This is a genomic window from Streptomyces venezuelae ATCC 10712 (assembly GCF_008639165.1).
GTDB classification, from domain to species: Bacteria; Actinomycetota; Actinomycetes; order Streptomycetales; family Streptomycetaceae; genus Streptomyces; species Streptomyces venezuelae.
In genome coordinates this window covers 5,563,793-5,790,953 of record NZ_CP029197.1, presented here as the reverse complement: position 1 = coordinate 5,790,953, position 227,161 = coordinate 5,563,793, and the positions used below count along the sequence as shown (strand labels likewise).

General features: G+C 72.1%; 206 protein-coding genes and 5 tRNA genes (2 of these 211 cut by a window edge). 66 read left to right on the top strand and 145 right to left on the bottom strand.

Annotation, left to right across the window (positions count from 1 at the left end; translation table 11 throughout):
* The 4 genes in view from DEJ43_RS26875 to DEJ43_RS26860 are tightly spaced (at most 46 nt apart) and all read left to right on the top strand, a layout consistent with a single transcriptional unit that may run on beyond the window.
* Positions 1-495: the 3' portion of a hypothetical protein gene (locus DEJ43_RS26875; protein WP_015036539.1), read on the top strand. It extends 90 nt beyond the left edge of the window; only the last 495 of its 585 coding nucleotides appear in the window; its start codon lies beyond the left edge, outside the window; its stop codon occupies positions 493-495.
* Positions 492-908: a DUF4439 domain-containing protein gene (locus DEJ43_RS26870; RefSeq protein WP_015036538.1), complete on the top strand. Its 417-nt coding sequence runs from the start codon at positions 492-494 to the stop codon at positions 906-908. The genes DEJ43_RS26875 and DEJ43_RS26870 overlap by 4 nt, the downstream gene beginning before the upstream one ends.
* Positions 909-954: 46 nt before the next feature.
* Complete coding sequence (locus DEJ43_RS26865) at positions 955-1,854, top strand: aminoglycoside phosphotransferase family protein (protein WP_015036537.1); 900 nt, start codon at positions 955-957, stop codon at positions 1,852-1,854.
* Between the two features lie 46 nt (positions 1,855-1,900).
* Positions 1,901-2,842: a slipin family protein gene (locus DEJ43_RS26860; RefSeq protein ID WP_041662923.1), complete on the top strand. Its 942-nt coding sequence runs from the start codon at positions 1,901-1,903 to the stop codon at positions 2,840-2,842.
* Positions 2,843-2,996: 154 nt separating this feature from the next.
* On the opposite strand, the gene DEJ43_RS26855 is transcribed toward DEJ43_RS26860, so the two are convergent.
* The 11 genes from DEJ43_RS26855 to DEJ43_RS26805 all read right to left on the bottom strand — a co-directional run bounded on the left by DEJ43_RS26855 (position 2,997) and on the right by DEJ43_RS26805 (position 17,125).
* Positions 2,997-4,697 (bottom strand): proline--tRNA ligase, encoded by a 1,701-nt coding sequence (locus tag DEJ43_RS26855; RefSeq protein WP_015036535.1) that lies wholly within the window; start codon positions 4,695-4,697, stop codon positions 2,997-2,999.
* 69 nt (positions 4,698-4,766) lie between these two features.
* Positions 4,767-5,312 (bottom strand): GNAT family N-acetyltransferase, encoded by a 546-nt coding sequence (locus tag DEJ43_RS26850; protein ID WP_015036534.1) that lies wholly within the window; start codon positions 5,310-5,312, stop codon positions 4,767-4,769.
* Positions 5,313-5,341: 29 nt separating this feature from the next.
* The gene (locus DEJ43_RS26845) at positions 5,342-6,187 is read right to left on the bottom strand and encodes a GNAT family N-acetyltransferase (RefSeq protein WP_015036533.1); all 846 of its coding nucleotides are present in this window, start codon (positions 6,185-6,187) and stop codon (positions 5,342-5,344) included.
* Positions 6,188-6,310: 123 nt separating this feature from the next.
* Positions 6,311-7,468: a flavodoxin-dependent (E)-4-hydroxy-3-methylbut-2-enyl-diphosphate synthase gene (ispG, locus tag DEJ43_RS26840; protein WP_015036532.1), complete on the bottom strand. Its 1,158-nt coding sequence runs from the start codon at positions 7,466-7,468 to the stop codon at positions 6,311-6,313.
* A 103-nt stretch (positions 7,469-7,571) separates the two neighbouring features.
* Entirely contained in the window at positions 7,572-8,879 is a 1,308-nt protein-coding gene (locus DEJ43_RS26835) for a M50 family metallopeptidase (RefSeq protein ID WP_015036531.1), read from the bottom strand.
* Complete coding sequence (gene dxr, locus DEJ43_RS26830; protein WP_015036530.1) at positions 8,876-10,135, bottom strand: 1-deoxy-D-xylulose-5-phosphate reductoisomerase; 1,260 nt, start codon at positions 10,133-10,135, stop codon at positions 8,876-8,878. Before dxr ends, DEJ43_RS26835 begins: the two co-directional genes overlap by 4 nt.
* Positions 10,136-10,169: 34 nt before the next feature.
* Positions 10,170-11,405, bottom strand: coding sequence for a 3-phosphoshikimate 1-carboxyvinyltransferase (gene aroA, locus DEJ43_RS26825; protein ID WP_015036529.1), 1,236 nt, complete (start codon positions 11,403-11,405; stop codon positions 10,170-10,172).
* 234 nt (positions 11,406-11,639) lie between these two features.
* Entirely contained in the window at positions 11,640-12,281 is a 642-nt protein-coding gene (locus tag DEJ43_RS26820) for a PE-PGRS family protein (protein ID WP_069202173.1), read from the bottom strand.
* 120 nt (positions 12,282-12,401) lie between these two features.
* Positions 12,402-14,324, bottom strand: a complete 1,923-nt coding sequence (locus tag DEJ43_RS26815) for an acyl-CoA dehydrogenase family protein (RefSeq protein ID WP_015036527.1) — start codon at positions 14,322-14,324, stop codon at positions 12,402-12,404.
* 206 nt (positions 14,325-14,530) lie between these two features.
* Positions 14,531-15,976 (bottom strand): aldehyde dehydrogenase family protein, encoded by a 1,446-nt coding sequence (locus DEJ43_RS26810; protein WP_015036526.1) that lies wholly within the window; start codon positions 15,974-15,976, stop codon positions 14,531-14,533.
* Positions 15,977-16,129: 153 nt separating this feature from the next.
* On the bottom strand, positions 16,130-17,125 hold the full coding sequence (locus tag DEJ43_RS26805; RefSeq protein ID WP_078508747.1) for an EamA family transporter: 996 nt from the start codon (positions 17,123-17,125) through the stop codon (positions 16,130-16,132).
* A gap of 108 nt (positions 17,126-17,233) precedes the next feature.
* Here DEJ43_RS26805 and DEJ43_RS26800 point away from each other — a divergent pair, with 108 nt between their 5' ends.
* A complete protein-coding gene (locus tag DEJ43_RS26800; RefSeq protein ID WP_015036524.1) occupies positions 17,234-17,458 on the top strand; it encodes a hypothetical protein in 225 nt (74 codons plus the stop codon).
* A gap of 100 nt (positions 17,459-17,558) precedes the next feature.
* On the opposite strand, the gene DEJ43_RS26795 is transcribed toward DEJ43_RS26800, so the two are convergent.
* On the bottom strand, positions 17,559-19,112 hold the full coding sequence (locus DEJ43_RS26795) for a PucR family transcriptional regulator (protein WP_015036523.1): 1,554 nt from the start codon (positions 19,110-19,112) through the stop codon (positions 17,559-17,561).
* A 134-nt stretch (positions 19,113-19,246) separates the two neighbouring features.
* Complete coding sequence (locus DEJ43_RS26790) at positions 19,247-21,718, bottom strand: ATP/GTP-binding protein (RefSeq protein WP_071891522.1); 2,472 nt, start codon at positions 21,716-21,718, stop codon at positions 19,247-19,249.
* 281 nt (positions 21,719-21,999) lie between these two features.
* On the opposite strand from DEJ43_RS26790, the gene gabT reads away from it, so the two are divergent.
* Both gabT and DEJ43_RS26780 read left to right on the top strand, forming a co-directional pair.
* Positions 22,000-23,334 (top strand): 4-aminobutyrate--2-oxoglutarate transaminase, encoded by a 1,335-nt coding sequence (gene gabT, locus DEJ43_RS26785; RefSeq protein ID WP_015036521.1) that lies wholly within the window; start codon positions 22,000-22,002, stop codon positions 23,332-23,334.
* A gap of 88 nt (positions 23,335-23,422) precedes the next feature.
* Positions 23,423-24,157: a phosphatase PAP2 family protein gene (locus DEJ43_RS26780; RefSeq protein ID WP_071891520.1), complete on the top strand. Its 735-nt coding sequence runs from the start codon at positions 23,423-23,425 to the stop codon at positions 24,155-24,157.
* Here the strand turns inward: DEJ43_RS26780 and DEJ43_RS26775 are convergent.
* The 8 genes from DEJ43_RS26775 to DEJ43_RS26740 form a co-directional block, all read right to left on the bottom strand.
* Positions 24,123-25,973, bottom strand: a complete 1,851-nt coding sequence (locus DEJ43_RS26775) for a chitinase (protein ID WP_202490817.1) — start codon at positions 25,971-25,973, stop codon at positions 24,123-24,125. The two genes, DEJ43_RS26780 and DEJ43_RS26775, sit on opposite strands and share 35 nt — an antisense overlap.
* 88 nt (positions 25,974-26,061) lie before the next feature.
* Positions 26,062-26,532, bottom strand: a complete 471-nt coding sequence (locus DEJ43_RS26770; RefSeq protein ID WP_015036518.1) for a hypothetical protein — start codon at positions 26,530-26,532, stop codon at positions 26,062-26,064.
* A 124-nt stretch (positions 26,533-26,656) separates the two neighbouring features.
* Complete coding sequence (locus DEJ43_RS26765) at positions 26,657-28,075, bottom strand: NAD(P)/FAD-dependent oxidoreductase (protein ID WP_015036517.1); 1,419 nt, start codon at positions 28,073-28,075, stop codon at positions 26,657-26,659.
* Between the two features lie 37 nt (positions 28,076-28,112).
* Positions 28,113-28,907 (bottom strand): ABC transporter permease, encoded by a 795-nt coding sequence (locus DEJ43_RS26760; RefSeq protein ID WP_015036516.1) that lies wholly within the window; start codon positions 28,905-28,907, stop codon positions 28,113-28,115.
* Positions 28,907-29,833, bottom strand: coding sequence for an ABC transporter permease (locus DEJ43_RS26755; protein ID WP_015036515.1), 927 nt, complete (start codon positions 29,831-29,833; stop codon positions 28,907-28,909). Before DEJ43_RS26755 ends, DEJ43_RS26760 begins: the two co-directional genes overlap by 1 nt.
* Entirely contained in the window at positions 29,830-30,999 is a 1,170-nt protein-coding gene (locus tag DEJ43_RS26750; protein WP_015036514.1) for an ABC transporter ATP-binding protein, read from the bottom strand. The genes DEJ43_RS26755 and DEJ43_RS26750 overlap by 4 nt, the downstream gene beginning before the upstream one ends.
* A 43-nt stretch (positions 31,000-31,042) precedes the next feature.
* Positions 31,043-32,290: a polyamine ABC transporter substrate-binding protein gene (locus tag DEJ43_RS26745; protein ID WP_015036513.1), complete on the bottom strand. Its 1,248-nt coding sequence runs from the start codon at positions 32,288-32,290 to the stop codon at positions 31,043-31,045.
* Between the two features lie 48 nt (positions 32,291-32,338).
* The gene (locus tag DEJ43_RS26740) at positions 32,339-33,853 is read right to left on the bottom strand and encodes a gamma-aminobutyraldehyde dehydrogenase (RefSeq protein WP_015036512.1); all 1,515 of its coding nucleotides are present in this window, start codon (positions 33,851-33,853) and stop codon (positions 32,339-32,341) included.
* Positions 33,854-34,028: 175 nt separating this feature from the next.
* Between DEJ43_RS26740 and DEJ43_RS26735 the strand changes: the two genes are divergently transcribed.
* Positions 34,029-34,580 carry an NADAR family protein gene (locus DEJ43_RS26735; RefSeq protein WP_015036511.1) on the top strand — a complete coding sequence of 184 codons (552 nt, stop codon included), beginning with the start codon at positions 34,029-34,031 and terminating at the stop codon, positions 34,578-34,580.
* Between the two features lie 102 nt (positions 34,581-34,682).
* On the opposite strand, the gene DEJ43_RS26730 is transcribed toward DEJ43_RS26735, so the two are convergent.
* Positions 34,683-35,375 (bottom strand): DUF4190 domain-containing protein, encoded by a 693-nt coding sequence (locus DEJ43_RS26730; protein ID WP_015036510.1) that lies wholly within the window; start codon positions 35,373-35,375, stop codon positions 34,683-34,685.
* A gap of 75 nt (positions 35,376-35,450) precedes the next feature.
* On the opposite strand from DEJ43_RS26730, the gene DEJ43_RS26725 reads away from it, so the two are divergent.
* From DEJ43_RS26725 to DEJ43_RS26700, 6 genes are all read left to right on the top strand, one after another.
* Positions 35,451-36,482 carry an adenosine deaminase gene (locus DEJ43_RS26725; protein WP_015036509.1) on the top strand — a complete coding sequence of 344 codons (1,032 nt, stop codon included), beginning with the start codon at positions 35,451-35,453 and terminating at the stop codon, positions 36,480-36,482.
* Positions 36,483-36,555: 73 nt separating this feature from the next.
* Positions 36,556-37,296, top strand: coding sequence for a glycerophosphodiester phosphodiesterase (locus tag DEJ43_RS26720; protein WP_015036508.1), 741 nt, complete (start codon positions 36,556-36,558; stop codon positions 37,294-37,296).
* Complete coding sequence (locus tag DEJ43_RS26715) at positions 37,293-38,078, top strand: SAM-dependent methyltransferase (protein ID WP_015036507.1); 786 nt, start codon at positions 37,293-37,295, stop codon at positions 38,076-38,078. The genes DEJ43_RS26720 and DEJ43_RS26715 overlap by 4 nt, the downstream gene beginning before the upstream one ends.
* The gene (locus DEJ43_RS26710; protein WP_015036506.1) at positions 38,078-39,238 is read left to right on the top strand and encodes a sensor histidine kinase; all 1,161 of its coding nucleotides are present in this window, start codon (positions 38,078-38,080) and stop codon (positions 39,236-39,238) included. Before DEJ43_RS26715 ends, DEJ43_RS26710 begins: the two co-directional genes overlap by 1 nt.
* Positions 39,235-39,948, top strand: a complete 714-nt coding sequence (locus DEJ43_RS26705; protein ID WP_015036505.1) for a response regulator transcription factor — start codon at positions 39,235-39,237, stop codon at positions 39,946-39,948. Before DEJ43_RS26710 ends, DEJ43_RS26705 begins: the two co-directional genes overlap by 4 nt.
* Before the next feature lie 96 nt (positions 39,949-40,044).
* On the top strand, positions 40,045-41,220 hold the full coding sequence (locus DEJ43_RS26700) for a serine hydrolase domain-containing protein (RefSeq protein ID WP_015036504.1): 1,176 nt from the start codon (positions 40,045-40,047) through the stop codon (positions 41,218-41,220).
* On the opposite strand, the gene DEJ43_RS26695 is transcribed toward DEJ43_RS26700, so the two are convergent.
* The 4 genes from DEJ43_RS26695 to DEJ43_RS26680 form a co-directional block, all read right to left on the bottom strand.
* Positions 41,217-41,750, bottom strand: coding sequence for a hypothetical protein (locus DEJ43_RS26695; protein WP_015036503.1), 534 nt, complete (start codon positions 41,748-41,750; stop codon positions 41,217-41,219). The genes DEJ43_RS26700 and DEJ43_RS26695 overlap by 4 nt on opposite strands.
* 30 nt (positions 41,751-41,780) lie before the next feature.
* Complete coding sequence (locus DEJ43_RS26690) at positions 41,781-42,311, bottom strand: HXXEE domain-containing protein (RefSeq protein ID WP_015036502.1); 531 nt, start codon at positions 42,309-42,311, stop codon at positions 41,781-41,783.
* A gap of 12 nt (positions 42,312-42,323) precedes the next feature.
* Positions 42,324-43,490 carry a polyamine ABC transporter substrate-binding protein gene (locus tag DEJ43_RS26685; protein WP_015036501.1) on the bottom strand — a complete coding sequence of 389 codons (1,167 nt, stop codon included), beginning with the start codon at positions 43,488-43,490 and terminating at the stop codon, positions 42,324-42,326.
* A gap of 144 nt (positions 43,491-43,634) precedes the next feature.
* On the bottom strand, positions 43,635-45,071 hold the full coding sequence (locus DEJ43_RS26680) for a gamma-aminobutyraldehyde dehydrogenase (protein ID WP_015036500.1): 1,437 nt from the start codon (positions 45,069-45,071) through the stop codon (positions 43,635-43,637).
* A gap of 190 nt (positions 45,072-45,261) precedes the next feature.
* Between DEJ43_RS26680 and DEJ43_RS26675 the strand changes: the two genes are divergently transcribed.
* The 4 genes from DEJ43_RS26675 to DEJ43_RS26660 all read left to right on the top strand — a co-directional run bounded on the left by DEJ43_RS26675 (position 45,262) and on the right by DEJ43_RS26660 (position 49,202).
* A complete protein-coding gene (locus tag DEJ43_RS26675) occupies positions 45,262-45,768 on the top strand; it encodes an Lrp/AsnC family transcriptional regulator (RefSeq protein WP_041662919.1) in 507 nt (168 codons plus the stop codon).
* The gene (locus DEJ43_RS26670) at positions 45,753-47,132 is read left to right on the top strand and encodes an aspartate aminotransferase family protein (RefSeq protein WP_181399518.1); all 1,380 of its coding nucleotides are present in this window, start codon (positions 45,753-45,755) and stop codon (positions 47,130-47,132) included. The genes DEJ43_RS26675 and DEJ43_RS26670 overlap by 16 nt, the downstream gene beginning before the upstream one ends.
* 208 nt (positions 47,133-47,340) lie before the next feature.
* Positions 47,341-48,069 carry an ABC transporter ATP-binding protein gene (locus tag DEJ43_RS26665; protein ID WP_015036497.1) on the top strand — a complete coding sequence of 243 codons (729 nt, stop codon included), beginning with the start codon at positions 47,341-47,343 and terminating at the stop codon, positions 48,067-48,069.
* Positions 48,051-49,202, top strand: a complete 1,152-nt coding sequence (locus DEJ43_RS26660; RefSeq protein WP_015036496.1) for a hypothetical protein — start codon at positions 48,051-48,053, stop codon at positions 49,200-49,202. The genes DEJ43_RS26665 and DEJ43_RS26660 overlap by 19 nt, the downstream gene beginning before the upstream one ends.
* 110 nt (positions 49,203-49,312) lie before the next feature.
* On the opposite strand, the gene DEJ43_RS26655 is transcribed toward DEJ43_RS26660, so the two are convergent.
* The 11 genes from DEJ43_RS26655 to rpsB all read right to left on the bottom strand — a co-directional run bounded on the left by DEJ43_RS26655 (position 49,313) and on the right by rpsB (position 61,438).
* Positions 49,313-49,960, bottom strand: coding sequence for a dihydrofolate reductase family protein (locus tag DEJ43_RS26655; RefSeq protein WP_015036495.1), 648 nt, complete (start codon positions 49,958-49,960; stop codon positions 49,313-49,315).
* 82 nt (positions 49,961-50,042) lie between these two features.
* Entirely contained in the window at positions 50,043-51,071 is a 1,029-nt protein-coding gene (locus DEJ43_RS26650) for an ABC transporter ATP-binding protein (protein WP_015036494.1), read from the bottom strand.
* On the bottom strand, positions 51,071-52,684 hold the full coding sequence (locus DEJ43_RS26645) for an ABC transporter permease (protein WP_015036493.1): 1,614 nt from the start codon (positions 52,682-52,684) through the stop codon (positions 51,071-51,073). Before DEJ43_RS26645 ends, DEJ43_RS26650 begins: the two co-directional genes overlap by 1 nt.
* 38 nt (positions 52,685-52,722) lie before the next feature.
* Positions 52,723-53,817, bottom strand: coding sequence for a thiamine ABC transporter substrate-binding protein (locus tag DEJ43_RS26640; RefSeq protein WP_015036492.1), 1,095 nt, complete (start codon positions 53,815-53,817; stop codon positions 52,723-52,725).
* Between the two features lie 222 nt (positions 53,818-54,039).
* On the bottom strand, positions 54,040-55,146 hold the full coding sequence (rlmN, locus tag DEJ43_RS26635; RefSeq protein ID WP_015036491.1) for a dual-specificity RNA methyltransferase RlmN: 1,107 nt from the start codon (positions 55,144-55,146) through the stop codon (positions 54,040-54,042).
* Between the two features lie 47 nt (positions 55,147-55,193).
* The gene (locus tag DEJ43_RS26630; RefSeq protein ID WP_015036490.1) at positions 55,194-56,810 is read right to left on the bottom strand and encodes an MFS transporter; all 1,617 of its coding nucleotides are present in this window, start codon (positions 56,808-56,810) and stop codon (positions 55,194-55,196) included.
* A 108-nt stretch (positions 56,811-56,918) separates the two neighbouring features.
* Positions 56,919-58,022, bottom strand: a complete 1,104-nt coding sequence (locus DEJ43_RS26625) for a phosphatidate cytidylyltransferase (protein ID WP_015036489.1) — start codon at positions 58,020-58,022, stop codon at positions 56,919-56,921.
* Positions 58,022-58,579, bottom strand: coding sequence for a ribosome recycling factor (gene frr, locus DEJ43_RS26620; RefSeq protein WP_030690629.1), 558 nt, complete (start codon positions 58,577-58,579; stop codon positions 58,022-58,024). The genes DEJ43_RS26625 and frr overlap by 1 nt, the downstream gene beginning before the upstream one ends.
* 94 nt (positions 58,580-58,673) lie before the next feature.
* Positions 58,674-59,438, bottom strand: a complete 765-nt coding sequence (gene pyrH / locus DEJ43_RS26615; protein WP_015036487.1) for a UMP kinase — start codon at positions 59,436-59,438, stop codon at positions 58,674-58,676.
* A 163-nt stretch (positions 59,439-59,601) separates the two neighbouring features.
* Positions 59,602-60,438, bottom strand: coding sequence for a translation elongation factor Ts (gene tsf, locus DEJ43_RS26610; protein WP_015036486.1), 837 nt, complete (start codon positions 60,436-60,438; stop codon positions 59,602-59,604).
* Between the two features lie 100 nt (positions 60,439-60,538).
* Positions 60,539-61,438: a 30S ribosomal protein S2 gene (gene rpsB, locus DEJ43_RS26605; RefSeq protein WP_015036485.1), complete on the bottom strand. Its 900-nt coding sequence runs from the start codon at positions 61,436-61,438 to the stop codon at positions 60,539-60,541.
* A 255-nt stretch (positions 61,439-61,693) separates the two neighbouring features.
* Between rpsB and DEJ43_RS26600 the strand changes: the two genes are divergently transcribed.
* A complete protein-coding gene (locus DEJ43_RS26600) occupies positions 61,694-62,200 on the top strand; it encodes a murein hydrolase activator EnvC family protein (RefSeq protein WP_015036484.1) in 507 nt (168 codons plus the stop codon).
* Here the strand turns inward: DEJ43_RS26600 and DEJ43_RS26595 are convergent.
* The 17 genes from DEJ43_RS26595 to DEJ43_RS26515 form a co-directional block, all read right to left on the bottom strand.
* Positions 62,181-62,729 (bottom strand): TetR/AcrR family transcriptional regulator, encoded by a 549-nt coding sequence (locus DEJ43_RS26595; protein WP_041664234.1) that lies wholly within the window; start codon positions 62,727-62,729, stop codon positions 62,181-62,183. The genes DEJ43_RS26600 and DEJ43_RS26595 overlap by 20 nt on opposite strands.
* 71 nt (positions 62,730-62,800) lie before the next feature.
* Positions 62,801-63,637: an RNA polymerase sigma factor WhiG gene (whiG, locus tag DEJ43_RS26590; RefSeq protein WP_041662916.1), complete on the bottom strand. Its 837-nt coding sequence runs from the start codon at positions 63,635-63,637 to the stop codon at positions 62,801-62,803.
* 239 nt (positions 63,638-63,876) lie between these two features.
* On the bottom strand, positions 63,877-65,157 hold the full coding sequence (gene dprA / locus DEJ43_RS26585; RefSeq protein ID WP_015036481.1) for a DNA-processing protein DprA: 1,281 nt from the start codon (positions 65,155-65,157) through the stop codon (positions 63,877-63,879).
* Positions 65,154-66,776, bottom strand: coding sequence for a YifB family Mg chelatase-like AAA ATPase (locus tag DEJ43_RS26580; protein WP_015036480.1), 1,623 nt, complete (start codon positions 66,774-66,776; stop codon positions 65,154-65,156). The genes dprA and DEJ43_RS26580 overlap by 4 nt, the downstream gene beginning before the upstream one ends.
* A gap of 1 nt (position 66,777) precedes the next feature.
* Positions 66,778-67,143, bottom strand: coding sequence for a YraN family protein (locus tag DEJ43_RS26575; RefSeq protein ID WP_015036479.1), 366 nt, complete (start codon positions 67,141-67,143; stop codon positions 66,778-66,780).
* Positions 67,144-67,265: 122 nt separating this feature from the next.
* The gene (locus DEJ43_RS26570) at positions 67,266-67,574 is read right to left on the bottom strand and encodes a DUF2469 domain-containing protein (RefSeq protein ID WP_005311352.1); all 309 of its coding nucleotides are present in this window, start codon (positions 67,572-67,574) and stop codon (positions 67,266-67,268) included.
* A gap of 55 nt (positions 67,575-67,629) precedes the next feature.
* Entirely contained in the window at positions 67,630-68,151 is a 522-nt protein-coding gene (locus DEJ43_RS26565) for an NUDIX hydrolase (RefSeq protein WP_015036478.1), read from the bottom strand.
* Positions 68,148-68,921 (bottom strand): signal peptidase I, encoded by a 774-nt coding sequence (gene lepB, locus DEJ43_RS26560; RefSeq protein ID WP_015036477.1) that lies wholly within the window; start codon positions 68,919-68,921, stop codon positions 68,148-68,150. The genes DEJ43_RS26565 and lepB (DEJ43_RS26560) overlap by 4 nt, the downstream gene beginning before the upstream one ends.
* Positions 68,922-68,994: 73 nt before the next feature.
* Complete coding sequence (gene lepB / locus DEJ43_RS26555) at positions 68,995-69,927, bottom strand: signal peptidase I (RefSeq protein ID WP_041662915.1); 933 nt, start codon at positions 69,925-69,927, stop codon at positions 68,995-68,997.
* A complete protein-coding gene (gene lepB, locus DEJ43_RS26550) occupies positions 69,860-70,873 on the bottom strand; it encodes a signal peptidase I (protein ID WP_015036475.1) in 1,014 nt (337 codons plus the stop codon). The genes lepB (DEJ43_RS26555) and lepB (DEJ43_RS26550) overlap by 68 nt, the downstream gene beginning before the upstream one ends.
* Entirely contained in the window at positions 70,866-71,642 is a 777-nt protein-coding gene (lepB, locus tag DEJ43_RS26545) for a signal peptidase I (protein WP_015036474.1), read from the bottom strand. Before lepB (DEJ43_RS26545) ends, lepB (DEJ43_RS26550) begins: the two co-directional genes overlap by 8 nt.
* A 69-nt stretch (positions 71,643-71,711) precedes the next feature.
* A complete protein-coding gene (gene rplS, locus DEJ43_RS26540) occupies positions 71,712-72,062 on the bottom strand; it encodes a 50S ribosomal protein L19 (protein WP_015036473.1) in 351 nt (116 codons plus the stop codon).
* 129 nt (positions 72,063-72,191) lie between these two features.
* Positions 72,192-73,013, bottom strand: a complete 822-nt coding sequence (gene trmD, locus DEJ43_RS26535; RefSeq protein WP_015036472.1) for a tRNA (guanosine(37)-N1)-methyltransferase TrmD — start codon at positions 73,011-73,013, stop codon at positions 72,192-72,194.
* Positions 73,010-73,567 (bottom strand): ribosome maturation factor RimM, encoded by a 558-nt coding sequence (gene rimM, locus DEJ43_RS26530; protein ID WP_041662913.1) that lies wholly within the window; start codon positions 73,565-73,567, stop codon positions 73,010-73,012. Before rimM ends, trmD begins: the two co-directional genes overlap by 4 nt.
* Before the next feature lie 116 nt (positions 73,568-73,683).
* Complete coding sequence (locus DEJ43_RS26525) at positions 73,684-73,923, bottom strand: RNA-binding protein (protein ID WP_005311361.1); 240 nt, start codon at positions 73,921-73,923, stop codon at positions 73,684-73,686.
* A 2-nt stretch (positions 73,924-73,925) separates the two neighbouring features.
* The gene (gene rpsP, locus DEJ43_RS26520; RefSeq protein ID WP_015036470.1) at positions 73,926-74,369 is read right to left on the bottom strand and encodes a 30S ribosomal protein S16; all 444 of its coding nucleotides are present in this window, start codon (positions 74,367-74,369) and stop codon (positions 73,926-73,928) included.
* A gap of 151 nt (positions 74,370-74,520) precedes the next feature.
* Positions 74,521-75,114: a hypothetical protein gene (locus DEJ43_RS26515; RefSeq protein WP_041662912.1), complete on the bottom strand. Its 594-nt coding sequence runs from the start codon at positions 75,112-75,114 to the stop codon at positions 74,521-74,523.
* A gap of 356 nt (positions 75,115-75,470) precedes the next feature.
* Here DEJ43_RS26515 and DEJ43_RS26510 point away from each other — a divergent pair, with 356 nt between their 5' ends.
* Positions 75,471-76,196, top strand: a complete 726-nt coding sequence (locus tag DEJ43_RS26510) for a class I SAM-dependent methyltransferase (RefSeq protein WP_015036468.1) — start codon at positions 75,471-75,473, stop codon at positions 76,194-76,196.
* Between the two features lie 167 nt (positions 76,197-76,363).
* Here the strand turns inward: DEJ43_RS26510 and ftsH are convergent, their stop codons facing one another.
* The 6 genes from ftsH to nsdA form a co-directional block, all read right to left on the bottom strand.
* Positions 76,364-78,286, bottom strand: a complete 1,923-nt coding sequence (ftsH, locus tag DEJ43_RS26505) for an ATP-dependent zinc metalloprotease FtsH (protein ID WP_041662911.1) — start codon at positions 78,284-78,286, stop codon at positions 76,364-76,366.
* A gap of 138 nt (positions 78,287-78,424) precedes the next feature.
* The gene (gene ffh / locus DEJ43_RS26500) at positions 78,425-79,978 is read right to left on the bottom strand and encodes a signal recognition particle protein (protein WP_015036466.1); all 1,554 of its coding nucleotides are present in this window, start codon (positions 79,976-79,978) and stop codon (positions 78,425-78,427) included.
* 224 nt (positions 79,979-80,202) lie between these two features.
* Complete coding sequence (locus tag DEJ43_RS26495; protein WP_015036465.1) at positions 80,203-82,668, bottom strand: [protein-PII] uridylyltransferase; 2,466 nt, start codon at positions 82,666-82,668, stop codon at positions 80,203-80,205.
* 43 nt (positions 82,669-82,711) lie between these two features.
* Entirely contained in the window at positions 82,712-83,050 is a 339-nt protein-coding gene (locus tag DEJ43_RS26490; RefSeq protein ID WP_015036464.1) for a P-II family nitrogen regulator, read from the bottom strand.
* Complete coding sequence (locus DEJ43_RS26485; RefSeq protein WP_015036463.1) at positions 83,047-84,393, bottom strand: ammonium transporter; 1,347 nt, start codon at positions 84,391-84,393, stop codon at positions 83,047-83,049. The genes DEJ43_RS26490 and DEJ43_RS26485 overlap by 4 nt, the downstream gene beginning before the upstream one ends.
* Before the next feature lie 303 nt (positions 84,394-84,696).
* Positions 84,697-86,172, bottom strand: coding sequence for a transcriptional repressor NsdA (nsdA, locus tag DEJ43_RS26480; RefSeq protein WP_041662910.1), 1,476 nt, complete (start codon positions 86,170-86,172; stop codon positions 84,697-84,699).
* Positions 86,173-86,597: 425 nt separating this feature from the next.
* On the opposite strand from nsdA, the gene DEJ43_RS26475 reads away from it, so the two are divergent.
* A complete protein-coding gene (locus DEJ43_RS26475; RefSeq protein ID WP_071891517.1) occupies positions 86,598-87,254 on the top strand; it encodes a bifunctional DNA primase/polymerase in 657 nt (218 codons plus the stop codon).
* Between the two features lie 60 nt (positions 87,255-87,314).
* Here DEJ43_RS26475 and ftsY read toward each other — a convergent pair whose 3' ends face one another.
* Positions 87,315-88,538, bottom strand: coding sequence for a signal recognition particle-docking protein FtsY (ftsY, locus tag DEJ43_RS26470; RefSeq protein WP_041662909.1), 1,224 nt, complete (start codon positions 88,536-88,538; stop codon positions 87,315-87,317).
* A gap of 86 nt (positions 88,539-88,624) precedes the next feature.
* On the opposite strand from ftsY, the gene DEJ43_RS26465 reads away from it, so the two are divergent.
* Both DEJ43_RS26465 and DEJ43_RS26460 read left to right on the top strand, forming a co-directional pair.
* Positions 88,625-90,082, top strand: a complete 1,458-nt coding sequence (locus DEJ43_RS26465; RefSeq protein WP_015036459.1) for a cytosine permease — start codon at positions 88,625-88,627, stop codon at positions 90,080-90,082.
* 56 nt (positions 90,083-90,138) lie between these two features.
* Entirely contained in the window at positions 90,139-91,110 is a 972-nt protein-coding gene (locus DEJ43_RS26460) for an LLM class flavin-dependent oxidoreductase (RefSeq protein WP_015036458.1), read from the top strand.
* Positions 91,111-91,248: 138 nt separating this feature from the next.
* On the opposite strand, the gene DEJ43_RS26455 is transcribed toward DEJ43_RS26460, so the two are convergent.
* From DEJ43_RS26455 to DEJ43_RS26440, 4 genes are all read right to left on the bottom strand, one after another.
* Positions 91,249-92,682 (bottom strand): sugar porter family MFS transporter, encoded by a 1,434-nt coding sequence (locus tag DEJ43_RS26455; protein ID WP_015036457.1) that lies wholly within the window; start codon positions 92,680-92,682, stop codon positions 91,249-91,251.
* A gap of 193 nt (positions 92,683-92,875) precedes the next feature.
* Positions 92,876-96,424: a chromosome segregation protein SMC gene (smc, locus tag DEJ43_RS26450; RefSeq protein WP_041662908.1), complete on the bottom strand. Its 3,549-nt coding sequence runs from the start codon at positions 96,422-96,424 to the stop codon at positions 92,876-92,878.
* A gap of 186 nt (positions 96,425-96,610) precedes the next feature.
* The gene (locus DEJ43_RS26445; RefSeq protein ID WP_015036455.1) at positions 96,611-96,829 is read right to left on the bottom strand and encodes a hypothetical protein; all 219 of its coding nucleotides are present in this window, start codon (positions 96,827-96,829) and stop codon (positions 96,611-96,613) included.
* 391 nt (positions 96,830-97,220) lie between these two features.
* Entirely contained in the window at positions 97,221-97,502 is a 282-nt protein-coding gene (locus tag DEJ43_RS26440; protein WP_015036454.1) for an acylphosphatase, read from the bottom strand.
* Positions 97,503-97,715: 213 nt separating this feature from the next.
* On the opposite strand from DEJ43_RS26440, the gene DEJ43_RS26435 reads away from it, so the two are divergent.
* Entirely contained in the window at positions 97,716-98,672 is a 957-nt protein-coding gene (locus DEJ43_RS26435; RefSeq protein WP_071891512.1) for a CAP domain-containing protein, read from the top strand.
* Between the two features lie 80 nt (positions 98,673-98,752).
* Here the strand turns inward: DEJ43_RS26435 and DEJ43_RS26430 are convergent, their stop codons facing one another.
* Positions 98,753-99,337 carry a flavodoxin family protein gene (locus DEJ43_RS26430; RefSeq protein ID WP_015036452.1) on the bottom strand — a complete coding sequence of 195 codons (585 nt, stop codon included), beginning with the start codon at positions 99,335-99,337 and terminating at the stop codon, positions 98,753-98,755.
* Positions 99,338-99,459: 122 nt separating this feature from the next.
* Here DEJ43_RS26430 and DEJ43_RS26425 point away from each other — a divergent pair, with 122 nt between their 5' ends.
* The gene (locus DEJ43_RS26425; protein ID WP_041664229.1) at positions 99,460-99,846 is read left to right on the top strand and encodes a winged helix-turn-helix transcriptional regulator; all 387 of its coding nucleotides are present in this window, start codon (positions 99,460-99,462) and stop codon (positions 99,844-99,846) included.
* A 21-nt stretch (positions 99,847-99,867) separates the two neighbouring features.
* Here DEJ43_RS26425 and mutM read toward each other — a convergent pair whose 3' ends face one another.
* The 9 genes from mutM to DEJ43_RS26380 all read right to left on the bottom strand — a co-directional run bounded on the left by mutM (position 99,868) and on the right by DEJ43_RS26380 (position 108,819).
* Positions 99,868-100,728 (bottom strand): bifunctional DNA-formamidopyrimidine glycosylase/DNA-(apurinic or apyrimidinic site) lyase, encoded by an 861-nt coding sequence (gene mutM, locus DEJ43_RS26420; protein WP_015036450.1) that lies wholly within the window; start codon positions 100,726-100,728, stop codon positions 99,868-99,870.
* Between the two features lie 117 nt (positions 100,729-100,845).
* On the bottom strand, positions 100,846-101,658 hold the full coding sequence (gene rnc / locus DEJ43_RS26415; RefSeq protein ID WP_015036449.1) for a ribonuclease III: 813 nt from the start codon (positions 101,656-101,658) through the stop codon (positions 100,846-100,848).
* 20 nt (positions 101,659-101,678) lie between these two features.
* Positions 101,679-101,852, bottom strand: coding sequence for a 50S ribosomal protein L32 (gene rpmF, locus DEJ43_RS26410; RefSeq protein ID WP_015036448.1), 174 nt, complete (start codon positions 101,850-101,852; stop codon positions 101,679-101,681).
* Positions 101,853-101,854: 2 nt separating this feature from the next.
* Entirely contained in the window at positions 101,855-102,583 is a 729-nt protein-coding gene (locus tag DEJ43_RS26405; RefSeq protein ID WP_015036447.1) for a YceD family protein, read from the bottom strand.
* A gap of 54 nt (positions 102,584-102,637) precedes the next feature.
* On the bottom strand, positions 102,638-103,687 hold the full coding sequence (locus tag DEJ43_RS26400; RefSeq protein ID WP_015036446.1) for an ATP synthase F0 subunit B: 1,050 nt from the start codon (positions 103,685-103,687) through the stop codon (positions 102,638-102,640).
* 111 nt (positions 103,688-103,798) lie between these two features.
* Positions 103,799-104,278, bottom strand: coding sequence for a pantetheine-phosphate adenylyltransferase (gene coaD / locus DEJ43_RS26395; RefSeq protein ID WP_181399519.1), 480 nt, complete (start codon positions 104,276-104,278; stop codon positions 103,799-103,801).
* A gap of 26 nt (positions 104,279-104,304) precedes the next feature.
* Positions 104,305-104,886 carry a 16S rRNA (guanine(966)-N(2))-methyltransferase RsmD gene (rsmD, locus tag DEJ43_RS26390; protein WP_015036444.1) on the bottom strand — a complete coding sequence of 194 codons (582 nt, stop codon included), beginning with the start codon at positions 104,884-104,886 and terminating at the stop codon, positions 104,305-104,307.
* 70 nt (positions 104,887-104,956) lie between these two features.
* The gene (gene recG / locus DEJ43_RS26385; RefSeq protein WP_015036443.1) at positions 104,957-107,149 is read right to left on the bottom strand and encodes an ATP-dependent DNA helicase RecG; all 2,193 of its coding nucleotides are present in this window, start codon (positions 107,147-107,149) and stop codon (positions 104,957-104,959) included.
* Positions 107,150-107,208: 59 nt separating this feature from the next.
* Positions 107,209-108,819 carry a DAK2 domain-containing protein gene (locus DEJ43_RS26380; RefSeq protein ID WP_015036442.1) on the bottom strand — a complete coding sequence of 537 codons (1,611 nt, stop codon included), beginning with the start codon at positions 108,817-108,819 and terminating at the stop codon, positions 107,209-107,211.
* A gap of 276 nt (positions 108,820-109,095) precedes the next feature.
* Here DEJ43_RS26380 and rpmB point away from each other — a divergent pair, with 276 nt between their 5' ends.
* On the top strand, positions 109,096-109,281 hold the full coding sequence (gene rpmB, locus DEJ43_RS26375; RefSeq protein WP_015036441.1) for a 50S ribosomal protein L28: 186 nt from the start codon (positions 109,096-109,098) through the stop codon (positions 109,279-109,281).
* Between the two features lie 96 nt (positions 109,282-109,377).
* Here rpmB and thiD read toward each other — a convergent pair whose 3' ends face one another.
* Together thiD and DEJ43_RS26365 are read right to left on the bottom strand one after the other, a co-directional pair.
* Complete coding sequence (gene thiD / locus DEJ43_RS26370; RefSeq protein WP_015036440.1) at positions 109,378-110,184, bottom strand: bifunctional hydroxymethylpyrimidine kinase/phosphomethylpyrimidine kinase; 807 nt, start codon at positions 110,182-110,184, stop codon at positions 109,378-109,380.
* Complete coding sequence (locus tag DEJ43_RS26365) at positions 110,181-111,143, bottom strand: thiamine-phosphate kinase (protein WP_015036439.1); 963 nt, start codon at positions 111,141-111,143, stop codon at positions 110,181-110,183. The genes thiD and DEJ43_RS26365 overlap by 4 nt, the downstream gene beginning before the upstream one ends.
* A gap of 233 nt (positions 111,144-111,376) precedes the next feature.
* Here DEJ43_RS26365 and DEJ43_RS26360 point away from each other — a divergent pair, with 233 nt between their 5' ends.
* Positions 111,377-111,610 carry an Lrp/AsnC family transcriptional regulator gene (locus DEJ43_RS26360; RefSeq protein ID WP_015036438.1) on the top strand — a complete coding sequence of 78 codons (234 nt, stop codon included), beginning with the start codon at positions 111,377-111,379 and terminating at the stop codon, positions 111,608-111,610.
* A 23-nt stretch (positions 111,611-111,633) separates the two neighbouring features.
* Positions 111,634-112,113 carry a DUF3515 domain-containing protein gene (locus tag DEJ43_RS26355; protein ID WP_015036437.1) on the top strand — a complete coding sequence of 160 codons (480 nt, stop codon included), beginning with the start codon at positions 111,634-111,636 and terminating at the stop codon, positions 112,111-112,113.
* A 35-nt stretch (positions 112,114-112,148) separates the two neighbouring features.
* On the opposite strand, the gene DEJ43_RS26350 is transcribed toward DEJ43_RS26355, so the two are convergent.
* The 3 genes from DEJ43_RS26350 to DEJ43_RS26340 all read right to left on the bottom strand — a co-directional run bounded on the left by DEJ43_RS26350 (position 112,149) and on the right by DEJ43_RS26340 (position 115,154).
* Positions 112,149-113,288 (bottom strand): D-alanine--D-alanine ligase family protein, encoded by a 1,140-nt coding sequence (locus DEJ43_RS26350; protein WP_015036436.1) that lies wholly within the window; start codon positions 113,286-113,288, stop codon positions 112,149-112,151.
* Positions 113,289-113,403: 115 nt separating this feature from the next.
* Positions 113,404-114,405, bottom strand: coding sequence for an NAD(P)H-dependent glycerol-3-phosphate dehydrogenase (locus tag DEJ43_RS26345; protein WP_041662907.1), 1,002 nt, complete (start codon positions 114,403-114,405; stop codon positions 113,404-113,406).
* Positions 114,402-115,154: a lysophospholipid acyltransferase family protein gene (locus tag DEJ43_RS26340; protein WP_015036434.1), complete on the bottom strand. Its 753-nt coding sequence runs from the start codon at positions 115,152-115,154 to the stop codon at positions 114,402-114,404. Before DEJ43_RS26340 ends, DEJ43_RS26345 begins: the two co-directional genes overlap by 4 nt.
* A 127-nt stretch (positions 115,155-115,281) precedes the next feature.
* Here DEJ43_RS26340 and cofC point away from each other — a divergent pair, with 127 nt between their 5' ends.
* Complete coding sequence (gene cofC, locus DEJ43_RS26335; protein ID WP_015036433.1) at positions 115,282-115,998, top strand: 2-phospho-L-lactate guanylyltransferase; 717 nt, start codon at positions 115,282-115,284, stop codon at positions 115,996-115,998.
* A gap of 10 nt (positions 115,999-116,008) precedes the next feature.
* On the top strand, positions 116,009-116,218 hold the full coding sequence (locus tag DEJ43_RS37845) for a hypothetical protein (RefSeq protein WP_015036432.1): 210 nt from the start codon (positions 116,009-116,011) through the stop codon (positions 116,216-116,218).
* A gap of 81 nt (positions 116,219-116,299) precedes the next feature.
* Here DEJ43_RS37845 and DEJ43_RS26325 read toward each other — a convergent pair whose 3' ends face one another.
* From DEJ43_RS26325 to leuC, 4 genes are all read right to left on the bottom strand, one after another.
* Positions 116,300-117,004 carry an HU family DNA-binding protein gene (locus tag DEJ43_RS26325; protein ID WP_015036431.1) on the bottom strand — a complete coding sequence of 235 codons (705 nt, stop codon included), beginning with the start codon at positions 117,002-117,004 and terminating at the stop codon, positions 116,300-116,302.
* A 143-nt stretch (positions 117,005-117,147) separates the two neighbouring features.
* Entirely contained in the window at positions 117,148-117,375 is a 228-nt protein-coding gene (locus DEJ43_RS26320; protein WP_015036430.1) for an SCO5555 family protein, read from the bottom strand.
* A 104-nt stretch (positions 117,376-117,479) separates the two neighbouring features.
* Positions 117,480-118,073, bottom strand: coding sequence for a 3-isopropylmalate dehydratase small subunit (leuD, locus tag DEJ43_RS26315; RefSeq protein ID WP_015036429.1), 594 nt, complete (start codon positions 118,071-118,073; stop codon positions 117,480-117,482).
* Between the two features lie 6 nt (positions 118,074-118,079).
* Positions 118,080-119,504, bottom strand: coding sequence for a 3-isopropylmalate dehydratase large subunit (gene leuC / locus DEJ43_RS26310; protein ID WP_015036428.1), 1,425 nt, complete (start codon positions 119,502-119,504; stop codon positions 118,080-118,082).
* A 140-nt stretch (positions 119,505-119,644) separates the two neighbouring features.
* Between leuC and ndgR the strand changes: the two genes are divergently transcribed.
* Positions 119,645-120,361, top strand: a complete 717-nt coding sequence (gene ndgR / locus DEJ43_RS26305) for an IclR family transcriptional regulator NdgR (protein WP_015036427.1) — start codon at positions 119,645-119,647, stop codon at positions 120,359-120,361.
* A gap of 128 nt (positions 120,362-120,489) precedes the next feature.
* On the opposite strand, the gene DEJ43_RS26300 is transcribed toward ndgR, so the two are convergent.
* The 9 genes from DEJ43_RS26300 to DEJ43_RS26260 all read right to left on the bottom strand — a co-directional run bounded on the left by DEJ43_RS26300 (position 120,490) and on the right by DEJ43_RS26260 (position 124,501).
* A tRNA-Glu gene (locus DEJ43_RS26300) sits at positions 120,490-120,562 on the bottom strand.
* A 29-nt stretch (positions 120,563-120,591) separates the two neighbouring features.
* Positions 120,592-120,663, bottom strand: a tRNA-Gln gene (locus DEJ43_RS26295).
* Between the two features lie 22 nt (positions 120,664-120,685).
* Positions 120,686-120,758, bottom strand: a tRNA-Glu gene (locus DEJ43_RS26290).
* An 84-nt stretch (positions 120,759-120,842) separates the two neighbouring features.
* Positions 120,843-120,915 (bottom strand) — tRNA-Glu (locus DEJ43_RS26285).
* 43 nt (positions 120,916-120,958) lie between these two features.
* Positions 120,959-121,030: transfer RNA gene (locus DEJ43_RS26280), tRNA-Gln, on the bottom strand.
* Between the two features lie 92 nt (positions 121,031-121,122).
* Positions 121,123-121,845 (bottom strand): HAD family hydrolase, encoded by a 723-nt coding sequence (locus DEJ43_RS26275; RefSeq protein WP_071891509.1) that lies wholly within the window; start codon positions 121,843-121,845, stop codon positions 121,123-121,125.
* 26 nt (positions 121,846-121,871) lie between these two features.
* Positions 121,872-123,347 carry a glutamate--tRNA ligase gene (gene gltX / locus DEJ43_RS26270; RefSeq protein ID WP_015036425.1) on the bottom strand — a complete coding sequence of 492 codons (1,476 nt, stop codon included), beginning with the start codon at positions 123,345-123,347 and terminating at the stop codon, positions 121,872-121,874.
* On the bottom strand, positions 123,340-124,134 hold the full coding sequence (locus tag DEJ43_RS26265; protein ID WP_015036424.1) for a fumarylacetoacetate hydrolase family protein: 795 nt from the start codon (positions 124,132-124,134) through the stop codon (positions 123,340-123,342). The genes gltX and DEJ43_RS26265 overlap by 8 nt, the downstream gene beginning before the upstream one ends.
* Before the next feature lie 160 nt (positions 124,135-124,294).
* Entirely contained in the window at positions 124,295-124,501 is a 207-nt protein-coding gene (locus tag DEJ43_RS26260; protein WP_041662906.1) for a hypothetical protein, read from the bottom strand.
* Positions 124,502-125,070: 569 nt separating this feature from the next.
* Here DEJ43_RS26260 and DEJ43_RS26255 point away from each other — a divergent pair.
* The 14 genes from DEJ43_RS26255 (at position 125,071) to DEJ43_RS26190 (ending at position 141,939) form a co-directional block, all read left to right on the top strand.
* Positions 125,071-128,979, top strand: coding sequence for a sensor histidine kinase (locus DEJ43_RS26255; RefSeq protein WP_015036422.1), 3,909 nt, complete (start codon positions 125,071-125,073; stop codon positions 128,977-128,979).
* Between the two features lie 9 nt (positions 128,980-128,988).
* Entirely contained in the window at positions 128,989-129,402 is a 414-nt protein-coding gene (locus tag DEJ43_RS26250; protein WP_015036421.1) for a roadblock/LC7 domain-containing protein, read from the top strand.
* Between the two features lie 159 nt (positions 129,403-129,561).
* Positions 129,562-129,966: a DUF742 domain-containing protein gene (locus DEJ43_RS26245; protein ID WP_015036420.1), complete on the top strand. Its 405-nt coding sequence runs from the start codon at positions 129,562-129,564 to the stop codon at positions 129,964-129,966.
* Positions 129,947-130,528: a GTP-binding protein gene (locus tag DEJ43_RS26240; RefSeq protein WP_015036419.1), complete on the top strand. Its 582-nt coding sequence runs from the start codon at positions 129,947-129,949 to the stop codon at positions 130,526-130,528. The genes DEJ43_RS26245 and DEJ43_RS26240 overlap by 20 nt, the downstream gene beginning before the upstream one ends.
* Positions 130,529-130,867: 339 nt before the next feature.
* Complete coding sequence (locus DEJ43_RS26235; protein ID WP_015036417.1) at positions 130,868-134,170, top strand: sensor histidine kinase; 3,303 nt, start codon at positions 130,868-130,870, stop codon at positions 134,168-134,170.
* A gap of 7 nt (positions 134,171-134,177) precedes the next feature.
* On the top strand, positions 134,178-134,591 hold the full coding sequence (locus DEJ43_RS26230) for a roadblock/LC7 domain-containing protein (RefSeq protein WP_026057603.1): 414 nt from the start codon (positions 134,178-134,180) through the stop codon (positions 134,589-134,591).
* Positions 134,592-134,682: 91 nt separating this feature from the next.
* Positions 134,683-135,237: a DUF742 domain-containing protein gene (locus tag DEJ43_RS26225; protein WP_015036415.1), complete on the top strand. Its 555-nt coding sequence runs from the start codon at positions 134,683-134,685 to the stop codon at positions 135,235-135,237.
* Positions 135,218-135,799 (top strand): GTP-binding protein, encoded by a 582-nt coding sequence (locus DEJ43_RS26220; RefSeq protein ID WP_015036414.1) that lies wholly within the window; start codon positions 135,218-135,220, stop codon positions 135,797-135,799. The genes DEJ43_RS26225 and DEJ43_RS26220 overlap by 20 nt, the downstream gene beginning before the upstream one ends.
* Before the next feature lie 124 nt (positions 135,800-135,923).
* Positions 135,924-136,925 (top strand): serine/threonine-protein kinase, encoded by a 1,002-nt coding sequence (locus DEJ43_RS26215; protein ID WP_015036413.1) that lies wholly within the window; start codon positions 135,924-135,926, stop codon positions 136,923-136,925.
* Positions 136,915-137,436, top strand: coding sequence for a hypothetical protein (locus tag DEJ43_RS26210; protein WP_015036412.1), 522 nt, complete (start codon positions 136,915-136,917; stop codon positions 137,434-137,436). The genes DEJ43_RS26215 and DEJ43_RS26210 overlap by 11 nt, the downstream gene beginning before the upstream one ends.
* Positions 137,437-137,440: 4 nt before the next feature.
* Positions 137,441-138,607 carry a hypothetical protein gene (locus tag DEJ43_RS38610; RefSeq protein ID WP_015036411.1) on the top strand — a complete coding sequence of 389 codons (1,167 nt, stop codon included), beginning with the start codon at positions 137,441-137,443 and terminating at the stop codon, positions 138,605-138,607.
* A gap of 82 nt (positions 138,608-138,689) precedes the next feature.
* On the top strand, positions 138,690-139,478 hold the full coding sequence (locus DEJ43_RS26200; protein WP_015036410.1) for a vWA domain-containing protein: 789 nt from the start codon (positions 138,690-138,692) through the stop codon (positions 139,476-139,478).
* On the top strand, positions 139,475-140,338 hold the full coding sequence (locus tag DEJ43_RS26195) for a PP2C family serine/threonine-protein phosphatase (RefSeq protein ID WP_015036409.1): 864 nt from the start codon (positions 139,475-139,477) through the stop codon (positions 140,336-140,338). Before DEJ43_RS26200 ends, DEJ43_RS26195 begins: the two co-directional genes overlap by 4 nt.
* Positions 140,335-141,939, top strand: a complete 1,605-nt coding sequence (locus DEJ43_RS26190) for a putative lipoprotein (protein ID WP_015036408.1) — start codon at positions 140,335-140,337, stop codon at positions 141,937-141,939. The genes DEJ43_RS26195 and DEJ43_RS26190 overlap by 4 nt, the downstream gene beginning before the upstream one ends.
* A 70-nt stretch (positions 141,940-142,009) precedes the next feature.
* On the opposite strand, the gene DEJ43_RS26185 is transcribed toward DEJ43_RS26190, so the two are convergent.
* From DEJ43_RS26185 to DEJ43_RS26165, 5 genes are all read right to left on the bottom strand, one after another.
* Positions 142,010-142,213, bottom strand: a complete 204-nt coding sequence (locus DEJ43_RS26185) for an acyl-CoA carboxylase subunit epsilon (protein ID WP_015036407.1) — start codon at positions 142,211-142,213, stop codon at positions 142,010-142,012.
* A gap of 14 nt (positions 142,214-142,227) precedes the next feature.
* The gene (locus DEJ43_RS26180) at positions 142,228-143,811 is read right to left on the bottom strand and encodes an acyl-CoA carboxylase subunit beta (RefSeq protein ID WP_015036406.1); all 1,584 of its coding nucleotides are present in this window, start codon (positions 143,809-143,811) and stop codon (positions 142,228-142,230) included.
* Positions 143,812-143,974: 163 nt separating this feature from the next.
* Positions 143,975-146,311 (bottom strand): polysaccharide lyase 8 family protein, encoded by a 2,337-nt coding sequence (locus tag DEJ43_RS26175; protein WP_041662903.1) that lies wholly within the window; start codon positions 146,309-146,311, stop codon positions 143,975-143,977.
* 124 nt (positions 146,312-146,435) lie between these two features.
* Entirely contained in the window at positions 146,436-150,338 is a 3,903-nt protein-coding gene (locus DEJ43_RS26170) for an endo-alpha-N-acetylgalactosaminidase family protein (RefSeq protein ID WP_041662902.1), read from the bottom strand.
* Between the two features lie 138 nt (positions 150,339-150,476).
* A complete protein-coding gene (locus DEJ43_RS26165) occupies positions 150,477-150,986 on the bottom strand; it encodes a hypothetical protein (protein ID WP_015036403.1) in 510 nt (169 codons plus the stop codon).
* A gap of 254 nt (positions 150,987-151,240) precedes the next feature.
* On the opposite strand from DEJ43_RS26165, the gene DEJ43_RS26160 reads away from it, so the two are divergent.
* The 5 genes from DEJ43_RS26160 to DEJ43_RS26140 all read left to right on the top strand — a co-directional run bounded on the left by DEJ43_RS26160 (position 151,241) and on the right by DEJ43_RS26140 (position 156,034).
* Complete coding sequence (locus DEJ43_RS26160) at positions 151,241-151,852, top strand: YceI family protein (protein ID WP_015036402.1); 612 nt, start codon at positions 151,241-151,243, stop codon at positions 151,850-151,852.
* Between the two features lie 127 nt (positions 151,853-151,979).
* Positions 151,980-153,080, top strand: coding sequence for a DNA polymerase III subunit beta (gene dnaN / locus DEJ43_RS26155; protein WP_041662901.1), 1,101 nt, complete (start codon positions 151,980-151,982; stop codon positions 153,078-153,080).
* A 115-nt stretch (positions 153,081-153,195) separates the two neighbouring features.
* A complete protein-coding gene (locus tag DEJ43_RS26150) occupies positions 153,196-153,822 on the top strand; it encodes a P-loop nucleotide/nucleoside kinase family protein (protein WP_015036400.1) in 627 nt (208 codons plus the stop codon).
* On the top strand, positions 153,819-154,445 hold the full coding sequence (locus DEJ43_RS26145) for a hypothetical protein (RefSeq protein WP_015036399.1): 627 nt from the start codon (positions 153,819-153,821) through the stop codon (positions 154,443-154,445). Before DEJ43_RS26150 ends, DEJ43_RS26145 begins: the two co-directional genes overlap by 4 nt.
* Positions 154,446-154,507: 62 nt before the next feature.
* The gene (locus DEJ43_RS26140) at positions 154,508-156,034 is read left to right on the top strand and encodes a hypothetical protein (RefSeq protein WP_041662900.1); all 1,527 of its coding nucleotides are present in this window, start codon (positions 154,508-154,510) and stop codon (positions 156,032-156,034) included.
* Between the two features lie 39 nt (positions 156,035-156,073).
* On the opposite strand, the gene DEJ43_RS26135 is transcribed toward DEJ43_RS26140, so the two are convergent.
* The 6 genes from DEJ43_RS26135 to DEJ43_RS26105 form a co-directional block, all read right to left on the bottom strand.
* On the bottom strand, positions 156,074-156,913 hold the full coding sequence (locus tag DEJ43_RS26135; RefSeq protein ID WP_015036397.1) for an NAD(P)-dependent oxidoreductase: 840 nt from the start codon (positions 156,911-156,913) through the stop codon (positions 156,074-156,076).
* Between the two features lie 110 nt (positions 156,914-157,023).
* Positions 157,024-158,379 (bottom strand): hypothetical protein, encoded by a 1,356-nt coding sequence (locus DEJ43_RS26130; protein WP_041662899.1) that lies wholly within the window; start codon positions 158,377-158,379, stop codon positions 157,024-157,026.
* Positions 158,380-158,441: 62 nt separating this feature from the next.
* Positions 158,442-160,058, bottom strand: a complete 1,617-nt coding sequence (gene cimA / locus DEJ43_RS26125; protein ID WP_015036395.1) for a citramalate synthase — start codon at positions 160,056-160,058, stop codon at positions 158,442-158,444.
* A 282-nt stretch (positions 160,059-160,340) separates the two neighbouring features.
* Complete coding sequence (locus DEJ43_RS26115) at positions 160,341-161,690, bottom strand: MFS transporter (RefSeq protein ID WP_015036394.1); 1,350 nt, start codon at positions 161,688-161,690, stop codon at positions 160,341-160,343.
* A gap of 75 nt (positions 161,691-161,765) precedes the next feature.
* Positions 161,766-162,410 carry a TetR/AcrR family transcriptional regulator gene (locus DEJ43_RS26110; protein ID WP_399468691.1) on the bottom strand — a complete coding sequence of 215 codons (645 nt, stop codon included), beginning with the start codon at positions 162,408-162,410 and terminating at the stop codon, positions 161,766-161,768.
* Positions 162,411-162,449: 39 nt separating this feature from the next.
* Positions 162,450-163,466 carry an agmatine deiminase family protein gene (locus tag DEJ43_RS26105; RefSeq protein ID WP_015036392.1) on the bottom strand — a complete coding sequence of 339 codons (1,017 nt, stop codon included), beginning with the start codon at positions 163,464-163,466 and terminating at the stop codon, positions 162,450-162,452.
* Between the two features lie 183 nt (positions 163,467-163,649).
* Between DEJ43_RS26105 and DEJ43_RS26100 the strand changes: the two genes are divergently transcribed.
* On the top strand, positions 163,650-165,071 hold the full coding sequence (locus tag DEJ43_RS26100) for a cytosine permease (RefSeq protein ID WP_015036391.1): 1,422 nt from the start codon (positions 163,650-163,652) through the stop codon (positions 165,069-165,071).
* A 3-nt stretch (positions 165,072-165,074) separates the two neighbouring features.
* Here DEJ43_RS26100 and DEJ43_RS26095 read toward each other — a convergent pair whose 3' ends face one another.
* The 4 genes from DEJ43_RS26095 to DEJ43_RS26085 all read right to left on the bottom strand — a co-directional run bounded on the left by DEJ43_RS26095 (position 165,075) and on the right by DEJ43_RS26085 (position 168,841).
* On the bottom strand, positions 165,075-166,163 hold the full coding sequence (locus DEJ43_RS26095) for a branched-chain amino acid aminotransferase (protein WP_015036390.1): 1,089 nt from the start codon (positions 166,161-166,163) through the stop codon (positions 165,075-165,077).
* 257 nt (positions 166,164-166,420) lie between these two features.
* Complete coding sequence (locus DEJ43_RS26090) at positions 166,421-167,461, bottom strand: 3-isopropylmalate dehydrogenase (RefSeq protein WP_015036389.1); 1,041 nt, start codon at positions 167,459-167,461, stop codon at positions 166,421-166,423.
* A gap of 80 nt (positions 167,462-167,541) precedes the next feature.
* Positions 167,542-167,673, bottom strand: coding sequence for a hypothetical protein (locus DEJ43_RS38605; protein WP_015036388.1), 132 nt, complete (start codon positions 167,671-167,673; stop codon positions 167,542-167,544).
* Between the two features lie 262 nt (positions 167,674-167,935).
* Positions 167,936-168,841, bottom strand: coding sequence for a LysR family transcriptional regulator (locus DEJ43_RS26085; RefSeq protein WP_015036387.1), 906 nt, complete (start codon positions 168,839-168,841; stop codon positions 167,936-167,938).
* A gap of 101 nt (positions 168,842-168,942) precedes the next feature.
* Between DEJ43_RS26085 and DEJ43_RS26080 the strand changes: the two genes are divergently transcribed.
* The 3 genes from DEJ43_RS26080 to DEJ43_RS26070 are packed head-to-tail and all read left to right on the top strand — an operon-like array spanning position 168,943 to position 171,083.
* Entirely contained in the window at positions 168,943-169,953 is a 1,011-nt protein-coding gene (locus DEJ43_RS26080; RefSeq protein WP_015036386.1) for an MDR family NADP-dependent oxidoreductase, read from the top strand.
* A 48-nt stretch (positions 169,954-170,001) separates the two neighbouring features.
* Complete coding sequence (locus tag DEJ43_RS26075) at positions 170,002-170,343, top strand: PadR family transcriptional regulator (protein ID WP_015036385.1); 342 nt, start codon at positions 170,002-170,004, stop codon at positions 170,341-170,343.
* The gene (locus DEJ43_RS26070) at positions 170,340-171,083 is read left to right on the top strand and encodes a hypothetical protein (RefSeq protein ID WP_015036384.1); all 744 of its coding nucleotides are present in this window, start codon (positions 170,340-170,342) and stop codon (positions 171,081-171,083) included. Before DEJ43_RS26075 ends, DEJ43_RS26070 begins: the two co-directional genes overlap by 4 nt.
* 15 nt (positions 171,084-171,098) lie before the next feature.
* Here the strand turns inward: DEJ43_RS26070 and DEJ43_RS26065 are convergent, their stop codons facing one another.
* From DEJ43_RS26065 to DEJ43_RS26050, 4 genes are all read right to left on the bottom strand, one after another.
* Positions 171,099-171,635 (bottom strand): GNAT family N-acetyltransferase, encoded by a 537-nt coding sequence (locus DEJ43_RS26065; protein WP_041662898.1) that lies wholly within the window; start codon positions 171,633-171,635, stop codon positions 171,099-171,101.
* 107 nt (positions 171,636-171,742) lie between these two features.
* Entirely contained in the window at positions 171,743-171,979 is a 237-nt protein-coding gene (locus DEJ43_RS26060) for a hypothetical protein (protein WP_015036382.1), read from the bottom strand.
* 128 nt (positions 171,980-172,107) lie between these two features.
* Positions 172,108-173,748 (bottom strand): L-glutamate gamma-semialdehyde dehydrogenase, encoded by a 1,641-nt coding sequence (gene pruA / locus DEJ43_RS26055; protein WP_015036381.1) that lies wholly within the window; start codon positions 173,746-173,748, stop codon positions 172,108-172,110.
* Between the two features lie 30 nt (positions 173,749-173,778).
* Positions 173,779-174,705 carry a proline dehydrogenase family protein gene (locus DEJ43_RS26050; RefSeq protein ID WP_015036380.1) on the bottom strand — a complete coding sequence of 309 codons (927 nt, stop codon included), beginning with the start codon at positions 174,703-174,705 and terminating at the stop codon, positions 173,779-173,781.
* 183 nt (positions 174,706-174,888) lie between these two features.
* On the opposite strand from DEJ43_RS26050, the gene DEJ43_RS26045 reads away from it, so the two are divergent.
* The 3 genes from DEJ43_RS26045 to DEJ43_RS26035 all read left to right on the top strand — a co-directional run bounded on the left by DEJ43_RS26045 (position 174,889) and on the right by DEJ43_RS26035 (position 178,445).
* The gene (locus tag DEJ43_RS26045; RefSeq protein WP_015036379.1) at positions 174,889-176,001 is read left to right on the top strand and encodes a PucR family transcriptional regulator; all 1,113 of its coding nucleotides are present in this window, start codon (positions 174,889-174,891) and stop codon (positions 175,999-176,001) included.
* 123 nt (positions 176,002-176,124) lie between these two features.
* Complete coding sequence (locus DEJ43_RS26040) at positions 176,125-177,276, top strand: DUF1266 domain-containing protein (RefSeq protein ID WP_015036378.1); 1,152 nt, start codon at positions 176,125-176,127, stop codon at positions 177,274-177,276.
* A complete protein-coding gene (locus tag DEJ43_RS26035; RefSeq protein WP_041664221.1) occupies positions 177,273-178,445 on the top strand; it encodes a DUF1266 domain-containing protein in 1,173 nt (390 codons plus the stop codon). Before DEJ43_RS26040 ends, DEJ43_RS26035 begins: the two co-directional genes overlap by 4 nt.
* Positions 178,446-178,455: 10 nt before the next feature.
* Here the strand turns inward: DEJ43_RS26035 and DEJ43_RS26030 are convergent, their stop codons facing one another.
* From DEJ43_RS26030 to DEJ43_RS26000, 7 genes are all read right to left on the bottom strand, one after another.
* Positions 178,456-179,031 carry a TetR/AcrR family transcriptional regulator gene (locus tag DEJ43_RS26030; protein ID WP_015036376.1) on the bottom strand — a complete coding sequence of 192 codons (576 nt, stop codon included), beginning with the start codon at positions 179,029-179,031 and terminating at the stop codon, positions 178,456-178,458.
* An 82-nt stretch (positions 179,032-179,113) separates the two neighbouring features.
* On the bottom strand, positions 179,114-180,703 hold the full coding sequence (serA, locus tag DEJ43_RS26025) for a phosphoglycerate dehydrogenase (RefSeq protein ID WP_015036375.1): 1,590 nt from the start codon (positions 180,701-180,703) through the stop codon (positions 179,114-179,116).
* Between the two features lie 238 nt (positions 180,704-180,941).
* Positions 180,942-181,943 carry a ketol-acid reductoisomerase gene (ilvC, locus tag DEJ43_RS26020; RefSeq protein WP_015036374.1) on the bottom strand — a complete coding sequence of 334 codons (1,002 nt, stop codon included), beginning with the start codon at positions 181,941-181,943 and terminating at the stop codon, positions 180,942-180,944.
* A 119-nt stretch (positions 181,944-182,062) separates the two neighbouring features.
* Positions 182,063-182,590, bottom strand: coding sequence for an acetolactate synthase small subunit (gene ilvN / locus DEJ43_RS26015; RefSeq protein WP_015036373.1), 528 nt, complete (start codon positions 182,588-182,590; stop codon positions 182,063-182,065).
* A 41-nt stretch (positions 182,591-182,631) separates the two neighbouring features.
* On the bottom strand, positions 182,632-184,482 hold the full coding sequence (locus tag DEJ43_RS26010) for an acetolactate synthase large subunit (protein WP_015036372.1): 1,851 nt from the start codon (positions 184,480-184,482) through the stop codon (positions 182,632-182,634).
* A 228-nt stretch (positions 184,483-184,710) separates the two neighbouring features.
* Positions 184,711-187,551, bottom strand: a complete 2,841-nt coding sequence (locus DEJ43_RS26005; RefSeq protein WP_015036371.1) for a putative bifunctional diguanylate cyclase/phosphodiesterase — start codon at positions 187,549-187,551, stop codon at positions 184,711-184,713.
* 568 nt (positions 187,552-188,119) lie between these two features.
* Entirely contained in the window at positions 188,120-189,085 is a 966-nt protein-coding gene (locus DEJ43_RS26000) for a 2-hydroxyacid dehydrogenase (RefSeq protein ID WP_015036370.1), read from the bottom strand.
* Between the two features lie 75 nt (positions 189,086-189,160).
* Here DEJ43_RS26000 and DEJ43_RS25995 point away from each other — a divergent pair, with 75 nt between their 5' ends.
* Together DEJ43_RS25995 and DEJ43_RS25990 are read left to right on the top strand one after the other, a co-directional pair.
* A complete protein-coding gene (locus DEJ43_RS25995) occupies positions 189,161-190,183 on the top strand; it encodes an aldo/keto reductase (RefSeq protein ID WP_015036369.1) in 1,023 nt (340 codons plus the stop codon).
* Positions 190,184-190,284: 101 nt separating this feature from the next.
* A complete protein-coding gene (locus DEJ43_RS25990) occupies positions 190,285-191,427 on the top strand; it encodes a PQQ-dependent sugar dehydrogenase (protein ID WP_015036368.1) in 1,143 nt (380 codons plus the stop codon).
* 53 nt (positions 191,428-191,480) lie between these two features.
* On the opposite strand, the gene DEJ43_RS25985 is transcribed toward DEJ43_RS25990, so the two are convergent.
* From DEJ43_RS25985 to DEJ43_RS25955, 7 genes are all read right to left on the bottom strand, one after another.
* On the bottom strand, positions 191,481-194,531 hold the full coding sequence (locus DEJ43_RS25985; RefSeq protein ID WP_015036367.1) for a helix-turn-helix transcriptional regulator: 3,051 nt from the start codon (positions 194,529-194,531) through the stop codon (positions 191,481-191,483).
* A 7-nt stretch (positions 194,532-194,538) separates the two neighbouring features.
* Positions 194,539-194,736: a hypothetical protein gene (locus DEJ43_RS25980; protein ID WP_015036366.1), complete on the bottom strand. Its 198-nt coding sequence runs from the start codon at positions 194,734-194,736 to the stop codon at positions 194,539-194,541.
* A gap of 149 nt (positions 194,737-194,885) precedes the next feature.
* Positions 194,886-195,473, bottom strand: coding sequence for a hypothetical protein (locus DEJ43_RS25975; RefSeq protein WP_041662896.1), 588 nt, complete (start codon positions 195,471-195,473; stop codon positions 194,886-194,888).
* A gap of 48 nt (positions 195,474-195,521) precedes the next feature.
* Positions 195,522-196,079 (bottom strand): GNAT family N-acetyltransferase, encoded by a 558-nt coding sequence (locus DEJ43_RS25970; RefSeq protein ID WP_015036364.1) that lies wholly within the window; start codon positions 196,077-196,079, stop codon positions 195,522-195,524.
* Positions 196,057-198,351: an MMPL family transporter gene (locus DEJ43_RS25965; RefSeq protein WP_015036363.1), complete on the bottom strand. Its 2,295-nt coding sequence runs from the start codon at positions 198,349-198,351 to the stop codon at positions 196,057-196,059. The genes DEJ43_RS25970 and DEJ43_RS25965 overlap by 23 nt, the downstream gene beginning before the upstream one ends.
* A 188-nt stretch (positions 198,352-198,539) precedes the next feature.
* On the bottom strand, positions 198,540-200,651 hold the full coding sequence (locus tag DEJ43_RS25960) for a phosphocholine-specific phospholipase C (RefSeq protein WP_015036362.1): 2,112 nt from the start codon (positions 200,649-200,651) through the stop codon (positions 198,540-198,542).
* Between the two features lie 227 nt (positions 200,652-200,878).
* Positions 200,879-201,808 (bottom strand): hypothetical protein, encoded by a 930-nt coding sequence (locus tag DEJ43_RS25955; protein WP_015036361.1) that lies wholly within the window; start codon positions 201,806-201,808, stop codon positions 200,879-200,881.
* Positions 201,809-201,967: 159 nt separating this feature from the next.
* Here DEJ43_RS25955 and DEJ43_RS25950 point away from each other — a divergent pair, with 159 nt between their 5' ends.
* Positions 201,968-202,513, top strand: coding sequence for a DUF6232 family protein (locus DEJ43_RS25950; protein ID WP_015036360.1), 546 nt, complete (start codon positions 201,968-201,970; stop codon positions 202,511-202,513).
* A complete protein-coding gene (locus tag DEJ43_RS25945; RefSeq protein WP_015036359.1) occupies positions 202,497-202,841 on the top strand; it encodes a hypothetical protein in 345 nt (114 codons plus the stop codon). Before DEJ43_RS25950 ends, DEJ43_RS25945 begins: the two co-directional genes overlap by 17 nt.
* Here the strand turns inward: DEJ43_RS25945 and DEJ43_RS25940 are convergent.
* Together DEJ43_RS25940 and DEJ43_RS25935 are read right to left on the bottom strand one after the other, a co-directional pair.
* Positions 202,838-203,827, bottom strand: a complete 990-nt coding sequence (locus DEJ43_RS25940; protein ID WP_233447986.1) for a quinone oxidoreductase family protein — start codon at positions 203,825-203,827, stop codon at positions 202,838-202,840. The genes DEJ43_RS25945 and DEJ43_RS25940 overlap by 4 nt on opposite strands.
* Before the next feature lie 120 nt (positions 203,828-203,947).
* Entirely contained in the window at positions 203,948-204,373 is a 426-nt protein-coding gene (locus DEJ43_RS25935; protein ID WP_041662894.1) for an ATP-binding protein, read from the bottom strand.
* Between the two features lie 113 nt (positions 204,374-204,486).
* On the opposite strand from DEJ43_RS25935, the gene DEJ43_RS25930 reads away from it, so the two are divergent.
* From DEJ43_RS25930 to DEJ43_RS25920, 3 genes are all read left to right on the top strand, one after another.
* Positions 204,487-205,314, top strand: a complete 828-nt coding sequence (locus DEJ43_RS25930; protein WP_150253472.1) for a helix-turn-helix domain-containing protein — start codon at positions 204,487-204,489, stop codon at positions 205,312-205,314.
* Complete coding sequence (locus tag DEJ43_RS25925; protein WP_015036355.1) at positions 205,311-205,553, top strand: DUF397 domain-containing protein; 243 nt, start codon at positions 205,311-205,313, stop codon at positions 205,551-205,553. Before DEJ43_RS25930 ends, DEJ43_RS25925 begins: the two co-directional genes overlap by 4 nt.
* Before the next feature lie 96 nt (positions 205,554-205,649).
* The gene (locus DEJ43_RS25920) at positions 205,650-207,299 is read left to right on the top strand and encodes a phosphodiester glycosidase family protein (protein ID WP_015036354.1); all 1,650 of its coding nucleotides are present in this window, start codon (positions 205,650-205,652) and stop codon (positions 207,297-207,299) included.
* A gap of 91 nt (positions 207,300-207,390) precedes the next feature.
* Here DEJ43_RS25920 and gatB read toward each other — a convergent pair whose 3' ends face one another.
* From gatB to DEJ43_RS25875, 9 genes are all read right to left on the bottom strand, one after another.
* On the bottom strand, positions 207,391-208,902 hold the full coding sequence (gene gatB / locus DEJ43_RS25915) for an Asp-tRNA(Asn)/Glu-tRNA(Gln) amidotransferase subunit GatB (protein WP_015036353.1): 1,512 nt from the start codon (positions 208,900-208,902) through the stop codon (positions 207,391-207,393).
* Positions 208,903-208,918: 16 nt separating this feature from the next.
* Entirely contained in the window at positions 208,919-209,152 is a 234-nt protein-coding gene (locus tag DEJ43_RS25910; protein ID WP_041662892.1) for a hypothetical protein, read from the bottom strand.
* 5 nt (positions 209,153-209,157) lie between these two features.
* Positions 209,158-210,654 carry an Asp-tRNA(Asn)/Glu-tRNA(Gln) amidotransferase subunit GatA gene (gatA, locus tag DEJ43_RS25905; RefSeq protein ID WP_015036351.1) on the bottom strand — a complete coding sequence of 499 codons (1,497 nt, stop codon included), beginning with the start codon at positions 210,652-210,654 and terminating at the stop codon, positions 209,158-209,160.
* 5 nt (positions 210,655-210,659) lie between these two features.
* Positions 210,660-210,956 (bottom strand): Asp-tRNA(Asn)/Glu-tRNA(Gln) amidotransferase subunit GatC, encoded by a 297-nt coding sequence (gatC, locus tag DEJ43_RS25900; RefSeq protein WP_015036350.1) that lies wholly within the window; start codon positions 210,954-210,956, stop codon positions 210,660-210,662.
* 106 nt (positions 210,957-211,062) lie between these two features.
* On the bottom strand, positions 211,063-213,177 hold the full coding sequence (locus DEJ43_RS25895; protein ID WP_015036349.1) for a putative bifunctional diguanylate cyclase/phosphodiesterase: 2,115 nt from the start codon (positions 213,175-213,177) through the stop codon (positions 211,063-211,065).
* A gap of 322 nt (positions 213,178-213,499) precedes the next feature.
* Positions 213,500-215,680, bottom strand: a complete 2,181-nt coding sequence (gene ligA / locus DEJ43_RS25890; RefSeq protein WP_015036348.1) for an NAD-dependent DNA ligase LigA — start codon at positions 215,678-215,680, stop codon at positions 213,500-213,502.
* A gap of 15 nt (positions 215,681-215,695) precedes the next feature.
* Positions 215,696-216,697 carry a methionine synthase gene (locus tag DEJ43_RS25885; protein ID WP_015036347.1) on the bottom strand — a complete coding sequence of 334 codons (1,002 nt, stop codon included), beginning with the start codon at positions 216,695-216,697 and terminating at the stop codon, positions 215,696-215,698.
* A gap of 2 nt (positions 216,698-216,699) precedes the next feature.
* Positions 216,700-217,398 carry an SDR family oxidoreductase gene (locus DEJ43_RS25880; protein WP_015036346.1) on the bottom strand — a complete coding sequence of 233 codons (699 nt, stop codon included), beginning with the start codon at positions 217,396-217,398 and terminating at the stop codon, positions 216,700-216,702.
* Between the two features lie 7 nt (positions 217,399-217,405).
* Positions 217,406-217,945, bottom strand: a complete 540-nt coding sequence (locus DEJ43_RS25875; protein ID WP_015036345.1) for an LOG family protein — start codon at positions 217,943-217,945, stop codon at positions 217,406-217,408.
* A gap of 97 nt (positions 217,946-218,042) precedes the next feature.
* On the opposite strand from DEJ43_RS25875, the gene DEJ43_RS25870 reads away from it, so the two are divergent.
* Positions 218,043-218,825 carry an alpha/beta fold hydrolase gene (locus tag DEJ43_RS25870; protein ID WP_015036344.1) on the top strand — a complete coding sequence of 261 codons (783 nt, stop codon included), beginning with the start codon at positions 218,043-218,045 and terminating at the stop codon, positions 218,823-218,825.
* 33 nt (positions 218,826-218,858) lie between these two features.
* Here DEJ43_RS25870 and mnmA read toward each other — a convergent pair whose 3' ends face one another.
* The gene (gene mnmA, locus DEJ43_RS25865) at positions 218,859-220,004 is read right to left on the bottom strand and encodes a tRNA 2-thiouridine(34) synthase MnmA (protein WP_015036343.1); all 1,146 of its coding nucleotides are present in this window, start codon (positions 220,002-220,004) and stop codon (positions 218,859-218,861) included.
* Positions 220,005-220,065: 61 nt separating this feature from the next.
* On the opposite strand from mnmA, the gene DEJ43_RS25860 reads away from it, so the two are divergent.
* A complete protein-coding gene (locus DEJ43_RS25860; protein WP_150253471.1) occupies positions 220,066-220,740 on the top strand; it encodes an N-acetylmuramoyl-L-alanine amidase in 675 nt (224 codons plus the stop codon).
* Positions 220,741-220,767: 27 nt separating this feature from the next.
* Here DEJ43_RS25860 and DEJ43_RS25855 read toward each other — a convergent pair whose 3' ends face one another.
* The 7 genes from DEJ43_RS25855 to DEJ43_RS25825 all read right to left on the bottom strand — a co-directional run.
* A complete protein-coding gene (locus tag DEJ43_RS25855) occupies positions 220,768-221,931 on the bottom strand; it encodes a cysteine desulfurase family protein (RefSeq protein WP_015036341.1) in 1,164 nt (387 codons plus the stop codon).
* A 171-nt stretch (positions 221,932-222,102) separates the two neighbouring features.
* On the bottom strand, positions 222,103-222,969 hold the full coding sequence (locus DEJ43_RS25850) for a thioesterase family protein (protein ID WP_015036340.1): 867 nt from the start codon (positions 222,967-222,969) through the stop codon (positions 222,103-222,105).
* A gap of 24 nt (positions 222,970-222,993) precedes the next feature.
* Complete coding sequence (locus DEJ43_RS25845) at positions 222,994-223,671, bottom strand: trimeric intracellular cation channel family protein (protein WP_015036339.1); 678 nt, start codon at positions 223,669-223,671, stop codon at positions 222,994-222,996.
* Positions 223,672-223,765: 94 nt separating this feature from the next.
* Positions 223,766-224,827: an ABC transporter ATP-binding protein gene (locus DEJ43_RS25840; RefSeq protein WP_051026167.1), complete on the bottom strand. Its 1,062-nt coding sequence runs from the start codon at positions 224,825-224,827 to the stop codon at positions 223,766-223,768.
* Between the two features lie 8 nt (positions 224,828-224,835).
* The gene (locus tag DEJ43_RS25835; RefSeq protein ID WP_015036337.1) at positions 224,836-225,939 is read right to left on the bottom strand and encodes an ABC transporter ATP-binding protein; all 1,104 of its coding nucleotides are present in this window, start codon (positions 225,937-225,939) and stop codon (positions 224,836-224,838) included.
* A complete protein-coding gene (locus DEJ43_RS25830; RefSeq protein ID WP_015036336.1) occupies positions 225,936-226,934 on the bottom strand; it encodes an ABC transporter permease in 999 nt (332 codons plus the stop codon). The genes DEJ43_RS25835 and DEJ43_RS25830 overlap by 4 nt, the downstream gene beginning before the upstream one ends.
* A 114-nt stretch (positions 226,935-227,048) precedes the next feature.
* On the bottom strand, positions 227,049-227,161 hold the final stretch of the coding sequence (locus DEJ43_RS25825) for an ABC transporter substrate-binding protein (RefSeq protein WP_015036335.1). Its footprint extends 1,651 nt past the window's final position; only the last 113 of its 1,764 coding nucleotides appear in the window; its start codon lies beyond the right edge, outside the window — the gene reads right to left on this strand; it ends in the stop codon at positions 227,049-227,051.

Here is a 227,161-nt window from a genome sequence, read left to right as displayed (position 1 = left end):
GGCCCCCGCGCGCCCAGCGCCGCCGAACGCGAGGCCGAACGGGTGGCACGCGCCGAGGCGGCCCTGCGCCTGCGCTCGGTGACCACGTCACGGGCCCTGCTGGAACGTTACGACGCGACCCTCGCCGCCCACCCCGCGCTGGCCCCCCGGCTGGGCGCCCTGCGGTCCTCGGTGGCCGCGCACGCCAAGGCCCTCGGCGAGGGCGGCACGACCGTACGGCCCGCGACGGCCGGTCCGAACGCGACGGCCGCCCCGGCCTCGACCGCCGCTCCCACCGCGACCGCCGGGAAGGCCGGGCCCGCCCCGACCGCCGCCCCCGTCCCGGCCGACCCGCGGGCGGCACTCGGGGAACTCGCCGCCGCCGAACGCGCGGCCGCCGACGCCCACACCACCACCCTGCTCACCGCCCCGCCCGAGTACGCCCGGCTGCTCGCCTCCGTCGCCGCCGCCGGAGCCGCGCACGCCTACCTGCTGACCGAAGGAGCACCGGCATGAGCGCCCTCGACGCGACCCAGGCCGCGCTGGCCGCCGAGCACGCGGCGGTGTACGGGTACGGGGTCGTCGGCGGCCGCGTCGGCGCCGGGCGCCGGGCCGAGGCCACCGCCGCCTACGAGGCGCACCGGGCCCGCCGGGACGCGCTGCGCCGGACCGTACGCGACCTCGGCGGCACGCCCGTGGTGGCGGAGGCGGCGTACGCGCTGCCGTTCCGGGTCGCGGACCCGGCCGCGGCGGCGCGGCTCGCCGCCGTCCTGGAGGACCGGGTGGCCGGCGTCTACTCCGATCTCGTCCGGGCCGCCGAAGGCCCGCAGCGGCGCGAGGCGGCCGCCGCGCTGCGCGAGGCGGCGGTACGGGCCGTCCGCTGGCGCGGCAGCGACGTAACCTTTCCTGGGCTCGCCGAGCGGGTGTAGTCCCGCCCAGACCGAGTCCGGCCCCGACCGAAGGAACAACGTACGCATGGGTTTCGAACCGCCGCAGCGACTGATCAGGACGCTCGGTGAGACGTACGGGGACGCCGTGGCGGCCGAATGGCTCGGGACACTGCCCGGGCTCGCCGAGCAGGCGATCGACCACGCCTCCCTGGACGCCGAACGGGTGATGGCACCGGGCGGCCGGAGCAGCCTCGTCGTGCTCGTCCGGCGGTCCGACGGCTCCCCCGCCGCGCTCAAGATCGCGCCGCCGTTCACCCGGCCGGACCTGGAGCGGGACGCGCTCGCCCACTGGAACGGCTGGGGCGCGGTCCAGCTCCTCGACGAGGCCGCGGACGGCGCGCTCCTCCTCGAAAGGCTCCACCCCGAGGTCTCGCTGCGCTCCCTGCCGGAGGCCAAGGCGCTCCTGGAGGCCGCCGGGACCGTCCGCAGGCTGTGGGTCGAGCCGGCCGAGGGGCACGGCTTCGAGACGGTGGCGGAGCGGACCGGCCGGCAGGCCTCGGCGATGACCCCGCACCTGTCCGCGGCGGCGACCGCCGAGCTGACCACGGCGGCGCTCGCGGCGCGCGAGGAACTGGTGGCCGGGCCCTCGGAGGCCCTGCTGCTGCACGGCAACTTCCGGCAGGGCAAGGTGCTCGGCGGGGACCGGGCGCCCTGGCTGGCCGTCGGCCCCGAGCCGCTGGTCGGCGAGCGGGCCTACGACCTGGCCCGGCTCGTACGCGACCGGGTCGAGGACCTGGTCGCCGCCTCCTCCGGCGCCTCGGCCGCCCGGCGGCGGGTCAACAAACTGGCCGACTCCCTCGACCTGGACCGGGAGCGGCTGCGCGGCTGGACCCTCTTCCGCGCCGTCGAATCGGGCACCCGGGCACTGACCGCGGGGCGGCGGCAGGATGCCGAGCTGCTCCTGGAGTTCGCGAGCTGGCTGTAGGGGAATACCCTTTCTGTACCGTTCGGCTCGATTCCTGGGGGCCGTGATGATCGAAGAGCTGCTGATGGCGGCGGCCGGCGCGGGTGCGGCGGTCGCGGTGTACGCGGGCGTGGCGGCGCGGGTCGTGAAGCAGTACGAGCGCGGCGTCGTCTTCCGCTTCGGGCGGCTGCGCGACGAGGTGCGCACGCCCGGTTTCACGATGATCGTTCCCGGTGTGGACCGCCTCCACAAGGTGAACATGCAGATCGTCACGATGCCCGTGCCCGCGCAGGAGGGCATCACCCGGGACAACGTCACCGTGCGGGTCGACGCGGTCGTCTACTTCAAGGTCGTCGACGCGGCGGAGGCGCTGGTGAGGGTCGAGGACTACAAGTTCGCCGTCTCGCAGATGGCGCAGACCTCGCTGCGGTCGATCATCGGCAAGAGCGACCTCGACGACCTGCTGTCGAACCGGGAGAAGCTCAACCAGGGCCTGGAGCTGATGCTGGACTCGCCCGCGATCGGCTGGGGCGTGCAGATCGACCGGGTGGAGATCAAGGACGTCTCCCTGCCCGAGACGATGAAGCGGTCCATGGCCCGGCAGGCGGAGGCCGACCGGGAGCGCCGGGCGCGGGTGATCAACGCGGACGCGGAACTCCAGGCCTCGAAGAAGCTGGCGGAGGCCGCCCAGGCGATGTCCGGCCAGCCGGCCGCGCTGCAGCTGCGGCTGCTGCAGACGGTGGTGGCGGTGGCGGCCGAGAAGAACTCGACGCTGGTCCTGCCGTTCCCGGTGGAACTGCTGAGGTTCCTGGAACGCGCGACGCCGGGGCCGGAGGGACGGGACGCGGCGGCGGCCCAGGGTCAGGGCCAGGGCCAGGAGGCGACGCCGCCTCCGATCAGCTCGGCGTACCTGAAGGGCGCGGCGGACGCGGCGGCGGGGGTGGAGCCGGTGGAGGACCTGACGGGCGCCTCGGTCGAACCGGCCCCTCGGGAGGAGGGCTCCGGCTGAGGAGCGCGACGGGGCGCGGGGACGCGGAGACCACGACGGGCCGTGCGGACGCGAAGTCCGCGACGGGGCGCGGGGCGCGGGACCGTGGCGGCCACGACGGGCCGTGCGGCCGCGACGGGGCGCGGGGCCGCAACGGCCCCGCGCCCCATGCGTGTCACGCCGTCAGGCGGGTGAGGGCCTCTTCGACCGTCAGTTCCTCGCGGTCGCCGGTGCGGCGGTCCTTGAGTTCCACGATGCCCTCGCCCGAGCGGCGGCCCGCCACCAGGATCTTCGGGACGCCCATCAGCTCCGCGTCGGTGAACTTGACGCCCGGCGAGACGCCCGCGCGGTCGTCGACCAGGACCCGGAGGCCCGCCGCGGACAGCTTGTCGGAGACCTCGAGGGCCAGCTCGGTCTGCAGGGCCTTGCCGGCGGCGACGACGTGGACGTCGGCCGGGGCGACCTCGGCCGGCCAGCACAGCCCCTTCTCGTCGGCGGTCTGCTCGGCGAGCGCGGCGACGGCGCGCGAGACGCCGATGCCGTACGAGCCCATGGTCACGCGGACCGGCTTGCCGTTCTGGCCGAGGACGTCGAGCTTCAGCGCGTCGGCGTACTTGCGGCCGAGCTGGAAGATGTGGCCGATCTCGATGGCGCGGTCCAGCTTGAGGCCGGTGCCGCACTTGGGGCACGGGTCGCCCTCCTGGACGACGACGACGTCGACGTACTCCTCGACCTCGAAGTCACGGCCCGCGACGACGTTCTTCGCGTGCATGCCGTCCTTGTTGGCACCCGTGATCCACGCCGTGCCGGGCGCCACGCGCGGGTCGGCGATGTACGTGACCTTCTCCAGGCCCTGCGGGCCGACGTAGCCGCGTACCAGATCCGCCCGCGCGGCGAAGTCGGACTCGGTGACCATCTCGACGGTCGCCGGCGCGAAGTGCTCCTCGACCTTGCCCATGTCGACCTCGCGGTCGCCGGGGACGCCCACGGCGACGATCTCGCCGTCGACCTTCACCAGCAGGTTCTTCAGCGTGGCGGAGGCCGGGACGCCGAGGGAGGCGGCGAGGGTCTCGATGGTCGGGGTGTCGGGGGTCGGGATCTCCTCGGCGGCGGGGACGGCGGAGCCGTCGACCGGCTGGAGCTCGTAGGAGATCGCCTCGGTGTTCGCCGCGAAGTCGCAGTTCGGGCAGTCGGCGAAGGTGTCCTCGCCGGCCTCGGCCGGGGCGAGGAACTCCTCGGACTTCGAGCCGCCCATCGCGCCCGCGGTGGCGGCGACGATGCGGTAGTCGAGGCCGAGGCGCTCGAAGACCCGCTGGTAGGCCTGGCGGTGCAGGGCGTAGGACTGGGCGAGGCCCTCGTCCTCCGTGTCGAAGGAGTACGAGTCCTTCATGAGGAACTCGCGGCCGCGCAGGATGCCGGCGCGGGGGCGGGCCTCGTCACGGAACTTGTTCTGGATCTGGTAGAGGATGACCGGCAGGTCCTTGTACGACGAGCACTGGTCCTTGACGAGGAGGGTGAAGATCTCCTCGTGCGTCGGGCCCAGGAGGTAGTCGCCGCCCTTGCGGTCCTGGAGCCGGAACAGCTCGGCGCCGTACTCGTCCCAGCGGCCCGTCGCCTCGTACGGCTCGCGGGGCAGCAGGGCGGGGAGGGTGACCTCCTGCGCGCCGATCGCGTCCATCTCCTCGCGGACGATGCGCTCGATGTTGGAGAGGACCTTCTTGCCGAGGGGCAGCCAGCTCCAGATGCCGGCGGCGGTGCGGCGCACGTAACCGGCGCGGACGAGGAGCTTGTGGCTGAGGACCTCGGCGTCGGCCGGGTCGTCGCGCAGCGTCTTCGCCATCAACTGGGACATGCGCTGGACCGGTGCGTTGGCCATGGTTCTCGTACTCCTGCCGGGTAAGGATGATGGCCCCGAGATTAGCCGGGCCTCCCCGGGTCGGAGAAATCAGTTCCGGCGCTTGAGCGGCAGCGGGGCGCCCATCACCGCGTACGGGCGGGCGGCGCTCGGGAAGTGCACCTGGCGGGCGAGGTCCTCGTAGCCGAGGGAGCGGTAGAGGCCGCGGGCCGGGCTCTCGGTGTCGATGGCGGAGAGGATGGAGCGCGGCTCTTCGGCGGTGTCGGTGATGGTGGTGATGAGCTCGCGGCCCACGCCCCGGCCCTGGTGGGCGGGGTGGACGTGGAGTTCGGTGATGACGAAGGAGTCGTCGAGCCAGTCGGCGGTGCCGGTGGCGCGCAGGTACGTCTCGACGACGGTGGACCACCAGTGGGAGCGGTCGTTGGGCATCCCGTACACGAAGCCGACGAGCCGGCCGTCGCCGGTGGTGGCCCCGTAGGCGCGGGCGCCGGGGCTCATCAGGTGGCGCAGCACGATGTGGCGGCGTACGGCGATCTCGTCCTCGTCCAGGCCGAAGGCGACCGCCTGCACGGCGAGTGCCTCGTCGACCCGGGCGGCGAGGTTGACCGGCCCGATCATGACTTCCGCGTCATCCATGCGGCGCACCCTACAAGTTGGCCGGGGCGTCAGAACAGCACGCTCATGAAGGCGCCGGTCTCCTGGAAGCCGACGCGGCGGTACGAGGCCCGCGCGGGGGTGTTGTAGTCGTTCACGTACAGGCTGACGACGGGGGCGACGTCCGCCAGGGCGTACTGGAGGACGGCGGCCATGCCGGACTCGGAGAGGCCCTTGCCGCGGTGTTCGGGCGCGACCCAGACGCCCTGGATCTGGCAGGCCTGGCGGGTGGCGGCGCCGATCTCGGCCTTGAAGATCACCTTGCCGTCCTCGATGCGGGCGAAGGAGCGGCCGGAGCCGACGAGCTCGGCGACCCGGGCCTGGTAGAGCAGGCCGCCGTCGTTGGCGAGCGGGGAGATGCCGACCTCCTCGGTGAACATGGCCACGCAGGCGGGCATGATCACCTCCATCTCGTCCTTGCGGACGCGACGGACCAGCGGGTCGGGTGCGACGGTGCTGGAGGGCGCCTCGGCGACCATCAGCGGCTGGTGGGCGCGGACGTCCCTGGCGGGTCCCCAGCTGGGTTCGAGGAGCCGCCACAGTTCGGTGGTGGGCTCCGCGGGGCCGACGATCGAGGAGCAGCGGCGGCCGGTCCTGCGGGCCCGGTCGGCGAAGGCGCGGACGGCCTCGGGGGTGGCGCAGAGGGGGACGAGATTGGCGCCCGAGTAGCAGAGGGAGCGGAGCCGGCCCTCGCTGTACCAGCCCCACATCTCGCCGCCGAGCCGCCAGGGGTCGAGTCCGGCGACCTGGACGCGGGCGGTCACGAAGGCGTTCTCGACGGGGGCGCTCTCCAGGACGGCGAGTGCGGCGCCGAGATCGGCGGGTTCGAGGACCCGGGTGGCGGGTTGTGTCAACACGAGGGGGCCTCACCGGACGGTTCTAGGTGGTCTCCGCACTTTACCCTTCCCGCCTCCGGCGGGGCCCTCCGCGCACACGGAGCCCCCTCCTCCCCGGGGGGAGAAGGGGGCATCGGGACATTCTCAGCCCGCGACGGCGACCGACGGTTCGCCGCTGGCGACGCCGTCCTTCTCCATCTGCTCGGCGATCTTCAGAGCCTCTTCGATGAGGGTCTCGACGATCTTCGACTCGGGGACGGTCTTGATGACCTCGCCCTTGACGAAGATCTGGCCCTTGCCGTTGCCGGAGGCGACGCCGAGGTCGGCCTCGCGGGCCTCGCCCGGGCCGTTGACGACGCAGCCCATGACGGCCACGCGCAGCGGGACGGTCATGCCGTCGAGGCCGGCGGTGACCTCCTCCGCGAGCTTGTAGACGTCGACCTGGGCGCGGCCGCAGGACGGGCAGGAGACGATCTCCAGGCGGCGCTGGCGCAGGTTCAGCGACTCCAGGATCTGCATGCCGACCTTGATCTCCTCGGCCGGCGGCGCCGAGAGCGAGACGCGGATGGTGTCGCCGATGCCCTGGGACAGCAGCGCGCCGAAGGCGACCGCCGACTTGATGGTGCCCTGGAAGGCGGGGCCCGCCTCGGTGACGCCGAGGTGCAGCGGGTAGTCGCACTGGGCGGCGAGCTGGCGGTAGGCCTCGACCATGATGACCGGGTCGTTGTGCTTGACCGAGATCTTGATGTCGCGGAAGCCGTGCTCCTCGAAGAGGGACGCCTCCCACAGGGCGGACTCGACGAGCGCCTCGGGGGTGGCCCTGCCGTACTTCTTCAGGAGCCGCGCGTCGAGCGAACCGGCGTTGACGCCGATGCGGATCGGGGTGCGGGCGTCGGAGGCCGCCTTGGCGATCTCCTTGACCTTGTCGTCGAACTGCTTGATGTTGCCGGGGTTGACGCGGACCGCCGCGCAGCCGGCGTCGATCGCCGCGAAGACGTACTTCGGCTGGAAGTGGATGTCGGCGATCACCGGGATCTGCGACTTCTTCGCGATGACCGCGAGGGCGTCGGCGTCGTCCTGGGTGGGGCAGGCCACGCGCACGATCTGGCAGCCGGAGGCCGTCAGCTCGGCGATCTGCTGGAGCGTGGCGCCGATGTCGGACGTGCGGGTGGTCGTCATCGACTGCACGGAGACGGGTGCGTCACCGCCGACGGCCACGCTGCCGACCTGGATCTGGCGGCTCTTGCGCCGCTCGGCGAGCCGGGTCGGAACGGTCGGGATACCGAGAGAAATCGCGGTCATCTTTTGTGCAACCTCAAGGTTGTGCGTCGGCGGGCTCAGGGTTCCGAGGTTACCGCCCCGGGGGCGGGAGGCCGGACACCACCAGGTCCGGCCTCCCCGCGGGCTACGTGATCCGCACCGGGTTGACGAGGTCGGCGGCGAGGACGAGCAGGGTGAAGCAGACGAACACGCCGGCCACCACGTACGCGGCGGGCATCAGCTTCGCCACGTCGAAGGGGCCCGGGTCGGGGCGCTTGAAGATCCGGGCCGTGTGACGGCGGACGGACTCCCACAGGGCGCCCGCGATGTGACCGCCGTCGAGCGGCAGCAGCGGGAGCATGTTGAACAGGAACAGCGAGACGTTGAACCCGACGAGCAGGTTCATGAACATCACGAGGATCGTCGTCGGCGGAGCCTCGACGTTCATCAGTTCACCGGTGATGCGGGCGGCGCCGACGACGCCGACCGGCGAGTCGTCCGCGCGCTCCCCGTCGCCGAAGGTGGCGTCCCAGAGTCCGGGGATCTTGCCCGGGAGGGCGATGACCGAGTGGACGCCGTTCTCCAGGAGGTCGCCCATCCGGTCGGTGGTCTCACCGAAGGTGAGGGGCGCGACCTCGGTCTTGGAGGCGAAGCCGAGGTAGCCGGCGGCGACGTACTTCGCCGGCTGGACGACCTTGCCGTCCTCGTCCTTCGCCAGCACCTTGTTGGGGACGAGGGTGGGGTGCAGGTCGATGCGCTGTCCGGCGCGCTCGACGGTGACCGTCGCGGGGCCGATGGTGTCGCGGATGCGGTCGGAGAGGGTGTCCCAGTCGTTCACGGGCGTGCCGTTGAAGGCGACGATCCTGTCGCCGTCCTTCAGGCCCGCCTTGAACGCCGGGGAGACCGGGTCGCCGGCCGCGCACTTGTCGCGCTTCTCGTCCTGCTCGATCACGCACTTCTGGACGCCCGCGACCTGTGTCGTCTGGCCCTCGATGCCCAGGGTCATCATCGAGCCGAAGAACAGCACGACGGCCAGGACCAGGTTCATGAACGGTCCGGCGAACATCACGATCACGCGCTTCCACGGCTTGCGCGTGTAGAAGAGCCGGGTCTCGTCGCCGGGCTTGAGCTCCTCGTACGAGGCCTCCCGGGCGTCCTCGATCATCGAGCGCCACGGCGAGGTCGAGCGGGCCTCGATCTTGCCGTCCTCGCCCGGCGGGAACATGCCGATCATGCGGATGTAGCCGCCGGCCGGGATGGCCTTGATGCCGTACTCGGTCTCGCCGCGCTTCCTCGACCAGATCGTGGGGCCGAAGCCGACCATGTACTGGGGCACGCGGATGCCGAAGAGCTTGGCCGTGGAGAGGTGGCCGAGCTCGTGCCAGGCGATGGAGACGAGCAGCCCGAGCGCGAACAGCACGATGCCCAGGGCGTACAGGAGCAATTCGGTCATGCGCGGGCCTCCGCTGTTGCCTTCGCTGCGAGCTCACGGGCCCGGGCGCGCGCCCAGGTCTCCGCTTCGAGGACGTCCGGCACGGTGAGTGAGGTTCCCGAGGCGGGAACGCCGTGCTCCGCGACGACCGCTGTGACCGTATCCATGATTCCGTTGAAGGGCAGCCTTCCGGCGAGAAACGCCTCGACGCACTCCTCGTTCGCCGCGTTGAAGACGGCGGGGGCGGTGCCGCCGAGGCCGCCGACGTGCCGGGCGAGCCCGACCGACGGGAACGCCTCGGTGTCGAGCGGGAAGAACTCCCAGGTGGAGGCCTTGGTCCAGTCGAAGGCGGGGGCCGCGTCCGGGACCCGCTCGGGCCAGCCGATGCCGATGGCGATCGGGCCGCGCATGTCCGGCGGGGTGGCCTGGGCGAGCGTGGAGCCGTCCGTGAACTCCACCATCGAGTGGACGTACGACTGCGGGTGGACGACGACCTCGATGCGGTCGAAGGGGATGTCGTAGAGCAGGTGCGCCTCGATGACCTCCAGGCCCTTGTTGACCAGGGTGGCGCTGTTCACCGTGATCACCGGGCCCATCGCCCAGGTCGGGTGGGCGAGCGCGTCCTCGCGGGTGACATGGGCGAGCTCCTCGCGCGTACGGCCGCGGAAGGGGCCGCCGGAGGCGGTGACGACCAGCTTGCGGACGTCGGCGCGGGTGCCGGCGGCGAGCGCCTGGAAGAGGGCGGCGTGCTCGGAGTCGACCGGGATGATCTGGCCGGGCTTGGCGAGCGCCTTCACCAGCGGGCCGCCGACGATCAGCGACTCCTTGTTGGCGAGGGCGAGCGTGCGGCCCGCTTCGAGGGCGGCCAGGGTCGGCGCGAGGCCGATGGAGCCGGTGATGCCGTTGAGCACCGTGTGGCACGGCGAGGCGGCGAGCTGGGTGGCGGCGTCGGGGCCCGCCAGGAGCTCGGGCAGCGGCTCGGAGCCGTACAGCGCCTTCAGCGCCTCCCGCAGCTCGGGAAGCACCTCCTCGCGGGCCACGGCGACCGCGGCGACCTTCAGCCGGTGCGCCTGCTCGGCGAGCAGCGCGACCCGGCCGCCCGAGGCGGCCAGGGCGGTGACGCGGAAGCGGTCGGGATTGCGCAGCACCAGGTCGATGGCCTGGGTTCCGATGGACCCGGTCGAGCCGAGGACGACGATGTCCCGGCGTCCTGCGTCTCCATCCACGGGGGAGAAGACGCTGCGCGGGTCGGCGAGAGGAGAGGGGCGGTCGCTCATGCCCCCCATTCTTGCCCGAAACGCCGTGGGGTCTTCACGGGGTGTGGACGAACGCGTCGAAGACCCGGTGGAAGTCGGGGAACGTCTTCTTCACACAGCCCGGGTCGTCGAAGGTGATCCCGGGCGTGCGCAGGGCGGTGACCGCGAAGGACATCACGATCCTGTGGTCGCCGTGGGTGGCGATCTCGGCCGGTCCGGTGGGGGTGCCGGGGTGGATCTCGATCCAGTCGGGGCCGGTCTCGACGGTGATGCCCAGGCGGCGCAGGTTCTCGGCGCAGGCGTCGAGCCGGTCGCACTCCTTGACCCGGGTGTTGGCGACGTCCTCGATGCGGACCGGGCCGTCGGCGAAGGGGGCGATCGCGGCGAGGGTCGGCATGGTGTCCGAGATGTCCCGCATGTTGACCGTGAGGCCGCGCAGGGTGCCGGTGGAGCGGACGGTGGTGCCGGCGTCGGTGATCTCGACGTCGGCGCCCATGCGGCGCAGCACGTCGACGAAGCCGAGGTCGCCCTGGAGGGCGCCGGTCCCCAGGCCGGGGACGGTGACGGAGCGGCCGGGTTCGAGGGCGGCGGCCGCGAAGAAGTAGCTGGCGGTGGAGGCGTCGGGTTCGATGCCGTACGTCCGGGCGCGGTAACCGGTGGGCGCGACCCGGTAGGTCCGCCCCTCCTGGGTGACCTCGGCGCCGAAGGACCGCATCATCGCGAGGGTGATCTCCACGTACGGCTCCGAGACCAGGTCCGTGACGGTGATGTCGAGGCCCTCGGCGGTGAGCGGGCCCAGCATCAGCAGGGCCGTCAGGTACTGGGAGGACTGCCCGGCGTCGAGGGTGAGCGCGCCGCCCTTCACGCCGTGGGCGTGCACGTCGAGGGGGTGGTGGCCGTCCTTCCCGCCGTGCCGCAGGTCGACGCCGAGGGTGCGCAGGGCGGTGCTGAGCGGGCCGAGGGGGCGGCGCCTCATCTGGGGGGAGGCGTCGAAGCGGTAGGTGCCGTGGCCCGCGGCGACGAGGGTGGGCAGGAACCGGGCGGTGGTGGCGCCGTCGCGGCAGTAGACGTCGGCGGTGTCCGCGCCGGGGCCCGCGGGGCGGCCCTCGATGTGCCAGGCGTCGCTCTCGCGGCGGACGGCGTAGCCGAGCGAACCGAGCCCCTCGGCGAAGCCCTCGGTGTCGTCGGAGACGAGCGGCCGCAGGAGGGTGGTGGTGCCCTGGGCCGCGGCGGCGAGGAAGAGCGCGCGGGCGGTGACGGACTTGGAGCCGGGGATGTCGATGACGGTCACGGCCCCATGGTGCCGGGATTCACCCTCCGGACGACCGGCCGTTCCGCATGGCGGAACGACGGGTCCCAGGACGGGGGGCACGACGGTGGGGGTGTACGGGGGGTGGGCCGGGCTGCCGGGGGGTACGCCGCCCACGCGGGCGGGCGGTGGGCCGGGCTGCTGGGGGGCTGCGCCCGGCGCGTCGGCGCCCGTACGGCTCCCCGGGGGCGCGCCCCCGGCGTCGTTACGGTTCCGCTACTGGGGGCCGCCCTCGACCGGCGGGCCCAGTTGGATCTCGGCCCAGTGGGCCGGGGCGTTCTCGGGGGCCTGGACGCACAGGTAGAGGCGGCAGGTCGAGCCGTCGTCGCTCAGGGCGGCGAGCTGGCCGAGGCGGCCCGCCGCGGGCAGCCGGACGGTGACGTCCGGGTCGTCGGCGAGCAGCGGCGTGAGCTCGATCTGCGCGCCGTTCCCCGAGCTGAAGACCCCGCCCACGTCCGTGACGGACTGCGCCCGCAGGCCGGCGTCGGTCCGGCTCGACGCCAGGACGCCGGGGCCGTCCTTGCTCTCCCCGACGACCCCCGCGCCGGTCGCCCTGGCCACTCCGTAGACGCCCTCACTGAAGAGCGTCTCGCCCCGCACCCCGGTCTCGCCGCGCCCGTGCACACCGCACAGGGACCCGCTGCCGATCACGCCGATCTCACCGAATCCGGCCACTCCCGGCGAGTGCGCGGACTGGTCCCCGACGCCGAGCACCCCCGCGCGGGCCGACTGTTCCCTGGCCGGGTCCCGGGGGGCGGGCCGGGCGTACCCGGCGACCCCGGTCACCCCCAGCCCGATCACTGTCGTGCCGTCCTCGGGGGCCGGGGCCGCTCCGGCCGTCGCGTCGGTGTCCGCCATCGTGGGTCTCTTTCCTGGTCTCCCGGTTCCCGTGGAACTGCCCCGCCCACGCTAGGAGCGGCCCCGGACCGCGACCACCGGGGCTGCTCCAAGCGGCCGAGCAGAGCCCGCCGGACCGGGTCAGGGCACCCGGCGGTGGACGTCCTCCCCCGTCGCGGGCCCCGGCGTGGCGTCCGCGATCCACGGACCCTCGTCGCTCGGGTCGACGATGCCCTGCTCCAGCCAGGTGTACCGGCCGGCCAGCACCCCGTCCGCGACCCGCCGGTCGACGTCGTCCGTGTTCGACCAGAGCCGTCCGAACAGCTCCTCGGTCCGCAGCCGGGCCTGCCGGCAGAAGGCGTCGGCGAGCTGGTGCGCCTCGGCCCCGTGGTCGCCGGTGTCCCGCAGGTGCTCGGCCCGTACGCACGCCGCACTCATCGCGAAGAGCTCCGCGCCGATGTCGACGATCCGGCCGAGGAACGCCTGCTTGAGCTCCATCCGCCCCTGCCAGCGGGACATCGCGTAGAAGGTGGAGCGGGCGAGCTTGCGGGAGGTCCGCTCGACGTACCGGAGGTGCCCGGCGAGGGCGCCGAACTCCGCGTACGAGCCCGGGAGCTGCCCGGGGCCGGTGACGAGTCCCGGCAGCCAGCGGGCGTAGAAGCCACCGGCGCGTGCCCCCGCCTTCGCCTTGTCGGCGAGCGACGCGCCGGGGTCGATGAGGTCCCCGGCGACGGAGAGGTGGGCGTCGACGGCCTCGCGGGCGATCAGCAGGTGCATGATCTCGGTCGAGCCCTCGAAGATCCGGTTGATCCGGAGGTCGCGCAGGAGCTGCTCGGCGGGGACGGCCCGTTCGCCGCGGGCGGCGAGCGAGTCGGCGGTCTCGTAGCCCCGGCCGCCCCGGATCTGGACGAGTTCGTCGGCGATGAGCCAGGCCATCTCGGAGCCGTACAGCTTGGCGAGGGCGGCCTCGATGCGGATGTCGTTGCGGTCCTCGTCGGCCATCTGGGAGGCGAGGTCGACGACCGCCTCCAGGGCGAAGGTGGTGGCCGCGATGAAGGAGATCTTGGTGCCGACGGCCTCGTGCCGACCGACCGGACCGCCCCACTGCTCTCGGACGCCCGCCCATTCGCGGGCGATCCTCAGGCACCACTTCCCGGCGCCCGCGCAGGCGGCGGGGAGCGAGAGGCGGCCGGTGTTGAGGGTGGTGAGGGCGATCTTGAGCCCGGCGCCCTCGGGTCCGATGCGGTTCGCGGCGGGGACCCGGACGCCGTGGAAGCGGGTGACGCCGTTCTCCAGGCCGCGCAGGCCCATGAAGGCGTTGCGGTGCTCGACGGTGATGCCGGGCGAGTCGGCCTCGACGACGAAGGCGGTGATGCCTCCGGGGTGCCCGTCCGACGCGGGCACCCGGGCCATGACGACGAGGAGGTCGGCGATGACGCCGTTGGTGGTCCAGAGCTTCACCCCGTCGAGGACGTACGAGTCCCCGTCCGGTACGGCGCTGGTGGCGAGCCGCGCCGGGTCGGAGCCGACGTCGGGCTCGGTGAGCAGGAACGCCGAGATGTCCGTACGGGCGAGCCGGGGCAGGAAGGCGTCCTTCTGCTCCTGGGTGCCGAACAGTTTCAGCGGCTGCGGTACGCCGATCGACTGATGCGCGGAGAGCAGCGCCCCGACGGCGGGGCTGGCGGAGCCGACGAGGGCGAGGGCACGGTTGTAGTACAGCTGGGTGAGGCCGAGGCCGCCGTACTTCCGGTCGATCTTCATGCCGAGCGCGCCGAGCTCCTTGAGCCCGGTGATCGTCTCGTCGGGGACGCGGGCCTCGCGCTCGATGCGGGCGCCGTCGATCCGGGTCTCGCAGAACTCGCGGAGGGCGGCGAGGAAGGCCTCGCCGCGCCGGACGTCCTCGTCGGCGGGGAGCGGGTGGGGATGGACGAGGTCGAGCCGGAACCTGCCGAGGAAGAGTTCCTTGGCGAAGCTGGGCTTGTGCCAGTCCCGCTCACGGGCTGCCTCGGCGGTCTGCCGGGCCTCGTGAGCGGTGACCTTGGGGCGCTGGGTGGGCGCGGACATGGACACCTCCTCGGTCTCTCTGTCCGTCGTACCCGATTTCCCCGGGTCCGGACAGGCGAAAGTCCGACGGGTGGGGCGGGTACGGCGGAAGTCCGACCGATGAGACCGGCGAGGGGCGCGTACGGCGAAAGGCGGCCCGAACCCCCGCACAGTGGGTTCGGACCGCCTGGTCTCGCGGAGCCGCGCGTCCTAGAGGGCGAGGCCCGTCAGAGCGCGAGGCCCGTCAGGACGAGGACGCGCTCGTAGGTGTAGTCGTCCATCGCGTACTTGACGCCCTCGCGGCCGACGCCGGAGCGCTTGGCACCGCCGTACGGCATCTGGTCGGCGCGGTACGAGGGGACGTCACCGACGATCACGCCGCCGACCTCGAGGGCACGGTGGGCGCGGAAGGCGGCCTGGAGGTCGTGGGTGAAGACACCGGCCTGGAGGCCGAAGTCCGAGTCGTTGACCGCGGCGAAGGCCTCGGCCTCGCCGTCGACCACGGCGATCGTCAGGACCGGGCCGAAGACCTCGGAGCGGGCCAGGGTGACGTCGGCCGGGAGCTCGGTGAGCACGGTCGGGGCGTAGGTCGCGCCCTCGCGCTTGCCGCCCACGAGGAGCTTGGCGCCGGCGGCGACGGCCTCGTCCACCCAGGACTCGACGCGCTGCGCGGCGGCCTCGTCGACCAGCGGGCCGACGTCGGTGGCGGCGTCGGACGGGTCACCGGTGACCTGCGCCTCGACGGCGGCGACGATCTTCGGCAGCAGGCGGTCGTGGACGGAGGAGTCGACGATCACGCGCTGGACGGAGATGCAGGACTGGCCGCCCTGGTAGTTGGAGAAGGTGGCGATGCGGCTGGCCGCCCAGTCCAGGTCCTCCTCGGAGGACCAGTCGGGGAGGACGACGGCCGCGGCGTTGCCGCCGAGCTCCAGGGTGCAGTGCTTGTGCGGCACCGACTGCTGGATGGCGTAGCCGACCTTGTCCGAACCGGTGAAGGAGATGACGGGGAGGCGCTCGTCCTGGACGAGGGCGGGCATCCGGTCGTTCGGCACGGTGAGGATCGACCAGGAGCCGGCCGGCAGGTCGGTCTCGGCCAGGAGCTCGCCCAGGATCAGGGAGGAGATCGGGGTCGACGGGGCCGGCTTGAGGATGATGGGGGCGCCGACGGCGATGGCCGGGGCGACCTTGTGGGCGCTGAGGTTCAGCGGGAAGTTGAACGGCGCGATGCCGAGGACGACACCCTTGGGGATGCGGCGGGTCAGCGCGAGGCGGCCCGCGCCGCCGGCCTCGGTGTCCAGGCGCTGGGCCTCGCCGGCGTTCCAGCGGCGGGCCTCCTCGGCGGCGAAACGGAAGACGGAGACGGCACGGCCGACCTCGCCGCGGGCCCACTTGATGGGCTTGCCGTTCTCGGCGGAGATCACCAGGGCGATCTCCTCGGTGCGCTCGGCGAGCCGCTTCGACACGTGGTCGAGGGCGGCGGCGCGGACGTGCGCGGGGGTCGCGGCGAACTCGTCGACGACGGCGTGCGCGGCGGCGACGGCCTCTTCGACCTGGGCCTCGGTGGGCACGCTGACCTTGCCGACCAGACGTCCGTCGAAGGAGTTCGTGACGTCGAAGGTGGCCTCGCCGGTGGCCTCGCGGCCGGCGAGCCAGAAGGCGTGGGTGGTCGTCATTGCGTCCCGGCCCTTTCCGTTTCGGGGGGTGCGAGCGATTGCTCTCGTGACACGTTAGGGCCGGGGCGGGGGGCGTGGGCTTGTCCGGTGTGGAGTGATGGGCCGGGACCTCTGTCCGAATTGGCCGAACGGCTTTCGGCCACCCCCTGTCCGTCAGCCGCGCCGTTCGGTCGAGACGATGAGACAGACGCCGCCGACGACGATCGCGCCGCCGAGGACGATGGGCCACGACAGTGCCTCACCGAGGACGAGGGCGCCGAGGGCGACGGCCACGACGGGGTTCACGTACGCGTAGGTGGCGACGAGCGACAGCGGCGCCGCCTGGAGCAGCCACGCGTACGCGGTGAAGGCGATCAGCGAGCCGAAGACGACGAGGTAGGCGAGGGCGGCCCAGGAACGGCCCGAGATCGCGGTCAGGTCCAGGCCGTGCTGCTCACCCCGGAAGAGGCCGACGGCGAGACCCGCGAGACCGCCCGCGATCATCTCGTACGCGCTGGCCGTGAAGGGGTTGCCCGGCATCGGGAGGCGCGAGGAGGAGAACGAGCCGACGGACCACAGCAGGGTCGCGACCACGACGAGGACCACCCCGCCGGCCTTCACGTCACCGCTGATCCCCGGCAGGGTGAGCACCGCGAGCCCGACGAGCCCGAGCAGCACCCCGGCGAGACCGCCGGCGGTCGGCCGCTGCCCCGTGGCGGCCTTGAGGATCACGACCCAGGCCGGGACGACGGAGATGAGCAGGGCGGCGAGGCCGGAGGGTATGCCGGTCTCGGCGAGGACGACGAGGCCGTTGCCGCCGAGGATCAGGAGCAGGCCGATGAGGACGGCCGAGCCGAGCTGGCGTCGGGTGACCTTGAGGGCGGCGGGGCCCTGGCGCCAGGCGATGATCCCGGTGAGGAGCAGGCCGGCGGTGACGAAGCGGGCGCCCGCGGAGAGGAAGGGCGGCATCGTCTCGACGGCGATCCGGATGCCGAGGTAGGTCGATCCCCACACGACGTACACGATGCCGAGCGCGGCCCACACGGCGCCGGTGATCCGGCGGGCGGGGACCGCCGGGGCGGCGGGGCCGGTGGGGCCGGGTGCTGCGGTACGGAGCTCGGCGGCGGCCGGGGACGCCTCGGGGGCCGGGTCGACGGCGGGGCTTGTCATGAGCAGGAGACTAGGGAATCGGGGCCCGAATGGCCAAGAGATTGCCCGTATTCGGGCAGGTAGGAGGGGGTACGGGGGCGCCTGTAGGCCACCACCGGGGATGACACGATGTCCGCACCGACCGAACTGGGGGACCACATGATTCTGCTCGCCTTGACCGGCGTCCTCGTACTCGCCGTCGGAGGCTGCGCCTGCGTGGTCTGGGCCGCACGCGGCGGCCCCCGCTGGGTCCACGCGGTGGCGACGGTCACCCTCGCGGCCGGGCAGCTGGTCCGGAGCGGGAACCGCCGCCGCGGGATCACGTCGAGCGGGGACGACGGCGGCGGGGAGTAGAAGGCCGGCGGGCGACGGGGCGACGGGCTGCCGGGCGCACGGAGGGGGCCGGGCGCGCCGGGGCTGTGCGGCCCCGCTCCCCTGCTCGTCCCCTTACGCCTTACCCCGTCCCCTCCCCCGTCGCCTTCAGCGCGAGCCACAGCTCCATCCGTACGTCCGGGTCGTCGAGCGAGCGGCCGAGGATCTCCTCCACCCGCCGCATCCGGTAGCGCAGGGTGTGCCGGTGGACGCCCAGGTCGGTCGCGGCCGCGTCCCACTGGCCGTGCCGGGAGAGCCAGGCCCGCAGGGAGACGACCAGGTCGCCGCGGCCGGTCGCGTCATGGTCCCGCAGGGCCCGGAGCATCCCGTCGGCGAACGCGCGGACGGCGTCGTCCGCGAGGAGCGGCAGGACCGAGCCCGCCGCCAGGTCCTCGTGCTCGACGAGCGCCTTCCCGCGCCGCCGGGCCACCGAGAGCGCCTGCTCGGCCTGCTTGTACGCCGCCGCCGCCACGATCGGCCCGGCCGGCGCGGAGAGCCCGATGACCACGCCGGCGTCCTCCGCGTCCCGTTCCGCGTACCCCTCGCAGGCGGCGACGACCGCGCCCCCGTCACCGGCGAGGACGACGAGCCGCTGGTCGCTCTCGGGGACGGTGAGCACCGCCTCGCCGGCCCGGGCGGCCGCCGCCTCCAGGGCCTCGGCGAGCACCGGCAGCGGGGGTTCGGCGGCCGGGTCGGCCCCGGCGGGTTCGGCGACCAGCAGCCGGAAGGGGGCGTCGAGCAGCCCGCCGTACACGTCACCGGCAACCGCGCGCGCGTGGTCCGGCTGGCCCGCGAGCATCATCTTCAGCACGGCCGCGCCGAGCCGGTGCTCGGCGGCCTGGAGCGAACGGGAACGTTCCGTCGTGAGGGTGAGGAGCGCGATCGCCGAGTGCACGGCGTACCGCTCGGCCGTGCCCAGCGGCGCGCCCGTGCCGACGGCGAGGGCGCCCCGCACCCGCCGCCCGGTGCCGAGCGACTGGAGCTCGACGCGGTCGTCCGTACCGCCGACGACGGCGCTGGCGGGCGCGGGCCGGTCGCGCAGCCGCTCGACGTCCGGGGTGAGACGGGCGGCCCGGCGGGCCGCCCAGTCGGGCGAGACGGCGACGACCGTGCCAGAGGTGTCGTAGAGCGCGGCCCAGCCGTCGACGTGGGCCGCGAGCCGGGCGACGACGGCCTCGGGGCCCTCGGCGAGCGCGGCCCGGGTCAGCTCGCGCTGGGCCTCGAAGCCGGCCGTGACGGCCCGGTACTGGTCGGCGGAGATGGCGGCGGAGACGGCCTTGCTGATGGCGAGGAACGGCGTCCTGCGGGGTACTTCGAGGAGCGGGAGGTGCTCCTCGCGGGCCGCGTCGAGGAGGGCGGGCGGGATCTCCTCGTAGTTGACGCCCACGGCGAAACCGAGCCCGACGACGCCCGCGCCGAGCAGCCGCCGGACGTACCGGCGCATCGCCTCCAGGTCCTCGGCGTCGAGGGTGAGCGCGGTGGTGAGGAGGAGCTCACCGCCCTCCATGTACGGGACGGGGTCGGCGAGCTCGCTGACGTGCGCCCAGCGGACGGGGGTGTCGAGGCGGTCCTCACCGGCGCGGACGATGAGCTTCAGCGAGGAGTGCTGGACGAGCGAGGCGAGGGTGGGCGGCATCGGGAACCGTCGGACCTTTGAGCGAGGGGGCGCCGCTCAGCCGAGCGGCGCCCCCGATTGTGCCAGGACGGGTCCGGGGGCGCTCAGCCGAGCGCGGCCGGGGGAGGTGACGAGTGTGCGGTTGACGGGGGGGCTCAGCCGCGGAGGTCGACGAGCAGGGGCGGGGTGTGCTCGCCGCGCACATGGGTGAGGGAGAGCACGGCGTGCCCCGGCGGCACGGCGTGCGCGAGATCGGACGCCGACCACCGCTGCCGCTCCACCTCCCGCACGGTGACGGCCTCGGTGGTCACGGCCTTGCCCGTCACGAGCTTGCGCAGGGCGTGGAAGGCCCGGGTCATCGGCTGGTCGGCGAAGACGGTGTGGTGGGCGACCTCGGTGGTCTCCACCCGTTCGGTGCCCCAGGCCTCGGCGAAGGCCCGCCCGTCCCAGGTGGGCAGCCCGGCGAACGCCATCCGGCAGCCGACCACCGCGAGCAGCGGCCCGTGGAGCGTCTCCTGCACCTCCGCGAGCGTGCGCAGGGCGAGGACGACGGCCGCCTTCTGCGGACGCAGCCGCTGGAGCGCCCGTACGGTCCCGGGGGTGAGCGCCCCGGCCGCGTCGTCGAGCACCAGGAAGGCGAGGTGGCCCCGCCCGGCACGGTCCCGGGTGACGGACTGGAACTGGGCCAGGAGCAGTCGGCTCAGGAGCCGTGCGGCCTCCTCGTGGCCGCCTTCCGGGAGGCTGATCCGCACCCGCATCGGGTGCTGTGCGACGGCTGCCAGGGAGAACGGCCGCACCTCGCGCCCCCCGCCGAAGAACTCGGCGAACGCGGGCCGGTCGAGGGCCGCCAGCCGGTCCGCGAGCACCGGCCCGAGGTCGGTCGCGGTGCCGACCTGGCGCATGCGGGAGTCCAGCTCGCGCCGCATGGCCTGGGCGCCGTCGGCGGGCAGCCGGGCGAGGAGCGACCGGAGCGTCTCGGAGCGGGCTTCGAGCAGCTCGCGCAGGACGGGGACGGTCGGGAAGCGGCCGTACGCGGTCCGGTAGGGGCCGATGAGCTGGGCGAGGACGGTGGCGGCGCGCCGGGGCTCGACGCCTTCCAGGTCGCCGACGAGCCCCTCGGCGAGGAAGGCGGCGGCCTCGTCCGGGTCGGTCGCCCCGGCGTACAGGTCGAGGTCGTAGCGGGAGGCGGGGTCGCCGAGCCGGACGACGACGTCGTACGCCTCGTCGGCGCCGAGCGGGGCGGACGCGGCGCCGACGGCGACGACGGCGCAGCCGCCGGTGAGCGCCTGGAGGGTGAGCGCCTCGACGACGGGGGCGACGAGGGAGCGGGTCTTGCCCGCTCCGGAGGGGCCGACGGCGAGGAGCGAGGTGCCGAGGAGTCCGGGGTCGAGGGCGAGACCGGCGCCGTGGTACGCGTGCGGGGTGCGTTCGGCGGGCGCGTACCGGCCGATCCGGACCTGCTCCAGGAGGAGGTCGTGGGTGGCGGAGCGGTGGGGCAGGTCGCGGTCGCCCGACGGGTGGGCGCCCGTGGCGGCGCCCTCCTCGACCAGCGACCTGACGAGGGCGGCGCGGCGCCCGGCGTCCCGGTCGGTGTCCCGCCAGGCGCGGTGGACGCGGGCGCAGTCGACGTCGTTCATCCGGCCGGCGGCCAGGTCGCCGACGAGCCGCTCGGCGGCGCGGTGCTGGCCCGCTTCGCGCAGCTGGGGCCACTGGGAGCGGGGGACGCCGGGTGCGGCGTCGGGCGCCGGGCCGGTCGGGCCGGCGGCCGACTTCGCGCGCCGGGCGCGGTGGAGGCCGGCCCAGTCGCCGACGCGGGCGAAGGGCCATACGACGAGCGCGGTGATCAGGGCGTACAGCGGATAGACGAGGAAGGGGGACTCGAGGACGTCGTAGCCGCCGCCGACGAGGGAGACGAGCGAGAGCACCGGCGAGGCGACGGGCAGCGGGTCCCAGCCGAGTCCGAAGGCCTCCGGCCAGACGAAGGCCAGGGCGATGAGGGCGCCGGCGCCCGCGAGCGCGCCCCGGACCGCCGGTCGGAACCGGCCCAGGTAGTGGCGGACGATCCTGCCCCAGGAGCCGAGCGCGGCGATCGCGCAGACGAGGCCGACGAAGACGACACCGCCGAAGACGTCGTGGGCCGCGATCCCGTGCCAGTCCCGTGGCGCGGTGGTGCCGTGGTACCACCAGTCGCCCGGGGTGAGGGTCTGGAGCACGGCGTACATGTACGGGAGGGTGCCGCGCCGGTAGGCCGACCAGATGAGCAGCCCGACGGCCACGGGGATCAGCATCCCGGCGATGGTCGCGGGTGCCAGGCGCGCGGGCGCGGCGGGCGGCGGCGGCACGTGCCGGAACCGCCAGATGCCGACGCCGGCCTTGGGCCGGGGGGCGTCGAGCCAGTCGACGACGGGCGGCCGGCCGCCGGGGGCCCCGGCCGGGCGGGGCGGGACGGCGGGGGCCGGCCCGCCCGTCGTCGGGCCGGCGGCCGGCGGGCCCGCGGGGCGGGGTACCGCGGCCGGTCGCGGGGGCGGTGACGCGGGGGGAGGTGAAGCGGGCGGCGGTGACGTGGGAGGTGGTGGTGCCGCACCGCCGAACGGGTCGCGCGACTCGTACGTGCCGTCGGTCTCCATGAACCCCTGCCCCCTGACCAGCCAGGTCGCCGTCTCTGTGCCACCGTCAATCTAGTGGGCCGGGGGCGCCCCGGAGGGGTTTCACCCACCCGTGTGCCCGGGGGGCCTGGTGGTGGGGGCGGAGGCGCGGTCCGGCGGGGTGGAACCGGAACCGCCATGTCCATCCCGGACAACGACACACCCCCCATCACTCCCGATCGGCGCATGCCCCCGCCCCTCCCCCGCGCCTAGCCTGCGGAGGAAACCCGCAAGTGCGTCCAGAACATCCCCAGGAGCCCCGCATGAACGCTGTCCCGCAGGAGCGGCGCATCGTCACCGCCATCCCCGGTCCGAAGTCGCAGGAGCTTCAGGCCCGCCGTCTCGACACGGTCGCCGGTGGTGTCGGCTCGACGCTGCCCGTCTTCACCAAGCGGGCCGGTGGCGGCATCATCGAGGACGTCGACGGCAACCGTCTGATCGACTTCGGTTCCGGCATCGCCGTGACCTCGGTCGGCGCCTCCGCGGAGGCCGTCGTGCGCCGCGCGTCCGCGCAGCTCCAGGACTTCACCCACACCTGTTTCATGGTGACGCCGTACGAGGGTTACGTGGAGGTCTGTGAGGCGCTCGCCGAGCTGACCCCGGGCGACCACGCCAAGAAGTCCGCGCTGTTCAACTCCGGCGCCGAGGCCGTCGAGAACGCGGTCAAGATCGCCCGTTCGTACACCAAGCGCCAGGCCGTCGTCGTCTTCGACCACGGCTACCACGGCCGTACGAACCTGACGATGGCGCTGACGTCGAAGAACATGCCGTACAAGCAGGGCTTCGGGCCGTTCGCGCCCGAGGTCTACCGGGTGCCGGTGGCCTACGGCTACCGCTGGCCGACCGGGGCCGAGAACTGCGGCCCCGAGGCCGCCGCGCAGGCGATCGACAACATCACCAAGCAGATCGGCGCCGACAACGTCGCCGCGATCATCATCGAGCCGGTCCTCGGCGAGGGCGGCTTCATCGAGCCGGCCAAGGGCTTCCTGCCGGCGATCGTGAAGTTCGCCAACGACAACGGCATCGTCTTCGTCGCCGACGAGATCCAGGCCGGTTTCTGCCGTACGGGCCAGTGGTTCGCGTGTGAGGACGAGGGCATCGTCCCGGACCTCATCACCACCGCCAAGGGCATCGCGGGCGGTCTGCCGCTCGCCGCCGTCACCGGCCGCGCCGAGATCATGGACTCCGTCCACGGCGGCGGTCTCGGCGGCACCTACGGCGGCAACCCGGTGGCCTGCGCCGGTGCGCTGGGTGCCATCGAGACGATGAAGGAGCTGGACCTCAACGGCAAGGCCAAGCGCATCGAGGAGGTCATGAAGACCCGCCTCACGGCCATGCAGGAGAAGTTCCCGGTCATCGGTGACATCCGCGGCCGCGGCGCCATGATCGCCATCGAGCTGGTGAAGGACCCGGCGACCAAGGAGCCGTTCGCGGAGGCCGCGGGCGCCCTGGCGAAGGCCTGCCACAACGAGGGCCTGCTGGTCCTGACCTGTGGCACCTACGGCAACGTGCTGCGCTTCCTGCCGCCGCTGGTGATCGGCGAGGACCTGCTGAACGAGGGTCTCGACATCCTCGAGAACGCGTTCGCCCAGATCTGACACTCCGTGTGAAGACTCTGTGGGGGGCCGATGGCGGGATGCGTTTCCCGCTGTCGGTCCCCTCTTCTCTGACGTACGGTTTCGGCAGATGAGAGAAACACCCCGGGCGGAGCCTCCCCAGCCCCGCCCACACCGTGCCGTCGCGCACACCACCGGAGACTCGTGCTCCGGGACTCCTCACCGATCGGACGGCCGCCCGCCCCATACCCCCCGGGGCGCGCGGCGACCCGATCCCCTCGGCCGCCCTGGAACCACCCCCCCTGTTCCAGGGCGGCCGGCTCTCTTCTCGGCGCTCGTCGCCCTCGTCGTCGTGACCTGGCAGGTGCTCGTCCACGGCCCCTTGGCCGGGCTCGACGAGCGGGTGTCCCGTTCCCTGGTGGACACGGTCCCCCGCTCCCTGAGCGAACTCGCCTCCGACCTCGGCAACATGACCGTCGCCCTGCCCGTCCTCGGCTGCGCGATGGCGTACGCGGTGTGGCGCGGCCGCCGGCTCCCGGCCCTGTACGCGGGCCTCGCGATGGCCGCCGTGCCCCTGCTCGTGATCCCGCTGAAGGAGTGGACGGCCCGCCCCGGCCCGCTGGAGCCCTGGGCGCAGGGCTACTACCCCTCGGGCCACACGGCCACGGCCGCCGTCGCCTACTTCGGCGCGGCCTTCCTGGTCTCGAACCGGCTGATCCCCGTCGCCGCCGTACTGACGGCGGTGACAGGGTCCGGCCTCGTCCTGCGGGGCTTCCACTGGCCGTTGGACGTGCTGGCCAGTCTCTGTCTCAGTCTGCTGGTGCTGGCCGTCAGCTCCAGTTGTACGCGTCGAAGTTCTGGCTGAACTGCCACTGGTTGTAGCGGTCCCAGTTGATCGACCAGGTCATCAGGCCGCGCAGGGCGGGCCAGGTGCCGTGGGTCTGGTAGGTGCCGCAGTTGGTCTTCTTCGTCAGGCAGTCGAGGGCCTTGTTCACCTCGGACGGCGTGGTGTGGCCGTTGCCCGCCTGGGTGGAGGCCGGGAGGCCGATGGCGACCTGGTCGGGGCGGAGGGGCGGGAAGACGCGGTCGGTGTTGCCCGCGACCGGGAAGCCGGTGAGCAGCATGTCGGTCATCGCGATGTGGAAGTCGGCGCCGCCCATCGAGTGGTACTGGTTGTCCAGGCCCATGATGGAGCCGGAGTTGTAGTCCTGGACGTGCAGCAGGGTCAGGTCGTCGCGCAGGGCGTGGATGACCGGCAGGTAGGCGCCGGCGCGCGGGTCCTGGCCGCCCCAGGGGCCGGAGCCGTAGTACTGGTAGCCGAGCTGGACGAAGAAGGTCTCGGGGGCCATCGTCAGGACGAAGCCGGCGCCGTACTTGGCCTTGAGGGTCTTGACCGCCTGGATCAGGTTGACGATGACCGGGCTGGTCGGGTTGCGGAAGTCGGTGTCGCCGGTCTGGAGCGAGAGGGAGTGGCCCTCGAAGTCGATGTCGAGGCCGTCGAGGCCGTACTCGTCGATGATCTTCGAGACGGAGGAGACGAAGGTGTCGCGGGCGGCGGTGGTGGAGAGCTGGACCTGGCCGTTCTGGCCGCCGATGGAGATGAGGACCTTCTTGCCCGCGGCCTGCTTGGCCTTGATCGCCGCCTTGAAGTCGGCGGCGGACTCGACGTTCGGGCACTCGGTCGCCGGGCAGAGGCTGAAGCGGATGTCGCCGGAGGTGACCGAGGTCGGCTCGCCGAAGGCGAGGTTGATGACGTCCCAGGAGGCGGGGACGTCGGCCATGCGGGTGTAGCCGGAGCCGTTGGCGAAGCTGGCGTGGAGGTAGCCGACGAGGGCGTGCGCGGGCAGGCCGGGGTTGCCGCCTCCGCCCCCGCTGGTCGTGGTGGCGCTGACGGCGGCCGACTTGGCGGACTCGCCGGCGCTGTTCACGGCGCTGACCTGGAAGGTGTACGCGGTGGAGGCGGTGAGCCCGGTGACGGTGGCGGAGGTGCCGCTGACCGTCTGGACCTTGGTGGTCCCCCGGTAGACGTTGTACGAGGTGGCGCCGGGGACCGCGGACCAGGTCAGCGGCACGGTGGTGGAGGTCGGGGAGCCCGCCGCGAGGCCGGTGGGGGCGGCGGGGAGCTGCACCGGGTCGCCGCCGGGGCCGTAGAGGGAGAGGTCGTCGGCCTGGTAGGCGGGGGTGCCGTACCAGCCGTGGGTGTAGATCGTGACCGAGGTCGTCGAGGCGCCCGTCGTGAACGTGGTCGCGAGCCGCTGCCAGTCGGGGGCTGAGCCCGTCCAGGTGGAGACGTCGGTGGTGCCGGTACCGGTGGCGCCGAGGTAGACGTAGCTGCCGCGCACCCAACCGCTGAGCGTGTACGAGGAGTTGGGCTTCACGGTCACGGTCTGGGAGCACTTGGCGTTGTCGCTGCCGGCGGGGGTCGCCTGGAGTGCCTTCGTACCGCCGTGGACGGGTGAGGAGACGGCGGCGCCGCTGCCCGCCGTACACGTCCAGCCGTCCAGGCCCGCCTCGAAGCCGCCGTTGCGGGCGAGTTCGGCGTCGGCGGCCTGGGCGGCGGGGCCGAGCGCGGCGAGCCCTCCGGCGGCCAGGGCGGCCGCGAGGAGCACGGTGAGAGGTCTGGCGCGGTCCACAACTGCCTCCGGGGGTGGGGGAATCGAGTGGGGAGCGCGCCACAGCATGGTCCAGACCAATCAAGTGGTCAAGACCTCTGTCTCCGACGTCCGCACGGCGGACGGGGCCACCCGCCCACCGTACGGACCACGCCGCCTACGACACCCCTCCCGCCCGTCCGATCCACCCCGCCGCCTCGTGCATCGCCAGCTCCAGGAGGGCGGCGTCGGTGAGGGTGCCCATGCCGTCGGGCGCCACCAGCCAGCGCACCCCGCCGGTCGCCCGGCCCGGGTACGGCACGACGATCCAGGTGCCGGCGCCCGCGCCGCGCACCCCGGTGCCGAGCCAGCGGGCGGCGGTGCCGGGAGGGACGAAGAAGCCCATCCGGGCGTCGCCGAAGTCGGCGAGCACCGGACCGGGCCGGTCCACCAGCCGGGTCAGGACGTCGAGGGTGGGGTAGCCGAGTTCGGCCGGCAGGATCAGGACGTCCCAACGCCTGCCGGCGGGGAGCAGCGCGACCCCGTGGGGATTGCGCTCCCACTCCCACCGGCAGGCGTCGGGATCGGGTGCGACCGAAACCAGCCACTCCACCGCGCTCTTGGCGCCCGAGGCCCCCGTACCAGTCATCGCAACGCTCTCCTTCCGTGTGGACACGGTGTCCGTACGGAGAGAGCGATTCCGGCGGCAACTCTTACGCGGTTTCAGCTACCCATCGGTTGTGATGTAGATCACTACAAAGAGGGTCCACGCCTCAGCTGTCGAAGCCCAGGCCGACCTTGTCCATCGCCTTCAGCCACAGGTTGCGCCGCCCGCCGTGCTCGTCGGCCCGCGCCAGCGACCACTTGGTGATGCCGATGCCGGCCCAGGCGATCGGCTCGGGCGGGAACGGCAGCGGCTTGGAGCGGACCATCTCCAGCTCGGTCCGCTCGGTGCGCTCCCCCGCGAGCAGGTCGAGCATCACGTCCCCGCCGAAGCGGGTCGCGCCGACGCCGAGGCCGGTGAACCCGGCCGCGTACGCCACCCTGCCCTGGTACGCCGTACCGAAGAAGGCGGAGAAGCGGGAGCAGGTGTCGATCGCCCCGCCCCAGGCATGGCTGAAGCGCAGCCCTTCCAACTGCGGGAAGCAGCGGAAGAAGTGCTCGGCGAGCTTGAGGTAGGTCTCCGGGCGGTGGTCCATCTCGGCGCTGACCTTGCCGCCGAAGCGGTAGATCGCGTCGTAGCCGCCCCACAGGATCCGGTGGTCGGCGGTGATCCGGAAGTAGTGGAACTGGTTGGCGGAGTCGCCGAGCCCCTGCCGGTTCTTCCAGCCGATCGACGCGAGCTGCTCGGCGCTGAGCGGCTCGGTCATCAGGGCGTAGTCGTAGACCGGGACGGTGTACGCGCGGACGCGCTTGACCAGCGACGGGAAGACGTTGGTGCCGAGGGCGACCCGGCGGGCGAGGACCCGGCCGTACGGGGTGCGCACGCCCATGCCGCCGCCGACGGAGGTCAGGTCGAGGCCGGGGGTGTTCTCGAAGATCCGCACGCCCAGGTCGAGGCAGGCCCGCTTCAGGCCCCAGGCCAGCTTGGCCGGGTTCAGCATGGCGACGCCCCGGCGGTCCCAGAGGCCCCCGAGGAAGGTGGGCGAGTCGACCTCGGCGCGGACCGCGTCCCGGTCGAGGAGCTCGATGCCGTCGGCGAGGCCGAGGCGTTCGATCTCCTCGTACACCTCGCGGAGCTCCTCGACCTGGTACGGCTCGGTGGCCACGTCGATCTCGCCGGTGCGCTCGAAGTCGCAGTCGAGGGAGTAGCGGGCGACCGCGTCCTCGATGGCGTCGAGGTTGCGCTCGCCGAGCTCTTCGAGCTTCGGCAGCTCGCCCGGCCAGCGGGCCAGTCCGTTGCCGAAGCCGTGGGTGAGGGAGGCGGCGCAGAACCCTCCGTTGCGGCCCGAGGCGGCCCAGCCCACCTCGCGGCCTTCGATCAGTACGACATCCCGGGCGGGGTCGCGCTCCTTGGCGAGGAGCGCGGTCCACAGTCCGCTGTAGCCGCCGCCGACGACGAGGAGATCGCACTTCTCGGTGCCGGTGAGGGCGGGCAGGGCGCCGGGCTTGCCGGGGTCTTCCAGCCAGAAGGGGACGGGCTGGGCGTCGGAGAGAGATTGTGCAGCGAGACGCATGGCGACTGGGGCCATGGTTTCCAACTCCTTCGGTGCCTGAGCTTCGTTTCGCTCAGGCCGTTGCTGTTTTCTTGCGCCGGTTCGTAATGATTTGCCCGGCCACGACCACCAGTACCGCGAGGACGAACATCGCGGTGCCGATGACGTTGATCTGAACGGGGGTTCCGCGCTGCGCCGAGCCCCAGACGAACATGGGGAAGGTCACGGTGGAGCCCGCGTTGAAGTTGGTGATGATGAAGTCGTCGAACGAGAGCGCGAAGGCCAGCAGGGCGCCGGCGGCGATGCCGGGCGCGGCGATCGGCAGGGTCACCCGCAGGAAGGTCTGCGTCGGCCCCGCGTAGAGGTCGCGCGCGGCCTCCTCCAGGCGGGGGTCCATGGACATGACCCGAGCCTTGACCGCCGTCACGACGAACGACAGACAGAACATGATGTGGGCGATCAGGACCGTCCAGAAGCCGAGCTCGATGCCCATGTTGAGGAAGAGGGTGAGCAGCGAGGCGGCCATGACGACCTCGGGCATCGCCATCGGCAGGAAGATCAGCGAGTTGATCGCGCCGCGCGCCCGGAAGCGGTAGCGGACGAGGGCGAAGGCGATCATCGTGCCGAGCACGACGGCGCCGACGGTGGCCCAGGCGGCGAGCTGGAGGGAGAGCGAGAGCGACTCGCACATGTCGGCGACGCCGCAGGGGTCCTTCCAGGCGTCGAGGGAGAACTCCTGCCAGGAGTAGTTGAAGCGTCCCTTCGGCTTGTTGAAGGAGAACGCCATCACGACGAGGTTCGGCAGGATCATGTACGCGAGCGTCAGCAGGCCCGCGATGACGACGAGGTTCCGGCGGATCCAACGCATCAGACCAAGTCCTCCGTTCCCGCTCGGCGGATGTAGACGGTGACCATGACCAGCACGATCGCCATGAGGATGAAGGAGAGCGCGGCGGCCGTCGGGTAGTCGAGGACCCGCAGGAACTGTGACTGGATGACGTTGCCGACCATCTTGGTGTCGGTCGAGCCGAGCAGTTCGGCGTTGACGTAGTCGCCGCTCGCCGGGATGAAGGTGAGCAGGGTGCCGGAGACGACGCCGGGCATCGACAGCGGGAAGGTCACCTTGCGGAAGGTGGTCGCCGGGGAGGCGTACAGGTCCTGCGCGGCCTCGTGCAGACGTCCGTCGATCCGCTCCAGGGAGGTGTAGAGGGGCAGGATCATGAAGGGCAGGAAGTTGTACGTGAGGCCGCAGACGACCGCCATCGGGGTGGCGAGGACGCGGTCGCCCTCGGTCCAGCCGATCCAGCTGGTCACGTCGAGGACGTGCAGGGCGTTCAGCGCGTCGACCACGAGGCTGTCGTCCGCGAGGATCGTCTTCCAGGCCAGCGTCCGGATGAGGAAGCTGGTGAAGAAGGGCGCGATGACGAGGACGAGGAGCAGGTTGCGCCAGCGGCCGGCCTTGAAGGCGATCAGGTACGCGAGCGGGTAGCCGAGGAGGAGGCAGAGGATCGTCGCGGTCCCGGCGTACAGCAGGGAGCGGACGAACTGCGGCCAGTACTCCTGGAAGGCGTCCCAGTAGGTCTGGAAGTGCCAGGTGACCTGGAAACCGGCTTCGAGGGAGCCGGTCTGCACGGAGGTCGATGCCTGGTAGACCAGCGGCAGCGCGAAGAAGACGACGAGCCAGAGGAGACCGGGCAGCAGCAGCCAGTACGGGACGAGCCGCTTGCGGGTGGAGGGCTTGCGCAGAACCGGTTCCTCCGTCGGAGGAGCGGCTTTCTCCAGGGTCGTGGTCACGAGGCGTCCTCCACCGTCTCCACGCCCGCGTCGATGTCCTGCGCCGCGTCGAGCCCGAAGGTGTGCGCCGGGTTCCAGTGCAGGACGACCTCCGCGCCGGGGAGGAGCCCCGCGCGCCGGTCCACGTTCTGCTCGTACACCTGGAGTTCCGCGCCCGCCGGGCTGTTCACCACGTACTGGGTGGAGACGCCGATGAAGGAGGAGTCGACGATCCGGCCGGTGACCCGGTTGCGCCCGTCGGCTATCGAGCCCGCGTCGTCGGCGTGCGCGAGGGAGATCTTCTCGGGGCGGACGCCCACGAGCACCTTGCCGCCCTGGCGGGCGGCGGAGGTACAGCGGTCGCCGGGGACGCGGAGCTTGCCGCCGCCGGCCGTCACGACGACATCGGCGCCGGTCTCCAGGACTTCGGCCTCGATGAGGTTGGAGGTGCCGAGGAAGTTGGCGACGAAGGTGGTCTGCGGGTTCTCGTACAGGTCGGCGGGGGCGCCGAGCTGCTCGACCCGGCCGCCGTTCATCACCGCGACCTGGTCGGCCATGGTCATGGCCTCCTCCTGGTCGTGGGTGACGTGCACGAAGGTGATGCCGACCTCGGTCTGGATCCGCTTGAGCTCCAGCTGCATCTGACGCCGCAGCTTGAGGTCGAGGGCGCCGAGCGGCTCGTCGAGGAGCAGCACCTGCGGGTGGTTGATGAGGGCTCGGGCCACGGCGACGCGCTGCTGCTGGCCGCCGGAGAGCTGGTGCGGCTTGTGCCGGGCCTTGTCGCCGAGCTGGACGAGCTCCAGCATCTCGTCGACCTGCTTCTTCACCGACTTGATGCCGCGGCGGCGCAGGCCGAAGGCGATGTTCTCGGTGATGTCCATGTGCGGGAAGAGCGCGTAGGACTGGAAGACGGTGTTGACCGGCCGCTTGTACGGCGGGAGGTCGGTGACGTCCTTGTCGCCGAGGAAGACGGTGCCGGTGGTGGGGTCCTCCAGGCCGGCGATCATGCGTAGCGTGGTGGTCTTGCCGCAGCCGGAGGCGCCGAGGAGGGCGAAGAAGGAGCCCTGCGGGACGGTCAGGTCGAGCGGGTGGACGGCCGTGAAGGGGCCGTAGGTCTTGCTGATCCCGGTGAGACGGACGTCGCCGCCGCCAGTGTTCATTCCGGTGTGAGCAGTCTTGTCAGTCATGGGTCGTGATCCCAGGGGAGTGAGAGAGGTGGACGGCGGGGCCTCAGGCGCCGATGAGCTTGGCGAACTTCTCCTCGTACGCCGTCTCCTCCGCGCTGGTGAGCGACCGGAAGGCGTGCGACTTCTTGGCCATGGCCTTGTCCGGGAGGATCAGCGTGTTGTTCGCGAGTTCGGGGTCGATCTTGGTGAGCTCGTCCTTCACTCCGTCGACGGGGCACACGTAGTTGATGTACGCGGCGAGCTGGGCGGCGTTCGGCAGCTCGTAGTAGTGGTCGATGAGCCTCTCGGCGTTCGTCTTGTGCCGGGCCTGGGCGGGGACGAGCAGGTTGTCGCTGGAGGTGATGTAACCGGCGGCCGGGATGGAGAACTTGATGTCCGGGTTGTCGGCCTGGAGCTGGATGACGTCGCCGGCCCAGGCGAGGCAGGCGGCGATGTCGCCCTTGTCCAGGTCGGAGGTGTAGTCGTTGCCGGTGAAGCGGCGGATCTGCTTCTTGTCGACGCCCTTCTGGAGGCGTCCGATCGCCGCGTCGTAGTCGGCGTCCGTGAACTTCCCGGGGTCCTTGCCCAGGTCGAGCAGGGTCATGCCGACGGAGTCGCGCATCTCGGTGAGGAAGCCGACCCGGCCCTTGAGCGCGGGGTCGTCGAGGAGCTGGGTGACCGAGTCGACCTTCTTCCCGCCGGTCGCCTTGGCGTTGTACGCGATGACCGTCGAGATGCCCGTCCACGGGTACGAGTAGGCGCGGCCCGGGTCCCAGTCGGGGCTGCGGAACTGGGCGGAGAGGTTGGCGAAGGCGTGCGGGAGGTTCGCGGCGTCCAGCTTCTGCGCCCAGCCGAGCCGGATGATCCGGGCGGCGAGCCAGTCGGTGACGCAGATCAGGTCGCGGCCGGTGTCCTGGCCCGCCGCGAGCTGCGGCTTGATCTTGCCGAAGAACTCGACGTTGTCGTTGATGTCCTCGGTGTACTTGACCTTGATCCCGGTGCGCCGGGTGAAGGCCTCCAGGGTCGGGCGGGTCTTCTCGTCCTCGCTGACGTCCATGTACTCGGTCCAGTTGGAGAAGGCGAGGGTCTTCTCCTTGTCCGAGACGTCGGTGGAGGCGGGCCCCTGGCCCTCCCGCTTGGCCGGCGGGATGCCACAGGCGCTCAGGGAGGCGAAACCGCCGACCGTGAGCGCTCCGACGCCGCCGGCGCGCAGCATCGAACGGCGGGTGAGGGCGCCCCGGCCGCTCGTCAGGCTGCGGCGTATCGCCGCGGTCTGCGCCGCGGAGAGGCTGTCGGGCTCGTACTGCTCCATGCGCTGTGCCCTTTCGGGATGGTTCGTCGCGGGTCGGGCGACGGGCTGCTATCGGTCCCCGAAGATCGTGCGGTGCCAGTCCTTGGCCGCCACCGCGGTGTTGTCGTACATCACATGCTTGACCTGCGTGTACTCCTCGAAGGAGTAGGCCGACATGTCCTTCCCGTAGCCCGATGCCTTGGTGCCGCCGTGGGGCATCTCGCTGATGATCGGGATGTGGTCGTTGACCCAGACACAGCCGGCCTTGATCTCCCGGGTGGCTCGGTTGGCCCGGTAGACGTCCCGGCTCCAGGCCGAGGCGGCAAGACCGTACGGGGTGTCGTTGGCGAGCCGGATGCCCTCGTCGTCGCTGTCGAAGGGCAGGGCCACCAGCACCGGACCGAAGATCTCCGACTGCACGACCTCGCTGTCCTGAGCGGCGCCGGTGATCAGCGTCGGACGATAGTACGCACCGTCCTTGAGGTCTCCCCCGGGTGCTTCCCCGCCGGTGACGACGGTGGCGTAGCCGCGGGCCCGCTCGACGAAGCCGGCGACCCGGTCGCGGTGGACGTGGCTGATCAGCGGGCCGAGGTCGGTGGTCGGCGCGAAGGGGTCGCCGATCCGGACGGTCTCCATGAGCTCGGCCACGCGCGCGACGAAGGCGTCGAAGAGCGGCCGCTGGACGTACGCGCGCGTGGCCGCGGTGCAGTCCTGGCCGCTGTTGATGAGGGAGGCGGCGACGGCTCCGTGTGCGGCGGCCTCCAGGTCGGCGTCGTCGAAGACCACGAAGGGGGCCTTGCCGCCGAGTTCCAGGTGGAGCCGCTTCACGGTGGCGGTGGCGATCTCGGCGACCCGCTTGCCGACCGGGGTGGAGCCGGTGAAGGAGGTCATGACGACGTCGGGGTGGCCGACGAGGTGTTCGCCGACGGTCCTCCCGGCGCCGTTGACGATGTTGATCACGCCGTCCGGGATGCCGGCGTCGGTCGCCGCCTGCGCGAACATCAGGGAGGTCAGCGGGGTGAGCTCGGCGGGCTTGAGGACGATCGTGTTCCCGGCCGCGACGGCCGGGAGGATCTTCCAGGCGGCCATCTGGAGGGGGTAGTTCCAGGGGGCGATGGAGCCGACGACGCCGATCGGCTCGCGGCGGATGTACGAGGTGTGGTCGCCGCTGTACTCGGCGGCGGACTGGCCCTGGAGGTGTCGGGCGGCTCCCGCGAAGAAGGCGGCGTTGTCGACGGTGCCGGGTACGTCGAACTCGGTGGTGAGCTTGAGCGGCTTGCCGCACTGGAGGGACTCGACGCGGGCGAAGTCCTCCGCCCGCTCGGCGAGCACGGCGGCGAAGCGGTGCAGGGCGTCGGAGCGCTCGCCGGGGGTGGCGCCCGCCCAGCCGGGGAAGGCGGCCTTGGCGGCGGCGACGGCCTCGTCGACGTCGGCGGTGGAGGCGAGCGCGTAGGTGTACACGCTCTCCCCGGTCGCCGGATCGATCACGCTGTGTTCCTGACCGGAGGTTCCGGCCCGGAGCCGCCCGCCGATGTACTGTGCGCCGTCCGCGAAGCGGTCCGTCACCTGGAAGCGGTTGCCCATGACGCTCTCCGTTGTTCCAGCTCGAATTGAGTGCCGATCCTGACAGAGGGATAGTGGTCCAACAAGTGATTCCGTTGTTGCCTTTTGGTTACGCGACGGAATCGGTCGACCATGTGTCGAGGCGGCCGGAAAATCTCCGTACGGAGTGTCCGTGGCGGATGCCAGACTCCCATGCATGATCACGGTCGAGTCGCTGATACAGCAGGTCAACACGGGTGACAGAGTGAAGTGGCTGCATTTCTGGGGCCACCGTCCGCACCCGGACGGCCGCCTCTCGGCGAGCTGCCTCAGCCAGTGGTGGCCGGCCCCCTTCGTCGTCGACGGCGTGTCGTACGCGACGGCCGAGCACTGGATGATGGCGGCCAAGGCCCGCCTCTTCGGGGACGCCGAGGCCGAGCGCGCCGCGCTCCGGGCCGCCACCCCCGCGGAGGCCAAGAAGGCGGGCCGGCTGGTCCGGGGCTTCGACGACGTGGTGTGGGAGCGGGAGCGCTTCGGGATCGTCGTCGAGGGCAGCGTCCACAAGTTCTCCTCGGACGAGGCCCTGCGCGCGTATCTCCTGGGCACCGGCGGCCGGGTCCTGGTGGAGGCGAGCCCGCTGGACCGGGTGTGGGGCATCGGCCTCGCGGCCGACGACCCCCGCGCCCATGACCCGGCCCGCTGGCGCGGCCTGAACCTGCTGGGCTTCGCCCTGATGGAGGCCAGGGAGCGGCTGCTGTCGGGCGGGTGAGCCGCCGTACGCGAAGTGGCCCGCACCTGGAGCAGGTGCGGGCCACTTCGCGTACGGGCCGCGGGGCGGCGCCCGGCGTACCGGGCGCGGCCGCCGGCTCGTTCAGGCGCCGTCGCGCTCGATCTGCAGGACCGAGGCGAACGGGTCGTCGTCGTAGCCGGAGTCGTCGAAGGACGACGAGTCCTGGGCGATCGCCCAGATGACGAAGCCCAGGAAGACGGCGCTGACCACGATGCCGATCGAGCCGAGCACGATGCCCGCGACCGCCATGCCCCGGTTGGTCGCCTCGCCCCGGCCGACCTTCTTGATGCCGATGATGCCGAAGATCAGCGCCAGGATGCCGAGGATCACGCCCAGGCCGTACAGGCAGAAGCCGGCCACGGCGACGATGCCGAGCACCATCGCGGCCGTCCCCATGCCGTTGGACGCGGGCTGCTGCCAGCCGGGCTGGCCCGGGTAGCCGCCGCCGTAGGACGGGTATCCGGCATGGCCGTAGCCTCCGGACGCCGGGCCCGCGGCGGCCGGGGCGGGGTAGCCGTAGCCGGCGGAGGTGTCCGCCGCCGGGTAGCCGTACGCGCCGGGCGTGGCCGCCGGGCCGCCGGGCGCCACCGGTGGCGGCGGCACCGCGCCGCCCGGCTCGGGCGTCAGCGGCATGGACGTCACGGTCTGCTGGTCGTGCACCGGCGCGGGCGACGGCTCCGCCGGCTTGCTCAGTTCCACCCCGTCGCGGTTCGGCGGAGCCCACGGGTCCGTCGGGTCGTATCCGCCCCGCGACTGGTCTCGGTTGTCAGACATGGGCCTCCCCCATCATGGTGCCGCCATGCTACGGCCTCACCCCCCAGGGGGAACCGCCCGGCCTACGATGATCGGATGACCGACCTCCATCCCTTCATCGCCGGCCTCCCCAAGGCCGAGCTCCATGTGCACCACGTCGGCTCCGCCTCGCCCCGGATCGTCGCCGAGCTGGCGGCCCGGCACCCCGACTCCAAGGTCCCCACGGACCCCGAGGCGCTGACCGACTACTTCACCTTCACCGACTTCGCGCACTTCATCGACGTCTACCTGTCGGTCGTCGACCTGGTCCGCACCCCCGAGGACGTCCGGCTGCTGACCTTCGAGGTCGCCCGTGACATGGCCCGGCAGAACATCCGGTACGCCGAGCTGACCATCACCCCGTACTCCTCCACCCGCCGCGGTATCGACGAGCGCGCCTTCATGGCGGCCATCGAGGACGCCCGCAAGTCGGCGGAGGCCGAGTTCGGCACCGTCCTGCGCTGGTGCTTCGACATCCCCGGCGAGGCCGGTCTGGTGTCCGCCGAGGAGACCGCCCGTCTCGCCACCACCGACGGGCTGCGCCCCGAGGGCCTGGTCTCCTTCGGCCTGGGCGGCCCGGAGATCGGCGTGCCGCGTCCGCAGTTCAAGCCGTTCTTCGACCGGGCCCGGGCGGCCGGCCTGCACTCCGTCCCGCACGCGGGCGAGACGACCGGCCCGCAGACGGTCTGGGACGCGATCAACGACCTGGGCGCCGAGCGCATCGGCCACGGCACCAGCTCGGTGCAGGACCCGGCGCTCCTCGCCCACCTGGCGGAGCACCGGATCGCCCTGGAGGTCTGCCCGACCTCGAACATCGCCACCCGGGCCGTCGCCACCCTCGACGAGCACCCGATCCGGCAGATGGTGGACGCCGGGGTGCTCGTCACGGTGAACAGCGACGACCCGCCGATGTTCGGCACCGACCTCAACACCGAGTACGCGGTCGCCGCCCGTCTCCTGGGTCTGGACGAGCGCGGTGTCGCCGCCCTCGCCAAGAACGCGGTGGAGGCCTCGTTCCTCGACGCGGCCGGGAAGGCCCGGATCGCCGACGAGATCGACGCGTACACCGACAACTGGCTCGCGCGCTGACGGCCGGCCGGCGGACCGGCCGGCCCGCGCGCTGACGACTGGCCCGCGGGTCCCCGGCGGCGAGAATGGGCCCATGGACTCCGACACCTTCAGGGACCCGTCCGCCGTGAAAGCCGCCGAGGCCACGGCCCCCGTCACCGTCGTGGCGCATCGGGGCGACCCGTACCGCGTCCGGGAGAACACGCTCCGCTCGATCGCCTCGGCGGTCGAGCGGGGCGCGGACGCCGTCGAGGTCGACGTCCGGCTGACGAAGGACGGGGTGCCGGTCCTGCTGCACGACGACACCCTGAAGCGCCTGTGGGGACACGACCGGCCCCTCTCCGCCCTCACGTACGAGCAGGCCGGCGAGCTGACGTACGGCGGGATCCCGACCCTGCGGGAGGCGCTGCTCACCGCCGGCGAGAAGCGGCTGATGCTCGACCTGCCCGGCGGGAACGAGGACTCGGTCCGCGCGATCGTCCGTACGGTCCGCGAGTGCGGCGCCGGGGAGCGCGTCTACTACTGCGCCGGGGCCGTCGCCATGCTCCAGGTGCGCGCCGCCGACCCGGCCGCCGAGATCGCCCTGACCTGGACCTCGCTCGCCCCGCCGCGCCCGGTGCTGCTCGACGCGGTCCGGCCGCGATGGCTCAACTACCGCTTCGGACTGGTGAGTCGGGAGCTGACGGAGCGGCTGCACCGGGACGGTCTGCTCGTCTCGGCCTGGACCGCGGACACCCCCCGCACCATGCGTAAGCTGATCAGGAACGGCGTCGACTCGATCACCACGAACCGCGTCGACACCCTCGCCGCCGTGCTGCGAAAGGCCCACCCATGAACGACCGGATCCGCACCGACATCGCCCACAACGCCCGGGTGTGGAACTACTGGCTGGGCGGCAAGGACAACTACCCGGTCGACCGGGCGGTCGGTGACCAGGTCACCGGCTTCTACCCCAGCATCGGCGAAGTGGCCCGGGCGGACCGGGCGTTCCTCGGGCGGGCCGTGACGCTCCTCGCCGCCGAGCACGGCGTACGGCAGTTCCTCGACATCGGTACGGGGCTGCCCACCGCGGACAACACCCACGAGGTGGCCCAGCGGGCCGCGGCCGACGCCCGGATCGTCTACGTGGACAACGACCCGATCGTCCTCACCCACGCCCGCGCGCTGCTGACCAGCGCACCGGAAGGGATCACCGAGTACGTCGACGCCGACGCGCACGACCCGGAGAAGATCGTCGCGGCGGCCGGAGCGACCCTCGACCTTTCCCGGCCGGTGGCCGTGATGATGCTCGGCATCCTCAACTTCGTCCTGGACACGGACGAGGCCCGGTCGATCGTCCGCACCCTGATGGACGCCGTACCGGCCGGCAGCTACCTGGTGCTGACCCACCCCACGCTGGAGCCCGAGCTCGGCGGCGAGGGAAACAAGGACGCCATGGCCTTCTGGAACGAGAACGCCACCCCGCCGATCACCGCCCGCAGCCGCGCCGAGTTCGCCTCCTTCTTCGACGGCCTCGACCTCCTGGACCCGGGCATCGTCTCCTGCTCGCGCTGGCGCCCCGCGTCCGGGGAGAGCGCCGTGGTCGCGCAGTTCGGCGCGGTGGGCCGCAAGCCGTAATGCCGGCACGGGGGGACGTACGGGCACGGTGGGAGCGGGCGCGGGCCTGGAGCGCGGCGAACCCGTGGACGGTGGACCTGGGGATCGCGCTGTTGGTGCAGGCGGCGATGACGATGCCGTTCGTGGTGCCGCGCCCGCCGGAGCTCGAACCGGCGACCTGGCCGGCGTACGGGCTGACGACGCTCACCGTGCTGCCGCTCGTCTGGCGCCGGCGCGCACCGCTCGCCGTGCTGCTCGCGATCATGGCGGCGAGCGCGCTGTACAAGCTGGCCCTCGAGGGGCCGGGGCAGCCCCTGCCGTACACCGGGCTGGTCAGCGTCTACACGGTCGCGGTCCTCTCGGTCCCGTGGAAGCGGCTCCTGACGGCGGGGCTGATGCTGGTCGCGGTACCGGTGTCGGTGTGGATCAACACCCGGTCGGCACGTGAACTGACCTTCTCGCTCTTCGTGTTCGGCGCCGCCTACGCCTTCGGCCGGCTCCAGGACGCCCGGCAGCGCGCCCACCGGATCGAGGCGGAGCAGGCCGCCGCCCGCGAACGGGCCAGGATCGCCCGGGAGATGCACGACATCCTGTCGCACGCGGTGAGCCTGATGATCGTGCAGGCGGAGGCGGGGCCGGTGGCGATGCGGACGGCGCCGGAGCGCGCGGAGGCCGCGTTCGACGCGATCTCGGAGACCGGCCGGGAGGCGATGACCCAGCTGCGGCAGATGCTGGGGCTGCTGCGGGAGGGGCCCGAGGGCGCCGCGCCCCGGGAGCCGCAGCCGGACCTCGCGGGCATCCCCGAGCTGGTGGAGCGGGTGCGGGCCAGCGGCCTGGCCGTCTCGTACACCACCGAGGGCGGGGTACGGGCGCTGCCCGCGGCGACCGGCTCCGGCGTCTACCGGATCGTCCAGGAGGCCCTGACGAACGTGGTCAAGCACGCGGGCGCCCGCACGGCCGAGGTCCGGCTCGCCCGGGCGGACGGCGTCCTGCGGGTCACCGTGACCGACGACGGACGCGGCCCCGGGGCGGCCGGCACCGGCGGGCACGGGCTGACGGGCATCCGGGAGCGGGCCGCCGCGCACGGCGGGACGGCGACCACCGGCCCGGGTCCGGACGGCCGGGGGTTCGAGGTGCGGGTGCTGCTCCCCGTACCCTCCACGGCGGAGGTGGGGAGATGACGACGATCCGGGTGGTGGTCGCGGACGACCAGGAACTGGTCCGGAGCGGCTTCGCGATGATCCTGGACGCGCAGCCGGACATCGAGGTGGTCGCGGAGGCCGGGGACGGGGCGGCGGCGGTGGAGGCGGTGCGCCGGCACGCGCCGGACGTGGCCCTGCTCGACATCCGGATGCCCGGGACGGACGGCATCGAGGCCTGCCGGACGATCGGGGCGGAGTCCGGCTGCCGCACCGTGATCCTGACGACCTTCGACACCGACGCGTACGTGTACGAGGCGCTGCACGCGGGCGCGAGCGGCTTCCTCCTCAAGGACGTGCGGCGGGACGATCTGGTGCACGCGGTACGGGTGGTGGCGGCGGGCGACTCGCTGCTGGCGCCGTCGGTGGCCCGGCGGCTGGTGGAGCAGTACACGGCGGGCGGACCGCGCAGGACCGCCCCCGACCCCCGGCTCGACGTGCTGACGGGCCGCGAGCGGGAGACGCTGCTGCTGCTCGCGCGCGGTCTGTCCAACGCGGAGATCGCGGCGGAGCTGGTCGTCAGCGACCACACGGTGAAGACCCACGTGGGGAACGTGCTCGCCAAACTGGGCCTGCGGGACCGGATCCAGGCGGTGATCTGCGCGTACGAGACGGGTCTCGTCGCGGCGGGCTCTCCCCCGCCCGGGGGAGGCACGGGGCGCGGCCCCTCCCCCGCGCCGGTGAGGAACTGACCTCCGGAAGACCGCCGGTGCGGGCGATCCGGCGATCGCCGCGGGTCAGCAGGATGGAGCCAGCGAGAACAACGGCTCACACCACCGGAGTTGACCATGAGGAAAGCCACCCGCACGCTGCTCGCCGCCGCCCTGGTCCTGGGGGTCGCGGCGGGCCCGGCGCTCACCCCGGCCTTCGCGACGCCCCCGGCGGCCGCACCGGCCACGCGGCCGACGGCCCCTGATCTGAGTGCGGCGATCGCCGGGCTCCCCCGCGCCGACGCCACGGCCGCCCTGGTCCGGGTCGGTGGCACCGAGGGCTCCTGGCAGGGCGGTTCGGGCGTCCATGACCTGGAGTCCGGGGCCCCCGCGGACCCGGCGGCCCGCTTCCGGGCCGGTTCGGTGACGAAGGTCTTCACGGCGGCGACCGTCCTCCAGCTGGCGTCCGAGGGCCGGATCGATCTGGACCGCACGGCCCGCTCGTACCTGCCGGAGCTGATCCCCGGCCGCTACGCCACGGTGACGGTTCGTCAGCTCCTGAACCACACGCACGGCATCCCCGCGCCCGATCTCGCCGTCGGCGAGACGGTGGAGGAGTGGTACGCGCACCGCTTCGACGTGCACGACCCGGAGGCCATGGTCCGCTCGGCGACGTCGAAGCCGCGCGAGTTCCGGCCGGGCACCAAGCAGCACTACCTCAACATCGGTTACACGGTCGCCGGTCTGATCGTGGAGCGGGTGACGGGGGACTCGTACGAGCACCAGGTGGAGCGGCGGATCCTGCGCCCGCTCGGCCTGCGGGACACGTACCTCCCCGGCGGGGCCGCCGAGATCCGCGGCCCGTACAACCACGGCTACCAGACCATGCGGCTCGACGACGGGACGACCGGCCTGCGCGACGTCTCGGTGTGGGCGGCGACCGACGGCTGGGCCGCCGGTGACCTCGTCTCGACCACGGCCGACCTGGAGCGGTTCACCCGGGCGCTGTTCGCGGGCGGGGTGGTGCGCGGTCCGCTCCTGGAGGAGATGTTCACGCTGCCGAAGGTCCCCGACTCCAAGAGCGGCGCCCCGGCCGCGTACTCCGTCGGTCTGTCGATGAAGAAGCTCGGCGGCCGCGAGGTCTGGGGCAAGACGGGCGGCCGCTGGGGCTACAACGCGGCCATCGCCTCGACCCGCGACGGCGCCCGCACCCTCGTCTACAGCGTGAACTCCACAGACGCGAAGGGCCAGGACATGAACCCGACGGCCCTGAACGTCATGGTGGCGGCGTACGGCCTGCCGGACGCGTCCTAGCCGGCCGGCACGGGCTCCGGCGCCGTGGCCGCTTCGAGCCGCTTGATCAGCCGGCGCACGTGGAGCAGCGGCAGGACGCCGATGACGCCGAAGGACATGTCGATGACCGACCACCAGAAGGGGATGCCGCGGACGGGCCCGCAGATCAGGGCGAGCGGGATGATGCCGGCGCAGGCGATCATGCCGAACTCGATCACCCAGATGTTGCGGACGGGGTCGCGGTAGGGGCCGTGGAAGGCGACGGCGATGACGAGGTGGGCGAAGGCCAGCCAGTCGGTGCCGTACAGCAGGTACGGGGCCTGCGCGTCGGCGTTCTCCACTCCGCCCCGCACCCGGTCGATCCACTCGGCGAGGCCGGGGAGTAGGTCGGCGACCGGAGCCGCCCACCCGTCGAGCGAGGAGTCCAGCAGCCGGAGTTCGGTGACGAGCGGGAAGGCGGTGACCCCGCTCAGCACCAGACAGACGACGAAGACGATCAGCCAGACGCGGATGCGCGTGAGAAGGGCTCTCGGCCCGTTCGAGTCGCTCATGAGGGCAGCGTACGCCCCTCTTGAACGCGTTCAGAAACGGGGGGCCAGTCGGCGTGCCACCGCGTGTGCGACGACGGTGGCGGCCGCCGCAACCCCCAGGCCGGCGACCGTGCCCCGGAGTCCGGTCGGACGGAGCACGCCCGCGCGGCGCAGCCGGCCGCGCGCCCAGAGGGTGAAGGGGATGACCACGAGAGGCGAGGTGACGGAGCCGGGTGTCACCCCGCGCACGGCGGCGGCCTGCGCGAGGTGGACGAGGCCGTGCAGTCCGAAGCCGTTCAACGCCCCCTGGTAGAAGGCGGACCGGCCGCCGGTACGGGCCCCGGCCACGGCGGCGGCGCCGACGACGGCACCCATCACCCCCACGGCCAGGGCGAATTCACGCTCGTCGACGGACTCGGCGGCCTTCCAGACCGCCTCCGGCACACCGGGGAACCGCTCGCGCAGCACCGGCAGGTTCTCCCGCAGCCAGCGGGGTCCGAGGGCCAGCTCCTCGGCGTCGTGGACCGCCCAGGCGAGGAACAGCCCGTATGTGGCAAGCAAGTTCGAGGGGGATGTGGTCACATCCGGCTCAACTCACAGCCCCACGATCGCGTTCCACCTCTTCGCGAACTCCTGCCGCTCCTGGGCCGTGATGTCCCGGGCGATCGCGAGGCGGCCGCGCATCTCGGTGTCCGGGAAGATCAGTGGGTCCTCGGCGAGTGCCACGAGCTCCTCGTCGCCGGAGTCCGCGAGGACCTTCTGCGCGGCGGGGACCGGGCAGACGTAGTTGACCCAGGCGGCGAGTTCGGCGGCGACCTCGGGCTCGTAGTAGTGGTCCACGAGCTTCTCGGCGTTGGTCTTGTGCCGGGCGAGGTTGGGGATCAGCAGGGACTCGGCCCAGAGCTCGGCGCCCTCCTCGGGAACGACGAACTCGATGTCCGGGTTGTCGGCCTGGAGCTGGATGACGTCACCGGAGTACGCCTGGCAGGCGAGGACGTCACCGGTCGACAGGTCCTTGATGTAGTCGTTGCCGGTGAAGCGGCGGATGTGCCGGGACTTCACGAGGCCCTCGACCTTCTCGCAGAGGGCGTGGAAGTCGTCGCCCTTCCAGCGGGTGACGTCCACGCCGCTGCCCAGCATGAGCAGCGCGAAGGACTCGTCGAGGCCGGAGAGCAGGGTGACCTTGCCGCGCAGGTCGTCGGCCCACAGGTCGTTGGTGGAGCGGATCTCGCGGCCGAGCTTCCGGCGGTTGTACGCGATGCCGGTGATCCCGGACTGCCAGGGGACGGTGTGCAGCCGGCCCCGGTCGAAGGCGGGCGAGCGGAGCTGCGGGTCGAGGTGCTCGGTGACGTTGGGCTGGGTGGCGCGGTTCATCTCCTGGGCCCAGCCGAGGCGGACGAAGCGGGCGGCCATCCAGTCGCTGACGACGATCAGGTCGCGGCCGGTCTCCTGGTGGTTCATCAGGGACGGGCTGATCTTGCCGAAGAACTCGTCGTTGTCGTTGATCTCCTCGGTGTACCGGACGGAGATCCCGGTGCGCTTCCGGAAGGCGTCGAGGGTCGGGCGCTTCCTGGCGTCCTCGTCGTCGGTGTCGATGTAGAGCGGCCAGTTGGCGAAGTCGAGGGTCCGGTCGCGCGCGGAGAGGTCGCGGGCGGCACGGTCGCCCTCGTCGACGTAGGCGGCGGGGACCCCGCACCCGGCGGCGAGCAGGCTCGCGGCGGCGGCGCCGCCGAAGCCGCGCAGCAGGGACCTGCGGGACATGGTGTTCCTGGCTGTCGCTCTCACCCGTGCAGCATCGCGGCCCGCTCGCGCCCGCGGCAATGGACGGTCCGTCGAGCGACGGGCCGCGGCCCCGACACCCTGTCGATCAAGGGTGTCGGGGCCGCGGTCGGTGCCGGCGGGGGCTCAGCCCAGCGAGGTCATCACGTGCTTGATGCGCGTGTAGTCCTCGAAGCCGTAGGCCGAGAGGTCCTTGCCGTAGCCGGACTTCTTGAAGCCGCCGTGGGGCATCTCGGCGACCAGCGGGATGTGGGTGTTGATCCACACACAGCCGAAGTCGAGGGACTTGGACATGCGCATCGCGCGCTGGTGGTCCTTGGTCCAGACGGAGGAGGCGAGGGCGTACTCGACGCCGTTCGCGAACTCCAGGGCCTGCGCCTCGTCCGTGAAGGACTGGACGGTGATGACCGGGCCGAAGACCTCGTTCTGGACGATCTCGTCGTCCTGCTTGAGGCCGGAGACGACGGTCGGGGCGTAGAAGTAGCCCTTGTCGCCGACCCGGTGGCCGCCGGCCTCGACCTTGGCGTGGGCCGGGAGGCGGTCGATGAAGCCGGTGACCTGCTTCAGCTGGTTGGCGTTGTTGAGCGGGCCGTACAGCACGTCCTCGTCGTCCGGCTGGCCGGTCTTGGTCTCGGCGGCCGCCTTGGCGAGCGCCGCGACGAACTCGTCGTGGATGGACTCGTGCACGAGGACGCGGGTGGCGGCGGTGCAGTCCTGGCCGGCGTTGAAGAAGCCGGCGACGGAGATGTCCTCGACGGCCTTGTCGATGTCGGTGTCCTCGAAGACCACGACGGGGGCCTTGCCGCCCAGCTCCAGGTGGACGCGCTTGACGTCCTTGGCCGCCGACTCGGCGACCTGCATGCCGGCGCGGACGGAGCCGGTGATGGAGGCCATGGCGGGGGTCGGGTGCTCGACCATCGCCTTGCCCGTCTCACGGTCGCCGCAGACGACGTTGAAGACGCCCTTGGGCACGATCTGGCCGATGATCTCCGCCATCAGGACGGTCGACGCGGGGGTCGTGTCCGAGGGCTTGAGGACGACGGTGTTGCCCGCGGCGAGGGCCGGGGCGAACTTCCACACGGCCATCATCATCGGGTAGTTCCACGGCGCGACCTGGGCACAGACGCCCACGGGCTCGCGGCGGATGATCGAGGTCATGCCCTCCATGTACTCGCCGGCCGAGCGGCCTTCGAGCATCCGGGCGGCACCCGCGAAGAAGCGGATCTGGTCCACCATCGGCGGGATCTCCTCGCTCGCGGTGAGGGCGACCGGCTTGCCGGTGTTCTCGACCTCGGCGGCGATCAGGTCCTCGGCGCGCTCCTCGAAGGCGTCGGCGATCTTGAGGAGTACCTTCTGGCGCTCGGCGGGGGTGCTGTCACGCCAGGCGGGGAAGGCGGCCGCGGCGGCCTCCATGGCGGCGTCGACGTCGGCCTGCCCGGAGAGCGGGGAGGTGGCGTACACCTCGCCGGTGGCCGGGTTGACCACCTCGATGGTGCGGCCGTCGGCCGCGTCGCGGAACTCCCCGTTGATGTAGTTACGCAGCCGGCGCAGCTCGGTGGTCACTTGCCACCCCTCCTGTCACGTTCTGTCGGCGCACTTCGTTGTGCGGTGTCCCGATGGGCGAGACACCTCAGCCTAGTCGCTCGACTGACGCTTTCAACAGCCCCGACCCCCCTCAACTTCGGATTCGGTGCCGTGAAGACCCTTCCGCAACGAATTTCATCGCTCTGGGGTTGCATGACTGCCCATCTCGGTGCACAGTGAAGTCGTGGCCAGTCGAAGCACAGACTCCAGAACCGGAACCGGTTCGTCCCCGACGATCGACGCCGTCTCCCTGGCGATCATCGAACAGCTCCAGGAAGACGGTCGCCGCCCCTACGCGGCGATCGGAAAGGCCGTGGGCCTCTCCGAAGCCGCCGTACGGCAGCGCGTCCAGAAGCTGCTCGACCAGGGCGTCATGCAGATCGTCGCCGTCACCGACCCGCTCACCGTGGGTTTCCGACGGCAGGCGATGGTCGGCATCAACGTCGAGGGTGACCTGGATCCGGTTGCGGAGGCACTCACGGCCATGGCCGAATGCGAGTACGTGGTGATGACCGCGGGCTCGTTCGACCTGATGGTGGAGATCGTCTGCGAGGACGACGACCACCTGCTGGATGTGATCAACAAGCGCATCCGCACACTGCCCGGCGTGCGCTCCACCGAGAGCTTCGTCTACCTCAAGCTCAAGAAGCAGACCTACATGTGGGGAACTCGATAATCGTGACCCAGGACCTCTCCAAGACCGCGTACGACCACCTGTGGATGCACTTCACGCGCATGTCGTCGTACGAGAACTCGCCCGTACCCACCATCGTGCGTGGTGAGGGCACCTACATCTTCGACGACAAGGGCAAGCGCTACCTCGACGGTCTCGCGGGTCTCTTCGTGGTCAACGCCGGACACGGCCGCAAGGAACTGGCCGAGGTCGCGTACAAGCAGGCCCAGGAGCTCGCGTTCTTCCCCGTGTGGTCGTACGCCCACCCCAAGGCCGTCGAGCTCGCCGAGCGCCTCGCCGACTACGCGCCGGGCGACCTCAACAAGGTCTTCTTCACCACCGGTGGCGGCGAGGCCGTCGAGACCGCCTGGAAGCTCGCCAAGCAGTACTTCAAGCTGCAGGGCAAGCACACCAAGTACAAGGTCATCTCGCGTGCGGTCGCCTACCACGGCACCCCGCAGGGCGCCCTGTCCATCACCGGTCTGCCGGCCCTCAAGGCCCCCTTCGAGCCGCTGGTCCCCGGCGCGCACAAGGTGCCGAACACCAACATCTACCGCGCCCCGATCCACGGCGACGACCCCGAGGCCTTCGGCCGCTGGGCCGCCGACCAGATCGAGCAGCAGATCCTCTTCGAGGGCCCCGAGACCGTCGCGGCCGTCTTCCTGGAGCCGGTGCAGAACGCCGGCGGCTGCTTCCCGCCGCCGCCCGGGTACTTCCAGCGGGTCCGCGAGATCTGCGACCAGTACGACGTGCTCCTCGTCTCCGACGAGACGATCTGCGCCTTCGGCCGCCTCGGCACGATGTTCGCCTGTGACAAGTTCGGCTACGTGCCGGACATGATCACCTGCGCCAAGGGCATGACCTCGGGCTACTCCCCGATCGGCGCCTGCATCGTCTCCGACCGCATCGCGGAGCCCTTCTACAAGGGCGACAACACCTTCTTGCACGGCTACACCTTCGGTGGCCACCCGGTGTCGTCGGCGGTCGCCCTCGCCAACCTCGACATCTTCGACAAGGAAGGCCTGAACCAGCACGTCCTCGACCAGGAGGGCAACTTCTTCGACACCCTGAAGAAGCTGCACGACCTCCCGATCGTCGGCGACGTCCGCGGCAACGGCTTCTTCTACGGCATCGAGCTCGTCAAGGACAAGGTCACCAAGGAGTCCTTCACGGACGAGGAGACCGAGCGCGTGCTCTACGGCTTCCTCTCCAAGGCGCTCTTCGACAACGGCCTGTACTGCCGCGCCGACGACCGTGGCGACCCGGTCATCCAGCTGGCCCCGCCGCTGATCGCCGACCAGGGCACCTTCGACGAGATCGAAGGCATCCTGCGCTCGGTGCTCACCGAGGCCTGGACCAAGCTCTAGGAGCGCACGGTCCCCAGGCATCACGCCGCCCTCACGGCGTGACCTCCGGCCCGGGCATGCCGCCATCCGAGTGGATGGCGGCGGCCCGGGCCGCGTGCTGTCCGTACAAACGGATCCGAATACTTACGGTGCCCAGTGACCGACAGGCCCGTCCCTTCGTTCCCCCGGACGGGGGACACAGATCGGATCCGACATCGAGGTGTACGCGATGGCCCCACCGGACAACGACGTGCTCTGGGCGCGTTCCCTGCACTGCGCCCTCGGCGGCTCGGACGCACTCAGCGGCGTCTCCCTCGGCGTCCGCGAGAGCGAGATCCTCGCCCTCGTCGGCCCGCGCGGCAGCGGCAAGACCACCCTCATGCGCTGCCTGTCCGGCCAGCTCCTCGCCCAGCAGGGCGAGGTCTGGTTCAACAGCAGCCCCGTGCACACCCTGAGCCCCGCCGCGCGCGAACGGCTCCGGCGCGACCGCTTCGGCTGGATCGACCCCGAACCCGCGCTCGTCCCCGAACTCACCGGCTGGGAGAACGCCGCCCTGCCGCTGCTGCTCCGCGGTGCCTCCCACCGGGCCGCGAAGACCACCGCCCTGGAGTGGCTCGAGCGCCTCGACATCGGCGCCGGCGCGCGGAAACGACCGCACGCCCTCACCCACTCCCAGCGCCAGCGCATCGCCATCGCCCGCGCCCTGGTCACCACCCCCTCCGTGCTGTTCGCCGACGAACCCACCGCGACCCTGCACCGCGCCGACGGCGCGCAGGTCCTGCGCACCCTGACCGCGGCCGCCCGCTCGCACGGCATCACCGTGCTGCTCGCCACCCACGACGCCGAGGTCGCGGCGCTCGCCGACCGCACGGTCGCACTGCTCGACGGACGCCGGGTCGGCACCGTACCCCCGGTGTCAGGGGCGGAGGGCGTCGCCGCGTGCTCGCTCTCCGTCTAGCCCGCGGGGCCCACCCGCTCGTCCAGACCCGGCGGCTCCTCGTCGCCCTCGCCGCCGCCGGGGTGGGCTTCCTGCTGCTCTGCACCCTCGGGTACGCGGTCGGCCACCCCGAGCGGTCCTCGGCGGCCGTGCTGCGGCTGCTCTGGTGCGTCCTGCCGCTCGCCGCGACCGTCCAGTTCGCCGTCGCGGTGGCCCGCACCGACCCCAGCACCCGCCCGCGCCCCGGGCTCTCCGCGATCGGGCTCGGCCCCGCCCGGCTCACCGCGATCGCCGCCGCCTCCACTGCCGTCGCGTGCACGCTCGGCTCCGCGGTCGCGCTGCTCTTCTACCTGCACCTGCGCGGGGACATCACCGGCCTGCCCTTCGACGGGGCCGCCGCCGACCTCCTCGCCGCCGACCAGCCGCTGCCGCTCGCGGCCGCCCTCACCCTGCTCGCGGTGGTCCCCGTCGTCGCCGCCACCGCCGCCGGCCTCTCGCTGCGCCCCCGCACCAGGCCAGCCGCACCCGAGGGCGCCGAGAAACCGGTGCCGTCCGGGCTGCCGTGGGGCATCGCCCTGGTCGCCGTCGGCCTCGCCGTCGAGACCTACGCCGGCCGCGCCGGCTCCGGCGACGGCCTCCCGCTCCCGGGCCGCTTCGACGGCAGCCCGGCGGGCGTCCTGGCCGGCTGGGTCCTCACCGCGGTCGGCCTCGCGGTCGCCGGACCGGGCCTGGTGCACGGCTGCGGCCGGCTCCTCCAGGCCGTCCGGCCCGGCGCCACCCGGCTGCTCGCCGGCCGGGTCCTGATGGACGAGTCCCGCCGTATCGGCCGCCCCCTCGGCGTCGTCAGCGCGGTGCTCTCCGGCACCCTCGCGGCGGCGGCCCTGTACGACGCGGACGCCGGCGCCGACGCCTTCGGGCCGCTCACCGCCCTCGGCGCCGCGCTGATCGTGGCCTGCACCTCCGCGACCCTGCTGACCGCCGCCCTGGAATCCCGGCAGGGCCGCGCCCACACCACCGAGGCCCTGCTGCGCATCGGCGCCCCGCCCACGGTCCTCCGCTCGGCGGCCCTGCTGCGCGCGGGCGTCCTGCTCGCCGCCTTCCTCCCCCTGACCTGGGCGGTCGCCGAACTGGCGGCCCTGCCCCTGACGGGCTGAGCCCCGCCGCCGAGGGCCTGAACGGACGGGGCGGAGGCACGGGGCCGCGCGTCCCACGGGCACGGGGGCGGCCTCTGGGACGGGCGACCGCTGGCGCTGAGCCCTCCGGGTCACCTCCGCCAGTAGATGTGGTGCGTCACCTTCCCGCTCGGGCTGGGCACGATGTCGCGGTGGTAGCGGTCGAGCAGTTCGTCGGGCGACTCCCAGAGCCGTACGCCCGCGCCGAGCTTCACCGGCGCCACCGCGACGTGCAGGGTGTCGACGAGGCCGGCGTCGAGGAACTCGCGGATGACGGTGGCGCCGCCGCCGAGCCGGACGTCCTTGCCCTTCGCCTCCTCCTTCGCCCGTGCGAGGACCTCCGCCGGGTCGGCGTCGACGAAGTGGAACGTCGTGTCGGAGAGGGTGAAGGAGGGGCGCGGGTGGTGGGTCATGACGAACACCGGCGTGTGGAACGGCGGCTCGTCACCCCACCAGCCCTGCCACTCGTGGTCCTGCCAGGGGCCGCGCTGCGGCCCGAACTTGTTGCGGCCCATGATCTCGGCACCGATGTTGTGGGAGAAGTCCCGGGTGAAGTAGTCGTCGAGCCCGCGGCTGCCGCCGGGCGCGGTCCGGTTGGGCCAGCTCGCCGTGGCACCCGCCCAGGAGAACATCTCCCCGGGATCCGCGTGCCCGAAGGGCCGTTCGAGGCTCTGTCCCTCCCCGGTACCGAATCCGTCGGACGAGACCATGAAGTTCTGGACTCTGAGCAGCTGGCCCACCGGGTGCCTCCTGAAGGTCGACGAAGGTCGCGAACAGACAGAAGACTCCCCCGGCGACCAGAACTCATCGGCCCCCTCGGTCCTACGGCGTGTCGTCCCCCAGCACCACCACGTCCTCCGTCCGGAAGTCCACGCCCACCTCGGCGCCCTCCCCCGGGACCTCCCGCAGCGGCAGCTCGGCGTCCAGCGGCGGTCCGTCCGCCGGGCGGAGCCGTACCACCACATGGCTGCCCCGGAAGGTACGGGACTCGACCGTCCAGGCCGGGGCCTCCTCCACGGGCACGATCCGCACCCCGCCCGGCCTGACGAGGAGCCGCCGCTCGCCCTGCGGCGCGTCGTCGGGCACCGGGATCTTCCCCCACACGGTCTCCGCGACGGCCCCCGTCACCCGCGCCGCCACCACGTTGTCGAAGCCGAGGAAGCGGGCCACGAACTCCGAGGCGGGACGGGACCACACCTCGACGGGTGCACCCGACTGGGCGATGCGCCCGTCCCGCATGACGACCACCCGGTCGGCGAGCGCGAACGCATCCCCCTGGTCGTGGGTCACCGCGAGGACCGTCGTGCCGAGCCGCCCGAAGAGCTGCCGCAGCTCCACGACGAGCCGCTCCCGCAGCCCCCGGTCGAGCTGCCCGAGCGGCTCGTCCAGCATCAGCAGCCGGGGCCGCGGCGCCAGAGCACGGGCCAGCGCCACCCGCTGCTGCTCGCCGCCGGAGAGCGCCGAGACGGCCCGCCGCTCGGCACCGGGCAGACCGACGAGGTCGAGCAGCTCCCGCACCCGCTCGGTCTGCTCGGCCTTCCCCGCGCCGTGCATCCGCAGCCCGAAGGCGACGTTGCCGCCGACGTCCCGCTGCGGGAAGAGCTGGTGGTCCTGGAACATCAGGCCGACGCCCCGCCGGTGCACCGGCACCCCGCGCTGGTCGGCGCCGCCGAGCAGCACCCGCCCGCCGTCGAGGGCCTGCAGCCCGGCGACCGCCCGCAGCAGCGTGGACTTGCCGCTGCCGCTCGGCCCGAGGACGCACACCGTCTCGTGGTCGGCGACCTCCAGGTCCACGGCGTCGAGGGCGGCCCGCGCCCCGAACCGTACGGTCGCCCCGTCGAGTCTCAGCATCAGAACTCCCCCGAGGTGCGTTCGGTCCGGAGCCGTTCGAGCAGCAGCAGGGACACCGCGCACACCACCATGAGGATCGTCGAAAGGGCCATCGCCTGGCCGTAGTTGAGTTCGCCGGGCCGGCCGAGGAGCCGGGCCACCGCCACCGGAAGCGTCGGGCTGTCGGGCCGGGCGATGAAGACGGTCGCGCCGAACTCGCCGAGGGACACGGCGAACGCGAACCCGGCGGCGATCAGCAGCGCCCGCCGCACCAGCGGCAGGTCCACCTCCCGCCAGGCCCGCCACGGCGAGGCGCCGAGCACGGCCGCCGCCTCCCGCAGCCGCTCGTCGACCGCCCGCAGCACCGGAAGCATCGTCCGTACGACGAAGGGGACGCCGACCAGGGCCTGCGCGAGCGGCACGAGGATCCAGCTGGCCCGCAGGTCGAGCGGCGGTTCGTCGAGGGTGATGAGGAAGCCGAAGCCGACGGTCACGGCGGACACCCCGAGCGGCAGCATGAGCAGCGCGTCGAAGCCCCGCACGAGCCGCCCGGCACGCCTGGTCAGCGCGGCCGCCGCGAGTCCGCCGACAACGAGGGCGATCAGGGTGGCGACGACGGCGTACCGGAGCGAGTTCCCGATCGTGTCGAGCAGCGGCACGAGGAAGGTGCCGGAGGGGTCCGGGGTCCGCAGGGCCCGGTAGTAGTCGAAGCCGTACCCGTGGGAGGTCGCGAAGGACCGCTCGACGAGCACTCCGAGCGGCAGCACGATCAGCAGGGCGACGGACAGCAGGACGCCCGCGAACAGCGCCCACTGGCCGGCGCCCCGGGGCCGCCGCGCGGTCTGCTCGGGCGCGACCAGCTTCAGCGCGGTCTCCCGGCGGCGTACGGTCCGGGCGTGCACGACGAGGACCAGGCCGACGGCGGCGAACTGCACCATCGTGAGCACGGCGGCCGTCGTCAGGTCGAAGCGGACCACGGTCTGCCGGTAGATCTCCGTCTCCAGGGTGGAGTACGTCGATCCGCCGAGGATCTGGACGACGGCGAAGGAGCTCGCGGTGAAGAGGAAGACCATCAGCGCGGCCGCCGCGACCGAGGGGGCGAGCGCCGGCAGGGTCACCGTCCGCCACGCCCTCCAGCGGGACGCCCCGAGCACCCTCGCGGCCTCCTCCTGCCGCGGATCGAGCTGCGCCCACAGACCGCCGACGGTCCGGACGACGACGGCGTAGTTGAAGAAGACGTGGGCGATCAGTATCGCCCAGACGGTGGTGTCGAGCCGCACGCCCCACAGCCCGTCGAGGAGCCCGCCGCGCCCGACGAGGGCCAGGAACGCCGTGCCGACCATGACGGTCGGCATCACGAACGGCACGGTGACGACGGCGCGCAGCAGCCCCTTGCCGGGAAAGTCGAAGCGCGCGAAGACGTACGCGCCGGGCAGCGCGATCAGCAGGGTGAGGCCGGTGGAGGCGAGCGCCTGCCAGCACGTGAACCACAGGACGTCGAGGATCTCCGGCCGGCTCAGCGTCTCGCCGAACCGGCCGAACTGCCAGGCGCCGTCGACCCGCAGCCCGCGCTCGACGATCGAGACGACGGGCCAGGCGAAGAACAGCGCGAAGAAGGCGACGGGCGCGGCCATCAGGCCGAGCCGCGCCGCGCTTCCCCGGCGGTCGGGGACTACTTCAGAACGAGCGACGACCACTGCTGGATCCACGGGTCACGCTTCTCGGCGATCTTCTCCGGCGCCATCGTCTCCGGCTTGCCGACGACCACGCCGTGCTTCGTGAACAGCTCGGGCAGGGCCGCGTCCTTCGCCACCGGGTTGACGAACATCTGGAGCGGCATGTCCTCCTGGAACTTCTTCGAGATCAGGAAGTCGATCAGGGCCTTGCCGCCCTCGGGGTTCTTCGCCCCGTTCAGCAGGCCCGCGAACTCCGTCTGCCGGAAGCAGGTGCCGGTGGAGACGCCGGTGGGCGCCTCCTTCGGCTGCGGCTCGCCGTAGAGCACCTCGACCGGCGGGCTGGAGGCGTACGAGACGACGAGCGGCCGGTCGCCCTTGGCCTTCTTGCCGCCGGCCGAGCCGGAGAACTCCTGGTTGTAGGCGAGCTCCCAGCTGTCGACGGTCTTCACGCCGTTCGCCTTGAGCTTCGACCAGTAGTCCTGCCAGCCGTCGTCGCCGTACTTCGCGGCCGTACCGAGAAGGAAGCCGAGCCCCGGGGAGGACCGCTCGGGGTTCTCGACCACGAGCAGGTCCTTGTACGCGGGCTTCGCCAGGTCGTCGAAGGTCACCGGCGGCGCCAGCTTCTTGTCGGCGAAGTACTTCTTGTCGTAGTTGACGCAGATGTCACCGGAGTCGATCGGCGTGACCCGGTGCTCCTTGTCGAGCTGGTACGCCGCCGGGACCCGGTCCAGGCCCTTCGCCTCGTACGGGACGAAGATCCCGTTGTCGAGGGCGCGGGACAGCAGCGTGTTGTCGACGCCGAAGAAGACGTCGCCCTGCGGGGCGCCCTTCGTCAGGATCTCCTTGTTGACGGCCTCGCCGGCGTCGCCGCTCTTCAGCACCTTGACGGTGAAGCCGGTCTGCTGCGTGAACGCGGCCAGCACCTCCTTGGAGGCGTTGAACGAGTCGTGGCTCACCAGGGTCACGGTCTTCGGGGCGGGGGCCCCGGACGGGCCGGCGGCCTTCTCGCCGTCCTCCGCGCCGCAGGCGGCGAGGCCGGTGACGCCGAGCGCCGCGACGAGCGCGACGGCGGCGGACTTCTTGATGCTCACTGAGATTCCTCCTGGGTGTGACCAGGAAGAGACGCGGCCCTGCCCACGACCGGCGGACCGGGCGCGGGCAGGGCGCAACAGCTTGAGTTAACGACCGAACTTCCTACCCAGAATGACCTGGGCAAGGTTCAGAGGGTCTGCGGTCCTACGGTGACCGCACTCTCAGCGCTGTGGCGCTCCCCTGTCGGAATATGGAGATGTGTTCGAGCTCAGACTACAAGGTCAGCGCTCGGCCGCGGCCAGCTGTCCACAGGCGCCGTCGATCTCCTGGCCTCGGGTGTCCCGCACGGTCACCGGCACGCCGTGGCGGGCGATGGCCTCGACGAAGGCCTTCTCGTCCTCGGGCCGGGACGCCGTCCACTTCGAACCCGGCGTCGGGTTCAGCGGGATCAGGTTCACGTGCACCCGGCGGCCCTTGAGCAGCCGGCCCAGCAGGTCACCGCGCCACGCCTGGTCGTTGATGTCCCGGATGAGCGCGTACTCGATGGAGATCCGGCGCCCGGACTTCTCCGCGTACTCCCAGGCCGCGTCGAGGACCTCACGCACCTTCCAGCGCGTGTTGACCGGGACCAGGGTGTCGCGCAGCTCGTCGTCCGGGGCGTGCAGCGAGACCGCGAGCCGGCACTTGAAGCCCTCGTCGGCGAACCGCAGCATCGCGGGCACGAGCCCCACGGTGGAGACGGTGATCCCGCGCTGCGAGAGGCCGAGGCCGTCCGGCTCGGGGTCGGTGAGGCGACGGATGGCACCGACGACCCGCTTGTAGTTGGCGAGCGGCTCCCCCATGCCCATGAACACGATGTTGGAGAGCCGCGCCGGTCCCCCGGGCACCTCCCCGTCCCGCAGCGCCCGCATGCCGTCGACGATCTGGTGCACGATCTCGGCCGTCGACAGGTTCCGGTCGAGGCCGGCCTGCCCGGTCGCGCAGAACGGGCAGTTCATCCCGCAGCCGGCCTGCGAGGAGATGCACATGGTCACCCGGTCCGGGTAGCGCATGAGCACCGACTCGACGAGCGTGCCGTCGTGCAGCCGCCACAGGGTCTTGCGGGTGGTGTCGTCGTCGCACGAGATGTGCCGCACCACGGACATCAGATCGGGCAGCAGCTCCCCGGCCAGCTTCTCCCGCGAGGCGGCGGGGATGTCCGTCCACTCGGCGGGGTCGTGCGCGTACCGCGCGAAGTAGTGGGTGGACAGCTGCTTGGCGCGGAACGGCTTCTCGCCGATCGCGGCGACGGCCTCCTTCCGCTCGGCGGGCGTGAGGTCGGCCAGGTGCCGCGGCGGCTTCTTGGCTCCGCGGGGGGCGACGAAAGTGAGTTCTCCGGGCTTGGGCATGGTGCTACCAGTGTCGCAGACGCGCGCCCGTGGCCCGGTTCGCCGTTTCAGGGGGTCGGTGAGCGGGGCTGGGTCCGGGGGATGCGGTGGGTGAAGAAGAGGGCCACGACGGACGCGCCGGCCAGGATCGCGAGGGCGGCCTTCAGGCCGTCCAGCCGGGCGGCGTCGTTCGCCTCCAGGGCGGCCTCGGACACTTCCTCGCTGGTGCCCGCCTCGTCGAGGGCGGTCGTCAGCTGGGCGTCCGAGAGGAACGGGACGCCGCTCTGCAGCTCGACGGCGGCCTGGCTCCTCACCTCGGCCGGGATCGCGTCGTTCCGCTCCACGGCGGTCAGGAACGAGGAGGTGAGCGCCGCGATCATCAGCGAGCCGGCGAGCGCCGTACCGATCGAGGAGCCGAGGTTGGTGACCGCGTTCTGGATCCCTCCGACCTCCGCGCTCTCCCGGTCCGGGACCGCGGAGACCGTGACCGAGCCGAGCTGGGAGGCCAGCGCGCCCATGCCGAAGCCGATCAGCAGCAGCGGGACCGTGACGATCTCCGCTCCGGCGTCCGCGTCCAGCGCGGCCATCAGGGCGACCGCGCCCGCGAGCAGCGCCAGCACCCCGATCCGCACCACCCGGCGCGGCGAGACGTCCGGGAGGAGACGCGGGATCAGGACCGCGGCGGCCAGCAGCGTCAGCGAGAGCGGCAGGATCCGCGCACCCGTCTGCAGGGCCGAGAGGCCGAGGGCCACGGAGAGGTAGAGCGGGACGACGAAGAAGACGCCCATCTGGACGAGGTACTGGAAGAAGAACATCGTCAGACCGCCGGTGAGCTGCCTGTTCCGCAGCATGGCCGGGTGGACGAGCGGGTCCCCGTCCCGCTCGACGAGCCGGGCCTCCCAGCGCAGGAAGAGGTACAGCAGGAGCAGGCCCGCCATCATCAGCCACACGGTCAGCGACACCCCGAGCCACGCGGGCGCGTCGGCCTTCGGCCGGACCCAGCCCCATTCGTCCGAGCGCAGCACGCCGTAGACGAAGACCCCGAGCCCGGCCGCGGACAGCGCCGCGCCGACGAGGTCGATGCGCGGGCGCTCCTGGTCGGTGGCGTCGGCGATGCGCCGGGCGAACACCAGGATGACGAGTACGACCAGGACCTCGCCGGCGAACACCCAGCGCCAGGAGAAGTAGGTGGTGGCGATGCCCCCGATGAGCGGTCCGAGCCCGATCGCCACGGCGCCCGCCGCCGCCACGATGCCGTACGCCGCGGCCCGGCCCTCGGTGGGGAAGTTGCTCGCCACCAGCGCCACGATCGACGGCAGGATGAGCGCCGCCCCGATGCCCTCGAGGAACGACCAGCCGAGCAGCAGCACGGGCAGGTTCGGCGCGAGCGCCGTGGTCAGCGAGCCGCAGCCGTAGATCACGCAGCCGATCATGAACGCGCGCCGGCGCCCGATCAGCACCCCGACCTTGCCTCCGGGGATCATGAACATCGCCATCACCAGCGTGTACGCGGTGATGGCGCCCTGGATCCCGGTCACGGTCGTGCCCACGTCGTCGGCCACGGTCGCGATCGCCACGTTCATGACGGAGCTGTCGAGGGCCATCAGGAACTGGCCCGCCGCGAGCGTCAGCAGGACGAGAGTCGCCCCCGCGGGTGCGCCGTCGGCGCCTGCCTTGGATGCCATGCACGCATTGTCACCATGCGGAACGGTTTCTGCTCGCCGGCCGCGCGCAGACGCGTCGGGGCCCGCCACCCAGGAGGGTGGCGGGCCCCGACGGCACACACGGACGGATCAGGCCGTTCCGACGAACAAGGCCAGCAGCAGCCAGACCACCGGTGCCGTCGGCAGCAGGGAGTCAAGCCGGTCCATGATGCCGCCGTGGCCCGGCAGCAGCGTGCCCATGTCCTTGATGCCCAGGTCACGCTTGATCATCGACTCGCCGAGGTCGCCGAGCGTCGCGCTCGCCGCCACCGCGAAGCCGAGGATCAGGCCCTGCCACCAGACACCCTCGTCGATCATGAACTCCATGCACAGCGCGCCCGCCGCCATGGCGAACGTCACCGCGCCGACCAGACCCTCCCGGGTCTTGCCCGGGCTGATCCGCGGGGCCAGCTTGTGCTTGCCGAAGCGCCAGCCGACCGCGTACGCCCCGGTGTCGCTGACCACGGTCAGGAGCAGGAAGGTCAGCACCCGCTGCGGGCCGTCGTCGGCGGTCAGCAGCAGCGCCACGAAGGTGGCGAGGAACGGCACGTAGAACGCGGCGAACACACCCGCCGTGACGTCCTTCAGATAACCCTCGGGGGGCTCCGTCATCCGCCAGACGAGCACCGCGAGCGCCGTGAGCGCCATCGCCACCCAGGCGCCCTCGGGACCCCGGACATAGCCGGCGACGACCATCGCCGCACCGCCGACGGCGAGCGGGACCAGCGGCGCCTTGATCCCCTTGCGCTCCTGGAGGCGGGAGGTCAGCTCCCAGAGCCCGACCACCACGGCGACCGCTATCACCCCGACGAACGCCGGCTTCCAGATGAACAGCGAGGCGATGATGACGGCCCCGAGACCGACCCCGACCCCTATGGCCGCGCCCAGATCGCGCCCCGCGCTCTTCTTCTGCCGGGGCGCCGACGGCCCGGGCGGCGGAGGCGGGGTGGGGCTGGGCATGGGCTCCTGCGGGTGCTCGTGCGGCGTCTCGTCACGGAACAGGGGACCGCTCGGGTGAGCGGCCCCCCGGCCGTGACCGTCCTGGAATCCGCCGGCGGGAACGTCGGGCACGATGGGCATGGGCCGAGTCTGCGCCGCCTGATGCCGATCGTATGCGGGACCCGCCGGGGCAGGCCCCTGGTCGGGTCCCCCACGGCCGGTACCGGCCGGGGCCCCCCAGGAAGAGTCGTTCATCAGACCTCGAGCAGCTCGGCTTCCTTGTGCTTGAGCAGCTCGTCCACCTGCGCGACGTACTTCGCGGTGGTGTCGTCGAGCTCCTTCTCGGCGCGGCGGCCCTCGTCCTCGCCGACCTCGCCGTCCTTGACGAACTTGTCGATGGTCTCCTTGGCCTTGCGGCGGACCGAGCGGATCGAGATCTTCGAGTCCTCGGCCTTGCCCTTGGCGACCTTGATGTACTCCCGGCGGCGCTCCTCGGTCAGCTCGGGGAACACCACCCGGATGATGTTGCCGTCGTTGCTCGGGTTGACGCCGAGGTCCGAGTCACGGATCGCCTGCTCGATGTTGCGCAGGGCGCTCTTGTCGAACGGGGTCACCACGGCCATCCGGGGCTCCGGGACGGAGAAGGAGGCCAGCTGGTTGATGGGGGTGATGGCGCCGTAGTAGTCGGCCACGATCTTGTTGAACATCGCCGGGTGCGCACGGCCGGTGCGGATCGCGGCGAAGTCCTCCTTGGCGACCACGACGGCCTTCTCCATCTTCTCCTCGGCCTCGAGGAGGGTCTCTTCGATCACCACATGCTCCTGCGTGTCGTCGCGGTTTGTCCTGCACGGTGTACGACCGGCAGGGCTCTGTCCAGCCCCTTGCGGGACGGTTCCCCGGTTCGGGTCAGGCCCGGGTGCCCTGGTCGCTCACGAGCGTGCCGATCTTCTCACCCTTCACCGCGCGCGCGATATTGCCCTCGGTGAGCAGTTCGAAGACGAGGATCGGGAGGTTGTTGTCCCGGCACAGGGTGATGGCGGTGGCGTCGGCGACCTTGAGGTCGCGGGAGATCACCTCGCCGTACTCAAGCGCGTCGAACTTGACCGCGTCGGGGTTGGCCTTCGGGTCGGAGTCGTAGACGCCGTCCACGCCGTTCTTGCCCATGAGCAGCGCCTCGGCGTCGATCTCCAGGGCACGCTGGGCGGCGGTGGTGTCGGTGGAGAAGTACGGCATGCCCATGCCCGCACCGAAGATGACCACGCGGCCCTTCTCCAGGTGGCGCACGGCGCGCAGCGGGATGTACGGCTCGGCGACCTGGCCCATGGTGATGGCGGTCTGGACGCGGGAGTCGATGCCTTCCTTCTCCAGGAAGTCCTGGAGGGCGAGGCAGTTCATCACCGTGCCGAGCATGCCCATGTAGTCGGAGCGGGCCCGGTCCATGCCGCGCTGCTGGAGCTCGGCGCCGCGGAAGAAGTTGCCGCCGCCGATCACGATCGCGATCTCCGCGCCGTCGCGGACGACGGCCGCGATCTCACGCGCGATGGCATGCACGACGTCGGGGTCGACGCCGAGGCCGGTACCGCCGGAGAAGGCTTCTCCGGACAGCTTCAGCATGTAGCGGCCGGCCTTCTTGCCGTTGTTGTCGTCGCCCTGTACGGCGCCCTGGTTCATGGAGATCTCCTCGTGCACATACGAAGGAGGCCATTGCCTTGGGTCCTCGCGGTTTCCCGTACGGCAATGGCCTCCTCGTCAGATCTGCGATCGTCCCGCGCGTGCGCTGACGACTGCTTCAGACCCTACCGGGGTCCGGTGTCCGTCGCGTTCGCGTACGGACTCAGATGCCGACCTTGATGCGGGTGAAGCGCTTCAGGGTGACACCGGCCTCGTCCAGGATCTGCTGGACGGACTTCTTGTTGTCAAGGGCGTACGGCTGACCGAGCAGCGTCGCGTCCTTGAAGAAGCCGTTCACGCGACCCTCGACGATCTTGGCGATCGCGGCCTCGGGCTTGCCCTCGGCGCGGGTGGTCTCCTCGGCGATGCGACGCTCGGACTCGACGACCTCGGCCGGGACGTCCTCACGGGTGAGGTACTTCGGCGCGAAGGCGGCGATGTGCTGGGCGACACCCTTGGCGACGGCGGCGTCGGCCTTGTCGAACTCGACGAGGACACCGATCTGCGGCGGGAGGTCCGGCATCGTGCGGTGCATGTACGCGTAGACGAAGCCGTCGGCGTACTGCGCGAAGCGGTCCAGGACGATCTTCTCGCCGAGGTTGGCGTTGGCCTCGTCGACGAACGCCTGCACGGTCTTGCCGGCCTCGATCTCGGAGGCGAGCAGCGCCTCGAGGTCGGCCGGGGCGGTGGCGGCGACGTGCTGGGCCAGCTGGGCGGCGACGGCCTGGAACTTGTCACCCTTGGCGACGAAGTCCGTCTCGCACTTCAGCTCGACCAGGACGCCCGAGGTGTTGTCGTCGGCGATGAGGGAGACCACGGCGCCGTTCTCGGCAGAGCGGCCCTCGCGCTTGGCGACGCCCTTCTGACCCTTGATACGGAGCGCCTCGACGGCCTTGTCGACGTTGCCGTCGGCCTCGTCGAGGGCCTTCTTGCAGTCCATCATGCCGGCGCCGGTGAGCTCGCGGAGCTTCTTGACGTCAGCGGCGGTGTAGTTCGCCATGAGTCTGTTTCTCTCTCGAAGTCTGAAAGATCGGGCGGGTCCACGGGTGGACGGCGGGGGCTTCGTGGGCCCCCGCCGTCCACCCGAAGGTCCTGAAAGGTCAGGCCTGCTCGGCGTCCGCGGCCGGGGCCTCGGCGGCAACCTCGGCCGGGGCCTCGGCGGCCTCGGCGTCGGCGACCTTCTCGGTCTCGGCGGAGGTCTGGACCTCGGCCTCGTCCTTCTTCTCACCCTCGAGGAGGTCGCGCTCCCACTCGGCGAGGGGCTCGCCGGCGGCCTTCTCGCCCGGCTTCGAGTCGCCGGTCGCGGCGCCGGAGCGGGCGATGAGGCCCTCGGCGACGGCGTCGGCGATCACGCGGGTGAGCAGGGTGACGGAGCGGATCGCGTCGTCGTTGCCCGGGATCTTGTAGTCGACCTCGTCGGGGTCGCAGTTGGTGTCGAGGATCGCGACGACCGGGATGTGGAGCTTGCGCGCCTCACCGACGGCGATGTGCTCCTTCTTGGTGTCGACGATCCAGACGGCGCTCGGCACCTTCTGCATCTCGCGGATACCACCCAGGGTCTTCTCCAGCTTGGCCTTCTCGCGCGAGAGGACCAGGAGCTCCTTCTTGGTGAGACCCGAGGCGGCGACGTCCTCGAAGTCGATCTGCTCGAGCTCCTTGAGGCGCTGCAGACGCTTGTAGACGGTGGAGAAGTTGGTGAGCATGCCACCGAGCCAACGCTGGTTGACGTACGGCATGCCGACACGCGTCGCCTGCTCGGCGATGGCCTCCTGGGCCTGCTTCTTCGTACCGACGAACATGATGGAGCCGCCGTGCGCGACGGTCTCCTTGACGAACTCGTAGGCGCGGTCGATGTACGACAGCGACTGGAGCAGGTCGATGATGTAGATGCCGTTGCGCTCGGTGAAGATGAAGCGCTTCATCTTCGGGTTCCAGCGACGGGTCTGGTGACCGAAGTGGACGCCGCTCTCCAGCAGCTCCCGCATCGTGACGACGGCCATGGCCGTATCTCCTTGGGTTTCTCGGTTGTGTTCCTGACGCCCCGACGCGCCATGCCCACGAGGGACCGAAAGGCGCTGCCACGTCCGGTGAGGTCGGTGGCGGGGCGTGCGAAGTCGACCCGGTGACCCGGGTCGCCATAGGAAGTGTACGGGACCCCGGGAGCGGCGGGTGACGGCGCTGTCCACAACCGGCCGGTCGTCCACAGATGCCGTCCACGGCCGCCGCGGGCCGGACGGGCGGGGGAGCCTCTCCCCATGTACCTCAGCGCACTGCTTCTGACCCTCGGCCTGCTCTGGCCGGTGGGCCCGCCACCGCCGGAGATCCTGCGCGGCTGGCAGCCGCCGCCCGGCCCGTACGCCGCCGGGCACCGCGGCGTCGACCTCGCCGCCCCGCCGGGCACGCCGGTCCTCGCCCCGGCGGACGGCACGGTCACGTTCGCCGGGCCGGTCGGCGGCCGCGGGGTCCTCACCCTCACCCTTCCGGATACGGGCGCTCCCCCGCTCCGCACCACCTTCGGTCCGGTGACCCCGCTGGTGCGGGCGGGCACGCGGGTGCGGGCCGGCACGCCGGTCGCCCGCGTCGACCCCGGCACCCACTGCCGGGAGTCCTGCCTCCACTGGGGCCTGCGCAGAGGCGACCGGTACCTGAATCCGCTGGCCCTGACGCGCCGCGCCCCGTCCCGTCTGCTGCCGCTGACGGCCGGCCCGGGGAGGCTGACGGCCGGGCCAGGGAGTCCCCCGGTCAGGCCGGGGGGCCGCTGACGCCGTGCAGGGCCATCGCGACCGCGGCTTCCGTGACGGCCTCGGGGTCCTCCGCCGCGCCGAGCTCGATGCGGCGGACGGCCGCGTCGACGACGCCCTGGAGGAGCATGGCGCCCAGCCGGGGCTGGGCCTGACCCAGGGCGGCGAGGGCTTCGACGATCATGGCGACGAGGCCGCCGTGGGCCGCGCGGATCTTCTCCCGGGCGCCGTCGTCGAGCTCGCTCGCCGAGATGGCGACGACCGCGCGGTGGCGCCGGTCCCCGACCAGCTCCAGCTGCTTGCGGACGTACGCCTCGACCTTGCCCTGCGGGGTGTCCGCGCCGTCCATCGCCAGCTCGACCTCGGCGGCCCAGACGGGGAAGTCCACCGCGCACAGCTCTTCGACGACGGCCGCGCGCGACCGGAAGTACTCGTACACCGAGGAGCGGGCGAGGCCCGTGCGCTCGGCGAGTGCGGGGAAGGTCAGCGCCTCCGTACCGCCCTCGGACAGCAGGGAACGCGCGGCGTCCAGGAGGGCGCCGCGCTGCATCGTCCGGTGCTCGGCCACCGAGGCCGCTCGAATCCTGGGCACGGCTCCACTGTACGACCGGCTCGCCCCGGTCAGCGTCCGACGTCGGCCAGCTTCGCGCGGAGCTGGAGGACCGACTTGGTGTGGATCTGGCTGACGCGGCTCTCGGTGACGCCGAGGACGTGGCCGATCTCGGCGAGGGTGAGGCCCTCGTAGTAGTAGAGCGTGACCACGGTCTTCTCCCGCTCGGGGAGGGTGTTGATGGCCCGGGCGAGCAGGCGGCGCAGCTCGCGGTCCTCGGCGACCTCGACGGGGTTGTCGGCGGCCGTGTCCTCCAGGGTGTCCATCAGCGAGAGCCGGTCGCCGCCCTCGCCGCCGACGTGCAGCAGCTCTTCCAGGGCGACGACGTTCGCCAGGGACAACTGGCTGAAAACCGCGTGCAGATCCTCCAGCGAGATGTCCATCTCCGCCGCGACCTCGGTCTCGGAGGGGGTGCGCCGGAGCTGGGCTTCGAGGGTGGCGTAGGCGCGCTCGACGTTGCGCGCCTTCTGGCGGACGGAGCGCGGGATCCAGTCGAGGGCCCGGAGTTCGTCGATCATGGCGCCGCGGATGCGGGTGATGGCGTACGTCTCGAACTTGATGGCGCGCTCGACGTCGAACTTCTCGATGGCGTCGATGAGCCCGAAGACCCCGGACGAGACGAAGTCGGCCTGTTCCACGTTGGACGGCAGCCCGACGCTGACGCGTCCCGCGACGTACTTGACGAGCGGCGAGTAGTGCAGGATCAGCTGTTCCCGCAGCCGCTCGTCGCCCGTCTCCTTGTACGACCGCCACAGTTCGTCGAGAGAGGTCGGTGCGGGTGGTCGCACGGTGCCCCGGGCTGCTGGGGGCACCGCAGCGCGGTCAGACCCGGAGGTGTGCTGGGGCATGCGTTGCCTTGAGCCGTTCTGCTGTCGGGTGTGTCGGTGCGGGTGTCCTGGACGGAATCCTGGTGAGCGTAGCGTGAGTGCGCGGTCGCGGTGCGCGAACGTCGGCGGAGAGCGCCGCTCCGGGTGGACGCCGTCGGCCACATCTTCGAACCCGGGCCGTGGCGCGTGTCGGCCCCTCGGGTGCGGCCGAGAGAACTCGATTGTTCATCGCCATCACCTTTTCACCCGAATGCTCCAGGTCAAGGACCGCCTCGCCGCGCGTTCGACGGAGGAGTCGTCGTGTTCGTCAACTGCCAGCCGTCCCCGCGCCGTTCGACGAAGCCCAGGGAGTGGAGTTCGTACAGCTTGGCGAGGGTGTCGTCGGGGGTGCCGCCGGCCCGGCGGGCGATGACGGTGGTGGGGGTGGGGCCGCGGGCGGGGACGGCCTCCAAAACCTGTGCCGTCGCGGGGGCGAGGAGGTCCCTGGGGAGTACGGGTCCCCGGCGCGCCGGGGCGAGCTGGCCCATGTCGCCGACGAGTTCGATGATCTCGTCGGCGTCCGTGACGAGGGTCGCGTCTCCCCGGAGGAGTTCGTGGACGCCCGCGGAGAGCGCGCTGGTGACGGGCCCGGGGACGCCCATGGTGTGGCGGCCGAGCCGGGCGGCGGCGCGGGCCGTGACGAGCGAGCCGCTGCGGTGCTGGGCCTCGATGACGACGGTGCCGCGGGTGAGGGCGGCGATGACCCGGTTGCGGAGGATGAAGCGGCTCGGGGTGGGGTGACTCTCCGGCGGCAACTCCCCCACGACGAGGCCCTGTTCGGCGACGCGGCGGATGAGCTGGTCATGGCCGCGCGGGTACGGGGTGTCGACGCCGCAGGCGAGCACGGCGACGGTGGCGCCGCCGGCCGCGAGCGCGCCGCGGTGGGCGGCGCCGTCGATGCCGTAGGCGGCGCCCGAGACGACGACCCAGCCCTGCCGGGCGAGCCCGGTGGCGAGGTCGGCCGCGGTGTGGGCGCCGTACGGGGTGCAGGCGCGGGCACCGACGAGGGCGACGGAGCGCAGCGCCCAGGTGCGCAGGTCGGCGGGGCCCCGGACCCAGAGGCCGAGCGGGCGGGCGTCGCCGAGGTCGTCGAGTTGACGGGGCCATTCGGTGTCGCCGGGGATGACGAAGCGGCCGCCGAGCGCCTGGACGGTGGCGAGGTCCCGGCCGGGGTCCGCGGCGGTGGCGCGCAGCCGCCAGGAGGCGACGCGTTTCTGTCCGGTGCCGGGGAAGGGGTCGTCGCCGGTGGCCGCTCCCCCGGCGGACCCGAGCAGTCGGTCGAGGAAGCCGACGGCCCCGTATCGCCGGAGCCAGCGTCCCGCGTGCTCGTCCCCGGGCTCGACGGCCCGACTGAGCACGGCCCGCACCACCCGCTCGTCGGCGACGCCGGGTCCCGAGGTGCCGCGGGTTCCCGAGGTGCCGGCGGGGTCGAGGTCGGGGGGTGGGGTCGGGGTCGCGTCCGGGTCCGGGGTCGCGTCGGGGCTGGGGGTCGGGGTGGTCATGGCCGGTCCCCCGCTCCGACCGGGACGCCGCGGGCGATTCCGGTGCGCAGTTCGAGGGCGAGGGCGATGTCCTGGCCGTCGGGCCGCTCGTGTCCGGCGAGGTCGGCGACGGTCCAGGCGACGCGCAGGACGCGGTCGAGGCCCCGGGCGGTGAGGAGTCCGCGCTCGATGTCGCGTTCGGCGTCGGCGAGGGCTCCGGGCGCGGCGAGGTACCGGGTCCGCAGCTCGTGGCCGGGGATCTCGCTGTTGACGCGCCAGGGGGTGTCGGCGAGCCGGGCGGCGGCGCGGGCCCGGGCCTCGTGGACGCGGGCGGCGACGGCCGCGCTGCTCTCGCCGCGGCCGCCCTGCCCGAGGAGGTCGGCGCGGGTGACGGGCTCGACCTCGACCCGGAGGTCGACCCGGTCGAGGAGGGGCCCGGAGAGTCGTGCCTGGTAGCGGCGGACGACCGCGGCCGGGCATTCGCACCCGGCGCCGTGCAGGGTGTGCCGTCCGCAGGGGCAGGGGTTGGCGGCGAGGGCGAGGAGGAAGCGGGCGGGCAGGCGGACGACCCCGGCGGCGCGGGCGATGACCACGTGCCCGGACTCCAGCGGCTGACGCAGGGCGTCGAGGGCCTTGCCCGAGAACTCGGGGGCCTCGTCCAGGAAGAGGATGCCGCGGTGGGCCAGGGAGACGGCGCCGGGCCGGGGAAGGCCGTTCCCGCCGCCGACGAGGGACTGCATCGTGGCGGAGTGGTGCGGCGCGCAGTAGGGGGCGCGGCGGACGAGGGGTTCGCCGGGCGGGAGGATCCCCGCGACCGAGTGGACGGCGGTGACTTCGAGGGACTCCTGCCGGGTGAGGGGCGGGAGGATGCCGGGGAGGCGCTCGGCGAGCATCGTCTTTCCGGCGCCCGGTGGGCCGGAGAGCAGCAGGTGGTGGCTGCCGGCGGCGGCGACCTCGAGGGCGCGGCGGGCGCGGTGCTGTCCGGCGACGTCGGCGAGGTCGGGGCCTTCGGCGGGGTCGCCGGGGCCGGCGGCGAGTCCGGTGCCGAGGCCCGCGCCGGGGACGAGGAGTCCGGCGAGCATGGCGTCGGGGCGGCCCGCTTCGGTGGGTTCCTCCTCGGGGACGGGTTCGTCGGTCAGGACGGCGATGAGCTGGCGGAGGCTGCGGACGCCGAGGACGGAGACCCCGGGGACGAGGGCGGCCTCGCCCGCGGTCTGTTCGGGGACGACGACCTGGCGGTATCCGGCGTCGGCGGCGGCGAGGACGGCGGGCAGGATGCCGCGGACGGGCCGGACGCGTCCGTCGAGGCCGAGTTCGCCGATGAGGACGAGGTCGGCGATGGCGCGCGGGTCGACGCGCTCGGCCGCGCCGAGCACCGCCGCCGCCACGGCGAGATCGAATCCGGACCCGCTTTTGGGGACGGACGCGGGGCTGAGGCCGACGGTGAGCTTCTTCTGGGGCCATTCGGCGCCGGCGTTGACGACGGCGGCGCGGACCCGGTCGCGGCTCTCGGTGAGGCTCTTGTCGGGGAGGCCGACGAGGGTGAAGGCGGCCACTCCGGGTTCGAGGTCGGCCTGGACCTCGACGACGACGCCTTCGACGCCGACGAGGGCGACGGAGCAGGTGCGGGCGAATCCCATCTCAGGCCACCCCCCGGGCGTGGGTGAGGACGGGGGCGCCGCGGCGGGGCAGGACGATGCCGACGAGGTCGATGCGGACGCCGCCGGGTGGGGCGGGGGCGTTCTGCCGGTCGAGCCAGCAGGCGGCGAGGCGGCGGAGCCGCTCGGCCTTGCCGGGTGTGACGGCGGCCATCGGATGTTCGTACCCGCCGTGGCGCCGTGTCTTGACCTCGCACATGACGAGGGTGTCGCCTTCCCGGGCGACGATGTCGATCTCGCCGGTCCGGCCGCAGCGCCAGTTGCGGGCGAGGATCTGCATGCCGGTCGCGGTGAGCCGGCGGGCGGCCAGCTCTTCTCCGTACCGTCCGAGTGCTTGGGTGCTGTTCATGCGGCACCACCTCCGTCACCGACTGTGACGGAGCGGGGCGGACCGCGTGCGGGGCTGTGGACGGAGGGAGGGCTGTGGAGAACCCGCTCACCCTTCGGGGTGAGGCGGGGCGAGCTGCCGGGTCAGCTGCCGGGGAGTTCGAGGTCGCTCTTGTTGAGCTCCTCGATGTTCACGTCCTTGAAGGTGAGGACACGGACCTGCTTGACGAACCTGGCCGGGCGGTACATGTCCCAGACCCAGGCGTCGGCCATGCTGACCTCGAAGAAGACCTCGCCCTGCACCGAGTGCACCTGCATCTCGTAGTCATTGGTGAGGTAGAAGCGTCGCTCGGTCTCGATCACGTATTTGAACAGCCCGACGACGTCGCGGTACTCCCGGTAGAGCTTCAGCTCCATCTCGGTCTCGTACTTCTCGAGGTCCTCGGCGCTCATGGCATGTTCCCCTTCAGCCGTGCGTCCCCCTATTGTGCGCCAGTCGAACGCGCCCCTAAACGACTTCCGGGGCGAGAACCACCGGTGCACGCGGAGGTCCCTCGTCGAGCAGCGTGCGCAGCAGCTCGGCGAGTCTGGTCGGGTACACCGTCTCACGCGCCGCCGACAGTTCGGCGGAGGTCCACCATCTCAGGCCCGCGAGGCTGCGGTTCTCCAGCTCGGTGAGGGCCTGGGGCCGGGGCGCCGCCTCGGTCCTCCGGGTGCGGGCGAGGTAGTACCACTCGTCCTGGTCCCAGCGGCGTCCGTCGAAGGGGAAGGAGCAGTACCGCGTCCAGAGCACGGGTCCGAGCTCGATGTCGGTGATGCCGGTTTCCTCGGCGAGCTCGCGCCGCGCCGCCTCCTCCCGCGTCTCGTCGCCCTCCAGGCCGCCGCCGGGCGTGAACCACCAGGTCTGGCCGGGGTCGTCGGGCTCGTATCCGTGCAGGAGGAGGATGCGGTCGTCGGGGTCGAGCAGCACGACCCGCGCGACCTTCCGCAGCACGGCGGCCGGCTCGGAGGTGGGCGCGGAGTCCGTCATGTACCCACCTTCTCGCTCTTCGGGCCGGCCGTTCCCGCCTGCGCCGTGCGCCGCTTCGTGAAGAAGTCCGCCACCGGCCCGTACGCGGCCCCGCCCAGGACCAGTACGGCTCCGGCGGCGATCGCGAGGAGGAGCGGCCGGACGGGCCCGGGCTCGGAGATGCCGCCCGGGAGTCCCGCGAAGCCCGTCGGGCGCTCCAGGAGGCCCTTGGCGGGCCAGATGACGCTGTCCACCCTGGCGACCACCATCGAGCGGGGGACGGTGCCCTGCCCGGCCTCGTCGAGGTGCGAGCGGGAGTCGAGCGAGGTGTGCCGGTCGTCGCCGAGGAGGAAGAGGTTGCCCGCGGGGACGGTCACCGAGAACTCCTCGCCCGAGGCGACGGTCCGGCCGCCCGCGCCGGACCTCAGATAGGGCTCCTCGACGGACGTGCCGTTGACGGTGAGGCGGCCGTCCGCGCCGCAGCAGGCGACGGTGTCGCCGCCGACGGCGACGACCCGCTTGACCATGGGCGAGTTGCTCCACAGCGGGTCGTTGAAGACGACGACGTCCCCGCGGCGCACCTCGTCGCCGTCGATGCGCTGGGCGAGGATCTTGGATCCCACGGCGAGCGTGGGGGTCATGGAGTCGCTGGGGACGGAGTACGGCCGGTAGAGCAGGGCTCCCACCACGAAGCCGCCGAGGAAGAGCACACAGCCGACGGCCACGGCCAGCCCCGACAGCACGCTGCCGAGGCGGCCGCGGCCGCCCTTGGTCCCACTGTTTCCGCTCATGTGCCATCCCGTAGGTCCGCCGGCGGACCGCTGGTCTTTCGGCGGTCCGGGACGGCACCCTACCCGCGGGTCACTACTCGGCGGTATGCCGAGCGGCGACCTTCTTCCGGCGCCACAGCACCAGCGGGAGCGCTCCGGCGACGCTCACCGCGCCGAGCGGGGCGGCGGCCGCGGCCTTGTCGAGGCCGGGCTGGTCGAAGATGTCGGGGACCGGGAGGGTGGCCCAGCGGGTGACGGGCCAGGCGATCACGACGGCGCGGCCCACGACCTCGTCGTTGGAGACGGTGCCGCCGCCGGGGAGCTGCTGGTGGAAGCGGGAGTCCAGGGAGTTCTGCCGGTTGTCGCCCATGACCCAGATGCGGCCCTCGGGGACCTTGACGGGGCCGAAGGAGTCCTGGCAGGGGACGGAGCCGGGGTAGAGGTACGAGGTCTCGTCCAGCTGGACGCCGTTGAGGACGACCTTGCCGCCCTCCTTGCAGGACACGGTGTCGCCTCCGACGGCGATGACCCGCTTGATGAGGTCCTTCTCCTCGGCGGACGGCATGAGGCCGATGAAGCTGAGGAACTTCTGCACGACGTTCGGCTTGGGCGCGGTCTGGCCTTCGAGCCAGCCGCCCGGGTCGTGGAAGACGACGACCTCGCCGCGCTCGGGCTCCGAGCCGAACCAGGGGGTCAGTTTGTCGACGAGGACCCGGTCGCCCTTCTGGAGGGTGTTCATCATCGATTCCGAGGGGATCGAGAACGCCTGCACCAGGAAGGTCTTGATCAGCAGGGCGAGCACCAGCGCGATGCCGACGAGGAGCGGCAGTTCCTTCCAGAAGGAACGCTGGTTCCTCGGCCGCCCGCCGGAGCCGCCCGCCGTGTCGTCGTCGCCGTCACCCGGCGTTTCGCCGCCCGGTGGCTGCGCCTGCTCGTCCGTCACGTCGTCACCCGTCGTGTCATCGCCGAAGGCCCCGTCGGCCCTCTCGTCGGGCCCATCGTGTCCGGATCGTGCGCCGACGGCCAAATCCCCCACATCCACTCCTCAGTCCGTGCGATCGCCTGTCCCCGAACAGGGACAGGCCCACCACTCCCATAACGAGCAGAAGTTCCGCAGGGGTCGGGAGCCCGGGCAATCCGTTCAGATTCCGCTGGGACACACTATGCGACAGACCGAGCGCCGACCCGGAACCCGTACTGCCGTCCGGTACGGCGGCGAAGGTGTCGCGTTCCTCCAGGCCGCGCCAGTGCGCGACGGGCCAGACGATCATCACGGCCCGCCCCACGACCTGCTCCTCGGAGACGGTCCCGTGGTCCTGCTCGTCGAGGTGGTAGCGGGAGTCCGCCGAGTCGGACCGGTGGTCGCCGAGGACGAAGATCCGGCCCTCCGGGACCTTCACCTCGAAGGGGATGGTCGACGGCTGGTTCCCCGGGTGCAGGTACGGCTCGTCCAGGGGTACGCCGTTGACGGTGAGCCGCCCGTCCTCGCCGCAGCAGCGGACGGTGTCGCCGCCGACGGCGACGACCCGCTTGATGAGGTCCCGGTCGTCGGCGGAGGGCAGCAGCCCGATGAAGGTGAGGGCCTGCTTGACCTGCTTGACGCCGACCGGGTCCTCCTCGGCCGGCGCGGCCTCCTGCTGGAGCCAGTTGCCGGGGTCCTTGAAGACGACGACGTCACCGCGCTGCGGGCGCGAGCCGAACCACGGGGTGAGCTTGTCGACGAGGACCCGGTCGGAGATCCGGATCGTCTGCTCCATGGAGCCGGAGGGGATGACGAAGGCCTGGACCAGGAAGGTCTTGAGGACGAGCGCGATGAGGACGGCCACCGTGATCAGCACGGGGATCTCGCGCAGCGCGGAGCGCTGCCTGCGCCGTCTGACCCGGCGGGCGAGCCTGCGCCGCTCGGCCCGGCCCGGCAGCGGCGCGCCCTGCTCGGGGTCGTGACCGCCCGGCGGCCGTCCCCGGCTACCCACGGGGCCCCACCGGGTGTCCGCCGGGCGGGGCGGCCGGTACGGCGTCGAAGGCGTCGGTCCCCCGGACCGTGGACCAGCGGCCGAACGGCCAGGCGATCCAGTCGGCGCGTCCGACGACCTTGTCGACCGGGACCATGCCGCCGCCGGGGTTGCCCAGGTGGTCGCGGGAGTCGCTGGACTGGCTGCGGTGGTCGCCCATGACCCAGAGCCGGTTCTGCGGGACGACGATGTCGAAGGGCACGCTGGACGGCTGGTCGCCGAGCATCACGTACCGCTCCTCGACGGGGACGCCGTTGACGGTGAGCCGGCCGTTCCTGTCGCAGCAGACGACCCGGTCGCCGCCGATGCCGACGACCCGCTTCACGAAGTCGGTCTCGTCGGGCTCGGCGAGCCCGAGGGCGGCCGCCCCGTCGTGCAGGAGTCCGGTGACGGGATTGCCCGCGGGCTGCTCCCGTACGAAGGAGCCGGTGCCGTCGAAGACGACGACGTCGCCCCGGGCCGGCTCACTGCCGAAACGGTACGCCAGCTTGTTGACCAGGATCCGGTCACCGACCTGGAGGGTCGGCTCCATGGAGCCGCTCGGGATCAGGAAGGGCTGCACCACGAAATGGCTCAGGAGCAGCAGGAAGGCCACGCACACAGCGCCGAGGAGCGCCGCGCGCCGCCGGCCGGACGTGGTCCTGGAGTCCTCGGAAACGCGCGCGGAGCGCGACCCGTCCTCCGTGTCGGAAGAGGGGTCGCGCTCCGTGTCGTGTGCTTCGGTGTCCATCGGTGGCAGAGCCTATCCGGCCTGCCTGTGCGAGGGCTCGGAAGCGTCGAGCGTGCCGGGAGCCGAGGCTCAGCGGTCGCGCTTCTCCTTGATCTTGGCAGCCTTGCCGCGCAGCTCACGCAGGTAGTAGAGCTTGGCGCGACGGACGTCACCGCGGGTCACGAGCTCGATCTTCTCGAAGATCGGGCTGTTCACCGGGAAGGTGCGCTCGACGCCGACGGAGAACGAGACCTTGCGGACCGTGAAGGTCTCGCTGACGCCCGAGCCCTGACGGCGGATGACGACACCCTTGAACTGCTGGATGCGGGAGCGGTTGCCCTCGATGACGCGCACGTGGACGTTCACGGTGTCGCCGGGACGGAAGGCGGGGAGGTCGGAGCGGAGCGAACCCGCGTTGACCTGGTCGAGCAGGGAGGCCATGGAGGTCTCTTTCCTCGCTGATGCCACAGGTCATCAGCGGTACGTTCGAAGATGATTCGGAAGGCCGTACGTCATGGGCGGCGTCGTTCCCCCTGTGGCAGGGGCGCGCGCCGGACGGACGACAGCGGCCTATTCTTCCACGTCGTCGAGCCTGCGCCAAAATCGGCCGCCGGGCTCGGGCGCCCAGCCCATCATCGAGAGGATCTCGCGGTCCTTCTTGTCGAAGGCCGCCGGGTCGCAGCGCTCGATGAGATCGGGCCGGTGGGCGGCGGTACGGCGGAAGGCCTCGTCGCGCCGCCAGCGGGCGATCTTGCCGTGGTGCCCGCTGAGCAGGACGTCGGGGATGCCCCGGCCGCGCCACTCGGGGGGCTTGGTGTAGACGGGCCCCTCCAGGAGGTTGGCCATGGCCCCGGGGGCGAAGGAGTCGTCCCGGTGGGACTCGGCGTTGCCGAGGACGCCGGGCAGCAGCCGGGCGACGGCCTCGGTGACGACGAGGACGGCGGCCTCCCCGCCGGCCAGCACGTAGTCGCCGATGGAGACCTCGTACACGGGCATCCGGGTCGCGTACTCGTCCATGACGCGGCGGTCGATGCCCTCGTAGCGGGCCGGGGTGAAGATCAGCCAGGGCCGCTCGGAGAGCTCGACGGCGAGCTCCTGGGTGAAGGGGCGGCCGCTGGGGGTGGGGACGACGAGGACGGGGCCGTGGGCGCCGCCCTCGTAGCCGTCGGCGAGCGTCTGGTCGAGCGCGTCGCCCCAGGGGTCGGTCTTCATGACCATGCCGGGACCGCCGCCGTACGGGGTGTCGTCGACGGTGTTGTGCCGGTCGTACGTCCAGTCCCGCAGGTCGTGGACGTGGACGTCGAGCTGTCCGCGCGCGCGGGCCTTGCCGACCAGCGAGACGTTCAGCGGTTCGAGGTACTCGGGGAAGATCGTGACGACGTCGAGCCTCATGCCTCGTCCTCACCGGACTCGTCGCGGGAGGAGACGATCTCGGCGCGGTCGTCGATCAGACCCGGCGGCGGGTCGATGACGGCGCGCTGCTCCTCCAGGTCGATCTCGGTGACGATCGACTCGACGAAGGGGATCATCAGCTCGGTGCCGTCGGGGCGCTCGACGATGAAGAGGTCCTGGGACGGCAGGTGGGAGATCTCGGTGATCCGGCCGATCTCGGTGCCGTCGGCGAGCACCACGTCCAGGTCCATGAGCTGGTGGTCGTAGTACTCGTCCTCCTCCTCGGGCAGTTCCGTGGGGTCGACCTCGGCGATGAGGAGGATGTTGCGCAGGGCCTCGGCGGCGTTCCGGTCGCGGACGCCCTCGAAGCGCAGCAACAGCCGGCCGCTGTGCACCCGGCCGGTCTCGATGGTCAGCGGCCCGGCCGAGGCCGGGTCGGTGAGCAGCACGGCACCGGGGCCGAGCCTGAGCTCGGGCTCGTCCGTGCGGACCTCGACGGTGACCTCGCCCTTGATCCCGTGGGCGCGGCCGATCCGCGCGACTACCAACTGCACTGCTCCACACTCTCCTGTCACACAGCTCGTACGACGCGAACGACAACGGGCCGGGGCGGGCTCGAAAGCCCTCCCCGGCCCGTGCCGGCACAACTAAGGTGATGCTGCCGGCCTGCTCAGCGGACCTGGTCCACGTCGACGAGGTCGACCCGGATGCCACGGCCGCCGATGGCACCCACGACGGTACGCAGCGCACGCGCGGTGCGGCCGTTGCGGCCGATCACCTTGCCGAGGTCGTCGGGGTGGACCCGGACCTCCAGCACGCGGCCGCGGCGCAGGTTGCGCGAGGCGACCTGCACGTCGTCGGGGTTGTCGACGATGCCCTTCACGAGGTGCTCGAGAGCCTCCTCGAGCATGATCAGGCCTCGGTCGACTCGGTGGACGCGGCCTCGGCCTCGTCCGCCTTCTTGTCGGCCTTCTTGGCCTTCGGGGTGATGGCCTCACCCTTGTCGTCGCCGCCCTCGAGGGTCTTCGCGAACTCGTCGAACGAGGCGCGCTTCGCCTCCTTCGTGGCGGGGACGAGCAGAGCCTTCTCGGGGGCCGGGAGGCCCTTGTGCTTCTGCCAGTCGCCGGTGAGCTTCAGGATGGCGAGAACCGGCTCGGTCGGCTGGGCGCCGACGGACAGCCAGTACTGCGCACGCTCGGAGTCGACCTCGATACGCGACGGGTTGTACGTCGGGTGGTAGAGGCCGATCTCCTCGATCGCGCGACCGTCACGACGGGTGCGGGAGTCGGCGACGACGATGCGGTAGTGCGGCTGGCGAATCTTGCCGAGGCGCTTGAGCTTGATCTTGACTGCCACTGGAGTGGTGTCTCCTGGTCTTGACGTGGTTGGGCACTTTGAGATGCCACGTGGGGTTGCGGTACTCGGATGCCCGATGGACGCGTCAGCCGGAGGAGAGAGGGGTCCTGTGCGACTGTCGAGTACAGCTAGCCATTGTGCCACACCGCGATCAGCTCGCGGCGCCCACCGTCTCCGGGATGCGGAAGGGCTTGCCGCAGCCGCCGCAGACGATCGGGGCCTGGGCGAGCACCGACGGGACCACGCGCACGTTCCGCCCGCAGTCGCAGACGGCCTTGACGCGGACGCCGCCGCCCGATGAGCCGTGCCGGGCGGCCGGTCCGCGGAAGGAGCGCTTGGTGTCGGCCGCGGTGGCGACGGTGTGGGCCTTGAGGGCGCGCTGGAGCCGCTCGATGGTGGGGCGGTAGCGCCGCCTCGCCTCGGGGGTGAGCGTGACCAGCGAGAAGCCGCTGCTGGCGTGCGGCTCCTCGGGGTGGTCGAGGCCCATCTCCTCGGCGATCGCGAGGAATCTGCGGTTGTGGTAGCGGCCGGCGCGCGAGGTGTCGCGGACACCCCGGGCGGCTGCGATGCCGTGGACTGCCTCGTGGAGCAGTCGTTCGAAGGAGAGCTCGGCGCCGCAGGCGGACGAGGACTCTCCGATCAGGGACTCGGGCGCGGCAAGGTCGGGCAGCTCGGGGTGGTGCCGCTGAATGTCGGCCCACGCCTGTGCCAGCTCTGCGGCGAGAACAGGTGGTGTCGTGCTCACGTCGCGTACAACGAGCCGAAGTGCCCCCGGGTTCCATTCCGGGGCATCCCAAATATTTTGCACGTACCCGTCAGTTGCCGTTGATGGGTCGTGACGAGGGCCAGTGCGCCGATCTGCGGAGAAGCCGCTCAGCGGGCGTCAAGCTGGTGCGTAGTAGCGCATACGCCCCGGCGCGTAGCCGTGGTGCGCGCGCCCTGGGGGCGTTCCCGGAGAAGCCGGGAAGCGTGGCAGGGACCTTACCGGGTCGGTTCCCTCCGGGACGAATCGGTGCGGTGCGAGCACTGGACGCGGCCCGGGATGCGCAGTTCCCTGACTACGGGGGGCTGTCGTCCGAGCACGGATAGGGGCACTTTTCCATGACACCTACGCTCGTCCCGCACCACCCCGCGCGCGACTGGGCCGAGATCCAGGAACGGATGCTCGTCCCGCTCTACGAGGCGGTGTACGACCGGCTCGGCGTGGGCGCCGGGACCCGGGTCCTGGGCCTGCGCTGCGGCTCCGGCCTGGCCCTTCTGATGGCGGCGGCCCGGGGCGCGAGCGTCGTCGGCGCGGACCGGGACCACGCGCGCGTGGAGCTGGCGAGGGAGCGGCTCCCCGAGGCGGTGACGGTCACGGAGGAGCCCCCGGAGGGTGTCCCGTACGACGTGATCACGGCCTTCCACACCACGGACCGGCTCCTGCCCGAGCTGGTCGCCGTCACCCGTACGGCGCAGCCGGGCACGACGGTCGTGCTCGCCGGGTGGGGTCCGCCGGAGCGCTGCGCCACGGAGCCGGTGCTGCGGGTCGGGGCCCGGCTCGCGGACCGCCGTCCCGGGCTCGTCACGGACCTTGACGGGCTGGTGGCGGGGGCGGGGCTGCGGCCGGACGGTTCGGGGCGGGTGGCCTGCCCCTTCGGGTACGCGAACGAGGGCAGCGCGGTCCGCGGACTGCTCTCGACGGGCGCCTTCGACGAGGCGGTCCGGGCGACGGACCTCGGCCAGGTGGAGAAGGAGATCGCGGAGGCACTCGCCCCGCACGTACGCGCGGACGGGACGGTGTGGATGCCGAACGTCTTCCGGTACGTGGTGGCCCGGGTGCGCTAAACGACACGACGGCGGCCCGCCCCGGCCGCCGCGACCATTACGGACCGGCGCCCGCGCAGTCGTCCCGGACGCCGTGAACCGCGCCTGCCCGGTCGACCCGGGCCCCGTGGACAGCGCCCGCGCGGCCGACCCGGACGCCGTGGACAGACGCACGCGGCCCCCGTCGGTCAGTCCTCGTGTCCCGCGCGCGGGAGGCCCGCCGCGCGGTAGGCGGCCGCCTCCTCCAGGGTCTCGTTCTCCAGGAGCGCGGCGGCCAGCGCGTCCAGTCGGCCGCGGTGCTCGCGGAGCTGGCGTACGGCGCTCTCGTAGCACTCGTCGACGATGCGGCGCATCTCCGCGTCCACGGTGTCGAGGGTCGCGGGCGCCGCCGAGAGGCCGTACGCCTGCTGGGCGTCGCTCGGGATGGCGGTGAGCCGGCCGACGCGCTCGCTCATGCCCCAGCGGCCCGCCATGCCCCGGGCGATGTTGGTGACCTGTTCCAGGTCGCTCTCGGCGCCGGTGGTGACGACGCCGAAGACGACCTGTTCGGCGGCCATGCCGCCGAGGGCGCCGATGATCCGGCCGCGCAGGTAGTCCTCGGTGTAGGCGTACTTGTCGGAGTCGGGAGTGGAGAGGGTGACGCCGAGGGCGCGGCCGCGCGGCACGATGGTGATCTTGCGGACCGGGTCGGCGCCGGGCTGGAGCATGCCGAGGAGGGCGTGCCCGCTCTCGTGGTACGCGGTGCGGCGCCGCTCGTCGGCCGGCATCACGAGCGGCCGTTCGGCGCCGAGCTGGACCTTCTCCAGGGCGTCGGACAGGTCGGACTGGGTGACGGCCTTCTGCTCGCGCTTGACCGCGAGCAGGGCGGCCTCGTTGGCGAGGTTGGCGAGTTCGGCGCCGGTCATGCCCGGGGTCGTCCGGGCCACGTGCTCCAGGTCGACGTCCTTGGCGAGCGGGATCTCCCGGGTGTGGATCTTGAGGATGGCCTCCCGGCCGCCCCGGTCCGGCGGGTTGACGTGCACGATCCGGTCGAAGCGGCCCGGCCGGGTGAGGGCCGGGTCGAGGACGTCGGCGCGGTTGGTGGCGGCGAGGACGATGACGCCTTCGGAGCCGGTGAAGCCGTCCATCTCGGTGAGGATCTGGTTGAGGGTCTGCTCGCGCTCGTCGTGGCCGCCCATCCCGGAGCCGCCGCCGCGGGCCCGGCCGATGGTGTCGATCTCGTCGATGAAGATGATCGCCGGGGCGACCTTGCGGGCCTCGGCGAACAGTTCGCGGACCCGGGAGGCTCCGACGCCCACGATCATCTCGATGAACTCGGACGCGGAGGCGGAGAAGAACGGCACTCCGGCCTCGCCGGCGACGGCGCGGGCGAGCAGGGTCTTGCCGGTGCCGGGCGGGCCGGCGAGGAGCACGCCGCGGGGCATCTTGGCGCCCATCTCGCGGTAGGCCTGGGGGTTTTTGAGGAAGTCGACGACGTCGTTGAGCTCGCCCTCGACCTCGTCGATGCCGGCGACGTCCTCGAAGGTCGTGCGCTTGGCGCCGGTCTCGAGTTCGACGGGTTTCGGCGGGGCCTTGCGGCCGAGCATGCCGCCCGCGCCGCCCATCCCGGAGCTCATCCGGCGGGCGATGAACACCCAGAGCAGGACGAGCAGCAGCATCGGCGCCAGCGAGATGAGGAGGTTGGCGAGGAAGCTGCGTTCCTGGACGACGGGTTCGGCGGTGACGACGACGTTCTGCTTGGTCAGCTGGGCCCACAGGTCGTCGTCGGCGAAGGCGGGCCGCTGGGTGGTGAACTTCGTGTAGTCGCCGTCGCCGTCCGGCACGGGCTGTTTGTTCTTCAGCTGGCCCTGGATCGCGTCGCCCTTGGAGTAGATCTTGGTGACGTTCCCGGCGGCGACCTGCTTGTCGAACTCGGTGTACGAGATCGTCGGCCCGTCCCCCTCGTTGAAGAACGACAGGACGATGTTGGCGATCAGGTACACGGCGAGCGCGGTGAGGACGAGGCCGCCCCAGCCGCCCGGCATCCGTTTCCTCGGCGACGGGGGCGGCGGAGCCCCTTCCGAGCGCCAGGGCTGATCGGTCCGGTCGCGCGGGGGTACGGGGTTGGCCACGTGGCTCTCCTCGGGGCGGCTGTGGCCCCAGTATCGAAGAGCGGGACGGACCCGGCATCGTGGGCGGTCCGGAGGGGTGAAAAGGGGCCCGGGGCGGTTTCGTGCCGCCCCGGGCCCCTACTCACGGGCCGACCGATGTCAGCTCATGAACTTCTTGAACTCGTCCGGCAGCTCGAAGTCCTTCGGGGTCTGCCCCGGCGCCGGGAGGCCGAAGGCCCCGCCCTGCTGCGCCTGGTCGCGGCGCTCGGCGGCGGCCTGCTCCTCGGCCTTCCGCTTCATCGGGTTGCCGCTCTTGCGCTTGCCCTTGGCCTGCTTGGCCTGCTTCTTCTGCCGGCCGGGGCCGCCGCCCATGCCCGGCATGCCCGGCATCCCGGGGAGGCCGCCGCCCTGCGCCATGCGGGACATCATCTTGCGGGCCTCGAAGAACCGCTCCACCAGGCCCTTGACCGCGCTGACCTCGACGCCCGAACCCTTGGCGATACGGGCCCGGCGCGAGCCGTTGATGATGGTCGGGTCCTGCCGCTCGCCCGGGGTCATCGACTTGATGATGGCCGCCGTGCGGTCGACGTCCTTCTCGTCGATGTTGTTGATCTGCTCCTTCATCTGGGCCATGCCCGGGAGCATGCCGAGCAGCTTCGAGATGGAGCCCATCTTGCGGACCTGCTCCATCTGCGCCAGGAAGTCGTCGAGCGTGAACTCCTGGCCCTTCTTCGAGGCGAGCTTGGAGGCCATCTTGGCCGCCTCGTCCTCGTCGAAGGTCTGCTGCGCCTTCTCGATGAGGGAGAGCATGTCGCCCATGCCGAGGATGCGGGACGCCATGCGGTCCGGGTGGAACGCGTCGAAGTCGTCCAGCTTCTCGCCGTTGGAGGCGAACATGATCTGCTTGCCGGTGACGTGCGCGATGGAGAGCGCGGCACCACCGCGGGCGTCGCCGTCGAGCTTGGACAGCACGACGCCGTCGAAGCCGACACCGTCGCGGAAGGCCTCGGCGGTGTTGACCGCGTCCTGACCGATCATGGCGTCGACGACGAACAGGATCTCGTCGGGGCTGACGGCGTCGCGGATGTCCGCGGCCTGCTGCATCAGCTCCTGGTCGATGCCGAGGCGGCCGGCGGTGTCGACGATGACGACGTCGTAGAGCTTGGTCCGCGCGTGCTCGATCGAGTCCTTGGCGACCTGGACCGGGTCGCCGACGCCGTTCCCGGGCTGCGGGCCGTAGAAGGCGACGCCGGCTCGGTCGGCGACGACGGAGAGCTGGTTGACGGCGTTCGGACGCTGGAGGTCACAGGCGACGAGCAGCGGGGAGTGGCCCTGGCTCTTGAGCCAGAGGCCGAGCTTTCCGGCGAGGGTGGTCTTACCGGCACCCTGGAGACCGGCGAGCATGATCACGGTCGGCGCCGTCTTGGCGAACCGCAGGCGGCGGGTCTCGCCGCCCAGGATCGAGATCAGCTCATCGTTGACGATCTTGATGACCTGCTGCGAGGGATTCAGCGCCTTGGAGACCTCGGCGCCGAGGGAGCGTTCCTTGACGTTCTTGATGAACGCGCGGACTACCGGCAGGGCGACATCGGCCTCAAGGAGTGCGATACGGATTTCCCGGGCCGCACTGTCGATGTCCTGCTCGGAGAGGCGACCTTTGCCCCGGAGGGACTTGAAAGTCGCGCTGAGGCGGTCGGAAAGCGTATCGAACACAGTGGTCGCGATCCTCGGGTCGGGGCGGATGGTCGCCACCCAGGGTATCCGGCCCCAGGACACGACCGCCCTTGCCGGTCGGATTGCGCCGGCAGGGGCGGGACCCCCGCCGGCGCGGGAAGCACGCGGCCTCGGACAGGCAGCCGTTGCCACGGAGCGGACCGCCCCCGCCGGCGCGGGGAGCACTCCGTGCTCAACGCCCGGCACGCGCCGGGGTCACGCGCTCACCGCAGCGCCTCCTCCAGGGTCCTCGCCAGGTCGATCGCCTCCTCGTCGGGGAGCAGGGAGCCGTCGGGGCGGGTCACGTAGAGGGTGTCGACGGCGTTCGCGCCCAGGGTGGAGACGTGGGCGCTGCGGACCCGTACCACCGCTCCCTCCAGGGCCCGGCCGATGCGGTGGAGGAGGCCGGGGGCGTCCTGGGCGCGGACCTCGATGACGGTGGCGAGCCGGGAGCCGGCGGCGGCCACGGTGACCCGGGGCGGCGGGGCGGTGAGGCCGCGCCGCCGGGGGTAGGCGGCCTCGCGTTCGGCGAGGCGGGCGGGGATGTCGAGGGAGCCGTCGAGGGCCCGCACGAGGTCGGCGCGGAGCCGGGCGGCCTCGGGGAGGGCGCCGTACTCGGCGGCGACCCGCCAGTCGAGGACGAGGACGGCTCCCGAGCCGGTCCCGAGACCGGCCGGGAGGTCGACGGCGCGGAGCTCGGCGGCGCGGACGGTGAGCCGGTGCAGGGCGAGGACCCCGGCGACGGCGGGGAGGACGCCGGGCCGCTCGGGCAGCGCGATGACGAGTTCGACGCCGACGGGCTCGGGCTCCTCGGGCTCCGCGGCGACCGGTTCGGTGTGCAGGGCGAGGACGGGTTCGCCGGTGCGCAGGGCCTCGATGGCGAGCCGTTCCTGTTCGGCGCTGGGGGCGGCGGCCTCGGGGTCGGGCGGGGTCTCTCCCGCGAGGACGCCCGCGACCCGTTTGACGAGGTCGGCGACGAGGGAGGCGCGCCAGGACGACCAGGCGGCGGGCCCGGTGGCGAGGGCGTCGGCCTCGGTGAGGGCGTGCAGCAGCTCCAGGGTGCCGACGGTGCCGACGGCGTCGGCCACCGCGCGGACGGTGGCGGGGTCGTCGAGGTCGCGCCGGGTGGCGGTCTCGACGAGGAGCAGGTGGTGGCGGACGGCGGTGGCGATGGTGGCGACGTCGCTGCGGTCGAAGCCGATCCGGGTGGCGAGGTCGCGGGCGATGGTCTCGCCGGCGACGGAGTGGTCGCCGGGCCAGCCCTTGCCGATGTCGTGGAGGAGGGCGGCGACGAGGAGGAGGTCGGGGCGGCCGACGCGGCGGGTGAGGGCGGCGGCGCGGACGGCGGTCTCGACGAGGTGGCGGTCGACTGTCCAGGTGTGGACGGGGTTGCGCTGGGGGCGGCAGCGGACGCGTTCCCAGTCGGGGAGCAGCTGGGTGATGATCCCCTCGGCCTCCAGGGCCTCCCAGACGGGGACGGTGGCCTCGCCGGCGCCGAGCAGGGTGACGAGTTCCTCGCGGGCCTCGGCGGGCCAGGGCACGGGGAGCGGCCGGGCGGTGGTGGCGAGGTGGCGGACGGCGTGGAGGGAGATCGGGAGGGCGGACTGGGCGGCCGCGGCGGCGGCGCGCAGGGGCAGGACGGGGTCGCGTTCGGGGCGGGCGGTGCGGGCGAGGACGGCCTCGCCGTCCATCTCGACGACGCCTTCGGCGAGCGGGGTGCGTTCGGCGGGCGGTTTCGCGCCGGTCCGGCCCGTGGCGCCGCGGCCGCCGAGGAGGGCGCGGAGGCGGGGCCGGGCGGAGCGGGCCTTGAGGACGCGGTTGACCTCGCGCCAGGTGACGTCGGTGGCGTACGAGATGGTCCGGGCGGCCTCGTACACCTCGCGGAGCAGGGTGTCGGCGTCGAGGAGGCCGAGGTGGGCGGCGACGGCGTCCTGTTCCTGGAGGGCGAGCCGGTCGGTGGCGCGGCCGGTGGTGAGGTGGAGGGCGTCGCGGGCGTCGAGGAGGCGGCGGCGGGCGGCGTCGAGGCCTTCGCGGGGGGCGTCGGCGAGCCAGGAGGCGGCGACGGCGCGCAGGGCCTGGGCGTCGCGGAGTCCGCCCCTGGCCTCCTTGAGGTCGGGTTCGAGGAGGTACTGCAGCTCGCCGGAGCGCTCGGCGCGGTCCCGGCAGAGCGCGTCGAGCTCGGGGAGGCGCCGGGGGGCCTGGTTGCGCCAGTCGGCGAGGACGGTGGTGCGCAGGGCGGCGACGAGTCCGTGGTCCCCGGCGAGGGGCCGGGCGTCGAGCAGGCCGAGGTGGGCCTTGAGGTCGTCGGAGGCGGTGGCGCGGGCCTCGGCGGGGGTGCGGACGGAGTGGTCGAGGGCGAGTCCGAGGTCCCAGACGGGGTACCAGATGCGGTCGGCGAGGGCGGCGATCGCGGCCTTGTCGGCGCTGCCGTCGTGGAGCAGGAGGAGGTCGAGGTCGCTGCGGGGGGAGAGTTCGGCGCGGCCGTAGCCGCCGACGGCGACGAGGGCGGTCCCGCGGGGCGGGGCGGCGGCGGCGAAGAGGGCGGCCAGCCAGTCGTCGGTGAGCCGGGCGAGGGCGGCACGGCGCGACGGCCCGGGCCGCTCCTTCTCGTGGAGGAGGAGCAGCCGGGCCGCCGCGTAACCGCCGGGTCCCGAATCTTCGGTCTCTTCGCTGACTTCGAGGCTCGTCACCCGGCGGCTCCTTCGTGTGCGTACGGTGCGTCCGGACCGCTGCTTACAGGGCGTCCGGGCCGCGTTCGCCGGTGCGGACGCGTACGGCGGTCTCGACCGGCACGCTCCACACCTTGCCGTCTCCGATCTTGCCGGTTCGGGCGGCCTTCACGACGACGTCGATGAGCTGTTCGGCGTCCTCGTCCTCGACGAGGACCTCGATGCGGATCTTGGGGACCAGGTCGACGGTGTACTCGGCGCCCCGGTAGACCTCGGTGTGGCCGCGCTGGCGTCCGTAGCCGCTGGCCTCGGTGACCGTGAGGCCGTGGACGCCGAACGCCTGGAGGGCCTCCTTGATCTCGTCGAGCCGGTGCGGCTTCACGACCGCGGTGATGAGCTTCATGCGTCCACCTTCTTGTTCTCCGTGACGGCCGGGGCGGGGGCGGCGGTGGAGCGCGAGGACGCGCCGCCGCCGGCTCCGCTGAAGTCGTACGCGGTCTCGGCGTGCTCGACCTGGTCGATGCCGGAGACCTCGTCGTCCTCGCTGACCCGCATGCCCATCGTCTTGTCGATGAGGAGCGCGAGGATCGCGGAGGCGATCAGAGAGTAGGCGAGGACGGCGACGACGCCGACGGCCTGCTTGCCGAGCTGCTCCAGGCCGCCGCCGTAGAAGAGGCCCTTGGCGTCGGACTGGACGCCGCCGGTGGCGAAGAGGCCGACGAGGAGGGAGCCGAGGACACCGCCGACGAGGTGGACGCCGATGACGTCGAGGGAGTCGTCGTAGCCGAACTTGTACTTGAGGCCGACGGCCATGGCGCAGAGGAGACCGGCGATGGCGCCGATGGCGATCGCGCCGAGCGGGCTGACGGCGCCGCCGGACGGGGTGATGGCGACGAGGCCGGCGACCGCGCCGGAGGCGGCGCCGAGGGTGGTGAAGGAGCCGTGGCGGATCTTCTCGTAGGCGAGCCAGGCGAGCATGGCGGCGGCGGTGGCGACCTGGGTGTTGACGAACATCACGGCGCCGACGCCGTCGTCGTTGCCGAGCCAGGAGCCGGCGTTGAAGCCGAACCAGCCGAACCAGAGGAGGCCGGCGCCGAGCATCACGAGCGGCAGGCTGTGGGGGCGCATCGGGTCCTTCTTGAAGCCGACGCGCTTGCCGATGACGAGGATGACGCCGAGGGCCGCGGCACCGGCGTTGATGTGGACGGCCGTGCCGCCGGCGAAGTCGATGACGCCCATCTCGAAGAGCCAGCCGCCGGCGCCCCAGACCCAGTGGGCGACGGGGAAGTAGACGACGGTGACCCAGAGGGTGATGAAGAGGGCCCAGGCGGTGAACTTGACGCGGTCGGCGAGGGCGCCGCTGATCAGGGCCGGGGTGAGGATGGCGAACATCAGCTGGAAGACGGCGAAGACGTACACCGGGATGGTGTAGCCGTCCCAGAGCTCGGTGACGCCGATCCCGCTGAGGCCGACGTAGTCGGAGGACCAGCCGATGATCGAGCCCGAGTCGGTGCCGAAGGCGAGGCTGAAGCCGAAGAGCACCCAGAGGATCGTGACGATCCCGAGGCTGATGAAGCTCATCATCAGCATGTTGAGGGTGGACTTGACGCGGACCATGCCTCCGTAGAAGAAGGCGAGTGCCGGGGTCATCAGCATGACCAGGGCGGAGCAGATGAGCATGAACCCGGTGTTGGCGGCGGACAGCTCGGGGGCGTCTGCTGCCAGGGTCGTGATGGCTGGTGCCATCGGCGTCTCCTCGTCGTCGGATGCGGCCTGTGCGGGGGCGGGGCCGAGAGCGGCTCGGCCGGGAGGGTGGCCGGTTATGCGCCAGAGATTCGCGCAGCGCGGTTTCCGTCGATGCCGCTCGATGTTTCGGAGCCGTGACGAAGGGGTGGGGCGTGTTACGCGACCGTGAACGGCCGGGGCCCGCGGGCATGCGGAACCGGCCGCGTCGGGCGTCCGTGTGACCTTGCGGCGGGGGAGCCGAGTCGGGCAGTACGGGACGTCCGGCGCGGCCGGAGTGCGGGGGGCGCGGGGCGCCCGGTGGGGTCAGACCGCTTCGGCGGCCTCGGGGAGCAGCTGGGTCAGCCGGTCGGTGAACTGGACGACCTCGGCGACGTCGCTGTAGGTGCGGGCGGCGTGGTCGACGGTCTTGCGGAGCCGGGTGTTGACCCGCTCGGAGCGGATGCTGCGGGCGACCCCGAGGGCCTTCTCGGCGAGTACGACGGACTGCTCGGGCTCGCGCTTGAGGAGGTGCACGGTGGCCATGCCGATGAGGTTGAGCGCGTACGACCGCTGGTGGTCGGGGTCCTTCTCGAAGAGCTCGACGGCCCGCTCCATGACCGGCTCGGCGAGCGAGGCGTACGTCGGGGAGCGCCCGGCGACGTAGGCGAGGTCGCGGTAGGAGTGGGAGTTCTCGCCGTTGAGCTCGGCCTCGGAGAAGAAGCCGATCCAGTCGGGCTCGGGCTCGCCGTCGAGGCCGACGTCGGCGAAGGTGTCCTCGGCCATCCGCACGGCCCGCTTGCACTTGGAGGGCTGGCCCATGTTGGCGTAGGCGCGGGCCTCCATCGCATACAGCATGGCCTGGGTGCGGGGGGTGGCGCAGTCCCGACTGCCGTACTGGGCGAGGTGGATGAGTTCGAGGGCGTCGTCGGGGCGGCCGAGGTGGATCATCTGGCGGCTCATCGAGGACAGGATGTACGAGCCGAGGGGCTTGTCGCCGGCTTCCTTGGCGGCGTGCAGGGCGAGCACGAAGTACTTCTGGGCGGTGGGCTGGAGGCCCACGTCGTAGCTCATCCAGCCGGCGAGTTCGGCGAGTTCGGCGGCGCAGGTGAAGAGGCGCTTGGCGGTGGTGGCGGGTTGGGGTTCCTGGAGCAGGTCGGTGACCTCGTGGAGCTGGCCGACGACGGCCTTGCGGCGCAGTCCGCCGCCGCACTGGGCGTCCCACTTGCGGAACATGGCGGTGGTGGATTCGAGGAGGTCGAGCTCGACCTCGGAGAGCCGGTTGGGGCGGCGGGCGTCGGCGGCCGGGTCGGGGCGCTCGGTCTCGCCGGCGGGGGTGGGGACGAGCCAGCGCTGCATCGGTTCGATGAGCGCGGGTCCGGCGGCGAGCGACAGGGAGGAGCCGAGGAAGCCGCGGCGGGCGAGCATGAGGTCGCTGCGGGAGAACTCGCCGAGCAGGGCGACGGTCTGGGGGCCGGCCCAGGGCAGGTCGACGCCGGAGACGGAGGGCGACTGGTGGGCGGTGCGCAGGCCGAGGTCCTCGATGGCGACGACGGAGCCGAAGCGCTCGGAGAACAGCTCGGAGAGGATCCGCGGGATGGGTTCGCGCGGCTGCTCGCCGTCGAGCCAGCGGCGGACCCGCGAGGTGTCGGTGGAGATGTGGTGCGCGCCCATCTGGCGCGCCCGGCGGTTCACCTGACGCGCGAGTTCGCCCTTGGACCAGCCGCTGCGCACGAACCACGAGCCCAGCTGCTCGTTCGGGCGCTTGCCGGCAGTCGTACCGTCTGCGCCGTTGCCGCCCACTGGAACGCCCCCATCCACCTGATTGCCTGTCGTGCGAACCCCTATCAGAATGCCGCCTCCGGCGGCTCCCGTCCGGAGTTCGTACTCCTTCGAACTGGAAACCGGGTTGCCTCCGGCATACCCGCGTGCGCAAGCGGCCCCGGGGTTCGAGTACCGAAAGTAATCCTACGATCACCCCTCCACGAGGGCGATTCAAGAAACGCCACCATTCGCCACCCCTTCGAATGAACTCGCCGCCCGTGGAACGCGATTCACTTGACATGCGACGAACCGGAGTCGGCGGACGGAAGCACGGAGAGGCGTGCGCACCGGCCCGCACCACCTCACGCACGACCGCGCGCCACGCTCGGCGACGGACCGTGACGAAGGGTGACAGCGGTGCTCCGGGTCGTAACCACCGGCGCGCTCGACCCGTTGGAGGGGGCATGGGTTTCACGATCGGCGGCATTCGTGAGATGCGGTCCGGCGGCGCACGCCGCCGCGTACGCACCACGGAGTGCACAGCGGTGGCCGAGTACACAGGACTGTGGGGCTGGGACGTGGTTCCCGGCGCGCGCGCCGTCTCCGGGCAGTGCTCCTGCGGCGACCCGGCGTGTACGGCCCCGGGCGCGCACCCCCTCTCCTTCGCGGAACCGGTCCCGGCGGGCGCCGGCCTCGACGACGCGACCAAGGCCTGGGCGGAGTACCCCGGCGCGGCCCTGCTGCTGCCGGTCGGCACGGCCTTCGACGTGATCGAGGTCGCCGAGGCGGCCGGCCGCCGGGCGCTGGTCCGGCTCGAACGGATGGGGCTGCCGCTGGGCCCGGTGTGCGCCACCCCCACCGGCCGGGCCCGCTTCTTCGTCGCCCCCGGCGCGGCCGCCGAGCTGCCGCAGCTGCTGTACCGGATGGGCTGGGACGACGCCGACCTGGACCTGCACTGTCTGGGCCCCGGGACGTACATCACCGCTCCCCCGTCCGACCTCGGCGGGCTCGGCCCGGTCCGCTGGCTGCGGCCCCCCACCCTCGACACGGCGGGCGCGCCGCCGCAGGCCCGGCTGCTGCTCGGCACCCTGGCGTACATCTGCCACCGCACGCACTTCTGAGGACGCGGAAGGGCCCCCGCCGGGAGACGGCGGGGGCCCTTCCGTGTGTCGTGCCCGGTGTCAGTCGCCGATCAGGGCGTCGACGAAGGCACCCGGCTCGAACGGCGCCAGGTCGTCCGGGCCCTCGCCCAGGCCGACCAGCTTGACCGGCACGCCCAGCTCGCGCTGGACGGCGACGACGATGCCGCCCTTGGCGGTGCCGTCGAGCTTGGTGAGCACGATGCCGGTGATGTCGACGACCTCGGCGAAGACGCGGGCCTGGATGAGCCCGTTCTGGCCGGTGGTGGCGTCGAGGACGAGCAGGATCTCGTCCAGCGGGCCGTGCTTCTCGACGACGCGCTTGACCTTGCCGAGCTCGTCCATGAGACCGGTCTTGGTGTGGAGGCGTCCTGCGGTGTCGATCAGGACGACATCGGCCTTCTCGGCGATGCCCTCCTTGACCGCGTCGTAGGCGATCGACGCCGGGTCGCCGCCCTCCGGGCCGCGCACGGTGCGGGCGCCGACGCGCTCGCCCCAGGTCTGGAGCTGGTCGGCGGCGGCGGCACGGAAGGTGTCGGCGGCGCCGAGGACGACGGACTTGCCGTCGGCGACGAGCACCCGGGCGAGCTTGCCGGTGGTGGTGGTCTTGCCGGTGCCGTTCACGCCGACGACCATGACGACGCCCGGCACGTCCGAGGGGCTCTCGGTGTGGACCGTGCGGTCGAGCTCGGGGCCGAGCAGGGCGACGAGCTCCTCGCGGAGCAGGCCGCGCAGCTCCTCGGGGGTGCGGGTGCCGAGCACCCGGACCCGCTCGCGCAGCCGCTCGACGAGTTCCTGGGTGGGGGCGACGCCGACGTCGGCCGTGAGAAGGGTCTCCTCGATCTCCTCCCAGGTGTCCTCGTCGAGGTGCTCGCGGGACAGGAGCGTGAGCAGCCCCTTGCCGAGCGAGTTCTGCGAGCGGGCGAGCCGGGCGCGGAGCCGGACGAGCCGGCCGGCGGTGGGCTCCGGGACCTCGATCTCGGGGGCGGCGGGCTCCGCGACGACGGGGTCCTCGACGGCCGGGGGCGTGTCCAGGGCCTCGTCGGCGGGGAGTTCGACCTCCTCGACCGTGCGGCGTGGTTCCTCCCGCGGCGTCTCCGCCTCCTCGCCGACGTGCGGTTCGGCGGGCGGAGCGGTGATGGTGGGCGGGGTGGACGGCGGCTCGGCCGGCGGCAGCTGCTTCTTCTTGCGACCGCTGACCACGAGCCCGCTCGTCACGGCGACCACGACGACCAGAGCGATGACTACAGCAAGGATGAGTTCCATAACCTGACCAGTATCGGCCACGAAGCGGCCGGAGCAGGAGCACGTACGCTGGGTGGGTTCCCCCCACATCTGTACGGAGTACCCCCATGCCCCACGACGCCTCCGAAGCCGCAGGCGCGACGCACGACGGCGCCCTGGAGACCCGCGGTCTCGAGCCCGTCCCCGACGCCGAGCGGACCGGCCGGGTCCGCGAGCTCTTCCCGACCTGGGTCGCCGCGAACATCAGTGTGCTGCTGCTCACGATGGGCGCCGGTCTGATCGTCTTCAACGGCCTGAACTTCTGGCAGGTCCTGGCCGTGGCGATCGCCGCCCCCGTCCTCTCGTACGGGATCGTCGGTGTGATCTCGATCGCGGGCAAGCGCGGCGGAGCGCCCGGCATGGCGCTGTCGCGGGCCGTGTTCGGTCAGCGCGGAAACCTTTTTCCCGGTGCGCTGATCTGGGTCGCCCGCTGGGGCTGGGAGACCATCAACGCGGTGACCGGCGCGTACGCGGTGCTGACCGTGCTCGACCTGCTCTTCGGGGTGAAGTCGAACACGCTCCTCATCGTGGTGACGCTGCTGCTCTTCGTCACCTGCACCTTCCTGGTCTCGGGGCTCGGGATCAACGCGCTGCGGGTGTGCAGCAAGTGGTCCACGTACCTCTTCGGCGCCTTCTCGGTGCTCGTGCTGGTCTACCTGGTGGCGAACACGGACTGGTCGGCGGTCTTCGACAAGCCGGCCGGTTCGACGGCGATGATGATCGCGGGCATCGGCACCATCGCGGCCGGCGGCATCAGCTGGGTCCCCTCGGGCCCCGACTTCACCCGCTACCTGCCGCGGACGGCCTCCTCGAAGGCGATGGTGGGCTCGACGGTGGGCGGCGCCGGGATCGTCGTCCTGCCGATGGTCCTGATGGGCGCGGTGATGGCGGTGTCGACGCCGGACCTGGCCTCGGCGCAGGACCCGGTCTCCTTCATCGGTGAGCTGCTGCCGATGTGGATCTCCGTGCCGTACCTGGTGATCGCCCTGCTCGGGATGCTGCTGATCAACTCGATGTCGATGTACTCGGCCGGCTTCACCGCGCAGACCCTGGGCATCAAGGTCTCGCGCGCGGCGGCGGTCAGCGTCAACGCGGTGATCAGTCTGGTCTTCGGCTTCCTGCTGATGGTGGTGGCGACCAGCTTCATCGGCTCGTTCATCTCCTTCCTGACCCTGCTGGCGGTGGCGTTCTCCGCGTGGATCGGCGTCTTCGGCGTGGACATGCTGCGGCGCCGGTCGTACGACGCGGCGGCGCTGATAGACACCACCCGGACCAGCGCCTACTGGTACCGGGGCGGTTTCGCCTGGCAGGCGATGACGGCCTGGGCGGTGGCCCTGCTGGTCGGTCTGCTGTTCACCAAGGTCGACTGGTTCTCCGGCCCGCTCGCCTCGTCCTGGATCGGCGAGAACGGCCTGGGCTGGGCGGCGACGATCGTGGTGGCGGGCGTGCTGTACGCCGTGCTGCCGCGGACGCCGGAGAAGGCTTCCGCGGCGCCCGCCGAGGTGGGCGAGACCGTTTCCATCTGACGCTACGTCAGATAACGTCCCCCTTCGCCGGTACCCACCAGCGGAGGGGACTTCCCATGCCGTTCAGCGTCGTACGGTTCAACCTCGTCGATCCCCGCGCGACCCCCGAATCCCTCTCCGCCCGCTACCGGGCCGCCGTCGAGATGGCCGCGTACGCCGACGGTCACGGGGTCGACACCGTGCAGACCGAGGAGCACCACGGGGTCGGGAACAACTGGCTGCCCTCCCCCTTCGCGTTCGCGGGAGCGGTCTTCGGCGCGACCGAGCGCATCGCCGTCACCGTCTCCGCGATCATCGGGCCGCTGCACGACCCGCTGCGGCTCGCCGAGGACATCGCCGTCCTCGACCTGCTGAGCGGCGGACGGCTGGTTACGGTGGCGGGGATCGGCTACCGGCCGGAGGAGTACGAGGAGCGCGGGGTCGACTGGGGGCGGCGCGGGAAGCTCCAGGACCTGCTCCTGGAGACCCTGCTCACGGCCTGGACCGGGGAGCCGTTCACGTACCGGGGCCGTACGGTACGGGTCACCCCGCGGCCCTTCACCCAGCCGCACCCGATGCTCCTGGTCGGCGGTTCCTCGCGGGCGGCGGCGCGGCGGGCGGCCCGGCTCGGGCTGCCGTTCTTCCCGAGCGCCCACCTGCCCGAGCTGGAGGCGTACTACCAGGAGCGCTGCGCGGAGTACGGCACCGAGGGCTGGACGATGATGCCGGCCGAGGTGACCCCGCTGCTGCATCTGTCGGAGGACCCGGACCGGACCTGGGCCGAGCACGGGGAGCACTTCCTGCACGAGGCGCGGACCTACGCGTCCTGGCAGTCGAAGGACATCCGCTCGGCGGTCCGGTCGGCGGCGACGACGGTCGCGGAGCTCCGCGCGGAGGGCGTGTACCGGGTCGTCACCCCGGAGGAGTGCCTGGCGCTCGGCCTGGAGAGCCTCGTGCTGCATCCGCTGTGCGGCGGGATGCCGCTTGAGGAGGGCTGGCGGAGCCTGCGGCTGTTCTGCGACGAGGTGCTGCCCGGACTCGCGGACTGAGGGGGCTGAGGGGGCTCGGACCGAGGGGGCCCGGACCGAGGGGGCTCGGACCGCAGGGGCCGACGGCGGACCGCCCCGGCCGGGGCGTGGGGCCTCGGCCGGGGCGGTCTCCGTGGGTGAGGAGAGGGGCAGCGGGGGTTAGCCCATCTCCTCCAACGCCTTGCCCTTGGTCTCCTTGACGTACCGGAGCACGAAGGGGATCGAGAGCACGGCGAAGACCGTGTAGATGACGTACGTGCCGGAGAGGTTCCAGTCCGCGAGGGACGGGAAGCTCGCGGTGATGGCCCAGTTGGCGATCCACTGCGCGGAGGCGGCGACGCCGAGGGCGGCGGCGCGGATCCGGTTGGGGAACATCTCGCCGAGGAAGACCCAGACCACCACGCCCCACGAGAGGGCGAAGAAGAGCACGAAGACATGGGCGGCGACGAGCGCCACGACGCCCTGGGTGGTGGGCAGCTTGCCGTCGACGAGGTCGGCGGAGAAGGCCCAGGCCTCGAAGGCGAGGGCGATCGCCATGCCGACGGAGCCGACGAGGGCGAGCGGCTTGCGGCCGACCCGGTCGACCAGGACCATCGCGATGACGGTGCCGATGATGTTGATGATCGACGTGGTGAACGAGTAGAAGAACGAGCTCGACGGGTCGATGCCGACGGACTGCCAGAGCGTCGCGGAGTAGTAGAACGCGACGTTGATGCCGACGAGCTGCTGGAAGACCGAGAGTCCGATGCCGACCCAGACGATGGGCAGCAGCTTGAAGCGGCCGCCGGCGACGAGCAGGTCCTTGAAGGTGGACTTGTGCTCGCTGCGCATGGCCCGGTCGATCTCGGCGACGCGGTGGTCGAGGTCGACGCCCTGGCCCTCGACCTCGGCGAGCACCTCCTTGGCCCGGTCGATCCTGCCGACCGAGATGAGGAAGCGCGGGGACTCGGGGATGGCGAAGGAGAGCATGCCGTAGAGGACGGCGGGCACGACCATCACGCCGAGCATCCACTGCCAGGCCTCCAGGCCGCCGATCTCGCCGCGCTGGTCGCCGTCGGCGAGCTGCAGGATGCCGTAGTTGACCAGCTGGGAGATGGCGATGCCGATGACGATCGCGGCCTGCTGGAAGGAGCCGAGGCGGCCCCGGTAGGCGGCGGGGGCGACCTCGGCGATGTAGGCGGGGCCGATGACGGACGCCATGCCGATGGCGAAGCCGCCGATGATCCGCCAGAGGGCCAGGTCCCAGAGGGCGAAGGGCAGTGCGGAGCCCACGGCGCTGACCGCGAAGAGCACGGCGGAGATCTGCATGCAGCGGATGCGGCCGATGCGGTCGGCGATGCGGCCGGCGGTGGCGGCGCCGATGGCGCAGCCGATCAGCGCGATGGCGATGACCTGGGCAAGGGTGCCGGAGCCGATGTCGTAGCGGTCGCGGATCGCCTCGACGGCACCGTTGATGACGGAGCTGTCGTACCCGAAGAGGAATCCGCCCATCGCCGCGGAGGCCGTGATGAAGATGACGTGGCCGAGGTGGTCCGGATGTGCGGTGCGGCCGCCGGAAGGCGGCGGCGTGGGCGCCTGCGCGGTATTGGACACATGGACTCCTCGATGGGGGGCACAAGCCCTTCCAGTGGCGCACAACTTCTCGCCGCCCACCACGTGAAGGTAAAAGCAACGTTGCAGAGACTATGCCTTCAAGTTTCGAAGTCAATACCCGATGTCATGTGACTTAAGAAGCACTGATGAAGGGATTGGGTTCAACACTTGAAGCAATGGGGCATGCCCGGCCTCAGCGCAGCCGCTGGCTGATCACCTTCGAGACGCCGTCGCCCTGCATGGACACGCCGTACAGCGCGTCCGCGACCTCCATCGTCCGCTTCTGGTGGGTGATCACGATCAGCTGCGAGGACTCCTGGAGCTCCTGCATGATCCGGATCAGCCGCTGGAGGTTGGTGTCGTCGAGCGCCGCCTCCACCTCGTCCATCACGTAGAACGGGCTGGGCCGGGCCTTGAAGATCGAGACCAGCAGCGCCACGGCCGTCAGCGAGCGCTCGCCGCCGGAGAGCAGCGAGAGCCGCTTGACCTTCTTGCCGGGCGGCCGGGCCTCCACCTCGACGCCGGTCGTGAGCATGTTGTCGGGGTCCGTGAGGACCAGCCGGCCCTCGCCGCCGGGGAAGAGCCGGGAGAAGACGCCCTCGAACTCGCGGGCCGTGTCCCGGTAGGCCTCGGTGAAGACCTGCTCGACCCGGAGGTCGACCTCCTTCACGACCTGAAGCAGATCGGTCCGGGTCTTCCTCAGGTCCTCCAGCTGCTCGGAGAGGAAGCGGTGCCGCTCCTCCAGGGCCGCGAACTCCTCGAGGGCCAGCGGATTGACCTTGCCGAGCTGGTGGTACGCCCGTTCGGCGGCCTTGAGCCGCTTCTCCTGCTCCGAACGGTTGAAGGGGCGCGGCGCGTCGGCCTCCGCGCCCTCGGCGTCGCCGTCCACCGCGGGCGACGGCGGGACGAGCTGCTCCGGGCCGTACTCGGCGACCAGCGCTTCCGCCGCCACGCCGAACTCCTCCTGGGCCTTCGTCTCCAGCTGCTCGATCCGCAGCCGCTTCTCGGCGCCCAGCACCTCGCCCCGGTGGACGGAGTCGGTCAGCTTGTCGAGCTCGGCCTTGAGGTCACGGCCCCGGGTCCGGGCGGCCGCCAGGCCCTCCTCCCGGTCGGCCCGCGCCGCCTGGGCCGCCACCCGCTCCCGCTCGGCACGGACCAGCGAGACCTCGACATGGGCCAGCAGCGTCCGGGCTCCGGCGGCGACCGCGCCCGCGACCCGCTCCTCGTGGCGCAGCCGCGCCCGGCGCTGCTCGGCACGCGCGCGTGCCTCCCGTTCGGCGCGGGCGGCCCGGTCGAGCGAGTCGGCCCGCCCCGCGAGACCCTTGACCCGCTCCTCGTGGGTACGGACCTGGAGCCGCGCCTCCATCTCGGTCTGGCGCGCGTTGGAGCCGTCGATCGCGAGCCGGTCGCGGACGGCGGTGTCGGGCTCCTCGTCCCCGCCCTCCCCGAAGGCCGCGGCCTCCTGGGCCACCAGGAGCCGTTCGGCCAGTTCCTCCGCCTCGGCGGTCGCCTTCTCCAGCGCCTCCTGCGCCCGGGCGGCGGCCGCCGCGGTCCGCTCGGCCTCCCCCGCCGCTCCCCTGGCCTGTCCGGCGAGCCGCCCGAGCCGCTGGGCGACGGCGGACTTCTCGCGCTCGGCGGTACGGCGGCGGGCATCGAGTTCCTCGACGAGCGCGGCTGCGGTACGGCGCCGCTCACCGGCCTCGTGCTGGGCCGCGGCCAACTCCTCGCACTGTACGGAGAGTTCGTCGAGCTCGGCGGCGGCCTCCGCGACCGAGGCCTGGACTTCGAGCAGGCTCGGCGCGCCCGCGGAGCCGCCCTGCGCGAGGTGGGCGCCGAGCAGGTCGCCTTCGGTGGTCACGGCGGTCAGCGCGGGTCGGGTCCGCACGAGTTCGGTCGCCTCGTCGAGGTCGGCGACGACCACGACCCCGGCGAGCAACCGGCGGACGGCGCCCATGAGTTCCTCGGGCCCCCGGACCAGGTCGGCGGCGTACGGGTGTCCTCCGGTGGCCGGCGCCGGCTCGGGCTCCGGGGCGCCGGCCAGGAGCAGGGACACCCGGCCCGCGTCCTGCTTGCGCAGCAGGCGCAGGGCCTCGGCGGCGGTGGCGGGTCCGCCGGCGGCGAGCGCGTCGGCCGCCGCACCGAGGGCGGCGGCGACGGGGACCTCGTATCCCGGGGTGACGGAGAGGAGTTCGGCCACCGGGCCGAGCAGTCCGCTGAGTCCGGCGTCGAGCAGCGCGCCCGTGCCGTCCTTGCGGCGCAGTCCGAGCGCGAGGGTCTCGTGCCGGGCCTGGGTGGCGGCGCGGCGCCGTTCGGCGGTGGCGGCGGCCTCGCGGGCGGCGGTCAGCGCCGACTCCGCCTCGGCCAGGTCGCGGCGGGCGGCCTCGTGGCGCTCGCTCTGCTCGCCGTCCGCCGCGTCGAGGCCGTCGACCTCCGCCTTGAGCTGTTCGTACTCCTCCTGGGCGGTGACGGCCCGCTCCGCCGCCTCGTCGCGGGCGGCGGCGAGCCGGTCGATCTCGGCCTGGGCGGAGCCGGCGCGCGAGCGGGCGGCGTTGACCTGGCCGTTCAGGCGGGCGAGTCCCTCGCGCCGGTCGGCGAGGGCGCGGGCCAGGTCCTTGAGGCGGCGCTCCTCGGCGGCCAGCGCGCCTTCGAGCTCGGCGCGGTGGGCGACGGTGTCGTCCAGGGCCCGTTCGGCCGCCTCCAGGGCCGCCTCGAGTTCGGCCTCCTGTTCGCGGACGCGGGCGGCCTCACGCTCCAGGTCCTCCGGGTCGCGGCCGCGGCGTTCCTCGGCGGGCGCAGTGGTGGCGCTCTTCACGCGCGCGTCCGCGAGGGAGATCGTGCCGCGGACGCGTTCGGCGAGCTGGGAGAGGGCGTACCAGTTCTGCTGGGCGCGCTCCAGACGGGGCACGAGGGCGCGGGCCTCGGCCTCCAGGGCGGCCTCGCGGGCGAGGGCGGTGCGCAGTTCCTCCTCGGTGGCCTCCTTGCGGGCGAGGAGGGCGGCCTCGTCGGCCACCTCGGCGGTGAGGGCCGACCGGAGCTGGACGAGGTCGTCGGCGAGGAGGCGCAGCCGGGCGTCCCGGAGGTCGGCCTGGATGACGACGGCGCGGCGGGCGACGGCGGCCTGTCGTCCGAGGGGCTTGAGCTGGCGGCGCAGTTCGTCGGTGAGGTCCTGGACGCGCGCGAGGTTGGCCTGCATCGCGTCGAGCTTCCGCAGCGCCTTCTCCTTGCGCTTGCGGTGCTTGAGGACTCCGGCGGCCTCCTCGATGAAGGCACGGCGGCCCATCGGGTCGGCGTGCAGCACGGAGTCGAGCTGTCCCTGTCCGACGATGACGTGCATCTCGCGTCCGATGCCGGAGTCGGAGAGCAGGTCCTGGAAGTCGAGCAGCCGGCAGGTGTCGCCGTTGATCTGGTACTCGCTGCTGCCGCCGCGGAACATGATCCGGGTGAGCGTCACCTCGGCGTAGTCGATGGGCAGCGCGCCGTCGGAGTTGTCGATGGTCAGGGAGACCTCGGCGCGGCCGAGCGGCGGGCGCCCAGTCGTGCCGGCGAAGATGACGTCCTCCATCTTGCCGCCGCGCAGCGACTTGGCGCCCTGCTCGCCCATGACCCAGGAGAGGGCGTCCACGACGTTGGACTTGCCCGATCCGTTGGGACCCACGACACAGGTGATTCCGGGTTCGAACCGCAGCGTGGTGGCCGAGGCGAACGACTTGAATCCGCGGAGGGTCAGGGCCTTGAGGTGCACCCCGGGGACTCTACCGGGGCCCGTGCGTTTCACCCGCGAAGGTGCAGGGCAGATCCTCGGGTGAGGAGGGGTGGGACACGAGGGGAACGGCGGGTGAAAGAAAGAAGGGACGCCGAAGCGCCCCTTGCAGATCCAGCTGTGCTGCTGGCGTGAGTGTTTCCCACCTGGCCCCTCGGGGCTGGGTTGTCAGGTGAGCGCAGGCTCCGCCTGGGGTACGTCGAGGTCGATGCTGTTCAGCAGCGACTCTCCCTGGTGCTGAGCGGCGGCAGCCGCGAGCGAGTCGTTCTCGGACTGGATCCGTACCAGCTCGGATTCCAGGTCCTGGACGCGCTGCTGAAGCCGTCGCATCTCGGCGAGGAGTCGCGGGTCGGAGCCGCCGACGTAACCGAGAAGCGCCTTTGCCATGATGGATGGTCCTCCACAATGAGTGACCGACCGATGCGGTTGGGTCGTGAGGGATTTCGCACCCGCGGTGCTCGGCAGTACTGCTTGTCGTGCCGGTTCCACTGCCAAACAGCGAAGGTGCGCGGGGCTTCCAGAGTCTCACCAAAAAGTTTGACGGTCAACACGATCACGCCCCGTTTGAAGGGGTTACCGAGGAGTTCACAGCCGCCGGCGGTCCGGCGGGGGCTCTCGAACTCGGTCCCTCAGGGCGTCGCGATCATCCTTACCGGGCAGCCTTCCACGACGGGCGCTTCTTGGCAACCACCAGGAGGTTTCCCCGTCACGCGGCTGTTACCGCGCGTCCCTCACAGGCCCCGCTGGGTCACCGCGGGCCGGTGTCGGAGCGTGATCGTCAGCGGATGGCGAAGCCCTCGTATCCACCGCGCGGGGTGGCCCAGATCTCAGTGACGCCGTCCACGCGCCCGGGAGTGTCGGCGGAGTGGAGCCAGGCCAGCAGACGGTGGCAATTCTCACGCGCCCCCTCGGCCACGACCTGTACCCGGCCGTCGTCGAGGTTCAGGGCGAAGCCCACCAGGCCGCCGATCTCCAAGGCGTTTGCCCTGGTGAACCAGCGAAACCCCACTCCCTGTACCCGGCCGCGTACCCAGGCGGTCATCCGCACGTCGTCACTCATGCCTGCACGCTAGCGGGCGAATTGCCAGATGAGCACATCGCCCCGGCCCCGCATGGACTACAGTCCCGACCGAACACGCCTCACCCGTTCGGGCGCGCGCCGTTCGACTGCCGGCCCGCAACGGTACCGACAGCAAAGATCAGCAAATTCAGCGGGCCTCGCACGGGGCCGGCCGGATCAGCACAGCAGGACCAGCAGAGGAAGGCAGACCAGATGGGACGCCACCGTCGCTCCGGAGCCGCACCCGCCGCAGAAGACTACGCGGCCGGTGCGGACCACCGGCACCGGGGTGCCCGCCGCAAGCGGCGCGGCATGCGCACCGGGCTGCTCGGCGCCTCCGCGGCCGTCGCGGTCGGCGCCGTCGCCGTCGCCTCGGGCCTGCTGCCCGGCGGGGACACCTTCACGATCGGCAGCGTCGGCACGAGCGAGCGCCCGAGCCAGGCCCGCCAGGCCCCGGAGCTGATGACGCAGGGCGGGTCCACCCGGACCCCGGCCGACACCCCGTCCGGCACGGGCTCCTCCGCGAGGACGGGCAAGGACGCCGGCAAGGCGGCCGCACCGTCGGCCACCCCGTCCGCGAAGCCGACCCCGAAGGCGACGCCGACCCCGACCAAGGCCCCGACGAAGACCCCGGCGAAGACCCCCGCCAAGGCCCCGTCGAAGGCGCCCGTCACCAAGCCGGCCAAGCCCAGGACCACGGCCGCACCGACCACGAAGGCCCCGGCGCCGAAGCCGGACCCGACCACCGAGGCCCCGGTCGAGAAGACCTCGGCGCCCTCCACCGCTGACCGCGGCGTGGCCGCCGAGGCGGAGGTCCTGCGTCTGGTCAACGCCGAGCGGGCGAAGGTGGGCTGCTCCCCGGTGAACGCGGACGCCCGGCTCGCCGCCCTGGCCGGGGCGTTCAGCTCGGACATGGCGACCCGCGGCTTCTTCGACCACACGGACCCGGACGGCGCCACGCCGTGGGTCCGCGCGGAGAAGGCCGGCATCACGGGCCTGGGCGGCGAGAACATCGCCCGCGGCCAGGCGGACGCGGCGGCGGTGATGGACTCCTGGATGAACAGCGACGGCCACCGCGCCAACATCCTGAACTGCACCTTCACCACCCTGGGCGTCGGCGTCCACTTCGCCGACGGCGGCCCCTGGTGGACCCAGGACTTCGGCTACTGAGCCGTACGCGAAGGGCCCCGCCACCGGGAAGGTGGCGGGGCCCTTCGCGTACGCGCGCCGGACGTCTCGGGTGCGGGCGGTCAGGCGGCGGCCTTGCCGGCCGCGAAGGTGCGGGCGGTCTCGGCGACGCGGCGGCCGAGGTGTTCGGCGGTGGCGACGTCGGCCTTGTGGACGGCCTCGGGGCCCAGGTCCGCGGGGGTCTGGCCGGCGGCGCCGGAGAAGAAGCCGAGGCGGTTGATGTCGTTCTCGGAGGCCTCGCTGGTGTTCCAGCCGGGCTTCAGGCCGAGGTTGACCCAGTGCATGCCGTGCTGGCCGGCGAGGATCTGGAAGTACTGCAGGGTGTGCAGCTTGTCGCCGCTCTTGGAGCCGGAGTTGGTGAAGCCGGCGGCGAGCTTGTCCAGCCAGACGTCGCCGAACCAGCGCTTCGAGGAGTCCTCGGCGAACTGGTGGAAGGCACCGGAGGCGGTGCCCATGTAGGTCGGGGAGCCGAAGACGATCGCGTCGGAGGCGTCGAGCAGCTCCCACTCCGCCTCGGTGATCCCGTCGACCTTGATCAGGTGGACGGTGGCGCCCGCGTCGGCGGCGCCGTCACGGACGGCCTCGGCCAGGACCGCGGTGTGGCCGTAGCCGGAGTGGTAGGCGATGGAGACGACGGGGGTGGTCATGGTGGTGCTCCTCGGGCGGGTCGGTGGGACGACCAGAAGTAGAGCACTTACTTTTCGAAAGCGCAACCCATTGGTAAGCGCACTCCTGGTGGTGAGCGCTGCGCCGGAGTACGGTGGAGGGCATGAGTGACGACCTCGCCTACGACGTGTTCGCGCGCGCCTGCCCCTCGCGCGGCACGCTGGAGCACGTGACGGGCCGCTGGGGCAGCCTGACCCTGGGCGCCCTGCACGACGGGACGTTCCGCTTCAACGAACTGCGGCGCCGGGTCGACGGGGTGAGCGAGAAGATGCTGGCGCAGACCCTGCACGCCCTGGAGCGCGACGGACTCGTCCATCGCGAGGCCCAGCAGACGAACCCGCCGCGGGTCGACTACCGGCTCACCCCGCTCGGCCGCGAGGTCGCGGAGCGGCTGATCGGTCTGATCCAGCTGGTGGAGGGGCGGATGCCGCAGGTCGAGGCGGCGCGCGAGAAGTACGACGCGGAGCGCGCGGCCCCCGTCACGGCCTGACGGGCCTCGCCGCGCGGCCGGTCAGACGGTGGGGCGCGGCGGCCGCTGGCAGCGCGGGCAGAAGTAGCTGGAGCGGTTCATCCATGCCCGGCGCCGCATCGGCGTACCGCAGCGGCGGCACGGCTCGTCCTCGCGGCCGTAGGCGTCGAGCGAGCGGTCGAAGTAGCCGGACTCGCCGTTCACGTTCACGTACAGGCTGTCGAAGCTGGTCCCGCCGACCGCGAGGGCCGCGTTCATCACGTCCCTGATGTGGCCGAGGAGTTCCGCCGAGCGCGGCCTGGTCAGGGTGGCCGTCGGCCGGTCGTAGTGCAGCCGGGACCGCCAGAGCGCCTCGTCGGCGTAGATGTTGCCGACGCCGCTGATCAGCGACTGGTCGAGCAGCGCCCGCTTGACGGTGGTGCGGCGCAGCCGCAGCGCGCTCTGGAAGGCGGCGTCGTCGAACTCGGGGTCCAGCGGGTCGCGCGCGATGTGCCCGATGACGTCCGGCAGCCCGGCGGGGGTCTGGTCGTGCAGCGAGAGTCCGCCGAAGGTCCGCTGGTCGACGAAGCGCAGCTCGGTGCCGGCGGAGTCGTCGAAGCGGATCCGGATGCGCAGGTGCTTCTCGTCGGCGGCGCCCTCCGGCTGGACGAGCAGCTGCCCGCTCATGCCGAGGTGCCCGAGGACGGAGGTGCCGCTCTCGGCGAGCGGCAGCCAGAGGTACTTGCCGCGCCGCCGTGCCACCTCGAAGCGCTGCCCGGTCAGCCGGGCCGCGAAGTCCGCGCCGCCCGCGGGATGGCGCCGTACGGCCCTGGGGTGCAGGACCTCGACCTCGGTCACGGTCCGCCCGGCGACCCAGCGCTCCAGACCGCGCCGTACGACCTCGACCTCGGGCAGCTCGGGCACGGGACTCCTCGGGACGGACGGGTGAGACAGCGACTCAACCCTACCGCCGTGGAATCGGCGGAAAAGACGAGAACCCCGCCCTGGGGCGGGGTTCTCGGGAAGCGTGGGGGACGGCCGTCAGGCCGACGCCCGGTGGGCGGTCGGAGAGGGGTCGGCGACCTCTCCCGTTCCCGCCTCGGCCGCGGCCTTCGCCGCCGCCGCGCGTTCGTCCGCGGCCGCGCGAATCGCGCGCCACGCGGACTCCGCCGCCTGCTGTTCCGCTTCCTTCTTGCTGCGGCCGGTGCCGGTGCCGTACGAGACACCACCGACGCGGGCGGCAGCAGTAAAGGTCTTCTCGTGGTCCGGGCCCTCTTCCGAGACGAGGTACTCCGGCACACCCAGACCCTCGGCCGCGGTGAGCTCCTGGAGACTGGTCTTCCAGTCCAGGCCGGCACCGAGGTTCGAGGACTTCTCGATCAGCGGGTCGAAGAGCCGGTGCACCAGCTCGGACGCCGCGTCGAGGCCCTGGTCGAGATAGACCGCGCCGATCACCGCTTCAAGGGTGTCGGCGAGGATGGACGCCTTGTCCCGGCCGCCCGTGCCCTCTTCGCCCCGGCCGAGCCGGATGAAGGAGCCGAGTTCGAGTTCGCGCCCTACGTCCGCCAGCGCACGCGAGTTGACCACCGCGGCCCGCAGTTTGGCCAGCTGGCCTTCCGGCAGGTCGGGGTGGGTCCGGTACAGCGTGTCCGTGACCACCAGGCCGAGCACGGAGTCCCCGAGGAACTCCAGGCGCTCGTTGGTGGGCAGACCGCCGTTCTCGTACGCGTACGAACGGTGGGTCAGCGCACGCACCAGAAGGGCGGACTCGAGCTGATAGCCGAGCCGCCCTTCCAGAAGCGTGTGGGACGAGGCATGGTCCGTCTTGTCGTCCGTCTTGCGGGACTCAGACATTGCGCCTCTCACCAGCCCAATCAGACCGAGAGGACCTGGCGCTTGTTGTAGGTGCCGCAGCTCGGGCACGCGATGTGCTGCAGCTTCGGCTCCTGGCAACGCTCACACGAAACCAGGGTGGGGACCGCAGCCTTCCACTGCGACCGGCGGTGGCGCGTGTTGCTGCGCGACATCTTCCGCTTCGGAACAGCCACGGCTACTTCTCCTGCTTCTCGGCGGCGCTTCGGACGTCCCCGTCAGAGGCTTTGCCGCTCATGTTGTCCTTCTCATCGGTTCCCAGCGAACCGGCGAGTCCCTGCAGTGCCGCCCAACGGATGTCGACGGCGTCGTGGTGGTGGTCCGGGTTCTCGTTCAGGTTGGCTCCGCACTCGGAACACAGACCCGCACAGTCCTCCCGGCACACCGGCTGCATCGGCAGTGCGAGCACCACCGCATCACGCAGCACGGGTTCGAGGTCGAACATGCCGTCCTCGAGGGGGATCATGTCCTCGTCTTCCTCGGCTTCGTCGTCCGCGGCCGCCTTGGAGCGGCCCCGGTCGTCGGAGTCGGGGTACGAGAACATCTCCTGGAAGTCCACGTCGAGCTCCAGCTCGACGGGCTCCAGACACCTTACGCACTCCCCCTCGGCCGATGCACGGGCGGTGCCTGTGACAAGCACCCCTTCCATGACCGACTCAAGACGGAGATCGATTTCCACCGGAGCGCCCGCGGGCACCCCGATCACTCCTTCGACGCCCAGTTCCCCGGGGGCCTCGACCGAACGCGAGAGCCGCTGGAGGGCACCAGGACGCCGCCCCAGCTCGTGCGTGTCGAACACGAGGGGGTTGCGGTGGTCGAGGCGCGTGCTCAGGGCTCTTCCTGCTTTCGGGTCGTACTGCGTCGGTGAGGAGGGCTGCCAGACGTGGGCAGCAAGGATCGCGGGCATAGCGCGACCGAAGAGCCAGGATACTTGACGCTTCGCCCAGGGCCCAATCGGCCCTCAGTGTCCCTGTTCGTACCGGCGCAGCTGCTCCAGGTCGATCATGCTCGTGTCGAAGAAGCTGGTCTCGTCGAGCGCGGCGCCCTGCTGCGGGTGGGCCTGCTGCTGGACGGGCTGCTGGTACGCGTACGGGTCCTGCTGCTGGTAGCCGTACGGGTCGGTGTGCTGCGGCTGCTGCTGGTACGCGTACGGGTCGGGCTGCTGCTGGACCTGCTGGTAGCCGGCGTACGGATCGGGCTGCTGCTGCACCTGCTGGTAGCCCGCGTACGGGTCGGCCTGCGGCTGTGCCTGCTGCTGGGCGGGGATCTGGACCGGCTCCGGGTCGGCGAGCTCCGCGAGCCCGGCCAGGTAGTCGGAGTCGCTGGTGTGCACGGGGCCGCCGAGACCCTCCTGGGCGGCCATGTGCTCGCCGAGGGCGTCGGTGGCGATCCGGCCGTGCAGCTTCTGCCGGCCTCGCCCGACGGCCTCCAAAGTCTTGCTGAGCACCGCCTCGAAGGCGCCGAGCTTGGCGTCGACGTACTCGTCGGCCCGCTGGATCAGGGTCTGCGGGTCCGCGCTGTACTCGGGGGCGTCCTCGTCCGCGTACCCGTCCTGGTCGAGGCCAGGGCCGCGGCCCAGGAGCTTCTCGCGGCCGCGGTCGACGGAGCCGATGGTCTTGTTGAGGACGACCTCGAAGTTGGCGAGCTTGGAGTCGACGTAGTCGTCGGCCTCGGCGCGGACCTCCTCGGCCTCGCGGCGGGCCTCGGCGAGGATCCGGTCGGCCTCCTCCTGCGACTGCCGGGCGACCTGGGTGTCGGAGACGATCGAGCCGCGCTCGGCGTGGGCGGCCTCGATGATCCGCTCGGCCTCCTGGCGGGCCTGCTCGACCAGGTGCTCGCGGCCGCCGATCAGCTCCTGGGCCTGCGCCAGGGAGCCCGGCAGGGCCTCCCGCACCTCTTCGAGCAGGGCGAGCAGCTCGGCCCGATTGACCACGCAGGATGCCGACATGGGCATGGAGCGGGCGCCCTGCACGGTCGCGACGATCTCGTCGAGCTTCTTCTGTACGTCCACCTGGTGCTCGCCACTCTCTACAGCTGGATGGAGACGGACGGGACGAACTGTAAGGGCAGTCGGCTCCCGTCCGACACCGGGTGACGGAGCGTCAGCGGCGGTGGCCGCGCGTCACTTCCGCGCCAGGCGCTCGGTCAGCCGGGGCAGGACCGTCGGCGGGACCAGGTGGGAGACGTCGCCGCCCCAGGCCGCGACCTCCTTGACCAGCGAGGAGGACAGGAAGCTGTAGGTCGGGTTGGTGGGGACGAACAGCGTCTCCACGCCCGTGAGGCCGTTGTTCATCTGGGCCATCTGCAGCTCGTAGTCGAAGTCGCTGACGGCGCGCAGTCCCTTGACGATCGCGGGGATGTCGCGCTGCTTGCAGAAGTCGACGAGCAGTCCGTGGAAGGACTCCACCTCGACGTTGCCGAAGTCGGCGGTCACCTCGCGGATCAGCTCGATCCGCTCGTCGACGGTGAACAGACCCTTCTTCGACTGGTTGATCATCACCGCGACGTGTACGACGTCGTACAGCTTGGAGGCGCGGGCGATGATGTCGAGGTGTCCGTTGGTGATGGGGTCGAATGACCCCGGACAGACGGCGCGGCGCAACTTGGGTCCCTCGCTCTCCGGTCCGGTCATCGTGCGTCTTCGCACGTAGAGGCGGCGCGACCGTACCAAAACGTTCCCTCGCCGTAGCGACGGGCCCGCAGTGCCTCGAAACCGGCCGGCCAGCCGAATGCACCGCCTCTGGTGCTGCGCTCCACGGTGACGAGGGCGTCGGCCGCGAGCCAGCCCCCCGAGGCGAGTGTGAGCAGTATCTCCCGGAGTTCCTCGTCGGAGACGGCGTACGGCGGGTCGAGGAAGACCAGGTCGTACGGGGCGGCGGGCGCCGGCCCCGTCACGATCTGCTCGGCTTTGCCGGTGCGGAGTTCGGCCCCCGGCAGCCCGATCGTCCTGATGTTCTCCCGGATCGTCTTCGCGGCGCGCGGCTCGGCCTCCACGAGGAGGGCGTGGGCGGCGCCGCGGGAGAGGGCTTCGATGCCGACGGCGCCGGAGCCCGCGTACAGGTCGGCGACCCGGGCCCCGTCGAGTCCGTGGAACGCCTCCCAGGTGGAGAAGAGGCCTTCCCGTGCCCGGTCGGAGGTGGGGCGGGTGCCGTTGCCGGGCGGCACGGCCAGGCGGCGCCCGCCGGCGGTACCGGCGATCACGCGGGTCATCGGTGTCCTCGTCCTGCGTCGTCGTGTCTGTTGCGCGCGCAACAGGTCCAGGATAGGTCGCCCGTCCGGGTCAGCCCTTCTCCAGGTACTCCTCCCGGTCCTTGTCGAGCAGGGCGTCGAGCGCGGTGCGCAGGGCCTGGTGGCCGGTGAGGTCGGGGTCGGCGAGGACGAGGGCGGTGGCCTCCTCGCGGGCGGCGGCGATGACCTCCTCGTCGTCGATGACGGCGAGCACCCGCAGGGAGGAGCGGACCCCGGACTGGGCCTGGCCGAGGACGTCGCCCTCACGGCGCTGTTCGAGGTCGATGCGGGAGAGCTCGAAGCCGTCGAGGGTGGCGGCGACGGCGGCGAGCCGCTGGCGGGCGGGGGTCGCCTCGGGCATCTCGCTGACGAGGAGGCAGAGGCCCGGCGCGGAGCCGCGGCCGACCCGGCCGCGCAGCTGGTGGAGCTGGGAGACGCCGAAGCGGTCGGCGTCCATGATCACCATGGCGGTGGCGTTGGGCACGTTGACGCCGACTTCGATGACGGTGGTGGCGACGAGGACGTCGAGCTCGCCGGCGGCGAACCGGCGCATCACGTCGTCCTTGTCGTCGGGGTGCATCCTGCCGTGCAGGACGGCGATCCTGAGCCCGGCGAGGGGGCCGGTGCGGAGCTTCTCCGCGACGTCGAGGACGGCGAGCGGCGGGCGCTTCTCCGCCTCGTCCTCGGCGGAGGCCTTGGCCTTCTTCTTCTGGTCCTCCTCGTCGCCGATGCGGGGGCAGACCACGTACGCCTGGTGCCCCTTCCCGACCTCCTCGCGGACCCGCTCCCAGGCGCGGGCGAGGAAGTGCGGCTTGTCGGCGGCGGGGACGACATGGCTGGCGATCGGGGAGCGTCCGGCGGGCAGCTGGTCGAGGACGGAGGTCTCCAGGTCGCCGAAGACCGTCATGGCGACCGTGCGCGGGATGGGGGTGGCGGTCATCACCAGGAGGTGCGGCGGCTGCTTGCCCTTCCCCCGCAGGGCGTCGCGCTGCTCGACGCCGAAGCGGTGCTGCTCGTCGACGACGACCAGGCCCAGGTCGTGGAACTTCACCTTGTCCTCGATCAGGGCGTGGGTGCCGATGACGACGCCTGCCTCGCCGGTGACGAGGTCGAGGAGCGCCTGCCGACGGGCGGCCGTGCCCATGGAGCCGGTGAGCAGGACGACCTTGGTGGCCCGGTCCGCGCCGCCGAGCATCCCTCCCTCGGCGAGCTCGCCCATCATCTCGGTGACCGAGCGGTGGTGCTGCTGGGCGAGGACCTCGGTGGGGGCGAGCATCGCGGCCTGGCCGCCGGAGTCGACGACGGCGAGCATGGCGCGCAGCGCGACCATCGTCTTGCCCGATCCCACTTCGCCCTGGAGGAGGCGGTGCATGGGGTGTTCGGTGGCGAGGTCGTCGAAGATCTCCTGGGAGACCTTCCGCTGGCCGTCGGTGAGGGTGAAGGGCAGCTTCGCGTCGAAGGCGTCGAGGATGCCGTCGGGGGCGGGGCGGCGGGCGACGGCGGGGAGTTGGGTGTCGGCGTGCCGGCGGCGGGCGAGGGCGACCTGGAGGACGAAGGCCTCGTCCCACTTGAGGCGCTCGCGCGCGGTGGCGATGTCGGCCTTGGTGCGGGGCCGGTGGATGAGCCGCAGGGCGTCGGGGAGCTGGGCGAGGCCGCGGCCCTCGCGCAGGGCGTCGGGGAGCGGGTCGAGGGCCTCGACGGCGCTGGGCAGGACGGCGTCGACGGCCTTGGCGATCTTCCAGGACTCCAGTTTGGCGGTGGCCGGGTAGATCGGGATGAGCGCTCCGGCCCAGACGTCGACGGCCTCCTCGCCGTCGCCGCGGAGGAGTTCGTACGACGGGTGGGCGAGCTGGAGGCGCCGGTTGAACAGCGACACCTTCCCGGCGAACATCGCGCGGGTGCCGGGCAGCAGGTCGTGGTGCGGCTTGTGCACGCCCTTGCCGAAGAAGACGAGCTGGAGCCGGCCGCTGCCGTCGGTGATGGTCACCTCCAGTCGCTGGCCGCGCCCCTTGGAGCCGTTGAACGTGAGCACCCGGGCGTCGGCGACCCGCGCGACCACCGTGACGTGCTCGTCGAGCGGCAGGTCGGCGAGGGTGGTCAGCTCCCCGCGCTCGGCGTACCGGCGGGGGTAGTGGTGGAGGAGGTCACCGACCGTGTGCAGGTCGAGCGCCTCGGCCATGACCTTGGCGGTGGCGGGGCCGAGGGACTTCTTGAGTGGTTCGTCGAGCGCGGGCACGCGTTCCATTGCACACCACGGGACGGACATTCGTGCCGGAGGCTGTGGACGACCGCCCCGAAAGGCGGCTATTCCACGCCGATGAGCAGCGGCGGGGCGCCCGTGCCCGCGTGGTACGTGGTGGTGTCGACGGCCAGGTAGCCGCGCCGGACGTGGGCCTCCAGGTCGGGGGCGAGGCCGGGCGGGGCGTCGTCGGCGACGACGAGGGTGACGAGTTCGCCGCCCGCGGAGAGCATCCGGTCCAGGACGGTGCGGGCGGTCTGGTGGAGGTCCTTGCCGATGACGGCGACGTCGCCCTCGATGAGGCCGAGGACGTCCCCGGCCTGGCAGACGCCGGCCGAGGTGAACGACTGCCGTTCGGCGACGGCGAGTTCGGCGTAGCGGGTGGCTCCGGCGGCGGCCGTCATGGCGACGACGTCCTCGTCGAAGCGGCGCCCGGGTTCGTGGACGGCGAGGGCGGCGATGCCCTGGACGGCGGCGCGGGTGGGGATGAGGGCGACGCGGATGCCCTCGGCCCTGGCGCGTTCGGCGGCGGCCGCGGCGGCCTGCCGCAGGTCGGTGTCGTTGGGCAGGAGGACCACTTCGCGCGCGTGGGCCCGCCGGATGGCGTCGAGGAGTTCGTCGCCCGCGGGCGGTTCGCCGGGCCGGGTCCGTACGGTCGTGGCGCCCGCCTCGGCGCAGAGTCCGGCGAGGCCTTCGCCGGGGACGACGGCGACCACGGCGCGCTGGGCGCGCTCCGCGCGCCGGGTCGAGGAGTCCGCGTCGGCGGCGAAGTGGGTGATCCGGATGCGGTGCGGCCGGCCGGCCTCGACGCCCGCCTCGACGGCGGCGCCGGCGTCGTCGACGTGCACGTGGACGTTCCACAGGCCGTCGCCGCCGACGACGACGAGGGACTCCCCCAGCGCGTCGAGCCGTGACGTGAGCAGCTCGACGGCCGCGTCCTCGGCCTCCAGGAGGTAGATCACCTCGTAGGCGGGCCCGTCCTCGGCGGGGCAGTCCTCGCGCGGGAGGAACGCGGGCGGGGCCGTGGCGGCGGGGGCGGGGGCCTGTCCGGTCACCGTTTCGAGGAGGGCGCCGAGGACGGTCACGAGGCCCCTGCCGCCCGCGTCGACGACTCCGGCGCGTTCGAGGACGTCGAGCTGCCCGGGGGTGGCGGTCAGGGCGCTCCTGGCGCCCTCGTGGGCCTTCCTGGCCACGTCGACGAGTCCGCCGCCCGCCCCGCAGGCCGCGGCGGCGGCGGAGGCCACGGTGAGGATGGTGCCCTCCACGGGGTGGGCGACGGCCTTGCGGGCGGCGCTCGCGGCCTCGGCGAGGGCGCGGGCCAGGTGGTCGCCGTCGCCTCCCTGGGCGAGGACGCCCGCCATGCCGCGCAGCAGCTGGGAGAGGATGGTTCCGGAGTTGCCGCGGGCGCCGAGGAGGGCGCCGTGCGCCATGGCCCGTACGGTCTCGGCGGTGTCGGGCGCGGAGGCCGCGAAGACGGCCTCGACGGCCTGGTGGGCGGCCTCGGCCGTCAGGTACAGATTGGTGCCGGTGTCCCCGTCCGCCACGGGGTAGACGTTGATCGCGTCGATCTCCTCGCGCTCCCGGCCGAGGGCGTCGAGCGCCCGCGCGCACCAGGACCTGACCGCTTCGGCGTCGAGCTCGACGAGCTCCTCGAAGGGCGGAAGGGCTCGCGACAACGGGGGTCCTCCTTCGGGCGGTGAGCTCACCGCAGGGTAGACCCGGGGTGATCCTTCCCCAAGCTCTCGGCTTCGACCGAGCCCGGGGGGACCCCCGGTGACCTGGGCCCGGGGCGAGGTCCGCGGAGACCATGGTAGTTTCGTTCCACCGAGGCAGGCGTTGTATGCTGCTTCGGTTGCCCGGTTCACGCCGGGCCATCCCCCGGCAAGCCACTTCAGACTCCTGATTCCGGTGCGCCGGATTTCACTGTAATTCTGAAGTCTTTGGAGTGACCCGTGGCTGCCAACTGCGACGTCTGCGGCAAGGGGCCGGGCTTCGGCAACAACATTTCGCACTCGCACCGCCGTACGCCCCGTCGCTGGAACCCGAACATCCAGCGTGTGCGTGCCGTGGTCGGTCGGACGCCGAAGCGGCTCAACGTCTGCACCTCGTGCATCAAGGCCGGCAAGGTCTCGCGCTAATTGCGACGCGTGTTCTGTCGTAGCGCAGCCCCTGCGGTTGCCTTGAAAGGCCGGTTCACCTAGGTGAACCGGCCTTTTGCCTTGCCCTGAAGCGGTTCAGTCCCGGAACCGCCAGCCGTGGTCGACCGGGCCGATGCCCGAGCCCAGGGCGAATCCGGCGGCGATGGCCCCGGTCACGTACTCCTTGGCCTCCCGTACGGCCTCCGGCACGGCCAGTCCCTTGGCGAGCCCCGACGCGACCGCCGAGGCGAGCGTGCAGCCCGTGCCGTGGGTGTGCCGGTTGTCGTGGCGCGGGGCGCGCAGCCAGTGTTCCTCGGTGCCGTCGGTGAGCAGGTCGACGGCCTCCCGGCCGCCGGGCAGGTGGCCGCCCTTGATCAGCGCCCAGCGCGGCCCGTACGCGAGGACCGCGTCGGCCGCCCGCCGCATTCCGGCCTCGTCCTCGACCACCAGGCCCGTGAGCTGCGTCACCTCGTCCAGGTTGGGCGTGGCGACGGTCGCGACCGGCAGCAGCTTCGTACGGACGGAGTCGAGCGCGGCCTCCGCGAGCAGCGGGTCCCCGTGCTTGGAGACGCCGACGGGGTCCACGACGACGGGGGCGTCCGTGTCCGCGAGGAGTCCGGCGACCGTCTCCACCAGCGCGGCGGAGGCCAGCATGCCGGTCTTCACGGCCTGGACGCCGATGTCGTCGACGACGGCCCGGTACTGGGCGCGGACGGCCTCGACGGGCAGTTCCCAGACGCCGTGGACGCCCCGCGAGTTCTGGGCGGTGACGGCGGTGACCACGCTCATGCCGTGGACGCCGAGCGCGAGCATCGTCTTCAGGTCTGCCTGGACGCCGGCGCCGCCGCCGGAGTCGGATCCGGCGACGGTGAGGACGAGAGGCGGACGCGCCCCCGACGTCACTCGGTCTCTCCGAAGTGGTCCCAGCCGCCCACGCTGTGCCAGGGGGCTCCGTCCACGGTGACCTGGGGCAGCGCGGAGGGGTTGAGGACCTCCCCGATGACCTTCCAGCGGGCGGGGAGCTTCACGTCGGGCGGGAAGGTGGCCACGATGGCGTGGTCCTCTCCCCCGGTGAGCACCCACTGCATGGGGTCGACGCCGACGGCCTGGCCGATGTCGTTCATCTGGGTCGGGATGTCGATGAGGCCGGAGCGCAGGTCGATGCGGACCTTGCTGGCCTCGGCGATGTGGCCGAGGTCGGCGATGAGGCCGTCGCTGACGTCGCACATGGCGGTGGCGCCGAGTCCGGCGGCCGCGGGGCCCGCGTGGTACGGCGGTTCGGGCCTGCGGTGGGCCTCGACGAAGGCGCGCGGCGAGCGGAAGCCCCGGGAGAGCACCGCGTATCCGGCGGCGGACCAGCCGAGCCAGCCGGTGTAGGCGACGACGTCGCCGGGCTGGGCGCCGCCCCGGGTGACCGGGTCGTGGTTGCGGAGGTCGCCGAGGGCGGTGATGGAGACCATGATCGTGTCGCCCCGGACGACGTCGCCGCCGACCACCGCCGCGCCCGCGACCTGACATTCGTCGCGCAGGCCGTCCATGAGTTCGGTGGGCCAGGTGACCGGGAGTTCGGCGGGCACGACGAGGCCGAGGAGGAGGGCGGTGGGGACCGCGCCCATGGCGGCGATGTCGGCGAGGTTCTGCGCGGCGGCCTTGCGGCCGACGTCGTACGCCGTCGACCAGTCGCGGCGGAAGTGACGTCCTTCGAGGAGGATGTCCGTGCTGGCCACCACGCGCCGGTCGGGGGCGGAGACGACCGCGGCGTCGTCGCCCGGCCCGACCCGTACCGCCGGGGTGGAGGTGAGCCGGGACGTGAGCTCCCTGATGAGCCCGAACTCGCCCAGCTCTCCGACTGTGCCCTTCACCGCGCCTCACCTCGTGTCTTCGTGCCGGCCGGCGGGCGGGGGCGCGTGGTCGCGCGCCGCGGGTCGCGGGCCGTCACCGTGCTGGGTACCGTCAAGTAGACCGTCAACTTCTGTCCTGCGTACGCCACCCCGCGAACGCCTCGGGACGCGCAGGTCTCCCCGCGGCCCGCGGCGACGCGGTACCGTGGCGTCCCTTTCTCCCACAAGATCCTCGTGGTCGCCCTGGAGGTTCCGTGGTTCAGGCGTACATCCTCATCCAGACCGAGGTGGGCAAGGCGTCGACCGTCGCCGACACCATCTCCAAGATCCCGGGGGTGCTCCAGGCCGAAGACGTGACCGGCCCGTACGACGTGATCGTTCGCGCGCAGGCGGACACCGTCGACGAGCTGGGCCGCATGGTGGTCGCCAAGGTCCAGCAAGTGGACGGCATCACGCGCACCCTCACCTGCCCGGTCGTTCATCTGTAGCCCCCGTCTACGCTTGGCCGGTGATGTCTTCCCACCGGCCCTTCGGCCTGCCCGCCGCCGTCTCGGCAGCCGTTCTGCTGCTGGCCGTCGCCGGCTGCTCCTCGTCGGACGCCGCGGCGTCCGTCGAGGTTCCCAGCCCCCCGGCGGCGGAGGCGGCCTTCTGCCAGGCACTGGCGAAGGAGCTTCCGGACACCGTGTCGGGGCTGGAGCGGAGTGACCCGGAGCCCGGCTCCGAGTTGACCGCCGGCTGGGGTGACGGTGCGATCGTACTGCGCTGCGGGGTGCCCCGGCCCGAAAAGATGAGCGATCCCAAAGCGCAGGGCATCGAGGCGAACGGCGTGAACTGGATGCTGGAGCGCCCGGCGGGCAGCGGGCCCCGGTTCACCACCACGTACCGGAAGACCTATGTCGAGGTGACGCTCGACGAGCGGTACGCGCACGACATGACGCCGCTGGCGGATCTCGCCGATCCCGTACGGAAGACCGTGCCGAACAGCCTCTGAGGGGCGCCGGCACGGTCTTCCGGGGTACGGACCGGTCAGCGCAGGCCCGTGGAGCGGGTCAGCGCGGCCTGGATGAGCCGGTCGACGAGCTCGGGGTAGCTCACGCCGCTCTCCTGCCACATGCGCGGATACATCGAGATCGGCGTGAAGCCCGGCATGGTGTTGATCTCGTTGATGACGAAGTCGCCGTCCTCGGTGAGGAAGAAGTCGGCGCGCACCAGGCCCTCGCAGGACACCGCCTCGTAGGCGGCGACGGCCAGGCGCTGGATCTCGGCGGTGGCCTCGTCGCCGATCGGCGCGGGCACGATGCCGGAGGCCGAGTCGATGTACTTGGCCTCGAAGTCGTAGAAGTCGTGGTTCGTGACCGGCGGGATCTCGGCCGGCACGCTGGCGCGCGGGCCGTCCTCGAACTCCAGGACGCCGCACTCGATCTCCCGGCCGCGCAGCAGCGACTCGACGAGGATCTTGGGGTCGTGGCGCCGGGCCTCCTCGATGGCCTCGTCGAGGCCGGAGAGGTCGTCGACCTTGGTGATGCCCATGGAGGAGCCGCCGCGGGCCGGCTTCACGAAGAGCGGCCAGCCGTGCTCGGCGGCGAACTCGACGATCTTCTTGCGGGCGGCCGCCGGGTTCTGCTCCCACTCGCGGGGCCGGATGACCTCGTACGGTCCGACGGGGAGGCCGAAGGAGACGAAGACCCGCTTCATGTACTCCTTGTCCTGGCCGACGGCGGAGGCGAGGACGCCCGCGCCGACGTAGGGGACGCCGGAGAGCTCCAGGAGGCCCTGGAGGGTGCCGTCCTCGCCGTAGGGGCCGTGGAGCATCGGGAAGACCACGTCGACCTCGCCGAGGGCCTTGGGCACGGCACCGGGCTCGGTGAGGACGACCTGGCGGTCGGCGGGGTCGACGGAGAGGACGACGCCGCCGGTCTCGGACTCGGCCAGGTCGGCGACGTTCGGCAGGGCGCGGTCGGCGATGGCCATGCGCTCGGGGGCGTCGGCGGTGAGCGCCCAGCGCCCGTCCGTCGTGATGCCGATGGGCAGCACGTCGTACTTGTCCCGGTCGATGGCGCTCAGGACGGCGCCCGCCGTGACGACGGAGATGGCGTGCTCGGAGCTGCGTCCGCCGAAGACGACGGCCACGCGCGGCTTGCGGGGGCTCTGGGTGTTCTCGCTCATATCGCGATGAGCGTACCCTGCGGCTCCCGAACGGCCTTGCGCCCCCGCTCCCCCCGCGCGCGTCCGGCGCAGCGTCGCGGAGGGGGGTGCGGGGCGGGCCGTTCCGGAGGACCGCCTAGCGGCGCTCGGGCTTCGCGCTGCGGGACATGAGTTCCTTGAGCGCGACGATCGGCGGCTTGCCGTCGTGGACGATCGACACGACGGTCTCGGTGATGGGCATGTCGACGCCGTGGCGGCGGCCCAGATCGAGCACCGACTCGCAGGACTTGACGCCCTCGGCGGTCTGCTTGGTGGCCGCGATGGTCTCCTGGAGGGTCATCCCGCGGCCGAGGTTGGTGCCGAAGGTGTTGTTCCGGGAGAGCGGCGAGGAGCAGGTGGCGACGAGGTCGCCGAGGCCGGCGAGACCGGAGAAGGTGAGCGGGTCGGCGCCCATCGCGAGGCCGAGCCGGGTGGTCTCGGCGAGGCCGCGGGTGATGAGCGTGGCCTTGGAGTTGTCGCCGAGGCCCATGCCGTTGGCGATGCCGACGGCGAGGCCGATGACGTTCTTCACGGCGCCGCCGAGCTCGCAGCCCACCACGTCGGTGTTGGTGTACGGGCGGAAGTACGGGGTGATGCAGGCGGCCTGGAGCCGCTGGGCGACCGTCTCGTCGACGCAGGCGACGACCGCGGCGGCGGGCTGCCGGGCGGCGATCTCCTTGGCCAGGTTGGGGCCGGTGAGGACGGCCACGCGCTCGGCGGGCACGTCGGCGACCTCGGTGATGACCTCGCTCATCCGCTTGGCGGTGCCGAGTTCGACGCCCTTCATGAGGGAGACGAGGACGGTGTCGGGCGCCAGCATCGGCGCCCAGGCGGCGAGGTTGCCGCGCAGGGTCTGGGAGGGCACGACGAGGACGGTGAAGTCGGCGTCGTGGGCGGCCTCGGCCGGGTCGGCGGTGGCGGTGATCGCCGCGGGGAGTTCGACGCCCGGCAGGTAGTCGGGGTTGACCCGGCCGGCGTTGATCTCCTTGGCGAGTTCGGCGCGGCGGCCCCAGAGGCTCACCTCGCAGCCCGCGTCGGCGAGCACCATCGCGAAGGCGGTGCCCCAGGATCCGTTCCCGAAGACGGCTGCCTTGGTCACTTGGTGCCCCCTTCGGCGGCCTTGCGCCGCTGCTCCAGCCGCGCCTTGCGGTGGTCGTACGGCTCGGCGGGCGCCTGCTCGCCGCGGACCTGCTCCAGGATCGCGGTGATGGCGGCCATGATGACCTCGGTCGCCTCGCGGAGCACCTCGGGCGTGGGCTCGAGGCCGTCGAAGCGGGAGAGGTCGACGGGCGGACCGGCCTGCACGATCAGCGTCTTGCGGGGGAACAGGCTGAGCTTGTTCTCCTTGGCGTACGGCGGCATCGCGAGGTTGGCGCCCCACTGGGCCACCGGGATGACGGGGACCTTGGTGAGCAGCGCGACGCGCGCGGCGCCGGTCTTGCCGGCCATGGGCCACATGTCGGGGTCGCGGGTGAGGGTGCCCTCGGGGTAGAAGGCGACGCACTCGCCGCGCTCGATGGCGTCGACGGCGGCACGGAACGCGTCGAGCGCGTTGGTCGTCTCGCGGTAGACGGGGATCTGGCCGGTGTTGCGGAGCATCGTGCCGACGAAGCCGCTCTTGAAGAGGCCCGCCTTGGCCAGGAAGCGCGGGACCCGGCCGGTGTTGTACTGGTAGTGCGCGTACGACAGCGGGTCCAGGTAGGAGTTGTGGTTGACCGCGGTGATGAAACCGCCGTCGGCCGGAATGTGCTCCATACCGCGCCAGTCCCGCTTGAACAGAACCACCAGGGGGGGTTTGGCGATGACCGCCGCGAGGCGGTACCAGAAGCCGATTCTGCGGCGGGGCACTCGGACACCTTTCTCCGGGACTGGCTGGCAGGGGGTCAAGTGTCGCCCCCGGCTCCTGCTCTGTCGAGTGACACGGTACGCCCCGGGCCCTGGGGAGTACCGCGTGGGCGGGACAGAATGGGCCGCGATGAACACTCGGCACCCGACGTACCCGACGCACCCGGCACACTCGGCGCATCCGGCGCGCCCGGCGCACCCGGACGAGGCCGCGGACGACGGCTGGTCGCTGGTCGTTCCCCTCAAGCCGCTCGCCCTGGCGAAGAGCAGGCTGGCCGTGGCGGCCGGGACGCGGCTGCGCCCCCGGCTCGCGCTGGCGTTCGCCGAGGACACGGTGGGCGCCGTGCTGAACTGCCCGCGGGTACGGGATGTGGCGGTGGTCACGGACGATCCGGCGGCCGCCTCGGCGCTGGCCTCGCTGGGGGCGCGGATCGTCCCGGACACCCCGGCGGCGGGGCTCAACGCGGCCCTCGCGCACGGGGTCCGCGCGGTGCGTGCCCGGCGGCCGTACGCGCGCGTGGCGGCGCTCAACGCGGACCTGCCGGCGTTGCGGCCGGCGGAGCTGACGCGGGTCCTCGACGCGGCCCGGAAATTTCCGAGGGCATTTCTCGCGGATGCCGCCGAAATAGGTACGACGTTCCTCTCGGCGGGTCCGGGGGTGGAATTGGAACCGGCATTCGGAGGTGCGTCGAGGCTTCGGCATTTGTCCTCGGGAGCCGTGGAAATCACACTGGCCGGGGTGGATTCCGTACGCCGGGACGTGGACACCGGCGAGGATCTCGCGGCGGCCGGGAAGCTGGGGCTCGGCCCGCGGACGGCCGCCCGGTGGCTGCCGGCGGCCGGATAGGCTGCGGTCCATGCAGGCGACCGCGTTCACGTACGACCCCGAGACCCGCAGCGGCAGTGTGCTGCTCGACGACGGCACCCCCGTGGAGTTCGGGGCGGCGGCCTTCGAGGCGGGCGGGCTGCGGCTGCTGCGGCCGGGGCAGCGGGTGCGCATCGAGGCCGAGCCGGGCACGTCCGGCGCCGGCCTGCGGATCACCCTGGTGACGCTCCAGACCTTCTGAGGCCCCTGGCGGGGCGTCCGGACGCGCCGCGGGCCGGGCTCCCTGGGGGGAGCCCGGCCCGGCGGGTGTCTACCGCTCGTCCTACTTCTTGGCGGCGGTCTTCTTGGCGGTCGTCTTGCGCGCCGTCGTCTTCTTCGCGGGCGCCTTCGTCGCCGTGGCCTTCTTCGCGGCCGGCGCGGTCTTCTTGGCGGTGGCCTTGGTCGCCTTCTTCGCGGCGGCCGTGGTGGTCTTCTTGGTCGCGGCGGAGGTCTTCTTCGCGGCGGCCGTGGTGGTCTTCTTGGCGGCGGCGGAGGTCTTCTTCGCGGCGGCCGTGGTGGTCTTCTTCGCCGGGGTCGCCTTCTTCGCGGCGGCCGTGGCGGTCTTCTTCGCCGGGGTCGCCTTCTTCGCGGCGGCCTTCTTGGCGGTGGTCGCCTTCTTGGCGGCGGCCTTCTTCACGGTGGCGGAGGCGCCGCCGGTCAGGCTGCCCTTGGGGGCCTTCTTGACGGAGACCTCGCCGCCCTTGGGGAGCTTCTTCGAGCCGCTGACCAGGTCCTTGAAGCCCTGACCGGCACGGAAGCGGGGGACCGAGGTCTTCTTGACCCGCACCCGCTCACCCGTCTGCGGGTTGCGGGCGTAGCGGGCCGGGCGGTCGACCTTCTCGAACGAGCCGAAACCCGTCACAGAGACCCGGTCGCCGCCGACCACGGCACGCACGATGGCGTCGAGCACGTGGTCGACGGCTTCGGCGGCCTGCTGGCGACCGCCCATCTTGTCGGCAATCGCTTCTACGAGCTGCGCCTTGTTCACGTCTTCCCCTTCGGAGACATTGCCAGAACGAAAGTGTTCAAGCTTTTTCGCACGTTAGGCATGTATATACCGCAAATCAAACACGAAACGGGCTAATCACCCTAGTGCCGCAACGCGGAAGATCCGCTGCGGAGTTCCTGGTGTCAGTCGTCCTCTGGGAATCGGCCCTCGTCGAGGTCCTTCATCAACCGGTCCAGACGCGTTGCCGCGTCCTTGAGATCGTGCTTCGCCGCGGCCGTCACGACCAGCAGCTTCCGGGACAGCGCCATCCTTACGCCCTCCGGGACTTGCAGTGAGCGCACCCTTGTGTGCGCTTCCTTCAATCGGGCGGCGACTGCCTCGTAGAGCTCGAGTTGGCTGTCGCGTTCCATGCACCGATTGTGCCATCTAGGGCGAGTTGTCGCCCGACAGGGTCTCAACAAGCGACTGCGCCCCCCACCGGGCGGTGGGGGGCGCAGTCTTGGAAAAGCGCTGCTCAGACCGTAATTGTACGGGGCTTGAAGGCCGGTCGCGCCGCCTCGTAGGCCGCGATGTCGGCTTCGTTCTGAAGGGTGAGGCTGATGTCGTCGAGTCCGTTCAGGAGCCGCCAGCGGGCGTTCTCGTCGAGCTCGAAGTCGGCGTCGATCCCGGCGGCCAGGACCTTGCGCCGCTCCAGGTCGACGGTGATCTCGGCGGTGGGGTCGGCCTCGGTCAGCTCCCAGAGGGCGTCGACCGTCTCCTGCGGCAGCACCACGGTGAGCAGGCCGTTCTTCAGCGAGTTGCCGCGGAAGATGTCGGCGAAGCGGGAGGAGATCACCGTCTGGAAGCCGTAGTTCTGGAGCGCCCAGACGGCGTGCTCACGGGAGGAGCCGGTGCCGAAGTCGGGGCCGGCCACCAGGACGGTGGCGCCCTGCCGCTCGGGGCGGTTGAGCACGAACTGCGCGTCCTTGCGCCAGGCCTCGAAGAGCCCGTCCTCGAAGCCGTCGCGGGTGACCTTCTTCAGCCAGTGCGCCGGGATGATCTGGTCGGTGTCGACGTTGCTGCGGCGCAGCGGGACGGCCCGGCCGGTGTGCGTGGTGAAAGCTTCCATGGTTCCTCAGACCCCCGCGGTGGTGGCGACGTCGGACAGATCGGCCGGGGAGGCCAGGTGGCCCAGCACGGCGGTGGCGGCGGCGACCTGGGGCGAGACCAGGTGGGTCCGGCCGCCCTTGCCCTGCCGGCCCTCGAAGTTGCGGTTGGAGGTGGACGCGGAGCGCTCACCGGGCGCCAGTTGGTCGGGGTTCATGCCCAGGCACATCGAGCAGCCCGCGTGCCGCCATTCGGCCCCCGCGTCCTTGAAGACCTTGTCCAGGCCCTCCTCGACGGCCTGCAGGGCGACCCGGACCGAGCCGGGGACGACCAGCATCCGGACGCCGTCGGCGACCTTGCGGCCCTGCAGCAGGTCCGCGGCGTTGCGCAGGTCCTCGATGCGGCCGTTGGTGCAGGAGCCTACGAAGACGGTGTCGACCTTGATGTCGCGCAGCGGCTGTCCGGCGGTCAACCCCATGTACTCCAGGGCCTTTTCGGCGGCCAAGCGCTCCGAAGCGTCTTCGTACGAAGCCGGGTCGGGGACGTTCGCCGAAAGCGGCGCGCCCTGGCCCGGGTTGGTGCCCCAGGTGACGAACGGCGCCAGGGAGGCGGCGTCGATGACGACCTCGGCGTCGAAGACCGCGTCCTCGTCGGACCGCAGGGTCTTCCAGTACGCGACGGCGGCGTCCCAGTCCTCGCCCTCGGGGGCGTGGGCGCGGCCCTTGAGGTACGCGAAGGTGGTCTCGTCGGGGGCGATCATGCCCGCGCGGGCGCCGGCCTCGATCGACATGTTGCAGATGGTCATCCGGGCTTCCATCGAGAGCTTCTCGACGGCGGAACCGCGGTACTCCAGGATGTAGCCCTGGCCGCCGCCGGTGCCGATCTTGGCGATGATCGCCAGGATGACGTCCTTGGCGGTGACGTCCTCGGGCAGCTCGCCGTCGATGGTGATGGCCATCGTCTTGGGGCGGGCCAGCGGCAGCGTCTGGGTGGCGAGCACGTGCTCGACCTGGCTGGTGCCGATGCCGAACGCCAGCGCGCCGAAGGCGCCGTGCGTGGAGGTGTGCGAGTCGCCGCAGACCACGGTGGTGCCGGGCTGGGTCAGGCCCAGCTGGGGTCCCACCACGTGGACGACGCCCTGCTCGACGTCGCCCAGCGGGTGCAGCCGGACGCCGAACTCGGCACAGTTCTTACGGAGGGTCTCGATCTGGGCGCGGGAGACCGGGTCGGCGATCGGCTTGTCGATGTCGAGGGTCGGGGTGTTGTGGTCCTCGGTGGCGATGGTGAGGTCGAGGCGCCGCACCTGCCGGCCGTTCTGGCGCAGGCCGTCGAAGGCCTGGGGGCTGGTCACCTCGTGCAGCAGGTGCAGATCGATGAAGAGGAGGTCGGGCTCGCCCTCGGCGCGCCGGACGACGTGGTCGTCCCAGACCTTCTCCGCGAGTGTCCTACCCATCGCTTTCCCTCCGGCCGACGTCTACGCCGGCACAACTAGAGACCCGTTTCGCGGGCCGTTGTGCGGCCGCCTCACCAGAGTGACAAGTTCCTCGGAAAATTGAACTTGCGTTTCACAGAGTGAGACGCGAATATCGTTGCATGGACAACTCTAGCGGCGTAGGCGTTCTCGACAAGGCAGCCCTTGTCCTGAGCGCCCTGGAGTCCGGTCCGGCCACCCTCGCAGGACTGGTCGCGGCGACGGGACTCGCACGACCCACGGCCCACCGACTGGCCGTGGCACTGGAACACCACCGGATGGTGGCGCGTGACATGCAGGGCCGGTTCATCCTCGGACCGCGCCTCGCGGAGCTCGCCGCCGCGGCCGGCGAGGACCGTCTGCTCGCGACCGCGGGCCCGGTGCTGACGCATCTGCGTGACGTCACCGGCGAGAGCGCCCAGCTCTACCGCCGGCAGGGCGACATGCGCATCTGCGTGGCGGCGGCCGAGCGGCTCTCGGGCCTGCGGGACACCGTGCCGGTCGGCTCGACGCTGACGATGAAGGCCGGCTCGTCCGCGCAGATCCTGATGGCCTGGGAGGAGCCCGAGCGGCTGCACCGCGGCCTCCAGGGCGCCCGCTTCACCGCGACGGCCCTGTCGGGCGTACGGCGCCGCGGCTGGGCCCAGTCGATCGGTGAGCGGGAGCCGGGCGTCGCGTCCGTCTCCGCGCCCGTACGCGGCCCGTCGAACCGTGTGGTGGCCGCCGTGTCGGTCTCCGGTCCGATCGAGCGTCTGACACGCCACCCGGGCCGTATGCACGCCCAGGCCGTCATCGACGCCGCGGCCCGTCTCTCCGAGGCGCTCCGCCGTACCGGCTGACGCTCTTCCGTCCCCTGTTCGTTCCCCGGCCCACCGCTCCAACGCCGCAGCGGTGGGCCGGAGTTGTGTGTGCCGACGGGCGAACAGCGAAGAAGCCCTCCCCCGAAGGGAAGGGCTTCTTCGTTCTGTACCCCCGACCGGATTCGAACCGGCGCTACCGCCTTGAGAGGGCGGCGTGCTAGGCCGCTACACAACGGGGGCTTTGGATCATACGTTTCCGCAGATCCGAGCTGGTCTACCAGGACTCGAACCTAGACTAACTGAACCAGAATCAGTCGTGCTGCCAATTACACCATAGACCAATACGTGGTTAGACCAGCGTCGTACCCCCGACCGGATTCGAACCGGCGCTACCGCCTTGAGAGGGCGGCGTGCTAGGCCGCTACACAACGGGGGCCCTAGCGATCCCACCCGGTCGGAACCGGGTGATGTCACCGTAGATCCACCGGGAGCTACCCAAGTGATCTACAGGATGGATCTGTACCCCCGACCGGATTCGAACCGGCGCTACTGCCTTGAGAGGGCAGCGTGCTAGGCCGCTACACAACGGGGGCTTTGTGGATGAGATCCACGTACGGTGCAGATGAGCTCTGCGAGCTGGCCTACCTGGACTCGAACCAAGACTAACTGAACCAGAATCAGTCGTGCTGCCAATTACACCATAGGCCACCGGGGCAACTTCCCCACCAGGGGGATCTTGCTCGGCTTGCGCTTTCCGGGTTCTTGCCTTTCGGCTTGTTCCCCTCGGCGCAGGAAGAACATTACCTGAAGGTGGACTGCGCTCCAAAACGGGTATGCCCCCGGAGCAGGCCCGGAAGCTCATGGAGGCTCGTGATCCGCTTCAGCTCGGGCCGTCCGCCGGTGCCCGCGCGGTCCAGCCAGATGCCCTGAAGCCCGGCTTCCGTCGCGCCCCTGGCGTCGATGTCGGGCTGGTCCCCCACGTACACCACCTCGCTCGGGTGCAGGTCAAGCGCGGTACAGGCGGCGTGGAAGGCCTCGGCGGCCGGCTTGGCCACCCCCAGCTCCGCGGCGCACACGACGGCCTCGAAGCGTTCGCGCACGCCCAGGGCGCGGAGCTTGTGGTCCTGGTTGAGCAGGCTGGAGTTGGACAGAATCCCGTGACGATAGTCATCGGCCAGGAGGTCCAGGACGGGCACCGCGTCGGGGAAGAGCTCCCAGGCCGCCTCGTAGTGGGCGACGTACCGCTCGAACCAGCCGTCGGCCTCCGCGGCGGTCAGCCCGGGCCGCTCCAGGAAGGCGCGGACGCGCTCCCGCCGCTGCTCCTGGAAGTCGACCCCGCCGGCCTCGAAGATCCGCCAGTGGATCGCCGTGAGCTCCCGCCAACGACCGAGGGCCTGGTCGACGGATGCGTATCCGTCCACCAGGCCCTCGGCCGTCAGGTGCGCGCTCATGCCGACGCGGTCGGCGCGGGCGTAGTCGAAGATCGTGTCGTCGACGTCCCACAGCACCGCGCGGATGGTCATGGCACGACCGTACCGCGCGGGAGGGGTCAGGCGGTGAGCTTCGCCAGAGCCGCGTCGATGCGGGCCAGGGTCTTCTCCTCGCCCAGGATCTCCAGGGACTCGAAGAGCGGCAGGCCGACCGTGCGGCCGGTGACCGCGACGCGGACCGGGGCCTGCGCCTTGCCGAGCTTGAGGCCGTGGGCCTCGCCTGCGGCCAGGACGGCGTTCTTGAGGGACTCGGGGTCGCTCCAGTCGGCCGCCGCGAGCTTCTCCCGGGCGGTGGTGAGCAGGGCCGCCGGCTCGCCCTTCATCGCCTTGTCCCACGAGGGCTGGTCGAAGACCGGCTCGGGCAGGAAGAGGAAGTCCACGTTGGCCGTGATGTCCGAGAGGACGGTGAGCCGGGTCTGGGCGTGCGGCGCGATGGCCTCCCAGGCGGCCTGGTCGAAGTCCTCCGGCGCCCAGGGGGCGTGCGGGGCCCGGAGCCAGGGCTCACAGGCCTCGGCGAAGGCCTTCACGTTCAGCATCCGGATGTGGTCGGCGTTGATCGACTCGGCCTTCTTGAGGTCGAAGCGCGCCGGGTTGGCGTTGACGTCGGCGATGTCGAACTTCGCCACCATCTCGGGGACGGTGAAGAGGTCCTGGTCGGCCGAGAAGGACCAGCCGAGGAGCGAGAGGTAGTTCAGCAGGCCCGACGGGAGGAAGCCGCGCTCCCGGTAGAGGTTGAGGGAGGCCTGCGGGTCGCGCTTGGAGAGCTTCTTGTTGCCCTCGCCCATGACGTACGGCAGGTGGCCGAAGGAGGGGATCTCCTTGGCGATGCCGAGCTCGATCAGCGCCTTGTAGAGCGCGACCTGGCGGGGGGTGGAGGAGAGCAGGTCCTCGCCGCGCAGGACGTGGGTGATCTCCATCAGGGCGTCGTCGACCGGGTTGACCAGGGTGTACAGCGGGGCGCCGTTGGCCCGGAGGATGCCGTAGTCCGGCACGTTCTCCGGGGTGAAGGTGAGCTCGCCGCGGACCAGGTCGGTGAAGGTGATCGGCTCGTCGGGCATCCGGAAGCGGACGATCGACGCGCGGCCCTCGGCCTCGTACGCCGACTTCTGCTCCGGGGTGAGGTCGCGGCAGTGGCCGTCGTAGCCGGAGGGGCGGCCGGCGGCGCGGGCGGCCTCCCGGCGCTCGTCGAGCTCCTCGGTGGTGCAGTAGCACGGGTACGCGTACCCGCCGGCGAGCAGCTTGTCGGCGACGTCCTTGTAGATGTCCATCCGCTGCGACTGGCGGTACGGGGCGTGCGGGCCGCCGACCTCCGGGCCCTCGTCCCAGTCGAGGCCGAGCCACTTCAGGGAGTCGAGCAGCTGGTTGTACGACTCCTCGGAGTCCCGAGCTGCGTCGGTGTCCTCGATGCGGAAGACCATGGTGCCCTCGTTGTGCCGGGCGAAGGCCCAGTTGAAGAGGGCGGTGCGGACCAGGCCCACGTGGGGGTTGCCGGTCGGCGAGGGACAGAAACGGACGCGGATATTCGCGTTAGCCACGCTTGATCACCTTATTGGTGAGAGTGCCGATGCCTTCGATGGTGACGGCGACCTCGTCGCCGACGTTGAGGGGGCCGACCCCGGCGGGGGTGCCGGTGAGGATGACGTCGCCGGGGAGCAGCGTCATGGCCTCGGTGATGTGGACGACCAGGTCCTCGATGGAGCGGATCATGTCGCTCGTCCGACCCAGCTGGCGCTGTTCGCCGTTGACCGTGGCCTGGATGGTCAGGTCGCTCGCGGCGGCGATGCTCAGGTCCGTCTCGACCCAGGGGCCCAGCGGGCAGGAGGTGTCGAAGCCCTTGGCGCGGGCCCACTGCTTCTCGCGCTGCTGGGCGTCGCGGGCGGTGACGTCGTTGGCGCAGGTGTAGCCGAAGACGACGTCCTTGACGCGCTCGCGGGGCACCTCGCGGCACATGCGGCCGATGACCACGGCCAGTTCGGCCTCGTGGTGCAGCTCGTTGGAGAAGGAGGGGTACTCGATGGCGTCGCCGGGGCCGATCACCGAGGTGGTGGGCTTGAAGAAGGCGACGGGGACGTCGGGGACCTCGTTGCCGAGTTCGGCGGCGTGCTCCGCGTAGTTGCGGCCGATGGCCACGACCTTGTTGGGGAGCACCGGCGGCAGGAGCCGTACCTTGCTGAGCGGGACCTTGGTGCCGCTGAGCTCGAAGTCGGTGTACGGGATGCCCTTGATGATGTCGAGGACGAGGCCGCCGGACTCGACCGTTCCCTCGCCCTCGACGGCGCCGAAGGCGACATTGCCGTCGATGGAGAATCTGGCGATGCGCACGAGTGCTGTCGCCCCTCACTTGATGCTGGCTGGAGTCTGACGCTCCAGGCTAACGCGGCGCGGGGGCGGCCGAGCGGCGATATCAGCGGGTCCGATGACACGGGTCATGCGGATGGGGCCCCAGGTCACGGGGCCCCGGGGCCGGTGTTCGGGGTTCGGGTCAGCGGGACGCGGTGGCGTACGGCTGGGGCTGGTACGGGGCCGGGGGCTGCATGAGGACGGTGCGGCGGGGGTTCGCCGTCTTCGCCGGCAGCTCGGCCGCGTACTCGGGGACCGCGGGGCGGCCGAGCTCTGCGGCGTCCGTGAGGTGGACGAGGGTGGAGCGGCGGGGGTTCGCCGTCGTGGTGCCGGGCGTCGTCGTCTTCATCGCGGTGATCTGACCTTGTTCCGGAACGGGCGCCGCGTTCGGGCGCGAAGGGGTGTAAAGCGTCAGGCTAAACATGCGATTCCCTTCGAATGCATGGCTAAGACATCGATCATCGTGTGAGTTTGCTCACCAATCGCGATACATACCGGGCATTACGGACTGTCCCCCGAGGTCACGGAAAGGGACATTCCGCCACTGAAGGCTGTATTCCGCTCCTGATCATGTCGACTGGGACACACGGGCACGCGGAGCCATTGGAGAGGAAAAGTCCGAATCCTCCGTGATCATCTTCTACATGCCGTGACAGGATGCGCACGGGTTGTCATGACCCTCCCGGCGCGACACGCGGCCCTTGTTGGAGATCCGGCACTGTGCTGGAATTCCACGCACCGCCGCGGGTTTCAAGCCGGCGCGCAGGGGGCGCAACGCAGCGCCGGCCGAGTGGCGGGGAAGGGGGAACTGCGCCGGTCACCGACGACCACCTGGGGTGCTCCACACACCCCGATTGACGCCGACACCGTCCTCTCCGTTCATCCGGAAGGACGCCTGGTCCAGAGGTTGCGACGCTAGTGCAGGGACGTTTCAAGAGGGATGGCTCGGGGTCTCCCCAGGCCCGCCAGGGCCGCGCGGATGCTCCGGCGGAGCAGGAACCGCGCGCCGGGACCGACCGCGGTCCCTCGGCCTCGCACACCCCGAACCAGGGTCAGGGACCGTCCGGCGACGGCGGTGACGGCGGCAGGCGCACCAGCGCCGCGGCCGCTTCCGCCGAGCCGTCCGAGGCACCCCCGAAGGCCCGGGCCGAGAACGAGGTCGGCCCGCGAATAGCCCTGCGCAACTGGCGCATCTCCACCCGTTTGGTCGCGCTCCTCACCCTCCCCGTGGTCGCCGCGACCACCCTGGGCGGCATCCGCATCAGCGAGTCGCTCCAGGACATGGAGCAGCTCGACCACATGCAGCTGCTCACCAAGCTGACCCGTGAGGCGACCGACCTCGCCCAGGCCCTGCAGTCCGAGCGCGACCTGTCCGCCGGTCCGCTGGCCAACGGCCGCCCGGTCAGCGACTACCAGGTCGCCAACCCGCGCCGTAAGACGGACCGCGAGTACAAGGCCTTCCTGGAGGCCACCGAGGACATCCCGGCCACCGAGGGCGACGAGGCCCTGCGCAGCATCCGGCAGAACGTCAGCCAGATCGCCTCGCAGGTCATCCAGCTGAACACCATCCGGGGCAACGCCTACGAGAAGGGCGTCTCCCACTCGGTGACGGTCGAGGCCTACAGCCGCCTCATCCGCTCGCTGCTCAGCCTCTCGCAGGACATGGCGCAGGCGACCAGCAACCCCGAGATGATCAAGCGGACCCGCGCGCTCGCCGCGTTCTCGTCCGCCAAGGAGTACGCCTCCATCCAGCAGGCGATCATCGCGGCGGCGCTGCCCGCCGGCGACAAGACCTCCGGCTCCATCCAGCAGGGTGACCGGCTGTACGGCGAGGCCGCCCTCAACTCCGAGGGCGTCGAGCTCAAGTCCTTCCAGGCGATCTACGAGTCGACCGGTGGTGACGCCACCGAGCGGACCGCGTCCCTCAACACCGGCAACCCGTCGATCACCGCCGCGGAGAAGTACGCCGAGCGCGTCCTCAACATGGACGACGCCATGCAGAGCGGCCCCAAGCGCGGCCACCTCAACTTCACCGACGAGTACGGCACCAAGATCGCCGCCATGAACCGCATCGAGCGCGGTCTGCTCGGCGACATGGAGACGATGGCCCGTGAACTGCGGCAGGAGTCGCAGCGCGACGCCATCATCAACGGTGCGCTGATCCTCCTCGTCCTCGGCGTCTCGCTCATCGGCGCCTTCGTCGTGGCCCGGTCCATGATCCGCTCGCTGCGCCGGCTCCAGGACACCGCGACCAAGGTCGCCCAGGAACGCCTGCCCGAGCTCGTCAAGCAGCTCTCCGAGTCCGACCCGCAGGACGTCGACACCTCCGTCGAGTCCGTCGGTGTGCACTCCCGGGACGAGATCGGCCAGGTGGCCGCGGCCTTCGACGACGTGCACCGCGAGGCCGTCCGCCTCGCCGCCGAGCAGGCCCTCCTCCGGGGCAACGTCAACGCGATGTTCACCAACCTCTCGCGGCGCTCCCAGGGCCTCATCCAGCGCCAGCTCTCGCTCATCTCCGAGCTGGAGTCCCGCGAGGCCGACCCGGACCAGCTGTCCTCGCTCTTCAAGCTCGACCACCTCGCGACGCGCATGCGCCGTAACGGTGAGAACCTCCTCGTCCTCGCCGGTGAGGAGCCGGGCCGCCGCTGGACCCGCCCGGTCCCGCTGGTCGACGTGCTCCGCGCCGCCGCCTCCGAGGTGGAGCAGTACGAGCGCATCGAACTCGCCGCGGTCCCCGCGACCGAGGTCGCCGGCCGGGTCGTCAACGACCTCGTGCACCTCCTCGCCGAGCTCCTCGAGAACGCCACCTCGTTCTCCTCGCCGCAGACCAAGGTCCGCGTCACCGGTCACGCGCTGCCCGACGGCCGGGTGCTCGTCGAGATCCACGACACCGGCATCGGCCTCTCCCCCGAGGACCTCGCCGCGATCAACGAGCGGCTCGCCTCGCCGCCCACCGTGGACGTCTCCGTCTCCCGCCGCATGGGTCTGTTCGTGGTCGGCCGCCTGTCCCTGCGACACGGCATCCGCATCCAGCTGCGCCCCTCCGACTCGGGCGGCACCACCGCGCTCGTCATGCTGCCGGTCGACGTCGCCCAGGGCGGCAAGAAGCCCCCGATGCCCAAGCCGGGTGCCGGTGGCCAGGGCGCCGTGCCGCAGGGTTCCGGCGCTCCCGGCGGCCGGCTGCCCGCCGGTCCCGGCGCTGCCGGCGGCCCCGGCGGCCGTCCGGGCCAGGGCGGTGCGCCCTCGGCGACGGCCGGACGCCTCGGTACGGGCGCCGGCGCGCCGCGCGGTCAGGTCGGTACGAGCGGTCCCCGGGCCGCGCTGCCCGCCCGTGACGGTGCCCCGCTCGCGGGCGGCCCGCAGGGCGCCCCGCAGTCCCGCACCCCGCAGCCGCAGAACGCCCAGCTCGACCGGACCGGTCAGCTGCCGCAGATCCCGCAGGCGCCGCAGGCCCCGCAGGGCTCCGAGCCGCTGCGGCCGGGCCCCGGCGGTGGCGGTCTCATCGGCGGCGCCGCGAGCGCCATCCCCTCCCGCACGGACGTGTGGGGCAGCCAGGGCGGGCCGCAGGCCGGACCCGGCGCGCCGCTGGGGACACCTCCCGGGCCGCAGGGCCAAGGGGGACAGGGCCGCCCGGGCCAGGCCCCGGGGGCCAACCAGCCCGGTGGGTACGAGTTCCCGCGCGCCGAGCTGCCCGGGGGCAACCCCCAGCCGCAGCGCCCGCAGGCCGCGAGCTGGGGCGACGACCAGGCCCGGCAGCCGGTCCGCCGCCCGCAGCAGGAGATGTCCCCGCTGGACGCCCCGCGCGGTCACGAGGACCCGGAGACGACGGGGTCGTTCGCGGCTCCGGCCCCGCAGGGCCCCGGTTCCACCGGCCAGTTCCCGCGTCCGGACTTCGGCGCCCCGCAGCAGAGCCCGCAGCAGCAGAACCAGCAGCAGGTCCCGCAGCCCCAGACGTACCAGGGCGGTGTCACCGACCCGGCGTCGACGGCGCAGTTCCCGCGTCCCGACTTCGGCGCGCCGCAGGGCCCCGGCTCCACCGGCCAGTTCCCCCGTCCGGACTTCGGCGCCCCGCAGCAGAACCAGCAGCAGAACCAGCAGCAGGGTCCCGGTGCCACCGGCCAGTTCCCGCGTCCGGACCTGAACGCCCCGCAGCAGCAGGGCTACCAGGGCGGCCAGCAGCAGCAGTTCGGCCGGCAGCCCTTCGTACCGCAGGCGCAGCAGCAGGCCCCGCAGCCGCCCGCTCCGCGTCAGCGCACCGGTGGCGGCAGCGGCGACTTCGGCGCCCCGCGCCCGGAGCCGGTCCAGCAGCAGCGTCCGCAGCAGCCGCAGCTCCAGCAGCCGCGCCGTCCGGAGGCGCTGCCGCCGGCCGGTGCGGGCGACGGCCGTACGCCGCTGTACGACACGCTGGAGACCAACTGGTTCCAGCAGGAGCAGGCACAGCAGCAGGCGGCGGCTCCGGCCGCGCCGCAGCAGGCCGCTCCGGCGCCCCGTCCGGCCGGTGACCCGGCCGACGGCCGCCAGAACGGCGGGGCCGCCTGGCGGACCTCGCCCAACGACGAGCTGGTGCGCCAGGCCGAGCGGGTGCGCAAGCCCGCGGCCGGCGGCGTCACCACCTCCGGCCTTCCCCGGCGCGTGCCGAAGGCCAACCTCGTACCCGGGACCGCCCAGGAGCAGGCCCACACGGCCGGCCCCCAGGTCTCGCGTGCACCCGATGACGTCCGCGGCCGGCTGACCAATCTGCGCCGCGGTATCCAGCAGGGCCGTCAGGCAGGTAACTCGACCACGGGTAATCACCACCTCGGTCCGAACCATCAGCAGGAGCGTTAGTTGAACGCGATGAGCCAGGCGGCGCAGAATCTGAACTGGTTGATCACCAACTTCGTGGACAACACCCCCGGGGTGTCCCACACGGTGGTGGTCTCCGCCGACGGACTCCTGCTGGCCATGTCCGAAGGATTCCCCCGCGACCGTGCCGACCAGCTGGCGGCGGTCGCGTCCGGGCTGACCTCGCTGACCGCGGGCGCGTCCCGGATCTTCGAGGGGGGCCCCGTCGCCCAGACCGTGGTGGAGATGGAGCGCGGCTTCCTCTTCCTCATGCAGGTCTCCGACGGATCCTCGCTGGCCGTGCTCGCGCACCCCGAGTGCGACATCGGCCTGGTGGGCTACGAGATGGCGCTGCTGGTCGACCGGGCCGGCAGCGTGCTCACCCCTGATCTCCGCGCGGAGCTCCAGGGCAGCCTGCTCCACTAGCCGGTCACGCAGTCCCGGACAGCTCCACCGCACGACCGACCGACAGGGCGGTACGCCCCTCCGTACCGCCCTGGCACCGTTCACCGTCCGGCCGCCCCACCCGGCCCCCCACCGGCCCCATCAGACGGCAGAGAGTTTGCTGTCACGCCCGGAGGATTCATGACCCCGCCCCCCGCCTCTCACGATCCGTACGGCGCCTCAGTCGACGAGTACGGACATGAGGGCGACCAGCCGCTGGTGCGTCCGTACGCGATGACCGGCGGCCGGACCCGGCCGCGCTACCAGCTCGCCATCGAGGCGCTGGTCAGCACCACGGCCGACCCGGCGCACCTCGCCACGCTGCTGCCGGAGCACCAGCGGATCTGCCACCTGTGCCGCGAGGTCAAGTCGGTGGCCGAGGTGTCGGCGCTGCTGAACATGCCGCTCGGTGTCGCCCGCATCCTCGTCGCCGACCTGGCGGAGGCCGGCATGGTGGCGATCCACCAGCCGGGCAACGGAGAGACCGGCGGCACGCCGGACGTGACTCTGCTCGAAAGGGTGCTCAGTGGACTTCGCAAGCTCTAGCGGCGGCGCGGCCCGGTCGACCACCAGCGCGAAGATCGTGGTGGCGGGTGGCTTCGGCGTGGGCAAGACCACGTTCGTCGGCGCCGTCTCGGAGATCAACCCGCTGCGTACCGAAGCCGTCATGACGTCCGCCTCCGCGGGCATCGACGACCTCACCCACACCGGCGACAAGACGACGACGACCGTCGCCATGGACTTCGGCCGCATCACCCTGGACCAGGACCTGATCCTGTACCTGTTCGGCACCCCCGGCCAGGACCGCTTCTGGTTCATGTGGGACGACCTGGTCCGCGGCGCCATCGGCGCCGTCGTCCTCGTCGACACCCGCCGCCTCGCCGACTGCTTCCCCGCCGTCGACTACTTCGAGAACAGCGGCCTGCCGTTCGTCATCGCCCTCAACGGCTTCGACGGCAACCAGCCCTACCAGCCCGAAGAAGTCCGCGAGGCCCTGCAGATCGGCCCCGACACCCCCATCATCACCACCGACGCCCGCCACCGCGCCGACGCCAAGAGCGCCCTCATCACGCTCGTCGAGCACGCCCTCATGGCCCGGCTCAAGTAGCCGGACCTCCGGGGCGGTTGTCATATGCCGTCGCCAGCGGCGGTCTGTGTCGTTCGACACGGCCGCCCGGGCGTTCATAACGTTTCGACAGAGAATTGGGGCGCCTCGGACACCCGACGCATCCGATCGGTGTCGCTGCGCTCACCTGAGCCCCGCCATTTGGCGGGGCTCGCTCTTTATGCCCGTTTTATACGAGGCCCGGACGGCTGAAGACGGCCGCATCCCACTGTTTGGAACCGACCCCCTTCACGTGCTGCAATTCATGAACTCCCGAGTAGTACGGCCCTGAACGAAACACCGGCACAACGTAGGTGCCGACGCCGAGAGGTTGTTGGTCGAGTGAGGCGAAGCAAGGAAAGCTCCGCGGAGCAGGAGACGCGGGGCAACTTCACGCCGCCGTCGCGCACAGCCGTGTCGCCCGCGGACGTGCCCGTCACGCCGCCGCCCACCGCGGCAGCCGCCACGGGAAGCTCCAGCAAGCTGTCGCCCCGCAACTGGCGGGTGCCCACCCGGCTGAACGCCATCCTCCTCATACCCGTGCTCGTCGGCCTCGTCATGGGCGGCTTCCAGGTCAAGGGGTCCATCGACACCTGGCAGGAGGCCCAGGACGCCGAGAAGACGGCGCTCATCGTGCGCGCCGCCTCGGAGTACAGCACCGCCCTGCTCAACGAGCGGGACCTCACCGCCGGCCCGCTGCTGGCCGCGCAGAGCCCCGAGGACCGCAAGGGCGAGGAGGTCACCAAGGCGTACGCCGCGACCGACGCCGCCAAGGTCAGGTTCGACGAGGCCGCGAAGAACCTGCCCTCGGGCCAGGGCCTCGAGCGCCGCCTGCGCCTCTTCCGCGACGAGGAGCCGAAGCTCGACGCGCTGCGCAAGGCCGCGTACAGCCGCTCCCTCGACCCGGTGAACACCCAGCTCCAGTACACCGGCGTCCAGCACTACCTCACCGAGTTCTCCAACGAGCTCGGCCTCGGCACCGGCAACATCACGGCCTACGGCCGCAGCGTCTACGCCATCCAGCTGGCCAAGGGCGCCGAGTCCCTCCAGCGCTCCATCGGCACCCAGCTCCTGGTACGCCCCAACCGGACCGAAGCCGTCTTCGCCCAGCAGTCCGTGGCGTTCAACTCGTACAACTACCTGGAGCAGATCGCCCTCGGCGAGTTCTCCTCCGGTGGTCTGCCCGAGGACGTCGAGCTGCTGAAGAAGGTCATGACGGCCAAGGCGACCGAGGGCGCCAAGCAGATGCAGGCCGCCGGCGTCGAGCTGCCCAAGGGCAAGGACGGCTCCGTCTACTCGGGCGTCGCCTCCGCGATCGGCACCGCCAAGAGCCCCGAGGCCCTCGCGGCCCTGAAGTCCAAGGGCATCACCGCCGAGACCTGGATGGCCGTCGCCACCGCCAAGTTCGAGGGCTACTCCGAGGTCGAGAAGGCGCTCGTCGACCGGGCCGTCGCCGAGGCCGCGAAGATCTCCGACGAGGCCAAGACGGACGCCTGGGTCAACGGTGGCATCGTCGTCATCGCCCTGCTCGCCGCCTTCATCCTCGCCGGGATGATGGCCCGCCAGATGAGCCGCTCGATGCAGCAGCTGCGCACCGCCGCCTTCGGCATCGCCGAGCAGCGCCTGCCGATGCTGGTCGACCAGCTCTCCCGCACCGAGCCGGGCCGCGTCGACACCCGCGTCCAGCCCATCCCGATCGACACCCAGGACGAGATCGGCGAGGTCGCCCGCGCCTTCGACCAGGTCCACCGCGAGGCCGTCCGGCTCGCCGCCGAGCAGGCCATGCTCCGGGGCAACGTCAACGCGATCTTCACCAACCTCTCGCGCCGCAACCAGTCGCTGATCGAGGGCCAGCTGACCCTCATCACCGACCTGGAGAACAACGAGGCCGACCCGGACCAGCTGGAGAACCTCTTCCGCCTGGACCACCTGGCGACCCGTATGCGCCGCAACGGCGAGAACCTCCTCGTCCTCGCCGGCGAGGAGCCGGGCCGCCGCTGGGACCAGCCGGTCCCGCTGGTCGACGTGATGCGCGCCGCCTCCTCCGAGGTGGAGCAGTACGAGCGCATCGAGCTGGCAGGCGTCCCCGAGGCCGAGATCCACGGCCAGGCCGTGACCGACCTCGTGCACCTGCTCGCCGAGCTCCTGGAGAACGCCACCACGTTCTCCTCCCCGCAGACCAAGGTCCGCGTCACCGCGACCCGTCTCCCCGACGGCCGCGTGATGGTCGAGATCCACGACAAGGGCATCGGCCTCACCGCCGAGGACTTCGCGGACATCAACCACAAGCTGGCCAACCCGCCGACCGTGGACGCCGCCGTCTCGCAGCGCATGGGCCTCTTCGTGGTCGGCCGCCTCGCGGACCGCCACGGCATCCGGGTCCAGCTGCGCCCCTCGGGCGAGCAGGCCGGTACGACCTCGCTGGTCATGCTGCCGGACGCGATCACCCACGGTGGCGGTGGCGAGCAGCCGATCCAGGACGACTTCACGGTCTCCCAGATCATTCCGCAGCAGCAGCAGAACGCCTTCGAGAGCGCCCCGCAGCAGCAGCAGCCGATGCTGACCGCCGCCGACCTCGGCTTCGACGACTCGCGCTACGAGCAGCCGGCCGAGGAGGAGCGTCCGCTCGACCCGGTCGACCGTTCGCTGAAGCGCGAGGGCCGGCGGGCCGCCCTGGAGGCGCAGGCGCAGGGCGGCGACCGCCCGCTCTTCCGCGACGAGGCGCCGGCCGAGGAGTACGGGCAGCAGCCCCAGCAGGCCCACGAGTACCCGACGGAGCAGTACGCCCCGGCGCAGGACTACGGGCAGCAGCAGCCCCAGCATGCTCAGGAGTACCCGGGCGAGCAGTACGCCCCGGCCCAGGAGTACGGGCAGCAGCAGACGCAGGAGTACGGCCAGGAGTACGCGGCCGGATACCCGCAGCAGCAGGACGGCTACGGGTACCCGCAGCAGGGCTACGAGGCGTACCCCCAGCAGGGCTATGCGGAAGCTTCGTACGAGGCCCCGGAGACCGAACACCAGCAGTACGGCAATGCGTTCGAACCCCAGTCCCACCAGGCAGAGTGGCAGGATCAGAGCGCTTACCAGGGCGGCTACCAGCAGCCGTACGGAGCGGAATCGGAATCTGCTCCGAGCGCTCCCGAACAGGGCCGCGACCGCGTAGGCTTCGACCGTCCGGGTCCGACCCCGAATGCCGCCCCGGACGCCGGTCACGCGCTGACCGACGCCGGACTGCCGCGCCGCGGCAGCGTCGCCTCGCCGACCCAGCAGGCGCCGCAGCAGCAGGCACCGCAGCAGGCGAAGCCCGCGCAGCCGGCGCAGGAGCAGCAGCAGAACGAGGCCGACACCGACGACGAATGGCGCTCGACCAACGACGAGCGCTGGCAGCGGGCGGGGAAGCTCAAGGACCCGAAGGCCGGCGGGGTCACCTCGTCCGGACTCCCCCGCCGGGTCCCGAAGGCCAACCTGGTCGAGGGCACGGCGGAGCAGACCCCGCAGGGCGGCCCCCAGGTCTCCCGCGCACCCGAGGACGTCCGGGGCAGGTTGAGCAACCTGCGCCGGGGTGTCCAGCAGGGACGCAGCGCGGGAACGGACACGAACGGATCGGGCCTCGGCCCGGGCAGTACCTACAACCAGGAGCGTTAGTGTGAGCATGAGCCAGGCGGCGCAGAATCTGAACTGGTTGATCACCAACTTCGTGGACAACACCCCCGGGGTGTCGCACACGGTGGTGGTCTCCGCCGACGGACTCCTGCTGGCGATGTCCGAGGGCTTCCCCCGGGACCGCGCCGACCAGCTGGCCGCCGTCGCCTCCGGACTGACCTCGCTGACCGCGGGCGCGTCCCGGATCTTCGAGGGCGGTGCGGTCAATCAGACCGTGGTGGAGATGGAGCGCGGCTTCCTCTTCATCATGTCGATCTCGGACGGCTCCTCGCTGGCCGTGCTCGCGCACCCGGAGGCCGACATCGGCCTCGTGGGCTACGAGATGGCACTGCTCGTGGACCGCGCGGGCACCGTCCTGACTCCCGACCTCCGGGCGGAGCTCCAGGGAAGTCTTCTCAACTAACAGACAGACAGTGCGTTTCGCGCCACCGCCCCGTAGGGTGCGGTGGCGCGGTCCAAGGGACATGGACCGCGAGGCAGTCGGAGGAGGAGACGTGGGAACACCACCGGGCCAAGGCCCTTACAACGGTTATGACGCGCACCAGGCGCCGCTGGGCGACACCGCGCAGAACCGGTTCAACTTTCCCTCCGCCCCGAGCAGACAGGGTGCGTCGCAGCCCTATCAGCAGCCTCAGGGACCGTCCGCGGGCGCGCACCGCGCCACCCGCGCCCCGTCGGCGGCCGGCTCCAGCAGTGCGGGCGGCGGCCACAACCCGCTGGTGCGTCCGTACGCGATGACCGGCGGCCGGACCCGGCCGCGCTACCAGCTCGCCATCGAGGCGCTGGTCAGCACGACCGCCGATCCGTCCAGGCTGCAGGGGCAGTTGCCCGAGCACCAGCGGATCTGCCGGCTCTGCTTCGAGATCAAGTCGGTCGCGGAGATCTCGGCCCTTCTCTCCATCCCCCTCGGCGTCGCCCGAATCCTCGTCGCCGACCTGGCCGAGGCCGGACTCGTCGCCATCCACCAGCCGGGCGGCGACGAGGCCGCCGGCGGTCAGCCAGACGTGACACTGCTCGAAAGGGTGCTCAGTGGACTTCGCAAGCTCTAGCGGCGGCGCGGCCCGTTCAACCACCAGCGCGAAGATCGTGGTGGCGGGTGGCTTCGGCGTGGGCAAGACCACGTTCGTCGGCGCCGTCTCGGAGATCAACCCGCTGCGTACCGAAGCCGTCATGACGTCCGCCTCCGCGGGCATCGACGACCTCACCCACACCGGCGACAAGACGACGACGACCGTCGCCATGGACTTCGGCCGCATCACCCTGGACCAGGACCTGATCCTGTACCTGTTCGGCACCCCCGGCCAGGACCGCTTCTGGTTCATGTGGGACGACCTGGTCCGCGGCGCCATCGGCGCCGTCGTCCTCGTCGACACCCGCCGCCTCGCCGACTGCTTCCCCGCCGTCGACTACTTCGAGAACAGCGGCCTGCCGTTCGTCATCGCCCTCAACGGCTTCGACGGCAACCAGCCCTACCAGCCCGAAGAAGTCCGCGAGGCCCTGCAGATCGGCCCCGACACCCCCATCATCACCACCGACGCCCGCCACCGCGCCGACGCCAAGAGCGCCCTCATCACGCTCGTCGAGCACGCCCTCATGGCCCGGCTCCGGTAGCTGTCCCCCGGCGTCCAGGTACCGAAGGCCGCGTTCCCCCCGGGGAGCGCGGCCTTCGGCGTGAAACCGCCACCAGGATCCCGCGCGTCCACTACGTTGTCCGGGGGACCTCGGGGGAGGAAGCATGAGCTCGTACGACGGGACGGACCGCATCGGTCCCTTCGACGTGGTGCGCGTCCTCGGCGACGGGGGAATGGGCAAGGTCTACCTCTGCCGCACCCGGGCCGGCCAGCGGGTCGCGGTCAAGGTGATCCGCCGCGAACTGGCCGACATCCACGAGATCAGGGCGCGGTTCAACCGCGAGGTGCACGCCCTCCGGGACGTCCACAGCCCCTACACCGTCCCGGTCTACGCCGCGGAGACGATCACCCCGCCCCTCTGGCTCGCCACCCGGTACGTGGCCGGGCCCACCCTGGAGGCCAGGGTGGTCGAGCAGGGGCCGCTGACCGAACGGCAGGTCGCCGAGCTCGGCGCCATGCTCGCCGAGGCGCTCGCCGAGGTGCACGCGCGCGGGGTCATCCACCGCGACGTCAAGCCCGCCAACATCATCCTGGAGAGCGGCGAACCGCGGCTCATCGACTTCGGCATCGCCCGGACCACGAAGGGGACGCGGGGGCTCACCCTGCCGGGCACGATCCTCGGCACCCACGGCTACATGGCGCCCGAGCAGCTCATGGGGCAGGAACCGACCGCCGCGGTCGACGTGTTCGCGCTCGGCGCCGTCCTCGCCTACGCGGCGACCGGCCGGCCCCCGTTCGGCACCGGCCAGCCCGCGAGCATCCGCATCCTCCAGGGGGCGCCGCCCCGGCTCACCGGCGTCCCGGGGGCGCTCGGCGCGCTCATCACCGCCTGCCTGGCACCCGGGCGGAACGACCGGCCGCTGCCCTCCCAGGTCCTGAGCGTGCTCGGCGCCCTCCTGGCGCCCGAGCCCTCCGCCGACGACACCGACGGCACGGTGCCCCGGCAGCGGACCGTGCCGGTGCCCGATCCGCCGCACCGCTGCCATGTGCCGGCGAAGCCCGGCGCCGGCGACCCGTGCGCGTTACGCCCCTTCGCCGCCCGGCTCCTCGACACGGGGCTGACCCGCTCCCTCCTCCGGAAGGCGGTTCTGCACGATGCCCGCTGAGCACCCTGGACCGGCCGGACCCGCCGGAGCCGCCGAGAGCGCCGAGCGCGTCCACGAACTGCGGGGCGGCTGGGAGCCGTTGGTACGGGAGTGGGCGCGCCGCCGCGGCGAACCCGTCGCCAGCGAGGACGGCGCCCTCTACCTGGAGACCACGGTCGGCGGCCCCGCCGGACCCCGGCTCACCGTCGACATCAGCCCCGCGGCCGGTTCCCTCGTGGTGGCCGTCACCGACGGGACCCTGGTCCCCGTGGACCGGCTCGCGCCCACCGCCGCCGCCGCGACCGCCTGGAACTCCCGCGAGGTGACCCCCACGGCGATCCTGGGCGACGAGCACAGCGAGGAACCACTGCTCTCCGCGGTCCTCGCCCTGCCGCTGGCCGCGCACCTGTCGGCCGACGGGTTCGCCGCGACCCTGGACCGGCTCCTCGACTCGGCGGTACGGCTGCTGCGGGAGTGCCACGACCTCGGCTTCGTGCTCCGGAGCACCGATGACCTCACCTCGTGGGAGTGACCGGATGGAATGGGCCGCCGTCGTGCTGACGGTCACGGTGATCCCCTTGATGGCGGCCCTCGCCATCATGTGGTCCAGCACGGGTTCCTGGCGCTCCGGCCGCTCGCGCCGGGCCCGCGAGGCCGAGGAGAGGCGGGAGGCCGAGATGCGACGCCAGGCGCAGGAGTGGCACGAGGCACAGGCCCGGCGGGACGCCCGGAAGCGGCGTGAGGCAGAGGCCCGGCGGGAGGCGCAGGAGCGGCACGAGGCCGAAGCCCGACGCGAGGCCCGGCTGAGGCGCGAGGCGCAGGAGCGGCACGAGACCGAGGCGCGCCGCGAGGCCGACCGGCAGCGCGAGGCGGAGGCCCGCCGGGGCGACCCGCGGCGCGAGGACGACGGTCGGCGCGAGGGCGACGGTCGGCGGGAGGGCGACGGTCGGCGGCGGTCCGGCGGAGGCCGGGCGGCCTCGCCCGGGCCCGAAGCCGGGCGTACGGCTCCGCCGGGCGCGGCCGCTCCCCCGGCGCGCCCCGCGGCCGGACCGGGCGCGGAGCCGGGCCGTCGCGGCCCGGCGGCCCCGTCCCCCGGCCTGGTGGGCGACCTGGTGCGGTGGGCCGGGCGGGCGCTGCTCGACACGGCCGCCGTCGTGCTGCCGCAGCGCACCGGGCCGGATCCGCAGGAGGCGCCCCCGGCGGCCGGTGCTTCCCGGGCGGACGGCACCGGGGGCGGCGACCCCGACGACCGCGCGCGGCACACCACGCCGCCGGGCGCCACGCCACGGTCCGAACCCCCGGCCGACCCGCGCTCCGAAACCCGCTCCGAGCCGGACTCCGAGCCGCGCCGGGTGCCGCACGAGGAGCCGCGCCGGCTTCCGTCCGCCGAGACCCATTCCGTACCGGGGACCGAACCGCCGCTGCCCCTTCCCGCCGGGGGCGGGCCGGCCGGCGAGCCCGCCCGGCAGGCGCTCCATGGCGGCGGCGACCGCGACACCGTGGCGCTCGGCGGCGGGCAGCGGTTCGTCGTCACGGCCGCGACCTGGTTGCGCCCCGAGGGCTACGTCGAGTGGGAGGGCGCCCTGTGCCGGGCCCGCTGGCAGGGCTCCGCATCGGCGTACCCGCGCCCCGGCGACCTCGTCCGCGTCACGGTGACACCGGACTCGGAGCCTCCCTCGCTGGTGGCCGGCCCGCTCCACTGACCTCCCCCACATCCGTACCGCTCGCACCGCACACCCCCCCACGACGCATGCCCATCCGTCCCCGTCGTTCCACGGAGTAGCCGTGTTTCCCACGCCTCAGCCCGACGAAGCCCCGCTCCCCGTGCCGTACATGGGCTTCGAGTTCGACAGCGCCCAGCGGCTGCCGCTCCTGCTCTGCCTGGACACCTCCTCCTCCCTGAGCCAGCACGGCGCCATCGACGCGCTCAACTCCGCGCTCACCTCCTGGGCGACGAGCCTCGTCGACGACATGGCGCTCAGCGCCGCCGTCGACGTCGCCGTCATCACCTTCGGCGGCAGCGACGGCATCACGGTCTGGCAGGGCTGCACCCCGCTCGGGACCACCGCGCCGGAGTGGCCCCACAGCCCGTTCGTCCCGGCCCACGAGTTCCGGCCGCCGGTGCTCCGCGCCAACGGCGTGACCCTGCTCGACCGGGCGCTGCGCCTGGCGATGGAGGTGGTCGCCGACTACAAGGCGGGGCTGCGCGCCGAGGGCCTGACGTACTACCGCCCGCAGATCTGCGTCGTCACCGACGGCTACCCCAGCGACATCCGCGGCAACTTCTCGTACGCCTACCGCGAGCTGCTGCCCGATCTGCGCAAGGCGGAGGAGGAGCAGCGCTTCCGGCTGTTCGCGGTCGGGGTCGGCGAGCGGCACACGGGCGCGGAGGGGGTCCTCCAGGAGCTGGCGCCGCACTACAACGCCTGGCTGGACGGCTTCCCGTTCGCGGAGCTGCTCACCGCGATGTCGCACAGCGCCAAGGCCACCCAGGGCGGCGCGGCGGAGGCCGAGTTCCAGGAGATCTTCGCCCGGCTGAAGCGTCGGCGCGGCGGTGGACAGGTCCCGGCGTGAGGCCGGCCGACGGGTCCCCCAAGGGCTGGCGGGTGCACGGCACGAGCGCGCAGGGCTACCGGCACCTCCGGGAGGGGACGCCCTGCCAGGACGCGTGGCGGTGCCGCGTCACCCCGTCGGGTCTGGTGCTCGCGGTGGCGGACGGCGCGGGGAGCGCGCCGTACTCCGGCGCGGGCTCCGCGCAGGTGGTGCAGCTGGCGACGCGGGCGTTCGAGCCGGTGGTCACGGCCTGGGAGCGGCTGCCGGACGCCCGGGCCCGCAAGGAGCAGCTGACGGAGGCGTTCCACCAGGTGCGGGACGCGTTCCTGCGGTGGTGCCAGGGTCCCCCCGGGCTCTACGCCACCACGCTGACGGTGGTGGTCCTCGCACCGGGCTGGCTCGGGCAGTTGTCGGTCGGCGACGGTCTCGTCGTCGTCCGCACCGACGGCGGTACGGGTCAGGGGGCGGCCGAGGAGGGCGCCGGGGCCCCGGCCGGGAACCCCATCGGCGGCGATCCCGCGCACCCCGCCTCGTACCACCTGCTGCCCCGCGCCCACACCGGCAGCGAGTACGCGAACGAGACCGTGTTCGTCGGCTCGCCCACCGCCCTCGACCAGCTCCGGGTGGACTGCGTCCGCGACGAGGGGGTCGAGGGGGTGCTGCTGTCCACGGACGGCCTGACCCACGCGCTGCTGCGGCGGGCCCCCTCCGGGCCCCCGCTGCCGCACGACGCCTTCCTCGGGCATCTCTTCGACCGGCTCGCCCGGCCCGACTACGAGCACGACGAGGAGGAACGAAGGCTCAAGGCCTTCCTCGGCTCGGACCAGATCACCCGGGTGACCGGGGACGACAAGACTCTCCTGTGGGCGATACGGACATGACTGCGGCTGACAACGACGACATCGGCGGGGCCGACCATCTGAACGCCCCCTTCCTGGTCCTCGGTGACGGCACGCGCGTCACCCGCGGACCCAAGCCGCTGGGCACCGGCGGCCAGGGCAGCGTGTGGGGGCTGAACGAGCGCCCCGACCTCGTGGCCAAGATCTACGACCGGCCACCGGACGACGCCCAGCTGCGCCGGATCGCGGCGATGCTCCGGGCCGACCCGCTGGCCGGGGAGGAACTGGCGCCGGGCCAGCCCCCGATGCTGGTCTGGCCGGTCGACGTGGTCGAGGCCGGCGCGCGGCCGGTCGGCTACGCCATGCCGCTCCTCGACCCGACGGAGCACACCTCGCTGAGCGGACTCCTCCAGAAGCGGGTGCGGCTGCGCAGGTTCGGCGGCCGGGCGCACTGGAAGTTCCTGCTCGCGGCGGCCTCGAACCTCGCGTACATGACGGCGGAGCTGCACCAGCAGCGTTTCGTCGTGGGGGACCTGTCGAGCTCCAACGCGGTCGTCGACCCGAACGGGTTCGTCACCTTCCTGGACTGCGACTCGTTCGCCTTCACCGACGCGCTGACCGGGGAGTCCTTCGGCAGCGACGTGTTCACCGACGACTACGCGGGGCCCGAGCGGTACTCCGGGGAGCCGCCGACCCGGCACTCGGACGACTTCGCGCTCGCCGTGCTCGTCTACCAGCTGCTCAGCGCCGGCAACCACCCGTTCGACGGGGCCCCGCTGCACGGCGCGGACGAGGCGACCCGCAAGGACAACATCCAGGCCGGTACGTCCTTCCTGGTCCACCCGGCGCGGGTGCGGACCCCGGGGCAGCTGCTGCCGCCCGAGGTGCTGCCGCCCCGGGTGGTGGAGCTCGCCCGGCGGGCGTTCGGGCCGGGCGTCCGGGACCCGCGGCGGCGGCCCTCGTCGGCGGCGTGGCTGGAGGCGCTGGACGAGGCGCGGTCGGGTGTCGTCCAGTGCGGGGTGGTGGCGGAGCACCACCACGGCGGCCATCTCACGTCCTGCCCGTGGTGCGCGCGCACCACGGGCGGCTATTCGGACCCGTTCGTCGAGGGCCCGGGCCGGTCGTCGGCGACGGGGCGGGCGGCGGGGGCGTCGGGGGCGGCTTCGAGGAGCGCGTCGGCCTCGTCCGGCGTGGGCCCGAAGGCGTCGGGGTCGGGCTGGATGGGGTCGTCCGGCTCGGCGGCGGCCTCGGGACGGGCCTCGTCGGGTACGGCGGCCTCGGGACCGGCCGCTGCCTCCGGTACGTCGGGTACGGCCGCCTCCTCGTCCGGACCGGCGGCTTCCGGCCCGGCGGCTTCCGGACCGGCGGCGTCAGGCCCAGCGGCTTCCGGCCCGGCGGCTTCGGCAGCGGCCCCGTCGGGTCCGTCCGCCTCTGCCGGTCCGTCCGCCTCCGCCGGCCAGGCGTGGACGGCGGGCGCGGCCCCGGACGGCGGTCAGGCCCCCGGCGCTCCCGACAAGCCCCCGGTCAAGCCCCTCACCAAGGGCGAGATCGCGCTCGGCTGCGCGGCGGTCCTGATCCTCCTCGCCATCATCGGCGCCCTGGTCTGGGGCGGCATCGTGCTCGTACAGGCACTGATGAACTAGGGGTCCGGGTACGGAGGAGGGCCGGACCCCGGTGTGTCACCGGGGTCCGGCCCTCGTTCCGCCGTACGGGTCAGCGCCAGCTGTGCGGCGCGCGGAAGCCGTGCTCGCGCTCCAGGCGGCGCCAGCCGGCCGTGGTGCGGCCGCGGTGGTCGCTCGCCGCGCCCTCGTCGGAACGGGAGGCGGCGCGGGCGAGCAGCACCGCGGTGATGGCGGCGAGCTCCTCGGGGTCGGCGTGGCCCTTCTCGACGCGGAGAAGATTGGCAGGCGTGGTCACGTGGATGACTCCTCTTACTGAGGCGGGTTGCCGTGCTTGCGGGACGGCAGGTCGGCGTGCTTGGTGCGGAGCATCGCGAGGGACCTGATGAGCACCTGGCGGGTGTCGGCGGGGTCGATGACGTCGTCGACCAGGCCGCGCTCCGCCGCGTAGTACGGGTGCATCAGCTCGGCCTTGTACTCCTTGACCATGCGGGCTCGCATGGCCTCGGGGTCCTCGGCCTCCGCGATCTGCTTGCGGAAGATCACGTTGGCGGCGCCCTCGGCGCCCATGACCGCGATTTCGTTGGTGGGCCAGGCGTACGTCAGGTCGGCGCCGATGGACTGGGAGTCCATGACGATGTAGGCGCCGCCGTAGGCCTTGCGCAGGATCAGCGAGATCCGGGGCACGGTCGCGTTGCAGTACGCGTAGAGCAGCTTCGCGCCGTGGCGGATGATTCCACCGTGCTCCTGGTCGACGCCGGGCAGGAAGCCGGGGACGTCCAAAAGGGTGATGATCGGGATGTTGAAGGCGTCGCAGAACTGCACGAAGCGGGCGGCCTTCTCGGAGGCCTCGATGTCGAGGACGCCGGCCAGCGTCTGGGGCTGGTTGGCGACGATGCCGACGACCTGGCCGTCGAGCCGGGCGAGGGCGCAGATGATGTTGCGGGCCCAGCGCTCGTGGATCTCCAGGTAGTCGCCGTCGTCGACGAGCTCCTCGATGACCTTGTGCATGTCGTACGGGCGGTTGCCGTCGGCCGGCACGAGGTCGAGCAGGACGTCGGAGCGGCGGTCGGCCGGGTCCTCGGAGGCGACGGCCGGGGGGTTCTCGCGGTTGTTCTGCGGGAGCATCGACAGGAGGTAGCGGACCTCCGCGATGCAGGTCTCCTCGTCGTCGTACGCGAAGTGGGAGACGCCGGAGACACCCGCGTGGACGTCGGCACCGCCGAGGCCGTTCTGGGTGATCTCCTCGCCGGTGACCGCCTTGACGACGTCCGGACCGGTGATGAACATCTGCGAGGTCTCACGGACCATGAACACGAAGTCCGTCAGCGCCGGACTGTAGGCCGCGCCACCCGCACACGGGCCGAGCATCACCGAGATCTGCGGGATCACACCCGACGCCCGGGTGTTGCGCTGGAAGATGCCGCCGTACCCCGCCAGCGCCGAGACGCCCTCCTGGATACGCGCACCCGCACCGTCGTTCAGCGACACCAGCGGAGCACCCGCCGCGATCGCCATGTCCATGATCTTGTGGATCTTCGTCGCGTGCGCCTCACCCAGCGCCCCGCCGAAGATCCGGAAATCATGCGCGTACACGAAGACCGTCCGGCCCTCCACCGTCCCCCAACCGGTGATCACACCATCGGTGTACGGCTTCTTCGCCTCCAGACCGAAACCCTGCGCACGATGCCGCCGCAGCTGCTCGACCTCGTTGAAGGAACCCGGGTCGAGCAGCAGCTCGATGCGCTCGCGCGCCGTCAGCTTGCCCTTCGCGCGCTGGGCCTCGGTCGCCCGGTCACTCGGGCCGCGGAGCGCCTGCTCGCGCAGGACGTGCAGCTCGGCCACACGGCCACGGGCGTCAGCGGGCTCGCTCGGGATCTGGTCCACAACGGTCATGTACCGACCCTACGAAGTCGAACAAGAAAACCCCGCCGTCGACTCCGTACAGTCTCCCGTGTCGAATCCTGGTGGGGCTGGACAGAACGACGCCCTGACCAGCCCGAGTCAACAGCCAGGTACCCCTCGTGTTTGTAGGGTCTCGACATGGACCTCGGTGGATCTAGACGAGCACCTCGCAACGATGGGTCGCCCCCTGGGTACCCGGGGTGATCCGCACCCGCAGCGAGCGGCCGGTGGCCAGGACCTCCACGGAGGGGTCGTGCGCGAGGACCCGGCGGACCGGACCGTCCCACACCAGCTCCAGGGGCTGCCCCGTGCGGAGCGGTTCGGAGACCCTCAGGTCGAGCACCGAGCGGCGCCGCCGGACGAGGACGCTCGCGGGCGCGGTGGCCGTGAGGCGTCCCACCGTACCGGCCTGCCAGAGGTTCGCGGCGGTCAGTCCGAGGGACGGAACGGCGATCGCCTGCCGCTCGGCCGTGTTGTCGAGAACGTGCAGCCAGCCGGGGTCGGCGGCGCGGGCCGCGAGCGTACGCCGGGAGGCGCCCGGCATCAGGAGGTACGCGTACCCGGCCGCGACCGGGTCCGTGCCGTGGTCCAGCCAGAGCGTCTGGTAGCGGCGGGTCCTGCGCTCGGTGGAGCTGGTGGTGTTGATGTCGCTCCAGGCCCCGGTGCGGTCCTCGCGCAGGGTGCGCAGGCCGTCGGCGCCGCCCGGGGCGGCGCCCCGGGGGAACACCCAGCCGCCGTGGCCCTCCAGATGGGCCCAGCCGGTGCCGGTCGTGAAGGCCTGGGTGCCGGACTCGCCGAGGAGGCGGTTGTCGACGATCGTCTCGACGGGCACGCCGTCGGTCGCGGTGATCCCGGCGCCGAGGCAGATCACCGCGTCGGCCGCGCAGAACCAGGACTTGCGGGCCTCAAGGGTGGAGCCGAGGCCCTTCAGGTGCTGGCCGATCGCCGCGTACTCGCCGTCGGTGGCCCCGCCGACCCAGCGCACGGCGGGCTTGGGCGCGCCCCACTCGCCGCCGGCCCGGTCGGCGAGCCGCCGGGTGGAGACGGTGGTCCCGGGCAGCCGGTACGGATCGACGGTCGGCCAGAACCAGTCGGTGTACTGGTCGCCCAGGCCGGGGGTCCACCAGGAGAGCATGCCGGCGCCGGTGTGCCAGCCGCGCGGGTTCTCGCCGTTGCCGCACTCGTAGTACGAGATCCGGTCCGATGCCATGGCGATGTTGGCGGCCCAGCCGGGGCGGCGGTGGACGGCCCGGTCCATGGCGGTGAAGAGCCGGTGGCCGGTGGGTTCGGGGGCGGCCGGGACGGGGGCGGCGGCCACGGCGTGCAGCCGGGCGAGGTCGGCGACGCCGAACTGCCGGGCGGACAGGATCGGGGAGACGGTGTCGCGCTGGATCCAGCCCTTCACGCGCGCGTGCCAGCGGTCGCGCTCGGCGGCGGAGGCGCCGCCCGCGAGCAGGGCGATGGCGGCGATGACGCCCTGGCCGTGGAAGTGGTCGGAGCGCATGATCCGCCGGTCGTCGTTCTTGAGGTACCCGCGGCTGATGGCACGTCCGTTGACGCTGTCCATCATCAGGCCGTCGTAGATGAGCGGCGCGTAGGCCTTCTCGACGCTGTCGAGGACGATCTGCCGGTTCGGGTCGGTGACGGCCCAGCTGGATCCGGCGAGCAGCGAGAAGAGGCGGCCGAGACCGTCGAGCATGACCTGCCCGTAGGTGCCGGAGTAGGCGATCCAGGTGTGCTGGACGAAGGAGCCGTCGGCGTAGAGGCCGTCGCCCCGGGTGACGTACGGGAAGACCGGCGAGAGCGCGTCGCGGGCGAGGGCGATCTTGGCGGGGCTTGCGCCGAGGACCCCGCGCAGGGCGACCGAACGGCAGAGGTCGACGCGGTTGGCGCCGGTGGAGGTGCCGGTGTAGTTGGTGAGCACCGAGTCGGGGACGAAGTGGTCGACGGCGGCGCAGGCGGCGGCGATCCGTTCGGCGCCGAGGTGCGGGTGGAGCGCGGCGACGATGTCCATGAGGAGGCGGGGGCTGCCGATCTGCCACTCCCACCAGTTGCCGTAGCGGGGGGCGCCCGCCCGGTAGACGGTGGCGGAGAGGTGGTCGAGGCCGCGCAGGACGTCGGCGAGCAGGCTCGCGTCGCCGGTGAGTCCGGTGCCGGGCTGTATGTACGCCTGGGTCATGGTCCACAGGCGGCTGTAGCTCTGGGTGATGCCGGCCGGCGGGTCGAAGGGGGCGTCCGGCCAGAGTGAGGTGGGGGTGGGCGCCATGCCGGTGCGGAAGGTCCGGGCAAGGGTGCCCGTCTCGGCGAGGCGGGAGGCATAGGGCTCGGCGGCGGCGTCGAAGCCGGAGCCGAGCTGGAGGTCGAGCCAGCGGAGCCGTAGCGCCTCGAACTCGTCCTCCGCCGCGTGGGCGGCGGAGGGGAGTCCGAGGGCGACCGCGGCCGCCGAGGCGGCGGTCAGGAAGGTGCGGCGGGACCAGGCGGGGACGGGCACGGGAGCCTCCCGGGGGAAGTGGTGGAGACCGTTCGGCGCCTGGTGTAACACCGGGTTTCCGACGCAATCAATGAGCACGACGGGCCCGGGGGAAGCGCTTTCCCCCGGGCCCGCCCGTGGGCGGTCAGCCGCCGCAGTGGAAGCGGGCGTCGCCCCAGTCCGCGTGGTCGTTGCCGTTGCCGTCGCCGCCGTCGTCGACCACCAGGTCGACGTAGGAGGCGCCGGTGATGTCGGCGGTGAGCGGCCAGGCCGCGTCCGTGGCCTTGAGGACCGGGGACTTCACCTTCTCCGTGCCGTCGGCGAGCACACTGAACCGGACGCTGCCCCGGCTGGTCTGCACGTCGTCCACGCCGACCTCGGCGGTGAGGGTGGTGCAGCGGCCGCCCAGGTAGTAGCGGACCTTGGCGGGGGCGTGGCTGCCGAGGCCCTTGGCGTAGGCCACTCCCCCGATCCGCAGCGGGGAGCCGTCGCCGGTGCCGGTCTCGCCGTTGGAGAGGTCGCGCTCGACGGGGCCCCAGCCGTTGGTGGCCGAGGTCCAGTCGAGGTCGCTGGCCCAGCTGTCGGCGGTGGGCGGCGGCGGGAGCGTACGGACGGTGGTGGCGGCGGTGAGCTTCCGCTCCCCTCCCCCGATCCCGTAGGTGACGGTGGCGCCCAGTTGGTACGGGCGGTAGGCCGCGTCCACCGGCGGGGTCACCTGCCAGGTGGCGGTGGCCTTGCCGCCCGGCGCGACCGTGCCGAGGGTCACGGGCGCGGCGGGTTCGGCGGTCCAGCCCTCGGGGAGGGCGAGGACGGCCCGGGCGCCGGAGATCTCGGTGGCCTCGTCGTTGCCGAAGGTGGCGGTGACGGTGTTGGCGCGGCCGGGCTCCAGGGTCTCGGGCGCGGTGAGGCCGAGCGTGCCGCAGGCGGCGGGTTCGGCGGCCGGGCCGAGGTCGGTGACGGTGAAGGCGTCGAGGACGAAGTCGGCGCCGTCCGGGGCGTCACCGCGCTTGCGCAGTCCGGTCCAGGTGTCGCCGCAGCCGGCGGTGACGGTCTCGGCGAAGTGCCCGTCGGTCCGCTGCTGCCCGATCGGGGTGCGGCGGGTCTCCACGGAGGTGCCGTCCGTGCGGTCGTAGCCGGTGACCCACTCGTACGCGCCCGCGTGGCTTGACCGGTAGTCGTACTCCACGCGGTAGGTGCGGCCGCCCCGCATGGGGACGGTCCAGGGCGCGGTCCGGTAGACGAGTCCGCTGTTCTCGTCGTGGGACTTGAGGCTCTCGGCGCCGCCGATGACGTCGTCGATCAGCTTTCCGTTCCAGCCGGCCTGGGTGTAGGGGGCGTGGAGCTGGGCGATGTGGGTGCGCGGGTCGGTGGTACCGCCGGAGTCGCCCTTGAGGAAGGGGCCCCAGCCCTGGTCGACGGCCTCGAAGTCCTCGTACACGAGGGTCCCGGGCTTGGTGGCGGGGTCGTTGGCGACGATCCGGACGTCGTCGATCCGGACGGTGGCGGCGCTGCCGCCCGCGGCCCGGACGCCGAGGTCGGTGCTGCCGTGGCGCGGGGCGGTGAAGGTGACCTTGGCCCGCTGGAAGCGGGTGCCGTTCCAGTCGGACGCGGCGACCCGGTCCTGGAGGGCGGAGCGTTCGACGGTGACGGACCTGCCGCCGGCGGTGAGGGTGGTGGGCCGGGTGGCGCCGGGCTGGACCTCGATGAGGGCGGAGGCGGTGTACCGCTTGCCCGGGGTGAGGCCGGTGATCCGCTGCTGGACCGCGGCGGGGGCGGTGCCGGAGAGCTTCGCGCTGTTGCGGCCCTGCTCGTCGGTGTCGCGGACGACGGTGCCGGTCCTGGTCCAGTCCCTGAGCTTCGCGTCGTTGAAGCCGGGGTCGTCGACGGGGGTGCCCTGGCCCCAGCGGGGGGCGCGCTCGTCGGGCGCACGGTCGGGGTACAGGACGTAGGGCTGTCCGGCGACGGCGTCGAGGGTGATCTTCCCGCCGGCGGGCCGGACGGTGCCGGTCTTCACCCGCCCGTTGTCGGTGAGCCGGTACACGGAGTACGAGCGCGTCCCGGCCGGGACGGCCCAACTCGCCGTGCCGCCGGCCTTGTTGTAGTGGTAGAGCTTCTTGCCGCCGTCCCAGGGGAGCAGGTAGGCGTCGCCGTCGAGGACCTTGCGGCCGTTCTCGTAGAAGGTGCGGCGGCCGTCCTCGACGGTGCCGCGGATCCCGCCGGTGAAGCTGAGGTCGTTGCCGTTCCAGCGGGTGATCCGCTGCTGCTGGAGGTACTTGGCGGGCAGGTTGCGCTGCCAGATGTTGGCGGTGAAGGCGTTCCAGTCGGTCTCGCCGGTCCAGCCCTCGAAGTCGACGAGGGCGGTCTGGCCGAGGACCGGGTGGTTGTTCCAGATGTCCTTCTCGCCGTTGCGGATGAAGCGGATGATCTGGGAGTTGAGGCCCTTGTTGGTGGCGCCGCCGTAGTCGAGGTCGTTGGCCCAGTGGGACCAGAGGGACGCCCGCTCGAACTTGTCCGACCACTCGGTGGCGACGTTCCAGCCCTGTGCCTGGACGGCGCGCATCGTCTCGTCGGCGATCCAGCCGTGGGTGTAGTAGACGTCGATGTAGAGGGTGGAGAGGTTGCGGTCGGTCTCGTCGCGGAGCTGCTGGAAGCGGCGGGCGAGGTCGCCGCTGTTGATGTCGCGGCGCTGGTCGATGTAGTAGCTCTGGTTGAGCCAGTTCCAGCCGGGCTTGGTCTTGTCGACGAGGGTCTCGCTGAAGTTCTTCGCCTCGGGGTACGACTCGGTGGCGTTGACGTGGACGCCGAAGTCCGCGCCCCACCTGCGGCCCTCCTTGAGGAGGACGTTGAGGTCGGCGAGGCCGCCGGCCCGCTTGTTGTAGTTGCCGCCGTAGTCGGGATGGGCGGAGTCGTGGCCCTCGGAGCCGTACCCCTTGAGCAGGGCGAACTGGCCGAGCCCGTCGGTGGAGAGCGAGATCCGCTTGACGTCGTCGAGGGTGCGCAGGAAGGGGTGCGTGGCCTGCGAGGCGAAGTTGAACGGGATGTGGGCGACGACCCGGTCGGGGGTGTCCTCGCTGCCCGGGGCCTTGATCCCGATCGTACGGAAGGCGACGGCGCCGTCCTGCCAGTCGGTGGCGCCGTCGGCGTTGGCGTCGGGGGTGACGACGACCTTCGCCCAGGGCAGGGCGTCGCCGCTCGCGGACTTCGGGGCGCCCTCGCCGCGGTAGGTCCACTGGCCGGACCAGACGCCGACGCGGGTCTCGGTGCCGGCGTCGGTGGTCCGCTTGCGGGCCTGGTGCCAGAAGCGGGCGCCGTCGCGGGCGGAGGCCCCGGTGGGCTTGTCGTAGCTGGAGTTGGACTCGACGGCGGCGGCGAGCCGCCCGGTGTTGACGATCGCGTAGGCGGCGCCCACCGGCGCGGCCTCGGCCGCGGTCGCGTCGGTGATCCGGGCGAAGACGTCGGCGGTACGGGTGGAGTCCGGGTCGAGCCGGGTGAAGGCGGTCGCAGCGCCGGCGTCCGAGGACCCCACGGAGACCAGGTCGTGGCCCGGTATGTCGAGGGTGCCGACCCGGAAGGCCTCGGTGTCGCGGACGGCGGTCACCCGGAACGTGGTGGTCCGCCGCTCGACGCTCAGCCGGGCGTCGATCTCGACACCGGGCAGGTCGGGGAAGGTGAGGGTGTACGTGGCGGAGGCGGCGGTGAGGACGGGGGCCGCCTTGACCCGGACGGCGTGGTCGGTGCCATTGAGGACGACCCGCGTGACCGGGGCCGTACTCCCGAGGAGGCGGGCGCCGGTCCCGCGGTCGGTGTACGCGAGGACGCGGGGGAAGTCCTCGGCGACGGTCACGGAGAGCTGGGCGGAGGCGATCACGGGGCCGGCCTCGGCCGTGGCCCCGGCCGTGAGGGGCGTGGCGGCGGGGGCCCGGGGCGTGGTGGCCCGGGCCTCGGCGCCGCCCTCGGCGAGGGCGGGCCCGGCCAGGGCGAACACGGCGGAGGAAGCGACGGCGAGGGCGCAGGCCGCACGGATTCTTCGCGAAGGGGGGAGGGACATGCGCTCTAGTTGGCCCCGCCCCGGCAGCACCGTCAACGAGATGGCGCCGCGCGGGCCCCTCCAGTCCAACAACCCCCTCCGGTTAGTCCAAGTGACCGGCGGAGGGGGTGTCTTGGTGCCGCTTCGGCGGCCGACGGGTCAGCAGCCGCCGCAGTTGTAGAAGGTCACGTCCCAGTGGTTGCCCTCGTCGGCGTAGACGTTGCCCGCGCCGGAGCGCCACTGCGGGGCTCCGTCGCCGCGCACACCGATGTACGTGAAGGTGTTCTTCACGTAGTTGGTGACGCAGGTGGCCTTGCCGAAGTCCAGCTTGTAGCCGTTCCAGTGGGAGTACGTGCCGCCGGCGTGGCCGGTCTCGGTGCCGCCGGTGATGTTGAGCGCGCAGCCGCTGGCGCTCTTGAGGGTCTGGGCGCCCTGGGCGGTGGCGAGGTTCAGCTGGTCGAAGGACGTGCACGTCGGGACGTTGCGGTCGGAACAGCCGCCGGACGAGGACCAGGTGATCCCGGAGGACCGGAACATCGAGGTCGCGGTGGCGTGGCTGATCTTGGTGACGGCCTGGGCCTCGCCCGCGGCGGTGAGGACGCCGACGCCGGGCGCGAAGAGCGCGCCGAGGACGAGGGCCAGGGCGGTCAGGACGGAGCGGAGCTTCATCGGGAGTGCCTCCTGCTGGTGACCGTGACGATGGGGGGAACGGCGGTGCAGGTGGTGCCGGTGGGGCGAGCGGAACCGGTGGAACCGGTGGCGCAGGGAGATGGTGCCGTATGTCTACGCGCGTCCGCCAGAGGGCCTCGGCGTCGGCGTGACGCCATCCGGATGAACATCTGCCGGAGATGTTGAAAGTTGAACGGAATAGGGCTACAGTCATTCTCGTTGAAGCTTCAACAAACACCGACAAGGAGCATGTCATGGGCCTCTTCAACCGCAAGAACAACGAGTCCGCCGTCGCCGTCGCCACCCTCCCGGTGGACCCGGCCCTGGCCGCCCTGACCGGCGAGTACACGATCGACGCGGCGCACAGCAGCATCGGCTTCACCGTCCGGCACGCCATGGTCACCAACGTCCGCGGCAGCTTCGCCGAGCACGAGGGCGTCCTGAAGCTGGACGGCGCCAACCCGGACGCCTCCAGCGCCTCCATCGACGTCAAGATCGCCTCGATCGACACCGGCATCGCCGACCGCGACGGCCACCTCCGCAGCGGCGACTTCTTCGACGCCGAGACCTTCCCGCTCATGACCTTCCGCTCCCTGCACGCCCAGCAGCTCGGCGGCGACAAGTACCGGATCACCGGCGACCTCACCATCAAGGACGTCACGAAGCCGCTCGCCATCGACCTGGAGTTCAACGGCTCCGCGACGGACGTGTACGGCAACGAGCGCGTCGGCTTCGAGGGCTCCGCCGAGATCCTGCGCTCCGACTGGGGCCTGACCTGGAACGCGGCCCTGGAGACCGGCGGCGTCATGGTCAGCGACAAGGTCAAGCTGAACTTCGACATCTCCGCGATCAAGAACGCCGCCTGACCTACGGGGAACCACCCCCGGCACCACGAGCGCGCCCGCCCTCCGCGACAGCGGAAGGCGGGCGCTCGGCGTCGACCGCGCAGGTCGGACCCTGGCGTTGTCAGTGGGGGCCGCTAGCTTCGGGGCCATGGAATTCCGTATCGACAGCGGCGTGTTGACCGAGGCCGTGGCCTGGGCCGCGCGCGTCCTCCCGGCCCGCTCCCCCATGCCCGTGCTCGGCGGTCTGCTCCTGGAGGCGACGGACGGCGGGCTGCGGGTCTCCGGGCTCGACCACGAGGCCTCGGCACGGGTCGAGGTCGAGGCCGACACGGCCGTCGAGGGCCGGGCCCTGGTCCTGGGCCGGCGGCTGCTCGACATCTGCAAGGTGCTCCCCCGGGGCGTCACCGAGCTCGCCGTCGAGGGCGCCCGCCTCTCGGTGACCTCGGGCGACGCCCGCTTCGGTCTCTCCCTGCTGCCCCTGGAGGACTACCCGGCCCCGCCCGCGCTGCCCGAGGTCCGCGGCCAGGTGGACGGGGACGCGTTCGCGGCGGCGGTCGGGCAGGTCGCGGTGGCGGCGGGCCGGGACGACTCGCTGCCGGTGCTGACCGGGATACGGCTCGCGCTGGACGGGACGACGATGACGCTGGCGGCCACCGACCGCTACCGCTACGCGGTCCGGACCCTGGAATGGAAGCCGGAGGCGGGCGGCGGCACACCGGCCGACGTGGTCGTCCCGGCCAAGCGGCTCACCGAGATCGCCCGCTCACTGGCGGGCGCGGGCCCGGCCCGGCTCGCCCTGGACGACGGCTCGGTCGGCTTCGAGAGCGGCGGTCTGCGCACCACGACCCGCCTCCTCGACGGCCGCCTCCCCCGGCACGACAAGCTGTTCGCCCTGGGCGACCCCGCCCTCGCGACCACCGCCCGGGCCCCGCTGACCGAGGCCGTGAAGCGGGTCGCGGTCGTCGCGGAGGGCGACAGCCCGGTCCAACTGGCCTTCACCCCCACCTCGCTCCACCTCCAGGCGGGCTACGAGGACGACATCGCCTCCCAGCGCCTCCCGGCCACCCTCACCGGAGCGGACACCCTGACGGTCGCCTTCAACCCCGGCTACCTCCTGGACGCCCTGACCGCCCTGGACGCCCCGGAGGTCCACTTCCACCTCCTGGGCCCGGGCCAGCGCGCCCTCCTCACCAACGGCCCGACCCCGACCCACCGCCACCTCCTGATGTCGGTGAAACCGCTGGTGTGAGGCTTCCGGGAGCCGCATGCGCCGCTCAACCGACGTGTCTTGACAGAGGGTTGGGGCTATTCTGAGCGCCGCACCACAGGTGCGTGCCGTTTGTTGACATTGCCAGGGGGATCATTTGTCGACGCATGTGGCGACCTCGCAGATCGAGCGCGTACCGCTCGTCCTGGTCGCAGGATTCGCCGGGTCGGGCAAGTCGGAGGCGGGCAAGCTGCTCTCGCTGGCCACCGGCTGGTCGCTCCTCGACAAGGACACCCTGACGCGCCCGCTCACGGAATCCCTTCTCACCGCACTCGGTGGGGACCCGGACGACCGGCACAGCCCGCTGTACGGGGAGCGGGTGCGACCGCTCGAGTACGAGTGCCTGATGAAGACCTGCTGGGAGAACGTGGAGCACGGGGTGCCTGTCATCGCGGTCGCCCCGTTCCTCAAGGAGGTCGCGGACGCGCAGTGGCTCGCCCGGCTGCTCCGTCGCTGCGACCGGACCGGCGCCGGCGCCGAGGTCCTGTGGGTCGACAGTGACGAATCGTCGATGCAGGAGCGGCTCACCGCACGCAACGCACGCCGGGACACCTGGAAGCTGGCCAACTGGCGCGAGTACCTGACCACGATCTCCCTGGACCAGCGTCCGGTGCGGGATCACCTCCTCATCGACAACCGTATGACCGCCGCCACCCCGCTGGCGGAGCAGGTGGAGAGCGCGGCGCACGAGCTTGCCTCCCGCTTCGGAACGGTGACGGCGTGACCGGCCCCCGTGGAGTGGTGCTCTTCGGTCCCCCCGCGGCCGGAAAGGACACCGTCAGCGCCGCGCTGAACGTGCTCGACACCCGGTTCGCGCAACTGGTGAAGGTGAAGGTGGGCTCCGGCCGGACCGCCGGGTACCGCATGGCCACGGAGGAGGAGCTCGGCTCGCTGCGGGCGGCCGGACGGATCGTCCTGGAGACGGAGCGCTACGGCAACACGTACGCCGTGGACCGCGCCGATCTCGACGAGATGAGGGCGGCGGGCGGGTTCCCGGTGGTGCACGTGGGCAGCCTCGCGCATCTGCGAACCTTCCTGCGTTCGGTGGGCGAACCATGGCTCCGTGTACTGCTCTGGATCCCCCGCCAGGAATGCGCCCTCAGGTCCGCGGGACGCGGCGACTGTGACACAGAAGAACGCCTGGGCGTCTGGGACGCGACGCTTGAGGACCTGGCGGCCGCCGACCCGGACGAGGCACTGTTCCACCTCCTGCTTCGCACCGACCTGCGGTCCCCTGAAGAGACGGCCGCGGCCGTGACGGAGGCCGTCGCCGCCGGAGCCGAGCGGCCGAGGTCCGGGCGGGAACTCGTCGCGTTTCTCCGTGAACAGGCCTCGCACGGCCACTGACCCTCGCCGTGGACTGCATGGACGGAGCGGATGGCGTGCGAACGGGTCCCGGGGGGAATCGCGTGATCAACAACCTCAGAGCACTGGCGGACGCGGTGGGCATGGGCCCCACCGCCGGGGACGGCCGGGACCTGCTCGTGCGACAGCGGGACGTCGAAGGACCGCTCCACCTCGACCGGGTCTCGGCCGACCGACTCGAACTCGTGCACGTCGACGCGGCGGGGATCGTCGCCGTCCGTTCCTGCGTCATCGAGGAACTGGTCCTCGACCACTGCTCGGCGGATGCCATCCTCGTCACCAACTCGAGGATCGGCCGGCTGACGGTCCGCAATGCGCCGGTGAACTGCGAGATCTCGATCACTGAATCGACGGCGTCCGTGATCGACGTGCACTCCTGCGGCCCCCTCAAGGTCACCAACGTCCGCGTCGGCGAATCGATGCAGATCGCCGCCGTCCGCGGGGGCGTGCGGCTCAAGGGGCTGCGGACGGCGGCTCTGGCCATGCGCAGCCAGGCCACGTCCGGTCGGCGCGGGCGTCCCGATGTGCACCTGGAGCACGTCCGCGTCACCGAGTCCCTCGTCTTCGACGACCTCTGGCTCGCCTCGCTCACCCTCCGGGACATCGACGCCACCTCGGTGGAACTGCGGCGGGTGCGCCTGGACTCCCCGCTGACAGGCATCGGGGTGCACTGCAGCGACTTCCTCCGGATCAACGGCATGGTCGTACCGGGCGAGGCGGGCTGTCTGGAAGAGAGCGAGGTCCAGGGCGTCATCGAGGTCAAGGGGGTGCGCCGGATCGTGGCGGCGGTGCCACGACAGCGACCCACAGGAGCCGCTGCCAGGACCGCTCCCGGCCCCACGCCTCCTGCCGGCTCCACGCCCCCTCCCGAACCGTTGGAACTGACCCTGCGCTCGTCCACTGTGCGTCGCGTCCGGGTGACGGCGGAGGACGACGCACCGCTGGTCGTCGGCCTGGACAATTCGGTCGTGACCGAAGCGCTGTCGATGCCTTCGGGACCAGCACGGTTCCGTCTCGCAGGCGACTCGACGGTTCAGGAAGTGGATCTGGGAAGTGCGGTGTTCCGCCGCTCCTCCCAGGTGAACGGTTTTCTGGAGCGGGTGTTCACTCGGGTGACGGCCAACTCTCTGGAAGCGGTTCGTACCACGTTGGCCCGACAGCGCCGTACGGCCGAGGCGGACGAGCTGTACTACCGGATCCGGCAGCGTGAGGCCGCCCAGACCCCGTGGCTGCGACGGTGGGTCGGCCACGGCCTGCTGGGCGGCGTCTTCGGCTGGGGCGTCCGGGCCCGGAACCCGGCCCGCGCCCTGGTGTGCGGCATCCTGGCGACCGCGGTCGCCCTGCGCCTTTCGGGGGCGCCGCCCGGCCTGGGCTCGCAGCGGCTGACGGATCTGTCCGCCGCGGGCAAGTCGTTGGTGTTCGCCTGTGCCCTGTGGCTCAACGTCGGCGTGGGAGCCCCGTCCGAGGCGAAGACGTACGACTGGACGGCGATGGCCGTGTGCTTCACGATCGGCGGGATCATCTTCACGACCCTGACGGTCGGCATCGTGATCCGGAAGCTGGTCCGGTAGTCGCTCTCCCGATCGCGATCACCATCGCCATCGGCGCCCTCAGGTCCCGGCGTCCCTCAGAGCCCTCAGTGCCTCGGTGACGTCGAGCGGCCGTTCGGCCTCGGGCGACCACCGCTCGAGGGTCTCCGCCGCCGCGCGCACGGTGTCGGCGGGCAGGCCCACGGCGGTCAGGAGGTTGGCGGCATCCGCCACCTCCGGGGCCCAGCGCCACGCGCGAGCCGCGGTCTTCGGAATGTAGCCGGTCTCCACGAGGTAGCTGCGCGTGCGCCGGCCTGCCACGTCGAGGAGTTCGTCCGTGACTCCGTAGGCGTCGGCGGCGCCGTACGCCAGTGCGGCGAGCACCCGGGAGGTCTTCTGGTAGGCCGAGTAAATCAACTTGAGCACGGAGGCCTGGCCGATCTCCTCACCCACCACTCGGGCCTCGACATCAGTCCCGTCGAAAAGCCCGGCGACGTGGCCGGCCGCCGCGCTCGGGCCCGACAGGTAGAGCAGCGGTGACTTGCCGCCTACCGGCGGGGAGCCGACGACGGCGCCGTCCACCACCGTCGTGGGCCTCATCCTGGCCGCGATGGCCGCCACCCGATCCGGTGTGAGGGGGTTCGCCTCGACGAACACAGCTCCCTCCGCGAGCCCGTGGGCCGTGACGCGTTCCGCGACCTCCTCCGCACCGACCGGTGCGCAGAGGGACAGGACGATGTCGGACCGGCGCACCGCCTCCCCGAGCGACACTCCTTCCAGGCCTGCCTCGTCCGCCCGGCGGCGCGTGGCGCCGCTCCGTCCCTCGGGACACCAGAGGACGGTGACGCCCCGCGCGCGGAGTTGAGCACCGATGGCGGCTCCCATGCTGCCGGGGTGCAGAAGTGTGACGACGGGCGTCATGGTGATCTCTCCAGGGTACGAAGGTGCCGTCCCGGGCCGGATCGGGGCGGCCCACGCCGAGGCCTGCCCGGGGAGCCTACCGGCGTGCCCGCCGTCGCGGTCCGGTCAGCTCAGAACCCGCCCCCGCCGTCGAAGCCGCCGCCCCCGCCGAAGTCGCCTCCTCCGAAGCCTCCGCCGTCGCCGCCGAAGCCGCTGCCGCCGAAGTCGCCGGTGTTGAAGTCGGCTCCGGAGAAGTCGCCGCCCTCGAAGTCGTTGCCGCCGTATTCGGTGGCGTAGGCGGGGGTGGAGAGCATCGAGCCGAGGACGGTGCCGACCAGGAGGCCGGGGAGGAGGCCGCCGCCGAAGTAGCCGCCGGCCCAGGGGCCGTAGGCGGGGCCGGCCTCCCAGTACGGGCGGCGTACGCCGTCCGCGTCGACCGTGCGGGCCATCGGGTCGAGGCCGTCGTCGAGGCGGGCCGCGTCGGCGGCGCAGACCGGGACCTGGCGGGCGGCGCCGCCGGCCGGGGTCCAGGTGCGGTCCTCGGTGGAGGGCCCGTGGCGCGGGTCGAAGAAGCAGGGGGCGCGGCGCTCGGGGAGCGGCCGGGACTCGCGGCGGGCGGCGAGGACGGCGAGGGAGTAGCGGCCGTCCTCCAGGGCCTGGGTGACGGGGCGGACGTCGTGGGGCCGGGCGGCGGCGGCCATCAGGGATTTGGCCTTGTCGTACGAGTCGAGGGCGCGTTCGTAGTCGCCGCGCATGGCGTCGTCGGCGCCGGCTTCGGCGGGGTGGAAGTCGAGCCGTTCGAGTTCCTCGCCGAAGGCGGTGATGTCCTCGTCGACGACGACGCGCAGCTTGTCGAGGGCGTCGCGTTCCTCGGCCTCCTTGCGGAGCCGGTTGCGGCGGACGACGGCGTAGGCGCCCGCGCCTCCGGCGGCGGCCACGGCGCCGAGGGTCACGAGCCCGGCGACGGGCACGCCGTCGTCGGTGCCGGCGGAGCCCCAGCCGGCGGGGGCGGAGCCGCGCAGGGTGGGCAGGGCCTGGTCGACGAAGTTGTTCAGCTCGGTGGCCGCGTCGACGCCGGGCTGTTTCACGGAGGTGACGAGGTTCCGTACGGCCTGCTGGGACATGACGGAGCGGTCGGCTCCGGCGTCGAAGCCGTCGCCGAGGCGGACCGCGTACAGGCCGGTGATGCCGGTCTGGGTGCGCAGGTTCGCGAGCAGGTTCTCGGGCGGGAACTGCGCGTTCGCGGGCAGGACGGCGATGAACAGCGGCTTGTCGGCGTCCTTGATCTTCTGGGCGAGGGCGTCGGCCTGGGCCTTGGAGAGCTGGTCGGCGGCGCCCGGGTCGACGTACACCGGGCCCTGTTTCAGCGCGGCGGCCGCGTCGGATATCCCCGTGGCCCTGGCGCCCGCGGAGGGGGCCAGGGCCAGGAGCAGCAGCAGGATCAGCCCGCCGAGGGCCGACCCGATGGACATCGCCCTGGTCCTCATGGTTCGACGCTACCCGAAGCGCGCCGAACAAGACATAGAGGGGCGTTCCGGACGCCGGCCGGCTACTCCGTGGGGTCGACTCCGGCTCGCAGCACCCCGTAGGTGAAGGCGTCCTCCAGGGCCTGCCAGGAGGCGGCGATGACGTTCTCGCCGACGCCGACGGTCGACCACTCGCCGTTGCCGTCGCTGGTGGTGATCAGGACGCGGGTGGTGGACTCGGTGCCGTGGCGGCCCTCCAGGATGCGGACCTTGTAGTCGACCAGCTCGAACTTGGCGAGCTGCGGATAGATCCGCTCCAGGGCGAGGCGCATCGCCCGGTCGAGGGCGTTGACCGGGCCGTTGCCCTCGGCGGTGGCGACGATCCGCTCGCCCTTGGCCCAGAGCTTCACGGTGGCCTCGTTGGCGTGGGTGCCGTCGGGGCGGTCCTCGACGATCGCGCGCCAGGACTCGGTGCGGAAGTAGCGGCGGGCCCTGCCTTCGACCTCCTCGCGCAGGAGGAGCTCGAAGGAGGCGTCGGCTGCCTCGTACGTGTAGCCCTGGAGCTCGCGCTCCTTGACCCGCTCGACGACCCGGGCGATCAGGGCGCGGTCGTCGCCCAGGTCGACGCCGAGTTCCTTGCCCTTGAGCTCGATGGAGGCGCGGCCGGCCATGTCGGAGACCAGCATCCGCATGGTGTTGCCGACCAGCTCGGGGTCGATGTGCTGGTAGAGGTCGGGGTCGACCTTGATGGCGGAGGCGTGCAGCCCGGCCTTGTGCGCGAAGGCGGAGACGCCGACGTACGGCTGGTGGGTGGAGGGGGTGAGGTTGACGACCTCGGCGATGGCGTGCGAGATCCGGGTCATCTCGGCGAGGGCGCCCTCGGGCAGCACCTTCTTGCCGTACTTGAGCTCCAGGGCGGCGACGACGGGGAAGAGGTTGGCGTTGCCGACCCGCTCGCCGTAGCCGTTCGCGGTGCACTGCACGTGGGTGGCGCCCGCGTCGACGGCGGCGAGGGTGTTGGCGACGGCGCAGCCGGTGTCGTCCTGGGCGTGGATGCCGAGGCGGGCGCCGGTGTCGGCGAGGACGGTGGCGACGACGGCCTGGATCTGGGCGGGCAGCATGCCGCCGTTGGTGTCGCAGAGGATGACGACGTCGGCGCCGGCCTCGTGGGCGGCGCGGACGACCGCCTTGGCGTAGTCGGGGTTGGCCTTGTAGCCGTCGAAGAAGTGCTCGCAGTCGACGAAGACGCGGCGGCCCTGGGAGCGCAGGTGGGAGACGGTGTCGCGGACCATCTCCAGGTTCTCGTCGAGGGTGGTCCGCAGGGCCAGCTCGACGTGCCGGTCGTGTGACTTGGCGACCAGGGTGACGACCGGGGCGCCGGAGTCGAGGAGGGCCTTGACCTGCGGGTCCTGGGCCGCGTCGCCGCCGGGCCTGCGGGTGGCGCCGAAGGCGACGAGCTGCGCGTTCCGGAAGGTGATCTCCTGCTGGGCGCGGGCGAAGAACTCCGTGTCGCGCGGGTTGGCCCCGGGCCAGCCGCCCTCGATGAAGCCCACGCCGAACTCGTCGAGGTGCCGGGCGATGGTCAGCTTGTCCGCGACGGTGAGGTTGATGCCTTCACGCTGCGCCCCGTCGCGCAGCGTCGTGTCGAAGACATGGAAGCTGTCGTCGAGGCGCGAGCTCTCGGCGTTCTCCGTGGTCATGACTGTGATGGCTCCTGTCGGATGTGGCTCCGGAAGGTCTGGATCCACTTGCCCCCATTCTCACGCGTCGTCCGTTTCCGGCGTGGGTGGGGCCGGAAAACGAAAAAACCCCTCGCGGGTGCGAGAGGTCTGCGCGCGGGTCTGGGGCACGGTGTCCACCGACGCGGGGGTATTGCCGCGGTTCAGTGGTCACTGCGGACCGGCGCGCTGCTGCCGATAATCATCGTGGTAGCAAGCACGCCGGAAGTCTGACACAGGTGTGAGGTCAACGGGACGGCGGTCTCACGATACGGGCAGCCGTTCGGGGGACCCTCCGGCCGGCCCGCGGTTCTGCCCGGGCACGGCCGCGCCCGCCGTACCCACCCGGCCCAGGTCGATGTCCCGGGTCTCCCGCATCGTGAGGTAGACGACCAGGGAGACCGCCGCGCAGCCCGCCACGTACCAGTAGAAGCCCGATTCGACGCCCGCGTCCTTGAACCACAGGGCCACGTACTCGGCGGTGCCGCCGAAGAGCGCGTTGGCGATCGCGTACGGCAGGGCGACGCCGAGGGCGCGGATGCCGGTGGGGAAGAGCTCGGCCTTCACGCAGGCGTTGATCGAGGTGTAGCCGGTGACGACGACCAGGGCGAGCAGGGAGAGGCCGAGGGCCGGCCAGAAGGAGCCCGCGTGCTTGAGCATCGTCAGGATCGGCACGGTCAGGACCGTGGAGCCGACCGCGAAGGTGATCAGCAGCGGGCGGCGGCCGATGCGGTCGGAGAGCCGGCCGGCCAGCGGCTGGAGGCAGGCGAAGACGATGAGGGCGCAGAAGGAGACCAGGGTGGCGGTCTGCTTGGGCAGGCCGGCGGAGTTGGAGAGGTACTTGGTGAGGTAGGTGGTGTACGTGTAATAGGCCACGGTCCCGCCCATGGTGAGCGCGACGACGAGGAAGGCCTCGCGCTTGTGCGCCCACAGGGCCTTGAGGGTGCCCTTCTGGTCGCCGGCGACCCCGTCGTCGGCGGTCGTCTCGTACACCTCGGTCTCCAGCATGGTGCGCCGCAGGTAGAAGACGACGGCCGCGCCGAGCGCGCCCAGCACGAACGGGACGCGCCAGCCCCAGCTGTGCAGGGCCTCCGTGGACAGGGTGTGCTGGAGGACGAGCAGCAGGCCGAGGCCGAGGATCTGGCCGGCGGTCATCGACACGTACTGGAAGCTGGAGGCGAAGCCGCGGTGCTCGGGGGCCGAGGCCTCGGTGAGGTAGGTGGCGCTGGCGGCGTACTCGCCGCCGACGGAGAGCCCCTGGAGGAGGCGGGCGACCAGGAGGACGGCGGCGCCGCCGTAGCCCGCGACGGAGTAGGTGGGCGCGACCGCGATGAGCAGCGCGGAGGCGGACATCAGGGTGACGGTGAGGGTGAGCGCGGCCTTGCGGCCCTTGCGGTCACCGACCCGGCCGAGCAGCCAGCCGCCGACGGGCCGCATGAAGAACCCGACGGCGAAGATGCCGGCGGTATTCATGAGTTTGGCGGTGTCGTTGCCCTCGGGGAAGAACGCCCCGGCGAAGTAGGTGGCGAAGCTCGCGTACACGAACCAGTCGAACCACTCGACCATGTTCCCGGCGGATCCGACCCAGATCTTCTTCCACTGCTCTCGTCCCATGGACGGGAACCGTGCCGGAGGCGACGCCGGGGTAACAAGGGTGTAGCGGACAACGATCCTGTGTACTTACGTGCGTTACGGTCGCGGCAGCAGGTCCTGCTCGATGAACTCCCGCACGTGCGCGAGCACTTGCTCCCGCCCGGTGCCCGGCACCCCGACGGCCACGTGCACGCTGAAGCCGTCCAGGAGCGCCCTCGTACGGGTGGCGAAGCGGTCCGGGTCGACCGGCCGGAACTCGCCGCGGGAGACGCCTTCGGCCAGGATCGCGACCAGATCCCGGTGCCAGGCGCCCTCGATGGCGGCCTGGCGGGCCCGGGCCTCGGCGTCGGCGTTCTGGGACCGGTTCCAGACCTCCAGCCAGAGGATCCAGTGCGGGTCGCGCGGCCCGTCGGGCACGTACACGTCGACGTACCCGTCGAGCCGCTCGCGCGCGGTCCCGGGGCGGGAGAGCAGCGCGCTCCGCTCGGCGCCGAGGCGCCCCTCGCTCCACTCCAGGGTCTGCAGCAGCAGCTCGTCCTTGGTGCGGAAGTAGTACAGCAGGTGCCCGCTGCTCATCCCGACCTGCCGTCCGAGCCCGGCCATGGTCAGCCCGTCGAGCCCGCGCTCGGCGATGGTGTCCATGGCGGCGGCGAGCAGCTCCTCACGGGGAGGAGCGGCCTGGTTGCGCCGGCGTGGCGCGGGGGCCGGGGCGGCGGGGTGGGAGGGGGCGGAGGGGTCCATACGGGTCACTCGTACGTTCTACCTCATGCCCCGCCCGCCTCAGGGCTTCGGCTGCTGCTGGGTGATGCAGTGGATGCCGCCCCCACCTGCGAAGATCGTGCGCGCGTCGACGAGGACGACCTCCCGCTCGGGGAAGAGGCGGCGGAAGATCTCGGCGGCCAGCTCGTCGTGCGGGTCGTCGAAGGCGCAGAGGACCACGCCGCCGTTGCACAGGTAGTGGTTGATGTACGAGTAGTCGACCCAGTCGCCCTCCTCGTCCTTGAGGACGGTCGGGGCCGGGATCTCGACGACCTCCAGCGGGCGGCCCTGGGCGTCGGTCTGGCCGCGCAGGATGTTCACGTACATCCGGGACCGCTCGTAGTCGGGGTGGGCCGGGTCCTGCTGGCTGTGGACGAGGACCGTGCCGGGGCGGGCGAAGGCGGCGACGATGTCGACGTGGCCCTGCGTGCCGTAGAGGCCGTAGTCGCCGCTGAGGCCGTGCGGCAGCCAGATCGCCTTCGTCGTGCCGAGCTTGGCGTGGATCTCGGCCTCGACCTGCTCGCGGGTCCATCCCGGGTTGCGGCCCGAGCCGAGCTGGACGGTGTCGGTCAGCAGGACCGTGCCCTCGCCGTCGACGTGGATGGCGCCGCCCTCGTTCACCAGGGGGCTGCTCAGTACGGGGACTCCCGCCGCGTCGGCGACATGGCAGGCGATCTTGGAGTCGTGCTCCCAGCGGGCCCAGTCCTGGCCGCCCCAGCCGTTGAACACCCAGTCCACGGCGGCGAGCCCGGTGCCGTCGGTGACGAAGGTGGGGCCGATGTCGCGCATCCAGGCGTCGTCGAGGTCACGCTCGACCAGCGTGACGTCCTCGCCCACGAGGGCGCGGGCGGACTCGGCGTCGCCGGGGGCGACGACCATCGTCACCGGCTCGAAGCGGCGCACGGTGCGGGCCACCGCCGCCCAGGCCTGGCGGGCCTCGGCGAGTTCCTCGGCGGTGGTGAAGGTGGGGTTGGGGCTGGGCCAGGCCATCCAGGTGCGCTCGTGCGGCATCCACTCGGCGGGCATGCGGTAGGTCATGGTGACGGGTCCTAGAGGAAGTAGCGGAACCAGGGGGCAGCGGAACCAGGTCGTGTTTGAGCAACACTCTAAATGTTGAGAAGCTGTCTTCCAAGCATTGACGCGAGGCACTGGCACGGGTCACATTGAGCGCCACTCTAAAACTGTCCGCCGCCCCGTCCGCTCCCGTCCCCAGGAGTCCCCATGCCGATCGAACAGCGCGGAGTCGACACCGTGCCCGAGGCCGAACGCACCAGCGGCCCCCGGGACCTCGTCGCGATCCTGCTCGGGTCCAACCTCTGCCTGGGGGTGATCGTCTTCGGCTGGCTGCCGGTCTCCTTCGGCCTCGGCCTCTGGGCCTCGGTGACCTCCGTCGTCACCGGCACCCTCGTCGGCGTCGCCGTCACCGCCCCGCTGGCGCTGGTGTCGCTCCGTACCGCCACCAACCTCTCGACCTCCTCCGGCGCCTTCTTCGGCGTACGGGGCAGGCTCGTCGGCTCGGTCGTCGGACTGCTGCTCTCGCTCGGCTACACCGCGCTGACCCTCTGGATCGGCGGCGACGTGATGGTCGGGACCCTCGCCCGGCTGATCGGCCTGCCGACCGGCGGCGCCACCCACGCCGTCGTCTACGCCCTGCTCGCCGCCTGCACCGTGGTCGGCGCGGTGTACGGCTACCGGCTGCTGCTCAAGCTGAGCAAGGCGCTCGCCGTCGGCATGACCCTGCTGCTCGCCCTCGGACTCCTCGCCTACGCCGGGGACTTCACGACGGCGGCGGTGCCGGACACCCCGTACCTGCTCGGCTCGTTCTGGCCCACCTGGCTGCTCTCGGCCGTGGCCGCCGGCCTCAGCGGACCGGTCGCCTTCATCACCCTGCTCGGCGACTACACGCGGTACGTCTCCCCCGAACGCCACAGCTCCCGCAGCGTCTGGCGGGCCACCTGTCTCGGGCTGCTCGTCGGACTGCTGATCCCCCAGCTCTTCGGTACGTTCACGGCGCTCGCGGCCCGCGGCTCGCTCGACTACGCGGGACCGCTCGTCGACGCCTCGCCCGCCTGGTACCTGGTCCCGCTGCTCGTCGCCGCCACCGCCGGCTCCGTCGGCAACGCCGGCCTGATGCTGTACTCGATGGGGCTCGACCTCGACGCCATCCTGCCCAGGGCCACCCGCGCCCGTGCCACGCTCGTGGTCGCCGCGGTGGCGACGGCCTTCGTCTTCCTCGGCCACTTCGCCTCGGACGCCCAGTCGGCGATGACCTCGTTCGTCCTGCTGCTCACGGCGATCGGCACCCCGTGGGCGGTGATCACCCTGATCGGCCATCTGCGCTGCGGAGGGGTGTACGACCCGGAGGCGCTCCAGGTCTACAACCGGCGCTCGCGCGGCGGGATCTACTGGTTCTCGGCGGGCTGGCACCCGCGCGCCACCGCCTCCTGGGCGATCGGCGCGGCGGTCGGCCTGGCCGCCGTGTCCACGCCGCTGTACGAGGGTCCGCTGATCGCCCTGACGGGCGGGATCGACTGCAGCTTCGTGCTGTCGGGGATCGTCGGCGGGACGCTGTACGCGGTCCTGACGCCGAACAGGGCCCCCGCCGCCGGTACGGCGGCGGAGGCCCTGGTGCCCGCGGAGTGACGACTAGCCGAGCTCGTGCATCCAGCCGTGGACGTCGTCGGCCTTGCCGGTCTGGATCGCGAGCAGCGCGTCGCGCAGCTTCATCGTGACCTCGCCGGGCTCGCCGCCCGACTGCTGCCACTCGCCCCGGGCGGACTTGACCGTGCCGACCGGGGTGATGACGGCGGCGGTGCCGCAGGCGAAGACCTCGGTGAGGGTGCCGTTCTCGGTGTCGGCCTGCCACTGGTCGATGGAGACGCGGGCCTCCTCGGACTCGTAGCCGAGGTCCCCCGCGACCTTGAGGAGCGAGTCACGGGTGATGCCGGCGAGCAGCGAGCCGGTGAGGGTGGGCGTCACGATCTTGTTTCCGTACACGAAGTACAGGTTCATGCCGCCGAGTTCCTCGACCCACTTGTGCTCGACCGCGTCGAGGTAGCAGACCTGGTCGCAGCCCTTGGCCGCCGCCTCGGCCTGCGCGAGCAGGGAGGCCGCGTAGTTGCCGCCGGTCTTGGCGTCGCCCACGCCGCCGGGGACGGCGCGGACGCGGTCCTCGGAGGCCCAGATGGAGACGGGCTTGACGCCGCCCGGGAAGTACGGGCCGGCCGGCGAGGCGATGACGACGAAGAGGTACTCGTTGGCCGGGCGGACGCCGAGGCCGACCTCCGTGGCGATCATGAACGGGCGCAGGTAGAGCGAGTCCTCGCCGCCGTGCGCCGGGACCCAGGCCTCGTCGTGCCGGACGAGGACGTCACAGGCCTCGACGAAGGTCTCGACCGGCAGCTCGGGCATGCCGAGCCGGTGGGCGGAGGCCTGGAAGCGGCGGGCGTTGGCGTCGGGGCGGAAGGTGGCGACCGAGCCGTCGGGGCGGCGGTAGGCCTTCAGGCCCTCGAAGATCTCCTGCGCGTAGTGCAGGACGTTCGTGGCGGGGTCCAGGGAGAGCGGGCCGTACGGCACGAGCTGGGCGTCGTGCCAGCCGCGGCCCTCGGTCCACCGGATGGTGACCATGTGGTCGGTGAAGTGGCGGCCGAATCCGGGGTTGGCCAGGATCGCCTCGCGCTCCGCGGCGGACAGCGGGCTGGAGGAGGGCTTGAGCTCGATCGTGGGCGTCGTCATGAGTGCGTGTCCTTCACCGGTTGTGTGGGAGGACCGCGCACCGCACGCCGCTGTCGGAGACTGCTGTCCCTGACGAGGGTGGACGTCCGAGCATGCCCGCATGCCGCGGCCCCACGTTCGATTATCGCTCGTGGGGACCGGTGCGTGAAACGGGTGAACGCGGTCCGGGGTTCGGGGGGTGCGCCCGGGGCCGCGCAAGGGACAGCCGCCGGGCGCTGTGCGACCCGGCGGCTGCTGTCAGATGTCAGTCGGCCGGGTCAGCTCGCTACTCGCGCGGCGAGCGCGTCGCCGATCTCGTCCGTGGTACGGACCCGGTCGCCGCGCTCGGTGAGGTCGGCGGCGACGGCCTCCTCGACCCGGACGGCCTCGGCCTCGTAGCCGAGGTGGCGCAGCAGGAGCGCGACGGAGAGGACGGTGGCCGTGGGGTCGGCCTTGCCCTGGCCCGCGATGTCCGGCGCGGAGCCGTGGACCGGCTCGAACATGGACGGGAACTCGCCGCTCGGGTTGATGTTGCCCGAGGCGGCGACGCCGATGCCGCCGGAGACGGCCGCGGCGAGGTCGGTGATGATGTCGCCGAAGAGGTTGTCGGTGACGATCACGTCGAAGCGGGCCGGGTCGGTGACGAGGAAGATCGTCGCGGCGTCGACGTGCAGGTAGTCGGTGGTGACCTCGGGGAACTCGGCGGCGACCTTGTGGAAGGTGTCCGTCCAGAGGTGACCGGCGAAGGTCAGCACGTTGTTCTTGTGGACCAGCGTGAGCTTCTTGCGCGGGCGGGCCTGGGCGCGGGCGAAGGCGTCCCGGACGACCCGCTCGACACCGAAGGCGGTGTTGACCGAGACCTCGGTGGCGACCTCGTGCGGGGTGCCCTTGCGGATGGTGCCGCCGTTGCCGGTGTACGGGCCCTCGGTGCCCTCGCGGACCACGACGAAGTCGATCTCGGGCTGCCCGGCGAGCGGGGTGGCGACGCCGGGGAGCAGCTTCGAGGGACGCAGGTTCACGTGGTGGTCGAAGGCGAAGCGGAGCTTCAGGAGGAAGCCGCGCTCCAGGACGCCGGAGGGCACCGACGGGTCGCCGATGGCGCCGAGCAGGATGGCGTCGTGCTTCTTGAGGGAGTCGAGGTCGGCGTCGGTGAGGGTTTCACCGGTGGCGTGGTAGCGCTTGGCGCCGAAGTCGTACTCCTCGGTCTCCAGCTTCACGTCCTGGGGAAGGACGGCCGCGAGGATCTTGAGGCCCTGGGCCACGACCTCCTGGCCGATGCCGTCGCCGGGAATGACTGCGAGATTGATGCTGTGAGACATGTCGGCACCCTACTCTTCGTCCCATCGTCTGACACGTCTCGTCCATCATGTGGACGAAGCGCCATCCGGGTGAAGGTGTGTCAGTGGCCGGTGGAGCCGCCGTTGTCACGGCGGTCGAGGGCGCGCTGGAGGGCTGCGGCGGCGTTCTGGCGGGCTTCGTCGCTGGAGCGGCCGGCGGAGTGGCGGACGCGGCGGGTGGTCTGAGCGGCCATGAGGGATCGACTCCTTGAGATCAGTGGTGATCCGAAGTGCGGAGATCAGTGATGATCGAAGGTGCCGGCAGGGGCGGGGAGCGCCGCCGCAGGGGTTACCTGCACAGGGGCGTCGCGCTCTCGACCGCCATTCGCTGATGAAGCGAGACGTTCGGCTTCTACAAAGCTAGGCCAGGTCCGCGTATCTGTCTCCACAATTACTCGGACTTCCTACTATCTGAGACGGGCCGGGACAGCGCGTCCGCCGGAACGGGACAGCGCGTCAGCCCGCGACGGCCCTCAGCTCGCGGATCAGGGCCCGGACGGCGGGGGAGACGGCCAGTTCGGGGGTGGTGACATAGCCCACCGAACGGGTCGGGCGCTCCGGACCGAGATCGGTGATCTCGACCGAGGGCGATGCTCCGACCAGGGACAGCTCCGGCATCACCGCCATACCGAAACCGGTGCTCACCATCGAGAGCACCGCTCCGTCGTCCTCGGCCTGGACAGTCGCCGGCGGCAGCCACTCCTGACCCGCCCACCACGCCCGGGTGTACGAGGTGCAGTTCTCGGTCCAGTCGATCAGCGGCAGCGAACGGGGCGCCGGATGGCCCGCCGGATGCACCAGCGCGTACCCCTCCTCCACCAGGACGCCCCCGACCAGCTCCGGCGGCACGGGCGAGGTCGTCCCGAGCGTCGCGATCCCCAGGTCGGCCCGCCCGTCGAGCACCTCGCCCGCCGTACCCCGCCCCACCTCCCGCACGATCCGCACCTCGGGCACGATCCCCGGGTGCCGCTCCGTCAACCGCCCCAGGGCGCGCGGCAGCAGATGGAGCGCCGCGCTGCGGAAGGCCGCGATCCGCAGCGGCCCGGCGACCTCCTCCGGGCCGTCACCCGCGCCGCCGCCACGCGAACCGCCGTGCGAGGCGGCCCTGACCTCGGAGCCCATCACCTCCAGGAGCCGCAGCACCCGCCGCGCGTACCCGAGGGCCCGCTCCCCGGCCGGTGTCGGGACGGCGCCGGACCGCCCCCGGTCGAAAAGGACGGCGCCGAGCCTGCGTTCGCTGCCCCGCACCGAGTGGGAGACCGCCGACTGCGTCATGCCGAGCGTGACGGCCGCGGCCGAGAAGCCGCCCTGCTCCGCGACGGCGACGAGGACGCGCAGCTCGCGGGGTGCGAGATCGGTCATGCGGGGCTCCCACCTCTGTCTATGAGCGACTTTCATGGATGAGCCGCGGCCATCGACGCTACCCCCTGCCCGGCCCGCGGATTCCTTCCTACGGTCGGCGCATGACGAACGACACCATGATCACCGTCCAGCAGACCGCCCGTCCGGACGGCTTCCCCACGCCCGGCCTCTTCTCCTTCGTCGAGTCACCGGTCCCGGCGCCCGGGCCCGGCACCGCCCTGGTCGAGAACCTCCAGTGGTCGGTCGACCCGTACCACCGCGAGGCGATGGACTCGGACGAGATCTGGACCCTGAACTCCCCCATGGAGGGCCGCACCCTGGGCCGCGTGCTCGACTCCCGCGACCCCGCGCTGCGGCCCGGCGACCTCGTCCTGCACCGCGCGGGCTGGCGGACCCACGCCCTGGTCACCCCGACCAAGGCCCGCAAGATCCCGGACCTGGGCCCCGGCGTCCCGCTGGCCGCGCATCTGAGCCTGCTGGGCGGTACGGGCCTGTCGGCCTACGTCGGCCTCACCCGGATCGCGCGGCTCCAGCCGGGCGAGGACCTCTTCGTCTCGGCGGCGGCCGGCGGGGTGGGCACGGCGGCGGGCCGACTCGCCCGGCTGCTCGGCGCGGGACGCCTGGTGGGCAGCGCGGGCTCGGCGCGCAAGGTGGCGTACCTGACGGAGGAGGTGGGCTTCGACGCGGCCTTCGACTACCACGGAGGGCCGGTCCCCCAGCTGCTCGCGAAGGCGGCCCCTGAGGGGCTCGACGCCGTGCTGGACGGGGTCGGCGGGGACCATCTGGAGGCGGCGATCGCGTCGCTGCGACCGTTCGGCCGGATCGCCTGGGTGGGGGCGGTGGGCCAGTACCACTCGCTCTCCGCTCCCCCGCCCGCGCCGCGCAACCTGTTCGACGTGGTCGGCAAGAGCATCCGGCTCGAAGGCTTCCTGGTGCGGGACCACGCCGACGCCCTCGACGAGCTGTACGACCTGGCGGTGCCGCGGCTGCGGGACGGGTCGCTGCCCCTGGACGTGACGGTGGTGACGGGCTTCGAGCGGATCGTGGACGCGTTCCTGGGGATGCTGCGCGGCGAGAACCTGGGGAAGATGCTGGTCGCCCAGGAGCTCTAGAACCCTATCTAGTTTGCATTCCTACCTAGCTGGTGCTGCAATACACCCATGGCCGCAGACCGCAGATCCAGCTGGCTCAAGGGAGTCCTCGACCTGCTCGTCCTCTCCCGGCTGACCGACGGGGAGAGTTACGGGTACGAGATCGCCAAGGCGCTCGCCGAGGCGGGCCTCGGCGAGATCAAGGGCGGGACGCTCTATCCCGTACTGAACCGCCTGGAGGAAGCCGGTCTGGTGGAGGCCGAGTTCCGCGCGGCGGAGCGCGGCCCGGGACGCCGCTACTACCGGCTCACCGAGCGGGGGCGCGAGCACCTCGCCACCGAGAGCCGCGACTGGCTGCGCTTCCACCGCGCCGTCGAGACCACGCTCCACCCAGGGGGAAGCACGACATGACCACGGAATCCGAGCGCTACTTCACCGAGCTCTCCGACGCGCTGCGCACCACGGGGGTGCCGGCCGAGCAGATCGCCGCCACCGTCGAGGACCTGCGCGGACACCTCGACGGGACCGGGACGGCCCCGGAGGAGGAGTTCGGGCCGGCCGCCGCGTTCGCCGCCCAGCTCGGCGGCCTCGCGCCGCTGCCCGGCGAGCCGGACGGCAAGGCGGAGACCTGGACCTGGACGGCGGACCTCTTCAACGACCGCCGCATGCTGGCCGTCCACGGCGAGCAGGGCTGGGAGGTGGAGTCCCTGGACTCCCTCGGCCGGTTCGTCTGCCGCCGCTCGGCGACGGCGCCGCTGCGCTGGGAGTACCGCCGCGAGGTCATCGGCGTCCGGCGCCGCGCCAAGGTCCTGGCCGAACTGGAGCCCGAGGGCTGGGAGTTGTGCGGAGAGTGGCTGGTGTACGGCTACTTCAAGCGGCCGCGCGCGGCGACGGCGGGTCCGGCCGGCGCCCTGGACGCCCGTCCGGCCGCCCCGCTCCGGTGGCTGTTCCTGAGCCGCCGCGGCAAGGTGGCGCTGGTGCTGTGGGCCGTGATCGTCGGCGGGGCGACGGCGGCGTGCTTCATCGGGACGCTGGGGATGGGCGGGCTCGCGATCACCATCGCCCTCACCTCCTCGTTCTCCGCGCTGGTCACCGCCCAACTGGAGACCACCAAGGGCCGGGTGGACCAGGGCCGCGTAGACCAGGGCTGACGCCCCGCCCCTCCCTCACATCACGTCCCCGTCACGCCAGTCGAAGACGAGCGCGGCGGCCGGATCGGGCAGCTCCCGGCCGGCCGCCGGACGCAGGAACACATGGCCCTCCTCCTCGGCGAGGTGGACGACCCCCTCGGGTCCCAGGGCTTCGAGCCGCCCTTCCCAGACCCGCCAGCCGCGCGCCCGGTAGAGCGCGGCCCCGTCGTCCGAGGCGCCGAGCGCCCCGAAGACGTACGCCCCGTCGATCACCCGCTCCAGCTCGGTCATGACGGCCCCGCCGAGCCCCCGGCGCCTGAGACCGTCCCGGACGGCGACGCCTTCGACGTATCCGACGCGGTGCCAGCGCCCGCAATGGAGGGCCCGCCGCATGACGACGGCGCCGTGGGCGGCGATGCCGTCGCCGTCCTCGATCCAGGCGTGGACGCCGCCGAGGGTGTGGTCCCAGTCGTCGTCGGAGAAGTCGTCGTCGAAGGCGGCGTCGAGCATGGCGCGTACGGAGCGGAGCCGGGCGGCCCCGAGCTCATGGGTGGGCGCGGTCCTCACGGTCATGGGCCAAGGCTCCCACACCCGCCTAACCCCTCACCATTGATTTACCGGTGAGGCATCGCGGACCCCGCCGACGCGCGTCCCGCACCCTCGCGGGGGGGGGGCGCCGCTCAGGCCGTGGCCCTCTCCAGGTCGCGGGCGATCCGCTCCACCCAGTCGGTGAGGCCCTCCCGATGGAGCCCGTCGCCCGCGCGCAGCGCCGCGATCTGCGCGTCCGTGAGCCGGTCGGGCCCTTCCTCGGTCAGCAGCCGATGCAGCTCCTTCATCAGGGACGTCAGCCGCAGCGCGTCGGCGTGCTCGATGGGGTCGACCCCGTGCCCGGGGCGGATCGTCGTCGAACCAGGCATGTCGCGCCTCCCAACCGGAAGCCCCCTCCCAGCAGGGTAAGCCCGCCGCATGAGAACCGCCCCCGTCCTCGGTGGGGGCCGGGGAGGGGGGCGGTGTCAGGGGCCCCCGGGGTCGGGGGCGGGGGGCGTCAGCCCATGTGGGGGTAGCCGTACTCGGTCGGCGGGACCAGCGTCTCCTTGATGGCGCGGGTCAGCGTCCAGCGCATCAGGTTCTGCGGGGCGCCGGCCTTGTCGTTGGTGCCGGAGGCACGGCCGCCGCCGAAGGGCTGCTGGCCGACGACGGCGCCGGTCGACTTGTCGTTGATGTAGAAGTTGCCCGCGGCGAAGCGGAGCTTCTCCATCGTGTACGCGGCCGCGGCGCGGTCACCGGAGATGACCGAGCCGGTGAGGGCGTAGTCCGAGACCGACTCCATCTGGGTCAGCATCTCGTCGTACTTCTCGGCAGAGCTGTCGTCGTAGACGTGGATCGCGAGGATCGGACCGAAGTACTCGGCCTTGAAGACCTCGTTCTCCGGGTCGGTGCACTCGATCACGGTCGGGCGGACGAAGTAGCCCACCGAGTCGTCGTAGGTGCCACCGGCGACGATCGTGCACGTCGGGTCGGCCTTGGCACGGTCGATCGCGGCCTTGTTCTTGGCGAACGAACGCTCGTCGATGACGGCGCCGATGAAGTTCGACAGGTCGGTGACGTCACCCATGGTGATGCCGTCGACCTCCGCCGCAAACTCCTCCTTGAAGCCGTCGTTCCAGATCGACGCCGGGATGTACGCACGCGAGGACGCGGAGCACTTCTGGCCCTGGAACTCGAAGGAGCCACGGGTCAGCGCGGTCTTCAGGATGGCGCGGTCGGCGCTGGGGTGCGCGACAACGAAGTCCTTGCCGCCGGTCTCGCCGACGATCCGCGGGTATGAGCGGTACTTCTCGATGTTGGTGCCGACCGTCTTCCACAGGTGCTGGAAGGTCTTGGTCGAACCGGTGAAGTGGATACCGGCCAGGTCCGGGTGGTTCAGGGCCACCTCGGAGACGGCGATGCCGTCGCCGGTCACCAGGTTGATGACGCCCTTCGGCAGGCCGGCCTCCTCCAGGAGCTCCATGAGGAGCACGGCGGAGTGGGTCTGCGTCGGGGACGGCTTCCAGACCACCACGTTGCCCATGAGGGCGGGGGCGGTGGGCAGGTTGCCCGCGATGGCCGTGAAGTTGAACGGCGTGATCGCGTAGACGAAGCCCTCGAGCGGGCGGTGGTCGAGGCGGTTCCACACGCCGGGCGAGTTCGCCGGCGGCTGCTCGGCCAGGATCTGGCGGGCGTACGCCACGTTGAAGCGCCAGAAGTCGACGAGCTCGCACGGGGTGTCGATCTCGGCCTGCTGGGCGGTCTTCGACTGGCCGAGCATGGTGGACGCGGCCAGCGTCTCGCGCCACGGGCCGGCGAGCAACTCGGCGGCGCGCAGGATGATCGCGGCGCGGTCGTCGAAGGACATCGCGCGCCACGCCGGGGCCGCGGCCAGGGCGGCGTCGACGGCGTCCTGGGCGTCCTGGGTGGTGGCGCCGCGGAAGGTGCCGATGACGGCCTTGTGGTTGTGCGGCTGGACGACCTTGAACTCCTCGCCGCCGCCGAGGCGCTTCACGCCGCCGATGGTCATCGGCAGCTCGCGCGGGTTCTCGGCCAGCTCCTTGAGCTTGGTCTCCAGACGGAGGCGCTCGGGGGAACCGGGGGCGTAGCTGTGCACCGGCTCGTTGACCGGAGCGGGGACCTGGGTGACAGCGTCCATAAGTCTCGATACTCCTTGTGAGAGGTGGGCTCAGCCCTTGGTGAGGATGGAGCGGACGAAGAAGAGGAGGTTGGCCGGCTTCTCCGCGAGGCGGCGCATGAAGTAGCCGTACCAGTCGGTGCCGTACGCGGTGTAGACGCGCATGCGGTGCCCCTCGGCGGCCAGCCGGTTCTGCTCCTCGCTGCGGATGCCGTACAGCATCTGGAACTCGTACTCGTCCAGCTTGCGCCCGGCGCGGCGGGCGAGCTCCTGGCCGATGGAGATCAGGCGCGGGTCGTGGGAGCCGATCATCGGGTAGCCCTCGCCGTCCATCAGGATCTTCATGATCCGGACGTACGCCTTGTCGATCTCGGGCTTGTCCTGGATGGCGACGGAGGCGGGCTCCTTGTAGGCGCCCTTCACGATGCGGACGCGGGAGCCGTTCGCGGCGAGGCGGCGGGCGTCGTCCTCGGTGCGGAAGAGGTACGCCTGGATGACGCAGCCGGTCTGCGGGAAGTCCTTCCGCAGCTCCTCGTGGATGGCGAACATCGAGTCGAGGGTGGTGTGGTCCTCGGCGTCCAGGGTGACCGTGGTGCCGATCTCGGCGGCGGCCGCGACGACCGGCCGGACGTTCGCGAGGGCCAGCTCGTGCCCGTTCTCCAGCGACTGGCCGAACATCGACAGCTTCACGGACATCTCGGCGCGCTCGCCGAGACCCAGCTCCTTGAGCCGGCCGATGAGCTCCAGGTACGCGTCCCGGGCGGCGTACGACTGCTCGACGGTGGTGATGTCCTCACCGACGACGTCGAGGGTGACCTCCAGGCCGCGCTCGCTCAGCTCCTGGACGATCGGGACGACGTCCTCAACCGTCTGACCGGCGATGAAGCGGGCGACGACCTGCTTGGTCCCGGGGGCGGCCGACACGAAACGGCGCATCTTGTCGCTGCGCGACGCGGCGAGGATCACGGGACCCAGCACGGGGACCTCCAGAAGGACAGGGTGACGAAGGGTGCCTTACCCGATCTTTCGTAAGGAATCGGGAACAGCACGAAGAACCACCGTGAAACCTATGGATCGCTCCGATCGTCCGCCATCTACAGCTGTCACGCATCCGTGGGCGCGCTCTCATACATATGTCTGAGAGGGTGCGAGAATGGCGCTGTGAAGGGCGATTACCAAGACCTGGTCGACGAGATCTCCGCGCTGCTCGGCGCGCCGGCGACGCTGGAGAACCGCGATTTCGGCCTGATCGCCTTCGGCGCCCACGACAGCGACGACGACACCGCCATGGACCCGGTCAGGACCCGGTCGATCCTGACCCGCAAGTCCACCCCGGCGGTCCGCGCCTGGTTCGAGGGCTTCGGCATCACCCGGGCGACCGGCCCGGTCCGCATCCCGGCCGCCCCGGACGCCGGGGTCTTCCGGGACCGGCTCTGTCTGCCCGTACGCCACCGGGGCGTCGTCCTCGGATACGTCTGGCTGCTGGACGCCGAGCCCGGCCCCAGCCCCGCCCAGCTGACCGCCGCGATGGAGGTCGCCACCCGGATCGGCGGCCTCCTCGCCGACGAGGAGCGCGCCGACGCCGACCTGTCCCGCGAGTTCGCCGCGGTCCTGACCGCCGGGCGCGGCTGGCAGAGCGACATGGCCGTCGCGGCCCTGCGGGTGGCCCTCGGGCCCAGCGCGGACGGGCTGCACACCCTCGTCTGTGTGACGCCCTGGCAGGGCGAGGCCCCCTCGATCCGGTCGGTCCCCGCCGCGGCGGCCGTCACCACGCTCCCGGAGGGCGCGTCCCTCGCCGTCCTCGTCCGGCTGCGCACGGCCGAGGACCTCTCCCCCGCCCACACGGTCGCCGACCGGCTGCGCGCCGCCGCCCCGGCCGGCATCGCGAACCCCCGCCGGGGCCTCACGGAGCTTCCGGCGGCCTGGCGCGAGGCCAACACGGCGGCCCGCGCCGCCACCGCGCAGCCGTCCCTCGGCCCGGTCGCGGAGTGGACCGGGATCGGCCCGTACCGGCTGCTCGCCGCGCTCTACCACCCCGAGATCGACCCGGCCGTCGCCCCGCTGATCGTCCCCGCCCACGCCGAACTGGCCCGCACCGCCGAGGTGTTCCTCGACAACGCCGGCCAGGCGGGCCGCACGGCGGCGGCCCTGGGCATCCACCGCCAGACCCTCTACTACCGGCTGTCCCGGGTCGAGCAGCTCACCGGCCTCGACCTGGACGACGGCGAGGACCGGCTGCTGCTCCACATGTCCCTGAAGTCCGCCCGGCTCTGACGCCCTGCGCTGACGCCTGCCCTGACGGCCGGCTCCGACCGCGAGGCTCCGACCGCCCCGCTCGACCGCCCGGTTGTCACCGCCGAACGACCGCCCCTGCGAGCCGGTTTATAGGATCTCCCCATGACCACGGGGAGTTGGGCGGCGGCGCCGACGCGGACGGAGCGACTGCTGTACGAGGCGGGGGCCCGCGGCGACCGGGCGGCCGTCCTTGACGTCCTCGGCGGGGCCCGCCTCTACGTGCTCCAGGCCCGGGTGCACGCCGACGCCCCCGGGTACGTCCCGCCCCTCCCCTCCCAGCGCGACAAGGCCGCCCGGCGCACCGTCGTACCCGTGCTGACCGAGGGCATGCTGCCGCCCTGGCACCCCGACTGGGTGTTCCAGCAGACCACGCTTCCCCGGCTCGCCGCCGCCTGGCAGCACGACCGGTGGTGGCTCGCGGTCAACCCGGGCACCCCCTACGAGGCCGCGCTCCCCGCCCGGGCCGCCGACCGGCGGGCCTGGCAGGAGGCGGGCGCGCGGGGCGGCGGACCCGCCCGGCTGCGGCTGCTCACCCACGCCGGAGAGCAGCTGCACGGACCGGTCGCGCACGCCCTCGCGCTCGGCGCGCACCTCGCCGTGCTCAACGGCCTGGTGTGGAACGGGCTCCGCGCCCAGTACGAGGACTACCCCTCCGACGTCGCCCGGCTGCGCCACCCCTGGGCCGTCCACCACCGGGCGGACTTCCGGGACACGCTGCGGACCCTGATCGCCACCCGGCTCGTCGGCCGGGTCCCCGAGTCCGTCCTGGGGATCAGGCGCACCCTGACCGCCCGGCTGGGCGCGGCGCCCAGCGGCGAGCAGTGGGCGGCGGCGGTCGGCACCGCGTCCGAGCGGGACGACCGCTACGGCGAGGACCCGGCGGAGGCCAGGGAGTTCCTGCGCCGGATCACCCACTACGAGGAGCGGTTCCGCGCCGACGGCCTGCTGCCGCCGGGCGGCCGGGTCGACACCCTCGCCGCCTTCGACCACGGCCGCGCCGTGAACGTCGTACGGCTCGCGCTCGGCGCCCGGTACTGCGATCCGCAGGAGGCCGAGGAGTCCGTCCTGAGGGTCCTCGAAGCCGCCCGGCGGACGTACGGCTCCTGGGAGGAGTTCTCGCTCGGCTACGTCCTCGCCCGGCTGATCCACTTCGACGAGGGCGACCCCGAGCCGATGTACCAGGAGTCGCTCGCCCTCCACCGCGCCCTCACCCAGGACCCTTCGAGCCCCTACCGGAACATCCCGTGGTCATGAACCCCCGCCGCAAGCCCGCGCCGCAGGGCGCCCCCTGGACCCCGCCGTCCGAGACCGAGCAGCTGCTTCACGAGGCGGGGCTGCGCGGCGACTTCGCGGAGCAGATCCGTGTCCTCGCGGACGCCGAGCTGTTCATCGGCGCCCTCAAGTCCGACGTGGACGCCCGCCCGGACAACGTCTACTGGCCGCCCCAGCAGCTGCCGAAGGGGCTCGTCGCGCGGGCGCTCCTCACCCGCGGGATGCTGCCGCCCTGGCATCCGGAGTGGGTGTTCCACGCGGTCACCCTCCGCTGGGTCGCCGAGTTCGGCTGGTCCGACCACCGTCTCCTCCTCGCGGTCAACAGCGGCACGCCCGCGCAGCTGCTGCTGCCCACCACGCCCGAGCACCGCGCGGGATGGCTGCGCGCGTACGCGGAGCGGGAGCGGGGGTCGGGCGACCGGCTGGTGGCGCTGCGCCACGGGCCGCTGCACGGGCCGCTCGCCTTCGGCCTCGCCTGCGGCGGTCATCTGGCCTTCGGCAACGGCGTCCCCTGGAACGACGTCGGCTCCGTCTACATGGGCTACACCCACGAGCTCGACACCCTCCGCGAAGGCTGGGGCGTCACCGACCGGGCCGGCTGGCGCAAGCAGCTCGACGCGCTCCTCGACGGGCGCAACAGCCCGCCCGAGCCGGACTTCGCCCTCCGGGTCCGTGAGGAGCTGCGTCTCGCGCGCGGTGCGGTGCCCTCGCCCGACGAGTGGCGCGAGACGGCCGCGGGACACGCCCAGGACCTGGGCGCGGGCCCGGCGGCGGTGCGGCACATCGAGGAGCTCGTACGCCGCATCGTGCGCTACGAGGCCCGGTTCCGGGCCGAGGGGCTGCTGCCGCCGGAGGGCCGGGTGCGCAGGACGGTCGCGTACGACTACGGGCGGGCGGTGAACCTCACCCGCTGGGGCCTGTCGGCCCGCTTCTGCGCGCCCCCCGAGGCGGAACAGGCGATCGTGCACGCGGGGGCGCTGGCCCGGTCGGCGTACGGGTCGTGGGAGGAGTACTCGGCGGGGTACGCGCTGGGTCGGGTGCTGCGGTTCGACGGGGAGGAGTACGGCCGGTTCCACGAGCAGAACGTGGCCGCCCACCGCGCCCTGACGGCGCACGAGGGCAGCCCCTGGCGCAACATCCCGTGGCGCTGAGCCGGTCCCGTCACTCCCCCATCAGGACCTTGAGCCCCTCGGTGAGGTCGTCGGCGCTCGGTGCCGTCTCCGGGTCGACCATCCACTGGATCATCACCCCGGCGGCCAGGGCCTGGCAGAGCAGTCCGGCGACCCGGGCCTTCTCCGGCTCCGCCTCCGGGTCGATGCCGAGCATCCCCTCGGCCATGCCGAGCCGGCCCTCGCGCTGGGGCTCCTTGATGGCCTCGCGGAGCTTCTCGTCGTCGTCGAGCCGGGTGACGACCTCCGTCTGCAGCTTCCAGACGGGCCGGCTGGCCTCGGCCGCGCCGATGACCTGCTGCCAGACGGCGTGGAAGCGCTGGTACGGGTCGGCCGGCAGCTCCTGCTTCTCCTCGCCGGAGCCGGCCGGGCCGACGGCCTCGCCCCACTCCTCGGTGAGGGCCAGGAAGGCCTGCTGGAGCAGGGCGTCCTTGGAGCCGTAGTGGTAGCCGATGGAGGCGAGGTTGGTGCCGGAGGCGGCGACGATGTCGCGGGCCGTGGTCCGGCCGTACCCCTTCTCCAGGAGGCAGCGCTTGGCGCCTTCGAGCAGGTCTTCCTTGTGTCCCATGACAGCACTGTACCCGGTCGATAGACGTTCGTATAAGACGGGCGTCTATCGGCCGGGTACGGGGTGCTGCCGGGGCCGTACGTCAGATCAGGTTGACCGAGCGGGCCGAGGTGGCGCCGATCTCCGCCGCGATCTCCGCGAGCACCGGCGCCGGGAGCGTGTCGTCCACGGTGAGCACGACGAGCGCCTCGCCGCCCTCCTCCGCGCGGGACACCTGCATGCCGGCGATGTTCAGACCGGCCTCGCCGAGGATCCGGCCGACCGTGCCGACGACACCCGGGCGGTCCTCGTAGCGCAGCACGACCATGTGGTCGGCGAGCGCCAGGTCCACGTCGTAGTCGCCGACCGCGACGATCTTCTGGAGGTGCTTGGGGCCGGCCAGCGTGCCGGAGACCGCGACCTCCTCGCCGTTCGCCAGGGTGCCGCGCACGGTGACCACGTTGCGGTGGTCGGGCGACTCGGAGCTCGTGGTCAGCCGCACCTCGACACCGCGCTCCTGCGCGAACAGCGGGGCGTTGACGTACGACACGGTCTCGTCGACCACGTCCTCGAACACGCCCTTGAGCGCGGAGAGTTCGAGCACCTTCACGTCGTGCTGGGTGATCTCGCCGTACACCTCGACGTCGAGCCGGGCCGCGACCTCGCCCGCGAGCGCGGTGAAGATCCGGCCGAGCTTCTCGGCGAGCGGCAGACCCGGCTTCACGTCCTCGGCGATGACACCGCCCTGGACGTTGACCGCGTCCGGGACCAGCTCGCCGGCGAGCGCCAGGCGCACCGAGCGGGCGACGGCGATGCCCGCCTTCTCCTGGGCCTCGTCCGTCGAGGCGCCGAGGTGCGGGGTGCAGACGACCTGGTCGAGCTCGAAGAGCGGGGAGTCCGTGCAGGGCTCCTTCGCGTACACGTCGAGGCCGGCGCCGGCGACCCGGCCCTCCTTGAGCGCCGTGTACAGCGCGGCCTCGTCCACGATCCCGCCGCGCGCGGCGTTGACGATGCGGACCGAGGGCTTGACCTTGTGCAGCGCCTCGTCACCGATGAGACCGAGGGTCTCCGGGGTCTTCGGCAGGTGGACGGTGATGAAGTCGGCGACCTCCAGGAGCTCGTCCAGGGCCAGCAGCTTCACCCCCATCTGGGCGGCGCGGGCGGGCTGCACGTAGGGGTCGTACGCGACGATCTTCATGCCGAAGGCCGACATGCGCTGGGCGACCAGGACACCGATGCGGCCGAGGCCGACGACGCCGAGGGTCTTCTCGCTCAGCTCGACGCCGGTGTACTTGGAGCGCTTCCACTCGCCGTTCTTCAGCGCGGTGTTGGCCTGCGGGATGTTGCGCGCGGTGGCGACGAGCAGACCGCAGGCGAGCTCGGCCGCCGTCACGATGTTGGAGGTCGGGGCGTTGACGACCATCACGCCGGCCTTGGTGGCGGCGGAGACGTCCACGTTGTCCAGGCCGACACCGGCGCGGGCGACGACCCGCAGCTTCTCGGCGGCGGCGATGGCCTCGGCGTCGACCTTGGTCGCGGACCGGACCAGGATCGCGTCCACGTCGGCGATGGCGGGCAGCAGTTCGGCGCGGTCCGCGCCGTTGCAGTGCCGGATCTCGAAGTCCGGGCCCAGGGCGTCGACGGTGGCGGGCGACAGCTCTTCAGCGATGAGTACGACGGGTTTCGAGCTCACGTGAGTCCTCACAGATCCAGTGCGGACGGCCGTCCCGACGGCCGCAGGCGGTGGAGGGGGCTTGCCGCGTGAAAGCGCACGACGCTGTGGGCCTGAACGCGAATGTTGTTGAGCAGTGTAGTGGTGTGGCGGCGCCGTTCATGCGCCTCGTTGGAAGGATCACCCGTCCGTGGTTGGACGGGCTGTCCAACGATGTGACGAGGGGCCGGACACACCGTCCGGCCCCCCGTCCGAAGGCTTACGCCTCCTCGTCGTTGACCCAGCTCATGAGCTTGCGCAGCTCCTTGCCGGTGGTCTCCAGGAGGTGGTTGGCGTCCTGGGTCTTGTACTCGTTGTACTTCTTCAGGCCGCCGTGGTACTCGGCCATCCACTCCTTGGCGAAGGTGCCGTCCTGGATCTCCGCGAGGACCTTCTTCATCTCGGCCTTGGTGGCGTCGGTGATGATCCGCGGGCCCGTGACGTAGTCGCCCCACTCGGCGGTCTCGGAGACCGACCAGCGCATCTTCTCCAGGCCGCCCTCGTACATGAGGTCGACGATGAGCTTCAGCTCGTGGAGGCACTCGAAGTACGCGATCTCCGGCTGGTATCCGGCCTCGGTCAGGGTCTCGAAGCCCGCCTTGACCAGCGCCGCGGTGCCACCGCAGAGGACGGCCTGCTCACCGAACAGGTCGGTCTCGGTCTCCTCGGTGAAGGTCGTCTTGATGACGCCGGCGCGGGTGCCGCCGATGCCCTTGGCGTACGAGAGCGCCAGCGCGAAGGCGTTGCCGGTCGCGTCCTGCTCGACGGCCGCGATGCACGGGACGCCGCGGCCCTCCTCGTACTGACGGCGGACCAGGTGGCCCGGGCCCTTCGGGGCGACCAGGGCGACGTCGACGCCCTCGGGCACCTTGATGAAGCCGTAACGGACGTTCAGGCCGTGGCCGAAGAAGAGCGCGTCGCCCTCCTTCAGGTTGTCCTTGATGGACTCCTCGTAGACCTGGGCCTGGATCGGGTCCGGGGTGAGGATCATGATGAGGTCGGCCTCGGCCGCCGCCTCGGCGACGGAGACGACGCGCAGGCCCTGCTCCTCGGCCTTGGCCTTGGACTTCGAGCCCTCCTGCAGACCGACGCGGACGTCGACACCGGAGTCACGGAGCGACAGCGCGTGGGCGTGGCCCTGGCTGCCGTAACCGATCACCGCGACCTTACGGCCCTGGATGATGGACAGGTCGGCGTCGTCGTCGTAGAACAGCTCGGCCACTGGGAATCTCCTTGAGGTGCTGGTGTTGCGTCCCACCGTACGGCGGGGAGCGGGAGGAAAGTCTTCGGGTCTCGTCAGTCGGACCGGCCGGTGGACCGGCGGTCGACCTCCGGCGACTCTCAGGCGCTGCGGTCGAGGGCCCGCAGGGACCGGTCCGTGATGGACCGGGAGCCACGCCCTATGGCGATCGTGCCGGACTGCACGAGCTCCTTGATGCCGAACTGCTCCAGCATCTTGAGCATCGCTTCGAGCTTGTCACTCGAACCGGTGGCCTCGATGGTGACCGCCTCGGGCGAGACGTCCACGGTCTTGGCGCGGAACAGCTGCACGATCTCGACGATCTGGGAGCGGGTCTCGTTGTCGGCGCGGACCTTCACCAGGACGAGCTCGCGCTGGATCGCAGCGCTGGGCTCGAGTTCGACGATCTTCAGGACGTTGACCAGCTTGTTGAGCTGCTTGGTCACCTGCTCCAGGGGCAGGTCCTCGACATTGACCACGATGGTGATGCGGGAGATGTCGGGGTGCTCGGTGACACCGACGGCGAGGGAGTCGATGTTGAAGCCGCGGCGCGAGAACAGGGCGGCGATCCGGGCGAGGATGCCGGGCGTGTTCTCGACGAGAACGGAGAGCGTGTGCTTGGTGGACATGGTGTGGGTCTCTTCCTTTTCGCTCTGCTTCGTTCCGCGCTTCAGTCGTCTTCGCCGTCGCCGAAGTCGGGGCGGACGCCCCGGGCGGCCATGACCTCGTCGTTCGAGGTGCCGGCGGCGACCATCGGCCACACCTGGGCGTCCTCGTGGACGATGAAGTCGACCACGACCGGACGGTCGTTGATCGCGTTGGCCTCGGCGATGACCTTGTCCAGGTCGGCCGGGTCCTCACAGCGCAGGGCGACACAGCCCATGGCCTCGGAGAGCTTGACGAAGTCGGGGACGCGCGTGCCCTTGTTCGCCTGGATGTCGTCCGGGCCGGAGTGCAGGACGGTGTTGGAGTAGCGCTGGTTGTAGAAGAGGGTCTGCCACTGGCGGACCATCCCGAGGGCGCCGTTGTTGATGATGGCGACCTTGATCGGGATGTTGTTCAGGGCGCAGGTGGTGAGCTCCTGATTGGTCATCTGGAAGCAGCCGTCGCCGTCGATCGCCCAGACCGGGCGGTCCGGCTGGCCGGCCTTGGCGCCCATCGCGGCGGGGACCGCGTACCCCATCGTGCCGAGGCCGCCGGAGTTCAGCCAGGTGGCCGGCCGCTCGTAGTCGATGAAGTGGGCGGCCCACATCTGGTGCTGGCCGACGCCCGCGGCGAAGATCGTGTCGTCGGGGGCGAGCTGGCCGATCCGCTGGATGACCTGCTGCGGCGAGAGGCTGCCGTCCTCCGGCAGGTCGTAGCCGAGCGGGTAGGTCTCGCGCCAGCGGCTCAGGTCGCTCCACCAGGCGCTGTAGTCGCCCTTGTTGCCCTCGCTGTGCTCGGCCTGGACGGCCTGGACCAGATCGGCGATGACCTCGCGGGCGTCACCGACGATCGGGACGTCGGCGGCGCGGTTCTTGCCGATCTCGGCCGGGTCGATGTCCGCGTGGACGATCTTGGCGTACGGGGCGAAGCTGTCGAGCTTGCCGGTGACGCGGTCGTCGAAGCGGGCGCCCAGGGCGACGATCAGGTCGGCCTTCTGCAGCGCGGTGACGGCGGTGACCGCGCCGTGCATGCCGGGCATGCCGACGTGCAGCGGGTGGCTGTCGGGGAAGGCGCCGAGGGCCATCAGGGTGGTGGTGACGGGGGCGCCGGTGAGCTCGGCGAGGATCCGCAGCTCGGCCGTCGCGCCGGCCTTGATGACACCGCCGCCGACGTAGAGCACGGGGCGCTTCGCCGCGCTGATCAGCTTGGCGGCCTCGCGGATCTGCTTGGCGTGCGGCTTGGTCACCGGGCGGTAGCCGGGCAGGTCGGTCGTCGGCGGCCAGCTGAAGGTGGTCTTCGCCTGCAGGGCGTCCTTGGAGATGTCGACCAGGACCGGGCCGGGGCGGCCGGTGGAGGCGATGTGGAAGGCCTCGGCGATCGTCCGGGGGATGTCCTCGGCCTTGGTGACCAGGAAGTTGTGCTTGGTGATCGGCATCGTGATGCCGCAGATGTCCGCCTCCTGGAAGGCGTCCGTGCCGATCGCCTTCGAGGCGACCTGGCCGGTGATCGCGACGAGCGGGACCGAGTCCATGTGGGCGTCGGCGATCGGGGTGACGAGGTTGGTCGCACCGGGTCCTGAGGTGGCCATGCAGACGCCGACCTTGCCGGTCGCCTGGGCGTAGCCGGTGGCCGCGTGGCCCGCGCCCTGCTCGTGGCGGACCAGGATGTGGCGGACCCTCTGCGAGTCCATCATCGGGTCGTAGGCGGGGAGGATCGCGCCACCGGGGATGCCGAAGACGGTGTCGGCGCCCACTTCCTCGAGAGAACGGATGAGGGACTGCGCACCCGTGACGTGCTCGACGGTGGTGGCGGGCTGCGCGCCGTTACGGGGCCGCGGCTGCGGATGGTGCCCGGTGGCCTGCTCGGTCATCAGCATCTCTTCTCGAAGCAGAGGGTTTTTGCGAGGTGTTTTGCGAGGGTTTGCGGCGACTTTTAAGTGAGCCGGTGCAACAAAAAACCCCTCGTGCCGTGAGGCAAGCGAGGGGAGCGCGTCGGGTGCGTTCTCAGCGGGGCCTGTCGTGGCCCTGCTTCAGCCGACGCGCTTTCCAAGTACGAGAATTCGGGTGCGCATGGCACTGACCCTCCCTCTCCGCCCTCACCACTGTCAAGTGGGTGGGACAGGCGTCTCATTATTTGAGCCGAACGGGAGACGGTTCCCGACCCGTACGGGGACCGCGCCGGGCAGCGGGTACTCGTCCCGCACCAGGGCCCTGCGCAGCCGGTACTCGTCCAGCGGCCCCGCGAAGGCCATGCCCTGGGCGTGGGTGCAGCCCATCGCCCGCAGGGCGACCACCTGCTCCGGCACGTCCGCGCCCTCGGCGATCGTCTCCATCCCGAGCTCACCGGCGATACGGAGCACCCCGCGGGTGATCTTGCGCAGCCGGGCCGACTCGACCACGCCCTCGACGAGCCCCCGGTCCAGCTTCAGTATGTCGACGGGAAGCCTCCGCAGGGCGTTGATCGCCACATGTCCGCTGCCGAATCCGTCGAGCGCGATCCGCACCCCGAGCCGGCGCAGGGTGACCAGGCGCTGCTCCAGCTCGTCGAGCGGGATCCGGGGGTCGCTGTCGGCGAGCTCGACGATCAGCGAGCCGGACGGCAGCCCGTGCCGGGTGAGCAGCGACTCGACCGAGCCGAGCGGCAGCGAGCGGTCCAGGAGGCGGCGGGCCGAGAGCCGGATGGCCACCGGCGTGCGATGGCCGATCCGGGCCCGCTCGGCGGCCTGCTCGACCGCCTCGTCGAGCAGCCAGCGACCGAGCTCGGCGGTGCGCTCGCCGTCGTCGGTGACCCGGAGGTACTCGGCGGGGGTGAAGAGGATGCCCTGGGCGGAGCGCCAGCGGGCCTGGGCGCTGACGGCGGAGATCCGGCCGGTGGCCAGGTCGACGACCGGCTGGTGGAGCAGCGCGAACTCGCCGTCGTGGAGGGCGGTGCGCAGCCGGGCGGCGAGTTCCGTCCGGCGGACCACCTCGGCCTGCATCTGGGGCGCGTAGAGCTCGACGCGGTCCTTGCCGGCCGCCTTGGCCCGGTACATCGCGAGGTCCGCGTTGCGCAGGAGGTCGCCGGCCCCGATGCCGGGCTCCGCGAAGGCGACGCCGATGGAGGCGGCGACCCGGACCTCGGTGCCGCCGTCGACGCGGTAGGGCCTGGACAGGGTGAGCCTGAGCCGGTCGGCGATCTCCTGGACCTGGTTGCGGCGGGCGGCCTGGTCGCGTCCGCCGTCGCCCAGGATGAGGGCGGCGAACTCGTCGCCGCCGAGCCGGGCGGCCGTGTCCCCGGCCCGTACGGAGTCCTGGAGCCGCCGGGCGGCCTGGACGAGGAGGTCGTCGCCGGCCTGGTGGCCGTGCCGGTCGTTGACGCCCTTGAAGCCGTCGAGGTCGATGAAGAGCACGGCGGTGCCGGGGTCGGAGGCGCGGCGGCCGCTGAGCGCCTGCCGGACCCGCCGGGTGAACAGGGCCCGGTTGGGCAGGTCGGTGAGCGGGTCGTGCTCGGCGTTGTGCTGCAACTGGGCCTGGAGACGGACCCGTTCGGTGACGTCGCGGCTGTTGAAGATCAGGCCGCCCTGGTGCCGGTTGACGGTGGACTCGACGTTGAGCCAGTCGCCGCGGCCCGAGCGGAAGCGGCACTCGATCCGGGTGGTGGGCTCCTCGGCGGGCGAGACGGCCAGGAAGCGCCGTACCTCGTGGACGACGGCGCCGAGGTCCTCGGGATGGATGAGCGAGGCCAGTTCGGAGCCGATCAGGTCCTCGGCGTCCCGTCCGTACACCCCGGAGGCGGCCGGGCTGACGTAACGGAGCACGCCGGTGGGAGCGGCGATCATGATGACGTCGCTCGACCCCTGCACGAGTGACCTGAAGTGGTTCTCCTTATGGGCCAGTTCATGGGTCAGCGCGATGTTGTCGAGCAGCATGATGCCCTGCCGTACGACGAGGGCGAGGACCACCGTGCAGCCGGTGAGGACGACGACCCGGTCGACCCGCCGTCCCTCGACGACGTTGTACAGGATGCCCAGGGTGCAGACGGCGGCGGCGAGGTACGGGGTGAGGGCGGCCAGCGAGCCTGCGACCGGGCGGCTGTGCAGCCACGGTCCGCGCGCGGTGGCGGCGGTGTCCGGGAGCCGGCGCGCGCCCCAGGGCGCGTAGGCCAGCAGCAGGGAGCCGGCGAACCAGCCGGCGTCGAGCAGCTGGCCGGAGGCGTAGTTCTCGCGGAGGAGCGGCGAGGTGAACAGGGCGTCGCACAGGACGGTCAGGGCGAGGGCGGCGATCGCGGTGTTGGTCGCCGAGCGGTTCGCCTGCGAGCGCCGGAAGTGCAGCACCAGGACCATGCTCACGAGGACGATGTCGAGCAGCGGATACGCGAGGGACAGTGCCGCCTGGGCGACCGGCTCGTTCTGGAAGTGAGCGGTACGGGCGAGGGCGAGGCTCCAGGAGAGCGTGAGGAGCGAGCCCCCGATGAGCCAGGCGTCGAGCGCCAGGCACACCCAGCCGGCCCGGGTGACGGGTTTCTTGGCCAGGACGAGGAGGCCGACGATGGCCGGCGGTGCGAAGAGCAGGAAGAAGAGGTCGGCGACGGAGGAGTCCGGCACCTCCGTGCGGAGCACGACCTCGTACCACCCCCAGACGGCGTTGCCGGCGGAGGCCATGAACGAGGAGAAGGCGAAGAGCAGCCAGGCGGGGCGGGCGCTGCCGCGGTGGGCCCGGCCGTAGAGGAAGCAGGACACCGCGGCGGTGAGGGCGGCGGCGCTGAGCCCGAAGTCGCCCATGAAGAGGGCGAGTTCCGGCGACCCCCAGCCGAGCGAGGCGCCGGTCGTGTAGCCCGCGCAGATCAGCCCGAGGGCGATCTGGGAGAGGACCGAGCCGATGCCGGGGCGCTCGGGGTCCGGGTGGCCGGGGTCGCCTCCCGCGCCGCCGACGGTACGGCGTGCGAGGACGGCCCCGGGGGCGGTCACCGGTCCCTCCGGAGCCGCGCCACCGCACCCGGCCGCGTCGTGCGGGCGCGCCGGCGGCTCGCCGGAGCCCGCGGGGGCGTGCCCGTCGCAGTCGTGGGGGCCGTCGGGGCCCCGTACGGCGGGCGCGGTCGGCTCGGGCGGGGGCGTGCCGCCGCGTGCGGTCGGCTCGGGTGCGGGGGTGCCGCAGGCCTCGCAGGGGGTGTCGGCGCCGGGCCGTGGGGCGGTGGACGGTGGTTCGGCGGCGTCGGCGGCGCTGTGGCGCGCGGCCTGGTCCGGCACGGCGGCGGCGAGGGCGCCGGCGGGACGGAGAAGGTTCGCCGACGGCGGCGTCGCCGCGTCGGATCGTCGGTCCTCCGGCCGTGCCTCACCCGTCGCCCCCCTCGGAATCTGATGTCCCGTCACGTCACTCCCCAGCGTCAGCCCGTACTCGACGCAGTCCCCCGATCCGGGACGATACACCAGGACCGTCACTCAGGGACAGGGTGGCAGTACTCTCCGTGACGGCCAGCGGGCTTGCACGCGGCGCGTGTCGGGGGCGCGTACCACCCGACCGGCCCATCGTGGCCGGTCAGGTGGTGGTGAGGAGGACGTTCACAGGCTCCTCGCCCGCCGCGAACCGCCGCAGCTGTCCCGCGATCAACCGCTTCGCACGCGGCATGAAGGCCGACGTGGAGCCTCCGACGTGGGGGCTGACGAGGACACCGGGAGCGTGCCACAGCGGGTGTCCGGCCGGGAGCGGTTCGGGGTCGGTGACGTCGAGCGCCGCCGTGATCCTTCCGGTCTCGACCTCCTTGAGCAGCGCGGCCGTGTCGACGACCGGTCCGCGGGCGACGTTCACCAGGAGCGCGCCGTCCTTCATCCGGGCCAGGAACCCGGCGTCGGCGAGGTGCCGGGTCTCGGGGGTGAGCGGCGTGGAGAGCACGACCACGTCCGCCTGCGGGAGGAGCGCGGGCAGTTCCGCCAGGGGGTGCACCGGACCGCGCGCTGTGGTGCGCGCGGAGCGTGCGACGCGCACCACCCGCGCGCACTCGAAGGGCGCGAGCCGGTCCTCGATGGCGGCGCCGATCGATCCGTAGCCGACGATGAGGACGGACTTGTCGGCCAGGGCCGGGTAGAAGCCGGCCCGCCACTCCTCGGCGTCCTGGCCGCGCACGAAGCCGGGGATGCCGCGCAGCGAGGCCAGGATCAGCGCGAGGGTGAGTTCGGCGGTGCTCGCCTCGTGCACGCCCTTGGCGTTGCAGAGGGCGACGCCCGGGGGCAGCGCGTCGATGCCCGGCGTGACGTGGTCGATGCCGGCGGAGAGGGTCTGCACGATCCGGACCGAGGTCATCGCGGCCAGCGGCCGGACGGCGATCTCGGGGCCCTTCATGTACGGGACGACGTAGAAGGCGCAGCGCGCCGGGTCGGCCGGGAACTCCGGTCCGCCGTCCCAGAAACGGTAGTTCAGCCCCGACTCGCCCGGACCGGGGAGATCGTCGATCTCGTCGGCGGGAATCGGAAGCCACACGTCAGCGGTCGTCTCTTCGCTTCTCATGAGCGGGAGGCTATGCGAAGAATCCCGGTCGCCATTGGTTACTTTGGGGGACGGCACAGGGAGGGGTACCGGCAGGTGGAGCGCAGGACTATCGGGGCGACGGCGCTCGACGTGGGTGCGATCGGCCTGGGGTGCATGCCGATGAGCTGGGCGTACAGCCGTTCGGAACAGCGGGGGGACCGCTCGTTGCGGACGGTGCACGCGGCGCTGGACGCCGGGGTGAGCCTGCTCGACACCGCCGACATGTACGGACCGTTCACCAACGAGCTGCTGGTGGGGCGGGTGTTGAAGGAGCGGCGGGCGGACGTCTTCGTGTCGACGAAGTGCGGACTGCTCGTCGGCGACGGCGGCGAGCGGCGTCACGTGGTCGCCAACGGCAGGCCGGGATACGTGCGCCGGGCCTGCGACGCCTCGCTGCGGCGGCTGCAGACCGATGTGATCGATCTGTACCAGCTGCACCGGGCGGACCCCGAGGTGCCGGTGGAGGAGACCTGGGGCGCGATGGCGGAGCTCGTCTCGGCGGGGAAGGTGCGGGCGCTCGGGCTGTGCGCCGTCGGCGCCCGCTCGGCCCGCCGGGGCGCGACCGGCGTCGGCCGGGACGGCTACGAGGGAACGATCCGCCAACTGGAGCGGATCCAGCAGGTGTTCCCGGTGGCGGCGGTGCAGGCCGAGCTGTCGGTGTGGTCGCAGGAGGCGCTGGTGCGGCTGCTGCCGTGGTGCGTGGCGCGGGGCGTCGGCTTCCTGGCGGCGATGCCGCTGGGCAACGGGTTCCTGACCGGGACGCTGACCCCGGGGGGCGGTTTCGAACCGGACGATCCCCGGGCCCGGCATCCGCGCTTCACGGCGGAGATGATGGCCGCGAACCAGCCGCTGGTGGCGGGGCTGCGGCGGGTGGCGGCGCGGCACGGGGCGGAGGTCACCCCGGCGCAGGTGGCGCTGGCGTGGGTGCTCGGCCGGGGGCGGCACGTGGTCCCGGTGCCCGGGGCGAAGCGGGAGCGCTGGGCCGTGGAGAACGCGGGGGCGGCGGGGCTGCGGCTGACGGCGGCCGATCTGGCGGAGATCGCGGCGCTGCCGGCGCCCCGGGGGTCGTGGGACTGAGCGGGGACCGAGCCGGGAGTGAGCGGCCGGGAACCTGATCGCGTCGGGCGGTGTATCAAGGGTGAAGGGATGCCGCTCGACTCGTCGAAGGGGACCGTGCCATGAGCCGTCCTGCAGTTGTGAAGGCCCTGTGGGGCGCCGCCGTGCTGGTCCTGGTGGCGGGCTGCTCCTCGGGGGGTACGGAGGACCGGCCGGGCACGGCTCCGCCGACGTCACCCCCGGTCACCGTGTCGGCGTCGGCGGGTCCGTCCGGGTCCGCGTCCGCTCCGACCGGCGGCCGGGTGGCGGTGGCGGGGACGCTGACCGAGGGGCTGAGGTCGCCCTGGGGGCTCGCGGAGCTGCCCGGCGGGGATCTGCTGGTCTCCTCCCGTGACGAGCGGACGATCACCCGGGTCGACGGGCGGACCGGGGCGAAGACCCCGCTCGGCGAGGTGCCGGGGGTCGTCCCGGGTGGCGAGGGCGGGCTGATGGGCCTCGCGGTGCGGGACGGCTGGGTGTACGCGTATCTGACGGCGGAGTCGGACAACCGCATCGTGCGCATGCGGTACGGGGGCGGGGACGGCGACCGGCTGGGCGCGCCGCAGCCGGTGCTCACGGGCATCCCGAAGGGCCTCGTGCACAACGGCGGGCGGATCGCGTTCGGACCGGACCGGATGCTGTACGCGGGGACGGGTGAGACCGGCCGGACCGGTCTGGCCCAGGACCGGGAGTCGCTCGGCGGGAAGGTCCTCCGGATGACCCCGGAGGGAAGGCCCGCGCCGGGCAATCCCTTCGCCGGCTCGGTCGTCTACTCGTACGGTCACCGCAATGTGCAGGGGATCGCCTGGGACGACGAGGGCCGGCTGTGGGCGGCCGAGTTCGGGCAGAACACCTGGGACGAGCTGAACCTGGTCGAGCCCGGGAAGAACTACGGCTGGCCGGAGGCCGAGGGGCGGGCCGGTGAGTCCCGGTTCGTGGACCCGGTGGCCCAGTGGCCGACCTCGGAGGCCTCCCCCAGCGGCATCGCGTACGCGCGGGGCGCGATCTGGATGGCCGGGCTCAGAGGCCAGCGGTTGTGGCGGGTGCCGCTCTCCGGCGCGGAGCGCTCGGGGGATCCCGAGGCGTTCCTCTCCGAGGAGTACGGACGCCTGCGCACGGTCCTCGCGGGGGGCGGCGGGCGGCTCTGGCTGGTGACCAGCGAGACCGACGGTCGGGGCACGCCCGGGCCGGGGGACGACAGGATTCTCCGGCTGGAGGTGAGCTGAGGGCCGACCGACGGGTGACGATACGGGCCCCCCGCCGCCCGGCGGCGGGGGGGTCAGAGGGCCGGGTCGAGGAGGTGGAGGCGGTGGGCGAGGGCGGCGGCCTCGCCGCGGCCGGAGACGCCGAGCTTGGCGAGGATGTTGGAGACGTGGACGCTGGCCGTCTTCGGTGAGATGAACAGCTCCTCGGCGATCTGGCGGTTGGTCCGGCCGGCCGCGACCAGGCCCAGGACCGCCTGTTCGCGGGGGGTCAGGCCGAAGGTGTCGTCGCCGGGCTCGGCGGCCGCGGGCGGCTTCTCGGCGGCGAGGGAGAGGCGGGCGCGGGCCGCGAGGAGTTCCACGTCCTCGCGGAGCGGGCGGGCGCCGAGGCGGACGGCGGTGGCGTGGGCCTCGCGGAGCAGGGCCGTGGCCTCCTCGCGGCGGCCGCCCTCGACGAGCAGGGCGTCGGCGAGGCGGTGGCGGGCGCGGGCCAGCTGGTACGGGCGTTCGACCGGCTCGTAGGCGGCGACGACCTCGGCCCAGCGGGCGGCGGTGTCGCGGCCCTCGGCACGGGCGAGTTCCTCGGAGACCTGCAGGGAGTACGCCTCCCAGACCGGGGCCTGGACGGCGAGGCCGCGGACGCAGCGGCGGACGACGTCGAGCGCCTCGGCGCGGCCCTCGTCGGCGGCGGGCAGCCCCCGGCTGTCGGCCTCGGCGGTGACGGCGGTGAGGACGAGCGGCCAGCCGTACCGGTGGGTGCCGGGCGGGAAGCCGGCGTCGGCCATGGCGGCGAGCTGGTGCCGTACGTCCGCGAGGCGGCCCTCGGCGGCGGCTATCGCGATCTCGACCTGTGCCATGGGCAGGGTGTACTGCGGGATCGGGTCGCGGGTGCCGTAGCGGGTGCGGGCCTCGGCGAGGTGCTCGGCGGCCCTGGCCGGCTCGCCGCGGGCGGCGGCGAGGTGGGCGAGCTGCAGCAGGGCCGTGCCGCCCGGCTTGGTGCTGCTCGCCCCGGAGCGGAGCAGTTCCTCGGCCTCCTCCTTGCTCCGGTCCCATTCGCCGAGCGAGAGGAGTGACTCGGAGAGGTTGGCGCGGATCCAGCCGGCGCTGTCGACGAGGCCGCGGGAGCGGGCGAGGTCGATGCCGGTGGTGGCGATCTCCACGGCTTCGCGGGAGCGGCCGAGCGCTTCCAGGGAGGAGGAGATGTTGATGTGGGCGCGGGTCGCCTCGTGGAACTGGCCGAGGGCGATGGTCCGTTCGCGTGCCTGGTGCAGCGCGGCGAGGCCGCCCTCGGTGTCGCCGGCCGAGACCATGATGGTGCCGAGGGTGATCCGGGCGTTCAGCTCGATCGGCTCGTTCTTGACGAACCGCGCGTACTCGACGGCGCGTTCGGCGGCGGCGAGTGCCTCGGGGCCGGGGTTGCGGAGCATGCCCCAGCCGGCCGCGCCGACGAGGACGGTGGCGTGGACGGCGGACGGCGGGAGGCCCTTGACGAGTTCCTGGGCGCGGGCGATCTCCGGCCAGCCGTCGCCCCGGCCGAGGTTGGACTGGAGCCGGGCCGTCTCCGTCCAGAACCAGGCGGCGCGCAGCGGGTCGTTCTCGTCGTCGAGGATCCGCAGGGCCGTGCGGCAGATCTTCGCGGCCCGCTCGCGCTCTCCGCTGAGCCGGGCGGCGACGGCGGCCTCGGCGAGCAGGTCGAGGAAGCGCAGGGAGGTGGTGTCGGGGTCGCAGCCGCAGGCCGGGTAGGCGTCGGCGTAGTCGATGGGGCGCAGCGAGTCGCGGGTCTCGGCGGGGGCCTTGTCCCAGAGTTCCATGGCCCGTTCGAGGAGGCTGAGCTGTTCGGCGTAGGCGTGGCGCTTGCGGGTGGCGACGGAGGCGCCGAGGACGGCGGGCAGGGCCTTGGCCGGGTCGTGCGCGTGGTACCAGTAGGTGGCGAGCCGGTTGGCGCGCTCGTCGGCCCGGACGAGCGTGGGGTCGGCCTCCAGGGCTTCGGCGTAGCGCCGGTTGAGGCGGGAGCGCTCGCCGGGGAGCAGGTCGTCGCTGACGGCCTCGCGGACCAGGGAGTGGCGGAAGCGGTAGCCGTCGCCGTCGGGGGCGGCGAGCAGGATGTTGGCGCCGACGGCGGCCCGCAGGGCCTCGATGAGGTCGTCCTCGCTGAGCCGGGCGACGGCGGCGAGCAGGCCGTACTCGACGGTGGAGCCGCCTTCGGCGACGATCCTGGCGACCCGCTGGGCGTCCTCGGGGAGCGTCTCGACCCGGACCAGGAGGAGGTCGCGCAGGGAGTCGCTGAGCTGTCCGGCGGCGCAGCCGGCCTCGTGGGAGACGACGAGTTCCTCGACGAAGAAGGCGTTGCCGTCGGAGCGTTCGAAGACCTCGTCGACGAGTCCGGGGTCGGGTTCGGCGGCGAGGATGCCGGTGAGCTGGCGGTGGACCTCGGTGCGGCTGAAGCGGGCGAGTTCGATGCGGCGGATGGTGCGGAGCCGGTCGAGTTCGGCGAGCAGGGGGCGCAGCGGGTGGCGGCGGTGGATGTCGTCGGCGCGGTAGCTGGCGACGACGGCGATCCGGCCGCGGCGCAGGGTGCGCAGGAGGTAGGTGAGGAGGTGCCGGGTGGAGGCGTCGGCCCAGTGCAGGTCTTCCAGGACGAGCACGATCGTACGGTCGGCGGCGAGCCGTTCCAGGAGCCGTACGGTCAGTTCGAAGAGGCGGGCGGTGGAGTCCTCGTCGGAGGAGTCCTGGCCGCCGGGGTCGCCCAGTTCGGGCAGCAGCCGGGCGAGTTCGGCCTCGTGGCCGTGGGCGGCGGCGAGGAGTTCGCCGGGGAGCCGGCGGTGGAGCGAGCGCAGGGCGGTGGCGAAGGGGGCGAACGGCAGCCCGTCGGCGCCGAGTTCGACGCAGCCGCCGAGGGCGACGACGGCGCCCCGCTCGCAGGCGGCGTCGAGGAACTCTTCGATGAGCCGGGTCTTGCCGACCCCCGCCTCGCCGCCGATGAGCAGGGCCTGGGGCTCTCCCGCGGTCGCGCGGGAGAGCGCCTCGGTGAGGGCGGTGAGTTCGCCGGCGCGGCCGACGAACACGGGGCTGACTGACCTGGTCTCCACGGCGCCGAGCATCGCACAGAGATCCGCGTGTGCGCTCATACGGGGGTCACGCGGCCCGGACGAAGCGGCCGCGTCCGCCGTCGTTCACCCGCCCCTCCGGGTCCTGGCCCCCGCCGCGGCGGCCGAGGCGGCGCAGCCCCCGGGTGGCGCCGGCCGTCTCGGCGGCCTGGTGGGCCAGCCGCTCGGCGGCGGCCTCACGGACGAGCTGGGCGTGGTTCATGCGGTGGAGTTCGTACTCGAACATCGGGTGCTCCCTGGTTCTTCTCGGTTTCGGTATCGCTCCTTGCGATGCCTCTACTGTCGTTTCCCAGGGGGTGCGGCCACATCGGGCGAGTGCCGCATGTTCGGGGTACGGGGGGCCTTAGACGGGTCCTAGGGGGGCCTTAGGCGGGCTCAGGACCCGGCGGTGGGGAGGCTCAGGAACAGGTCGAAGTAGGTACCGACCGACAGGAGCAGTCCGAGGCCGCCCAGGACGGCGCCGGCGACGGCGACGGCCCTGACCCAGGCCGGGCGGCCGGGGAGGACGAGCACGAGGACGGCGACGAGCAGGGCGATCAGTGCGAAGACGCCGTTCACGAGGGCGGTGCTGTGCCAGGCGTCGCCGTAGATCTCGGAGATCTGCTGCGCCGGGGTGCCGGTCCCGGAGGTCTTGATCTGTCCGAGGAGGGTCTCGCGTTCGGAGACGACCTTGCCGGTCCAGGTGCCGGTGAGCGCGACGGCGCCGAGGGCGGCGGAGACCACGGCCGCGGCGGCGCCGCCGATGCCGGCGGGGGCGGGAGCGGCCTCGCCGGCCGGCTCCTCGTCCTCGTCGTCCCGGTCCGCGTCGCCGGCCTCGTCGCCGTCCGCGTTCGCGTCCGCTTCGATCGGGGCGGTGGCCGGTTCGGTGTCCTTCTTGTCGAGGGCGACCGCGGCCGTCTCCTCGGCGGTCCCGGAGGCGTCCGTGCCCTCGTCGGTCTTCTCGGTCGTCGTCTTGGTGTCCATGCGCGGCACGCTAGGCGGCCCGGATGAGAACCGTATGAGGAAGGCGCGTCACACGGTCTTCGCCGCGCGCCACTCCGGGGCCAGGACGGCCCAGAGCTCGGTGTCGGCGCGGACGCCGCGGTGCGGGTAGTGCTCGCGCAGCACGCCCTCGCGGGTCATGCCGAGGCGGCGGGCGACGGCGATGCTCGGCTCGTTCTTCGCGGAGGCGTACCACTCGACCCGGTGGATGCCCCGCTCCTCGATCGCCCAGTCGATGATGACCCGGCAGGCGCGGGTGATCAGGCCCTTGCCGGCGGCCGAGGGTTCCAGCCAGCAGCCGGCCTCGGCGATGCCGTGGGCCGCGTCGAAGGTCCGGAAGAGGACGCCGCCGACGAGCGTGCCGTCGACCCAGATGCCGTAGATCCGTCCGGTGTCGCTCGCGGCCTTCTCGGCGTAGGAGCGGAGGAAGGAGCGGGCGGAGTCGAGGTCGGTGACGACGTCGGCGAGGACGATGTGCTCGCCGACGAACGCGCGTCCGCGGTCCATGTGGGCGAGGAACTCCTCGGCGTTCGAGGGCTCCAGGGGGCGCAGCTCGGCGCCGTCGTCACCCAGCGGTATCGCGAACATCGTCGTTCCTCTCCTCGGCGGCCGCCGCAGGAGCCGCGGCCTCGGCCGTCACGCGCTGAACGGGTATCTTCCCACGCGTCACGACGGCCTCGGGGCTCACGCCGGCCTCGCGGAAGTCGGCGGCCTCGCGGCACTCGGGGGGTTCGATGCTGAGCCGGGGCAGCAGGCGGTCGAGCCACTTCGGCAGCCACCAGTTCGCCCCGCCGAGCAGGTGCATGAGGGCGGGGACGAGGAGGGTGCGCAGGACGAACGCGTCGAGGGCGACGGCCGCCGCGAGCGCGATGCCGAACATGGCGATGACCCGGTCGCCGGAGAGCACGAAGGCGAGGAAGACCGAGATCATGATCACGGCGGCGGAGTTGATGACGCGGCTGGTCTCGGCGAGGCCGACCCGGACCGCGCGCCGGTTGTCACCGGTCTCCAGCCACTCCTCGTACATCCGGCTGACCAGGAAGACCTGGTAGTCCATGGAGAGCCCGAAGAGGACCGAGACCATGATCACGGGCAGGAAGGGCTCGATCGGGCCGGCGCTGCCGAGGCCGAGGAGTTCGCTGCCCCAGCCCCACTGGAAGATCGCCACGACGACGCCGAAGGCGGCGGCGACGGCCGCCACGTTCATGGCGGCGGCCTTGAGCGGGATGCCGATCGAGCGGAAGGCGAGCAGGAGCAGCAGACAGCCGAGGGCGATGACGACGCCGACGAAGAGCGGCAGCTTGCCGACGATGATCTCGGCGAAGTCGTCGTACGAGGCGGTGACGCCGCCGACGTGCACCTGGAGCGAGGTGCCCGTCCCGGCCTCGGGGAGCACGTCGGTGCGGATCCGGTCGACGAGCTCGCTGGTGGCCTTGGACTGGGGCGAGGACTCGGGGACGACGGTGAGGAAGGCGGTGTCGCCGGAGCCGTTGTACGTGACGGGGGAGACGGACGCGACGCCCTTGGTGGCGGAGAGCGCGGCCGGGAGCTGGTCGAGGGCGACCCGGTCGTCGGCGCCGTCGAGCCCGGCGACCAGGGTGAGGGGGCCGTTCACGCCGGGCCCGAAGCCGTCGGCGATCAGGTCGTAGGCCTTCCGCGTGGTCGCGGTGGCCGCGCCGTTGCCCTGGTCGGAGGTGCCGAGGTGGAGCGAGAGGGTGGGCAGCGCCAGGACGCCCATGACGACGACGGCGGCGAGGCCGAGGAGCTTGGGGTGCCGCTCGACGAAGGCCGACCAGCGTGCGGCGAAGCCGGTGGGCAGCTCGGGCTGCGGGCCGTGCTCGGCGAGCGCCCGTCGTTCGCGCCGGGAGAGCGCCCGCACGCCGATGAAGGAGAGCAGCGCGGGCAGGAAGGTGACGGAGGCGGCCACCGTGAGGACGACGGTGAGGGAGGCGGCGATGGCGACGCCGTTGAGGAAGCTGAGGCGCAGGATGAGCATGCCGAGCAGGGCGATGCAGACGGTGGCTCCGGCGAAGACGACGGCCCGGCCGGTGGTGGCGACGGCGGTCTCGGCGGCCTCGGCGACGGACAGGCCGCGTTTGAGGCCTCTGCGGTGCCGGGTGACGATGAAGAGCGCGTAGTCGATGCCGACGCCGAGGCCGACGAGCAGGCCGAGCATGGGGGCGAAGTCGGCGACGGTCATCAGATGGCCGAGGAGCGCGATCCCGGAGTAGGCGATGCCGACGCTGACGAGCGCGGTCGCGATGGGGAGCGCGGAGGCGGCGAGGGAGCCGAAGGCGAGGAAGAGGACGACGGCGGCGACGGCGACGCCGACGATTTCGGCGATGTGCCCGCCGGGTGCCTCGGTGAGGGCGACGGCGCTGCCGCCGAGTTCGACCGCGAGGCCGTCGCCCTCGGCGGCCTTCGCGGTGTCGACGAGGGCGCGCGCCTGGGCCTCGGGGATGTCGTCGGCCTGCTCGTGGAAGGTGACGGTGGCGTAGGCGGTGTGCCCGTCCTCGCTGACCTGGCCGCGGGTGTCGCCGTACGGCGAGGTCACGGCGGCGATGCCGGGCAGGTCGGCGACCTGGTCGAGCACCGCGGTCATGCGCTTCTCGACGGCGTCGGCGCGGACGCTGCCCCGGTCGGTGTGCCAGACGATGGTGTCGCTGTCGCCGCCGAGGCCGTGGAAGCCGCGCTCCAGGAGGGCGGTGGCACGGCCGGACTCGGTGCCGGGGACCTCGTAGTCGTTGGAGTACGCGTTGCCGGCGAGGGCCGCCGCGGTGCCGACCCCGCAGAGGGCGACCAGCCACAGCAGGACGGCGACGAGGCGGTGCCTGATGCACCAGCGTGCGATGGCTGCCAAAGGACGTGCTCCCTGGGTGGTTCGTGGATCTTCAGCGGGAACAGCCCGAAAAAGAACGCTTGACCTATGGGCCCACTGTGGCAGCCAAACGTGATCGTTTGCCCGTTTCGTGGCGATGCTCACAGGGGTGCCCGGAGGTTGGGGACCGTGGTCCCCGGCCCCCGGGCACAACGGCTCACCGTGGGTGGTCAGCCGGAGACGCTGGCGCGGCCGTTCTCGATGTGGCCCATGAGCCGGCGGCGGAAGCCGCCGGGCGCGGTCACCTCGATGTCGTACCAGCCGTGCGCGTCGGCGGCCGAGTGGACGAGGGTACGGGTCTTGCCGGGCTTCACCTTGACGGTCCTGGTCCAGTCGTCGAGGTCGTCCTCGTCGACGTATCCGAGCGGGCGGACGGTGAAGAAGACGGCGGAGGGTCCGGTGTTCCGGACGGTGAGGTGCAGGTCACGGTCGTGGTGGTCGATCCGGGAGACGAGTTCGGCGCCGCCTGCGGCGGGGCCCTCGAACTCGCGCCGGAAGCCGTTGGGGCCGGTGATCGTGAAGCGGTAGTGATCACCCGGAACGGGGACGGTCCACTCCCCCGTCCCCCTGACGTCCCGGTGCTGCGGCAGGTCGAACTCGCCCGCGTACGGGTAGAGCGCGAAGTGCGCGCTCGCCTTCCCCCGGTTGCTCAGCGCCACGCGGACGGCGCCGGGCGCGACGGTCGCGGAGGCGTCCGGCTGGTACGGCAGGGGCCGCGCCGGGCGCACGCCGGGCTCCTGGACCGGCATCCGCTGGACGGCCGGGGGCTGGGGCCGCCAGCGGCCGGTGAAGGGCGGAATGGCTCCGGGCTGCTCGACGGGCGGCAGGCGGCGGGTCCGCCGGAAGTCGAAGGCGGAGGTGAGGTCGCCGGTGACGGTCCGGCGCCAGGGGGTGATGTTGGGCTCCCGGACGCCGGTGAGCCGCTCAAGGAAGCGGATCACCGAGGTGTGGTCGAAGGTCTCGGAGCAGACGTAGCCGCCGACCGACCAGGGGGAGACCACGAGCAGCGGGACCCGGATGCCGAGGCCGGTGGGCCGGCCCTGCCAGCGCTCCGCGTCGCCTGAGGGGTCGTCGGCGGGCGGGACCGGCGGCGGCACGTGGTCGAAGAAGCCGTCGTTCTCGTCGTAGTTGATCAGCACGACGGTGTGCCGCCAGACGTCCGGGTGGGCGCCGAGGGCGTCGAGCACCTTGTAGACGAGGCTCGCGGAGGCGACCGGTGAGGAGGAGCCGGGGTGCTCGGAGTCGATCGCCGAGGGCACGAGGTAGGAGACCTCGGGGAGGGTGCGGGCGGCGACGTCGGCGCGGAAGGCGTCGGCGAGGGTGCCGGACTCGACCCGGCGCAGTCCGCGCTCGAAGAGGGAGCGCTCGGCGTCGGTGAGGGTCGCGACGCCCTCCTCCAGGAGTCCGAGGAGGCGGGTCCGCTCGGTGAGGTCCTCGGTGTCGCGGACGGCGGCGTAGAAGGACTCCATGAAGGTGTGCCCGCCGGTCTTCGCGAGCGCCTTGCGGGCGATCTTCTTGAAGCGGGTGAAGAACTCGATGTTGTTGTCGGTGAAGTTCTCCCACTCGGTGTACGTCTTCCAGCTGCGCCCGGCGGCTTCGAGGCGCTCGGCGTAGGTGGGCCAGCCGTAGCCGGGGTGGGTGTCCTCGGCGTACGCGGCGTTGGTGACGGCGCGGCTGCCGTCGGCCTCGTAGCCGGTCCAGCCGGACCACAGGTGGTTGCGGTTGGGGCTGGTGGAGGTGTGGATGGAGGAGTGGTAGGCGTCGCAGATGGTGAAGGTGTCGGCGAGCTCGTGGTGCAGGGGGATGTCCTGCCGGTCGTAGTACGCCATGGTGGCGGCGGTCTTCGCGGAGACCCAGCCGTCCATCCAGCCGCCGTGCCAGGCCTTGCCGCCGCCGCCCCAGGAGTGGTCGAGGTCCCCGATGTACTGGAGGTCCTTCCGCTGGGTCTCGGCGGCGCCGCGGATCGGGAAGGGCAGCACGGTCCGGCCGAGGGCAGCGGGCTGCTCGAAGACGGGCTTGCCGGAGGGCAGTTCGATGGCGTTGCGGTCGGAGAAGCCGCGGACGCCGCGGAGGGTGCCGAAGTAGTGGTCGAAGGATCGGTTCTCCTGCATCAGGATCACCACGTGGCGGACCGCCGACATCCCCCCGGCCGGGGGCTCCGCGGCCATCGCGGCCTGCAGCGAGGGCGGCAGCAGCGAACCGGCGGTGGCGACGCCGACGGCGCCTCCGCCCAGCGCGAGGAGCCTTCTGCGGGACAGCTCGGGGGACTTCTCGGATGACAAGACCGACCTCCAGTCGACGGCCAATGGTTCGCCTTCGAGCCATTGGGTGGTTCCGGGGCGACGGTAATGAGCCGGAATGACAGAGAGAAGGCCCGACGGGGGCGCGGCGGTGAACGTCCAAGAGCACGGCACGGGAGTCCAAGCGACGCCCCGCCCCGCCGCGCCGCGTCCGTGGCTGAGTCCCGGTCCGGGACCTCGCCGAGCGGCCGCCGCGCCGCTTCCGTGGCTCAGGTCCCGGTCGGGGTCACGCAGTGGCCGGGACCGCTCGGGAGGACCCGCTTCTCGCCGTACGGGTCGACCAGGGGCCCCTCGGCCGCCCGGGCCGCCTTCCAGCGCCCCTCGGCGAAGAGCGGGTGGAGGTACCCGTCCCTCGGCGCGGAGCAGTCGTGGTTGCCGACCTCGCTCGCGTACGCGCCCAGGACGAGCTTCCCGCCCCTCGACGTGACGGTGAGCTGCCGCCGTACGGAGATCCGGGCCACCTCGGGGACGCCCGGAAGCACCTCCCGGCCGGCCGAGGCGGACACCAGCGGATACACGAAGCTGTAGTCGGCGCGCACCACCAACTCCCCCGCCGCCGACAGCTCGTGGGTCAGGGTGCCCCGCGTCCTGATGCCCGTCTCGTGCAGGTACACCTCGTCGGGGTCGAAGCGGGTGACCAGGTCCTTCCGCACGGCGGCGCCGGCTCCGCGCGGGTCGAGCAGGGCGAGCGCCGCCGCCGGCTCGGAGCCGCCGAACAGGGTCTCCTCGGAGAGGTTCGTCCCGACGAGCAGGGTCTTCACGTCGTCGAGCACGGCGGTGATCTCCTCCCGGGTGAACTCGCCGGACGGCATCGGCTGGGGGACGTAGATCCCGTCGGCCCCGGCCTCCCAGTCGAACGCGGGCGAGTCCCGGAACGGCATGTTCTCCGAGTACGGCCATTCCCGGGGCCAGGAGGCCTCGTAGAGCATCTCCGGGGCGTACGGCTCGTACGGCGGCCGCTCCCCCGTCACGTCCGCCAGCCAGAAGCCGAATCCCCCGAGCAGCAGCACCCCCGCGCCGGCCGCGAGGGCGATCCTGCGGCGCCGTACCGTCCTGTCGCGCCGCAGCGCCTCCTCGCGGCCCGGATCGTTCGCCTGCGCGCGCAGCCGGGCGACGTAATCCGCGGGTTCGATCGACATGTCCTGTTCCCTCCCCCGCTCCGTCAGGGTCGACGGAGCGGAGCGGAGTGTTTCACATCGATGCGCCGGTCCTTTCGCGAATTTCTCTTGCTGACCAGGCGTGTTCGCGAGGATCCTGAGCGCGACGCACGGCCACGGCGCGGTTCGAGGGGGAGTCGTATGGCCAGACGCAAGGTGATCAGGGTCGAGGTCAGCAAGCGGGTGCTCTGGATCGGCGCCTCGGCCTATCCCCTGCAGAACATCGCCCGGGCGACGACGGTCAGCATCAAGCCCCGGCGGGCGCGGGCCGTGGGGACCTTCGCGAAGGCCGTGCTGGGCGTGGGCCTGCTCCTGGTGGTCGCCCTCGCACTCGCCCAGGCCGACGAACTGTCCTACGGCGACCAGGAGCTGATCGCCCGGGGGGCGAAGGTCACGGCGACCGTCCTCGTGGCGGCCTTCCTCGTCCGGCTGATCGTCACCCTGTCCACCAGGACGTACTACGCACTGGTCGTCGAGACCTCGGGCAACCCGCTCACGCTGCTCGCCAGCGTGGACCGCGACGAGGTGCACCAGCTCGTGCGCGACATCATGCGGGCCATCGAGGACCCCGCCTTCACCGGCTTCGTCAAGCAGATGGTCACCTACAACATCGGCAGCATGCGGGACTTCTACAACGCGTCCGGCCCGGGCAGCGTGGGGAGGATGGGCCATGAGCGGGAACGGTGAATTCCACATCGGCAGCATGCGCGACTTCTACAACGCCTCCGGGGACGGCGCGGTCGGCCGGATCGAGTACCACCAGCAGGGCACGGACCCGCAGGCCGTGTACGAGGCCGTGATCCGCGCGATCGAGACCCTCAGGAGCCAGGTGTCCGCCGAGGACCGCGAGGTCCTCGACGCCTCCCTGGAGACCATCCGCCAGGGCGACGGGGCGCCGCCCGGCGCCTTCCGCCGCGCCCTCGGCACCGCCGCCGGGGTCGCCGCCCTCGTCGGCGAGGTCGGCGCCCCGGTGGCGGAGGCGGTCCGCCAGATGCTCGCCCTGCTCGCCGGTTAGCCGCTCCGGCCCGGAAGGCCCGGGAGGTCCGCGGCCGCGCCGGGTATGACGAGCAGCTTGCCGGTGGTACGCCGAGCCTCCAGGTCGCTGTGGGCCTGGGCGGCCTCGGACAAGGCGTAACGGCCCGTCACGGTGACCTCAAGCGCCTTGGAACGCACCCACGCGAACACATCGGCGGCCCGTCGGAGCAGTTCGGACCGATCGGCGATGAAGTCCCCGAGGCTGGGCCGGATCAGAGTCAGCGAACCGCCGTGGGCGAGCCGGATCGGATCGAACGGCGGCACGGCACCACTCGCCGCGCCGAAGAGCACGAGATGGCCGCGGGTTCGCAGGCTGGCGAGGCTCGCATCGAAGGTGTGCGCGCCGACGCCGTCGAAGACGACCGGCAGTCCCTGACCGCCGCCCAGCCGCCGCACCTCGGCCGCGAGATCGTCGACCGCGGAAGAAAGGATCACCTCGGCGGCCCCGGCACGCTTCGCCAGCTCGGCCTTCGCCGCGGTCGACGTCGTGCCGATCACCCTGCCGCCGAGATGGGTGATGAGCTGGGTCAGCAGCAGCCCCATGCCACCGGCGGCCGCGTGCACGAGCACCGTGTCGCCCGCCTGAACCGGGTAGGCGTCCTTGATGAGATAGTGCGCGGTCATGCCTTGCAGGAGCACGGCTGCGGCGGTCTCGAAGTCGATGTCGTCGGGCAGCGGCACCAGCCGGGAGGCGTCCACGACGGCCCGCTCGGCATACGTGCCGGGAATCTCCACCCAACCGACCCGGTCCCCGACCGCGACGTCGGTGACGCCGGGTCCGACCTCGACGACCGTGCCGGCGCCCTCGGCGCCCGGGGTGAAGGGCAGCGGGAGGGTGTACCGGCCTTCGCGGTGGTAGACGTCGAGGAAGTTGACCCCGGATGCGGCGACCTCCACGACCGCCTCGCCCGGACCCGGCCGCGGCTGGTCCACCTCGGTCTCCCGCAGCACCTCGGGACCGCCCACTTCGTACACCTGAATCTCGCATGACCCTCCGATGATCGGCTCGTCCCCGCACCAACCCCGTTGACGGCGATCCGATTCCCGGCAAGCGGACGCAAGACCGCATGACCCGCGGGAACACGGCTAGGGGCTGTCCGGGAAGGCCTCGGGGCCGCCCTCCGCAGGGGCGAACTCGCACCAGACGATCTTGCCGGGATGGCGCGCCCCCACGCCCCAGCGGTCGGCCAGGGCGCCGACGAGGAGCAGGCCCCTGCCCGACTCGCCGGACGGCTCCCGGACGGCCGGGGTCCCGTCGCCGCTGTCGTGGACCTCGACACGGAGCGGGCCGGGCCGCTCCAGGTACAGGTGGAGGCGGTAGCCGCGGCCGGGCGGGACGCCGTGCCGGAGGGCGTTGGTGGCGAGTTCGCTCACGCACACCAGTACGTCGTCCGCACGCGCGTCCAGACCCCAGTCGGCGAGCGCCTTGCGGGCGAAGTCGCGGGCGAGGGGTACGGACCGGCGTTCGCGGCGGTAGAAGGCCTCGCGGAACAGGGGGAGTTCGTCGCTCATGACGCTCACGGTGGCCTGCGGCGGCCCACCCGCCCCAGGGCATCGAGCCGTACAAATTCTTTGTACGGGTCCGGAACGCGTCGAGTACGTACGGAGCGGGGAAGGCACCGCTCATGCAGCGCGGTACGAACTCCAGGAAGAAGGTCCCCTCGTGGGAAGTGGTCGGCGCCCTTCTGGCGCTTTACCGAAAACAAGCGGGCCTGACCCAGCCCCAGTTGGCCACGCAGGCGTGTGTGGCACTGGAGACGCTGGGGTCGATCGAACAGGGGCGGCGGGCTCTGCGGCTGGGGCTCGCGGGTGAGCTGGACGGCATCCTGAACACGGGCGGCGCGCTGGCGGTGGCCGTCGGGAAGGCGCCGAAGAAGGAGCGGTTCCCGGCGTTCGCGCAGGAGTTCATCGAGCTGGAGGCGCAGGCGCTCAGTCTCATGGGGTACGAGAACGGGGTCGTCCCGGGGCTGCTTCAGACCGCCGAATACGCCCGCGCGGTCTTCGACTGTCTCTATCCGCCGATCACGCCGCAGGAAGCGGAGGACCGGATGCTCGACCGACTCGACCGCCAGCGGGTCTTCGAGCAGAAGCCGTGGCCGCCGATGATGTCCTTCCTGCTCAACGAATCCATCCTGGAGCAGCCCATCGGCGGACGCGAGGTGCTGCGGGGGCAGGTCCTCCACCTGCGTGAGATGGCCGAACTCCCCTTCCTCGCCCTCCAGATCATCCCGAAGTCGCGGACCACACACGCGGGGCTCAACGGGCCCATGGTGCTCATCGAGACGCCCGCCCACGAGCACGTCGCCTACATCGAAGGGCAGCGCGTCAGCTTCCTCATCGACGACCCCGACGAGGTCGGCATCCTCCAGGCCAAGTATGGAATGCTGCGGTCACAGGCCCTGACACCCGAGGACACCATGGGCCTGCTGGAACGCCTGGCAGGAGTGACATGAGCGCAGCAGCACTTTCGTGGTTCAAGTCCAGCTACAGCGGCGACGAGGGCGGCGCCTGCCTCGAAGTCGCCTACGACTGGCGCAAGTCGAGCTACAGCGGCAGCGAGGGCGGCGCTTGCGTCGAGGTGGCCGCCCACCCCGCCGCCGTGCACGTCCGGGACTCCAAGCTCGGGGAGACCAGCCCCGTCTTCACCGTCTCCCCCACCGCCTGGGACGCCTTCGTCGGCGCGGCGAACTGACGCCGGCCGGGGCAACCCTGTGCCCCGGCCGTGTGTCTAGTTCCCGTGATTCGATCTTCCTCCCCCCTGTCCCGGAGGGCCGCGCGCGCCGGCGCCGTGCTTCTCGTCGCCTCGTCCCTCCAGCTCACCACCCCGGCCACGGCCGAACCCACCCCCGACCACCCCCCGCTCGGCGCGGTCTTCCCGCTGGGCGACCACTCGGCGCCGAAGACCGGGTCCAAGGAACTGGCCCCCGGCGTCACCTACCGGGTGTTCACCCAGGGCGCGGCGAACGACGTGTGGACGGTCTGGGTGCGGTACGACGACGGGCAGGAGGTGACCACGGGCAAGACCACCGCCACCGCCCTCGCGGAGAGGCTGCGGACCGCCGGGTACGGGGACGCACGGGTCGTGCCCCTCGACTCCCCCGCCACCGCCGACACGTACGCCCAGACGTTCTACGGCGTCCACGTCGGCTCGTACGCCACCGCGACGGAGGCCAAGGCCCTCCAGGAGGAGCTGAAGACCAAGGGGTTCGCCGACTCGCGCACCCTGTACACAGCCGAGACGAACGCCGACAGCCGTGGCCCCTGGCAGATCCGGGTCATCACCGTCCGGCCCGACGCCCAGGTCGACCTGCGCACCGAGCACGGCACGAACGTCTCCGGCTCCGAGACCGTACGGCAGCTCTCCGCGGCCGCCGGGGCGCTGGCCGCCGTCAACGGCACCGAATTCGACATCGACTCCATCAACAACACCGCGTTCACGGGCCACGAGGGCGTCCCCCAAGGCCTCTACATGAAGAACAACGTCCTGCTCGGCTCCCCCAACAACGGGCGCACCGCCCTCCTCCTGAACGCCGCGGGCGGCGGACACCGCATCACCGAGGTGAAGTCCCGGACCTGGATCACCGCGCCCGACAAGACCGAGCGGGACGTCGACGGCGTCAACCGCGTCGCGGGCCAGATCCTCGGCTGCGGAGGCGTCGGCGACGACTTCCGGAAGACCGCCAGCCTGGGGAACGTGCCGCGCCTCGACCCCTGGCGCAACGGCATCTGCTACGACCCGAACGAGATCGTCGTCTTCCGGCCCGAATGGGGTACCACCACGCCCGCACCCGCGAAGGAGTGGGCGGGCACGCCCGTCACCGAGGTCGTCATGAACGGCAACTGGGATGTCCTCTCCCTCCGCGACGCCCCCGGCCCGATACCGGCGGGCGGACGCGTCCTCCAGGGCATCGGCAAGGGCAGGGAATGGCTGCGGACCCTCAAGCCCGGGGACAGGGTCACCCCGCACACCACCGTCACCGACACGGCGGGGACCCCGGTCACCGCGCCCACGCTCTCCGCCGTCGGAGCCGGCACGCCCGCGCTGATGCGGGACGGCCAGGTGTGGCTCAACCCCGCCGCCAACGGCATGGCGCACGTCGCCTGCGCCCTGCCCGCGCCCGCCGGCGGCTGCCGCCCCAGCGGCGCGCTCACCGCCCGCCACCCGCGCACCCTCGCCGGGATCTCCCCGGAGGGCCACCTCATGCTCGTCACCATCGACGGACGGAACCCGGGGGCCGGCGTCGGCGTGACGCTGCCCGAGGCCGCCCGGGTGATGGAGTGGCTGGGCGCGCGCGACGCCGTCGGGCTCGGCAGCGGCGGTGACACCACCCTCATGGTGGAGAACACCCTCTACAACCGGCCCCGCGACCAGTGGTCCGACACCGCGTCGCACGAGCGCGCGGTGAGCAACGCGGTGGTCGTGGTCCCGCGCTCGTAGCAGTCTCGCGCTCGTCGGAGGACACATATGAGAGCGGCCCGCACCGGAATCCTCCGGTGCGGGCCGCCCTCGTGTGCGTACGGGAAGGGGATCAGCCCTCGCTGACGCCCAGCTTCTCCAGGATCAGGTCCTTGACCTTCGCCGCGTCCGCCTGGCCACGGGTGGCCTTCATGACCGCGCCGACCAGGGCGCCGACCGCGGCGACCTTGCCGCCGCGGATCTTGTCGGCGATCGCGGCGTTGCCCGCGATGGCCTCCTCGACCGCCGTGCCGAGCGCGCCGTCGTCGGAGACGACCTTCAGACCGCGCTTCTCGACGACCTCGTCCGGGGTGCCCTCGCCGGCGAGGACGCCCTCGATGACCTGACGGGCCAGCTTGTCGTTGAGGTCGCCGCCGGCCACCAGGGCCGAGACCCGGGCCACGTCCGCCGGGCTGATGGGCAGCTCCTCGAGGGAGACGCCCTTCTCGTTGGCGTTGCGGGCCAGCTCGCCCATCCACCACTTCCGCGCCGACGCCGCGTCCGCGCCCGCCTCGGTGGTCGCGACGATCGCGTCGACCGCGCCCGCGTTCAGGATGGACTGCATCTCCTGCTCGGAGACGGCCCACTCCTCACGCAGCCGGTTGCGGCGCACCCGCGGCAGCTCGGGCAGACCGCCCCGCAGCTCCTCGACCCACTCGCGGGCCGGGGCGACGGGAACCAGGTCGGGCTCCGGGAAGTACCGGTAGTCCTCGGCGTTGTCCTTGATGCGGCCGGAGGTGGTGGAGCCGTCGTCCTCGTGGAAGTGACGGGTCTCCTGCACGATCGAGCCGCCGGACGACAGCACCGCGGCGTGACGCTGGATCTCGAAGCGGGCCGCGCGCTCCACCGAACGGAGCGAGTTGACGTTCTTCGTCTCCGAGCGGGTGCCGAAGGTCTTGGTGCCGTGCGGGCGCAGCGACAGGTTCACGTCGCAGCGCATCTGGCCCTTGTCCATGCGCGCCTCGGACACGCCGAGCGCACGGATCAGCTCGCGGAGCTCGGCGACGTACGCCTTGGCGACCTCGGGGGCCCGCTCGCCCGCGCCCTCGATCGGCTTGGTGACGATCTCGATGAGCGGGATGCCGGCCCGGTTGTAGTCGAGCAGCGAGTGGGACGCGCCGTGGATACGGCCGGTGGCGCCGCCGACGTGCAGCGACTTGCCGGTGTCCTCCTCCATGTGGGCGCGCTCGATCTCCACGCGGAAGACCTCGCCGTCCTCCAGCTGGACGTCCAGGTAGCCGTTGAAGGCGATCGGCTCGTCGTACTGGGAGGTCTGGAAGTTCTTCGGCATGTCCGGATAGAAGTAGTTCTTCCGGGCGAAGCGGCACCACTCGGCGATCTCGCAGTGCAGCGCGAGGCCGATCTTGATGGCGGACTCGACGCCGATCGCGTTGACGACGGGCAGCGAGCCCGGCAGACCCAGGCAGGTCGGGCAGGTCTGCGAGTTCGGCTCCGCGCCCAGCTCGGTCGAGCAGCCGCAGAACATCTTCGTCTTGGTGCCGAGCTCGACATGGACCTCGAGGCCCATGACGGGGTCGTACTCGGCGAGTGCCGCTTCGTACGACAGCAGTTCAGTGACAGTCACGGTGAGACTTTCCCTCTCAGCCCAGCAGGACGTCGTCGTCGCCCAGGCGCTTGAGCTCCCGGTAGAGGATCGCCAGGCCGGTAACGATGGCGGCGGCGGACACGGCGGAGTCGATCAGCCGCAGCATGTCGTGGTCGTTGCGGGCCAGCTTGGCCTGCTTCGCGACACTGATCGCGCCGAACGCGGTCGTCGCGAGCGACACGTAGACGCCGGTCTTGGACTTCTTGAAGTTCTTGGCCTTCTTTGCCATGGCACTCACAGCGACGGAGCCTCCTCAAGCAGCGGGTGCCCCCACTTTTCCACGAAGGCGGCCTCGACGGCGGCGCCGACCTTGTACAGCCGGTCGTCCTTCATGGCGGGAGCGATGATCTGCAGGCCGACCGGCAGACCGTCCTCGGGCGCCAGGCCGCAGGGCAGCGACATGGCGGCGTTGCCGGCCAGGTTGGTCGGGATGGTGCACAGGTCCGCGAGGTACATCGCCATCGGGTCGTCGGCGCGCTCGCCGATCGGGAAGGCGGTGGTGGGGGTCGTCGGGGAGACGATCACGTCCACGTCCTCGAAGGCCTTCTCGAACTCGCGGGTGATGAGGGTCCGGACCTTCTGCGCCGAGCCGTAGTACGCGTCGTAGTAGCCGGAGCTCAGCGCGTACGTACCGAGGATGATGCGGCGCTTGACCTCGTCGCCGAAGCCGGCCTCACGGGTGAGGGCGGTGACGTCCTCGGCCGAACGGGTGCCGTCGTCGCCGACCCGCAGGCCGTAGCGCATGGCGTCGAAGCGGGCCAGGTTCGAGGAGCACTCGGACGGCGCGATCAGGTAGTACGCCGACAGGGCGAGGTCGAAGGTCGGGCAGTCCAGCTCGACGATCTCGGCACCGAGCGACTTCAGCAGCTCGACGGACTCGTCGAAGCGCTGCACGACACCGGCCTGGTAGCCCTCGCCGCGGAACTGCTTGACGACGCCGACGCGCATGCCGGCGACCGAGCCGTTGCGGGCGGCCTCGACGACCGGCGGGACCGGGGCGTCGATGGAGGTCGAGTCGAGCGGGTCGTGCCCGGCGATGGCCTCGTGCAGGAGCGCCGCGTCCAGGACCGTACGGGCGCAGGGGCCGCCCTGGTCGAGGGAGGACGAGAAGGCCACCATGCCGTAGCGGGAGACGCCGCCGTAGGTCGGCTTGACGCCGACGGTGCCGGTGACGGCGGCGGGCTGGCGGATCGAACCGCCGGTGTCCGTGCCGATGGCCAGCGGGGCCTCGTACGCGGCGAGGGCGGCCGAGGAGCCGCCGCCGGAGCCGCCGGGGATCCGGGTCAGGTCCCAGGGGTTGCCGGTCGGGCCGTACGCGCTGTTCTCCGTCGAGGAGCCCATCGCGAACTCGTCCATGTTGGTCTTGCCGAGGATGACGACGTCGGCGGCCTTCAGGTTCTTGACCAGGGTCGCGTCGTACGGCGGGATCCAGCCCTCGAGGATCTTCGAGCCCACGGTCGTCGGCATGCCGGCGGTGGTGAAGATGTCCTTGAGCGCGAGCGGCACACCGGCGAGCGGGCCGAGCTTCTCGCCGCGGGCGCGCTTCTCGTCGACGGCACGGGCCTGGGCGAGCGCGCCCTCACGGTCGACGTGCAGGAAGGCGTGGACCTTCTCGTCGACGGCCTCGATGCGGGCGAGGTGCGCCTCGGTGACCTCGACGGCGGTCAGCTCGCCGGCGGCGATCTTCCCGGCGATCTCGGCCGCGGTGAGCTTGATGATGTTGTCCGTCATGACTGTTAGTCCTCCCCCAGGATCTGCGGCACCTTGAAACGCTGCTGCTCCTGGGCCGGGGCGCCGGAGAGCGCCTGCTCGGGGGTGAGCGACGGACGGACCTCGTCCGCGCGCATGACATTGGTCAGCGGCAGCGGGTGGGAGGTCGGCGGTACGTCTTGGTCGGCGACCTCGGAGACGCGGGCGACCGCGCCGATGATGTCGTCGAGCTGGCCGGCGAAGTGATCGAGTTCTTCGCCCTTCAGCTCCAGACGCGCCAGCCGTGCGAGGTGGGCGACCTCCTCGCGCGTGATGCCAGGCATGCGGATCCTCACGGGGTGAGCTTGATGGTGTGGGCCCATCCTATGGGGCCGGTGCCGCTGCCCGTGAAACGGTTTGCCCGGGGTCGTCGCGCCGGGGTGACACGGCCTACTGGACGACCTGGCCGGAGGGGTGGTCCACGGCCAGTTCGGCCGCGATGTCGGCGGGGCGGCGCCAGCCGTGCTCGCCTCGGGCGAGGAGCCAGGCGGTGGCCTCACCGGGCGGCATCGCGGCGGCGACCAGCCAGCCCTGGACGGCGTCGCAGCCCAGGTCGCGCAGGCGCTCCCAGGTCTCGTCGTCCTCCACTCCTTCGGCGACGACGAGGAGGCCGAGCGAGTGGGCGAGGTCGACGGTGCAGCGGACGATCTCGGCGTCCTCGGTGTCGACGGCGAGCCGGGCGACGAAGGAGCGGTCGATCTTCAGTTCGCTGACGGGCAGGCGGCGCAGATGGACGAGGGAGGAGTAGCCGGTGCCGAAGTCGTCGAGCGACATCTTCACGCCGTGGCCGGTGAGGCCGTTGAGCGTGTCGGCGGCCCGCTGGGGGTCCTCAAGCAGCACGTGCTCCGTTATCTCCAGCTGGAGCGCGCCGGCCGGGACGCCGTGGCGGGCGAGCCGGGCGGCGACGGCGCCGGCGAAGCCGGGGGTGTGGACGTCGCGCGGGGAGACGTTGACGGCGACCGGCACGTTCAGCCCCTGGGCGCGCCAGCGGGCGACCTGGGCGAGGGCGGTCTCCAGGACGTACTCGGTGAGGTGGGGCATCAGGCCGGAGGACTCGGCGATCGCGATGAACTCGTCCGGCGGGACCTTGCCGCGCTCGGGGTGGACCCAGCGGACGAGGGCTTCGAGGCCGGCGACCTGGCCGTCGAACTGGACCTTGGGCTGGTAGTGGAGTTCGACCTCGCCGGCGTCGAGGGCGCGGCGGAGGTCGCCGAGGAGGCCGAGCCGGTCGGGGGTGTTGGAGTCGCGCTTGGACTCGTAGACCTCGACGCCGGTGCGGTCCCGCTTGGCCTGGTACATGGCGACGTCGGCGCGGCGCAGCAGGCCTTCGGCGTCGAGGGCGTGGTCGGGGAAGACGGCGACGCCCGCGCTGGCCTCCAGGACGAGGGTGAGCCCGTCGAGGTCGAGCGGGGAGGAGAGTTCGGCGACGAGGTGGCGGGCGACCCGCTGGGCGCTGGTGGTGGAGTCGGCGGTGGGCAGCAGGACGGCGAACTCGTCGCCGCCGAGCCGGGCGGCCTCGGCGCCGCGGGGCAGCGCGAGGCGGAGCCGTTCGGCGATCTGGAGGAGCAGCCGGTCGCCCGCGAGGTGCCCGAGGGTGTCGTTGACCGACCGGAAGCGGTCGAGGTCGATCAGCACGAGGGCGGCGCGGGCCCCTTCGCCCTCGGCCTCCTCGAGGGCGGTCCAGGCGCGTTCGAGCAGCCACTGGCGGTTGGGGAGGCCGGTGAGCGGGTCGCGGAGCTGTTCCTCGGCGCGGGCGCGGGCGATCCACAGGGTGGAGTCGAGGGCGATGAGGGGGACGGCGAAGAGCGGCAGCAGGACGGGGCTGCTGGCGGCGACGACGCAGATCAGCGGGGCGATGCCGAGGAGGGCGACGGCGACGAGGCCCTGCCGCAGGAGGGCGGTGCGGGCGACGGTGGGCAGGCCGCGGCCCTGGGGGGCGAGCGTGTACCACAGCAGGAGCCGGGTCACCACGAGATAGGTGGCGGCGGCGAGCACGACTTCCGGGAGGTCCCCGATGGTCCAGTCGAGGGGCTGCCAGGGCTGTTCGACGGTGGGGACGTCCCCGAAGAGGGCGAGGACGAGGGCGGCGACGGCCACGCCGAGGACGTCGGCGGCGCCGTGCAGCACGCCCTGGCGCCAGCGGTGCCGGCGGGCGGCGCCGACCAGGGCGACGACGGTCATGGAGACCAGTCCGGCGGGCACCCAGCCGTACAGCAGGAGGACGGCGAGGGTGAGGGCGGCGCCGGAGCCGGTGCCGCCCCACCAGCGGTCCCGGCCCAGGGCGACCAGGTGGCCGACGATGAGTCCGGTGAGGACGGCGAGGGACCAGCCGGTGACCCCGTCGGGGAAGAGTCCGTGGCCGGCGGTGAGGGCCTGCTGGAGGCCCGCGACGAGTACGACGGCGGCGATGCCCACCACGGCTGCGGGCAGCCGGGAGGTGAAGCCCTCGGGCGCCACACGGCCGTGCGGCCGTGGGACCGGGGCGGCGCTCTCGGTCGGTTCCATTTCCGTCCCTCTCACAGGCGGCGGTGCCGTCGGTGTGCGATGGGCCGCGGTCAGGCGGCCGTACGTCGTCCGGCCGGTCCGTCGTACGGCCGCTGTCGGGCGGCCGTGCGTCGTGCCACGGGGCCGTTGTCCTGGCGCCACGACCGGCTCAGCCCTCGCGCGGCCGTGCAGGACTGGGCGCACGGTCACCACACTAGGCCGCCGAGGGCTTCGACGGGCAGCGCTCTCCCTGTCTTGCCCGAATGCGACCCGGCCACCCGTAACGATCTGGTATGCGCCGAACGGGTGAGCTTCGCGCGGCCGTCGCGAGGGGGCCGGGAGGCTACTCCGCGACGGGGACGGCGGCCTCCCGAGCGGCCTCGGGCCCTTGTTCGAGCAGGACCTTGAAGCCGTCCTCGTCCAGAACCGGAACTTTCAGCTGCATCGCCTTGTCGTACTTCGAACCAGGGTTTTCACCGACCACCACGAAGGAGGTCTTCTTCGAAACGGAACCGGTCACCTTCGCTCCGAGGCTCTGGAGGGACTCTTTTGCGCCATCCCTGGTGAAGTTCTCCAGCGTCCCGGTCACGACGACCGTCAGCCCCTCCAGCGGACGCGGGCCCACGTCCTCCCCCGCGCCCTCGTCCTCCAGACTCACCCCGGCCGCCCGCCACTTGCGCACGATCTCGCGGTGCCACTCCTCGGAGAACCACTGCTTCACCGCGGCCGCGATGATCCCGCCGACGCCGTCGACCGCCGCCAGCTCCTCCTCGCTCGCCTGTTCGATCCGCTCCAGGGAGCGGAACTCACGGGCCAGCGCCTCGGCCGCGACCGGCCCCACGTGCCGGATCGACAGCCCGTTGATGAAGCGGGCCAGCGGGCGCGTCTTCGCGGCCGCGATGTTCTCCAGCATCGCCAGGGCGTTCTTCTTCGGCTCGCCCTTCTGGTTGGCGAAGACCGTGACGATCTTCTCCTCGCCGGTCTTCGGGTCCCGCCGGGGCAGCCCGCTGTCCGGGTCCAGCACGTACGCCTTGATCGGCAGCAGCTGCTCGATGGTGAGGTCGAAGAGGTCGCCCTCGTCCACCAGCGGCGGCTCGGCCGGCTCCAGGGGGCGGGTCAGCGCCGCCGCGGCCACCGCGCCGAAGTTCTCGATGTCCAGGCACTGGCGCCCGGCGAGGAAGAACAGACGCTCCCGCAGCTGGGCCGGGCACGTCCGGGCGTTCGGGCAGCGGAGGTCGATGTCGCCCTCCTTCATCGCCTTCAGCGGCGTCCCGCACTCCGGGCACTCGGCGGGCATCACGAACTCCCGCTCGCTGCCGTCCCGCAGGTCGGCGACCGGCCCGAGGATCTCCGGGATGACGTCACCGGCCTTGCGCAGCACCACCGTGTCGCCGATGAGGACGCCCTTGGCCTTCACCACCTCCTGGTTGTGCAGGGTGGCGAACTCCACCTCGGAACCGGCCACCGTCACCGGCTCCACCTGCGCGTACGGGGTGACCCGGCCGGTCCTGCCGACGCCGACCTTGATGTCGATCAGCTTGGTGTTGACCTCCTCCGGCGCGTACTTCCAGGCGATCGCCCAGCGCGGGGCGCGCGCGGTGGAGCCGAGCCGGCCCTGGAGCGGGATCTCGTCGAGCTTGACGACGACCCCGTCGATCTCGTGCTCCACGGAGTGACGGTTCTCCCCGAAGTACGCGATGAACTCCCGCACCTCGCCGAGCGAGCCGACCACCTTGTTGTGCTTGGCGGTGGGCAGGCCCCACTCGTGGAGGAGCTCGTACGTGTCGGAGAGCCGGGAGATGTCGAAGCCCTCCCGGGCGCCGATGCCGTGCACGACCATGTGGAGCGGCCGGGAGGCGGTGACCTTGGGGTCCTTCTGGCGGAGCGAACCCGCCGCCGCGTTCCGCGGGTTGGCGAAGGGCTTGTCACCGGCCTCCACCAGGCGGGCGTTGAGCCCCTCGAAGGCCTCCATCGGGAAGTAGACCTCGCCGCGGATCTCCACGAGGTCCGGGACGCGGTCCCCGCGCAGCCGCTCCGGGATGTCGGCGATCGTCCGGACGTTGGGCGTGATGTCCTCGCCGGTGCGGCCGTCACCGCGGGTCGCGGCCCGGGTCAGCCGCCCGTGCTCGTACGTCAGGTTCACCGCGAGGCCGTCGACCTTGAGCTCGCACAGATAGTGGAAGTCGGGGGTGCCGACGTCCCGCGCGACCCGGTCGGCCCAGGTGGTGAGCTCCTCGTCGTCGAAGGCGTTGTCCAGGGAGAGCATCCGCTCGCGGTGCTCGACGGACGTGAAGTCGGTCTCGTACTGCCCCGCGACCTTCTGGGTCGGGGAGTCCGGCGTGCGCAGCTCCGGGTACTCCTCCTCCAGCGCCTCCAGGGCGCGCAGGAGCTTGTCGAACTCGCCGTCGCTGATGACCGGCTGGTCCTTCACGTAGTACCGGAAGCGGTGCTCCTCGATCTGCTCGGCCAGCTCGGCGTGCTTCTCCCGTGCCTCGGCGGGCAGGGCCCCCTGTTCGACTGCCACCGTTTCGTCCTCCCGTTACTCAGGGTTGTCCGCGAGCGACCGTGCCGCTCTGGCGCAGTGGGCGAGCGCCGCGCGGGCGTAGGCGGGCGACGCGCCCGCGAGCCCGCACGTGGGGGTGACGACCACGGACTCGGCGAGAGTCCCCGGATTCAGCCCCAGCCTGCGCCACAGCGTCCTGACACCCATGACGCTACCGCCCGGGTCCGACAATGCCGTGTCGGTGGACGGCACCACACCGGCGAAGAGCTTCGTGCCGGCCTCCACCGCCTCGCCGATCGGCTCCTCGTCACGTTCGGTGAGGAGCGAGAAATCGAACGAGACGCCCGCCGCGCCGGCCCGCCGCAGCAGCGCGAACGGCACGTCGGGGGCGCAGGAGTGGACGACCACCGGCCCGTCGTGGACGGCGACGACCTCGCGCAGGGCGCTCTCCACGACCTGCCGGTCGACGGCCCGGTAGGTGCGGTAGCCGCTGGCGGTACGGACGTGGCCGCGCAGCACGGCGGTGAGCGAGGGCTCGTCGAGCTGGAGGACGAGCTCCGCCCCCGGGATCCGCTTGCGCAGCTCCGCGAGGTGGCCGTGCAGCCCCTCGGCGAGCGAGCCCACCAGGTCGCGGCAGGCGCCGGCGTCCCCGAGGGCGGCCTCGCCGCCGCGCAGCTCCAGGGCGGCGGCGAGCGTCCAGGGGCCCACGGCCTGCACCTTGAGCGGTCCCTCGTACCCCTGGGTGAACTCCTCCAGGGCGTCCAGGTCCTCGCCGAGCCAGGACCGGGCGCGCTTGGTGTCGCGGCCGGGCCGGTCGCTGATCCGCCAGCCGCTCGGCTCCACGTGCGCGTAGAGGTCGACGAGCATGCCGACGGTCCGGCCGATCATGTCGGCGCCGGGGCCCCGGGCGGGCAGCTCGGCGAGGAACGGGAAGTCCTCGAAGGACCCGGTGACGGTCTTCGCGGCCTCGCGGGCGTCGCCGCCGGGCAGGGAGCCGACGCCGGTGGCGGACCCGAAGAGCTTGGTGTCGTCTCCCATGGCTACCGCCCCGGTCGAACGGTGAGGTCGTTGATCTCCGCGTCGCGCGGGAGGTCGATCGCGGTGAGGATCGCCGTCGCGACGGACTCGGGGTCGATCCACCGCGACGGGTCGTACTCCTTGCCCTCCTGCTGGTGCACCTTGGCCTGCATGGGGCTCGCCGTGCGGCCCGGGTAGACCGAGGTGACCCGCACGCCGTTGCCGTGCTCCTCGTGGCGCAGGGAGTCGGCGAGCGCCTTGAGGCCGTGCTTGGAGGCGGCGTACGCGCTCCACTCGGCGTGCGCGGCGAGCCCGGCGCCCGAGTTCACGAAGACGACGTGGCCCTGGGAGACCCGCAGTTGGGGCAGGAAGTGCCGGGTGAGCTCGGCCGGGGCGATCAGGTTGACGTTGAGCTGGTGGTGCCAGGTCTTGGGGGTCAGGTCCCCGACCGGTGCGAGGTCGACGACGCCCGCGATGTGCAGCAGGCCGTCCACCCGCTCGGGCAGGCTCTGGTGGGAGAACGCCCAGGAGAGCCGGTCCGGGTCGGCGAGGTCTCCGACGAGCGTCCGCGCGCCGGGGAACCGTCCGGCGAGCTCCTTGGCCCGCCCCGCGTCGCGGGCGTGCAGCACGAGCTCGTCCCCGCGCGCGTGGAGGCGGCGCGCGACGGCCGCGCCGATGCCGGAACCGGCTCCGGTGATCACATGTGTAGCCATGGTCACCATGCTCGCATCAGCGGGAGGCGATGTTCTCCTCCAGGTGGGCCAGGGCCGTCGGGGCGTCGTCCGCGAACAGGGCGAGGCCGGCCAGGGGGACGGGCAGGAAGCCCTCCTCCTCCATCCGGCGGAACTGGTCCTTGAGGCCGTCGTAGAAGCCCGCCGTGTTGAGCACGACGACCGGCTTGGAGTGCTTGCCGTGCTTCTTCAGCTCCAGGATCTCGGTGGCCTCGTCGAGGGTGCCGGTGCCACCGACCATGACCACGATCGCGTCGGACTTGGCGAGCAGGAGCGCCTTGCGCTCGGCCAGGTCCTTGGCGACGACCATCTCGTCGACGCCCGGGCGGGCCTTGTGGGCGAGGAAGTCGACGGAGACGCCCACGAGCCGGCCGCCGGCCTCCTCGACGCCGTCCGCGACGACCTTCATCAGGCCCGTGTCGGAGCCGCCCCAGACCAGGGTGTGACCCGCCTTCCCGAGGAGGCGCGCGAAGTCCCGGGCGGGGCCCGTGTAGCGCTCGTCGAGGTCGGCCGCGGAGAGGAAGACACAGATGTTCATGGCCCCACCGTAGGCCCTGACCAGGGACTTCAGAATTCCTCCGGGAAATCCCGCCGCGGGGCGATGAGTTCGGGCGGCGGCTCCGGTCTCACCTGCCATGGATGAGGTGAGCACCCCGCCGGCCGGGGTTCGGGGACGGGTCGTGTCGCGGGACGGGACGCCGATCGCGTACGAGCGGTACGGCGAGGGGCCGCCGCTGGTCCTGGTGAGCGGGGCACTGGGCACGGCGGCGGGCGAGCGGCTGCTGGGCGGGCTCCTGGCCCGGCGCTTCTCGGTCGTGGCGTACGACCGGCGGGGGCGCGGCGGCAGCGGGGACGGCGGGCCGTACGCGGTGGAGCGGGAGGTCGAGGACCTGGCCGCGGTGGTCGCGGCGGCGGGTCCGGGGGCGGCGCTGCACGGGACGGGGACCGGGGGCGCGCTGGTCCTCGCCGCGGTGGCCGCCGGTCTGCCGGCCGGGGCGGTGACGGTGTTCGAGCCGCCGTACGCGGCGGCGGCCGAGCGGCGGCGGGTGGCGGAGCTGCTCGGCGGGGGCCGGCCGGCCGAGGCGCTCGACCTGTTCCTCGCGGAGTCGACGGTGCCCGCGGGGCTGCGGCCCGGGTTGGCGGAGCTGGCGCACACCCTCGCGTACGACCTCGCGGTGCTCGGCGACGGGGCGGTGCCGGAGCGGCTCCTCGCGCGGGTGCACGCGCGCGTGCTGGTGGTCGACGGGGGCGCCAGCCCGGCGGGCACCCGGCAGGTGGCCCGCGCCGTGACGGCGGCCCTCCCCCGGGCCCGGCACCGCACCCTGACGGGCCAGACGCACGAGGTGGCGCCGCACGTCCTCGCCCCGGTCCTCGAGGAGTTCCTCGGCGAAGAGCGGGAGCCCGCGGAGGCGGCCTGAGCAGGCCGCGACCGTGACCGGGCGGGCCGGGGGCTACGCCGTCGCGGGGGCCGCCTCGGGGGCCGCCTCCGGGGCGGTCCTCGTGCGCCGTACCGTCGTGGCGATCGTCGCCGAGCCCACCACGCGCGTGCCGTCGTACAGCACGATCGCCTGGCCCGGGGCCACGCCGCGGACCGGCTCGTCGAAGGAGACCGTGAGCTCGCCGTCCGCCAGGGACGCCGTCACCTCGGTCTCGCCGCCGTGGGCACGGAGCTGGGCGGTGTAGCGGCCCTCGCCCTCCGGGGCGGTGCCGCACCAGCGGGGCTTGATCGCGGTGAGCGCGGTGACGTCGAGGGCCTCGACCGGGCCCACCGTCACCGTGTTGTTCACCGGCGAGATGTCCAGGACGTAACGCGGCTTGCCGTCGGCGGCGGGGTGGCCGATCCGCAGGCCCTTGCGCTGGCCGATGGTGAAGCCGTAGGCACCCTCGTGGGTCCCGACCTTGGCGCCGGCCTCGTCGACGATGTCGCCCTCCGCCCTGCCGAGCCGGGAGGCGAGGAAGCCCTGGGTGTCGCCGTCGGCGATGAAGCAGATGTCGTGGCTGTCGGGCTTCTTCGCGACCGCGAGCCCGCGCCGCTCGGCCTCCGCCCGGATCTCGTCCTTCGTGGTGAGCGTGTCGCCCAGCGGGAACATCGCGTGCGCCAGCTGCTTCTCGTCGAGCACGCCGAGCACGTACGACTGGTCCTTGGCCATGTCGGAGGCGCGGTGCAGCTCGCGCGAGCCGTCCTCGTTCAGGACGACCGTGGCGTAGTGGCCGGTGCAGACCGCGTCGAAGCCGAGGGCGAGCGCCTTGTCGAGCAGCGCCGCGAACTTGATCTTCTCGTTGCAGCGCAGGCACGGGTTGGGGGTGCGGCCGGCCTCGTACTCCGCGACGAAGTCGTCCACGACGTCCTCGCGGAAGCGCTCGGCGAGGTCCCACACGTAGAAGGGGATGCCGATGACGTCGGCCGCCCGGCGCGCGTCACGGGAGTCCTCGATCGTGCAGCAGCCGCGCGCTCCGGTACGGAAGGACTGCGGATTCGCGGAGAGGGCGAGGTGCACACCGGTGACGTCGTGACCGGCTTCGGCGGCGCGGGCGGCGGCGACGGCGGAGTCCACTCCGCCGGACATGGCGGCGAGGACGCGGAGAGTCTTAGTCATAGCCCTACCAGGGTACGGGGCGCCGGGAACCACGGTCGCGTTAGTAAGCGTTCTCTCCGGCATGGGGAGCAAGTCGAAGGACACGGGGAGCGGGGCGGACCGCCGCCGGGTGGGGCGACGGGCCGTGCTGATCGGCGGCGCGGCCGCCGCCGTGGGCACGGTCGCGGTGGCCGGGGACGAGCTGGGGCGGCTGTGGTGGCGGCTGCCGGGAATGGAGAAGAAGCGGGTCGAGGGCGAGCTGGACCACAAGCCCGCCGAATGGACGGCGGCGTCCCGGGCGAACTGGCGGCGGGCCGACCGGCCCGACGCCTACACGATCGACCGGGTGGTGATCCACGTCGTCCAGGGGAGCTACGCCTCCGCCCTGAAGGTCTTCAAGGACCCGGCGCACGGCGCCGCCGCGCACTACGTGGTCCGCAAGGACGGTCACGTGGCGCAGATGATCCGCGAGCTCGACGTGGCCTTCCACGCCGGGAACCGCGACATGAACGAGCGGAGCGTCGGCATCGAGCACGAGGGCTTCGTCGACCGGCCGCAGGACTTCACCGCCGCGATGTACGCCGGGTCGGCGCGGCTGGCCGCCGACATATGCGCCCGCCACGGGATACCCGTGGACCGGCGGCACATCATCGGGCACGTCGAGGTCGAGGGCACCGACCACACCGACCCGGGTCCGCACTGGGACTGGGACCGCTATCTGAAGCTGGTGCGGGAGGCGTCGAAGGCACGCGCGTGAGTGCCTTCGACGCGGGCGCGCCGCGGCTCAGCTGAGGCCCGCGGTCCTCGCCCGCTCCACCGCCGGGCCGATCGCGTCCGCGACCGCCGCGACGTCCTCCTTGGTGGAGGTGTGGCCCAGCGAGAAGCGCAGGGTGCCCCGGGCCAGGTCCGGGTCGGTACCGGTGGCGAGCAGGACGTGGCTGGGCTGGGCGATGCCGGCGGTGCAGGCCGAGCCGGTGGAGCAGGCGATCCCGGCGGCGTCGAGCAGCAGGAGCAGGGAGTCTCCCTCGCAGCCGGGGAACGTGAAGTGGGCGTTGGCGGGCAGCCGCTCGACGGGGTCGCCGCCGAGGATCACATCGGGGACGAGCGCCCGCACGGCGGCCACGAGCTCGTCGCGCAGGGCGCCGACCTCGCGGGCGAACTCCTCGCGCCGCTCGGTGGCGAGCCGCGCGGCGACGGCGAATGCGGCGACGGCCGGCACGTCGAGGGTGCCGGAGCGGACGTGCCGCTCCTGCCCGCCGCCGTGCAGCACGGGCACGGGGGTGTGCTCGCGACCCAGGAGCAGGGCGCCGATGCCGTAGGGGCCGCCGATCTTGTGGCCGGATACGGTCATCGCGGCGAGCCCGGAGGCGGCGAAGTCGACCGGGACCTGGCCGACGGCCTGGACGGCGTCGGCGTGCAGCGGCACGCCGAACTCGGCGGCGACATCGGCCAGTTCGCGGACCGGCAGGACGGTGCCGATCTCGTTGTTGGCCCACATGACGGTGGCGAGCGCGACGGAGTCGGGATCCCGGGCGATCGCCTCGCGCAGCGTCTCGGGATGCACCCGGCCGTACCGGTCGACCGGGAGGTACTCGACGTCCGCGCCCTCGTGGGTGGCGAGCCAGTCGACGGCGTCGAGCACCGCGTGGTGCTCGACCGGGCTGGCGAGGACGCGGGTGCGGCGGGGGTCGGCGTCGCGGCGGGACCAGTAGAGGCCCTTCACGGCGAGGTTGTCGGCCTCGGTGCCGCCGGAGGTGAAGACGACCTCGCTCGGCCGCGCGCCGAGCGCGGCGGCGAGGGTCTCGCGCCCCTCCTCGACGGTCCGCCGGGCCCGCCGTCCGGCGGCGTGCAGGGAGGAGGCGTTGCCCGTGACGGCGAGGTGGGCGGTCATCGCCTCGATCGCCTCGGGCAGCATGGGCGTGGTCGCGGCGTGGTCGAGGTAAGCCATGGTGGGTCGATTCTACGAGCCCACCGCCCCGCACCCGCCGGGTGGCCGGTTTACGCCGCGGGGCGCGCCGACCGGTGCGCCGGCTGCGCGCCGACCGGCGCGCCGCGGGACGTGCCGGACGTGCCGTCGGCCGTCGGGGCCGGCCACGTGTCGGGGTCGGCCCCGCGCGGGTCAGCCGCGCGGTGCGCGCGCCAGTTGACGGGACTGGGCCACCAGGCGGTCGGCGCTGTCCCAGACCTCGGCGTCCTCCTCCAGGAAGCCGCCGGCGAGGTTGCGGGTGGTGATCGAGACCCGCAGCGGGCCCGGGGCCGGGCGGCAGCGGACGTGGGTGGTGAGTTCGACCGTGGGGGTCCAGCCCTTGAGGCCCAGTTCGAAGGAGGTCGGCGGCAGCGCGTCGACCGCCAGGAGCAGGGACAGCGGGTCGGGCTCGCGGCCGTCGGCGAGGCCGAACCAGGCCCGCATCTCGCCCTTCCCGGACGGCGCGCCGACCGCCCAGCCGACGCACGACGGGTCGAGCCGGATGTCGAGCCGCTCGGTGATCGCCGAGGAGCCGGGGATCTGCGGGGTCGGGCCGTCCGAGGCGCCGAAGCAGTTCTCGATGGCGGCCATCGCCGGGGGCGTCGCGGTGGTGCGGACGTCGTCGGGCAGGGCGTCGAGGTCCCCGTACGAGGCGAGGACCCGGATGCGCTCGACCTCGGTGCCGTCCTCCTCGTACTGGAAGAGGGAGGCCGTGCCGGTGGAGAGCGTGCGGCCGGTGCGGACGGTCTCGGTCCTGATCACCGCGGGGCCCGGCACGGACGGCGTCAGGTAGTGCGCCGAGATCGTGAACGGGTCGGGGTGCGGGAGGTGGTCGCCGAGGGCGCGGCCGAGCAGTGCGAGGAGGTAGCCGCCGTTGACCGCCTGGATGATCGTCCAGCCGGCGGAGAGGTCGGCGTCGTACACGCCGGGCGCGCGGAGGGTGACGGCGGTGTCGCGGTCGAACTCGCTCCCGCTCTCGTTCTCGCCCGTCACGGCGGGGATCTCGATGCTCGTGCTCATGTTTCCGACGGTACCCCAGAGAGGCTACTGAGCGGTAGCTTTTTCGGGTTCCTCACGAGCCGAGGACCGCCGGTTCCAGGCCCGGGGCGCGCGCCAGTGGTAGCGCATCGCGAGCAGACGCAGGGCGAAGGCGGTGAGCACGGCGGCGGCACTGGTGAACCCGTTGAGCGCGTCGAAACGGATGCAGAGCACGACCATCGCGGCGCCGACGATCGCCGGGACGGCGTACAGATCGCGGTCCCAGCGCAGCAGCGAGGGGACCTCGTTCGCCAGCACGTCCCGCAGCACACCGCCGCCGACGGCCGTCGCGAGACCCAGCGCGGCGGAGGAGGTGAGACCGAGGCCGTAGTCGTACGCCTTCGTCGTCCCCGTCACACAGAACAGGCCGAGGCCCGCGGCGTCGAAGACGTTCACGGCGGTCTGGGTGCGCTCGACCTCCGGGTGGAGGAAGAAGACGAGAACCGCCGCCACCAGGGGCATCAGGAAGTAGCCCAGGTCGGTGAAGGCGGCGGGGGGCACGGCGCCGATGATCAGGTCACGGAAGAGACCGCCGCCCAGCGCGGTGACCTCGGCGAGGACGGCGATGCCGAAGACGTCGAAGTTCTTGCGGACGGCCAGCAGGGCGCCGGAGATGGCGAAGACGAAGATGCCGACGAGGTCCAGGGCGTGCTGGACATCGGGGCTGAACAAATCATGAAGCACGCCCCATTGTCTCCGCTGCGGGCATGCGCCCCGCCGGGGCGGAACGCATGCCCCCACGGGGCGGGCGCCGCCCGCGGCGGGGCGGCGGGGGCCGCTACTCCTCCGGGTCGGCCGGGGCCGGCTTCTTCGTGATGGTGACGTCGACCGACTCGCGGGCCTTCGGAACCGTCAGGGACTCCGCGTTCTCCGGGTGGTGGCAGGCCACCCGCTGGCCCGGGCGGAGCTCCACCAGCGGGGGCTCCTGGGTCTTGCAGACCTCCGTCGCCTTCCAGCAGCGGGTGTGGAAGCGGCAGCCCGGCGGCGGGGCGATCGGGGACGGGACGTCACCGGTCAGCAGGATGCGGTCGCTCTTGGCGCCCCGGCGACGGGGGTCCGGGATCGGGACCGCGGACATCAGGGCCCGGGTGTACGGGTGCATCGGGTTCTCGTAGAGCGACTTCCGGTCCGCGAGCTCCACGATCTTGCCGAGGTACATCACCGCGATGCGGTCCGAGACGTGCCGGATGACCGACAGGTCGTGCGCGATGATCACGTACGTGAGGCCGAGCTCCTGCTGGAGGTCGTCCAGCAGGTTGACCACCTGCGCCTGGATGGAGACGTCCAGGGCCGACACCGGCTCGTCCGCGACGACCAGCTTCGGCTTCAGGGCGAGCGCGCGGGCGATGCCGATGCGCTGGCGCTGACCGCCGGAGAACTCGTGCGGGTAGCGGTTGTAGTGCTCCGGGTTGAGGCCGACCAGGCCCAGCAGGCGCTGGACCTCCTTCTTGACCCCGCCTTCGGGCTCCACGCCCTGGAGCTTGAAGGGGGCGGAGACGATCGAGCCGACGGTGTGGCGCGGGTTCAGCGAGCCGTACGGGTCCTGGAAGATCATCTGGACGTCCCGGCGCAGCGGGCGCATGCCCGAGACGCCGAGGTGCGAGATGTCCTTGCCCTGGAACTCGATCCTGCCGTCGGTCGGTTCGAGGAGCCGGGTGATCAGCCGCCCCATCGTGGACTTGCCGCAGCCGGACTCGCCGACGACGCCGAGGGTCTCACCGGGCAGGACCTCGAAGTCGAGACCGTCGACCGCCTTGACGGCGCCGGTCTGGCGCTGGAGAAGCCCCTTCTTGATGGGGAAGTGCTTCTTCAGGCCGGTGACCTTGAGGAGGGGTTCCATGGTCTCGCTCACAGTTTCGGCGCAATCTCTTCGGTCCAGATACGGGTCCGCTCCTCCTGCGGCATGTGGCAGGCCGAGTAGTGGCGGTCGCCGGCGAGGGCCAGCTCCGGCCGCTGGGTGCGCGTGATGCCGCCCTTGGGGACGTCCGCGTACGGGCAACGGGGGTTGAAGGCGCAGCCGCTCGGGATGTTGATGAGGCTGGGCGGGTTGCCCTTGACCGGGATGAGCCGATCGGTCTGCTCGCGGTCGATCCTCGGCATCGAGCCGAGCAGGCCCCAGGTGTAGGGGTGCTGCGGCTCGTAGAAGACGGACTCGGCCGGTCCCCGCTCGACGCAGCGCCCGCCGTACATCACGAGGATGTCGTCGGCGAGCTCGGCGACGACGCCGAGGTCGTGGGTGATGATGACGACCGCGGAGCCGAACTCCTTCTGGAGGTCCCGCATCAGGTCCAGGATCTGGGCCTGCACGGTGACGTCGAGCGCGGTGGTCGGCTCGTCGGCGATCAGCAGCGAGGGGTTGTTGACGAGCGCCATGGCGATCATCGCGCGCTGGCGCATGCCGCCGGAGAACTCGTGCGGGTAGTTGTCGAACCGCTTCGCGGGCTCGGGAATGCCGACCCGGTCGAGGAGTTCGACGGCCCGCTTGCGCGCCGTCTTCTTGTCGACGCTGTGGTGGACGCGGTACGCCTCCACGATCTGGTGGCCGACCGTGTAGTACGGGTGCATCGCGGACAGCGGGTCCTGGAAGATCATCGCCATGTCGCGGCCGCGCATCTTGCGGACCTCGTCGGGGTCGGCGGTGAGCAGCTCGCGCCCGTTCAGCCAGATCTCGCCGGAGATGCGGGCCTTCTGGCGGCCGTACTGGCCGACGGTGTGGAGGCCCATGATGCCGAGCGAGGTGACCGACTTGCCGGAGCCGGACTCGCCCACGATGCCGAGGGTCTTGCCCTTCTCCAGCTGGAAGCTGAGCCCGTCGACCGACTTGACCAGACCGTCGTCGGTCGGGAAGTGGATCTTCAGGTCGCGCACGTCGAGGAAGGCGTCGGAGGGGGCGGACCCGGTGGCGACGGGTTCTCCCACCGCCGCGCCGGTCTTCGTCAGCTTGTCCGTCATGCGAGCCTCACTCGGGGGTCGATCACTGCGTAGAGAAGGTCCACGACGAGGTTGGCGACGACGACGCAGGCCGCGGTGATGAGCGTGACGGCCAGGATCAGCGGCAGGTCGCGCTCGCTCACGCCCCGGATGGCCAGGGCGCCGAGGCCGTGGAGGCTGAACGCGGTCTCGGTCAGGATCGCGCCGCCGACGAGGGCGCCGAGGTCCATGCCGAAGATGGTCAGGATGGGCGTCATGGTGGAGCGCATCGCGTGCTTGCCGAGCACGACGGACTCCGGCAGGCCCTTGGCCCGCGCGGTGCGGATGTAGTCCTCGCCGAGGACCTCCAGCATGGTGGCGCGGGTGAGCCGCGCGTACATCGCCGCGTACAGGAAGGCGAGGGTCACCCAGGGCAGCAGCAGGCCGCCGAACCACCCGCCGAAGGAGTCGGTGATCGGCACGTACGAGGCGTTGAGCCAGCCCAGTTGGGTGCGGAAGACCAGCATCGCCAGCATGGCGGTGAAGAAGATGGGCAGCGAGACACCGGCGAGCGCGGTGATCATCGCCGCGCGGTCGATGATCGTGCCCCGCTTGAGCGCGGAGACGACACCCGTGGAGACACCCAGGATCAGCCACAGCACGGCGGCGCCGAGGACCATGGAGAGGGTGACGGGGAAGGCGTCGACCAGCATCGACCACACGTCCTGCTCACTGCGGAACGAGTAGCCGAAGCACGGCATCGCACAGTGGATCGTGTCGCCACCGCCGGTGTAGTCACGACCGACGAAGATGCCGGAGACGAAGTGCCAGAACTGCACCAGGAGCGGCTCGTCCAGACCCAGCTTCTGCCGGACGGCCTCGATGGAAGCCGGATCCGCCTGCTTGCCGACGAACATCGCGGCAGGGTCGCTGCCGGTCATCTTGGGGATGAGGAAGAAGATGCTGAGCGTCACCAGGGTGACGACGAGCAGCATCACGACGACTGCGAAGAGTCGCCGGACTATGTATGCAAGCATGCGGTCGGCCGGTCGGCGGCCGGGGGACCCGATCGGGTCCCCCGGCCGCCGCCCTCGGCCATCACCTGCCCTTCGGACCTGGCGGCGGGTGGTGCGCCGGTGAAGCGGGTCGGATTACTTGACGACGCCGAGCGACGCGTAGTCGTAGCGGCCGTTGTAGGCGTCGGCCGTGTAGACGTTGGTCAGCCGGGAGCTGCGCCAGATGATGTTCTTCTCGTGGGTGAAGG

Bases quoted from the DNA above. Each gene is read 5' to 3' on its own strand.
- DEJ43_RS26870 (WP_015036538.1), top strand. From the start codon at position 492: ATGAGCGCCCTCGACGCGACCCAGGCCGCGCTGGCCGCCGAGCACGCG.
- DEJ43_RS26865 (WP_015036537.1), top strand. From the start codon at position 955: ATGGGTTTCGAACCGCCGCAGCGACTGATCAGGACGCTCGGTGAGACG.
- DEJ43_RS26860 (WP_041662923.1), top strand. From the start codon at position 1,901: ATGATCGAAGAGCTGCTGATGGCGGCGGCCGGCGCGGGTGCGGCGGTC.
- DEJ43_RS26855 (WP_015036535.1), bottom strand. From the start codon at position 4,697: ATGGCCAACGCACCGGTCCAGCGCATGTCCCAGTTGATGGCGAAGACG.
- DEJ43_RS26850 (WP_015036534.1), bottom strand. From the start codon at position 5,312: ATGGATGACGCGGAAGTCATGATCGGGCCGGTCAACCTCGCCGCCCGG.
- ispG (WP_015036532.1), bottom strand. From the start codon at position 7,468: ATGACCGCGATTTCTCTCGGTATCCCGACCGTTCCGACCCGGCTCGCC.
- DEJ43_RS26835 (WP_015036531.1), bottom strand. From the start codon at position 8,879: ATGACCGAATTGCTCCTGTACGCCCTGGGCATCGTGCTGTTCGCGCTC.
- dxr (WP_015036530.1), bottom strand. From the start codon at position 10,135: ATGAGCGACCGCCCCTCTCCTCTCGCCGACCCGCGCAGCGTCTTCTCC.
- DEJ43_RS26820 (WP_069202173.1), bottom strand. From the start codon at position 12,281: ATGGCGGACACCGACGCGACGGCCGGAGCGGCCCCGGCCCCCGAGGAC.
- DEJ43_RS26815 (WP_015036527.1), bottom strand. From the start codon at position 14,324: ATGTCCGCGCCCACCCAGCGCCCCAAGGTCACCGCTCACGAGGCCCGG.
- DEJ43_RS26810 (WP_015036526.1), bottom strand. From the start codon at position 15,976: ATGACGACCACCCACGCCTTCTGGCTCGCCGGCCGCGAGGCCACCGGC.
- DEJ43_RS26805 (WP_078508747.1), bottom strand. From the start codon at position 17,125: ATGACAAGCCCCGCCGTCGACCCGGCCCCCGAGGCGTCCCCGGCCGCC.
- DEJ43_RS26800 (WP_015036524.1), top strand. From the start codon at position 17,234: ATGTCCGCACCGACCGAACTGGGGGACCACATGATTCTGCTCGCCTTG.
- DEJ43_RS26795 (WP_015036523.1), bottom strand. From the start codon at position 19,112: ATGCCGCCCACCCTCGCCTCGCTCGTCCAGCACTCCTCGCTGAAGCTC.
- DEJ43_RS26790 (WP_071891522.1), bottom strand. From the start codon at position 21,718: ATGGAGACCGACGGCACGTACGAGTCGCGCGACCCGTTCGGCGGTGCG.
- gabT (WP_015036521.1), top strand. From the start codon at position 22,000: ATGAACGCTGTCCCGCAGGAGCGGCGCATCGTCACCGCCATCCCCGGT.
- DEJ43_RS26780 (WP_071891520.1), top strand. From the start codon at position 23,423: ATGAGAGAAACACCCCGGGCGGAGCCTCCCCAGCCCCGCCCACACCGT.
- DEJ43_RS26775 (WP_202490817.1), bottom strand. From the start codon at position 25,973: ATGCTGTGGCGCGCTCCCCACTCGATTCCCCCACCCCCGGAGGCAGTT.
- DEJ43_RS26770 (WP_015036518.1), bottom strand. From the start codon at position 26,532: ATGACTGGTACGGGGGCCTCGGGCGCCAAGAGCGCGGTGGAGTGGCTG.
- DEJ43_RS26765 (WP_015036517.1), bottom strand. From the start codon at position 28,075: ATGGCCCCAGTCGCCATGCGTCTCGCTGCACAATCTCTCTCCGACGCC.
- DEJ43_RS26760 (WP_015036516.1), bottom strand. From the start codon at position 28,907: ATGCGTTGGATCCGCCGGAACCTCGTCGTCATCGCGGGCCTGCTGACG.
- DEJ43_RS26750 (WP_015036514.1), bottom strand. From the start codon at position 30,999: ATGACTGACAAGACTGCTCACACCGGAATGAACACTGGCGGCGGCGAC.
- DEJ43_RS26745 (WP_015036513.1), bottom strand. From the start codon at position 32,290: ATGGAGCAGTACGAGCCCGACAGCCTCTCCGCGGCGCAGACCGCGGCG.
- DEJ43_RS26740 (WP_015036512.1), bottom strand. From the start codon at position 33,853: ATGGGCAACCGCTTCCAGGTGACGGACCGCTTCGCGGACGGCGCACAG.
- DEJ43_RS26735 (WP_015036511.1), top strand. From the start codon at position 34,029: ATGATCACGGTCGAGTCGCTGATACAGCAGGTCAACACGGGTGACAGA.
- DEJ43_RS26730 (WP_015036510.1), bottom strand. From the start codon at position 35,375: ATGTCTGACAACCGAGACCAGTCGCGGGGCGGATACGACCCGACGGAC.
- DEJ43_RS26725 (WP_015036509.1), top strand. From the start codon at position 35,451: ATGACCGACCTCCATCCCTTCATCGCCGGCCTCCCCAAGGCCGAGCTC.
- DEJ43_RS26720 (WP_015036508.1), top strand. From the start codon at position 36,556: ATGGACTCCGACACCTTCAGGGACCCGTCCGCCGTGAAAGCCGCCGAG.
- DEJ43_RS26715 (WP_015036507.1), top strand. From the start codon at position 37,293: ATGAACGACCGGATCCGCACCGACATCGCCCACAACGCCCGGGTGTGG.
- DEJ43_RS26710 (WP_015036506.1), top strand. From the start codon at position 38,078: ATGCCGGCACGGGGGGACGTACGGGCACGGTGGGAGCGGGCGCGGGCC.
- DEJ43_RS26705 (WP_015036505.1), top strand. From the start codon at position 39,235: ATGACGACGATCCGGGTGGTGGTCGCGGACGACCAGGAACTGGTCCGG.
- DEJ43_RS26700 (WP_015036504.1), top strand. From the start codon at position 40,045: ATGAGGAAAGCCACCCGCACGCTGCTCGCCGCCGCCCTGGTCCTGGGG.
- DEJ43_RS26695 (WP_015036503.1), bottom strand. From the start codon at position 41,750: ATGAGCGACTCGAACGGGCCGAGAGCCCTTCTCACGCGCATCCGCGTC.
- DEJ43_RS26685 (WP_015036501.1), bottom strand. From the start codon at position 43,490: ATGTCCCGCAGGTCCCTGCTGCGCGGCTTCGGCGGCGCCGCCGCCGCG.
- DEJ43_RS26665 (WP_015036497.1), top strand. From the start codon at position 47,341: ATGGCCCCACCGGACAACGACGTGCTCTGGGCGCGTTCCCTGCACTGC.
- DEJ43_RS26650 (WP_015036494.1), bottom strand. From the start codon at position 51,071: ATGCTGAGACTCGACGGGGCGACCGTACGGTTCGGGGCGCGGGCCGCC.
- DEJ43_RS26645 (WP_015036493.1), bottom strand. From the start codon at position 52,684: ATGGCCGCGCCCGTCGCCTTCTTCGCGCTGTTCTTCGCCTGGCCCGTC.
- rlmN (WP_015036491.1), bottom strand. From the start codon at position 55,146: ATGCCCAAGCCCGGAGAACTCACTTTCGTCGCCCCCCGCGGAGCCAAG.
- DEJ43_RS26630 (WP_015036490.1), bottom strand. From the start codon at position 56,810: ATGGCATCCAAGGCAGGCGCCGACGGCGCACCCGCGGGGGCGACTCTC.
- DEJ43_RS26625 (WP_015036489.1), bottom strand. From the start codon at position 58,022: ATGAACGACTCTTCCTGGGGGGCCCCGGCCGGTACCGGCCGTGGGGGA.
- pyrH (WP_015036487.1), bottom strand. From the start codon at position 59,438: ATGAACCAGGGCGCCGTACAGGGCGACGACAACAACGGCAAGAAGGCC.
- tsf (WP_015036486.1), bottom strand. From the start codon at position 60,438: ATGGCGAACTACACCGCCGCTGACGTCAAGAAGCTCCGCGAGCTCACC.
- rpsB (WP_015036485.1), bottom strand. From the start codon at position 61,438: ATGGCCGTCGTCACGATGCGGGAGCTGCTGGAGAGCGGCGTCCACTTC.
- DEJ43_RS26600 (WP_015036484.1), top strand. From the start codon at position 61,694: ATGTACCTCAGCGCACTGCTTCTGACCCTCGGCCTGCTCTGGCCGGTG.
- DEJ43_RS26595 (WP_041664234.1), bottom strand. From the start codon at position 62,729: ATGCAGCGCGGCGCCCTCCTGGACGCCGCGCGTTCCCTGCTGTCCGAG.
- whiG (WP_041662916.1), bottom strand. From the start codon at position 63,637: ATGCCCCAGCACACCTCCGGGTCTGACCGCGCTGCGGTGCCCCCAGCA.
- dprA (WP_015036481.1), bottom strand. From the start codon at position 65,157: ATGACCACCCCGACCCCCAGCCCCGACGCGACCCCGGACCCGGACGCG.
- DEJ43_RS26580 (WP_015036480.1), bottom strand. From the start codon at position 66,776: ATGGGATTCGCCCGCACCTGCTCCGTCGCCCTCGTCGGCGTCGAAGGC.
- DEJ43_RS26575 (WP_015036479.1), bottom strand. From the start codon at position 67,143: ATGAACAGCACCCAAGCACTCGGACGGTACGGAGAAGAGCTGGCCGCC.
- DEJ43_RS26570 (WP_005311352.1), bottom strand. From the start codon at position 67,574: ATGAGCGCCGAGGACCTCGAGAAGTACGAGACCGAGATGGAGCTGAAG.
- DEJ43_RS26565 (WP_015036478.1), bottom strand. From the start codon at position 68,151: ATGACGGACTCCGCGCCCACCTCCGAGCCGGCCGCCGTGCTGCGGAAG.
- lepB (WP_015036477.1), bottom strand. From the start codon at position 68,921: ATGAGCGGAAACAGTGGGACCAAGGGCGGCCGCGGCCGCCTCGGCAGC.
- lepB (WP_015036474.1), bottom strand. From the start codon at position 71,642: ATGGACACCGAAGCACACGACACGGAGCGCGACCCCTCTTCCGACACG.
- rplS (WP_015036473.1), bottom strand. From the start codon at position 72,062: ATGGCCTCCCTGCTCGACCAGGTCAACGCGGGTTCGCTCCGCTCCGAC.
- trmD (WP_015036472.1), bottom strand. From the start codon at position 73,013: ATGAGGCTCGACGTCGTCACGATCTTCCCCGAGTACCTCGAACCGCTG.
- DEJ43_RS26525 (WP_005311361.1), bottom strand. From the start codon at position 73,923: ATGCTCGAGGAGGCTCTCGAGCACCTCGTGAAGGGCATCGTCGACAAC.
- DEJ43_RS26510 (WP_015036468.1), top strand. From the start codon at position 75,471: ATGACACCTACGCTCGTCCCGCACCACCCCGCGCGCGACTGGGCCGAG.
- DEJ43_RS26490 (WP_015036464.1), bottom strand. From the start codon at position 83,050: ATGAAGCTCATCACCGCGGTCGTGAAGCCGCACCGGCTCGACGAGATC.
- DEJ43_RS26485 (WP_015036463.1), bottom strand. From the start codon at position 84,393: ATGGCACCAGCCATCACGACCCTGGCAGCAGACGCCCCCGAGCTGTCC.
- DEJ43_RS26475 (WP_071891517.1), top strand. From the start codon at position 86,598: ATGGGTTTCACGATCGGCGGCATTCGTGAGATGCGGTCCGGCGGCGCA.
- ftsY (WP_041662909.1), bottom strand. From the start codon at position 88,538: ATGGAACTCATCCTTGCTGTAGTCATCGCTCTGGTCGTCGTGGTCGCC.
- DEJ43_RS26465 (WP_015036459.1), top strand. From the start codon at position 88,625: ATGCCCCACGACGCCTCCGAAGCCGCAGGCGCGACGCACGACGGCGCC.
- DEJ43_RS26460 (WP_015036458.1), top strand. From the start codon at position 90,139: ATGCCGTTCAGCGTCGTACGGTTCAACCTCGTCGATCCCCGCGCGACC.
- DEJ43_RS26445 (WP_015036455.1), bottom strand. From the start codon at position 96,829: ATGGCAAAGGCGCTTCTCGGTTACGTCGGCGGCTCCGACCCGCGACTC.
- DEJ43_RS26440 (WP_015036454.1), bottom strand. From the start codon at position 97,502: ATGAGTGACGACGTGCGGATGACCGCCTGGGTACGCGGCCGGGTACAG.
- DEJ43_RS26435 (WP_071891512.1), top strand. From the start codon at position 97,716: ATGGGACGCCACCGTCGCTCCGGAGCCGCACCCGCCGCAGAAGACTAC.
- DEJ43_RS26430 (WP_015036452.1), bottom strand. From the start codon at position 99,337: ATGACCACCCCCGTCGTCTCCATCGCCTACCACTCCGGCTACGGCCAC.
- DEJ43_RS26425 (WP_041664229.1), top strand. From the start codon at position 99,460: ATGAGTGACGACCTCGCCTACGACGTGTTCGCGCGCGCCTGCCCCTCG.
- rnc (WP_015036449.1), bottom strand. From the start codon at position 101,658: ATGTCTGAGTCCCGCAAGACGGACGACAAGACGGACCATGCCTCGTCC.
- DEJ43_RS26405 (WP_015036447.1), bottom strand. From the start codon at position 102,583: ATGCCCGCGATCCTTGCTGCCCACGTCTGGCAGCCCTCCTCACCGACG.
- rsmD (WP_015036444.1), bottom strand. From the start codon at position 104,886: ATGACCCGCGTGATCGCCGGTACCGCCGGCGGGCGCCGCCTGGCCGTG.
- recG (WP_015036443.1), bottom strand. From the start codon at position 107,149: ATGGAACGCGTGCCCGCGCTCGACGAACCACTCAAGAAGTCCCTCGGC.
- DEJ43_RS26355 (WP_015036437.1), top strand. From the start codon at position 111,634: ATGTCTTCCCACCGGCCCTTCGGCCTGCCCGCCGCCGTCTCGGCAGCC.
- DEJ43_RS26350 (WP_015036436.1), bottom strand. From the start codon at position 113,288: ATGAGCGAGAACACCCAGAGCCCCCGCAAGCCGCGCGTGGCCGTCGTC.
- cofC (WP_015036433.1), top strand. From the start codon at position 115,282: ATGAACACTCGGCACCCGACGTACCCGACGCACCCGGCACACTCGGCG.
- DEJ43_RS37845 (WP_015036432.1), top strand. From the start codon at position 116,009: ATGCAGGCGACCGCGTTCACGTACGACCCCGAGACCCGCAGCGGCAGT.
- DEJ43_RS26320 (WP_015036430.1), bottom strand. From the start codon at position 117,375: ATGGAACGCGACAGCCAACTCGAGCTCTACGAGGCAGTCGCCGCCCGA.
- leuD (WP_015036429.1), bottom strand. From the start codon at position 118,073: ATGGAAGCTTTCACCACGCACACCGGCCGGGCCGTCCCGCTGCGCCGC.
- leuC (WP_015036428.1), bottom strand. From the start codon at position 119,504: ATGGGTAGGACACTCGCGGAGAAGGTCTGGGACGACCACGTCGTCCGG.
- ndgR (WP_015036427.1), top strand. From the start codon at position 119,645: ATGGACAACTCTAGCGGCGTAGGCGTTCTCGACAAGGCAGCCCTTGTC.
- DEJ43_RS26275 (WP_071891509.1), bottom strand. From the start codon at position 121,845: ATGACCATCCGCGCGGTGCTGTGGGACGTCGACGACACGATCTTCGAC.
- DEJ43_RS26260 (WP_041662906.1), bottom strand. From the start codon at position 124,501: ATGAAGACGACGACGCCCGGCACCACGACGGCGAACCCCCGCCGCTCC.
- DEJ43_RS26250 (WP_015036421.1), top strand. From the start codon at position 128,989: ATGAGCCAGGCGGCGCAGAATCTGAACTGGTTGATCACCAACTTCGTG.
- DEJ43_RS26245 (WP_015036420.1), top strand. From the start codon at position 129,562: ATGACCCCGCCCCCCGCCTCTCACGATCCGTACGGCGCCTCAGTCGAC.
- DEJ43_RS26230 (WP_026057603.1), top strand. From the start codon at position 134,178: ATGAGCCAGGCGGCGCAGAATCTGAACTGGTTGATCACCAACTTCGTG.
- DEJ43_RS26215 (WP_015036413.1), top strand. From the start codon at position 135,924: ATGAGCTCGTACGACGGGACGGACCGCATCGGTCCCTTCGACGTGGTG.
- DEJ43_RS26210 (WP_015036412.1), top strand. From the start codon at position 136,915: ATGCCCGCTGAGCACCCTGGACCGGCCGGACCCGCCGGAGCCGCCGAG.
- DEJ43_RS38610 (WP_015036411.1), top strand. From the start codon at position 137,441: ATGGAATGGGCCGCCGTCGTGCTGACGGTCACGGTGATCCCCTTGATG.
- DEJ43_RS26190 (WP_015036408.1), top strand. From the start codon at position 140,335: ATGACTGCGGCTGACAACGACGACATCGGCGGGGCCGACCATCTGAAC.
- DEJ43_RS26180 (WP_015036406.1), bottom strand. From the start codon at position 143,811: ATGACCGTTGTGGACCAGATCCCGAGCGAGCCCGCTGACGCCCGTGGC.
- DEJ43_RS26170 (WP_041662902.1), bottom strand. From the start codon at position 150,338: ATGTCCCTCCCCCCTTCGCGAAGAATCCGTGCGGCCTGCGCCCTCGCC.
- DEJ43_RS26165 (WP_015036403.1), bottom strand. From the start codon at position 150,986: ATGAAGCTCCGCTCCGTCCTGACCGCCCTGGCCCTCGTCCTCGGCGCG.
- DEJ43_RS26160 (WP_015036402.1), top strand. From the start codon at position 151,241: ATGGGCCTCTTCAACCGCAAGAACAACGAGTCCGCCGTCGCCGTCGCC.
- dnaN (WP_041662901.1), top strand. From the start codon at position 151,980: ATGGAATTCCGTATCGACAGCGGCGTGTTGACCGAGGCCGTGGCCTGG.
- DEJ43_RS26135 (WP_015036397.1), bottom strand. From the start codon at position 156,913: ATGACGCCCGTCGTCACACTTCTGCACCCCGGCAGCATGGGAGCCGCC.
- DEJ43_RS26130 (WP_041662899.1), bottom strand. From the start codon at position 158,379: ATGAGGACCAGGGCGATGTCCATCGGGTCGGCCCTCGGCGGGCTGATC.
- cimA (WP_015036395.1), bottom strand. From the start codon at position 160,058: ATGACCACGGAGAACGCCGAGAGCTCGCGCCTCGACGACAGCTTCCAT.
- DEJ43_RS26115 (WP_015036394.1), bottom strand. From the start codon at position 161,690: ATGGGACGAGAGCAGTGGAAGAAGATCTGGGTCGGATCCGCCGGGAAC.
- DEJ43_RS26110 (WP_399468691.1), bottom strand. From the start codon at position 162,410: ATGGACCCCTCCGCCCCCTCCCACCCCGCCGCCCCGGCCCCCGCGCCA.
- DEJ43_RS26105 (WP_015036392.1), bottom strand. From the start codon at position 163,466: ATGACCTACCGCATGCCCGCCGAGTGGATGCCGCACGAGCGCACCTGG.
- DEJ43_RS26100 (WP_015036391.1), top strand. From the start codon at position 163,650: ATGCCGATCGAACAGCGCGGAGTCGACACCGTGCCCGAGGCCGAACGC.
- DEJ43_RS26095 (WP_015036390.1), bottom strand. From the start codon at position 166,163: ATGACGACGCCCACGATCGAGCTCAAGCCCTCCTCCAGCCCGCTGTCC.
- DEJ43_RS26090 (WP_015036389.1), bottom strand. From the start codon at position 167,461: ATGTCTCACAGCATCAATCTCGCAGTCATTCCCGGCGACGGCATCGGC.
- DEJ43_RS38605 (WP_015036388.1), bottom strand. From the start codon at position 167,673: ATGGCCGCTCAGACCACCCGCCGCGTCCGCCACTCCGCCGGCCGCTCC.
- DEJ43_RS26085 (WP_015036387.1), bottom strand. From the start codon at position 168,841: ATGACCGATCTCGCACCCCGCGAGCTGCGCGTCCTCGTCGCCGTCGCG.
- DEJ43_RS26080 (WP_015036386.1), top strand. From the start codon at position 168,943: ATGACGAACGACACCATGATCACCGTCCAGCAGACCGCCCGTCCGGAC.
- DEJ43_RS26075 (WP_015036385.1), top strand. From the start codon at position 170,002: ATGGCCGCAGACCGCAGATCCAGCTGGCTCAAGGGAGTCCTCGACCTG.
- DEJ43_RS26070 (WP_015036384.1), top strand. From the start codon at position 170,340: ATGACCACGGAATCCGAGCGCTACTTCACCGAGCTCTCCGACGCGCTG.
- DEJ43_RS26065 (WP_041662898.1), bottom strand. From the start codon at position 171,635: ATGACCGTGAGGACCGCGCCCACCCATGAGCTCGGGGCCGCCCGGCTC.
- DEJ43_RS26060 (WP_015036382.1), bottom strand. From the start codon at position 171,979: ATGCCTGGTTCGACGACGATCCGCCCCGGGCACGGGGTCGACCCCATC.
- pruA (WP_015036381.1), bottom strand. From the start codon at position 173,748: ATGGACGCTGTCACCCAGGTCCCCGCTCCGGTCAACGAGCCGGTGCAC.
- DEJ43_RS26040 (WP_015036378.1), top strand. From the start codon at position 176,125: ATGACCACGGGGAGTTGGGCGGCGGCGCCGACGCGGACGGAGCGACTG.
- DEJ43_RS26035 (WP_041664221.1), top strand. From the start codon at position 177,273: ATGAACCCCCGCCGCAAGCCCGCGCCGCAGGGCGCCCCCTGGACCCCG.
- DEJ43_RS26030 (WP_015036376.1), bottom strand. From the start codon at position 179,031: ATGGGACACAAGGAAGACCTGCTCGAAGGCGCCAAGCGCTGCCTCCTG.
- ilvN (WP_015036373.1), bottom strand. From the start codon at position 182,590: ATGTCCACCAAGCACACGCTCTCCGTTCTCGTCGAGAACACGCCCGGC.
- DEJ43_RS26010 (WP_015036372.1), bottom strand. From the start codon at position 184,482: ATGCTGATGACCGAGCAGGCCACCGGGCACCATCCGCAGCCGCGGCCC.
- DEJ43_RS26000 (WP_015036370.1), bottom strand. From the start codon at position 189,085: ATGAGAAGCGAAGAGACGACCGCTGACGTGTGGCTTCCGATTCCCGCC.
- DEJ43_RS25990 (WP_015036368.1), top strand. From the start codon at position 190,285: ATGAGCCGTCCTGCAGTTGTGAAGGCCCTGTGGGGCGCCGCCGTGCTG.
- DEJ43_RS25985 (WP_015036367.1), bottom strand. From the start codon at position 194,531: ATGAGCGCACACGCGGATCTCTGTGCGATGCTCGGCGCCGTGGAGACC.
- DEJ43_RS25980 (WP_015036366.1), bottom strand. From the start codon at position 194,736: ATGTTCGAGTACGAACTCCACCGCATGAACCACGCCCAGCTCGTCCGT.
- DEJ43_RS25975 (WP_041662896.1), bottom strand. From the start codon at position 195,473: ATGGACACCAAGACGACGACCGAGAAGACCGACGAGGGCACGGACGCC.
- DEJ43_RS25970 (WP_015036364.1), bottom strand. From the start codon at position 196,079: ATGTTCGCGATACCGCTGGGTGACGACGGCGCCGAGCTGCGCCCCCTG.
- DEJ43_RS25955 (WP_015036361.1), bottom strand. From the start codon at position 201,808: ATGTCGATCGAACCCGCGGATTACGTCGCCCGGCTGCGCGCGCAGGCG.
- DEJ43_RS25950 (WP_015036360.1), top strand. From the start codon at position 201,968: ATGGCCAGACGCAAGGTGATCAGGGTCGAGGTCAGCAAGCGGGTGCTC.
- DEJ43_RS25945 (WP_015036359.1), top strand. From the start codon at position 202,497: ATGAGCGGGAACGGTGAATTCCACATCGGCAGCATGCGCGACTTCTAC.
- DEJ43_RS25935 (WP_041662894.1), bottom strand. From the start codon at position 204,373: ATGAGCGACGAACTCCCCCTGTTCCGCGAGGCCTTCTACCGCCGCGAA.
- DEJ43_RS25930 (WP_150253472.1), top strand. From the start codon at position 204,487: ATGCAGCGCGGTACGAACTCCAGGAAGAAGGTCCCCTCGTGGGAAGTG.
- DEJ43_RS25925 (WP_015036355.1), top strand. From the start codon at position 205,311: ATGAGCGCAGCAGCACTTTCGTGGTTCAAGTCCAGCTACAGCGGCGAC.
- DEJ43_RS25910 (WP_041662892.1), bottom strand. From the start codon at position 209,152: ATGGCAAAGAAGGCCAAGAACTTCAAGAAGTCCAAGACCGGCGTCTAC.
- gatA (WP_015036351.1), bottom strand. From the start codon at position 210,654: ATGACGGACAACATCATCAAGCTCACCGCGGCCGAGATCGCCGGGAAG.
- gatC (WP_015036350.1), bottom strand. From the start codon at position 210,956: ATGCCTGGCATCACGCGCGAGGAGGTCGCCCACCTCGCACGGCTGGCG.
- DEJ43_RS25895 (WP_015036349.1), bottom strand. From the start codon at position 213,177: ATGGAACCGACCGAGAGCGCCGCCCCGGTCCCACGGCCGCACGGCCGT.
- DEJ43_RS25885 (WP_015036347.1), bottom strand. From the start codon at position 216,697: ATGGGAGACGACACCAAGCTCTTCGGGTCCGCCACCGGCGTCGGCTCC.
- DEJ43_RS25880 (WP_015036346.1), bottom strand. From the start codon at position 217,398: ATGGTGACCATGGCTACACATGTGATCACCGGAGCCGGTTCCGGCATC.
- DEJ43_RS25875 (WP_015036345.1), bottom strand. From the start codon at position 217,945: ATGAACATCTGTGTCTTCCTCTCCGCGGCCGACCTCGACGAGCGCTAC.
- DEJ43_RS25870 (WP_015036344.1), top strand. From the start codon at position 218,043: ATGGATGAGGTGAGCACCCCGCCGGCCGGGGTTCGGGGACGGGTCGTG.
- mnmA (WP_015036343.1), bottom strand. From the start codon at position 220,004: ATGACTAAGACTCTCCGCGTCCTCGCCGCCATGTCCGGCGGAGTGGAC.
- DEJ43_RS25860 (WP_150253471.1), top strand. From the start codon at position 220,066: ATGGGGAGCAAGTCGAAGGACACGGGGAGCGGGGCGGACCGCCGCCGG.
- DEJ43_RS25855 (WP_015036341.1), bottom strand. From the start codon at position 221,931: ATGGCTTACCTCGACCACGCCGCGACCACGCCCATGCTGCCCGAGGCG.
- DEJ43_RS25850 (WP_015036340.1), bottom strand. From the start codon at position 222,969: ATGAGCACGAGCATCGAGATCCCCGCCGTGACGGGCGAGAACGAGAGC.
- DEJ43_RS25840 (WP_051026167.1), bottom strand. From the start codon at position 224,827: ATGGAACCCCTCCTCAAGGTCACCGGCCTGAAGAAGCACTTCCCCATC.
- DEJ43_RS25835 (WP_015036337.1), bottom strand. From the start codon at position 225,939: ATGACGGACAAGCTGACGAAGACCGGCGCGGCGGTGGGAGAACCCGTC.
- DEJ43_RS25830 (WP_015036336.1), bottom strand. From the start codon at position 226,934: ATGCTTGCATACATAGTCCGGCGACTCTTCGCAGTCGTCGTGATGCTG.